This window comes from Streptomyces sp. 2A115, assembly GCF_052245575.1.
GTDB lineage: Bacteria > Actinomycetota > Actinomycetes > Streptomycetales > Streptomycetaceae > Streptomyces.
In genome coordinates this window covers 1-229,277 of the sequence record NZ_JBQQCG010000002.1, presented here as the reverse complement: position 1 = coordinate 229,277, position 229,277 = coordinate 1, and the positions used below count along the sequence as shown (strand labels likewise).

Below are 229,277 nucleotides of genomic sequence, written 5' to 3'. Positions count from 1 at the left end.
CCTCGGGCCGGCCCGCTCCCCGATAGGGGTACGTCATCATCGTGTTGGTCAGTACCGAGCGCAGGGTCGCGTGGACCCGGGGGGTGGTGTACGGGCCGGTCGCCATCCAGGCGGTCTGCATCGGCAGTCCGGCACCGAGGTGCGGGTAGGCGCCGACGTCGGCGTCGATCGTCAACTCGTAGGCGAGCAGCCGTCCTTCGGCGTCGGAGGCGAGCCGGACCCGCTGGTCCTGGCCCCGGCCCCGGGTCGCGACGAGCATCGACTCCAGACGGTCCTCGATCCAGCGGACGGGCCGGCCGAGTTTCACGGCGAGAAGGGCGACCACGACGAACTCCGGGAAGGCCGCGCTCTTCGACCCGAACGCGCCGCCGGTGTCCGGTACGACGACCCGTACGCGGTCGGTGGACCAGCCCAGCAGCGCGGCCAGTTCACGGCGCAGCCGGTGGGGCATCTGATGCCCGGACCACACGGTCAAGCCGCCTTCCTCGGGCACGGCGAGGATCGTCCGGCACTCCATCGGGCTCGGCATCAGCAGTTGCTGGCGGTACCGGCCCTCCACCACGGCGGCCGCTTCCTGCCACACGGAGTCGTCGATCGGCTGCCCGGCCTCGCCGCGCAGCGCGACGTTGTCGAGGTCGTCGAAGAGGCGGACGGAGTCGTCCGCCGCGTCAGTCGGCGTGACCACCGCGGGCAGCGGATCGACGGAGAAGGTGACCTCGGCGGCGCCGTCCTCCGCGCGGTAGCGGTCCTCTCCCAGGACGACCGCCAGCGCCTCACCCGGGTACCGCACCCGGTCCTTCACGAGCGCGGGCCACTCCCGGCCGGCCACGGCCTCCTCCGTGGAGAGCCCGGCCAGCAGGGTGTGCGGAACCGGGGGGAGCTCCGGCAGATCCTCCGCCGACCAGGCACCCACCACGCCAGGGACTTCACGCGCGGCGGCGCAATTCACTTCGCGCAGTACACCGTGAGCGACTTCGCTCCTCACGAATGCCGTGTCCAGACATCCCGGGACTTTCATATCGGCGACATAGCGCCCGCGGCCGGTGAGAAGCCGTTCGTCCTCACGCCTTTTCCATTGCTCCACAAACACACCTCGACGTTCATGTCATTGCGGGTGGCGCATACAACGGATTCGACGCTAACCGCGTAAAGAGCGAACGTGGGGCCCTGGCGGGGGGCTGTGCGCTGTGGGAACGGAAGTCGTGCGCTGGCGACACATACCGGACAGTGCGCTCATCTCCGATCGAGATGACTGACATTCCAAACCATCGCATCCGGTGAGGAAGGAAGAGAGTCGGTCCCGCGCTGATGTGCGTGACGAAAGAAGGTGCACATGTCCGCGACACCGCAGACCAAGAGCCCGTCCATCACCCAGGACGCGTCTCACGGCGTACCGGGCCGTCTGGTCGCGCTCCTGGCCGTGGCCTCCGGCATGACGGTCGCCAACCTCTATTACGCCCAGCCCCTGCTGTCCTCACTGAGCGACGTCTTCCACACCAGCGCGGCCACCGCCGGAACCCTGATCACCCTCACCCAGGTCGGCTATGTGATCGGCATGCTCTTCCTGGTCCCGCTCGGCGACCGGCTTGAGAAGCGCAACCTGATCACCGTCCTGCTGACGGTCACGACCCTCGCCCTCGTGGCGGCCGGGCTCGCGCCCAACTTCCCCGTCCTGCTGATCGCCTCGCTGGTCAGCGGCGCCACCTCGGTCGTCGCCCAGATCCTGGTGCCCTTCGCCGCGAGCCTCGCCCCCGACCACGCCCGGGGCCGCATCGTCGGCCGGGTGATGAGCGGACTGCTCACCGGGATCCTGCTCTCCCGCACGCTCAGCAGTCTGGTCTCCGACCTCGCCGGCTGGCGTGTCGTCTTCCTCGGCTCCGCCGCCCTGATGGCCGTTCTCGCGCTGCTGCTGCGCGCGGCCCTGCCGCGGCACGCTCCGACCACGGACATGCCCTACCACCACGTACTGCGCTCCACGGTCCGGCTGGTGCGCACCCACCCCGTGCTGGTGCGCCGCGGCCTCTACCAGGCTGCGATGTTCGGCGCGTTCAGTGCCTTCTGGACCACCGTCTCCTTCGTCCTGACCGGTCCTCGCTTCCACTACTCGCCGCTCGCCGTCGGTGTCTTCGCCCTCGTGGGCGCGGCCGGTGCGGCCATCGCCCCGTTCGCCGGGCGCTGGGCCGACCGGGGGCTCGTACGTCCCATGACCGGTGTCGCCTTCGTGGTCGCCGCCGTCGCCTTCGCGCTCGCGGGGTTCGGCGGACACAGCGTCGTACTCCTCGCCCTGGCCGCGATCCTGATCGACATGGCCGTACAGACCACGCTCATCCTCGGCCAGCACACGGTCTACCAGCTCGACCCCGACGCCCGCGCCCGTCTCAACAGCGCCTTCATCGCCACGTTCTTCCTCGGTGGCGCGGCAGGCTCCCAGTTGGGATCCGTCGTCTACCACTCAGGAGGCTGGACCGGCCTCACCGTCCTCGGTGCCGCCCTTCCCCTGGCCGCTCTCCTCTACTGGCTCTCCGAACGCCCGCAGCGCCCGGCGGCGAAGCCAGGCCCGACCGGCCTGTAACGGTGGGTAACCCGGATGGTCACGTAAGGTCATAATGAATATGGAGAGATCCGAGGGAGACGGGGTGGAGCTGGAGCCGGTGCGGTTCGCGGTCCTGGGTCCGGTCACGGTGCGGCGGGCGGGAGCGGATCTGACGCTCGGGAGTCCGCAGGAACGGGCCTTGCTGGCACTGCTGTTGGTGCGGGCGGGGCAGCCCGTCGCCCTGAGCGAGATCGTCGGAGTGCTCTGGGGCCCGCGTCCACCCCAGAGCGCCGCCAATGTGATCCGCCGGCATGTCGGGGCGCTGCGCCGCCTCGTGGAGCCCGGCCTCCCCACCCGGGCCGTCGGCCGCTGGCTGACACGGGACGCGGGCGGCTATCGGTGGGCGGCCGACGACGAGTCCCTGGACCTCCTGCGTTTCCGCCGGCTGTGTGACGAGGCCCGGCAGGCAGCCGCCGACGACTCCCCCGCGCGGGCCGTCGAACTCTTCACCGAGGCGCTGTCCTTGTGGCGGGGGCCGGTGGCCTCCGGGCTCCCCCCGGAGGTCCGCGAGCGCGCGAGGTTCGGTTCGGTCGACCGCGAACGTCTCACGGCCGTACGGGAGGCAGCGGACGCCGCGCTCCGTGCGGGTGTACCGGAGGCGGTGCTGCCCGCGCTCCGGGAAGCCGCCGTCGGCAACCCGCTCGACGAACCTCTGCTGGCCAGGCTGATCCGCACGCTGGCGGCAACCGGACGTCGGCCCGAGGCACTGAGCACGTACGAAGCCGCGTGCTCCCGGCTCGCCGACGAGTTGGGCCTCGACCCGGGGCCGGAGCTGCGCGAGGCCCGCCGTACCGCGCCGCAGGACACCCCGCCGGCCGTGGCGGCGCCCTCCGCCCCGTGGGCGACCCCCGCGCCGGTTCCCGCTCAACTGCCGCACGACCTGCGGACGTTCACCGGCCGTCGCGGCGACCTGGACGAGATACTGGGGTTGCTCACGAACGACGGCGGGCGGCCCGCCGACACGGTGGTCATCAGCGCCATCGGCGGCATGGCCGGCATCGGCAAGACCACACTGGCCGTGCACGTCGCCCACCGGGTCGCCGACCGCTTCCCCGACGGACAGCTCTACGTCAATCTCCGGGGCTTCGACCCGTCCGGAGCCATCATGAGCGCGGGCGAGGCCGTCCGTCTCTTCCTGGAGGCGCTGGGCGTGCCACCCGACCGCGTCCCGCACGGCGTGGACGCCCAAGCCGCGCTCTACCGCGGCCTGCTGGCCGGGAGACGGTTCCTCGTCCTGCTGGACAACGCGCGCGACACCGACCAGGTGCGACCGCTGCTGCCCGGTACCCCCGGCTGTCTGACCATCGTCACCAGCCGCAGTCAGCTGTCCGGGCTGGTCTCCGCGCACGAGGCTCATGCGCTGACCCTGCGCCCGCTCGACACCGAAGAGGCCCGGGCCTTCCTCGCCCGCCGACTGGGCACCGAGCGGCTCGCGGGCGAGTCCGAGGCGGTGGCCGAGATCACCGCCCTGTGCGCCGGCCTTCCGCTCGCACTGGCCTGCGTCGCGGCCCGCGCCGCCGCCCATCCTCGCTTCCCGTTGGCAGCCGTCGCCGCGGAGCTCCGCGAAGCGCACGGCAGCCTCGACGCCTTCAGCCGGACCGACGCCTCGGCGAACGTCGGTGCCGTCTTCTCCTGGTCCCTGGGCGCCGTCTCGACCGGGGCGGCCCGCCTCTTCCGGCTGCTCGCCCTGCACCCCGGCCCGGACTTCTCCGTAACCGCCGCGGCCGCCCTGGCCGGAATCCCGGTAGGGCAGGCACGCCGACTCCTGACCGAACTCGCCGGCGTGTGCCTGGTCGGCGAACACACCCCCGGCCGGTACGCCTTCCACGACCTGCTGCGCGCCCACGCCGCCGACCTCATGGACACGTGCCACCCCGAGGCGGAGCGTGCTGCGGCGATCGACCGGCTGTACGCGTCCTACCTGCACACCGCCCACGCCGCCGACCGGCTCCTCGCGCCGTACGCGGATGCCGTTTCGCCGGGACATCCTCCGGCGGGCGTCGCCGCGCAGCCGCTCGCCGACGACCGACAGGCGCTGGACTGGCTGTCCGCCGAATACCCGGTGCTGCTCGCCGTCGTCGGGGCGGCCGCGGACTCCGGTCGCGACCGGCTCGCCTGCCTGCTCGCCTGGTCCCTGGAGCCGTTCTTCGACCGGCGGGGCCACTGGCACGACTGGGCGGCCGCCCAGCGCACCGCTCTCGAGTCGGCGCTACGGCTGTCCGATCCCGCCTGGGAGGCCCGCGGCCTGCGCGCACTGGCCCGGGCCGAGGGACGACTGGGCCTGCACGACCGGTCCCGCGCACGCCTCCACCGGGCACTGGAGCTGTTCACCGTGCTCGGAGACGACATCGGGCGGGCGCACACCCATCGCAGTCTCGGCTGGGAATGCGACCAGCAGGGCGACCTCCCCGGCGCCCTGAGCCACAACCAGCAGGCCCTGGAACTGTTCCGGGACAGCGGTGACGGAGCGGCGCAGGCCAGCGTCCTCAACTCGGTCGGCTGGTACCACGCGCTGCTCGGCCAGTACCGGCAGGCCCTCGCCCACTGCTTCCAGGCCCTGACCCTCCTCCGAGGTCTCGGCGACCGCTACGGCCAGGCGTCGACCTGGGACAGCATCGCCTACGCCCATCACCACCTCGGCCGCCACTCGCACGCGCTCCTCGGCTACCGCAACGCGCTCGCCCTTTATCGGGAGTTGGGCGTGCCGTACATGGAAGCCTGCACTCTCGTCCACATCGGTGACACCCACCTCGCGTTGGGCGCCTCCGACGACGCGCACGCCGCCTGGCGGCACGCCCTCACCACCTTCACCGCACTGGGCCACCCCGACACCGACCAGGTCCGGGCCCGACTCCGTGAGCAGAAGGAGAGGTGCGGTCTCGCATGACACCTCGCAGGACAAGTGGACTGACAAGTGGACCCGGCCCGGACCGGTTTGAGCAGCCGTTCCCGCCTGACGGCGCCGGTGACCGGTGAGAGGCCGGGATGAGGAGCTGCCTCCTGGTGAGTGTGAGTGAGTGTCGGCTCTGGATGCGGTTGTTCCACTGTGCGCCCGAAGGTCTCCTCCGCCCTCGGCGTGTTCTGGGCCCTATTCCTGGGAGGAGAACGTGAGTTCTTGGGTCGAATGGGTGACCTTTACGTAGGCTGCTCGTTGACTGCAGTGAAGGGGATCTTCGGCCGGGTGGGGGTGAACGGATGGGCGGGTTGCGGGAGTTGGTGGCGTCGTTCGTGGTGCCCGGTCCCGCCGGGGTGGCCATTCGGGACCGGTTGCGGGTGAGCGAGTCGGATGCGGTGGTGCTGGCCGAGGTCGGCGTCTTTCTGGGGTCGCTGGCGGCCGGGGATCTCGCGGCACGGTCCCGGCAGGGGCAGGCGCACGATGCCGCCTCGTGGGCGGTGCGCAAGCGGGCGTTGACGGGTCGGTCGTCGGCACGCTGGGCGGGCAGTATCACCAAGGCCACGCATGACCAGTGGGCGCTGGCCCGGCGCGGTCAGGCCGCCCATCTGGTCTGGTTGCGGGGGCAGATCGCCGCGGTCGAGGCACGGCTGGCCCGCCCGCTGGGCGCCAAGGCGGACAAGCGGGCGGGGCTGGCGCGCGGGTATGCCTCGCGGGGTGAGTGGCATGCCAAGTCCCGCCGCCTGCACGCCCTGAAGGACCGGCTGGCGGTGGTGGAGGCGGACTGGGCTGCGGGCCGGGTGCACGTAGTGCGCGGCGGCAAGCGCCTCGCGAACACCCGCCACCACTTGGAAGAAGCGAGGCTGAGCGAACAGCAGTGGCGGGAGCGGTGGCAGGCGGAGCGGATGTTTCTGGCCGCCGACGGGGAGTCCGGCAAACCCTGCGGCAACGAAACCATCCGCATCACCGACACCGGACAGATCTCCCTCAAGCTCCCGGCCCCGCTGGCCCACCGAGCCAACGCGCCGCGCGGCCGGTACGTACTCGACGCGACCGTACGGTTCCAGCACCGCGGGCAGGAGTGGCGCGACCGGATCACCACCAACCGGGCGGTGGCCTACCGCATCCACCACGACGTCCTGCGGGGCCGCTGGTATGTGACCGCCTCCTGGCAGCGCGCAACCGCCCCTGTCCTCCCCCTTCAGGCAGCGCTGGCCCGGGGCGTGGTGGGGGTGGACATGAACGACGACCACCTCGCCGCCTGGCACCTCGACGGGCATGGCAACCCGGTCGGCGAGCCGCAACGCTTCTTCTACGACCTGTCCGGGAACGCGGAGCACCGGGACGCACAGATCCGGCACGCGCTGAGCCGGCTGCTGCACTACACCCAACGCTGTGGCGCCGCCGCGATCGCCATCGAGGACCTCGACTTCACCGACGGCACAAGCCGGGAGAAGCACGGCCGCAACAAACGCTTCCGGCGGCTGCTCTCCCGCTTCCCCACCGCGAAACTCCGCGTCCGGCTGGTGTCGATGGCCGCCGAACAGGACATCACCATCGTCGCGGTCGACCCGGCCTACACCTCCCGGTGGGGTGCCCAGCACTGGCAGAAACCGCTGACCACACCGACTCGCAAGATGTCCCGGCACGATGCGGCAAGCGTCGCGGTCGGGCGACGCGCCCTCGGGTATCCGATCCGGCGACGGACGGCACCGCCCCACCCTGACCAGAGCGATCGTGGTGGGCATCGGACCGTCCAGGCCCGACTGGAGACCCGACGGCGTGAGGAAACCCGCCCCCACCTGCCCGGACCGCGCACCGGATGCGCGCCGCCCGGTGGTGGAGCGAAAGCGGGCGACCAGGGTGCCCAACACCGTTCGGGGCACGCGGCTGAGCATGGGTTCTGGCAACAGGGCTCCCTCCCACTCAGTCTCAGGAACGGTTCGAAGAGTTGATGCGGTTCGAAGTGCTGGGTCCCCTTCGGGTGCGCCACGGAGAGACGGAGCTCGACCTCGGATTCCCCCAGCAGCGTGCCCTGTTGGGCCTGCTTCTGGTGCAGGCCGGCCGACCCGTCCCGGCGAGCGTCATCGTCGACACGCTGTGGTCCGACCGGCCGCCGGCCAGCGCGATGAACGTGGTGCGCCGTTACGCCGGTTCACTACGGCGGCTGCTCGAACCCGGCCTGCCGCCCCGGACGCCCGGACGCCGGCTGATCCGCCGCGCCGGTGGTTACCTGCTGGAGGCGGACGAGGACGAGGTCGATCTGCTGAGGTTCCGCGACCTCACCCAGCAGGGCAAACGGGCCGCGGCGACCGGACGACCCGAGGTGGCGCTACTCCACTTCGACGAGGCGCTGAGCGGCTGGCGGGGCCCGGTGGCCATGGGAATCCCCGCATCGGTCCGCGAGCACGCCGTGTTCGCCGCGGTGGAGCGCGAACTGGTGCGTACGACCGTGATGGCGGCCGACGCGGCGCTGCTGTGCGGCAGGGCGCAGCACGTCCTGCCACCACTGCGCCGGGCCGCCGAACTCGATCCGCTGAACGAGTCGTTGCACGCCAGGTTGGTGATGGCACTCGCCGCCTCCGGTGTGCAGGCCGAGGCGCTGGCAGCTTACGAGGCCGTACGACGGCTGCTGGCCGCGGAGTTGGGGGTCTCGCCCGGCGCCGAACTGTCCGCGGCCCACACCCGGGTGCTCCGCCAAGAGGTCCAGCCCACCGGTCCCGCTTCCGGCGGCGGGTGGCGGGCGACGCCACCCCGCGGACCGGCCCCCGTGGTCCGGCCCGCGCAACTGCCGCCCGACCTGAAGGTGTTCACCGGCAGGCGGGCCGAGCTCGGCACCCTGTTGAAGATCACGAATGCGGCGTCGGACTCCTCCGGGGCACCTGCGACGGTCCTGATCAGCGGGATGGCCGGCATCGGGAAGACAACCCTCGCGGTCCACTGGGCCCATGAGATCGCCGACCGGTTTCCCGATGGTCGGCTCCACGTCGAGCTGCGGGGATTCCACCCGTTCAGGACACGGCTGGACCCGGCGGAGGCACTGCGTGGGATGCTCGCCGCGCTCGGCGTGCCTGCCGGGCACCTGCCGATCGGCCTGGACGCCCTCGCGGGTCTGTATCGGAGCGTGTTGTCCGGCCGGCGGGTTCTCGTGCTGCTCGACGACGCCTTCGACAGCGATCAGGTCCGGCCGCTGCTCCCCGCCGCGCCCGGCTGCCTCACGCTGGTCACCAGTCGCAACAGCCTGCCCGGCCTGGTCGCTTCGGGAGGCCACCCGCTGCGCCTGGACCTGCCGTCCGCCACGGACGCACGCGCCGTGCTGGCCCTGCGTACCGGCCACGAGCGCCTGGCCGCCGATCCCGCGGCGGCCGACGAGATCATCGCGCGCTGCGGCCGGCTGCCGCTGGCGCTGGCCATCGTGGCCGCTCGTGCGATCAGCCGCCCGGACTTTCCGCTCGCTGCCATCGCCACCGAGCTGCGTCACTCCCGGAGAACGCTCGACGCCTTCGCCGCCGCGCCGGGCGCGGTCGACGCCCGCAGCGCGTTCGCCTGCTCCTACCGCTGTCTGCGGCCCGAAAGCGCCCGGTTGTTCCGTCTCCTGTCGCAGCCCTCCGGGCCGGATGTCACGGTGGGCGCCGCCGCGGCCCTTGCCGGCCTCCCCGCCCGCGGAGTGCGTCTGATGCTCGACGAACTCGCCGACGCCCACCTCGTCATCGAGCACGCTCCTGGTCGCTATGCCCTCCACGACCTGCTCCGCGTGTTCGCCGCCGAGCTCGTCCAAACGCACGACGATCCGGCGCAGCGACAGGCCGCGCGCGAGCGTCTGCGGGATCACGCCCTGCACGCCGACCACGCGTAGGCGGCACATTCAGCCACCTCTCTCAGTCCGTCTCTCTCAGCCCGTCGTCACTTTTTTTGCACTTGCTCCTTCCTAGGCTCCGTGAGCAGTGCATGCGGTGGTTCGGCGAGATCGGGGCGTGACAGATGATGTCCGACATCAGCACCATCGGGTCCGGGGGCGGCGAGAATGTGTGCCGGATGCCCATGGGCCTCGACATCGTCGTCACCGGCGAGACGCCCGCGCGGTTGCCCGCGGAGCGGTGGCCTCGGCCGGAGGCGCACCGGCTGGTAGCCCGGAGCGTCGGCGAGTACTTCTTCGTGGGCGTTCGGGGCGCCGCCCCCTCAACGGAGCCGGCCCAGGACGTCCGTCTCGGCCCCGGAGACATCTGCTTCTACGCCGCGGACCGTCCACCGCTGCTGGACTTTCCCGAGCAGGACGTCCGGCTGAAGGTCTTCCTCGTGCCGCGCGAGGCGCTGGGGCTGGAGGAGCACGAGGTGGGGCAGGTCATGACGGCTCCGGTCAGCCGCTCCTCGCGGCTGGGAGCGCTCCTGTCGCCGTTCCTGTCCGAACTCGCCGACACGGTCTCCTCGTCCCAGCCCTCGGTCGGCGAGATGCTCGCCTGGAACACGGTGAACCTCCTGGCCACCCTGGCCACGGAACAACTGGGCCAGGACGCCACGGGCACACCGAACGCGCGGTCACCTCTGCTGGCGCGGATCCTACGGTTCGTCGACCTGCACCTGACCGACCCGGCGCTGTCCCCCGAGGTGATCGCCAGGGCACATCACATCTCGGTGCGGTACCTGCACAAGCTCTTCCATGACGAGGGCACCACGGTCGGCCGGTGGATCCAGCGCCGCCGCCTCGAGGAGTGCCGTCGCGATCTGCTGCACCGCATCCGCGGCCGGCAGACCATCGCCGCGGTCGCGGGCCGCTGGGGCTTCCTGAGCGCCACTCACTTCAGCCGGGTGTTCCGGGCCGCGTACGGCATGTCGCCCAGCGAGTGGCGGGACACGGCCGGCCGCGGTACGGGGGCCCGTATTCCATGAACACGGCTTCCATGAGCAGGCGGACGGCCTTCTCGAATTCCGTCTCGTAACTCGAGACACCCATTTCCTGTGCGCTCCGAGATAAGTGGCCGTGCACTCATGGGCAATTCCGTCAGATTTGCGGTTTTAGCGTGGATACCCACAACCCGTAGTTCCACACCCGTAGTTCCACAGCCTGCAGTTCCGCAACCTGTAGTTCATCCCCGAAACAGGAGAGAATTTCATGTCCGACACGATCAAGCCCGTTCAGCCGGTCCTGGAACCGGCGGCAGCCGCCTTCGTCGAAGCGACCGCCAATCCGCCGTACCTTTTCGAGCTGCCGCCCGCTGAAGGCCGCAAGGCGGTCGACGAGGTGCAGTCCGGCGATATCGAGATGCCCGCCATCGACGAGGAGTGGATCACCGTACAGGGCGGTCCGACCGGCAGCGTCCGGGCCCGCATCGTCAAACCCGCCGGCACCGAGGGGACCCTGCCGGTGATCCTGTACATCCACGGCGCGGGCTGGGTCTTCGGCAACGCCCACACCCATGACCGCCTGGTGCGCGAACTCGCCGTGGGTGCCGAGGCCGCCGTCGTCTTCCCCGAGTACGACCTCTCCCCCGAGGCCCGCTACCCGGTCGCCATCGAGCAGAACTACACCGTCGCCAAGTGGGTCGTCGAACAGGGCGCGACCAAGAACCTGGACGCCACCCGGTTCGCGGCGGTCGGCGACTCGGTCGGCGGCAACATGACCGCCGCGCTGACCCTGATGGCCAAGGAGCGCGGCGACGTCCCCCTGGTCCAGCAGGTGCTGTTCTACCCGGTCACCGACGCGAACTTCGACACCGGCTCCTACCACCAGTTCGCGGAGGGCTACTACCTGCGGCGCGACGGCATGCAGTGGTTCTGGGACCAGTACACGACCGACGAGAAGCAGCGCGCCGAGATCACCGCCTCCCCGCTGCGCGCCACCACCGAGCAGCTCACCGGACTGCCCCCGGCCCTGGTCATCACCGGCGAGGCCGACGTCCTGCGCGACGAGGGCGAGGCCTACGCCAACAAGCTGCGCCAGGCCGGCGTCCCCGTCACCGCCATCCGCTACCAGGCCACCATCCACGACTTCGTGATGCTCAACACCCTGCGCGAGACCCACGCCGCCGAAGCCGCCATCACCCAGGCGATCACCACCCTGCTCACCGCGCTCCACCCCCACTGAACCACCGCGCTGAGCCACGCCGCATCGCTTGGCGATGCGGCGTGGCTCAGCGGAGGGCTCCCAGGGCCGTCTCGATCGTCCGGTGGAAGGTGGGATAGGTGTAGATCATGTGCTGGAGCCGGGCGACCGGTACCTCGGCGTGGACGGCCACGTTCAGCCCGTAGAGCACCTCGCCGCCCGCGGGTCCCGCCGACGTCGCACCGATCAGCACGCCCCGGTCGGCGTCCTCCACGAGCTTGACGAACCCCTCGCCGCCCGGTCCGTGGATCCAGCCGCGCGTGGAGGAGGCCAGGGACACCACACTGGTGCGTACCCACAACCCCTGTTCACGCGCCTGACGCTCCGTCAATCCCACAGACCTGGGCGAGCTCGACGCCGATGGCGCCCCCGCCGAGCACGACCATCGACTCCGGCAGTTCCTTGGCCGCCATGGCGTCCCGGTTGGTCCAGTACGGCGTTCCTTCGAGGCCCGGCACCGGGGGGATCCGGGGCCGCGTGCCGGTGGCCAGCACGACACCGCGCCGGGCTTCGAACGTGCGGTCCCCGACGGTCACTTGCCGTACGCCGGAGAGGCGGCCCCTCCCCCGCACGAGCCGGCCGCCCTTGGCGGCGAGCCGGTCGGCGGCCACCCGGTCGTTCCAGTCGTCGGTGGCCTCGTCGCGGATACGCCCGGCGACCCTGCCCCAGTCCGGAGACACGGCCGCCTCACCGGCGAGGGCGGGGATCCGGCCCGCCTCGGCGAGCAGGTTCCCGGCCCGGATCATCATCTTGCTGGGTATGCACCCCCAGTACGGACACTCGCCTCCGACGAGTTCCGCCTCGACCCCCACCACGTCCATTCCGGCCTCGGCCAGCGTGCTCGCGACGTACTCGCCGCCCGGCCCCAGCCCGACGACCACCACATCCGCCTGCTCGTTCGCGCTCATGTCTCTCCTCGCTCCCCGGCTCCCCCGGCGTGGGCTTTGTCCCGCCGAGGCTATGAGCGGCTGGACTGCCGCCCGTGCCCGCCAGCGCACGGGGGCTTGCCCGAGAGCGAACGCCTGACACGTACGACGGGGCACAGTGCGCTGGCGGGCATCACCGCATGCACTGCCGGGCAACCCGTCTCCCCTCCGGGCGCCTAGCGTCCTTCGGGTACGCACAACACGGCACCTCAGGAGGCGGAACGTGACCAGCAGCGCCCAGCACGTGAGCGGCAGCCAGCCTTGGCTTCACCAGAAGGGCGAGGTGATCCAGGAGTTCGGGACCGTCAAGCAGTTCCCGGTCGGCCTGTCCTATGAGGCCCGGATGTACTCCTGCCAGCGTCTGAACAAGGTCCTGGCGGACACGCAGATCCTCTACGGCCTCTACAAGAAGCACCACTGGCTGATGCGGGGTGCGACCTTCTACCAACTGCACCTGGTCCTGGACAAGCACGCGGGAGAACAGCTCGAACTCGTCGACACCATCGCCGAACGCGTCCAGTCGCTGGGCGGCGTCGCGCTCGGGGACCCCCGGCACGTCGCGGAGATCACATCGATCCCGCGGCCCCCGGACGGCGTGGAGGAGGTGCCGGCCATGCTGTCACGGCTGTTGGAGGCCCACGAGACCATCCTCGTCGAGGCCCATGACGCCGCCGCCCGCACCGTCGAACTGGGCGACGACGGCACCAACGACCTGCTGGTGTCCCAGGTGATCAGGACCGGCGAACTCCAAGCATGGTTCCTGGCCGAGCACCTGGTCGACACCCCGCTGGTCCGCGCCTGAGAGCTTGAGACGGCATCCTCATTACGCCCCTGGGCGCACATACGATGCAGCGGGGACCGAGGATCGTCGCCTCCGTACCGGACGGAGCGCTGCTGACTGGGAGCCGATGATGGATCTGCGGCAGATGGAGGTCGTCGTCTCGGTGGCCGACGCGGGCGGCTTCACGGCGGCGGCAAGACGGCTGCACGTGGTCCAGTCCGCCGTGTCCGGCACGGTCCGCGCCCTGGAACGCGAGCTGGGCGCCACACTGTTCGACCGCACCACGCACCGCGTCGCCCTGACCCCGGCCGGCGAGGCGTTCGTCCCCGCCGCCCGCGCGACGCTGCGGGCCGCCGAACAGGCCAGGGCGGCCGTCGATGCCGTCAAAGGGCAACTGCGCGGTCGGGTCACGGTCGGCACGATGCAAGGGGTCTGGGCCGGGCTCCACCACGCCCTTGCCGCGCTGCGGGCGGAGCATCCAGGTGTGGTGGTCCAGTTGCGGCAGGCGGCGGTCGCCGACATCCGCCAGGCACTGCGCGAAGGCACCGTCGACCTGGCCGTCGTGGCGCTCGACCGGCAGCAGCAACGAGGACTGACGACTCGGCTGCTGTCCCGCGAGGAGATGGTGCTGCTGGCCTCGTCCCGGCGGGTCATCGCCGGGACGACACCGCACGGCGACGTCGCACTCGCCGACGTCGCCCAGTTGCCCCTGGTGGACTTCACACCCGGCTGGGCCATCCGCTACGCGGTCGACCGGGCCTTCCGCGCCGCCGGCATCGAGCGCGGCACGACCTTCGAGGTGAACGACATCGTCGCGGCGGCCGAACTGGTCCGCAACGACCTGGGAGTCTGCATCATGCCCAGGTCGATCGCGGACCGCTTCCCCGATCTGTCCCAGTACCGGTTCGACCGGCATGCACCGAGCTGGAAGATCATGGTGGTACGACCTCCTGGCGAGGCACCACCGGCGGTCGCCGCGCTATTGCGACATATCACCTGACGGTAAGTCACAAACTGCATGGGTACAGCAGAGGGAATCGATCCAAGCCTCCCGCCCAGCGGCACAGGCTGCGTCGAATGCGGCGTCTCGCTCCTGCACACGACGAACGACAGGCGGCCACACCACGGCCACACCACATACCGCGCTCGGCGGCCGCGACCGCCCGACTGATTCAGAACACGACCGTGGCCGGCAGAAGCAGCCGTCAACCGACCAGCGGCCACAGTGTCGCGCTGGTCCGGTCGCGCTCCGCCCTGCAGCGCAAACCGCTCCGCCCTGCGGCGCAATCTCCCGCTGGTGCGCAGAGGGGCAAAAGCTCCCCTCGATGCCTGTACCGCACTTCAATGCCTGTTCCGCACTTCCGGCGGAGCGCTCGGCCGCCGACCCGCCCGGCGTCAGCGCATGGGGCGGGACGCGGCGACCGTGTGGGCCTGCAACGAGATGCCCACCCGGATGAGCCCCGACACCGCCGCCCGGAAGTCCTTGATGTGCGGGGTGCTGAAGTGCTCGTCGAGGGCCTGCTGGGAGGCCCACCGCTCGTACACACGGATCCGGCGTTCGTCGCTCGGGTCCACGGTCATGGCGTAGTCCAGACAGCCCGGTTCCTCTTCGAGGGTCCGGCGCCCCACTTCGACCAGATGCCCCAGCATCGTGTCGCGGTCGCCGGGCTCGTAGTCCATCCAGCCGGCGACGATGACTTCCTCCGAGGCGGTGGATTCCCTTGGCACGGTTGACACGGTGGTCCTTCCCACGGGTCATGCCAGCGGGCCCGCCGCCCCGGGCAAGGGGAGCGACGGACCCGTGGCGGTTCAGATGACGAGCGCCGCCGGGACGCTGTCCACGGTGACCGTGCCCTTCTCGCCGTCGACCGTGATCACCATGCCGTCCCGCAGCCGCCGCGTACCGCCCTCGACGGAGATGACGGCCGGAATGCCGAGCTCACGGCAGACCACGACGGCGTGGCTGTTGAGCGCGCCCACGTCCACGACGGCCGCTCCGGCGACGAGGAACAGCGGGGTCCAGGCGGCGTCCGTGATCGGCGCCACCAGCACCTCGCCCGGTTCCAGCGCCTCGCACGAGGCCGGGTCGGTGACCACCCGCACCCTGCCGCTGTAGGTGCCGTGGCTGCCGCCGACGCCGCTGAGCACGTCGCCCTCGACGGCCGCCTCGGTCCGCTCCTCGGTGCGCCGCGGCCAGGTGTCGATCTCGGTCTGCGCGTCCTGAGCGACGAAGAACGGCGGTTCCAGGTCGTGCAGGGCGGCGTACTCACCGAGCCGCTCGGTGATGACCGGGCCGAAGCGCTCCGGGTCGGCGACGTAGTCGTCGAGTTCGGTCTCCAGCAGCATCATGACGTCCGCGGGCTTGGCGAAGCGTCCCGCCTCGACCCCGCGGCGGCCGAGTTCGCGCACCGCCATGCGGATCTCGTTGATGACGGTCACGCAGTTCGCCTTGGTGCGCTCGCGGGCCGGGATCCACACGGTGGAGGCGTGCATGCCGGCGTCGAACATCGGCTGCGTGTCCTCGGGCAGCAGGGCCCGGATCTCCTGTGCCGTCTTCTCCCGCTGCTCGGTCAGCCGCTGGTGGCGGACGGCCGGGGAGTTGTCGTCGGAGCTGTGCCGGATCCGGTCGACCAGGGCCAGCGCCTGGACCGGCGCCGCTTCCCAGGACAGCGCGTGGATGTCCCACTCGTTGGGGCCTCGGTCGCCGGACTCGGCCAGGAACTCGTCGAAGGAGTCACGGAACGCCTTGACGTCTCCGGTCGCCCCTTCGAGGGCCTGCTCCACCGCGGCCGGTCCCCGGTCGAACAGAGCCGTCAGCTCCGCCGAGGCCGCCACCTGGCGGGACAGCGTCCACAGGCCGGTCGAGGGAGAGGCGGAGTCGACGCCTCCCAACCCGCCGATGAGGTCGAGCATCGCGCCGGGACGGTCGACGCTCGCGCACAGCGGTCCGAGGATCGCCGGTCCGACGGACGCGGGCAGCGAGGACTCGACATGCCGTTGGAAGGTCGCCTCCACGTCGGCCAGCAACGAGCGGGCGTACGCCACCAACTCGACGTCGGACAGGGGCGTCAGGTCGGGCCGCTCGCGCCTGATCCGGCGCAGCCGCACATGGTCGGCATCGCCTTCCGGGTAGCCGGCCTGGCCGAGCATCCCCTGCAGCGTCGCTGTGGCCTTGGCCGTGAGTTCCGCGTCCTGGTCGTCGGGGTGCGGAACGTACACCGGCGTGTCGGAGCGCTGGCCCACGAAGGCGGCGTCGATCTGGTCCGCGGTCTGCCCCATGCGGATGCCGAACAGCCGCAGGTGCGACAGGTTGAGGTAGAAGTAACCGCCGAAGATTCCGACGAACGGAGGGCGGGGGCCGCTGATCTCGTCCCCGCGGTAGATACCGAACTCGATGAAACCGCGACGCCAGCCCTGCAGGCCGCGCCCCCATACCAGGGTCCAGCCCAGTGGGCTGGCCGGCTCCGGCAGGGTTTCGCCCGCGTTGGCCCGGGTGTAGTGGGGCAGTCGCTCGCTGCGCTGCCAGTCGGTGATCCATTGCTTCATGGCGAGGGGGCTCCCGCCGTCCGTTCCGGCGCTCACCACTGCGACGTTCCGCCGTCGACGCTGATCAGCGTGCCCGTGATGCCCGCGCCGGCGTCGCTCGCGAGCAGCGAGGCGACGCCCGCGATCTGCTCCACGGTGGTGATCTTCTTGGTGGCGGCGTGCTCGGCGAACCGGCCCAGCCACTCCTCGTACGAGATGCCCTCGGCCTCGGCCGCGGCCGGTCCGGCGGCCCGCATCAGGTCGGTGTCGACGGCGCCGGGGCAGATCGCGTTACAGGTGATGCCCATGGTGCCGTACTCGAAGGCGGTCGCCTTGGTCAGACCGTGGATGGCGTGCTTGTTGGTGATGTAGTGGCTGATCGCGGGCTTGTTGGCCTGCTTGCCCTCGACCGAGGAGATGTTGATGACCCGGCCCCAGCCACCGTCCAGCATGGGCTTCAGCGCACGGCGGGTGCCGTAGAAGTAGGCGTTGAGGTTGAGGTCGAGCGCTTTGTGCCACGCCTCGTCGCTCAGCTGATGGACCGGCGCGAAGCCCTCGGTGCCTCCGACGTTGTTGACCATGACGTCCAGTCGGCCGAAGCGCTCGACCGTCCAGTCGACCAGTGCCTCGATGTCCGACTGGCGGCTCGAGTCGCAGGTGTGGAAGACGGCCTTGTCGCCTGCCTGGAGTTCTTCCAGGGCCTGCTTGCCCTTGATCTCGGAGCGGCCGCTGAGCACGACCGTGGCTCCGTCGGCCAGGAAAGCCTCGGCGATGGCGCGGCCGATACTGCGTGTGCTGCCCGTGATCACCGCGACACGTCCGTCGAGGCTGCCCGTAGCCACCATGTTGTTCTCCTGCGGTTTCTGAGGGTTCGTCATCTGGACGCTTCGTCCAGGAGGCGGTGGATGGTGCGGTGGAAGTGCTGCAGTCCGGGTTCGTTGCGTCCGAAGACGAAGTCGGTCCCGGCGAGGGCCTTCAGGCCCCGCTGCACTCCGTAGGTGGTCGCGTAGTCCTCGTCGCGGACCACCTCGTAGAACCACTCGCCGAACTGGTCGGCGGCGTGCCGCTCCTCCTCGGTGACGGCCGGCTCGCGCAGCAGGATGATCTGCTGGGTCACCGATTCGGTGGCCGTCCGGGGGATCACGATGGAGACGGCGATCTTGTTGCGCCACGTACCGGCGATGGCCAGGCCGGGGAAGAGCCAGTAGATGGCTCCGACGATGTCGCCGGGGTCACGCTTGTCCGCGGGCAGGTCCACCACGTCGGCGATGGGCCGCAGGGCCGCCGCGAGACGCTGGTGGGGGCCCCAGGTGTCGTGGGCCATCATGTTGGAGAAGTTCGTCTCGAAGACCGTCTTCGTGTGGAGCGAGGCGAAGTGGTACGTCTCCAGGTACCCGTCGAGGGTGACCTTCCAGTTCGGGCTGAGCAGCTCTCGGGTCGCGTAGTGGTGGCAGTCCGCGAAGCGGAGCCCCTCCAGCAGTGGCTGGAGATCTCCCAGCCAGGCGTCCAGGTCGTGCTCGGCGTTCGGGTCGAGCGATACGAAGACGATGCCGGCGCGCTCACCGACGGGGAGCTGGATCAGGCTGCGCTTCTCGCGTGGTACGTCGCCGAAGGTCTTCTCGGCGTGCACCCCGCGCAGTTCCCCCGCCAGGTCGTAGGACCAGGCGTGGTACGGGCAGGTGATCCGCTTCGCCACGCCGCACCCCGGCTCAACGAGCTCGGCGCCGCGGTGCCGGCAGGCATTGATCATCGCGTGTACGACGCCCTGGCGGTCCCGGGTGATCAGGATGGGGACGCCGAGCACGTCCAACGCCTTGTAAGTCCCGGGCTTGGGGAGCTCGGCCGACATGGCGAGCGGCATCGGAACGCTCCGGTGGACGGCGTCCATCTCCCGCAGCCAGCGGTCGGCGTCGAGGTAGTTGTCGACAGGCTCCGTCCACTGCTCCTCGGCCTCGTGTGTCGTGTTGTTGCGGTAGTGCTCGATGACACGCTCGGCGAGGTCGGCCGCTTCCTGCCGCATCGCCACGCCCGCGGCATCACTGGAGCGGTCCTGGCCGATCCATGAGTGGTATTCCGGGGCGGGGGGCGGCAAGGGGCTCTCGTCGCCTGCCGCTCGGGTCTCCGGTGAGATCTGGACCACGATGTCCTCAATCCTCCCAGCCGCGAGCTGGTGAAGGGTTCCTGTGCTACAGCTCCGTGCGACCGCCACAACAACAGGAGTTAGTGTTGCGTGTCAATAGAAAGTGCCGAAGTCGGCTGTGCGGCATTCCGCAGGTCATCTTCGCTTTCTGCTGCGAGGGTAACCCCGACTCGACTCGATCTTTCTAGGGATCGGCTCCAGCTGGGGAACGGGCGTGGGTGGCGAGTAGCCGGGAGGGAGTCCAGTGGCCGACGAGATGGCCGAGCCGGCCCAGGCGCCCCCGGAAGCGGTGATGACCCAACCCTTCGAGGTCGGCGTCGTGGTGCGTGACCTGGAGGCGCTGGAGCACTTCTATCGCGAGGTGCTCGGCTGCGTCCCGGTGCACCACTCACACATCCCGCACGCGATCGGCGGCCCGGCCGGCTTGGGCGGGCCGCTATTGGTCGTCTGGCTTCAGGTGCCGTCCGGGGGCCGAATCAAGCTGATACGGCTTCGGGCGGATGCGGATGCGGATGCGGGCGTGGCTGCGGATGTGGGCGCGGCTGCGAGACCGTCGGCCGTACCGCTGACCGCACGCTGCGGCTTGTCCTACGTCACGTTCCACTTCGACGACATCGCGCCGGTCGTCGAAGCACTGCCGGCCGCCGGCGCCCGGCCACTGTCGTCCCCGATCGTGGTGGTGGCGCGGGACCGGCGGATCAGCTTCTGGGCGGATCCGGAGGGCAATGTCCTCGAACTGGTGGACCGGCGCGGAGACAGCCGGGAGACCGGTTGAGCCCGGCCCATAGTAATTAGAGAACCTCTTCAGTAAGGTGCGCCCTGCTGGTTACTGTAGACCGGCACTAGAAAGTCCGATCGGTTGGAAACCTCGCAACGGGGCGAAGGGGCGGACGATGGTTCAAAAGGCACCGCGGAAGTCGGCCGCGAAGGCCACACACCAGGCATCCGCGCAGGTCATCAGGGACCTGCACGAGCGCATGGTGCGCATCCGGCTGTTCGAGACCGAGGCGGGAAAGCTCATGGAGGCCGGCAAGCTGCCGGGCTTCCTGCACCTGTACGTCGGCCAGGAAGCCGTGGCCGCGGGGGTGATGGCGGCGCTCCGCGACGACGACCAGATCACCTCCACCCACCGCGGACACGGGCACGCCGTGGCCAAGGGTGTCAGCTTCAAGCACATGTACTCCGAGCTGTACGGCCGGGTCACCGGAGCCTGCCTCGGTCGCGGCGGCAGCATGCACATCAACGACCTGAGCCTCGGCATGCTCGGCGCCAACGGCATCGTCGGCGCCGGCATCCCGATCGCCGTCGGCGCCGCCTTCGCCGCCCAGTACAAGGGCGAGGACAGCGTCGCCGTCACCTTCTTCGGCGACGGCGCCACGAACATCGGCAGCTTCCACGAGGCCGCCAACATGGCCGCCATCCTGCGCCTGCCGGTGCTGTTCATCTGCGAGAACAACGGCTACGCCGAGTTCACGCCCCAGTCGAAGCACATGCTGATCACCGATGTCGCCGACCGGGCGGCGTCCTACGGCATGCCCAGCGTGATCGTCGACGGCATGGACGCGGCCGCCGTCCACCAAGCCGCCGCCGAGGCCGTCGCACGTGCCCGGGCCGGCGAGGGCCCGATGATGATCGAGGCCAAGACCTACCGCTTCTACGACCACCAGGGCGTCAAGGGGCTGCGCCACCCCTACCGCTCGCAGGAGGAGGTCGACGAGTGGAAGGCCCGCGACGCGATCGACCTGCTGGAGGCCCGGGCCCTCGCCGACGGCACCGCCACCCGCGCGGAGCTGGACGACACCTGGCAGCGGACCCGCGACGAGATCGCCGAGGCCATCGCGTACGCCGAGGCCAGCCCGCTGCCCGACACTGCCGACCTGCTGCTCAACGTCTACTCGGGGTGACCACCATGACCACCATCACCGAAGCACCCACTGCCACCCCGGACGCCACGGACCGCAAACTGACCTACGTCAAGGCCTTCAACGAAGGACTGGCGCAGGCCATGCGCGAGGACGAGAACGTCTTCGTCGCCGGTGAGGACGTGGCCGGATACGGCGGCGTCTTCCGTATGTTCGACAACCTGCTCGACGAGTTCGGCCCGCGGCGCATGATCGACACACCGATCTCCGAGGCCGCGCTGGTGGGGCTCGGCGTGGGCGCCGCCGCCCGCGGTCTGCGCCCCGTCGTCGACCTGATGTTCATGGACTTCATCGGCGTCTGCCTCGACCAGATCGTCAACCAGGCCGCCAAGATGAAGTACATGTTCGGCGGCGGCCTCTCCGTGCCGCTCACCATCACCACCGCCTCCGGAGCGGGCCTGGGCGCCGCAGCCCAGCACAGCCAGAGTCTGGAGGCCTGGCTCGCCCATGTGCCCGGCCTCAAGGTCGTCATGCCGTCCGACGCGTACACCGCCAAGGGCCTGACGGTCTCGGCGATCCGGGACAACAACCCGGTCGTCGTCATGCTCAACAAGGTCCTGTTGGGCAGCAAGGGAGAGGTGCCCGAGCCGATCTACGGGATCCCACTCGGGCAGGCCCACACCGCGCGCCAGGGCTCCGACGTCACCGTCATCGCCCTGGGCCGCATGGTGGGCGAGGCCCTCGCGGCGGCCGAGGAACTCGCCGCCGAGGGCATCGAGATCGAGGTGATCGACCCCCGGACCGTCCAGCCCCTGGACACCGAGACCATGTTCTCCTCGGTCCGCCGCACCAACCGGGCCCTCGTGGTGCACGAGGCCGTCACCTTCGGCGGGCTCGGCGCGGAGATCGCCGCCCAGATCCAGGACGCGGCCTTCGACCACCTGGACGCGCCGATCCTGCGCATCGGCGCCCCCTTCTCCCCCGTACCGTTCTCCCCGGTGCTGGAGAAGGCGTACGTCCCCGACCGCGCCCGCATCGCGCAGGGCTGCCGCCGTCTCCTCGAAAGGTCGTGACGAAGTGGCCGTCGAGGTTCTCCTGCCGAAGCTTGGCCTGACCATGCAGGAAGGCACGATCGACGAGTGGCTCGTGCCCACCGGAGCCGCTGTCTCGGAGGGCGACGCACTGCTGCGGCTGGCCACCGACAAGGTCGACGTGGACGTCGAGGCGGAGGCCGGGGGGATGTTCCATCCCACGGTCCCGGCCGGTACGACACTCCCTGTCGGGGCGCTCATCGGCTGGCTGCTGGCCGAGGGCGAGCAGCCGTCGGACCTGGCCGGTTCGCCGATGCCCGCCGAATCCGGGGCCACGGGTACGGCTGCGCCGCCCACGACTGTGGACGCCTCCTCCGCCGCGCTCGCCCTCAATGGCAGCGCCGCGCCGAACGGCTCCGGGGGCCGGCTCCTGGCCTCCCCGAACGCCCGCCGGGTGGCGGCCGAGGCCGTCGTCGATCTCACCGTCGTACACGGCACCGGGCCCGGCGGCCGGATCGTCTCCGAGGACGTGGAGGAGTTCCTCGCCGCCGCTGCCGCCTCCCCGGCGGCACCGACGGCACCGGCGCCCTCCGTTCTGTCCGGCGACTCCGTCGTCCCCGTCTCGCCACTGGTTCGCCGACTGGCGAAGGAGCGGGGCATCGACCTCTCCCAGGTACGGGCCACCGGTGCGGGCGGCCGGATTCGCAGATCCGACCTCGACGCCGTCCCCGGCACGCCCGAACCGGCCGCCGCCCGCCCGGCGCCCCGCGCGGCCACCGCGCCTCAGGTGGGGGATGTCATCCCGCTCACCGGTATGCGCGGCACCATCGCCCGCCGGATGCACGCCAGCCTCCAGGAGATGGCACAGCTGACGCACGGCTACGAGGTGCGGATGGACGCCGTCGTGTCCTTGCGTGCCCGGCTCAAGGAGGAATGGGCCGACAGCGACCTGCCGGTGCCCAGCCTCAACGACTTCCTGCTGAAGGCCGCCGCACTGGCCCTGCACGAGCACCCGCTGCTCAACGCGACGGTGCGGGAGGACGGGGTCCACCTGCTCGGCGACATCCACCTCGGGTTCGCGGTGGCCGTTCCGGGCGGCTTGATGGTCCCTGTGATCGAGGACGCGGCGGCGCTGCCGCTGCCCGAGATCGCCCGCCGGTCGAAGGTCCTGGCCGAGGCCGCACGAGAGGGGCGGATCTCCCCGGCCCAGCTGGAAGGGGCCACCTTCACCGTCACCTCGCTGGGCGGATACGGGGTCGACTTCTTCACCCCCGTGGTCAACCCGGGCAATGTCGCCATCCTCGGCGTGGGCAGGCTCAGGGACGGCGTCGAGTGGGCGGACGACAAGCCGCTGCGGACACAGGTGCTCACCCTGAGCCTCACTTTCGACCACCGTGCCGTCGACGGGGCCCCCGCGGCCGAGTACCTGCGCACGGTCGGTGACCTGCTGCGCAAGCCGCTCCGGCTGCTGGTCTGATCCTGGGCGGAGGGATTCTGGGCCCCTCGGCCCTGGGCCGGGGGGCCCAGGGCCGAGGGGCTATTCGGCCGCCGGGTCGGCGATCCGCTCGGCGAGGCGGCCGATCTCGCGGACGAAGGAGCGGTGCCCGAGCGAGCGGTAGACGTCGTCTCCCCGGACCTGCGAGTTCGCCGCGGTCTCCAGCAACGCCAGCAGGCCCAGGGCGATCACCGCCGCCTCCGCCTCGGAGACCGGCCCACGGGCCTTGCGGATCAGTCGCACCAATTCCTCCAGCAGCTGCGTCCGGCTCTCCTGGCGCAGCGCCTCCGCCTCCTGGCTCATGCCGGCCGAGGACACGAAGAACACCGTGGCGGCGGACCGGTGTTCACCCAGCCAGGCCACCAGCGTGGTGACGGCCGATCCGATGTCCGAGCCGGGCGGGTGGGCCTCCGTGAGCGCCAGCAGCTGCTCGCGCAGCGCCGTGGCGAACACCCTCATGCCGGCCACCAGGACCTGGTCCTTGGAGGAGAAGTGGTAGTACACCGCTGCCGAGGTCATCTCCGCACGAGCGGCGATGTCGGCCACCGTCACCTCGTCCGGCGACTGGGTGGCGAACAGCTCCGTGGCTGCTTCGATCACCCACTGCTTGCGCGAGGGGCGGTGCGCGGCGCGGGTCCCGGATGTCGTCATGGTGTCAAGTATGCCGGGATCTTGATGCTCCGACGGCACACGCGCAGCAGGAATTACGGGGTCGGCCTGACGGAGTTACTGGATAGCATGGTCAGTGAACAGGGCCCACAGACGCGGGTCGCGGCAGCCGCCAGGGAGCATGATGGCCACTACGGAGAACGGCAAGCAGCCCGCCCACCGACCCTCACGACGGCAGCACATCATCACCGCCGCCGTGCGGGTGTTCGGCCGCAACGGATTCGCGGAGACCAGCATCCAGGACATCGCGGACGAGGCCCAAGTGGTGCCCACGGCCGTCTACTACCACTTCGACGGCAAGGACGAGCTGCTGGAACTCGCCATGCGGCGGGTCTTCGACCAGCTGAACGCGGTCGTGGAGGCGGCCCGGCCCGAGTCCGAGCCAGGTGATGCGGAGAGCCTGCTGCGGGTCATCGACGCGGTGTGGGACTGGGTGGAGCAGAACCCGGAAGAAGCCCGGCTGTACCAGGTGCAGATCGCCTCCGCCAACGGCAACGTCAAGGCGCTGCGGGACGAGTTCGAGCAACGGCACGTCCAGCGGGCGTACGACTATCTGCCCGAGGGTGCCACTCGCAGTCCCCGGGCGGCCAAGTCACGGCACGCGGCGCAGGCGCTCGCGGTCCGCACCCTGATCAGTACGACCATGCTGGTCACCGCGTTGCGCGCGGAAGGAGGGCCGCTGTCCCAGCTGCCCTCCCGGTCCGTACAGGAGGCGGTCAGGTCGCTGGCGCTGCGTATCGTCACCGCCGAGCAGAAGCCGGCCACCTCACAAGCCTGAGGCGCACTGTCCGGGACAGGCCCGGGGCGCACCCTCCAGGAGGGGGCGGTTCACCACTGCAGTGGTTTGCGGTCGGCGAACAGCCCGCCCGTCGTCTCGTCGCCCTCGGGAAGGGTGGCCAGCCAGACCGGGGTGTCCGCCCCCTCCTCCGGACCGCGCGGGGCGGACGGACCGCCCATGCCGCTGCGGGTCCAGCCGGGGTCGGCGGCGTTGACCAGGACGCCCGTGCCGGACAGTTCGGCCGCGAGCATGCGGGTCAGGGCGTTGAGCGCGGTCTTGGAGACGCGGTACGCCGGGTGGCGGCCGGAGTCCATCAGTGCCAGCGAACCGTACGCGCTGGTGACGTTGACGACCCGTCCGTATCCGGTCCTCACCATGCCCGGGACGACGGCCTCGGCCAGCCGCCAGGCGCCCACCAGATTGGTGTCCAGCGTGGTGCGCAAGGTGTCCTCGTCGAGGTCCAGGACTGTCCGCGACGCGTCGAGGCTGACCCCGGCGTTGTTGACGAGGACGTCGATCGTCCCGAAGCGCCCCACAGCCTCGCGTACCGCTTCGGTGACGCTCGCGGCGGAGGCCACGTCCAGGGCCAGCGGTACCGCCGCCGGGCCGATGCCGCGGCAGGCCTCCTCGGCTGCCTCCCGCTTTCTGGCCGCCACCAGGACCCGTAGCCCCCGGTCGGCCAGTTGACGGCAGATTTCCGTTCCGAGTCCGCGCGCACCGCCGGTGACCAGCGCGGTTCTGGTGTCGTGCTGCATGGCGTGCATGCCACCTTTCATACCGTCAGGACCGAGCAGGCGCTGATGCCGGGAGCCCCGTACACATGGGTGAATCCCACCCGGGGACCGCCCGGCACCTGCATGCCTGGTGCCCGGCCCTGCAACTGCCGTACGACCTCATGGAATTGGCGCAGCCCCGAGGCGCCGACGGGCTCGCCGCCGGCCAGGCAGCCGCCGTCGGTGTTGACCGGGATCCGGCCCGTCGGATCGGTGGCTCCGGAGGCCAGCAGCTCCTCCTGCTCGCCGTGGCCGCACAGTCCGGTCTCCGCGAGGTGGATCAGTTCGGAGCCGCTGTCGGTGTCCTGCAACTGGGCGACCTGTACGTCCGCCGGCCGCAGCCCCGCCGTGCGGAAGACCGCCTCCGCGGCATCGACGCTCGGGCTGCGGTGCGGTCCCGGCGGCAGCCAGGGCGAGAACACCTCGAACGAGCCGAAACGTCTGGTCCTGAAGGCCAACGAGGCCAGCTTGACCGGCCGTTCGCACAGGTCGAAGGCACGGTCGCCGAGGGCGAGGACCAGCGCCACCGCACCCTGCCCCGGCGAGCAGAACATGTACTGGGTGAGGGGTGGGCTGACCTCGGCGGAGTCGAGGATCTCCTCCTCCGTCAGCTCCTTGCGCCGCCAGGCCAGCGGGTGCTTGGAGCCGTTGCGGAAGGCCCGCGCGGCCACCTTCGCCAGCGCCCGCTCGGAGATCCCGTGCTCGTGCAGGTACCTCTGGGTCTTCAGGGCGAAGAACTGCGTCGTCAGCATCATCCCGGTCTCGGCGTACCACTCACCGAGTCCGTAGCGAGCCGCGGAGACGTGGAACGCGCCGCGTTCATGCTTGTCGAAGCCGACGGCGAGCCCCAGCGAGGCCTCGCCCGCGCGCAGTGCGTTGGCCACCGTGAGGACCGTCGAGGCGCCGGTCGCGCAGCCGTTCTGCACGTTGACGAACGGCACACCGGTCAGGCCCAGTCGGCCCACCAGCGTGTCGGGCTTGCCGGACACGTCGGAGCCGCCCACCGCGTAACCGATGTCGTCCCACGCGACACCCGCGTCGGCCAGCGCCTCGCGTACCGCCCGCTCGGCCATGTCCATTCCGGTGACGGTCTCGTCGCGGCCGAAGGGATGCATCCCGCATCCGACGACATAGACCTCGTCGCTTCGGCTCATCGCTCCCCCGCCCGGCTCGGTTCCACGCCCGGTTCCCAGTGCGCGCGGAACGCGAACGTCAGCACCTCGGTCCCGTCCTCGTCGTGGTACGCGGGCACCATGGTGAGCCGGACCGGAAGCCCGATCCGAATCTCGGTGCGGGGAACCTCCAGCCGCGCCTCGACCAGCACCTCGCCGAGATCCACATAGCCCACGTGGTACGGCTGGTAGCCCTCGGTCGGCGGTCGGTACGGCGGCTTGGGCGCGAACGCCTGCAGCGTCCACGACCACACCGTCCCGCTCACCGGGAGCACATGCGCGGACATGGCCCCGTCCGAGCACTTGGGGCACGAGTCCTGCCGGGGGAAGACCACGGTGCCGCACCCGGAGCAGCGCGCGCCCGTGAGGCGCGGTGGATTCACGCCCTCGAACAGGGCCTCGTCAATCAGTCTGGTGATCATGCCGTCCTGCCCTTTTCTGCACGGTAGTCGTGCGGTGGTGCTGTGCCCTCGGGCGAAGTCACCAGCCCAGCAGCCCGGCCAGCCGTTCCCGGTGGTGCGCGGCGCCGCCCAGCAGGACGGCGTCGGACTGGGCGCGGCGGAAGTAGAGGTGTGCGTCGTGCTCCCACGTGAAGCCCATGCCGCCGTGCAGTTGGACGCACTCGGCGGCGACGAACACGAACGCCTCGCCGCACCACGCCTGCGCCACCGCCGCGGCTTCGGCCGCCGCCCCGGGCGAGTCGGCCGCCCGGACCGCGCGTACCACCGCCGACCGTGCGGCCTCGACCTGGAGCAGCATGTCGGCACAGGTGTGCTTGACCGCCTGGAAGCCGCCGATGGCCCGGCCGAACTGGGTGCGCTCCCGTACATGGGCCACCGTCAGGTCCAACGCGGCCTGTGCGCCGCCGAGTTGCTCGGCGGCCAGGGCCACCAGGGCCACGTCCAGGGCGCGGGTGACGACGTCCGTCCCCTCGCCCCCTGCGGTCAGGGGCCGGGCGCGGGCACCGGAGAAGGAGACCACCGCCTGTCCGCGACTGAGGTCCAGGGTGGGTACCCGGCGGACCGTCACCCCCGGCTCGCGCGGGTCGATGAGGAAGAGGTCCAGGCCGTCGGCCCCGGCCGCGGCGACGACCAGACCTTCGGCGTCGGCACCGTCCAGCACGAACGGAGCGGTGCCGTCCAGCAGTGGGACGCCGCCCCGCCAGGTGACGGCCACCGGTACGGCGTCCGGCCGCCATGCCCCGTCGGGCGCCGCCACCGCCAGGGCGTGCACCTTGCCCTCGGCCAGCTCCGCCAGGGCCTCGTCGGCCGTGCCGCAACCGGCCAGTACCTGCCCGGCGAGCACGGTGGAGGACAGCAGCGGTACCGGCGTCAACGTCCGGCCCAGCTCCTCGCAGACCATGGCGATCTCGGCGAGGCCGCCGATGCCTCCGGCCGCCTCGGGCAGGCCGAGGGCCGCGAGGCCCACCTGCCGGCCGAGGGTGTCCCACAACTTGGCGTCGATGCCCGGGGATTGCTCGGAGAGTCGGCGCACCGCGGCGGTGCCGCCGACGTCCGCGCACACCGTCCGTACGGTCTCGCGCAGGTCGTCCAGTTCGGCATCCGACAAAGCCGTGCCGTCGGTCGCAGTGCTCGTCATCGTGCGCTCCCGCTGTCGTCATGCCGCTCCCGCACGGCGCTGTGCGCCGCCGCCATCCGGGCGACCGGCACGCGGTGCGCGGAACAGGACACGTAGTCGAGGCCCAGACCGTCGCAGAAGGCGATCGACTCCGGGTCGCCGCCGTGCTCGCCGCACACGCCCAGCTTGATGCCGGGGCGTACGCTCCGGGCCCGTTCCACCGCCAGGGCGATCAGGGCGCCAACCCCCCGCGGATCGAGCCGGGCGAACGGGCTGGCCGTCAGGAATCCGCGCTCCATGTAGGAGGCGAGCACCTGGCGCTCGACGTCGTCCCGGGAGAATCCGTAGGTGAGCTGGGTGAGGTCGTTGGTGCCGAACGAGAAGAACTCAGCGTGTTCGGCGAGTTCGCCGGCCAGCAGCGCGGCGCGCGGTGTCTCGATCATCGTGCCGAGCCGGTACGGGACCTCCACGCCGGTGCGTGCGGCGACCGCGTCGGCGGCACCCCGGACGTACGCGGCCGCGGCGGCCAGTTCCTCCGGCAGGCTGACGAGCGGGATCATCACCTCGAGCTCGGGCCTGACCCCGGTGGCGGCGACATCGGCCCAGGCGGTGAAGAGCGCCTCGGCCTGTGCCGGGTAGAGCCGCTCGTGCAGCAGCGCCAGCCGTACTCCGCGCAGCCCGAGCATCGGATTCGCCTCACGCAGTGCGGCGGCCCGCTGCTCCTCGGCGGCGTCGCCGGCCTCCCCGGCGGCGGGCAGGAACTCGTGCAGCGGGGCGTCCAGCAGGCGTACGGTCACCGGCCGGTTGCCGACCGCGGTGAGCAGAGCCGTGAAGTCCTCGTGCTGGGCCTGTTCCAGTGCCAGCAGCGCCTCGTCGCGGGCCGCGGGGTCGGCGGCCAGGATCACCCGGCGGATCAGCGGCAGCCGGTCGCCGAGGAACTGGTGCTCCGTACGGCACAGCCCGACGCCCTCCGCGCCCAGCGCGATGGCGGTGCTCACCTCGGCGGCGGTGTCGGCGTTGGCCCGTACACCCAGTCGGCGCATGCCGTCCGCCCACTCCAGCAGGGTGGACAGTTCGGGCGGGGGTCCGGCGACGCTGACGCTGAGCGTCCCCGCGTAGACGGCGCCGGTGCGGCCGTCCAGCGAGACGGGATCGCCTTCGCGCAGCACCCGCTCCCCGATGTGTACGGTGCCGGCGGCCCGGTCGGCGCGCAGGCCCTCGGCGCCGCACACCGCGGGTTTGCCCGCGCCGCGCGCCACGACCGCGGCATGTGAGGCGATGCCGCCGCTGCCGGTCAGTACGGCGGCCGCGGCCAGCATTCCGGGGACGTCGGCCGGCGAGGTCTCATGGGCCACGAGCACGACCTGTGTGCCGTCCGCGGCCAGTTCGAGGGCACGTTCACTGGACAGGACGATGACGCCGGTCGCGGCCCCCGGGGAGGCGGGCAGCCCCTTCACCAGGAGCTCCTCGCCGCCGGTCAGCCGGAGTTGGGGATGCAGCAGTTCCTGCACCTGCGCGGGGCTGATCCGGCGTACGGCCTCGTCGCGGTCGAGCGCGCCGTCCCCGGCCAGGTCGGCGGCGAGGCACACCGCCGCACGTAGCGGCGGGCGGCTCTGCGCCGAGGCGGCCAGCAGCGCGATCTCGCCGTCGCGCACCTCGAAGTCGACGGTGACCGGGGCGTGCAGATGACGTTCGAGGGTGAGCAGCGAGTGCTCGATCAGGGCGGTACTCCCGCCCAGCTTCTCCAGCGGCTCGCCCGTGCGCGGGGGCGGCGCGCTGCGGCGTACGCCCCGGAAGAAGGAGCCCTGCGGTGAGAAGCGGCCGGTGTCGGGGTGCCGGCTGACCGCCGTGCCGAAGCCGGAGTGGTCCCATGGCCCGATGCGCACGGCCTGGACATGCAGTGCGATGCCCAGCTCCGCGGGGAGCCGCTGGGCCTTGCGGGATCGCCTGGCCCGGGGGGAGGCCCACCGCGCCAGCACCGCCCGAGCGGCCAGCGCGAGCTGCTCGGCCGGGTCGTCCGGGTACGGCCGCTCGGCGTGCCGGGCGACCGTCGACAGCAGTGCGTCGACGCGGGCCCTCGGATCAGGGGCGTCGAGCGACGCGTCGTCGAGCTCCGGTGCGGGCACGTCAAGGGCGTACTCCGCGATCATCCGGGCGGTGGCCGCCCATACCTCGTACAGCACCTCGTCGCGGCCGATGACGGCACGCAGGCCATCGGCGTCGGCCGGGGTGATACCGATGCAGGCGAGTTCCGGCGGCAGCCCGGCGACCTCGGTCGACGCGCTCGCCGACAGACGCAGCAGCAGCGGCCTGGTCCGGTCGCCGATCCGCCGTCCCGACAGCTGCTCGACGAGGTCCAGGGCGGCGCGGGCGGTACCCGGCTCGCACAGCGACGCGGCCGAGCCCGCCGGCACCGTCAGTCCGGGCACCACTGGGAGCCCGAGGGCCACCAGCCGGTCCATGGCGATGCCGTGCGTGCCCAGTTCACCGGCGTCCAGCCCTCGGATCCGTCCCTGGCCGTAGGGCACCAGGGCGTGGCTGGGGGTGTGCGGCTGTGCGGGTATGCCGGAGTGGCGGTCGGTGATGCTCAACCCCGGCTCCTTTGGACCAGTTCCTCTTCGAGTGCCTCGTCCTGCGCCCGGCTGATCCCCAGCACCAGCAGCAGTTCCTGGTGCAGTCTCATCCATACGGTGTGGTACGAGTCGCACAGGGGCGAGGCCAGCCACTGCGCCGCGCCGTCGTCGAAGCGGTCAAGGGCCTCTTCCAGTGCCGTGAGATACCGGCCGCTGCCCGCCGGCAGCCCTTCCAGCCTGCGCAGCACGGGCTGGATGGCCTCGTGCACGTCCTCCAGCGACTCGCGCACCCCGGCGTCGTAGACACTGTCGGTGTGGTCGTTGACCGAACCGTCGGGCCGGCACTGCCAGGCCGTGCACACCTCGCGCAGCGTCCGGTTGACGGGCAGGAAGGCCTCGTACGCCGCGGTGATCTGCTGCTCCTGCGGGGAACCCGCCGGAATCCGGAGGATCTTCGACGCGGCCGCCCTGGCGGGCTCGGTCGGCAGCACCATCGGGCCCTTCACCATGGCCAGCCCGGCGTCGACCAAGGGGCGATGGTCGGACTCGGGCCTGCCGCGCCACATCCCACGCAGAACGAGGTCGACAACGGCTTCGGTGAGGGTCTCGTCGAGAGCGTCCGTAGGGCCCACGGCAGCAGATTGCATCGCCACACCTTTTCCCCGGTGCTGTCGCCCGGTTCGTCAGTTCTGTGTTGCCCGGAGGTTACGCTCAGGCGGAGGTGTTAGTGAAGAGGTAATCAAGAAACACTTTCCGGACTACTTGGCGTGGATGCGCCGTCACCCACCCCGGCACGCACCCGTGGGGCCAGGAACGACGCCATCCGCGCCTGCGCCTCACCGCTGCCCGCCAGGCCGGCGATCAGCCGCGCCTCCTCGGCGAGGTGACGGCTCAGCCCGGCCCCGGCGCCGTCACGCAGCAGGTGCTTCGCGGCGCACAGCGCCTCGCCCGCCCCGTCCGCCAGTTCGGCGGCGGTCCGGTACGCGGCCTCGTCCACTTCGTCGTCCTCGACGGCCCGGGAGACCAGCCCGAACCGTTCGGCGTCGCCGCCCGTGAGGACCCGGTTGGTGAGGACCAGATCCGTCGCCAGACGGGGGCCCACCAGGCGCGGCAGAAGCCAGGTGGCCCCGCAGTCCGGGGTGAGACCCATCGCCGTGTAGGCCAGGCGGAAGCGCGCCGACCGTGCGGCCAGGACAATGTCTCCGACCAGCGCGAGCCCGATCCCGCCGCCCGCCGCCGCGCCGCGCACGGCGGTCACCACGGGCACGGGCAGCCCGTACAGAGCCAGCACCGCCGCGTGCGCGGCGGTCGCCACGGCGTGCACATAGGCGCTCGTCTCCGCACCCCGGCCCGCGAAGGCGCGCAGATCACCGCCCACGCAGAAGTTGGCGCCGGCCGCCCGCAGCAGGACCGCGCCGCCCGGATCGGCGGCCACCTCGGCGGTCGCGTCCCGCAGCGCCTCGGCCGTCGGGAGATCCAGGGCGTTGCTCCGTCCGGGATCCTCCAGCCGCAGCTCGACGACTCCGTCGGGGTGGCGGACGACTCGGACCGGCTGGGTGCTCATAGGGATCTTCTTCCGTCGCCGAGGGCCGCTCGGTGTCGAGTGCTCCTCGGTTCAAGCGCCCTTCAGTGTGCAGCGCCACCCAGCAAGATACTGAAGACGCTGTACAGTTTCTAGGACGCGACGGGCGCCGATGCCCGGACGCCCGTCGGCGGGAGGAACCGTGCCCATCCAGTTCGAGGTAGATCCGCCTGTCGCCCAACTCGCGGCGGCCACCACGGAGTTCGTACGCGAGGTGGTGATCCCGGCCGAGCGCGAGTGCGGCGGGTCCGTGCACGACGCTCCCGGCGCCCTGCGTGAAACCCTGCAGAAAGCCGCACGTGAGGCAGGTGTCTTCGCCCCCCATGTGCCGACGCGGTGGGGCGGGCACGGGCTCGACCTGCGCGGGCAGGCGGTGGTGTTCGAAGCCGCCGGGTACTCCCTGCTGGGCCCGCTGGCGCTGAACTGCGCGGCCCCGGACGAGGGCAACATGCATCTCCTGGAGAAGGTGGCCACCGAGGAGCAGAAGGCGCGCTATCTGGGGCCGCTCGCCGCCGGTGAGTCCCGTTCCTGCTTCGCGATGACCGAACCAGCGCCTGGCGCCGGCGCCGACCCCCGCTCCCTGCGGACGACCGCGACCCGGGTCCCCGGCGGGTGGCGCATCGACGGGCGCAAGTGGTTCATCAGCGGGGCCCAGGGTGCCGCCTTCGCGATCGTCATGGCCCGTACCTCCGGCAGCCCCGGTGACCCGGGCGGCGCGACCATGTTCCTGGTCGACGCCGACACCCCGGGCATGCGCGTCGTCCGGGACATCGAGACCCTGGACGAGGGGCTCTTCGCCGGGCACAGCGAGCTCGCCTTCGAGGAGTGCGTGGTGGGCGAGGACCGGATACTCGGCGCCGTGGACCGCGGCTTCGAGAACGCCCAGGTCCGGCTCGGCCCCGCCCGTATGACCCACTGCATGCGCTGGCTGGGATCCGCCCGTCGCGCCCAGGACATCGCGCTGGAACGGGCGGGCAGCCGCATGGCGTTCGGCTCCGTGCTGGGCGACCTCGGTATGGTGCAGCAGATGCTGGCCGACTCCGAGATCGACATCGAGGCGAGCCGCGCCCTGATCCTGCGCACCGCCTGGGAGCTGGACACCGGCTCGGCCGCCGCCGCGCAGCTCACGTCGGTGTCCAAGACCTTCGTGGCGGAGGCGGTGAACCGGGTGGTCGACCGGTCGGTGCAGATCTGCGGAGCCCTCGGCATTTCGGCCGCCGACGCCCCACTCGCGCGCCTGTTCAGGGAAGTACGGCCGTTCCGGATCTACGACGGCCCGTCGGAAACACACCGGTTCGCCATCGCGCGCCGCGCGGTGAAGCCCTACCGGCTTCCTCGTCCGGAGACCGCTGCCGGCTGAGCGCTCCGCTGGAAGAACGGTGATGCTGTGTCGATATGCGGCTCCGCCGCGTGCGCGGGCCGGTGATGGCTCGCGCCCCGCGGCGGAGCCGCATATGTCACAGCCCCGCGCCCCTTACAGGGCGCGGTACCGCACCGAACTCAACCAAGGCCACTTGGGTTCCCCTCCGGTACGGAGCTCCGGTGCACCCTGCGGTCCGGGGGCCGTGCGTTCAGCAGCAGCGGCTCTGAGGGTGGGTCTCCCGGTGCAGCGTGCGCAGCACCTCGTACTCTCGCCGGGTCGGCACGGGGGCGTTCGGGTGGTGGCCGCGGTGGCGCTCGCAGTAGCGGTCGTAGTCCGCCTCTCCGGTCAGCTCGCGCAGGTACCAGCGCACGGCTCGCGCCCAGCGCCGGACGTTCACGGGCGGGCACCCACCAACGGCTCGGCGGCGTCCTCGGGCACGTCGATGCGGGACTCGACGTACGGCGCCTCGGTCGTCGGGAGCGGAACGGGCGACCGCAGGGCCCGTACGCACACCACCGCCGCGTTGCCGATGACCACCGCGACCAGTACCAGGAACAGGGCGATCAGGACGCCGTCGACCGTGGAGTTGGTGACCACGGTCTGCATCTCGTCGAGGGTCTTGGCGGGCGGCAGGACCTGGCCGGCGTCGATGCCGTCGGCGTACCGCGCGCGCTGGGCGAAGAAGCCCACGCGCGGGTCGTCGGAGAAGATCTTCTGCCAGCCAGCGGTGAAGGTGACGGCGACCACCCAGGCCAGCGGGACGCCGGTGATCCAGGCCCAGCGCACCCGCCCGGACTTGATGAGGACGGTCGTGCAGACGGTGAGGGCGATGGCGGCGAGCAGTTGGTTGGCGATGCCGAACAGCGGGAAGAGCTGGTTGATTCCGCCGAGCGGGTCAGTGGCGCCCGTGTAGAGGAAGTAGCCCCAGGCGGTCACGACGAGTGCGCTGCACAGCCAGATGCCGGGCTTCCAGTTGACCCGGCCGATGGGCTTCCAGACGTTGCCGAGCATGTCCTGGAGCATGAAGCGTCCGACCCGGGTGCCCGCGTCGACCGTCGTCAGGATGAACAGCGCCTCGAACATGATCGCGAAGTGGTACCAGAAGGCCTTCATCGCGGTGCCGCCGAAAACCCCGGAGAAGATCTCCGACATGCCGACCGCGAGGGTCGGCGCCCCGCCGGTGCGGGCGATGAGCGTCTGCTCCTCCACGGCCTTGGCGGCCTGCGCCAACTGGTCGGGGGTGATGGTGAAGCCGAGGCCCGCCACGGCCTGTGAGGCGGACTCGGCCGTCGTCCCGAGGAGTCCCGCGGGTGCGTTCATCGCGTAGTACAGGCCCGGTTCGAGGGTGGCCGCGGCGATCAGGGCCATGATCGCGACGAACGACTCCATGAGCATGGCGCCGTAGCCGATCATCCGGACCTGCGACTCCTTCTGGATCAGCTTCGGGGTGGTCCCCGAGGCGACCAGTGCGTGGAAGCCGGACAGCGCGCCGCAGGCGATGGTGATGAAGAGGAAGGGGAAGAGCGCTCCGGCGAAGACGGGGCCGGCGCCCGAGGAGGCGAAGTCACTCACGGCGTCCGTACGCAGCACGGGCGCGGCCACGACGACCCCGACCGCGAGCAGTGCGATGGTGCCGATCTTCATGAAGGTGGAGAGGTAGTCGCGCGGGGCGAGCAGCATCCACACCGGCAGGACCGAGGCGACGAAGCCGTATCCGACCAGGCAGAAGACCAGGGTCGTCGGGCTGAGCGTGAAGGTGTCCGCCAGCGAGGAGTCCTGGATCCAGCTGCCGCCGATGATCGCGAGCAGCAGCAGGGCGACACCGATCAGGCTGGTCTCGACGACCCTGCCGGGGCGGATGACGTGCATCCAGAAGCCCATGAAGAGGGCGATGGGGATGGTCATGGCGACGGAGAAGGTGCCCCACGGGGAGTGGGCGAGGGCGTTGACCACGACCAGCGCCAGCACACCGAGCAGAATGATCATGATGGCGAACACCGCGATCAGCGCCGCCGCACCGCCCACCTTGCCGATCTCGTCCCGGGCCATCTGCCCGAGCGACTTGCCGTTCCGCCGCATGGACAGGAAGAGCACCACCATGTCCTGCACCGCCCCGGCGAAGATCACTCCGGCGACGATCCACAGGGTGCCGGGGAGGTACCCCATCTGCGCCGCGAGTACCGGCCCCACCAGCGGCCCGGCGCCGGCGATCGCGGCGAAGTGGTGGCCAAGGAGGACCCGTCGGTCGGTCGGCTGGAAGTCGACGCCGTCCTCCAGGCGTTCGGCGGGTGTGGCCCGGCGGTCGTCCGGCTTCAGCACGCGCCGGACGACGTAGCGGGAGTAGAAGCGGTAGGCGATGGCGTACGAGCCGAGGGCGGCCACCACCAGCCAGACCGCGGAGATCTCCTCACCCCGGGCCAGCGCGAGGACGCCCCAGCCGACCGCGCCCGCCAGAGCGACGGCACTCCACAGCAGGATCGACCGTGGGCTCATCCGGGACCGGGTGGACTGCGGATCCTCCGGCGCCGGGAGACTGGATTCGGGCATGACTGTTCGAGGCATGACGGCTCCTCACCTTGACGGTGGTGGGTGATGGCTGGGGTGCGGCGGGCGCGCCCGGATCAGCGGGGGTGACGTACGAACCTGACCGACCCGATCAGGGGTCGCGGCCTTCCTTCCTGGTCAGCGCGTACGCGGCGAGCAGGCACAGCCCGCACCCCGGTACCCAGGCGAGCTGGTACCAGTAGAAGAACGGCGTTCCGGCGAGCCGCGGGCTCGCGCCGGCGTACCAGGGGACCCACAGCAGCCCTGCCGCGGGCGCGAGGAGCAGCACGGCGACCGTGACGCGCCGTAGCCGGTGGTGTCCGGTCCGTGCCATGACCTGTGCTCCTCTCCCGCTCGCTGTGGGTCTGTGCAAGAGTTGCCCACCCACCGGAAGTGGTTGACAGCGGATTTCCAGAAGATTTCCCGCCGGTTTTCTGTCCTCCGAACCACCCGCCCGCGCAACTCTCCGGCGAGGGCTTCAGGCACACCAAGGACGGTGACCCATGGCGGATGGCGCGATGACCGCGACATTCCTCGCTGTGATCGGCGGCGCATCGCTGCTCGCCGTGACCGCCCGCCGCCTGCACCCCAGCGACCGGCTGCCCTCTCTGGAGGGCTGGGCCCTGGCCGACCGGAGCCTCGGCCCCGTGTGGACGTGGCTACTGCTCGGCGGCACGATCTTCACCGCCTACACCTTCACCGCCGTACCGGGACTGGCGTACGGCAACGGCGCGGCCGCCTTCTTCGCGGTGCCGTACACGGTGATCGTCTGTCCGCTCGCCTTCGTGCTGCTGACGCGGCTGTGGACGGTGGCCCGCCACCACGGTTACATCACCGTCGCCGACTTCGTGCGCGGGCGGTACGGTTCGCCGCCACTGGCGCTGGTGGTCGCGCTCACCGGGATCCTCGCGACGATGCCGTATCTGGCCCTGCAACTGCTGGGCATCCGCGCGGTGCTGACCGCCGGGGGCCTCTATCCGCGGGGCGCGGCCGGGGATCTGGTCATGGTCGCGCTCTTCACGGGCCTCGCGGTGGCGACGTACCGGCACGGGCTGCGCGCGCCCGCCGTCATCTCCGCCCTCAAGGCGGTGGCCGTCTTCGTCTCGCTCACCGCCGTCTGCTGGCTGGTCCTGAACCGGCTCGGCGGACCCGGCGCGGTCTTCGACGGGGCGGCGCGGCGGCTCGGCGGAACGGACGTGGCCCACTCACCCCTGCTCCTGTCCCCCGGACAGCAGCCCGCCTACGCCACGCTCGCCCTGGGCTCGGCCCTGGCGCTGCTGATGTACCCGCACGTGCTGACCGCCGGTTTCGCCGCCGACGGCCCGCGCACCGTGCGCAAGGTCTCCGTCGCGCTGCCCGCCTGGACGGGGCTGCTCGCCCTCTTCGGTTTCCTCGGCATCGCGGCCCTGGCGGCGGGCGTGCGGGCGCCGGAGGGGGGTGCCGAGGCCGCCGTGCCGATGCTGGTGGACCGGCTGATGCCGGGGCCGCTGGCCGGGCTGGTGTTCGGCGCGATCACCGTGGGCGCGCTGGTTCCGGCCGCGGTGATGTCGATAGCGGCCGCCACCAGCTTCGTACGGAACGTATACGTCGAGTACGTCCATCCGACGGCCACGCCCAAGCGGCAGGTGCGGGTCGCCAAGGCGGTGTCGCTCACCGCGAAGGTGGGGGCGGTCGCCTTCGTGTTCGGGCTGCGCGACCAGGACGCCGTCAATCTCCAACTACTCGGCGGCGTGTGGATCCTGCAGATCTTCCCGGCCGTGGCCGTCGGGCTGTTCACCGGCCGACTGCATCCGCGGGCGCTGCTGGCCGGGTGGGCCACGGGCATGGCGGCCGGGACCTTCCTGGTGGTGCGGGAAGGGTTCTCGTCCATCGTGCCGTTCGGTCCCGCCGACCAGCCGCTGGAGATCTACGTCGGCCTGGCCGCCCTCCTGCTCAACCTGACCGTCGCCGTGGTCGGCACCGCGGTCCTCGAACGCCTCGGCGTTCCGCGCGGCGCCGACGCGACCGACCTGCCGGCCCGCCTGACCGTCAGGCGACGCCCCGAGACGGGAGCCAACAACCCGTGAGACGCAGACAGCACATGCGCATACCTGTGGTGCCGCCGACGGCTCCGGCCGTCGTCGAGCCGGCCGTCACCGAGCCGCTGATTCCGCAGCCCGCCGCCACGAGCGAGGCCCTCGCCCCCACGGTGAGCGATCCGGCCGAGCTCGAACGGGAGGCCGCTCTCGCCCGCCTCTTCGAGCTGCACTACGCCTCGATGCTGCGACTGGCCGTCCTGCTCGGCGCCGACGACCCCGAGAACGTGGTGGCCGAGGCCTACTACCAGCTCTACCGGAAGTGGCGGCGGCTGCGCGAGACCGAGGCGGCGGAGGCATACCTGCGCTCCACCGTGTGCAATCTGACCCGGATGCGCATACGCCACCTCCAGGTCGCCCGCAAACACGTCGAAAACCCGCCGGACGACGTCGTCGCCTCCGCCGAGAGCACCGCCCTTCTCCACGACGACCAGCGCGTACTGATCAACGCGCTCCAGCAATTGCCCACCCGGCAGCGCGAGGCACTCGTCCTGCGCCACTGGCTCGGCCTCAAGGAGAGCGAGATCGCCGCCGCGATGGGGATCTCCTGCGGGTCCGTCAAGACACACACCGCGCGCGGCATCGCCGCCCTGACCCAGGCGATGGAGGCACGGCGATGAACGACACCAGTCCCGACCGAGCTGACAAGGACCGGCCGGAACACGGCCCTGGGCAACAGGACCGCGCGGAAAGGGACCGTACGGAACGGGAGCTGCGCGCGGCCCTCGAGACGCTGGCCGGCGGAGTGCGAGCCGCCCCCGACGCCTACCGCACGGCCCGCGGCGACTGGCTGCGCCGCGAGAGGCGCCGCCGGCTCGTCCTCGCCGTCCTGATCGCCGTGGTCTTCACCCTCGCCACGCTGATCGGACTGTGGGTCCTCAACCAGGCCCCGTCCGACCCCGGCGTCATCTTCTCGGGCGCCCAGAGCGCAGAGCGGGGCTGGCTTCCGGCGCTCGATCGAGGAGTTGCTGCCGCTCTTCGAGCGTGAGGGCATCGCCCTCGACCTGGAGGCGCACCCGGACGACTTCTGTGAGGAGAACGAGGAGAACACACCCGCAGTCGACCTGGTACGGGCCATCAACAGGCCTGGGTCCCGGCATCCCGTGTCGAGCCGCCGACGGCTCCAGCCGCGACAGGGCGATCGAGAGGGCCGGCCGGATCTGCTCGGTGAGTTCCACGTCCCGGCGGATGTCGCCGGGCACCTCGTAGCGGTCGCCGTGGCGCCCGAGGGCCGACGCTGCCGCCGGCCCTCGGAGTGCCGCTATTCAGTGGTGTCGGCGGCGTCAGCCGTGACCAGACGCAGTTGTGCGTCCGCCCAGTCCGCGTGGTCGGAGTTGATGCCGTCGCCGCCGTCGGTGACGCGCAGCGTCAGGCGCCGCACCCCACTGACGTCGATGTCGAGTGCGCGAGCGGCGTCCGCGGGGGTCATCACCTCGGTCCGTGCGAGCAGTTGCCCGTCACCCACCACTTCGAAGACGACCGTGGCCGTGCCGCCGACCTCGTCGTCGACACCCACGTGAGCCCGGAAACGGTCGTACGCGCCACGGATGTCGACGGACACCTCGGCCGTGGCATGCATACCGAGGCCTTTGTCGTACGCGGTGCCGCGGATGCGCAGGGGACCGCCGTCGCCTCCGGCGCTTTCCCCGTTCGAAGTGTCGCGTTCGACCGGCCCCCAGCCGTTGCGCTCCTCCGCGAACGGCAGATCGCTCACGTAGTCCACTCCCGGCGGTGCGACGAACACCCGTACCGTTCGCTCCTGGCGCAGCGCGGGGACGCCGGCCCTCTCGCCCGGAGCCCAGTAGGAGGCGCTCACCACCACGTCGTGGTAGCCGTACGCCGCGTCGGACGGGACGTGCACGGTGGCGCGTGTGCCGATCGCGGCGCCGGTGGCGAGTTCATCGGCGTGAGCGGTGCCGCCTGTGACCGTCCACCCCTGCGGGGAGCTCACGCGCACGGTGGCGTCGCGCGCCGGACCGAAGTCCTCCACCTGCAAGGTGCCTTCGACATCGACCGTCGTTCCCGGGTCGGCCTCCGCTTTCTGTGGTGTGGCCGACAGGGCGGTCAACGGCATGCGGTCCACGGGCCGGTCGCACGTGGTGCGGCCCGGCAGGGCACGGCAGATTATGGCGGCGAAGCCGCCGCCCGCCGACGTGGGGACCGTCAGGACATCGCGGCGGTCGGCGACCCGGGAGTCGCGGACCAGGCCGTCCGGTCCGTCACGCAGGACCTCCAGCCGCCAGCGGCCGGCGCCGAGGAAGTCCAGCGGTACGCGCCGCGTGGCAGGCCCGTCGGCCGCGGTGACGTCGCCGACGAACCAGCGGTCGCCGTGACGCCGTGCGAGGGTCGCCCCGTCACCGGGGTGCCCGGACAGCAGCCGTGTCTCGTCCCAGACGGTCGGTACCTGCTCGAGGAACCGTTCGAGCTCCGGACGGGACCGGTATGCCTCCACCGAACCGGCGAAGTTCTGGAAGCCGGACTCGTAGACGACCGACAGGGCCAGTTCCGCGGCCTCCGAGGTGTTCCGGGTGCCGAACTGGAATCCCATGGGTGTGTAGTCCATGGATCCCACCACATTGCGGGTGTACGGCAGTGTGGTGATGTCGGCGAGAGACACGTTGCCCTGCTCGGCACCGTAGACCGCCTCCATCGACATGACGTGCGGCCAGGTGCGCTGGATGCCGTGCGGGATGGTCGATCCGTGGAAGTTGACCAGCAGTTCCCGTTCGGCGGTCGCCTCAAGGATGTCGTCGTACCAGCGGAAACGCTCCTGCGCATCCGAATCCATGAAGTCGATCTTCAACCCGGCCGCGCCCCACTCCTCGACCCTGCCCAGGGTCTCCTCGCGTTCGGCGGCCGTGTCCAGATCGGACCAGTGCATCCACACCAGGATCTTCACACCACGCCGCTGCGCGTACTCGATGAGCCGCGGCATCCAGTCCTCGGTCTTCCACCCGTCGTCCACCAGCGTGTACTCCCAGCCGTGGGCGGCGCTGTAGTCGACGAACCGCTGCTGGGTCTCCAGGCTGCGCTGCGCGGCGCCGAAGCCGGCCAGCCAGGACCAGGCGACCTTGCCCGGGCGGATCCACGAGGTGTCCGTCACCCGGGAGTCGGGCGCCAGGTCGTCGGTGAGGGTGGACTCCGTGACGGTGGCCAGGTCACCGATGACGGCGGTGCGCCACGGGGTGGCCAGCGGGCCCGCCGAGGTGATGCGTTCGTCGGCGAGTTCCACCCTGTAGCGGCCGCTTCCGGCGTCGTGTGCGAGACGGCTGCCGGCATAACGACCGTCCACGTCCGACTCCGTGAGCAGGACATAGGACTCGCCGACCCGGAAGAGCGAGGGGTACGCGTAGTCGCCTGCCGCGGCGTCCGCAGCGGTGGTCTCGGTGCGGGGCCGTTCGTAGTTGGGCGTGTACGGCATCAGCCACGCCGCGGCTTCATCCGGCACCTGGAAGGCGGAAGCCTCGCCGAGCACCGTCACCTCGTCGTCGCCGGGCAGGACATAGCGGTAGGCGAACCCGTCGTCCGAGACACGGACGACCAGGTCGAGCCGGGCACCGTCGTCCTTGGCGAAGGAGAACCGCGCCTCGGTCATATGGGCCACACGCCGGCGTTGCTTGCCGGTCGTCGTGGAGTACCGTTCGGTCACTTTCCGTACGGTGTGGCCACGAAGCCGCAGACCGGCGGTCAGGTCGGAGGCATCGGTGGTGATGCCGACCGGGGCGGGTTCCAGCACGGTGGTGCTGCCTCGGCGTACGCCCAGCGACAAGGTGCCTCGTGTGTCGTCGAGTTGCAGATGCGCGGTCAGGGCGTCGCCGGGCTCTCCTGCCCTGTGCGTCACGTTCCACGACGTGGCCGCCGCGCTCCCGGCGGCCGCCGCGACCGGAAGAGTGGGACTTCCCAGTCCCACAGTGGCGCTCACAGCTGCGGCGAGCAACGCCAGCAGTCTGCGTCTGAACCGGTGCGTTCCTGCGTGCACGTAGACCTCCACTCGAGTCCGGCAACGTTGTCAGTTCGCTTTCTCTCAGCCCGCCAGGCAGACCATTCCTTCTGATCTCCTTCCCGGCATCCCACTCCTCAGGGGATTGCTCCTCAGGGGATTGCTCCTCAGGTCACGAAGTGACGGTGAGGGACGTGAGTGCGGTGTGGCCTCCGGCCGGGGCGGTGACCCGGAGTGCCACATAGCGGGCCGTGCTGTCGGTGCGCAGGACTCCCCGCGCCGTCAGTCGTGCCGCGCCCGTGTACGTACGGCCGTCCCTGCTGAACTCCGCCTGCGCTGCCGGAATGCGGCCACCCCGCCACTGTGTGCGGATCTCCGTGATGTGCCGCTCGGCGCCCAGGTCGACGACCATGCGCCCGTCCGGGCCGGGGGTCCACGCGGTGCCTTCGTCTCCGTCCACCGCGGCTTTCGGGTCCGTCATGCCGGGCGGCAACGGTGCGGTCGGGAAAGTGGGACGGCCGAGTGCGAGATCGGCGAGCGGGTACGCCGTGGCGCGCGGCACGGTGACCGTCGTCGTACGACCCGTGCGGACCGTGGCGTCGAGGTTCTTGCCCTGAGCGGAGACGGTGACACGGCAGGAAGGTCCGCCGAGTCGCACCGTGCGGCCGTCGACCACCTCGGCGCGCAGACCGACGGGAATGGCTTTCCCGGAGAGGACCATGCGCGCAGGCAGCAATACGGCGGAAGCGGCGGACAGTTCGGCTCGAAAGTCCGTGCCCGATTCGGTGACGGTCTGGACACCCGCGTACAGGCGGATTCCCTCGGCGGGCGAGCGCGGGATCGTTACCGTGGTGGTCACGGGATCCGAGGAGAGGTTGAACAGGCTCAGGTAGTCGTCGGTGAGAGTGGCCTTCACCTGGGCGGACCGCACCAAGGGGCCCTTCCGGGCGGCTGCGGCGCGGAGCCGCTCGGGCGTCGCGTCCGGGAGTCCCTCGACCAAAACGCCCTCGGCCGGTCCGTCGGAGAGGACGACCGCGTTGCCGTACACCGAGATCGGGTTGGCGCCGCCGCGCACGACGAGACCGGCACGGCCGTCGATGTCCAGCCAGCCGCCGCGGCTGGTGAGGTCCGCCTGCGGCCAGGCGACCAGGTCGGTCCACTTCCGCCCGTCGACCGATCCCTGTATCCGGTACGCGCGGCCCGCCGCGGTCTCCCAGCGCAGGGTCACGCGGTCCACGTCCAGGGCCGCGCCCAGATCGACGGCGAGCCAACTGTCCGCGCGCGGACGGTCCGCACGGGACACCGCCCAACGGGTCGAGCCGTCGCCGTCGACCGCGAGTACGGGCTCCTTGCCCGGGTCGAAGGATGACGCGGAGGCCGTCGCCCCGGCGCCGCGCGCCAGGTCGGCGCCCGCGGCTGAGTCGCGTATCTCGAAGGCGTACAGCGAATAGCCGTAACTGGGGTCGGGGCGTACCCCGAGCATCCGCAGATGACGGAACCGGCCGCGAGGAAAGGTGAATTCGTCGACCCGTGGGCCGGTGGGAGTCGAGGGACCGGCCTGGGCCACGACCGTCGCGCTCCCCTCGGCCGCCCGGTACGTGCGGCTTCCGTCCAGCCCCGGCATCCCGGGCATGTTCAGGTTGCGCACCTCCAGGTGGCCTTCCCCGGCGGCCGTACCGGAGGTCGCGTACACGACGGTCCCGGTCGGGAGCGTGGTGAAGCCCGCGTACCCGGCGTCCAGCGTGAGCAGGCTCGCGCTGCCGTCGAACCCGTCCCGCAGCCGGGAGTACGCGACGACCGACCGTCCGGTGACCTTGGCCCCGGTTCTCGGCAGGAACATCGGCGTCGTACCGCTGAGCGCGAACAGCCAGTCGTCATGGGCCGGTTGCCAGGCGAACTTCACGAAACCGGCTTTGCTGACCACCCCGGCCCACGCGCCGGGCGACTGGTGGGAGACGAGGCCGGGGCCCGGGCCGTGGTCGATGACGCCGCTCGCCTGCTCGAAGAGCTCACGCTGCGACAGGGGTTGCACCGGTGCGCGCCCCGACCGGGCCCGCCACTCGTGGAGCAGATAGCTGATGGCCAGTTCGGCGCGCGCCTCGGGTTCGTACTTGGGTTCACCCGAGAACTTCGCGAGGCGGTACTGCGGCGGGTACGCCTGGTAGGCCTCCAGACGTTCGGCCAGGGCGAGTTCGCAGCGGGCCGCGGCGCGGTCTGAGGCCACCTGTGCGAGGAAGGCGAGCGGGATGACGTCGCGGCCGTAGAGATGTTCGCGGTCGGCGACCATCGGCATCAGCGGCTCGCCCGCGTCGCTCATCACGCCGAGCAGGGTGCGCCACAGCGGCCCGGCGTTGGGCTGTGCGGTGAGCACCTGTGGGAGGGCGCGGCCCGCGACGAGGAAGTGGGCGGCGTTGCGTCCGGAGGTTCGCCAGAGTTCTTCCTGGTAGTGCGGGCCGAACGAGCCGTGGTTCTCGACGATGAACGTGTCGTACAGGTTCTGCGCGGTGTTCTCGCTGACGGCGATCCCGTCCACGCGGGCCGGGTTGGCGAGGTCGGCGGCCGGCAGGCCCGCCTCGTTGCGGCTCCACCGGCCGAAGGCGCCGCGCCATGCCTCGTACCGCGCGTCGTCGCTCGCCCAGGCGAGGCCGGGGGCGAGGGCTTGGGCGTAGATTCCCATCTCCTCCAGCTTGGTGTCGCCCTGGAAACCGCCGTCGAGACCGTGCGGGGTCCAGTCGCCGGAGTCGGGATCGTCTCCCGTGCCCAACCCGGCGGTGTACTGGGCCTGTTCGCGGGCGATGGTGTCGACGTTGCGGCGCGTCACCTCGTCGAGGTCGTCCCACAGCAGCCGGGCCGCCAGGACGAAGTAGGACTGGAAGGTGGTGTCGAAGAACAGTTTCCGGCCCCACTGGGTTCCGCCGGTCAGTCGGTTCGACGCCGCGAAGTGCTTCAGGGTGGCGAGGGTACGGGCGCGCAGGGTGTCCTTGTCGACCCCGGCGTGCTCGGCGTCGTACGGGCCCCGGGTCAGCAGGACGGCGTTGCCGAGCACGACCGCGAAGCCGAAGTCCTTGGCGGTGTAGTGGCCTTGGGCCGCATCCCATTGCTGTTCGGACCAGCGGGTGTGGGTGAGGAGGGCACGGTAGTACGTGTCGGAGACAGGGGTCATTGCCGGATCGGGCGCGGCCGCCGCGCTCCCGGCGGCCGCCACGGCCATGGCCTGCTCTGATCCCAGGACGAGCGGGGAGGCGGTCAGGGCGCCGGAAACGCCGAGCAGCTGAATGAGGTGACGGCGGGTGAACTCCGTGGCTGGCTGCGGCATGTGGCGGCGACCTTTCCGTCGACAACGTTGTCAGAGGGTCGCGGTCATTCTTCGGGTGCGCCATGGGCGCGTCAAGGGTGCTGCCGCTGTTGGCCTTGAGGGGGCAATTGGGTCGTGCAGCCCTGTTGACCGACCCGTCGAGCGCCGCTTAGGTTTCACGGCGGTGAAAGCGCTTGCCGTTGCTGGTGTGTCCCTGATGGCGGCCGGCGGGTCGCACCCCGCGCCGAACCGAAGCGCACCGATCCCCATGACGAGATGGCCCAACTGCGAGAAGCGCCCGACTGCCCTCAACTCTGACAACGATGTCAACAGACGAAGGGTGATGCCCGATCATGTCCCCACTGAGCCGCCGTCTCTTCCTCGGCACGGCCTCGGCCGCCTTCCTGGCAGCAGGCACCGGATCCGCCGCCGCGCTGTCGGAAAGCATCCGGCGCAGAGCGAGAAACTGGACCTTCGAGAACGACTCCCTCAGGGCCACGGTCACCTACGAAGACGGCGGCATCAGCCTCACCGGGCTCCTCAACAAGCGTGCGGGCCGCGACTACTTGGCGGCTCCCTCACTGCTCTTCGCCCACGAACTCGACGGCGCCGACACCGTGCGCGCGGACGACGGAGGGTGGCGTCTGGGAGCGACGACCAGGGAACTCATCACCGTGCGCACGAAGGAGAGGTCCTGGCGGGTCGGGGAGCGCGTCCGCATCCCCCTGCGCAGAACCGGACCCCGACCGTTCCGCGTCACCCTGGTCTTCGAGATCTACGACGGCGACACGGGCCTGCGCTACTTCACCCTCGTGCGCAACGAGGACACGGCCCGCGAACTCACCCTCACCCGCTCCACCGTGATCGACCTGCGGCTGCCGGACGAGCCGCACACCCTCCACTACGTCCCGAACATGAAGTGGTTCAGCACACGGGGGTCGTTGAGCACCGACCCCGTCGGCAGGTCCTGGCCGAAGAAGGCCCTCACCGTGTACGACACCGGGGACGGCTGGAGCATGAGTCCCGAGCTCAACTGGAAGACCCAGCGTGGCAACGGCAACTACCCGACCGACTACATGCTGCCGCCGTTCGCGGGCATCAACGCCTGGCACGAGCAGGACACCGTCTCCGTGGACACCCACCCCGAGGCGCTGCGACTGACGCTGTTCCCGGGTGAGGAGTTCGAGTATCTGGCGGTGAACCTCACGGTCTTCAAGGGCGACGTCGTCGACGGCAAGATGGCCGACGAGCTGCACTTCCGCAAGCGCTTCAAGTACCACCACACGACCACGCTCTTCCACCAGAACGACTGGGACTACCGCGGCGGCCCGGGTCACGAACTGCCCGCCGGCTACTACTACGACACGGTCATCCCGCAGACGAAGCGGGCGGGCCTCGACATGGTCATGCTCGACGACTACTGGAACACCACGCGCGACACCATCGAACCGAGTGACTCGATGAAGAAGTCCATCACCAGCCTGGGCACGCTCTCGAAGACCCTCAAGGACAACGGACTCGGCTTCGGCCTCTGGTTCTCGCTGACGGGAGACGGCCACCTCAAGGGCCGCGACCTCGCCGACCCGGCCCAACTCGCCTACAAGACAGGCCAGATCGAGACGCTACTCAACGACTACGACGTCACTCAGCACATGATCGACCTCACCGAGTACTGGCAGAACGAGCGGACGACCGCCTATTCGCACCCGAGTGACAACGTCTACCGCAAGGCCGTCCTCACCCGGGCCATGCTCAACGACCTGGTGACGAAGAACCCTCAGTACCTGCCCAAGCTCACCAGCGAACTCGACATCGCCCCCACCCAGGGCGACCGCAACAACGGTTTGCTGCACATCGCGTACAACGGCTGGAACACATCCAACGGAGGCGTCACCGGAGAGGACCTGTCGCTGCGCACCGCGCTCACCGCGTTCGGACACCTGCCGATGGCCGCGACGTACATGAACGGCGGCAAGATGACCGGCCGTATGGAGGACTACTACTCCTACATGGCCGTCCGCGCGGTCAAGTTCCCCCAGGATCCCGGCGACGCGACCAAGTGGCCCGACGCGGCGGTGAAGTTGATGGGCATCTTCAACGCCTGGCGCAGGCGACCCGAGATCACCGCCCTGACGGACGGCCAGTTCCTGCCCGTCCATCTGGGCCAGGGCTGGGACACGACGGAGTGGGACAGTGCCAAGGGCCCGTACGTGTGGATGTGGGCGGACGCCTCGCGCCGCACCGCCCTTCTGATGGCGACCGCCGCCGGCACCGCGCAGACCGCCGTCGATGCCAAGGTGCGCTGGCTCAAGGACCGTACGACGTACGCCGTCACGGACATCACCATCGACGACGACGGCACCCAGGCGCACACCGCGAAGGGGCAGTTCACGGGCGAGCGCCTGCGCACCGATGGGCTGCCGGTCGACCTGTCCGAGAACACCTCGAAGGGCAAGGCGTTCTGGCTGGAGGCGACGTAGGCACGGGGCGCACACATCGAGGGTCCGACAGGCCGGCGTGGCCGGACAGGACCGGCCGCGAAGGCGCTCGACCCCGCCGGAATCGAGCGCCTTCCCCCGGCACAGTGCCCGCGTCAGGCGCGGGCCATCGCGATGGAACCGGCCAGGCGCTCCCCCGCCTCATAGATCATGTACGCCACGCCGCCGTCGGTACCGAACGTCGGGGAGGCTGATCGGCCGTTGTCGGGGGCCGCGTTCCGGGAGTTGTAGAAGACACCGAGGTGGGCGCGCTTGCTGAAGTCGTTGCCCACCTCCGTGATCATCAGGTCGCCGCCGCTCGCCTTGTCCTTGTTGTAGACGACGTACGTGCTGTTGTTGCGGTGGAGCAGGTGCGGTCCGCCGATGTTGACGGCGCCGACGTCGGAGTGACGGACCAGCGGCTGCTGGTCGTAGCTCCAGGTGCGCCCGTCGGCCGACCAACCCCAGTGGATGTCACGGTGGTTGGTGGTGTTGTTCAGCATGAACACCATGACGTAGTGGGCGCCGCGGGACGGCAGCTCGTGCGGGAAGACACGGGCGTACGACGTCTCGGTCGTGCCGCTCGGCAGCATCGACGTGGACAGGACGACCTTGTCGTAGGTGAAGTTGATGCCGTCCTTGGACCGGGCCAGTCGCGTCGTCGTGTTCTCTCCGTGGAAGTAGAGCCACATCTCCTTGGCACTCTCGTTCCACATCACGTGGGCGGACGCCACATGGCTGACGGAGTAGTGGGGCTGCCAGTCGTTCGAGACGATCGGGTTGTTCGGATACTCCGTGAAGGGGCCCTCCAGGGAGTCGCCGTAGGCCAGGCAGATGCCGCCGGGCGCGTCGTGCGGCCCGTAGTACAGGTAGTACTTCGCAACGGGACTGGCCAGACGTCCGGCCGTTCCGCGGATGCACGGGAAGATGATCTCGCCCGTCGGGTTGTACTTCAGCTGGGACGGGGTGAGCAGCGTGCGGACGTAGGTGTAGTCGGGGAATCCGCCGGGTGCGGCGGACGCGGCCGGGGCGGAGAGTCCGCCGAGGGTGAGGGCGGCGCCGGTGGCCGCGGTGGTGCGCAGGAACAGACGACGGTCGAAACGCTCATGCATGGTCGGCTCCGAGGAGAGAGGGAACGTCAGAGGTAGGTGGCCGCGGTGACGCACAGCCCGCCGAGGGCGACGGCCCACACGTACGGGAGCGTGCGCACCATGACCTGCTGCGGGGAGACTCCCGCGTACTGGGCGGCCCAGACGGTCTGCGTACTGGTCGGGTCGGCGACGCCGAAGACCTGGTTGTACGACGTGGCCATACCGAGGACGACCGCGGCGGGATAGATGCCCGTGGCGATCAGGACGCCCGCGATCCCGGCACCCAGTCCGAAGACGTTCAGCGGCCCGCGGTAGAGGCACAGCGGCGCGAGCAGCGTGAAGACGATGACGAACAGCACGGCGTTGTGCGGGCTGACCGCCTTCATCAGCGGTTCGAGTGCGTCGACGGCGCCGGGCAGCTTCACCGCGGCGAGCAGGATGCCGATGGCGATGAACAGGGCGATCGGCGGGGCGGCCACCTCGAATCCGCCGTACAGGGTGCGCAGGAGCCGCTTGTTCATGTCCCGGGGCCGGGTGGTGGTGGCCAGGGCGTACAGGACGCCGGCCAACAGGGAGGGGATGATGGCGAGTTCGAAGCCCAGGGCGAGGATCAGGGGTACGGCCGGGGTGAGCAGCGCGTACCAGGGGGCGTCGCCCAGCTTCTCCCGTCGGCTGGGTGAGCGGGGCTTTTCCTGCAGGGACTTGAGCGACCAGGTGTGTTCCACGCCGCGTCGGCGCGACTCGACGAACACGTAGAGGACGGCGGCCACCAGGGCGAACGGGAACAGCTTGACCATGAACCCGCGGACGGTCGGCACGGGCAGTTCCAGAGCCGTGGAGAAGAACTGCCACAAGGGCAGTTCGAAGGGGATGCCCACGGCGATGCCCATGAGGATGGTCCCTGCGGCGGTCACCTTGGGGATGCCCACGGCGATCATGGCAGGGATGCCGATGAGCCCCGCGAGCATCGCGGCGGGCGCGGAACCGGTGACGGTCCCGACGAGGGCGGAGACAGCCAGCACCCCGAGGGCCACGACGACCGGGCGGTCACCGCCGAACTCGACGATCTTGCGGACGAGCGTGGCGGCGACGCCCGTCTCCTCCAGGAGTTTGCCGAGCCACGAACCCAGCACGATGGCGATCATGGTGGCGGCCAGCGTGGGCGCGCCCTCCTGGAGAACTGTGTCGATGACGCTGTTCTTCCCGGTCAGCGGCGCGCCGGCGAGGAAGGCGATGACGACGGCGAGGAGGACGAGCGCGAAGGCCGTGGGCAGTCTGCGGGTGAGCATGGCTGCGACCCCCGCTGCCATGACGAGCAGGATGACGAGACCCATGGTTCATCTCTCCCTTCCGGGCGCGGTCACCGCGGCGGTGAGCGCGGCGGTGAGGAGCAGGGGGCTGCGGCCGAGTCCGCAGACCGTACGGGCACAGGCGTGGGCGGCGATCTCCTCGGCCCCCGCCACATGGCCGAGGACCCGGAATCGGCCGAGCCGCAGGGCGATGTGCCCGACGGCTTCCTTGAGAGCGGCCTTCATCTCCTTGCGGTGCAGCAGTTCGTGTGCGGCCTCATGGGCGAGGGCCGCGGCACGCACGGATCCCACGGGATACCAGGAGCGCCAGCCGAGTTCGTCGATCAGCGTCTCGGCCCGTTCGATGGTGTCGGTGTACAGCTCGACGGTGGCAGGACGCGAGGTGTAGCGGGCGAGCAGCAACTGTTCGAGTCCGTCGCCGCGTTCGACGATCCGGGCGCGGCACGGGCCGGGGTCGAGTGCGGCGCCGAACGCGTCGGCGGCCTGGGCCCATTGGCGCAGTCGGGCACCTTCACGTCCCTCGTGCGTGGGCGTCGCGGCGAGCAGGCGTACCGCGAGATCGAGGTCGTCCGCGGCCGGATCGGCGGCGGGCCCGAGGAGTCCCACCGCCCGTCCCGCGAGGGAGCCGGTCATGACCGCACCTCCAGTACGGCGACCACGGGTTCGTCGGCCGCGCGGTCACGCATCTCGCTGCGGGCCAGGGCGAGCAGGGGCTGCGGGTCGAGGACTCCGGAGAGGTCGGCGATGCGGGAGCCGAGGAGGAGGCGCAGCGCGGGGGCGCGGACGCCCCCGTCGCCGTACGACGTGGCCTCGCGCACCAGGTGGGCGAGGAGTTCGGGGGCGGCAGCCACGGTGGTGGCGGCCACGCGCGCGTCGGAGGCGTGCAGGCGCACCACGCCGTCGGCGTCGACGACGCGTACGGGTCGCCGGGTAGCCCTCATTCGGCGGCGCACCTCGGTGCCGTAGACCGTGTGGGCCGGGGTGCCGGCGAGGACGCGGACTCGGGCGGGGTCGGTCTTGAGGCTGGCGGCCGCTGCGGCGAGGCGTCCGGCGTCGTCGGTGCTGTGTGCGCGGTCCTGGGTCCGCAGTTCGGTGGCGCCGGTGGCGATGGCGCGCACGGTGCTGGTCTGCGGGTCGAAGGTCACCTCGACCTCGACCCCGTCGGCCGCGGCCCCCTGGGCGACGACGGCCTGTTCGGCCTCGGCGCGTACAGCGAGGATCTGCTCCTGGCCGGCACCGGGGATGATGCGCTCGATCTGCTCCCGCACCAGGGCGAGGGCCACGCCGATCGGGCTGATGACCTCGTTGTGCCGGGCGATCCTGCCCTCCATCCCGCTGAGCGCCGCCACGTGCGGAGTGACGGTGGCCGCTCCTCCCCCACCGCCGACGAGCACCGCGGTGTCGGGGTCGAGGCGGTAGTCGCGGACGAGCCCGTCCACCACCTTCCTCACCTGGGTCACGCCCGCGTCGAGGATCCGGCCCGCGGCCGTCGGCACGTCCACGCCCAGGGCAGCGGCGAGGGGGGCGATCGCGGCCCTGGCGACCTCCTGGTCGCAGCGCGCGAAGTCCCCTTCGGGGACGCGGCCGAGGGCGTTGGCGGCGCAGGTCATGGTGATGGCGTACCGGCCGCCCGCCGCGTCCAGGACGGCGTGGTCGCCCGGGTCGTCCGGCATCGGGGCCACCGTGGCGAGAGTCGCGTCGCGCAGGTCGTCGAGGCCGGCGAAACAGGCGTAGGGAAGTCCCGCGATGTGGGCGCTGCGCGGCCCGACGCCTGTGACACGGGCCTGCTCGACGCGCATACGGTCGACGCGGACCATCGAGCCGCCGCCGACCCCGACGGTGCGAACGTCCAGGGCGTTGAGGTACGAGGCCTTGCCGAGCATCGTGGCGTGCCGGACGGCGACCCTGCCACGGCGTACGACGCTGATGTCGGTGGAGGTGCCGCCGGTTTCGAGGAAGACGCCCTCGCTGATCCGCTCCTGCATCAGGGCGCCGGCGACTCCGGCCGCGGGGCCCGACAGCACGGTCAGGAGCGGGCGTCGCCGCATCTCGTCCAGCGCCATGACCCCGCCGTCGCAGCGCATGACCATGAGCGGCGCGGTGACGCCCGCCTTGGTGATGGACGCGTCGACGAGGTCGGCGGTAGTGAGCATGCGCGGCAGGATGGCCGCGTTCACGACGGCGGTGCGGGTCCGCTTGTGCAGCCCGTACAGCGAGGTGATCTCGTGCGCCGCCGTCATCGGAAGCCCGGCCGGCCCGGCCGCCTCCAGTACGGACTGCTCCCCTTCGGGCCGGTCGACGGCGAACGGCTCAGTGGCGACGAGGACTTGGACGCCCGCTCCCGTCAACTCCTCGACCGCGGTACGTACGGCGGTCGCGTCGTCCGGGTCGGCGACGTGGGCGTAGGCGAGCGGAAGCCGCTTGCCGGGGGCGAGTTCGAGCCGGCCCAGCGCGGCAAGGCGGCGGGTCAGGACGGCGGCAGGTCCTGAGCCGATGCCGATCAGGCCGACCGTGGCCACATCGCCCTCCAGCAGGGCGTTGGTGGCCTGGGTCGTGCCGTGCGCCAGGAACGCGATGTCGGCGGGAGCGCGGTCGACCTGTTCGAGCAGCCGGCCGAGCGCCTCGACGATGCCGTGGGCGACTCCGTCCTCGTGATGGTGGCTGGTGGGGACTTTGACCTGGCCCAGCAGGCCCAGTGTCGTGGCGTCCACGGCGACGGCGTCGGTGAAGGTTCCGCCCACGTCGATGCCGACGCGGATGCGGTGATGGGTCATGTCGGAGCACCTCCTTGTGCTGTGAAAGTCGTGCTCGGGCGGTCGCGGGCGGGCCAGGGGAAGCCGGGGCCTTCCAGCTCACGCGCGCGGTTCGGCGTCCGGGGCCGCCGTGTGTGCCGGGGTCAGTAGCCGCGTACGTCGGGCCAGTGGCGCTGCACTCCGTCGTGGTCGAGCCGTCGGGCAAATTCCTCGAACCGCTTGTCCTCGGCCTGGACCTGGTGCGGTTCGACGTCCTCGGCCAGGCAGTGGGCGGCGAGCGCACCGGCGGCCTCGCCGATGTTCCACTCCACCGGGTGGAGCCGGAAGCAGCCGTTGGTGATGTGCGTCGTGCCGATGTTCTTGCCTGCCGGCAGCAGGTTGCGGACCCGTCGCGGCACCAGTGCACCGAGCGGGATCTCGAAGGGCACCGAGCCGATGTCGATGTAGGTGTCACCGCCCGTCGAGGGGTGCAGGTCGATGCGGTAGCCGCCGACTCCGACGGAGTCCCGGTGCTTGGTGCCGCCGTAGGGTCCGACCAGGTCGATCGCCACGTCGTGCTCGGCGACGGTGGTGACGGCCTTGATACGGCGCGACTCGCGGACGTAGGGCGCCTTCGCCAGGCCGTCGGCGGTGCCGGTCACGTCGGGGCGCAGGCGGAGGCCCGGTAACCCGGTGCCGCCGTCCGGGCGGGGCGCCTCGGTCTGCAGCCAGTACAGGACCGACAGGGACAACTGCCGTGCCTCGGCGACCGCTTCGGCTCCGGTCTGCGCTCCGGCCCCGACGAGCGGCTTCAACCAGTAGTCGTTGAGCGGCCAGTTGACGAGGGTGATGTCGGAGTCGAAGGCTCCGGGGCGGTGCATCCTGTGGGCGAGGATGCGGCGGAAGCCCCACAGTTCCTTGTCGCCCGCGTCAGTGCTCTGGTCGGCACTCACCGCGAGTGGGTCGTGGTCCGGGTTGGGGACGAAGGTACGCGACACGGGTTCCAGGGTGCGCGGATCGGGAGCCTCGAAGCCCAGTAGCGGTCCGGGCCAGAAGTCCGGCCGGTACGCGCGCCAGAAGCCGTAGTCCGCCGGACGGTCGACCGTGTGGTCCTCGCCCTCGTGATGGGAGAGCGCGAAGCACACGGTGATGCCCTGCTGGTTGAGCGGCTGGGCCCGGTCCGGGGCGTGCGGCTCGTCGTACTCGGAGCGCGCCTCGGCACCACAGGCGTACTCGACACCCGCGAGGTCCAGGAGTTCACCAGTCTCCGTGGCGTCGAGGACGTACCGGGCCGCGATGGTGACGCGGGCGCCGTCGTGCCGGTGCTCCAGCGTCACGGACCGTACGACATCGTTGTCGGACTCCGCCGCGACGGGCCCGTGGTCGGTGAGGACGGTCAGCCGTCCGGCGGCCCGGTGGGGCGCGAGCATGGCCTCCAGCACGGCCAGTGCCACACGCGGCTCGTGACAGAGTTTGCTCACGCGTCCGGCGCCGGGGTTGAGGTCCGTGAGCGCCAGCGCCTGCGAGCGCATCGGGTACCACTGCCGGTAGAACTGCCGTATGCCCTCACGGAGTTGGCGGTAGGAGGCGGTGGTGCCGAACTGCTCGACCCATGGGTGTTCGTCCGGGGGTACGGCCTGCGAGGTGAGCTGTCCGCCGATCCAGTCGGTCTCCTCGGTGAGCACGACGCTGCGTCCGGCCCGGCAGGCGGCCAGCGCCGCGGCGACGCCGCCGAGTCCGCCGCCCACTATGAGGATGTCCGCTTCGGGTATCACGCTTCTCCTTGCTGGTTGTTCCGGTTCACGGAGGACTCAGTGGATTCAGTGGATTCGGTGAGGGGAGGTCAACGGCGCTCCGGCGGCCTCCCGGTGGTCGCACCTGGCCGGAACACACAAGTGACCAGGGGTTCCTCGGCCTGCTCGTCGACCACGAGTGCGGCCAACAACCGGACCGCGGCCGCGCCCAACTCGTGGCGGGGGATGTCGAAACCGGTGGGTTGCGGACCCTCGACGAGATCGGGCGGAGGGCTGCCAAGGAGAGCGAGGGAGAGGTCATCGGGGCAGGTCAGGCCGGCTTCGTCCACGGCTGTGCGCAGGGCGCGCCAGGCGGCCCCGGTGTCGGTCTCCTCCGCGACGAAGGCGGTGACGCCCTCGGCAAGCCATCGGCCCAGCACCTCGGGTGTGATGTCGCGCTGCGGATCGGCACAGCGGAAGACGGCCTGGGGCCCGCCGGCCAGTCCGACCGCCTCCAGCCCCTCCAGGAAGCCCCGTTGACGGTCCGTCGAGGCCGGCGCGTCATCCTCCTCACGGATCAGGACGACGCGGCGGTGCCCCAGTGACGCCAGGTGCCGGACCACTTCGCTGCTGGCGCTCACATAGTCGGCGCCCACCCAGGACAGTCCTTCCAGCTCTTCGCGACGCCCGAGGTGCACGACCGGGAACCCGTCGGCGACCATCCTCTTCAGCTCGGCGAGCGGGACGTGCCGGCCAAGGAACAGACAACCATCAGCGAGCCGTACCCGGTTCAACGCCTCGGGCCCGGCCGCCCCGGCGCCACCGGAACTCGACCCCGTGAACAGCACCAAGTCGTAGCCGCGCGCGGCGGCTTCTCGCTCCACGCCGACGAGGAAGGGATAGTACGAGTGCTGCACGTCCGTCGGGAAGGTGGCCGTGAAGCTGAAGACGCCGAGCAGGTTGTTGCGGGCCGCCGCCAGGCGCCGCGCCGCAGGATCCGGTGCGTAGCCAAGACTGCGGGCGGCGTCGAGCACCCTCTGACGTGTCTCGTCGGAGATCGCCGAGGCCTGCGCCTTGTCCGACAGCACGAGCGACACCGTGGCCTGGGACACCCCGGCCAGTTGGGCGACCTCCGCCTGCCGCGGTCGTGACGTGCGCCCCGCCACCGTGGGGGTCCGACCACGCCGCGACCGCTTCCTGGGCTGCTCCACCATGCTCCCCACCCGGCCGTTCACGGCCGATGTCCGGGCTGTTGATGCGTATCAGTAATGCGTATCAGTAATGCGCATTAGCACGTACTGTGAGCGCCTTGAGGGCGTCGGTCAAGGCTTCCTGCACGACTTGTTCGGACCTCGGCCAACGACGAGAAGCGGTGCGAGTCGATCCTTCCGGGACACAACGGCCGGTCACGCGGGCGGCGTTCAGCCTCGCCACCGGCCGACTCCGACGCGGACGGGTTGCGGTTGCCGAGCGGTTGAGCAGCGCCGCTCGGCACCCCGTCCGGCGAAAGCGCCGACGGCACGGCAAGGATCAGCTGACCGGCGATATCGCGGCGTGCGCGATCAGGTCCAGACCATTGACGTGTACACCGCTTCCGGTTAGCGTCTGCGCACACGCTTTCAAGGACCAGCCCCTGTGCCCCACCGCAGTGTTCGGCAAGCCTCGGGAGTCTTCCATGCGCGCCAAGCGATCTCTTTCAACCGCACTCCTGCTCACTCTGACAACGATGTCGGCCTTTCTGGTTCAGGCCGCTCCGACGGCTTCGGCGGCCGCCGCGGCGGCGGTTTGCAACAAGTACTGCGACGCGCGGGACCCGGCCCTCAGCAGCCAGGACCGCAAGCCCGTCACCGCGACACTCTTCGGGCGCACGTTCGTGCTGCACTTCGACGACGCCGACGCCATGGGCTGGGCGTCCATGGGCAACGGCAGCCCCGGGGACGAGGTGTGGATGGACCGCTCGTTCGACGGCGGGCGCACCTGGTCCTCGGGCAGCAGGATCGGCGCCACCACGATCCCGGCGGGCCAGAGCGGCTGGCGGACCATGATGTACAACGTCGACGACTGGGCGAACCACGGCGTCGGCGCCCTGCGCGCCTGCGGCAAGGCCGCCAACCGCACCGACATCGTCTGCACACCCTGGGCCCGCTCCACCTGGAACGCCGCCGACCGGCGCACCGCGGCGGCCACCGCGCAGATGCAGTTCTACGACTACAGCACCGGCCTGTTCGACACCACCGGCTGGTGGAACTCCGCCAACGCGCTGCACGCCGTCATCGACAACGCCCGGATCACCGGCATGAAGAGCTACACCTACGCCATCGGCCGCACCTACGACCTGCAGGTCAACGCCCATGCCGGGCAGTTCCGCAACGACTACATCGACGACACCGGATGGTGGGGCCTGACCTGGATCGCGGCCTACGACCTGACCGGCGACCCCCGCTACCTGGCCACAGCCCGGGCCGACGCGGACTACATGGCCTCCTACTGGGACAACACCTGCGGCGGCGGGGTGTGGTGGAGCACCGCGAAAACGGTGAAGAACGCCATCCCCAACTCCCTCTACATCGAGCTCAACGCCGCCCTCCACAACCGCATCCCGGGCGACACCACATACCTTCAGCGCGCGAAGGCGGACTGGACCTGGTTCCAGGGCACCGGCATGATCAACTCCGACCAGACGGTGGGCGACGGCATCAGCCTGAGCACCTGCAAGAACGGCAACAGCACGGTCTGGTCGTACAACCAGGGCCAACTGGTCGGCGGTCTGACCGAGCTGTACAAGGCCACGGGCGACTCCTCCGTACTCACCGCCGCCCGTCGGATCGCCGACGCCAACACCACCTCCAGCAGGCTCAACACCTCGGCCGGCATCCTCAAGGACCCCTGCGAGAGCGGTGACTGCGGCGCCGACGGACCCTCCTTCAAGGGCGCCGACGTACGCGGCCTGGCGAAGCTCAACGCGGTCCTGTCCGACCGCCCCTACACGGCATACCTCAACAAGCAGGCCGCACAGGCCTACGCCTCCGACCGCAACGCGCTCGACCAGTACGGCCTGCGCTGGTACGGCCCCCTGGACAAGACCGACGCCGCCCGCCAGCAGAGTGCCCTCGATCTGATGAACGCCGCCTCCTGACCCCCACCAGCCGCCGCGCCGCCAGAGGAGAAGCTCCATGGCCGTGTCCGTCCGCCGCAGACACCCACCCGCGCGCCGCGGCACGCGAACCCGGTGCCTGAAGCGGCGGGCATCCGCCGCAGCCCTCGCCGCCGGTGCGGTCCTCCTGACGCTCGTGCCGGCAGGACCGGTCTCGGCCCAGACACCCGTCCCTCAGTTACGGGTCATGCCCCTGGGCGACTCAATCACCTGGGGCGTGGGCAGCGCCACCACGTCGTCGTACCGGGCGCCCCTCGCGAGCCTGGTGGCCGGTCAGTCCGCGTACACCGGGCAGTTCGTCGGTTCGCAGAACTCCGGCACGCTGGCCGACCAGTCCAACGAGGGCCACAGCGGATACGTCATCTCCCAGATCCGCGACGGCATCGACGGCTGGATGTCCGCGGCCCGCCCCGACGTGGTGATCCTGCACATCGGCCTCAACGACCTCGACCGGGGCGTCGACGTCCCGAACGCTCCCGCACGGCTGGCCGACCTGGTCGACCGCATCAACGCCGACCGGCCGGGCACCAGCGTCATCATGCTGGGCCTCATCCCGACCACCCCGGACCTGGGCTCGCGGGTGGCGGCGTACAACGCGGCCGCCAAGCAACTGCAGGTCACCCAGCAGGCCGCCGGGAACAACTTCCTCTACGTCGACCCACCCGCCCTGACCTCCGCCCAGTTCGCCGACGACCTGCACCCGAACGACGCCGGCTACCAGCGCATGGCACAGGCCCTCGCCCCTGCCCTCACCGACGTGTTCGACGCCGGATGGACCGCCGGAAGGCGGCAGTTGGGCGCGGGCACCGAGTCCGGCACCACCGGCAAGGTCCGGTGGGCGGACTTCGACGGCGACGGCCGGGCCGACTACCTGGCCCTCGCCTCCACCGGCGCGGTGTCGGTGTGGCTCAACCGCGGTGGTGACGGCCGCGGCGGCTGGTCGCCGCTGGGCCAGGTCGCCTCGGGCCTGACGGCTGACACGCGCCGGATCCGCTTCGCCGACTTCGACGGCGACGGACGAGCCGACTACATCGTCCTCGGCGCCAACGGCGCGGTGACGGTCTACCTCAACCGCGGCGGCGACGGTCACGGCGGCTGGTCCGTCCTCGGTCAGGTCGCCACCGGCCAGACCACCGACCCCAGCCAGGTGAAGTTCGCCGACTTCGACGGCGACGGCCGGACCGACTACGTCCTAGTCGCCTCCACCGGCGCTGTGTCGGTATGGCTCAACCGCGGCGGCGACGGCCACGGCGGCTGGTCACCACTGGGCCGGATCACCACCGGCCTGACCACGGACGCCTCCAAAGTGCGCTTCGCGGACCTCGACGGGGACGACCGCGCCGACTACACGTGGCTGAGTTCCACCGGCGCGGTCTCGGCCTACCTCAACCGGGGCGGTGACGGCCGCGGCGGCTGGCTGGGGCGGGGACAGGTCGCCTCCGGGCTGACCGGTGACGCCACCCGTGTGTCCACGGCCGACTTCACCGGCGACGGCAACGCCGACTACGTCCTCGGGGACAACACGACCAACGCCGCCACCGTCTACGCCTGGCAGGGCGGGGACGGCCACGGCGCCTGGAACGGCCTCGGGCGCGTCGCCGGCGGCGTCGTCATCGGCTGACCGCTCGCTCACAGCCCCGCACCAAGGACCAAGGACCAATAAGGAGAACAATGTGTCCATCTCTGTGACGCGAAGGACGCTGGCCGCCGTGCTGGCAGCCCTGGCCATCAGCCTGGGTATCACCTGGCCGGGCACCGGCAGCCAGGCCCAGGCCGCCGTGCCCACCACCATCCCCCTGACGATCAGCAACAACTCGGGGCGCGGTGACCAGGTCTACGTCTACAACATCGGCACCCTGCTCACCACCGGCCAACAGGGCTGGGCCGACGCGAACGGCACGTTCCACCCCTGGCCCGCCGGCGGCAACCCTCCGACCAACGCGCCCGACGCGTCGATCGCCGGACCGGCCAACGGCCAGACCATGACGCTCCGGATGCCGAAGTTCTCCGGCCGCGTCTATTTCTCCTACGGCCAGAAGCTCGTCTTCAAGCTGACCACCGGCGGCCTCGTGCAGCCCGCCGTGCAGAACCCGTCGGACCCCAACAGGAACATCCTGTTCAACTGGACCGAGTACACCCTCAACGACTCCGGCCTGTGGATCAACAGCACCCAGGTCGACATGTTCTCCGCGCCGTACGCAGTCGGCGTGAAGGCCGCCAACGGCACTGTGAAGAACACCGGCCACCTTAAGCCGGGCGGGTACAACGGCTTCTTCAGTGCGCTGCGCGGTCAGCCGGGCGGCTGGGCGAACCTCATCCAGACCCGTTCCGACGGCACGGTCCTGCGGGCCTTGGCCCCGGGGCACGGCATCGCGGCGGGCGCGCTGCCGGCGAATGTGATGGACGACTACATCAACCGCGTGTGGCAGAAGTACAGCACTTCGACCCTGACGGTCACGCCCTTCGGCGATCAGCCGAACACCAAGTACTACGGGCGGGTCTCCGGCAACGTCATGAACTTCACCAACACCTCCGGCGCCGTCGTCACCACCTTCCAGAAGCCCGACGCAGACAGCATCTTTGGCTGCTACAAGCGTCTGGACGCACCGAACGACCTGGTACGCGGCCCGATCTCCCGCACCCTGTGCGCAGGGTTCAACCGCTCGACGCTACTGACGAACCCCAACCAGCCCGACACCAGCAGCTCCGGCTTCTACGCGGACGTCGTCACCAACCACTACGCCCGCAAGATCCACGCGCAGATGGCCGACGGCAAGGCGTACGCCTTCGCGTTCGACGACGTGGGCAACCACGAGTCGCTCGTGCACGACGGCGATCCGCAGCAGGCGTACATCACCCTCGACCCCTTCAACTGACCCCGGGATCCGGGCCTTCCAGGGCCGGCGAAGCGGCGGTTGCCGCCACCTGGTGTGTCAGGTGGCGGCACGGGTGCTCTCCTCCTCGGCGTGGCGGCGCATGTCCACCAGCAGCTCCTCGCCACGCCCGGTCGGCCCTTGCACCGGCTGTGCTGTACAGCGAGACGGCTCGAGAGCCGTCTGGGGCCGGCCCGCCTGTTGCTCGCGGACTTCGATCCGGCGGTGTGTGACATCTTCGCCCACCGTGCCGCCCGGTGACGCGAGTCGACGGTAATGAGGATTTTCGCAAGGTGTTCGGCCGATGAGCCCCATGCAAGGATGTCGCCCGTGACCGGATCGTCTTCCTCCCCTGTCGCCGACGGCACGCCTCGCAACCACGGCCTGGGTCCCCGTGCCGCTGCCGTGCTGGTGTTCGGGTCCTCGGCCGCAGTCCTGGTGGTCGAGATCGTCGCTTTGCGGCTCCTGGCTCCCTACCTCGGCCTCACCCTCGAGACCAGCACCATGGTGATCGGCATCGCCCTCACCGCGATCGCCGTCGGCTCCTGGCTGGGTGGGCGCATCGCCGACCAGGTCAATCCACGTCGGCTCATAGGCCCCTCGCTCGGGGTGTCGGGAGCGGTCGTGGCGCTCACCCCTGCCGTGCTGCGCACCACCGCGGAGTGGGCAGCACCGCTGCTCTTGTTGATCGCGGCGGGGACCATCCTCGTGCCGGGCGCGCTGCTCTCCGCGGTGACGCCGATCGTGACCAAGTTACGTCTTACCAGCCTCGCCGAGACCGGAACGGTTGTCGGCCGGCTGTCCGGCGTCGGTACCGTCGGCGCCATCGCCGGCACCGTCCTCACCGGCTTCGTCCTCGTGTCGCGGTTGCCGGTCAGCGGCATACTGATCGGCCTCGGAACGCTGCTGGTGGTCGGCGGGGCGCTGGCTGAGTGGCGTACGCGCGGGTGGACCGGCACCCCTGCCCTCACCCTCGTGGTCGTTGCCGGCGGCCTCGCCACCACGGTCGCGCCCGGTGCCTGCGACACGGAGACCAAGTACCACTGCGCACGGGTCGTCGCAGACCCCGACCGGAACGGCGGCCGCACACTCGTGCTGGACGGCTTGCGCCACTCCTACGTCGACACCGACGACCCGACCTTCCTGGAGTTCGAGTATGTGCGCGCCATCGCGTCGGTGGTGGATTCCGCCTTTCCCGAAGGTGAGCCACTTGCCGCCCACCACGTGGGCGGCGGCGGGCTCACCTTTCCCCGTTACCTCGCGGCCACGCGGCCCGGGACGCGCAGTCTTGTGTCCGAGATCGACGGCGGGGTCGTACGCATCAACCGCGAGCAACTCGGTCTGAAATCAGGACGCGGTATCGACGTACGCGTCGAGGACGGCAGGCTCGGCCTGCGACGACTGGACGCCGGCAGCCGTGACCTCGTCGTCGGCGACGCCTTCGGCGGCGTCAGCGTGCCGTGGCACCTCACTACGGTGGAAGCGATGACTGACGTACGGCGGGTGCTCGACGAGGACGGCCTGTACGTCGCCAACCTCATCGACCACGGGGGCATGGACTTCGCGCGTGCCGAAGCAGCCACCCTCAGCGAGACCTTTGAGCACGTCGCCCTCGTCGGCGAACCCGCTGATATCGGCCTCGACCCGACCGCCACCGCCGAGGGCGGCAATATGGTTGTGCTCGCCTCCGACCGGCCAGTCGACGTACGCGCGGCCCAGGAAGCGCTGGACACACGGCGAACCGGGTGGAAGATCGCCACCGGCGACGACCTCACCTCCTGGATCGGCGATGCCCAACTGCTCACCGACGACTACGCACCCGTCGACCAGCTCCTCACCCCCTACAGCCCACGAACCAGTCAGTGACAGGACAGACGTCCAGGGCCTGCTCGTGTGCAGCGCGCAGGCGCGGGCCCTCACCACGTCGAAGCACGTCGGCAGCCGACACCGGTGCGGTCAGGGGGTGGGAATGCCTGCCGGGCGGGCGGGGCGGCCGAAGCGGACCGGGACGCCGGGCGAGTACAGAACGCTCAGCGGCTCACTAGCCGGCCTCGGGAAGCCGGCCGCCGCCATCAGATCCTCGTCGCACTCAACCAGTTCGGCCCGGTGCAGGGGCCAGCTGGGGTGGGCGTTGGGCAGGTACATCGGCCGGCCGAAGAAGGCGCTGTGCATTCCCCAGCGAGCGGTCAGGAAATGCTCCAACTCGGTGGGCTTCTCGATCCGTTCGCCCACCCGGACAGTGATGCGGCTGTGGGCGCCGCGCGGGCCGGGCCAGCGCCGGGAGCTGGTGTAGGTGACGCTGTCGCCGTCAGTACGGATGGCCATGCGGGACCACAGGTAGGGCATCCGGAAGGCGGTCCGCGCCACCGCCACCGGCACGAGACGGGAGGCGTCGAGTGAGCGGAAGACCACACCGCGCCGCCCGTGCGCGTCCACCGAGTAGAGGCGGACATTGGTCTCGGGGAAGCTGCCCAGGTAAGGGACGCCCGGGAGACGGAACCAGCCGACCCTGTGCATCCGGAACGCGACCAGGCCTACGTAGGTGACGCCGTTCAGGGTGTCGGGGACGGCCCCGGGCGGCAGCAGGCTCGCCACGTCGGCCGGGTCCACGGCCCAGTGGAGAAAGGTGAGGTCGAGCCAGGACTGGGTGAGCAGCGGGCGAGTTATCGCCTCCGGCGCGTCAGCCGTTATGGGGTCCGGGGGCGGAGGCGGGGGTGTCGACGGCACCGCGTCATTGTCACAGAACGCCCAGGGAACACAGAACGCCCGGGGCCACAACAGCTTGCCCTGGGCCTGCGAGCGCTCCAGGCCCGCGGACCGGCCAACTGCGCTGCGGACGCGTCGAGTTCGCGGCGATCGAGTCCGTCCCACCCGACGCGCGCCGATGAAGGCGATCCCCCGACCGCTCCCCTCGTCACGGCCCGCGACCACGTCGGCCGGAAGCGGTGAAACCCGGCTCACCCTGCCCCCCATGTCCGGCAGGATCCACGTGTCGCTCGGAGAAGCTGACGTTCATGCGACGCTCGCCGAGGGCTGTCGGACAGCCTCGATACGGCGGCGCACCTGCGATCCGCCGCCCCCGTAGGGGACGGCCGTTCCACGTCGGCCAGTTCCTCGGGCAGGGCGTCGAGTCCGGCAGCACCCGCCAGTCACGGCGGTGCGCGTGTGTTCGCAGTGCCGGAAGCCGGTTCAACCCGCGCGGGCCTTCACAGCGCTGGGGTCGCTTTGGCCAGCAGCGCCTGGGGAGCATGCCGCAGCACGGTGTCGACTGCCGTGTCACCGAGGCGGCGGCGCAACCGCGGGACGAAGTCGCGGCCGAGTACGTCCATCCCCGGCCCGCCGCCGTAGGCGCTGAGCGAGGACTTGCGTCCGACGTCGGTCCCCAGGCAGACGTGGCCCAGCTTGCCCGCCTCGGCGATGCGCTCGATCAGGTCGAGGACGACCGAGTCCGGCCGGTACTTGATCCGCCCGATCGTGTCGTAGACGAGGTGGGCGCCACGGGCGATCAGGTCGAGGTGGACTTCCGGATCGGGATTGCGGTCCGTGTGGGCGAGGAGGACCCGTCCGGCGGGCAAGCCGTGCTTGTCCAGGAGGTCCAGTGCGGCGTGTGCGGCGGTCCCGACCTCGGTGTGGACCGCCACGGCCACGCCCGTCCGCCGAGCCGCCGCCGCTCCCGCGGCGAACCAACGTTCCTCGTGGTGGTCGATCCGGTGGTACGAGGCACCGAGCTTGATGATGCCGGCCTTGTGGGGACTGGGGACGGGGCGGGGGAAGTCCCAGTCGTGGCTGTCCATGCCGACCCGCAGATCGTCCAGGAGTACATCGAGAAGCGTCGCGTCGTCGGCGTGGCGGGCCCAGTGAGCGGCCGGATAGTGCGCGCTGCGGTGGTAGCCGGTCGCGGCGACGACATGGATGGCGCTCGCGCGGGAGACCTCGGCGAGCTGGCTGGGGCGGCGTCCGAGGCCGACCGGTGTCAGGTCGACGACGGTGCGAATGCCGCTTGCCGCCACCCGCAGGAGCTCGGCCGCCGCCTTGTCGGTGTCGAGAAACTCGTCACCCGGGTTGACCGGGGTACGCAGGAAGACGTGCTCATGGGCATCCACCTCACCGAGTTCGGCAGCGGCGACCGGGCCAAGGACCGTCTCGACGACAGGCAATGTTGTTCTCCTTTCGGATGCCCACCTCCGGCGCGGGCGGAGGGGAACCCGGCGCGGCGACCGATGATGGGAGCCAAGTACAGGCTGTCGAAGCCGACATGCCGGCGGTCGGTGCCCAAGTGCCGGCGGCCAGGGCCCAAATGACTAGGCCAGTTCGATGTGGAACACGAAACGGGAACCCGCGTAGCGGGATTCGGTGAGTTCCACGGGTGTGCCGTCCGCGGTGGTGATCAGTCGGCGCTCGACGAAGATGGGCGCGCCGACGGGCAGGTCCAGCAGGGCGGCGTCGTCGTCGGTGGCGATGGCCGCTATCTGCGTTCCGGTCGCGCGGGAGGGGGCGAAACCCTGCTCGGTGAGCGCCTGGTGCAGCGAGCCGTGGGCCAGGTCCTCGCGCAACAGCCAGGCACAGGACGGCGGCAGCACGACGTTCTCGATCGCCATCGGCTGGTCGTCGGCCAGCCGCAGCCGCCGTACATGAACGACGTTGGACTGAGGTGCGAGCCTGAGCGCGGTGGTCTCCTCCTGGGTGCCCACGCGCCGTTCGCTCGCCAGGACGGTCGATGACACGGTCATACCGCGCAGGGCCATCTCCTCCGTGAAGGAGCGCAGTTGGCCCATCTGGCGATGGACCTGCGGTTCCCCCACGAAGGTGCCGACACCGGAGATCCGGTAGATCGCACCCTCGGCGACCAGGCGCTGGGTCGCCTGCCGGACGGTCATCCGGCTGACTTGGAACAGGTCGCACAGTTCCGCGTCGGACTCGATCTGATCGCCGGGGTTCAGCCCCGCGATCCGGCCGCGGATGTGCCGTTCGACTGCTTCATGTCGCGGCATGGGCCGCCGAGCCACAGCGTTCCTCCCTTGTCTATACCGGTATGCCTTTCGCAGCATAGGCCGTCAATCATCATGCGTCCACACTTGGCACACCCTGGTGGGAACCGATGATCAGCCTGCACGAGTGCTTGACGTCGCGCCGGTTGCCGCCTTAGCGTCCGGCATGTCTTACCTGTCTAGACATAGCCGCACAGCACGCCGGACGCTGCTCTGCGGGAGAGCGCCCTGTCTCCGCCCTCGTACCGAGAGGTTTCCGCCCGTGTCATCGTGGATCCGTACCGCAGTCGGGATCGTCGAGCAGCTTGCCGAGTCCCAGGCCGGCGCCATCGAGGCCGCGGCCCAGATCGCCGCCAGGTCGATCGCCGACGACGGCGTCGTCTACACCTTCGGCACCGGTCATTCGCGCATGCCGGTGGAGGAGATCTTTCCCCGCTACGGCTCCTACCCCGGTTTCCAGCCGCTGGTGGAACTCTCGATGACGTTCCACACCCAGGTGGTGGGGGCCAACGGACAGCGGCAGGCGATGTTCATCGAGCGCGTCGAGGGACTCGCCGACCAGATCCTGGCCAACTTCCGGCTGCGCCCCTGCGACAGCATGTTCATCTTCAGCGTCAGCGGGCTCAACGCCGTCCCCATCGAGATGGCGATGGGCGCGAAGAAGGCGGGTCTGCCGGTCATCGCGGCCACGTCGCTGCAGGAGACGAACGCCGCCGAACCGCGGCATCCGAGCGGATCCCGGCTCGCCGACCACGCCGATGTCGTGATCGACCTGGGCTCGCCGGTCGGCGACGCCATCAGCCGCGTCGCCGGCCTGGACGTCCCGGTCGGCCCGGTGAGTACCTTCACCGCGATCGCCGTGGTCAACGAGATCAAGGTCCGGGTGGCCGAACTCCTGGCCGAGCGGGGCGCCATGCCGCCGGTCATCACCAGTTCCCGCCTGGTCGGCGCGGACCGCAGCAACGAGCTGTTCGAGGGCGCTTACCTCGAGTTCGCCCGACGCTCCGCCGCCGCTCTGCGCACCGCGGACGGTACACGGTGAAGCGCCTGCTGGTGGCCGGCGCCCAGGGCGGAATCGGCGCTGCGTGCGTCAATGCCGCGCGGGCCGCCGGTGCCCAGGTCTTCGAGGCCGACCGCGATACGTACGACATCACCGTGTCCGCGGGGGCCGACGCGGCGGTGGCGCGAGCAGCCGAGGCCCTGGACGGTCTCGACGGCATCGTGCACGCGGTGGGCATGTCCGGCCGGCGTCTCGGCGACGGGCCGATTGACGAGTGCAGCGACGAGGCGTGGCGCGAAGTGCACCGGGTCGATCTCGACTCTGTTTTCTACCTGTTGCGCGCCGGCATCCGGCAACTGTCCGGCTCGGGCGGGTCGATCGTCGTCGTCGGCTCGGCTCTGGCGAGCACGCTCGATAAGGACTTCCTCACCGCGGCCTACGCCACCGCGAAGGGCGCCCTCGTTCCCTTGGTGCGCTCGGCCGCGTTCACCGGAGCGCCCAAGGGTGTCCGCGTCAACATCGTCGCGGCCGGCCTGGTGGACACCCCGATGGCCGCGCGCGCCATGGCCAATCCGGCGATCCAGGACCGAATGCCGCGGCTTATGCCACTCGGCGCGCGGGCCTGCAGCCCCGAAGAGATCGCCGACACCGCCATGTGGCTGCTGTCGGACGCCTCCTCCCGCACGACCGGCGCGGTCGTCCCCGTAGACGGAGGGTGGCACCTGAGGTGAACGGCACACGCATCAGCCAGGCGGAGGCCGCGCGTTATCCGCTGCTGTGGGACGGCGATGTCGTGGTCGTCGGCGGCGGATCGGCGGGCTCCGCGGCAGCCGTCGCGGCCTCACGGCGGGGCGCTTCCACCCTGCTCGTGGAGGGCGCCGCTCACCTGGGCGGCACCGCGGCGAGCGTGCTGGACACCTTCTACGGCTTCTACGCGCCGGGCACGGGTGATCGCGTCGTCGGCGGCGTCGGCTGGGAGGTGTGCCAGGCGCTCACCGATCGCAAGTCGGCCTTCGAACGCCCCAACACATACGGTGCGGGCACCGGCATCACCTACGACCCCGAGACGCTCAAGCTGGTCTGGGACGAACTCACCGGTGCTGCCGGCGTGCGGGTCCTGTTCCACGCTCGTGCGTCACGGGTGGTGATGGAGGATCAGAGCGTTGTCGGGGTGGTCGTCGAGACGGTCGCCGGCCCCGGACACGTACGCGCCAGGGTCGTCGTCGATGCCAGCGGTGACGCCGACATCGCGTGGCGTGCGGGGGCGGCGCTGGAACGGCCCGCCGAGGACCGCGTCGTGCAACCGCTCACCCAGACGTTCCGGCTCGCCGGCGTCGACGCGGCGGCGACACCCACGGCGGAGCTGCACCGCCTGATGGCTCTGCACGCGGACTCAGGAGCGTACGAGCTGCCCCGCCGCGAAGGTTCCGTCCACCGGACCACCGAACCCGGCGTCGTCCACACCAACGTGACGCGCGTGAGCGGCGTCGACCCGACCGATCCGTGGCAGCTTTCGGCAGCCGAGCAGGAAGGGCGCCGCCAGGTCGTCGAGTACACACGGTTCCTCGTCGAGCAGGTGCCGGGGTACGAACAGGCGTTCCTCATCGCGTCCGCGCCCCGCATCGGCGTACGGGAGAGCCGCCGCCTGATCGGCGAGTACGTCCTGGGCAGGGAAGACGTCCTCAGCGCGCGTCAGTTCGAGGACGCCATCGCGCGCTGCGGCGCTCCGATCGAGGACCATGCCGCCGGACACAGGACGATCTGGCAGTACGTCGGTTCCGGTGACGAGACGCCCACCGGCCGCACTTACGGTGTTCCCTACCGATGCCTGCTGCCCCGCGGCGTCGACGGTCTACTGGTCGCGGGCCGGTGCCTGTCGGCCACCCATGACGCCCACGCCTCCGTCCGCTCCATCGGACAGTGCATGGCGATGGGGCAGGCCGCAGGGACCGCGGCGGCGCTGACGGTCTCCGCCGGATGCCGGCCCCGCGATGCGGACATCGCCGAACTGCGTGAGCAACTCGCAGCCGACGGCGCCCTGATCTCACCCGACTGACCCGCTTCGCTGCACAAAGGCTAGACAGGTCGTGTATTGGACGCCGGATCCACTCAAGAGCTGGTCGCGTCGACTCAATCAGCCAGAATTTCCGATTCTTTACGTCTCAACTGATTGACTGGACGATTTGCGCGGCCTAGCTTCCCGTTAAGTCTATACAGGTAGTACTGATCCTGATCAGGAGATCGCATGGTCGTGACCAGGGGCGGTCCTCGCCCCGAAGGGCCCGCCCTGGGGGTGGACATCGGGGGAACGAACATCAAGTGGGTGCATCGTGCCGGCGCGGCCGTCGTCGCGCGGGGCATGCTGCCCACCCCCGCCGCCGGCCCCGCGCAGGTCGCCGCCACCATCGCCGAGATCGCGGACGCGCGCACCGTCGAGGCCATCGGCGTAGCACTGCCCGGTCACTTGAGCCCGGACCTGCGCTCCACCACCACCATCCCGAACCTCGACGGCGACTGGCAGGGCTTTCCGCTGGCGGACACGCTCGAGCGCGCGACCGCGAAGCCCGTCCTGCTGATGAATGACGCACGCGCGTTCGCCTCCGCGGAGCTCGCTCTGGGCTCCGCGCGCGGTCACACCGACGTGCTGTTCATGACCATGGGCACGGGAATAGGCGGTGCGATCGCCCTGGACGGCACCGTCCTGCGCGGACCCGGCGACAGGATCGGCGAAATCGGTCACGTGACAGCCGAGCCCGGCGGTCACCCTTGCGGATGCGGGGCCCGCGGCTGTCTGGAAACGGTGGCGGGCGGCCGGGCACTCGCGGCCCTCTGGACCCGGGCCCTCGCCTCTCGCGGCAGCGGGAACCAGGACCGGTCGGCGACACCCGAAGACCTGGTCCGGGCCGCCCGGTCGGGCGACACCACGGCCCGGGAGATCCTCGATGCCGTCGCTTTGGCCGTGGGCACGGTACTGGGGAGTGTGATGGCCCAACTCGGCATCTCGACCGTTGTCGTCGGCGGTGGCGTCGCACCTGCCTTCGACGTGATGCGACCGACCGTCGAACTGGCACTGCGCGACCGTCGGCCACTGATCGGCCCGGTGACACTCCTGGCCGCCGGACTCGGCCCGTACGCCGGCGCGACCGGGGCGGCGCTGAGCGCCACCGCGCAGCCCCTCGCCGCCCCTTCGACGCTGCCTCAGTTATCCGTGATCTGACGGCCTTCCGCACCTGTCGGTGGGCGTCGCGCCCGGCGAACGGCCTTCGTCCCCGCACCCACCGGAGAGCGTAACGACTGGCGAATCGCCTTTCGTCCCACCCAGCGAGCGGTCACCTCCAACGACCCGGTTCCGCCCGCCGAAGGATTCCGTACCCGCGGCTCCCTCGCCCCGGCTTGCCAACCCACCCTCCAAAGCGCCATTCAACGCGCCTTCCGTGGCGCAGAATCCGGCGCCCTGTCCGCCGGCCGCCGTTTTCTCCCCGCGCGGCGGCCGGTCTCCATCACGCCCAGCCCAGGACGGTTTCCCGATGATCGACGCGTTCGTCGACGACGGCTCGGTACAGAACGAACCGCGCCCCTCTGAGCGGTCCCAGCACACCGAGCGACAACAGTGGTGGCGCAGCGCCGTCATCTACGAGGTGTACGTCCGCAGCTTCCTCGACAGCACCGGGGACGGCATCGGCGACCTCGCCGGTGTCCGCGCGGGTCTTCCCTACCTCAAGCGACTCGGTGTCGACGGCATCTGGCTCAACCCGTTCTACCCCTCGCCGCAGTACGACCACGGCTACGACGTCGCCGACTACTGCGATGTGGACCCGGTCTACGGAGACCTGGCGGAGTTCGGCGGCCTGGTGGACGACGCGCACCGCCTCGGGTTCAAGGTGCTCATCGACATCGTCCCCAACCACTGCTCCAGCAAGCACCCGTGGTTCCTCCAGGCCCTGGCCGAAGGCCCGGACAGCGGCCCCGCCAGATCCCGCTTCCACTTCGCCGAGGGCCGTGGTGCGGGCGGTGAACTGCCGCCCAACAACTGGCATTCCATGTTCGGCGGACCCGCCTGGACCCGGGTCACCGACCCCGATGGCACGCCGGGCCAGTGGTACCTGCACCTGTTCGGGCCGGAGCAGCCCGACCTGAACTGGCGCAACCCCGAGGTCGGCCGCTACTTCGAGCAGGTGCTTCGGTTCTGGCTGGACCGCGGCGTCGACGGCTTCCGTATCGACGTGGCCACCGGCCTCTTCAAGCATCCCGAACTGCCGGACTCCCCGGACCCCGCGGCCGACGCGCGGGCCCGCGACACGGTCAACCCCCTGGCGTGGAACCAGCCCGAGACGCACGGGGTCTGGCGCACCTGGCGCGCCATCTGCGAGGAGCACACCGCCCGGGACGGCATCGACCGGCTGCTCGTCGGAGAGGTGTCGGTACGCACCCCGGCCGAACAGGCCGCCTACGTTCGCCCGGACGAGCTCCACCAGGCGTTCTTCTTCCATATGCTGACGGCTCCTTGGGACGCCCCCACGTTCCGCCGGGTCATCCTGGACGCTCTGCGGGACATCGCCGACACCGGTTCGACCATCACCTGGGTGCTCAACAATCACGATCAGGTCCGCACCGTCACCCGGTACGCGGCCGCCGCCCGCGCTCGCGCCGCGGCGCTGCTGATGCTCTCCCTGCCCGGCGCCGCCTACATCTACCAGGGCGAGGAGCTCGGCCTGCCGGAGGTCGTCGACCTGCCGGACGAGGTGCTCACCGACCCGATCTTCCACCGCAGCGGCAGCCGCGTGGGAATACGCGACGGCTGCCGCGTGCCACTGCCGTGGTCGGGACACATGTCCCCGTTCGGTTTCACCTCGGGTGAGGGCGTCGTCAAGCCGTGGCTGCCACAGCCCGCCTGGTTCGCCGCGCACACCACTGAACGGCTCATGGCCGACCCCGGTTCCTTCTGGCACCTGTACCACGACGCCCTCCGGTTGCGCGCGAGCCTGCCCTCGCTCGGCAACGGAACGCTGCGCTGGCTGGAGTCGCCACCGCAGGTCCTGGCATTCGTCCGCGGCGACGGGCTGGTGTGCGCCGTCAACTTCGGCGACGCCCCTTGTCCCGCCCCGGTCCCGGGCACGCCGCTGCTGGCGAGCGGTCCCTGCCCACCCGGGACCCTGCCCGGCAGCACCGCCGCCTGGTGGGCGGCCGACGGCCTCACGGGCTGACCCGCTGTCCCCCTATTCCCCCGCTGGATGGGCGTGCCTCGCCACATGGTCCGTCCATCGCCACACGTTTCGTCCGTTCTTCACAAAGGAGTGACCCAATGAATGGCAGAGCGGCAGCACTGACGGCCGTCGCCGTCCTGGTGATGGGGGCCGCCGGGTGCGGCTCCTCGGACAAGGACGCCTCCAGCACCCCGGCGACCACCGAAGCCAAAGACGCCTCCTCGCTGAACCTGCCCAAGCTCGACGGGCAGGACCTACAGGTGGCCGGCGTCTGGACGGGCCCCGAGCAGAAGAACTTCCTCAAGGTCCTGGCCCGCTTCGACGAGCTGACGGGAGCGAACACCACCTTCGTGCCCACCGGCGACAATGTGTCGACCTTCGTCGGCAGCAAGATCCAGGGCGGCTCTCCGCCGGACGTGGCTCTGCTGCCACAGCCCGGCGTGCTCCAGCAGTTCGCCAAGTCCGGCTGGCTCAAGCCGCTCCAGCCGGACGTGACCAAGGAACTGGACAAGAACTACAGCCAGGCCTGGCGCGACCTCGGCACGTACAAGGACAACCAGTACGGCGTGTTCTTCAAGGTCACCAACAAGTCCCTGTTCTGGTACAACACCGCGGTCTGGGAGGAGGCCGGACTGACCGACACCCCCACTACCTGGGAGCAGTTGCTCAAGGACGGTCAGACCCTCTCCGACTCCGGCACTCCCCCGTTCTCCATAGGCGGAGCCGACGGCTGGCTCGTCACCGACTGGTTCGAGAACATCTACCTCAGCCAGGCCGGCCCGGACATGTACGACAAGTTGACGACGCATGAGATCAAGTGGACCGACCCATCGGTGACCAAGGCGCTCACCACACTGGGCGAACTCTTCGGCAGGCCGGATCTGTTGGCCGGAGGCACTCGGGGCACGCTGCAGACCGACTTCCCCACGTCGGTCGGCCAGGTCTTCTCCAACCCGCCCAAGGCCGCACTGGTCTACGAGGGCGAGTTCATCGCGACCAACATCACCCAGGAGACCACGGCCAAGGTCGGCACCGACGCCAAGGTCTTCCCCTTCCCGACCGTGGACGGCGGTAAGGCACCGGTGCTGAGCAGCGGCGACGTCGCGGTCGCGCTCAAGGACGGCGAAGGCGCGCGGGCGCTCATGCGCTTCCTGGCCTCCCCGGAGGCGGGAGAGATCGCCGTGCAGCAGGGCGGTTTCCTGTCACCGAACACGGCAGTCGGCTTCTCCAACTACCGCGACGACACTGTGCGGGGCATCGCGGAGAACCTGATCAAGGCCGGCGACAACATCCGGTTCGACATGTCCGATCAGGCACCGGCCGCGTTCGGCGGAACCAAGGGTCAGGGAGAGTGGAAGGACCTGCAGGACTTCCTCGCCAAGCCGTCCGACGTCGCCGGAGCGCAGAAGCAGCTCGAAGCGGACGCCGCGAAGGCGTTCGCCAAGGCGGGCTGAGGCAGTCGTCATGTCACAGACCCTTTCCCCTCCGTCCCCCGCCGCCCCCGCGGCGGCGGGGGCACCCGCCCGCCGCACGAGGACGCCCCGCAGCCGTGGATGGATCGCGGCGTTCTTCCTGCTGCCCACGCTGATCCTGCTCGGCGCACTCGTGGTGTATCCGATCGTGTGGTCGGTGATACGCAGCCTCTTCGGCCCCGACGGCTTCACCGACTTCGTCGGGCTGTCCAACTACACCGGCGTCTTCACCGACCACCAGACCCTCATCGCCATCAAGAACAACGCGATCTGGGTCGTGGTCGCACCCGTCGCGGCCACCGGCCTCGGCCTGATCTTCGCCGTGCTCACCGAGCGGATCCGCTGGGGCACCGCCTTCAAACTGGTCGTCTTCATGCCGATGGCCATCTCCATGCTGGCCGCCGGCATCATCTTCCGGCTGGTCTACGACGAGAGCCCCGACAAGGGCGTGGCCAACGCGGTGGTGACCGGCGTCCACGACACCTTCTTCAAGGCATCGGCATACCCCGGAGCCCACCCCAGAGTGGCAGGCCCCGGCAGCACCTTGACCGGCCCGGTCGGCGGCCCCTACACCGGCAAGTCCACCAACCCCGGTGACGGTCCGGCCGCACTGGCTCTGGTCGGAGTGCAGCCCAGAACCCTGACCGACGCGAAGCAGGCCGCCGCGCCGGGTTCGTGCCCCTCGGGCGCCTTGTGCGGCACGGTCTGGCTGGACTTCCAGCCAGGCGGCAGCACTCCCGGGAAGATCGACCGGGGTGAGAAGGCGCTGGCCGGCGTCCGGGTCGAGGCTGTGCGTGACGGGCGCGTGATCGCCACGGCGACCGCCGCCAAGGACGGCACCTTCACCCTGCCCGCGTCCCGGATCGGCGCCTCACCGGTGCAACTGCGCCTGCCCGAGACGAACTTCACCTCCCAGTACCGGGGTGTCAACTGGCTCGGTCCGACCCTGGTCACCTGGTCGATCATCGGCGCCTACGTCTGGATGTGGACCGGCTTCGCCATGGTCCTCATCGCGGCCGGACTGGCCGGCATCCCCCGGGAACTGCTGGAGGCGGCACGAGTCGACGGCGCGAGAGAGTGGCAGGTCTTCCGCCGCATCACGGTGCCGCTCCTGGCGCCGGTGCTGGGCGTGGTCCTGGTCACGCTGGTGATCAACGTACTGAAGATCTTCGACCTGGTGTACGTCATCGCGCCCGGCGGCAGCCAGCAGGACGCCAACGTACTGGCCCTGCAGCTCTACCTGTCCTCGTTCGGCGGCGGCAACGACCAGGGCACCGGCAGCGCGCTCGCCGTGCTCCTGCTCGCCCTGGTCGCGCCGGCCATGTTCCTCAACATCAAGCGGTTCCGAAAGGAGAAGTCACGGTGACAACCCTTCAGACCGCCGAGCCCGCCCGGACCGACACAGCCACCCCAACTGCCTCCGGTCGTGCGGGACCGGGCGCCGCGGTGCGCGTGGCACGTCGGCTCGCCGGCGGATCCACCCGGCTGGTCCTGCTGGTGATCGCCCTGTTCTGGCTGCTGCCCACCGTCGGCCTGCTGCTTTCCTCGCTGCGCGGGCCACTGGACATCCAGGCCTCCGGCTGGTGGACGGTCCTGACCAAGCCGGCGCAGCTGACCCTGCACAACTACACCAACCTGCTGGACGACTCGGCGATCACGCATTCGTTCCTGAACAGTCTGCTGATCACTGTCCCTGCCACGCTGCTGGTCGTGGTCATCGGCTCGCTCGCCGGGTACGTCTTCGCGTGGGTCGAATTCCCGGGCCGGGACTGGGTCTTCCTGCTCATCGTCGGCCTGCTCGTGGTGCCGCTGCAGGTCGCGCTGGTGCCCATCACCAGCCTGTTCGGGAAGCTCGGGATCTTCGGCAGCATCGTCAGTGTCGTCCTCTTCCACGTCGCTTTCGGCCTGCCGTTCGCGATCTTCCTGCTTCGGAACTTCTTCGCGGGGATCCCGCGCGAACTCCTGGAGGCTGCCCGTCTCGACGGGGCGGGCGAGTTGTGGCTCTTCATGCGGGTGGTGGTTCCGCTGGGCGGGCCCGCGATAGCCTCGCTCGGCATCTTCCAGTTCCTGTGGGTCTGGAACGACATGCTCGTCGCGCTCATCTTCGCCGACCCGGGCTCGGCCCCGCTCACCGTGGCCCTGCAACAGCAGACCCGGGTGTTCGGCACCAATATCGACGTCCTGTCCTCCGGCGCCTTCCTCTCCATGATCATCCCGCTGGCGGTCTTCTTCGCCTTCCAGCGGCAGTTCGTCAACGGCGTCATGGCAGGAGCGCTGAAGTAGCCGACCGCTCTCGCGTCCCCGGGCCCATCCCCGATGGGCCCGGACACGCCACGGCGGATTCGGAGCCCGTCGCACCCCGGAACCCGGCATGGTCAGCCCTCTGTCGAGAGATCGCGGTCCGGGTCGAGGTCGACGACGACGCCGAAGTGGTCGCTGAGCCAGACACCGTCTGTTGGCTTGTCGAACGCCGACGACGCCCCTTCGATGCGACACCGGGCATCGGGGTGGGCGTCCCATGAGCCGACGAGCACGTAGTCGATGCGGCGGCGATGGCCGGGCTGGCGGACTACCTGGTCCATGCCCTTCGCCGCGTTCGGGTTCTCGGTGGTCCAGGTGTGGCCGGGGCCATCGCCGGCGACCTCCCACGCGTCGTGGTAGCAGACGCTGCGCCCCGCCAGCGATCCGCGGCCTGTCAGGTAACGGATGCTCGTCGTGTCCGGCGCGGCGTTGAGGTCGCCGGCGATGATCGTGGGCAGCCGGGTGCGATGGCGGGCGTCAAGGTCGGTCACCGCGAGCACCTGCCGTTCACGGGCTGCCTCGGCGCTCAGCCGCCAGGCGGTCGTGGTGGCGATGAACAACAGCTCGCCCGCGCCGGGGATCGCGACCGAGGCGGCCAGCGTGGCCCACGGAACGTCCGGCGCGTCGGCGCCGCACATGTCCAGCGCGTCGACGACTCGGTGCGGCCACCGGGTGGCCACCGCGCAGCCCCCGTACCGCTCGCCTCCCGGCAGGGTCTCAGCGAGGACCTGATTCCGGTGCGTGCCGTGCAGCCCCGTCCCGTCCATGAGCTCGGACAGCTGGTCCCGCTCCGGGATGTGCACGACTTCCTGAAGCGAGACGAGATCCGGATCCAAGCGACGCAGCTCACGATTGATGAGCTCAGTTCGGCGGGGATCGCCTTCCGTGTTCCAGACGTTGAACGTCACGACCCTCACGTGCATGACACCTCCCGACATCCGGGCCTACCGTGGTCCGTCTGCCCCCTCAGGGCACGGGCACAACCTCCCGCGGCAGAATCGCGTCAGCGTTCCCGTCAGCCCAGCCGCCTCGACGCTCGCTGCAGCAGCGTCCGCAGCAGGGCCGTCTCCTCGGCGCCGAGGGCGGTCACGATGTGCTCCTGCTCGCGTTCGACCACCGCGGTCCAACGCGTCAGCGCCTCGCTGCCCCGCTCGGACGCGAACACCAGCACGCGTCGCCGGTCCGCGTCGTCCACCCGGCGCAGGACGAGGTTGAGGGACACCATACGGTCGACGACCTTGGTCAGGGTCGGTGCCGAGAGCAGGGCGAACTCGGCGACCTCGGTCATCGCATGGCCGGCGCCGTCGCCGAGGAACGACAGCACGCGCCACTCCTCGAGCGTCGCCCCCTCCGCCTTCAGCGACTCACCGAGCCTTTGGACGACGCTCCGCTCCACGAGCGTGAGGGCTCGCGCGAGGTCGAGATCGGCTACGGCCGCCGGGGTCGTCGTGGTCATCGCCCTGCCAAGAGTCGTCGTGGTCGTGGGGGGTGCACTGCGGCGATCGTGGTCGTGCGGGTTCGCACGGCAGACGGGTCGCGTGAAGTGGTTCCACGATACAGTCATTTCCTTATCGCCGTGAAATATTCTCGTAGCAACCAATCGCTACTGTGAGCACCTATGATCGAGAAGGCGTCTGTCCGGCTCGGCTCTCCGGCGGGCCGGACCCGGGACGCACTGGATGTCGCCCTTGTGATCCCGCTCCAGGGCCCGGCCGGGATCTTCGGCCCGTCCTGCGAGTGCTGTGCCCAGCTCGCGGCCGAGGAGGTCAACGCCGAGTCGGGCGTGCTGGGCAAGGAGCTGCGACTGGTACTCGTCGACGGCGGGGCGCCGCCCGAGCAGGTGGCGACCGAGATCGACGCGCTGATCTCCGGCGGCGTCGTCGACGCGGTGGCCGGCTGGCACATCTCCGCCGTCCGCGAGGTCGTCGCCCCGCGCATCGACGGCCGAGTGCCGTACGTCTACACCGCGCTGTACGAAGGCGGCGAGCGGTCCCCCGGCGTGTTCCTCACCGGCGAGACCCCGAACCGCCAACTGCGGCCCGCACTCCGCTGGTTCGCCGGCGAACTCGGCATCCGGCGCTGGACGATCGTCGGCGACGACTACGTCTGGCCCCGCGCCTCCGCCCGCGCCGCCCACCGCTATCTGCGCGAACTCGGCGGCGAGGTCTGCGACGAGATGTACGTGCCCCTCGGCACCAAGGACTTCGGCCCGGTGCTGGCCCGAGTCGCGGCCAGCGACTGCGAGGCCGTCCTCATGCTGCTGATCGGCGACGACGCCGTGCTCTTCAACCGCGCCTTCACCGCGGCCGGACTCGACCGCGACCGCATCCGGTTCAGTTCGCTGATCGAGGAGAACGTCCTGCTGGCGACGGGGCCGGAGAACACCCGGGGCCTGATGACCTCGGCCGGCTACTTCGAGGACCTGCCGACCGCGTACGGCCTGGACTTCGCCGCCGCGTACGGACGCCGGTTCGGGCCCCAGGCGCCGGTACTCAACAGCCTCGGCGAGTCCTGCTACGAGGGCGTGCGCATGCTCACCGAGCTGCTGCGCCGGGCGGGCGACGTGGACGTGGCCCGGATCCAGGCGACCGCCGAGGGCCTCGAGTACGAGACCCCGCGTGGCACCGTCCAGATACGGGACCGCCATCTGAGGCAGCGCGTGTTCCTCGCGGCGGCCGACGGGCTGCAGTGGGACGTGCTCCAGCAGTTGCCGTAGTAGCCGGCCTCGACGCCGACCTCGTTCTCGATGGCGGCAGTCCTTTTTACACGCACGTTACAAGCCCCCCTCTTGCCCAATTGCTTCGACTGGAAATAGTTTTTTCCCGAAGCTTTTGGAAGGTTGGTTGTCCATGGCTACCTATCAATACCGCTGCGCCGGCTGCGGCCCCTTCGACGTGATCCGTCCGATCGGCCGCGCCCTGCCCGAAGAACCCTGCGAAACGTGCGGCGACCAGGCCCGCCGGGTCTTCACCGCCCCGATGCTCACCCGAACCCCCGCTCCCCTGGTGCACGCCCTGCGCACCCAGGAGGCCAGCGCCCACGAACCGCGCGTCGTCACCCAGGTGCCCCCGGCCCGCCGCCGACCGGCTCCGGCCGCGGATCCCCGGCACGCCCAACTGCCCAGGCCCTGAGCCCTGTTACCGCCAGCAAGCCCTGAGCTGCGTTGCCCAAGCCCCACCACGAAAGGCAGCCCCATGCCCGAAGTCGTCTTCAGCGTCGACCAGGCCATGTCCATGCGCGACCAGAAGGTCCCCGGTCACAACCGCTGGCACCCCGACATCCCGCCCGCTGTCAGCGTGAAGCCGGGCTCGGAGTTCCGCGTCGAGTGCCGGGACTGGACCGACAACCAGATCGGCAACAACGACTCGGCCAACGACGTCCGCGACGTCGACCTCACCCACGCCCACATGCTCAGCGGCCCGATCGCCGTGGAAGGGGCCGAGCCCGGCGACCTGCTCGTCGTCGACATCCTCGACCTGGGTCCCATACCCCAGTCGGAAGGCGAGGGCTCCGGGCAGGGCTGGGGCTACACCGGTGTCTTCGCCAAGGACAACGGCGGCGGCTTCCTCACCGACCGCTTCCCCGACTCGTACAAGGCGGTCTGGGACTTCCACGGCCAGCAGGCCACCTCCCGCCACATCCCCGGCGTCCGCTACACCGGCATCACCCACCCCGGCCTCTTCGGCACCGCGCCCTCCGCCGAGTTGCTGGCCCGCTGGAACGCCCGCGAGCAGGCCCTCATCGACACCGACCCGCACCGGGTGCCGGCGCTCGCCCTGCCTCCGATCGCCGACAACGCACTGGCCGGGACGGCGACCGGCGAGGCCGCCTCCCGTATCGCCGCCGAAGGCGCCCGTACGGTCCCGGCCCGCGAGAACGGCGGCAACCACGACATCAAGAACTTCACCCGCGGCTCGCGCGTCTTCTACCCCGTTCTCGTCCCCGGCGCCCTGCTCTCCGGCGGCGACCTGCACTTCAGCCAGGGCGACGGCGAGATCACCTTCTGCGGCGCGATCGAGATGGGCGGCTTCATCGACCTGCACGTCGATCTGATCAAGGGCGGCATGGAGAAGTACGGGGTCACGACGAACCCGATCTTCATGCCGGGCAACGTCGAGCCCCGCTACAGCGAGTTCATCTCGTTCGTCGGCATCTCCGTCGACCACCAGACCGACACCAACCACTACCTCGACGCGACGATGGCGTACCGCAACGCCTGCCTCAACGCCGTCGAGTACCTCACGTCCTTCGGCTACAGCGGCGAGCAGGCCTACCTCCTGCTCGGCTCGGCACCGATCGAGGGCCGGCTCAGCGGCGTCGTGGACATCCCCAACGCGTGCAGCACCCTCTACCTCCCCACGGCGATCTTCGACTTCGACATCCGGCCGACGGCCGAAGGTCCGAGGAAAGCCGACCGCGGCCAGTGCGCCGTGACGTCCTGAAGCCCTGCGGGACCCGCGAGACCTGGGAGATCTTCCAAGCTTTGGAAGACCCGAGAGACCTGAAGTCCTGAAAGTTCTGAAAGGCAACGCCATGAGCGACCATCTCACCTTCCAGCTGGGCGACTTCACCACCCAGAGCGGCGCCACCCTGCGCGGCGCCCACCTGGCCTACACGACGTACGGCGAGCTCAACGCCGACAAGTCCAACGCGATCGTCTACCCCACCTGGTACTCCGGGCGGCACTGGGACAACGAGTGGCTCATCGGCTCCGGCATGGCCCTCGATCCGGAGCAGTACTTCATCATCGTCCCGAACATGCTCGGCAACGGCCTGTCCACCTCGCCGAGCAACACCCCGCCGCCGTACGACCGCGCCCGCTTCCCGGACATCACCGTGTACGACCAGATCGCAGCCCAACACAAGCTGGTCACCGAGGAGTTCGGCATCGAGCGGATCGCGCTCGTGACGGGCTGGTCGATGGGCGCCGGGCAGACCTACCAGTGGGCCGTCAGTCATCCGGAGATGGTCGAGCGGATCGCCCCCTTCTGCGGCTCGCCGCGCACGAGCCTCCACAACAAGGTCTTCCTGGAGGGCGTCAAGGCCGCGCTGACCGCTGACGCCGTCTTCAACGGCGGCTGGTACGACGAGAATTGGCCGACCACCGGGCTGCGCGCGGCCGCCCGGGTGTACGCGGGGTGGGGCTTCTCGCAGGCGTTCTACTGGGAGAAGGAGTACGAGAAGCTCGGGTACACCTCCCTGGAGGATTTCCTCATCGGCTTCTGGGAGGGCTTCTTCCTCGACGGCCGCGACCCCAACAACCTGCTCACCATGCTCCGGACCTGGCAGAACGGCGATGTCGGGCTCACCCCGGGCTTCGACGGCGACACGGAGGCGGCGCTGGGCTCCATCCGCGCGACGGCACTCGTCATGCCCGCCGAGAAGGACCTCTACTTCCCGCCGGAGGACGAGGCCTGGGCCGTCAGCCACATACCGGGCGCCGAACACCGCGTGATCCCCGGCATCTGGGGCCACTTCGCCGGCGGCGGCAGCAACCCCGAGGACACCGAGTTCATCGACACGGGTCTGAAGGAACTGCTGGCCAAGCCGGGCGGGTTGGCGTAGCCATGCGCACCGGACGCATCACACTGCCGCACGAGGTCAGCGCCTCGATCGTCGCGTTCGCCACGGTCTTCCTGCTCATGAGCCCGCTCAACATGCCGACCTGGGCCATCTTCGTCACCTGGGCCGGAACGTTCCTCCAGGGCGGCCCGAGCCTGGCCAACGCGATCGCCATGGTCACCGCCACCACCACGGGAGCGGGCTTCGGGGTGGTGGCCGTACTGCTCAACCGGGAGACCGGCACGATGTTCGGCACCGGAGCGTTCGCCCAGACCCTCGCCCTGGCTGTGGTGATCTTCTTCGTCAACGGAACGCTGCTGGCGACCGGCCGACTGCGACCGTTCGCCCTCATCCCCGGCATGTTCTTCGGCTTCGCGTCGGTCTTCGCCACGTACTTCGGCGGATTCGGCTACGACGCCGGTCATCTGGGCGCCGCCTTCGTCAGCGCGGCCGCGATGTGCGCCCTCGGCCCGCTCTGCGCCACCCTCGGGCTACAGCTGATGTTCGCCCCACCGGCCACCACGCCCGAACCGGCGAAGCAGCACGAGACCGAGGAGGTCACACGCTCGGCCAGCGAGGCACCCGCCTGACACAGTTGCTCGCGGGGGCGCAGCGTGGGGGGTGGGCCGGCGTCGGCCCACCCCCGGCCCGGGCCGGGGTCAGGGGCGAGCGGTGCCGGCTGCCCGGTCGAGGACCGCCTCCGCCTCGCTCACTCTCCGGCGGACGATCTCGCGGGCCGGCAGGATGTCGTGGACGAGTGCCGTCGACTGTTCCGGTACGCCGCGACATGTCACGGCTCACTCAGGCGTCCGGCGCGGCGCACAGCAGGTCGAGGGTGAGGGCGGCGGTCCAGGAGAAGTTGTGGGTGCCGCGGCCGTCGCCGGTGGTCGGGTCGACGTACTCGGAGAACTGTGAGCTTCCCGCCGTCGTGAGGAAGGCGGCGCGGAGGTGGTCGGCCTGCCTGACGCGGCCGTGCACGCGCAGACCGCGTTCGATGAGCCAGGCGGTGTTGAACCAGGCCGGGCCACGCCAGTACCGGGTGCGGTCGAAGGCGTGGCCCGTCAGGTCGTAACTGGGAATGAGCGCTGTGGACTCGGCGTGGAAGTGCGGCCCGTTCAGGGAGTGCGTGAGTCGCTCGACGATGTGGTCCGGTAGGCCCGGGACGAGGAGGGGAACGAGTCCCGCCACGCTGAGCTCCGGGATGAGCTGGTCGTCCGCCAGGTCACGTACGAGGAACAGTCCCGTGTCCTCGTCCCACAAGCGCGTCACGAGGGCTCGGGTGAGGTCGGCGGCGCGTGCCTCGTGGGGAGCGGGGTCGGCGCCCAGTTGGTCGGCGATCCGGGCGAGCGCCTGCTCGCTGACGGTCAGGAGGGCGTTGAAGCAGGGGTCTTCGACGGCGAAGTGGTGGCGGCCGGCGTCGTCGTAGCCGGCGGCGCGGTAGTCGGCGGCCAGTTGGACGTAGCGGCCGTAGTCGAGGTCTGTGGGCCGGTCCGCGGGGTGACCGTGGTTGAGGTCGGCCCGGTGGAAGGTTTCTGGGGCTGCGGGCGTGACGCGGGTCAGCGGCTTGTCCCAGCAGGGGCTGTTGTCCATGCCGGGTTCCCATGGGTGTACGACAGCCGCGAGGCCGGCGCCTGCCAGGTCGCGCCGGGTCAGCAGATAGTGGTGCCAGGCGGCGAGTTGGGGGTAGACGCGGGCCAGGAACTGACGGCGCCGGGATTCCGCCGGGTCGGCCAGGTGGACGAGCCAGGCCGCCAGGGCGTGGACGGGCGGTTGCACGATGCCCGACGTCTGGGCGACCGCCGGTGCTCCGGCGTGCTTGCCGGCGCTGGAGGACTGCCAGAAGTCGGGGCTGGGGAAGTAGGCGTCGAAAGGCAGAGCGGGATTGAAGACGATGTGGGGAATGCGGCCGTCTGCCCACTGGGCCGCCAGCAGCGATTCGAGCTCGCGCTGTGCGCGGCGTGCCGAGAGATGTCGCAGGCCGATGGCGATGAAGGCGGAGTCCCAGCTCCATTGGTGCGGATAGAGCGTGCGGGAGGGAACGGTGGAGGTGCCGGTCCAGTTGTCGATGAGGACCCGCGCCGCACCGCGGCGCAGTGTCAGGTGGGCTGAGGTGGCGGTGGGTGCGGGCACGGACAGGTCGAGAACCTCCCTCACGCGCCGGACCTCTCGAGGGGGCCGGGGATGCGGCGCACGGCGTCGACGGGCTCGACGGGCTCGACGGGCTCGACAGGTTCGCCCGTCGGCCGGCATTCCGCGACCAGGTAGCCGTCGTGGCCGGTGGTTTCAATGATCAGGTCGGCGACTTGTTCCAGGCGGTTGGCCATGTGGTCCTCGGAGCGGTTGAGCGGCTCGGTCAGGAGGGTGACGCCTTCGCTGCGGGCGTGCTCGCGCAGTTCGGCGTTGCGGGCGCCGAACAAGTGCGGCATGTCCCCGCGCACGGTCGGCATGACCTCGCCGTCCTTGAGCGCCCGTTTGAGTTCGGGCAGACCCGAGGCGGGGTGTAAGTCTTCCGTGGCTCGCAGTTCGGTGGCGTCGTAGCCGGCATTCTCGGCGAACTCCCACTTCGTCCGCAGGCTTTCGCCGGGTAGGGGTTGTCCTTGTGCGGCGGTCTTGAGCATCGCGGGCCTTTCAGAATTCCAGGACGGACTGGGAGGGCGTCGGCAGAGGCGTTCGCTGCTGAAGTGGCGCGACGGCCCGGCGGCGGGCCCCTTCCGGGGGGCAGGTCGCCGGTCTGCGAGCAGATGAGCTGGACCCTGTTGCGGTGGAATTCCTCGCCGAGGCGCAGGCCAGTACCGGTGCCGGTCGCTGGCGCAGGTGCCACGGATGTCGTTGGCGCGGTCGGCTCCCGAGCCCGCGGTGGCCGCGCGGCTGCCTCGGTCTACGTCGTCGGCTCGCGCGTCGGCCGATCACGCGCTCCATGGCGACGATGCCCTCGGTATCGAGGGTGCGCGTCGGACAGGAGTCCGCGCCGCGGTATGCCGTGAGCTCGGCGCCGACCGCGATCCCCGAAGAGTGGGTGCGCACGTCCAGGTGTCCGAGGGGGAGCCCGGCCCGGATGTGTCCTGCCACCTCCATGTGGCGTGCGGCTGTGCGTCGGACGGCGCGTTCCACGGAAGACTCCGGAGGAGTTGCGGACATCAGTTGCGTCGACAATATCGGCAACTTATGTCTTGTCAACCAGCAAAACTAGTGCTGTGATGCGTGGCCAACAGACGTAAGTCGGCGATGAGGACATGCGATGCGCACGAGGATGCGGCGGTCGAGGACGACCGCGGCCGTCGTCACAGCAGCCCTTGCGATCGGGCCGCTCACCAGCTGTTCCAGCAGCACCGGCCCCGGCAAACCGGACCGCGAGATCACCGTCTGGTCCCAGGAGGACCTGCCCGACCGGGTCGCGGCGACCCGGAAGATCATCGCCGCGTTCGAGAAGGAGACCGGGATCAAGGTCAACTTCGTGGGCGTCCACGAAACCCAGGTGCCGCAGCTGATCATGTCCGCCGCGGCCTCCGGGAACCTCCCGGACGTCATCGGCGCGGCGACCCTGAGCCAGACATGGCAGATGTACACCAACGATCTGCTCAACACCGAGATCCCGAGCGAAATCATCGGCGAACTCGGCCGCGACACCTTCAACACCAACGCCCTCGACCTGACCTCCGACGGCAGCACCAGCCTCGTCGTCCCGTCCGACGCATGGCTGCAGGTGCTGGTCTACCGCAAGGACCAGTTCGACGAGGCAGGCCTGAGTGCACCCGGCACCTACGCCGCCGCGCTCAAGGCGGCAAAGGAGCTCAACACGAAGGGCCATGACGGCATGTCCGCCGCCACCGACCCCGGTGACGTCTTCACCTCCCAGAGCTTCGAGAACCTCGCCCTGGCCAACGACTGCCAGCTCGTGGACAACCGCCACGACGTCGCCCTCGACTCCCCGCAGTGCGCCGCCGCCTTCAGCACGTACGACAAGCTCGCGCGCGCCTATGGCGCCCCTGGGACCCAGACCGTCGACTCCACCCGTGCCACCTACTTCTCGGGCCGCTCCTCCATGATCATCTGGTCCTCGTTCCTACTGGACGAGCTGGCGGGTCTGCGTAAGGACGCCCTGCCGAGCTGTCCGCAGTGCGAGCGGGATCCCCAGTACCTCTCCGACAACAGCGGAATCGTCACCGCGCTCAAGGGACCCGACGCCGCCGAGCCGGCCCAGTTCGGTGAGGTCACCTCGTGGCTGACCACCAGGACCGCCGAAACAGCGGCCTCCCGCGAGTTCATCGAGTACATGATGGGCACCGGTTACGAGCCCTGGTTCGGCATGGCTCCCGAAGGCAAGATCCCCGTCCGCGAGGGCACGGCCGCGCAGCCGGAGAAGTATCTCGACGCCTGGCGTCACAGCGACCTCGGCGTCGACACCCGCAAGCCCCTGGACCAGGTCTACCCCGGCGAGTTGCTGGACCAGCTCGCGGACGGCGTCACGAATATGCGCCGCTGGGGCATCGCCCAGGGCGAAGGGGCCCTCGTCGGCGCCACCAACGGCGAACTGCCCGTCCCGAAGGCCATCTCCGACATGACCAGCGGGCAGACCTCCCCCGCCGAGGCCGCCCGCGAAGCCGACGACGAAGTCACCGCTCTGAGGACATCCCTGCAATAGCCGCCTGCCGCACCGTCACTGAGATCTTCCAATCACTGAGGTCTTCCAATGACAACAGCCCCCTCGGGCGCGACGCAGCGCCCCCGCCCGCCGAGTCCGTCCGACCGCACGCCGGACACCCGCACCAGGCCCCGCCCGCCGATGACCGCGACCCGACGCGCCAACCGCGCGGGACTCGCTTTCGTCTCCCCCACCTTCATCGTCGTACTGGTGGTCGTGGTCCTGCCCATCCTGTGGACGGTGCTGCTCGCCTTCCAGGACGCCAAGCTCATCGACATCCAGGGCATGGGCCTGTTCGGCAACTGGTCACTCGACAACTTCAGCACGGTCTTCGGCTCCGCCGGCTTCTGGCCGAGCCTCACCACGACCCTCCTGTACACCGTGGGCGCCACCCTCGGATCCGTCCTGCTGGGTCTCATCGCCGCACTCGCCCTACGCCGGCCCTTCCGGGGCCGCGGGATCCTGCGGGCGGCGATGCTCCTGCCCTACGTCGCGCCGGTCGTGGCCATGGCGTTCGTCTGGGAAGTCGCCCTCAGCCCGCAGTACGGCATCGTCAACGACTGGGGCCGACGGCTGTTCGGCTGGGACGACCCCATCGCCTTCCTCTCCACCCGCGCGTACGAAGTGAGCCTGCTCGGCCTGCACTTCGACATCCCGCTCGCCCTGCTGACCGTGATCGCCTTCGAGTGCTGGCGCTACTTCCCGTTCGCCTTCCTCTTCGTCCTCGCCCGCCTCCAGGCCGTACCCGACGGTCTCGAGGAGGCCGCGAAGGTCGACGGCGCGACCCCGACTCAACGCTTCCGGTACATCCTGCTGCCCCAACTGATGCCCGTGATCGCCCTGTTGTGCGTCCTGCGCTTCATCATGACCTTCAACAAGTTCGACGACGTCTACCTGCTGACCGGAGGCGGCGCCGGCACAGACGTCGCCGCCGTACGGGTCTACGACTTCCTCACCGCCCGCTACGACGTGGGAGCCGCGGCCGCACAAGCCCTCGTACTGGCCGTCTCCCTCATGATCCTTCTGGGCTTCTACTTCAAGTTCTTCGGCAACAGGGTGCAGGAGGAATCGTGACGCGGGACGCGGCGCCGAAGGTGGCCATGACGCGGGCCCAGTTCGAGGAGCGGCTGTTCGGCGTGCTGCGCCGACTCGTCATCGCGTTCCTCGCGCTGATCACCTTGCTGCCCTTCTACTACATGCTGCTTCTGTCGGTGAAGCCCATCGACGCCCTGCTGCTCGACCCCGGCTCCCTGTGGGTGGCGGCGAAGGACTTCACCCTGTCCACCTACGAGAACGTGCTGCGGTCCACCGAGGACGGCGGACAGGGATTCCTCAAGCTCCTGCTCAACTCCGCCCTGGTCTCCCTCGGCACGGTCGCGCTGACGCTGCTGGCCGCCGTCCCCGGCGCGTACGCCATCGGCCGCCTGAAGTTCTTCGGCAGCCGCCAGGTCAGCGCGCTGTTCCTCGCCGTCTATCTCTTTCCGGCCACGCTGCTGGCCGTCCCGCTGTTCGTCCTGTTCGCCAGACTGGGGCTCTCCTCCAGCCTGGTGGGCCTCGCCATCGTCTACGTCGCCCAGACCGTGCCGGTGTCGATCTACATGCTGAGGAACTACCTCGCCACCATCCCCCACTCCGTCGAGGAAGCGGCCGCCCTTGACGGCTGCACCCGCCTGCAGACCGTCCGCAAGGTGATCCTGCCGCTCGCCGTGCCCTCACTCATGGCGACCGGCCTGTACGTCTTCATGATCGCCTGGAACGAGTTCCTCTTCGCGCTCCTCTTCCTCGCCGCCGATCCCGACAAGTGGACCGTCTCCCTCGGCCTCGCCCAGCTGGCGGGCGGCATCGAAGTCCCCAAGACCGTCCTGATGGCCGGATCCGTCGTACTGACCATCCCCGTGGTACTTCTGTTCTTCGCCGCCGAACGCCTGCTCGTCGAAGGCCTCACCAGCGGCGCCGACAAGAGCTGAACAGTGGGGTAGCACATCATGACGCCGAACCAGGCCAGCCCGGGTGCCCTGCTCCACCTGATCCGCAGCGGCCGCGCCAACACCCGTACGGACCTGCAGCGCGCCACCGGCCTGTCCCGTTCCACCGTGGGACAGCGCCTCGACCTGCTCAACCGCGCCGGCTGGCTCCGGCACGCCAGCGGCACCTCCACCGGCGGCCGGCCCTCCGACCAGATCGCCTTCGACGCCACGCACGCCGCAGTGATCGCCATCGACCTCGAGACCCGGCACGCCCGCGCCGCCGTCCTCGACCTCGCCGGCGCCATACTCGCCGAGCACATCGCCCCGCTGCACATCGGCGACGGCCCCGACCAGGTCCTCGACCAGCTCGCCGGCTGGTTTCCCGACCTGATCACCGCCGCCGGAATCAAGCCGGAACGCATCTGCGGGATCGGCCTGTCCGTCCCCGGCCCCGTCGAGTGGGAGACCGGCCGCGTGATCCAACCGCCGATCATGCCCGGCTGGGACCAGTACCCGATCCGCGAGCGCATGGAGGACGTCTACGCCCGCCACGTGGGACGCAGCCTGGAGGACGGACCCGTCCCCGTCTTCGTCGACAACGACGCCAACCTGATGGCGCTGGCCGAATTCCACGCCAGCCATCGCGACTGCTCCGCCTTCGTCCTGGTCAAGGTCGCCACCGGCATCGGCGCAGGTGTCGTCGTCGGTGGCGACGTCTACCGCGGCATCGACGGAGGGGCCGGCGACATCGGCCACATCCGCCTCCACGACAGACCCGACGCCCTGTGCATGTGCGGCTCCCAGGGCTGTCTGGCAGCCGTGGCCAGCGGCGGCGCCCTCGCCGATCAACTGTCGAAACTCGGCATCGACACCGCTTCCGGCTCCGACGTGAAACGCCTGCTCGCCGAGGGCCATCCCGATGCCATCCGACTGGCCAGGGAGGCCGGGCGGCGTGCCGGGGAAGTCCTCGTCACCGTCGTCACCCTCCTCAACCCCGGAGTACTCATGCTCGCCGGTGACCTGTCCGGCGTCCCCTTCATGACCGGCGTACGCGAGCTCCTCTACCAACGCGCCATGCCCCGCACCACGGCCAACCTGCAGATCGTCACCTCTCGCCTCGGCGACCACGCGGGCCTCATCGGAGCCGCGGCCATGGTCGTCGACTTCCTGTACTCCCCCGCCCGCGCCGACGCCCGCCTCGACCACGGCACGCACTGACCAGGGCCCTGGGGTTCACTCAGGTGTAGGCGTCCAGGACTTCGGTGATCCTGCCGAGCATGTCTTCGTTGTCGCCGAAATGCGCCAGCACACTGAGGAGTTCACGCAGGTGGAGGATGGGCAGCCGATCGCGCCAGCCGTCGCGTACTGACCGCCCCGCTTTGCCATATGCACGCCAGGACCGCGCGCGTCACCGCTGGAGCAGGTGGCCTGACCAGGACGGGCCGGGGTCGGTCAGGTCGTGGCCTTGGCCGGGCCACAGGGCCATTCCCGATCAGGGCGCGTCGAACAGGGCGCTGACCGATTCGCCGTTGTGGATGCGCCGGACCGCCTCGGCCAGGGCCGGCGCGATGGAGAGGATCCGTAGCTTGTCCGTGTGGTCGCCGGCCGGGACGGGCACGGTGTTCGTGCAGACGATCTCGAGCACGTCGGGCTGGTCCGACAGCCGCTTGAGCGCACCCGCCGCGAACAGCCCATGGGTGCAGGCGAGACGGATCGAGCGAGCTCCCAACTCACGCAGGCGGTCCAGGAGTTCCAGCACGGTGCTGCCCTTGGCGATCTCGTCGTCCAAGACGATCACGTCACGGCCGGCGATCTCTCCGATGACGGAACTGATGGTGACCCGGTCATCGGCGAACCGCTGTTTCGCGCCTGCGGCCACCTGCGCGCCCAGCAGGCGGGCGAAGGCCGCGGCCTCCTTGGCGTTGCCCAGGTCCGGGGAGACGACCGTGGTTCTGGACAGGTCATGGCCCCGGAAGTGTTCGGCCAGTTCACGCAGCGCGTGCAAGTGATCGACCGGGACGGAGAAGAATCCATGCACCTGAGGCGAATGCAGCGTCATCGCCAGCACCCGGCTGGCTCCGGAAGCCACCAGCAGGTCGGCCACCAGGCGCCCACCGATGGAGATCCGCGGCGCGTCCTTCTTGTCCGAACGGGCGTAGGCATAGTGCGGCATCACGACGGTGATGCGGCCCGCCGACGCGCCACGCGCCGCGTCGCACATCAGCAGCAGTTCCACGAGGTTTTCTTGTACGGGCGTGACCAGCGGCTGGATCAGGAAGACGTCACGCTCACGGCAGTTGGCCTGCAACTGGACTTCCAGGCAGTCGTTCGCGAAGCGGGCGACGCGTGCCGGGCTGAGCGGAACCCCCAGATGAGCGCAGACCTCGGCGGCCAACGAGGGATGAGCACTACCGCTGAACACGGCGATATCCCGCACGAACCGCTCCTCGCTGTGATCGACTCCTCCATGCCAGCCACATGCTAGTGGGCCCAGCGGCAGGAAACCGAAGCGGTGCAGCCGCTCCGCCGGCCGGCTCGGACGAGACGAGACACGAGTGCGACGCTGATCAGTGCTCCCCTGCTCTTCCCCTGCTCTTCCCCGCAGCAGGATGGGCCCTGGGCCTAGAACGAGATCTGGCGCCGGGTGTCGACCCCGGCGCCGTACGTCGGATCCCGCCCGGGGATGTGTACCTCGTGGCGGGTCGCGCGGGCATGGTAGAGGCGTAGTACGGCATCGCCGCTGAGTTCGTGCGGCTCAAACCGCGTGGCGCCCGGATCGACTCGCTCGAACGCCTCGGTGCAGCGCTGCGGCAGCTCGTCCTCGGCGACGACCGACGCGTCGGCGGAAACGTACACCGCTCGTCCCTCACCGATCGGTGCTGTCGAGTCGAAGACGACGATGGCGACATCCGGTCGGGCGGCGATGTTCATGGAGTGGCGGGCAGAGGGCGAGGACACCCAGTAGAAGTCGCGGTAGCCGACGTGGGTGAAATAAACGGGCGACAGCCGCGGCCGGTGGTCGGGCTCGGTGGTACCGAGCGTGAGATACCGGTTCGCGTCGATGACGTGCCGTGCCATCTCGCCGAGGTCGCTCGGCTGGTGCATCGTGCGACTCCCCCCGCTCGCCCGCCTGGATCGCTCATCCTCGCACGGTCCCCAACGCCTCACACCTCCGCCGGACCGCATCCAGAACCGCTGTCCGGAACGCACAGCCGACCGGTTCCCCGGCTGCAAAGCGTGGGTACCCCCAGATTTATGCCGCTCCATTCAGGGAAGTGGCTCGGCGGAGGGCGGGAGCGGCGACTGATAGCCACCGCTGGGCAGCATCCGTACCTCCCCCGCCGGGCTGATCTCGGCACGGAGGATGCCGGTGGGATCGCAGTACACCGGGTTTCCACCCGGCCCCAGGCTATCGGTCCGGGCGACGACCACCTCGTCCGTCATGGTGGCGCTGGTACCTCCTCGCCCATAGGCGAAGGTCAGCCGGTAGCGGTCGGGTGTTTGCATGACGACCTCCCACACATGGGACACGAATGCAGGCAAATAGACCCTTCCCCATAATGCGGCCATATCATCCCAACAGCAGCATTCGCTGACCGCGGCACGCGGCCACACCGCGTCGATCCCCGCACCGGTCGCCCCCGCCACGCGGCTCGGACCGCCACCGGTCACGACACAGGGCACCCTCGCCTCTTGGCGCCGGGCAGTGTAGACATGGCACATGGTCCGTCTATTGGGTCGATCCTGGGCTCAGTCGACCCGCCTCCACAACGCTCTGCACGCCCAGCGCGGGCGTGACAGCTCTCGTCGCGCGCGCGAACAGGGAGCACGGCAGACACCGCGCAGACCGCTCGATCAGCAAGGCCGGCACGAGGGCGGGCCCGAAAAGGGGCCCGCGAAACGGCTGTGGTCGGCGCTGAGCGGGCGCAGCGTCGCGGGCCAGGTGTTCGTGTTCCAAGTGGTGATCGTGCTGCTGCTGGTCGTCGCCGCGGTGGGGGCGCTGGTGCTGCAGGTACGTCACGACAGCACGCAGGAGGCACGCAACCGTTCTCTCGCCGTCGCCGAGACGTTCGCCAACGCTCCGGGCACCCGCGAGGCGCTGAGCAGCCCCGACCCCACGGCTGTGCTGCAACCGCGGGCCGAGGCCGCCCGCAAGCAGTCCGAGGTCGACTTCATCGTCGTGATGAACACCGACGGGATCCGCTACACCCACCCCAAGCCGGACCGGATCGGCAAGGAGTTCGTCGGCAACCTCGGACCCGCGCTGGCCGGCCGGCAGGTCACCGAGGAGATCACGGGAACCATCGGACCGCTGGTGCAGGCCGTGGTGCCCATCAAGGCCCCCGACGGCTCGGTCGTGGGCCTGGTGTCGGCCGGCATCACGACCGCGAACGTGGGCGGTGTCTCGGACCGGCAGCTGCCGCTCCTCCTGGCCGCGGCGGCCGCCGCGCTCACCCTGGCCACGGCCGGGACGGCGCTCGTGAGCAGGCGGCTGCTGCGCCAGACGCGCGGCCTGGGCCCGTACGAGATGACCCGGATGTACGAGCACCACGACGCGGTGCTGCACGCCGTCCGGGAGGGCGTGATCATCATCAGCGGCGACGGACGGCTGCTGCTCGTCAACGACGAGGCGCACCGGCTGCTCGATCTGCCCGAAGACGCCGAGGGGCGCCAGGTCCTCGGACTCGGCCTCGACCCGGACACCGCCGACCTGCTGGCCTCGGGGCGCGTCGCCACGGACGAGGTGCACCTGGTCGGAGACCGGCTGCTGGCGATCAACCAACGGCCCACGGATCTCCGGGGCGGCCCGCCCGGCAGCGTCGCGACGCTCCGCGACTCGACCGAGTTGCGTGCGCTGTCCGGCAGGGCGGAGGTGGCACGGGAACACCTCAAGCTGCTGTACGACGCCGGGGTGGGTATCGGTACGACTCTGGATGTGACCCGTACCGCCGAGGAACTGGCGGAGGTGGCCGTCCCGCGGCTCGCGGACTTCGTCACCGTGGATCTGGCCGACGCCGTGCTGCACGGCGAGGAGCCGGAAGCCGTCACCCAGCTGCGTCGCACGGCGTTCAGCGGGATCCGGAAGGACGCCCCGCTCTACCCGGTGGGTGAGCGGATCGGATTCGTCGCCTCCTCGCCGCAGGCGCGCAGCCTGAGCTCCGGCCAGGCCGTGATCGAGCCCGCCCTCGCGGAGGCTCCCGGGTGGCTCGCGCAGGATCCCGAGCGCACCGTGCAGGTCGTGGACTTCGGAATCCACTCGCTGATCACCGTTCCACTGCGAGCGGGGCACCTGATGATGGGCGTGGTCAATTTCTGGCGCTCCGAGAAGCCCGAGCCCTTCGACGAGGAGGAACTGGCCCTCGCCGAGGAACTGGTCGCCCGGGCCGCGGTGTCCATCGACAACGCGCGCCGGTACACGCGCGAGCACACCATGGCCGTGACGCTGCAGCGCAGTCTGCTGCCGCGCAACCTGCCCGAGCAGGGCGCCCTGGACATCGCCTACCGATACCTGCCCGCGCAGGCGGGCGTGGGCGGAGACTGGTTCGACGTACTGCCGCTGTCCGGTGCCCGTGTCGCGGTCGTCGTGGGCGACGTCGTCGGCCACGGGCTGCACGCCGCGGCCACGATGGGGCGGCTGCGTACCGCGGTCCACAACTTCTCCGCTCTGGACCTGCCGCCCGACGAGCTTCTCGGGCTCCTCGACGAGCTGGTCGGCCGCATCGACCAGGACGAGGCGGCGGAGGACAGCGGCGCCGCGATCACCGGCGCCACCTGCCTGTACGCCATCTACGACCCGGTCTCCCGGCAGTGCACCGTCGCCCGCGCCGGTCACCCGCCGCCGGCCGTGGTCCGCCCCGACGGCAGCGTCGAGTTCCCCGACGTGCCTGCCGGTCCGCCGCTCGGGCTGGGCGGCCTCCCGTTCGAGACGGCCGAGCTCAAGGTGGAGGAGGGCAGCAGGCTGGTGCTGTACACGGACGGGCTCGTCGAGGACCGGGAACGGGACATCGACGTCGGCCTGGAGCTGCTGCGCACCGCTCTGACCGGGGCCGATCGGTCACCGGAGGACACCTGTCGGACCGTTCTCGACGCCCTGCTTCCGGCCCGGCCGAGCGACGACATCGCCCTGATCGTCGCCGGTACGCGGGCGCTGGGTGCCGACAGCATCGCCGACTGGGAGGTGCCGTCCGACCCGGCCGCCGTCGGCGAGGTGCGCGCCTCGGTCACGCGGCAGCTGGCGGAGTGGGGACTGGACGAGATGGCGTTCGCCACGGAGTTGATTCTCAGCGAACTGGTCACCAACGCGATCCGTTACGGCAGCGGCCCCATCCTGGTCCGTGTGCTGCGCGACCGAAGTCTGATCTGCGAGGTCTTCGACAGCAGCAGTACCTCACCCCACCTGCGTTACGCGGCCACCACGGACGAGGGCGGACGCGGCCTGTTCCTCGTCGCGCAGCTCGCCGAACGCTGGGGCACCCGCTACACCCCGGCCGGCAAGGTCATCTGGGCCGAACAGCCGCTGCCCTGAGACGTCCTGAGGCGGCCTCAGGAACCGTGAGCCCGACCCCGACGCCTCAAGGTGCGACCGCTCAAGGTGCGTTCAGCCCTGGGAGGGAGGCTCCTCCCGCGTGTCCGGATCCCGCCCCGGCGGGTCGGGCCCCGGCGGGTCGGGATCCGCCGGGGCGGGATCCGCCGGGGCGGGATCCGCCGGGGCGGGAACCGACTTCCCGACCTCCGCCGCGCTCTCCGGTTCGTCCTCGCCGGGTACGAGGGGCAGGGCGTCTCCGCCTTTGAGGCGCTCCAGGTCGGCGGGGCGTACCTGGATGACGAGCACGGCGACCAGTGCGGCCACGATGGCGAATATGGCGGCGACGACGAACGCGCTCGATATGCCCGAGGTCAGCACCTGGTCGCTCCAGGGCTCCGGGAGCTGCCCGGTCCTGCGGAACTCCAGCCGCTGGGCCGGGGTCGCCTCCGCCAGGAACCGGGGGACCTGGTCGGTGGCCTCGTTGCGACTGGCCGTACCGAAGACGGTGACCAGCACGGACAGGCCGAGCGAACCGCCCACCTGCTGGGTGGCGTTGAGGATCCCGGAGGCCGCTCCCGCCTCATGCGGCGCGACACCCGACACCGCCATCAGCGTCAGCGACACGAAATTCAGACCCATGCCGAAGCTGAAGATCAGCAGGGGACCGAGAATGCTGCCCGCATACGTGCTGTCGACTTCGGTCAGGGTCAGCCAGCCGAGTCCGACGGCGGCCAGGATCGCGCCCACCGCCATGAAGGGTTTCGGGCCCCACCTGGGCAGCAGTTGCGAAGCGAATCCCGCGCCCATCGCGATGACCACGCTCACCGGAAGGAACGCGAGACCGGTCCTCAGCGGACTGAAGTCCAGGATGTTCTGCACGAAGAGCGTCAGGAAGAAGAACATCCCGAAGATCGCCGCGGCCAGGCTCAGCATGATCGCGTAGGCGCCCGCGCGGTTGCGGTCGCGGAACATCCAGAGCGGAGTGATGGGCTGTTTCGACCGGCGCTCGATGGTGATGAACACGACGAGCAGCACGACAGCCGCTCCGAAGGCCGCGAGAGTCACCCCGTCGCTCCAGCCGTCCTCCGCGGCACGGATGAATCCGTAGACGAGCGACACCATGCCCACAGTGGCTGTGAGCGCTCCGAAGACGTCGAAGTGGCCCGGCCGGCGCTCGGACTCCCGGATGTAGCGGGGCGTCGCGAGCGCGATGAGCAGGCCGATGGGCACGTTGACGTAGAAGACCCAGCGCCAGTCGAGCCACTCCACGAGGAGCCCGCCCGCGAGCAGCCCGATCGCGCCGCCGCCGGCCGAGACGGCGGCGAACACGCCGAACGCCCTGTTCCGCTCGGGCCCTTCGCGGAACGTCGTGGTGATCAGCGACAGGGCGGTCGGGGAGGCGATGGCGCCGCCGACGCCCTGCAGCGCGCGTGCCGCGAGCAACTGCCAGGCTTCCTGCGAGAGTCCGCCGAGCAGGGAGGCCAACACGAAGAGCAGGATGCCGAAGATGAAGACTCTGCGACGGCCGAGGATGTCCCCCAGCCGCCCGCCGAGCAGGAGCAGGCCACCGAAGGTCAGCGTGTAGGCGTTGACCACCCAGGACAGGTTCTCGGTCGAGAAGTCGAGCGAGGTCTGGATGTGCGGCAGGGCGATGTTCACGATGGTGATGTCGAGGACCACCATCAGCTGGCACGACGCGATGACGAGGAGTGCGATACCGCTGCCTCGGCCCCGCTCCGGGGATTCGGCAGTGCTCGAAGGTGTCCCTTGAGCGCGCGTCATGGGATTGCCCGGTGTGTCAGGTCGGCTGTGAACCTGGACGTCCAGTATATCGACCGTCATGTCGACCGTAGTCCTGAGTGTCCGGCCCCACCAATCGATCACCCGGCCAGGGCACTCCGCTGTTCGTAACCGACGAGCCGTACGCACACGGTGAGCCCCTCGATGGCCTGTTCGAGCTCCTTGAGGCTCGGATAGCTCGGCGCGATACGGATCGTGGCGTCGCGCGGGTCGTCCCCGTACGGGTGGGTGGCGCCGGCCGGGGTCAGCACGATGCCCGCCTCGGCGGCCCGGCGTACGACCTCCTTGGCGCAGCCGTCCGGCACTTCGAGGTTGACGAAGTAACCGCCCTTGGGGTCGGTCCAGCGAGCGAGGCCGGTGTCGCCGAGTTCTGCTTCAAGGATCCGGGCCACCGCCTCGAACTTCGGCCTGAGCAGGGCGCGCTGGCGCTCCATGTGGGCCCGCACCCCGTCCGCGTTCCGCAGGAACAGCACGTGCCGCAGCTGGTTGACCTTGTCCGGACCGATCGACCGCTTGGCGTTGTTACCCAGGAGCCACTTCATGTTCGCGGGCGAAGAGCCGAAGAAGGCGACGCCCGCGCCCGCCGCGGTGATCTTCGAAGTGGAGCCGAACACGAAGGTGCGGTCCGGGTTCCCGGCGTCCGCGGAGGCCGCGAGCAGATCGGCGATCTCGACGGGCTCGTCGGTGAGGTGGTGGGCGGCGTACGCGTTGTCCCAGAAGATCCGGAAGTCGGGAGCGGCGGTCCGCATCGAGGCGAGCCGCGCCACGGTCTCGTCGCTGTAGCAGACGCCGTCCGGGTTGCTGTACTTCGGGACGCACCAGATGCCCTTGACGGCCGCGTCCTCGGCGACGTGCCGTTCGACGACGTCCATGTCGGGCCCTTCGGCCGTCATCGGCACCGGAATCATCTCGATCCCGAACCGCTCGCAGAGGGCGAAGTGCCGGTCGTAGCCCGGCACCGGGCACAGAAACGCGATCCGCTCCTGGTCCACCCAGCGTGACTCGGCCCCCGGCAGCACGCTGAGCAGGGCGTGCACCAGGCAGTCGTGCATCAGCTCGAGGCTGGAGTTGCCACCCGCGAGGAGCTGCCCGGACGGCACCTGGAGCAGCTCGGCGAAGATCTCCCGGAGTTCCAACAGTCCTTGCAGGCCACCGTAGTTGCGTACGTCCGTGCCGTCGGCGGAGGTGTACCGCCCGCCCGGCAGGCTCAGCAGGTCCTCGGAGAGGTCGAGCTGCTCGGGCGCCGGCTTGCCCCGCGTGAGATCGAGCGTGAGCCCGCGCTCCACAAGGGTCTGGTACTCCTGCCGGGCCCGCTCACAGGGCTCGCTCAGGGCGTCGGCGCTCAGCTCGGTGGTCATGGTGTTTCCTCTCACGGCCGGTGGCGCGGCTCGGGCCGGCGCCGGGGCTTGGGACTGCCCGCAGAGGATATAGACCGACGTGCCCGCCCGGCCCGGCGAGGTCAGCCGTTGGGGAGGATCACGGCACGGCCGTTGATCTTGCCGGCGTGGAGCCGTTCGTAGGCGAGGGGAGCCTCGTCCAGCGTGAACGTCTCGGTGTGGACGGAGACGGCGCCGGACCGCGCCAGCGCCAGGACCTCGATGAGCTCGCCGCGACTGCCCCAGTACGGAGCGTTGACCGACACCTCGAAGGGCAGGTGACCGAAGCCGACGGGCAGTGCCCCGCCGCCGATGCCGACGATGGACACCTCGCCCTCCACGGCCGCGACGGCCCCGGCGGTCTTGACCGTGGGCTCCGCGCCGACGAAGTCGAACACCGCCTCCGCGCCGATGCCGCCGGTGAGCTCGCGGACCCTTGCCGCGGCCCGCGCGTCGGACAGGACGGTCTCGTGGGCGCCGACCTCGCGCGCGAGCAGCAGCTTCTCCTCGCTCACGTCGAGGGCGATCACCCGGGCCGAAGTCATCGCCCGCAGCAACTGGATGGCGACGTGCCCCAGCCCTCCCGCGCCGATGACCACGGCGGTCGACCCGGGCAGCAGCTTGGGCAGCGAGCGCTTGATCGCGTGGTACGGCGTCAGTCCGGCGTCGGTGAGCGGAACCGTGGCGACCGGGTCGAGTCCGTCGATCGGGACGAGGTGCCGGGGATCGTCCACGAGCTGGTACTCGGCCATCGAACCCGGTGCCCCGAGGCCGGGCGGATGGATGCCCAGTTCGGCGGCGCGCAGGCAGTAGTTCTCCTTGCCCTCGGCGCACTTGGCACAGGTGCCGCAGCCCCAGGGCCCGTACACCGCGACCGCGTCGCCCTCCTTCAGGCCTCTCACGCCCGCGCCGAGCGCGGCCACCGTGCCGACGCCCTCATGGCCGAGGGTGAGCGGCAGAGGGTACGGAAACCCCTCGGCGGGCCAGCTCATCACCGCGATGTCGGAATGGCACACACCTGCGGCGGTGACCTTCAACAGGACCTGACCGGGACCGGGTTCGGGATCAGGGACCGTCACCACCTCGGGAGCGGCGCCAACGGTGTGGTATTGCAGTGCCTTCATGTCGGGGCTCCTTGGTCTGTCGATGCGATGTGTCGGGGGATCAGAGGGCGGTGTAGGCGCCGTCCACCAAGTGGTAGCTGCCGTACACGAAGGAGGCGCGCTCGGAGAGAAGGAAGACGATCATCTCGGCGACCTCCTCGGCCCGGCCCAGGCGCCCCGCCGGGTGCAGCCCGGCCAGGGCTGCGTGCGCGGCCGGGTCCATCTCCCCGAGCAGGGGCGTCTCGATGAAGCCGGGACCCACCGCGTTGATACGGATGCCCTTGGGGGCGTACTCGGCGGCGGCTGCCTTGGTCAGGCCCACCACGCCGTGCTTCGCGGCGACGTAGGCGGACGAGCCCGCCGCGGCGACCGACCCCATGATGGAGGAGACGTTCACGATCGCGCCGCCCGCGCCCGCCGCCTCGATGGCCGGGAGCTCGTAGCGCATCGAGTGGAAGACACCGTCGAGGTTCGTGCGCATGACGCGGTTGTAGACGTCGATGTCGTACTCACCTGTGGGGGCGATCTCTCCGCTCACACCCGCGTTGTTCACGGCCAGGTGGAGGGCGCCGAACATGTCGACGCTGGACCGCACAGCCGCTTCGACGGACTCCGGGCGCGTCACGTCCACCTGGACCGCGGCCGCCTCGATGCCCGTCCCCTTCAGCGCGGCAACGGCCTTCTCCGCTCCCTCGGGGTTGTGGTCGGCGATGACGACGTTCGCGCCGCCGGCGCCGAGGCGACGGGCGGTGGCCAGACCGATGCCGGACGCGGCCCCGGTGACGAGTGCGGTCCTGCCGGAGAACTCGGTGGAGTAGTCGGTGTGGGGGGTGGCGGCCATGGTGCTCTTCACTCTCTGGTGGCGGTGTGTGAGGCCGCCGAGGCGGCCTCTCCGGTCAGGGCGTCGTAGGCCCGCTCCACCAGGTGGGCGAGGTCCGCGGTTCCCGAGTCGTCGTGTGTGTCGCGCGCCCAGATCCGCAGCGCGGCGGTGAGGGCTCCGGCCGCGGCGCCGACGACGACAGCCGGACGCAGGTCCTGGTCGTCCTCGATGCCGAGCCGGTCGGCGATGATGCGGGTCGACTCCTCCTGGGCGTCGACCCGTATGCGTTCGTACGCGGCGAACAAGGCGGGCTCGGCATCCACCAGGGCGAGCAGCCGGCGCATCCGTGGGCGCACGTGCCAGGCCGGGTTCTCCCGGTCGGCCAGCCAGTCGCGCACGGCCCTGCGGTAGGCGAGCAGCGGCGGTTCATCGGCCGGGCGGGCGCGGAGCAGGGCGTTGATGCGGGCTCCGTCGCCGCGGGTGAATTCCAGGGCCGCGTCCTCCTTGCCGACGAAGTACCGGCTGAAGGTGCGGCGCGTGACGTCCGCCCGCTCCGCGATCGACTCCACCGTGACGGCCGCCAGGCCGCGCTCCAGGATCAGGTCGAGCGCGGCGGCCGCGAGCGCGCCGCGCGTCTGCCTCGCCTTGCGCTGTCTGCGGTCCTCCGCTGCGGCGCTGGGCGGGGCGGGCGCGGGTTGTGTGGTCTTGGTGTCTTCGACCGCCTTCATGTCCTCGACACTACACCCAGGAATGTCCCAGTGAGACATGTGACCCGCCGGGACATCTGTCCCTCCGGGACAGCGCGGACGAGGTCGGCACCGGCCGTCAGGACGGTTCTGTGGCGCGTACCCGGGCCAGCACGTCGCGGATCATGTCGGCGCTGATCGTGAAGTGATCCCGGGCGATCTCCTCCGCCTGTTCGGGCTCACCCGCCGCGATGGCCTCGTACAGGGCCTTGTGGCCACCGCTGGCCCGGTGGAAGTGGGTCCGCTCGCCCTCGCCCCACGGTTCGACCGGGAAGCCGAGGCTGATGCGGGTCAGCAGGTCCCTGCTGAGCATGCTGATCTGCGGATTGTGGGTGGCCTCGCAGATGCTCCGGTGGAACGCGCTGTCGGCGGCCTGTTCCTCACGGGGTGTCCGGGCGGACAGGTGGGCGGTCAGGGCCTCGCGCATGGGATCGAGGTCCTCGGATCGCCGGCGGCGGGCGGCCGTGGCGGCCACCATGCCCTCCACGAGCCCTCGCAGGTCGAAGAGTTGCTCCAACTGCTCCCATCGGGGCAGCAGCGTGCGGCGGACCGCGGCCGCGGAGGACTCGCTCCAGCTGTCACGGACGAAGGCGCCCCCGTTGCGGCCGCGGCGGATCTCGATGACTCCCACGGCCTGGAGACGTCCGATGGCCTCGCGCACGGTGGGGCGGCTCACCCGCAGCAGCTGGGTGAGCTCGCGTTCGACCGGCAGCCGCTCCCCCGGCAGGAAATCCCCGACGGCGATCGCGGTGAGCAGCCGGTCGGAGACCTCGTCGACCGCCGAGGCCACCCGTACCGGGCGCAGTTCCGATGAGGGAGCGCCACCGAGGAGGACACGGTCGAGCACCCGGGAGAGCTCGTCCTCCGGGCCGATCGTCGGCTCGGTCGGCTGTCCTGGCTCAGGTGGCTGGGCTGCGAGCGTCAGCTCTCCTCCTCGGGTCGGTCACGGATACCGGACACGTAAACACGCAGTTACGTATGCCGATGCTCTCGTAAAAGGTCTTGTGCACTGACCTTTTACCCAATCAGTATGTCAGCCATCCGTCACACCCACCCCGTTTCAGACAGGGGCTGGCCGATTCCGGCCAGTCTGGAAGGCTCGAAGTGGCGATCCCCGAACCGAACCACACCGGGACCATCGACTTCAACGGATGGTCCACCTGGTACCGGATGACGGGCGAGCCGGGCAGGACACCTCTGGTGGTCCTGCACGGCGGACCCGGCGCCGGTCACGACTACACACTGCGCATCGCGAACATCGCCCAGCAGGGTCGCCCCGTGGTGCACTACGACCAGCTCGGCATCGGGCTGTCCACCCATCTGCCCGGCAACGGTGCCGACTTCTGGACCGTCCAGCTGTTCCTCGACGAACTCGACAATCTCCTCAAGGCGTTGGGGATCGCCGACGCCTACCACATCCTCGGCCAGTCCTGGGGCGGCATGCTCGCCGCCGAGCACGCCGTACGCCGCCCGGCTGGACTGCGCGGCCTGGTCATCGCCAACTCGCCCGCGTCCATGGAGCTTTGGCTGTCGGGCGCGGCCGAGCTGCGGTCCGCTCTCCCGCCCGAGGTCCAGCGGACCCTGCTCGCCCACGAGGCGGCCGGGACCACCGACCACCCGGAGTACCTGGCGGCCGAGCAGGTCTACAACGAGCGTCATGTCTGCCGAGTGGTCCCGACCCCGTCCGAGGTCCAGGCCACCTGGGACAACATCGCGGCCGACCCGACCGTCTACCACACGATGAACGGGCCGAACGAGTTCCATGTCGTCGGAACCCTCAAGGACTGGTCGGTCATCGACCGGCTGCACCTGATCGACGTGCCGACCCTGCTGGTGTCCGGCCGCCACGACGAGGCGACTCCCGCCACTCTCAAACCCTTCGCCGATCGCATCCCCGACGTGCGCTGGCACATGTTCGAGCACTCCAGCCACATGCCGCACGTCGAGGAGGAGGACCTCTACCTCCAGGTCGTCGGCGCGTTCCTCGACTCCACCGACTGATCCACCCGAGCCACCTGAGCAATCTGCTCCACCGACGGGAGTTCCTTGGATGTCCCGCTCCACCAGGTCTCGCACGACCGCGTCCCGCGCCTCCAGACGGACCGCCTTCGCCGCCGCCACGACCGCCCTCGCCCTGACCGCGGTCGCCTGCTCGTCCTCCGACGACGGCACGGCCTCCGACCCGACCGCGTCCTCCTCCGGATCGGGGTCGTCCGCCTTCCAGCCTGAGCACAAGGGCGGCACCCTGCGCCTGGTCGCCAAGTCGGCCGCGGGCAGCTTCGACCCGCAGGTGAACTACACCCTCCAGTACTGGCAGCTGTACCAGTCGATGTACGACGGTCTGCTGTCGTTCAAGAAGACCGGCGGCCAGCAGTCGTTCACCGTCGTACCGGATCTGGCCGCGGCCCTGCCCAAGGTGAGCAACGGCGGCAAGACGTACACCTTCACGCTGCGCAAGGGCATCAAGTTCTCCACCGGGAAGGCCGTGACCACCGACGACGTGGTGGCGTCCTTCCAGCGCATCTTCAAGGTCTCCTCCCCCACCGCGGGTACGTTCTACAACGGCATCGTCGGAGCGGACGCCTGCATCAAGAAGCCCGCCGACTGCACACTCGACAAGGGCGTCGTCGGTGACGCCTCGGCCGGAACGGTGACCATCAACCTCACCGCCCCGGACCCGGAACTCTCCTTCAAGCTGGCGGTCCCGCACGCCAGCGTGGTGCCGAAGGACTCGCCGGCCAAGGACGCCGGCACCAAGCCGCTGCCGACGACCGGCCCGTACATGGCGGCCTCGTACGACCCCAACCGGGCGCTGAAGCTGGTGCGCAACCCGCACTTCAAGGAGTGGTCACGGGACGGCCAGCCCCAGGGTTACCCCGACAAGATCGACTACACCTTCGGCCAGACCGTCGAGTCCGAGGTGACCGCCGTCCAGAACGGCCAGGCCGACTGGATGTACGACCCGCCGCCCGCCGACCGCCTGAACGAGATCGGCACCAAGTACGCCGACCAGGCGCACGTCAACCCGCTGACCGCGCTGTGGTACCTGACGCTCAACGTCAACCAGGCGCCGTTCGACAACAAGTTGGCGCGCCAAGCCATCAACTGGGCCGTGGACCGCGAGGCCGTGGTCCGGCTGTACGGCGGCAAGAACCTCGCCAGCTCCGCGTGCACCATCCTGCCGCCGGGCTTCCCCGCGCACGTCGACACCTGTGACTACACCAAGGGCGGCGGGAAGACCTGGTCGGCCCCGGATCTGGCCAAGGCCAAGGCGCTGGTCAAGGAGTCCGGCACGGCGGGGCAGGAAGTCGGCATCGTGGTGAGCGACGACGAGGTCAACAAGTCGATCGGCCAGTACCTGCAGAGCCTGCTCAACCAGCTCGGCTACAAGGCCACGCTCAAACCGCTGTCGGGGAACATCCAGTTCACCTACATCCAGAACACCAAGAACAAGGTGCAGCTCGCCCTGACGTCCTGGTACCAGGACTACCCGGCGGCCTCCAACTACCTCAACGTGCTGCTGTCCTGCGCCTCGTTCCACCCCGGCAGCGACTCCAGCATCAACATCTCCGGCTTCTGCGACAAGACCATCGACGCGAAGATGAAGACCGCGCTGAAGACCGGACAGACCGACCAGAAGAGCGCCGACCAGCAGTGGGGCACCATCGACCAGGACATCATGAAGGAGTCCCCGGTCGTCCCGGTGATCAACCCGAAGATCATCGACTTCACGTCGAAGCGGGTCGGCAACTACCAGTTCAGCAAGCAGTTCTACATGCTCGTCGGGCAGTTGTGGGTGAAGTGAACCGCTCCGTGCCCCCGCCGCCCACCGCCGAGGCCCGGCGCTCGCCGGGCCCCTGGCGGACCGCCGCCGCCGACCTGTCGCACAACAGGTCGGCGGTGGCCGCGGCCATCGTCCTGGTCGTCGTCATCGCGGTGTGCCTGTGCGCGCCGCTGTACGCCAACCACCTCGCCGACACCGACCCGTTCCAGTCCCATGTCTCCGGCACCACGGTCGTCGACGGCAAGACCGTCCCGGTCCTCACCCCGAGCAGCACGGGCCTCGGTCTCGGCGTCACGCCCATCGGCCCCACCTGGGACACGGCCCACTACTTCCTCGGCTCCGACAACCAGGGCCGCGACGTCATGGCACGCCTGCTGTACGGCGGCCGTACCAGCCTGTTCATCGGCGTCACCGCGGCCCTGCTGACCGTCGTCATCGGCACGGCCGTGGGAGTCCTCGCGGGTTACGCGGGCGGTGTCGTGGACGCCGTCATCTCACGGATCCTGGACGTGATCTGGGCGTTCCCGGTGTACCTGCTGGCCATCTGCCTGTCGGTCGTGCTGCTCACCAACGGGCTGCGCCTCGGGCCGGTCACCGTGGACGCGGGGAGTCTCTGGCTCCCCATCGTGATCATCGCGGCGATCTACGTCCCGTACATCGCCCGTCCGATGCGCGGCCACGTACTGGTCCTGCGCAACAAGGAGTTCATCCAGGCGGCCATCGGCTCCGGCGCACCCGCCCTGCGCGTCATGCGCCGGGAGGTGCTGCCGAACGTGCTGCCCACCGCGATCGTCTTCCTGCCGCTGATGACCGCGCTGGCCATGCTCACCGAGTCGGCGCTGTCCTTCCTGTCCGTCGGTGTCCAGCCGCCGGACGCCAGTTGGGGCACGATCATCGAGGACGGCCTGGGGCTGCTCTACACCCGGCCCACCGTGACGATCGCCCCGGGACTGCTGATCGCGCTGACCACGGTGGCACTCAACGTCCTGGGCGACGGAGTGCGCGACGCGCTCGACCCGGGTGCCCGGCTGCGCGGAGGGGTGTGACGGATGCTGTACTTCGCCCTCCGACGCTTCTTCTCGGCGCTGTTCGTCATGTTCGCGATCAGCGTGCTGGTGTTCCTGATCTTCTTCGCGACGCCCGGCGTGGATCCCGCCGCGCGCATCGCCGGGCGTAACGCCGACCCGGCCACGCTCGCCCAGGTGCGGCACTCCTTCGGCCTCGACCGGCCCATGCCCGTCCGGTATCTGCTGATGATGCGACACCTGCTGATCGACCGGGACCTGGAGTCGTTCGTCAACCGCGGCACCCGCGTCATCCCGCAGATCGTGCAGGCGATGCCCGTGACGCTGTCGCTCGTGGTGGGAGCGGCGATCATCTGGATGGCCGTCGGCATCCTCATGGGCACGGCCGCGGCGACCCTGCGCGGCACGGCCGTCGACCCGCTCATCATGCTGGTCGGAGTGGTCGGCGTGTCGCTGCCTGCCTACTGGCTCGGCGAAGTCGTCAACCTCATCACCCAGAACCGGCTGCACGACTCGCTGTTCTCCTGGGTACCACCGCCCGGGTACGTCGGACTGAGCCAGGACCCCGGCCAATGGGCGCTGCACATGCTCTTCCCGTGGCTGACCCTGTCGCTGCTGTACGCCGGGATCTACGCCCGGCTGCTGCGCGGCGAGGTCGTCACCGCGCTCAACGAGGACTACGTGCGCACCGCGCGGGCCAAGGGCCTCTCCGAGCGGCGCATCCTCATCCGGCACGCGCTGCGCTGCTCGCTGATCCCGATCGTCTCGCTGTTCGGCCTTGACTTCGGCGCGCTCGTGGGCGGCGCCGCGCTGCTCACCGAGGTGGTCTTCGGACTGCCCGGCGTCGGCAAACTCACCTATGACGCCCTGCAGAACCTGGACCTGCCCGTGATCATGGGAACCGTCCTCTACGCGGCGTTCTTCGTGGTCCTCGCCAACGCACTGGTGGACATCCTGTACGCGCGACTCGACCCGAGGGCCCGCCATGCCTGATCAGTCACCTGAGCCGTCCGAGCCGTCTCAGCCGCTGCTGGACGTACGGAACCTGCGGGTGTCCTTCCGTACCCGACGCGGCCAGGTCACGGCCGTCGACGGCCTCTCCCTGTCGGTGGCGCCCGGCGAAATCCTCGGTGTCGTCGGCGAGTCGGGCTCCGGCAAGAGCGTGTCGATGCTGGCCGTGCTGCGGCTGCTGACCAACCCGAACGTGACCGTCACCGGCGAGGTCCTCTTCCGCGGCCGCGACCTGCTCACCCTCCCCGACAAGCAGATGCGTGCGATACGGGGCCGGGAGATCGCCATGGTCTTCCAGGACCCGATGACCGCGCTCACCCCCGTCTACACCGTGGGCTGGCAGATCGCCGAGCAGATACGGGCCCACGAGCCGGTGTCCAAGAAGGCGGCACACGCCCGCGCGGTGGAGCTGCTGTCCGACGTCGGCATCCCGGACGCGGCCTCGCGGGTGAACGCCTACCCGCACGAGTTCTCCGGCGGCATGCGCCAGCGCGCGGTCATCGCGATGGCCCTCGCCTGCGGCCCCGCACTGCTGATCGCCGACGAACCGACCACAGCGCTCGACGTGATGATCCAGGCGCAGATCCTCGACCTGATGCGGGATCTCAACGCGCGCGGCTCGGCCGTCGTGCTCATCACGCACGACATGGGCGTGGTCTCCGAGATCGCCGACCGGGTCCTGGTCATGTACGGCGGCCGGGTGGCCGAAGAGGGCCCGCGCCAGGCGGTGTTCCACGGCCCACGCCACCCGTACACCTGGGGACTGCTCGACTCGGTGCCCCGCGTGGGCGGACCCCGGCTGCGGCGGCTGCCCACCATCGCGGGCATGCCCGTCTCGCCGGACGACCTTCCGGAAGGGTGCGCGTTCGCGCCGCGCTGTCCGGCGCGTCACGCCCGGTGCGACGAACGCCCGGAACTCTCCGCGGGCGCCGGTGACACCACGCACCGCGACGCCTGCTGGCTGCCACCGCACGACCGCGCGTCGCTGCGCCTTACGACACGGGCGGCGGCAGGCGGCGGTGGCGGACCCACGGTCGTCAGGGCGGAGAAGGCTCAACAAGCGGACAGGGAGGCGGCATCGTGACGACACAGAACCTCGTGGCGGCGGACAACCGGGCCCGGCCGAGCGGCGACGTGCTGCTGCGCGCCACGGACGTCGCCAAGCACTACCCCCTGCGCGCCGATTCGCTCACCACGCGCCGGAAAGTGCTGCGAGCCGTGGACGGAGTCTCGCTGGAGGTACGCGCCGGGGAGACGCTCGGCATCGTCGGCGAGTCGGGCTGCGGCAAGTCCACCCTCGGCCGCTGTCTGGTCAGACTCACCGACATCACCAGCGGCCGGGTCGAGTTCGACGGCCAGGACATCACCACGCTGTCCGCGCGCCGTCTGCGCCCCGTACGCCCGGGTATGCAGCTGGTCTTCCAGGACCCGCAGGCCTCCCTCAACCCCCGCCGCCGCGCCGGGGACATCGTGGCCGAGCCGCTGCTCATCCACCGGTACGGGGACGCCGCAGCGGTCCGGCGCCGCGTCGCCGAACTCTTCGACGTGGTGGGGCTGGCCTCGGCGCACCTGGACCGCTACCCGCACGAGTTCTCCGGCGGCCAGCGCCAGCGCATCGGCATCGCCCGGGCCCTGGCCACCGACCCGAAGCTGATCGTCGCCGACGAACCGGTGTCCGCGCTCGACGTGTCGATCCAGGCCCAGGTGCTGAACCTGTTCGCCGATCTCCAGGACGAGTTCGGGCTCACGTACGTCTTCATCGCCCACGACCTGGGCGTGGTCCGCCACGTCTCGGACCGGATCGCCGTCATGTACCTCGGCGAGATCGTCGAACTCGCCGAGACCGAGGCGCTGTACGCGGCCCCCGCGCACCCCTATACGGAAGCGCTGATGTCGGCGGTCCCGGAGATCGACGACGGAACCGCCACCACCAACGGGAGTGCGGGCACCCCGCGCCGGGAACGCATCATCCTCACCGGCGACGTGCCCAACCCCGCGTCCAAGCCGACCGGTTGCACGTTCCACACCCGCTGCCCGTACGCCCGCGAGCGCTGCGCGGTGGAACGTCCCCCGCTCACGCGGATGGCCTCGGGCCGCCAGGCCGCTTGTCACTACCCGTTGGTCGACGCCGTATCGGGCTGATCATTCGGGAGACGGCAACTCCCTGAAGCGCGCGGCCAGTTCGCTGCGGGAGTGGATGCCGAGCTTGGTGTAGATGTGCGTCAGGTGGTACTGCACGGTCTTGACGGAGATGTACAGCTCCAGCGCCGTCCGCTTGTTGGTCGCTCCAGCGGCGACGAGCTGGGCCACGGCCTGTTCCTGGGGCGTGAGTTGGGACAGGCCGGGGGCGAGACGGGTGGTGTGCAGGCCGCCCGCCTTGAGTTCGCGGTCGCACCGCTCCACGTACGTGCGGGCGCCGAGGGCGAGGTAGGCGTCGCGCGCGTTGTTGAGGACGGTGTCGGCCTCGCGGCGCTTGCCGGCGCGGCGCGGGGTCTGGCCGTAGGCGAAGTTCACGCGGGCGCGGTCGTAGGACAGCGGCAGCTGTTCGAGATGCGTGAGGGCCTGCTCGAAGTCCTTGCGGGCGATGTCGATGTCGCCGCGTGCGGCGGTGAGCCGTCCACGGGCCAGGCCGAGCCGGGCCATGGCGGAGCGGTGACGGCGGCGTGTGGCCAGCTCCTCGTACGGGGTGAAAGGTGTCGGCCTCGTCGAGGCGGCCGGTCATCACCAGGGCGTTCGCGTACACGTCCGGCCAGGGGAGGAAGCCCCCGGTAGCCGGCGAAGCGGGCCACCTTGGTCAGGTTGTGCGAGCCGTCGGTGTTGAACTGCTCGGGATAGCCGGCCTCCCGCGAGTCCTTGACCTTCAGCAGCTTGCCGCTGTTGCTGAACGTCCAGCCGTGGAACGGGCAGGTGAACGTGGTGCGGTTGTCGGTCTTCCGGCGGCGGAGCATCGCGCCGCGGTGGCTGCACGCGTTGATCAGGCAGTGCAGTTCGCCCTGCTTGTCGCGGGAGATGACGACGGGCTGGCGGCCGATGCAGGTCGTGAAGTAGTCCCCGCTCTCCGGGATCTGGCTCTCGTGCGCGAGAGAGGTCCAGTTCCCCTCGAAGATGTGCTTCATCTCCAGCTCGAACAGCTCCTCGTCGGTGAAGACGCTGCGGCGCACCCGGTACACACCGCTGTCCGGGTCCTCCACGAGAGCGTCTTCGAGGATGGTCCGCGCACGGCTGCGGGCTTCAGCCATGGTCCGTCCCTCCGGTTCGTGTCCTGAGTCGTGTCCGCCGCCGGTCCGTCCGGTCGGCAACGGCTTGCTGCGGCTGCTTTTCAGCACCATGGCATCGCGATGAAAGGTCGGGCCCCAGGCATTTCACCAGGGTTGACCCAGGGGGTACTGATATCCCCGTCGTCTCAATAGGCTGCAACCAAGTATTTGTGGTGTATGGGACTGGCTCCCTACGCTTGGGCGCATTCGAGGGCCCCGAAACGAGAAGGGGGTAGCCCGGTGGAACTCAGGCACCTTCGGTATTTCGTGGCCGTCGCCGAAACACGCCATTTCGGAAAGGCCGCCGAACGCCTGCACATGGCCCAGCCCCCGCTCTCCCAGGCGATCCGCCGCCTGGAGAAGGAACTGGGCGTGGAGCTGTTCACCCGCACGACCCGGCAGGTCGCCCTGACCGGCGCCGGCGAAGTGTTCCACACCGATGTGGAGCGCATCCTCAAGGCCGTCGACGAAGCGGTGACCAGGGTCGGGCGCTTCTCCTCGGGTGCGGAGGGGGTGCTGCGGATCGGCCTGACGGGATCCGCCTCGTACCGCCAGCTGCCCGTCCTGGCCCGGCTGGTGAACCACGAGATGCCGCACGTGATGCTGGAGGTGCACACAGAGATGCTCACGCCCGCCCAGGAAGCGGGGCTGATCGAGCGACGTCTCGACGTCGGCGTGCTGCGCCCGCCGGTACGGCAGGAGGGGATCGCCCACCGGCCCATCGCCGCCGAGCCGCTGGTCGTGGCCGTCCCGGAGCAGCACTGGCTCGCCGAGGCGGACTCCGTCCGCGTGGAGCAGCTGCGGCACGAGAACTTCATCATGTACGCCGCCACGCTCGGCTCCGTCGTCAACGACGCGGTGGTACGCAGCTGTCTCGCCTCCGACTTCTACCCGCACCGCGCGTACGAGGTCACCGAGACCTCGGCCGCCCTGGCACTGGTCGCCGCGGGACTCGGCGTCGCCGTGCTCCCGGACTCGATCCGCTCCGCGCCCCGCGAGGGAGTGCTCTGCAAGGAGATCGAGGACGCGCTGTCCGTACGGCTCGACCTGGCCTGGCGGGAGGACGACGACTCACCGCTGCTGCGGAATCTCCTGAAGGTACTGGAGCAGAACGACATGTTTCCCGACGGACTTTCCGACGGACTTTCCGAAGGGCTTTGAGGAGTGGCATGAAGATCGTCAAGGTGGAGGCGATTCCCTTCGCCATTCCGTACAGGAAGCCGCTGAAGTTCGCGAGCGGAGAGGTGCACACCGCCGAGCACGTACTGGTGCGGGTGCACACGGACGAGGGCCTGACCGGGTTCGCCGAGGCGCCGCCCCGGCCCTACACCTACGGCGAGACCCAGGAATCGATCATCGCGGTGATCGACAAGATCTTCGCGCCGCAGATCCTGGGACTGACGGCCCTGGAACGGGAGGCGGTCCACGAGAAGCTCGACCGGACCGTCGGCAACCCGACCGCCAAGGCCGCTGTCGACATGGCGTTGTGGGACATCCTCGGCCAGGCCGCGGGCATGCCGGTGTCCGGGCTGCTCGGCGGCTACACCGACCGCATGCGGGTGAGCCACATGGTGGGTTTCGCGCCCACCGAGCAGATGGTCGCCGAGGCGGAACGGATCCGGGACACGTACGGCATCACCACCTTCAAGGTGAAGGTCGGCAGGCAGCCCTATACGGACGACGTCCAAGCCTGCCGTGCGCTGCGCGAGGCCCTCGGTCCGGACGCAGAGCTCTACATCGACGGCAACCGCGGCTGGAGCGCGTCCGACTCGGCGCGCGCCCTGCGTGAGATGGCCGAGCTCGGCCTGACCTTCGCCGAGGAACTCTGTCCGGCCGACGACGTGTTGGGGCGGCGCTGGCTGGTCGCCCGGAGCCCCATCCCCTTCATCGCCGACGAGAGCGCCACCCGGGCGGCCGAGGTGACCCGCGAACTCCTCGGCGGATCCGCCACGGCCATCAGCATCAAGACCGCCCGCACCGGTTTCACCGCCTCCCAGCGTGTCCTGCACGAGTGCGAGGGACTCGGCGTCGAGGTGGTGATGGGCAATCAGATCGACGGCCAGATAGGCACGTTGTGCACGGTCACCTTCGGAGCCGCCCACCGCACCGCCTCCCTGCACGCCGGCGAACTCTCGAACTTCCTCGACATGACCGACGACCTCCTCACCGAGCCGCTCACCATAGAGGACGGCACCCTCCGCATCCGCGAAGGCGCCGGACTCGGCATCGACATCGACCCCGACAAGCTGGCCCGCTACCGCCAGGACCACTGACGGACGCCACCTGCCGGCAGACGACACGCAGAGCTCACCGACCGACAGAACTCACACAGAACGCGCCGACACAACTCACCGGCACAACTCAATGGCACAACTCAAGGATCGGGAACGGGACATGACCGACATCATCACCGAACAGGCCACTGCCGCAGCCTCCGGCGCCGCCGCCACCGAGCGGTTCCGCACCAGGCAGCACTCGGGCGCCACCGACGTGGACGCCAAGCGCGTGGACACCCTCGCCACCGAACTGATCACCGCCGTCCACGACATCGTCCGCCGCCACAAGGTCACCTACGCCGAGTACGACGTGCTCAAGGCATGGCTGATCCAGGTCGGCCAGGACGGCGAGTGGCCGCTCTTCCTGGACGTGTGGATCGAGCACGTCGTCGAGGAGGTCGCGAGCGAGAACCGCGAGGGCAGCAAGGGCACCATCGAGGGCCCGTACTACGTCCCCGACTCCCCGAACCTGTCCGCGGAGGCGACCTTGCCGATGCGGGACGGCGAGGAGGGCACACCACTGCTCTTCCAGGGCCAGGTGACGAGCGTGGACGGCACACCACTGTCCGGCGCCACGATCGAGATCTGGCACGCCGACAACGACGGCTACTACGCGCAGTTCGCCCCCGGCCTGCCCGAGTGGAACCTGCGCGGCACGGTCACCGTCGACGACCGGGGCCACTTCCGGATCCACACCATCGAGCCCGCGCCCTACCAGATCCCCACCGACGGCTCCTGCGGCCGGCTCATCGCCGCCGCCGGCTGGCACGCGTGGCGCCCCGCGCATCTCCACCTGAAGGTGTCGGCGCCAGGCCACCAACTCATCACCACACAGCTGTACTTCAAGGGTGGCAGCCACGTCGAGGACGACATCGCGTCCGCGGTGAAGCCCGAGCTCATCCTCGATCCCGGTCCGGCCGCGGACGGCAACGGCCACGAGGTCACGTACGACTTCGTCCTCGACAAGGCGTGACGCACGGTGCTGTTCGCGGTACGGATGGACGTCGACATTCCGCGCGGCCTCGACCCCGAGGTCCGCGCGGACCTGGTGGCCCGGGAAAAGGCGTACTGCCATGAGCTGCAGAAGTCGGGTACCTGGGTCCACATCTGGCGATGCGTCGGGCAGTACGCGAACCTCAGCGTCTTCGACGTCGAGGACAACGAGGAACTCCACCGTGTGCTGTGGAACCTGCCCCTCTTCCCGTTCATGAAGATCGACGTGACTGCTCTGGCCCAGCATCCCTCCGACCTGGCGGCCGGCGAGCTCCTGGCGTGATGGACAAGGTGGTTGCCACGGCCGGCGAGGCGGTGGCCGATGTGCCGGTGTCGCGGTTGACGATCGCCGAAGTCGAGGAACTCGTCGAGACGGGTGGAATCGACCCGAACGCGGTACATCTGCCCGGCATCTTCGTGCAGCGCGTCATCGCCCTCACCCCGCAGCAGGCCGTGGACAAGCAGATCGAGAAGCGGACGGTGCGCGAGTAATGGCCCGGAGCAGGCGCCGTACTGCGCTACTACGCCGGCCTGGCGCGCGAGGCCGCCTTCGATGAGACGAGGCCCGGGCTGTTCGGCGGCTCGACCCAGGTCCCTCGGCTCCCGGTCGGCGTCGTCGGCCCTCGGCGCGCTGCTTTGCCATAGCCGTGCTGAGCGACCAGGTCCCCACACATCGCCGGCCTCCGGCGGAGTGCCTTTCCGGTCGTCGAACAGCAGGTGGCCGGCCCCGATCAGCGTGGGCGCGAGGGTGTCGACGTCGGCCTCGGCCGCGACGCGGCCCAGTTCGCGTTCGGCGGTCACGTACGCGGCGATCATGGCCGAAGCTTCCGTCACCGCGACGCGAACCGGCACGCCTGACCCGACTTGACGGTCTTGTCCACTACTCGCCCAAAAGCAGCAGGGGCAGCACGCCCCACTCCGCACCCTCGAACTGGTCGCAAGCCGGCTGCCGCAAACCGGCTTGAGATATCAACTCACCTCGTTAGTATCTCAGTTGTCCGACCTCGAACCTCTTACCGAGGGAGTCTGGCAATGACCAACGCGCTCATCGTCGGCGATCTGCAGTCCGGAATCACCCGCGACTACCCGTTCACACGCAAGCTCCTTCCAGTGATCTCCGAGGTCCTCCCCACCGCACGGGCGGCCGGGGTACTCATCGTGTTCATCCGCACCGAGCTTCGCGTCAACGGCCTCGACGTCGCCCCGAGCAATGCCGTGATCAGCGCCTGCCACGCGGCCGGAGACATCTACCATCAGGGCTCACCCGGTACGGAAGTGGACCCGGCACTCAAGATCGCCGACGGCGATGTGATCGTGACCAAGCGGCGCGGAAGTGCTTTCACCGGGACCGAGCTGGACATGATTCTCCGCGGCCGAGGCGTGGACTCGCTGGCGGTGGCGGGTGTGGCCACGAGCGCGATGGTGGCCGCGACTGTCTATGACGCCTTTGACCGGGACTACCGACTGACGGTCATCGCCGATGCTTGCGCCGATCCGGAACCGGACGTACACGACTTCTTCGTCGATTCCGTTTTCCCCGGCCGAGGCGTCGATGTGACGACGGCGCGTAGTTGGGCGGCAGGGCTGCGCGATCCGCGCGAAGCGGCGGCATCCTCCGGAGGGCAGGAGCACGGCGAGACGGGTGAGCCGGCCAGTGAGGTATAGGCCCGATCTGCTCCGGGAACACCCGGAGACCAGCAGCATGATGCAGCGGGCATACCGAACCCTGAAGCGGCAAGTGATCGAGCTGGAACGCCCTCCCGGAGCCGGCTTCACCGAACTGGAGGTCGCGCGCTCGCTCGGCCTCAGCAAAACCCCCGTTCGCGAGGCGCTCGCCAGGCTCCATCGCGAGGGTTTGGTGACTCCCATGCCGCGAGCGGGATACATCGTCTCGCCGGTCACTCTCCATGACGCCGCCGATCTGTGCGACATGCGCGTCCTGCTGCAATCAGAGGCCGCCTTCCTCTGTGCTCGCCGGCGGCTCGCGCCTGAATCACTCGAGCGTCTTCAGGAACTGGCCCTCGACGAGGAGTACGACGAGCTGAGCGGGCCAGGCTTCGAAGAGCGAATCCGTGTCAACTATGAATTCGAGACCATCATTGCCAATGGGTCCGGAAATGCTCGCCTGGCACTGTCGGTCGTCAACATGCTCGACGAGATCGAGCGCATCGCGCGACTGGTGATGCGGCTCGCCCCGCCGTCGACCCATCCTGGCCGAAGTCAACAGCGACTGGCCATCGTCGATGCCATCGTCGCGGGCGACCCCGACGGGGCGCGGGAGGCGATGAGGACGCGCGGCGTCTCCGCCCGCGGGGAGATCCTCGACACCCTGTCATCCAGCCCGGCCGTCAGCAACGCACCCATCCTGCTGTAACCCGAGTCGGACCCGACGAACGCCGACGGGACGAACACGTCAAGATCTCCAACCTCGCGCTTCGGGGCGGCCTGCCCTCAGCGCCGCGGCGGCGCCGTCGTACCCCGTACCTCGAGGGCCGGCGCGGTGAGGACGACCTCGCCGGGGCGGGCCGGGTCGGCGATACGGTCGAGCAGGCACTGCGCGGCACGGCGGCCGACATCGTGCCCGGCGTTGTCCACGGTGGTGAGCCACAGGTGACGCAGGCGCGCGAGGTACGTGTTGTCGTAGCCGACGAGGGAGAGGTCGCGCGGCACCTGGAGGCCGAGTTCCTCGGCGGCCGACAGTGCGCCGACGCAGGCGATGTCGTTGAACGCGAAGACGGCGGTGGGCCGTTCCCGGGCGCTGAGCAGGCGGACGGTGGCCCGGTAGCCGCCCTCCTCGGTCAGGTCGCCCTGCTCCACGATCGCCGTCCCGGCCAGACCGTGCTCGCGCATGACCGACTCGAAGCTGCGGCGGCGCAGTTCGCCGACCATCCCCTGGCCCGCGATGTGGGCGATGCGCCGGTGGCCGAGGCCGATGAGGTGCTCGGTGGCAAGGCGGGCGCCCTGTTCGTCGTCGTTGGCGACGATGTCCACGCCGGGCAGCACGGGCTCGCGGGCACCCGCGACGACGGTGGGCACCTGCCCGGACGCCGTGCGCAGCGACTCGGGATCCGGCAGCGTACCGACGGCGATCAGGCCGTCGACCCGCAGGTCCGTGAAGGTGCGGGTGAGGTCCTCGCCCATGCGCCGGTTGAGGTGGCCGTCGGCGAGCAGCATGTGCAGTCCGTGGGCGTGCAGCAGGGAGTTCAGGCCGTCGAGCAGTTCCACGAACCAGGGGTTGCGCATGTCGTTCAACAGCACGCCCACGGTGCGGGTGCGCCGTTCGCTGAGGCTGCGTGCGGCCGCGTTGGGCCGGTAGCCGAGTTCCTCGACGGCGGCCAGCACGGCCTGCCGCTTCTCCGGGCGCACCTGGTCGGAGCCGCGCAGCACGAGGGAGACCAGCGACTTCGACACTCCGGCCCGTTCGGCGACGTCGCGGATCGTCGGGGGTCTCATGATCTGGACCGTTCCATAGGGCAGCGAGCTTGTCAAAGGGGTTCAGAGAGGGTTGACACGTGCCGGAACGGAGTTCAGTGTGGGCCGGGATGTTTATGGACCGGTCCAAGGAAGGGCAGTCATGGTGAGTACGCTCGGCGTCGCCGTCGTGGGATTCGGCTGGATGGGACGGGTGCACACCCAGGCGTACGTCCGCGTGCCGCACCATTTCCCGCAGTTGACCGTACGGCCCGAGCTGATCGCCGTCGCCGACGAGGTGCCCGGCCGGGCCGAGGAGGCCGCGGGGCAGTACGGCTTCGCCACCGCGGTCCGCGACTGGCGGGAGGTCGCCGCCGATCCCCGGATCCAGGCGGTGAGCGTCGCCGCTCCGAACTTCCTGCACCGCGAGATCGGCGTCGCCATGGCGGAGGCGGGCAAGCACATCTGGATCGAGAAGCCGGTCGGCCTCACCGCCGAGGACGCGCGGGCCGTCGCCGACGCCGTCGCCAAGGCGGGCGTCCAGGGCGCGGTCGGCTTCAACTACCGCAACGCGCCTGCCGTCTCGGCCGCCCGCGAGCTGATCGCCTCCGGCGAGATCGGCACCGTCACGCACGTCCGCATCCGCCTCTTCAGCGACTACGCCGCCCACCCCGAGGGTGCCCTGACCTGGCGGTACGAGCGTGAGCGCGGGGGCCCCGGAGTGCTGGGCGACCTCGCCTCGCACGGCGTCGACCTGGCCCGCCACCTGCTCGGCGAGATCGCGTCGCTGGCCGCCGACACCGCCGTCTTCGTCCCCGAGCGGGCCCGGCCCACCGCTGCCACCGCCGGCCACACCCGCTCCACGGGCGGCGCGCTGGGCCCCGTGGAGAACGAGGACTACGTCTCCTGCCTGCTGCGCTTCGCATCCGGCGCACGCGGCGTGCTGGAGGCCTGCCGCGTCTCGGTGGGCGAGCAGAACAACTACGGCTTCGAGATCCACGGCACCAAGGGCGCGGTCTTCTGGGACTTCCGCCGCATGGGCGAACTGGGCGTCAGCCGCGGCACGTCGTACCAGGACCAGCCCGTCAGCACGCTGTACGTCGGCCCGGGCCACGGCGAGTACGCCGCGTTCCAGCCGGGCTCGGCCAACGCCATGGGCTACGACGACCTCAAGGTCATCGAGGCGCACAACTTCCTGCGCTCCGTCGCCGAGGGCACTCCGCACGGTGCCACTCTGGACGACGCCGTCCACAGTGCGGCCGCGCTGGACGCCATAGCCCGCTCCGCCGAGAACGGGACGTGGGCGAGCCCGGCGGACCGGTGAGCGTGCACACCACAACCGACCACGCCCGAGAGATCGTCAGTAGGATGGCCCGCTCATGGACGCGAGCGCGGTAGCCCAGATGATCGCTGTTCCCCCGGGGCAGGTAAACCTGTCGGACCGGCGGACGAAGCGCGGTTGGTCGGTCGAGCTCGCTCCCTACCGGCTCGCGGCGTTCCCGGTCACCCAGGCGTTGTACGCACAGATCACCGGCCGGCGGCCGAGCTCCGCCGATGGGGACCAGTTGCCCGTGGAGGGCGTTTCCTGGTGGGACGCGGTCCGGTTCTGCAACGCGCTGTCCGAGCGGGACGGATTCACGCCCGCCTACCACCTCCGTGTCCACGACAACGACGACAACGGCGATTACGGCGACGACGACGGCATCGAGTGGGACGCGTCCGCCGACGGGTACCGGCTGCCGACCGAAGCCGAGTGGGAGTACGCCTGCCGTGCCGGTACGGCAGGACCTCGCTACGGACCGCTCGACGAGATCGCCTGGTTTCGCGGCAACTCGCAGGAGCGGATCCACGACGTCGGCGGCAAGCGGCCCAACCCGTGGGGTCTTCACGACATGCTCGGCAACGTCTGGGACTGGTGCTGGGACATCTATGACGCCGAGGTCTACGGCGCCTACCGGGTGCTGCGCGGCGGCGGCTGGTTCGACGAGCACTGGAGTTGCCGGGCCTCCGCTCGACGCCGGAGCCATCCGAGCTTCCAGGTCGACGACGTGGGGTTCCGCCTCGCACGTTCCACCCGATGACACCTCACACAACGTTCACATTTGTTGACTCTTCGCATTGTCGTGCACCAAGATCTCAAACGGATCGGTGATCGCGCCCCCTGCGAGGAGCGTGGATTCACCCGTGCCCGGAACGTGTTGACCGCGGCCCACCGAGCCGCGCCACCGCCGGCACCTGGTCCTCTCCGACACCCTCATTCCAAGGAGTCAGTTTTGCTGCGCCACAAAACCGCGCTGCGCTTCGTCGCGCCCGCCGCCGTCCTCACGCTCACCCTCAGCGCGTGCGGCGGCGGGGGCGACAACGCCGACGCGGACGCGAAGAAGTCCTCCAAGCCGAAGGCCAGGGCATCTCAGGCGAAGGCGGCCTCCGGAGGCGAGCTGGCCACCGGGGAGAGCGCCACCGGGAAGGTCGAGGAGGAGGACGGCACGGTCACCTACGAGATCACCGCGCAGAAGGTGGACCTCGGCACCGAGGCCGAAGCGGCGAAGCTGGTCCAGGACAAGGCGGAGGCCAAGGGGTTGGTGCTCGCGGTCGCCCACGTGAAGTACACGCACAAGGCCGGCCCGGCACTGACGAGCGACTCCGACGCGGGTGACGGTACGACCATCTGGGCCGACGGAACGAGGGGGGCGCTGCTCATCGGCGCCTCCGACGACGCGCCCGGCTGCGAAGACCCGTACGACGTCGAAAGCTGGAAGTCGGGCGAGACCCACACCTTCTGCGAGTCGTACCTGGTCCCCGCGAACGCGAAGTCCGTGGAGGTCCACTGGTCGGAGGAGGACGGAGAGCCGTACATCTGGAAGTTCCCCAGCAAGTAAGGCCTTTGACCGGTGAGGGGAGCGGAGCGGTCGTCTCCGGTCCCGCCTGACGCAACCGGTCCGGGTCCCCGAAGGGGCGACTCTTCGGGCGGCCCGCCGGCGGCGGGCAAGCAGGGCCTCAGGCCGAGGAGCCGCCCCTCGGCCCGTCGAGCACGGACCTCAACGCACCCAGAACCGCGGTCGCCGCACCGCACACGTGGCCAACGCCACCCAAAGCGCGCGATTGCACCCAGGGTCGAGGTGGGCAGTGATCACGGTGTCACTCACCGTGAAGGGACAACCGCCGTGACTACCGCAGCGCCTCTCCCCATACCCAAGGCGGCGGGATCCCTCCCGCTGCTCGGCCACGCGATACCGCTCATGCGCGACAACCTTGCCTTCATCGCCTCCCTCCGTGACTACGGACCCCTCGTCGAGATCAGGCTCCAGCCCCAGCAGCCGACGATCGTCGTCAACGAACCCGCGCTGATCCGCGCCATGCTGGTCGACCTCGCACCCACCCTCGACAAGGGCCGCTTCTTCGAGAAGATGGGCCAGTTGCTCGGTGACAGCGTGGTCACCGTCGCCGGTTCCGAGCACGTCCGCAAGCGCCGCCAGCTCCAGCCCGCCTTCCGCCACACCGAGATCGCCCGGTACGTCGACCTGATGCGCGAGCAGGTCACCACCACCACGAGCGGCTGGGCACCGGGCCAGATCCTCGACGTACGCGAGGTGATGGTCAAACTCTCCCTTGACATGCTCGCGGCGACAGTTTTCTCCGGGAGCATCGACGAGCAGGCCTTCCACCAGCTGCGCCGCGACCTGTCGGTGGTCATGAACGGCGTCGGCACCCGGATCATGCTCCCCGACTGGGCGGAACGGCTGCCGCTGCCCGCCAACCGGCGCTTCAACACGGCCCGGGACGCCGTCCGCGCCACCATCGGCGACGCGGTCGACGAGCTGCGCGGCAACGGCCGCGACACCGGCGACATGCTCTCCCTGCTCCTCCAGGCACAGGACGAGGAATCCGGGCAGCAGCTGACGCCGCACCAAATCTGCTCCGAGATCCTCACCCTCGCGGTGGCCGGCACCGAGACCACCGCGTCCGTACTGTCCTGGGTGCTGTACGAGCTCGCCCGCGCCCCGGACATCGACGAGCGCGTCCAGGCCGAACTCGACGACGTGCTCGGCGAGCGGCCCGTCACCTTCGAGGACCTGACTCACCTGCCCTATCTGGGCCGCGTCATCACCGAGGCCCTCCGACTGCACCACACCGGATGGCTCGTCACCCGCCGTACGCTCCAGCCGACCCGCATCGGGCAGTGGGAGATCCCGGTCGGCACCGAGCTGGCGTACTGCCAGCACGCCCTGCACCGCGACCCCGAACTCTTCCCCGATCCCCTGACGTTCGACCCCGACCGCTGGCTGGACGAGAGCCTACAACCGCTCTCCGACGGTGCGTTCCTGCCTTTCGGCGCCGGCAAGCACAAATGCATCGGGGACCGCTTCGCGCAATCCGAACTCACCACGGCGATCGCCACGTTGACCCGGTCCTGGCGGCTCGAACTGATCGCGGGCCAGACCGTCCGCCCGGTGGCCCGGGCCACCGTACGACCCAGCACCCTCAAGATGGCCGCCCGCCCCCGCGAACGGACACGCCAGGCGGTCACCGAAGCCTGACTCCGCTGACATTTCAAGCGGTCGTCGAACCCTGGCTCCGCCTACGCACCACCTGGTGCGGCACCCCGCATGACGATGCGCCCTGGAGTCGTCCAGGGCGCCTCGGGCCTCGGCGACCGCCCGCGGGAACTCGCCCACGTGCAATGAGCGGAGCCAACTGACACCCGTTCACCCTTTCGGGCGAGAGCCTCGGGCTGACAGACTTCGGAGGGTGCGCGACTTCGACATGATTGTCATCGGATCCGGACCGGGCGGCCAGAAGGCCGCCATCGCCGCGGCCAAGCTCGGCCGCCGGGTCGCCGTCGTCGACCGCCCCGACATGGTCGGAGGGGTCTCCATCCACACCGGGACCATCCCCTCCAAGACCCTACGCGAGGCGGTCCTCTATCTCACCGGTCTCACCCAGCGCGATCTGTACGGCCAGAGCTACCGCCTCAAGGAGGAAATCACCGTCGCCGACCTGACCGCGCGCACCCAGCACGTGGTCGGCCGCGAGGTCGACGTCATCCGCAACCAACTCTCCCGCAACCACGTGTCCCTCTTCGGCGGCACCGGCCGCTTCATCGACGACCACACCGTCGCCCTGCGGGAAGTGACCGGCCACGACCGGCTGTTGAGCGCCGAGAACATCGTCATCGCCACGGGCACCCGCCCGGCCAGGCCCGCGACCGTCGAGTTCGACGAGCAGACGATCCTGGACTCCGACAACGTTCTCAACCTGCAGCGGGTGCCGCGCTCCATGGTCATCGTCGGGGCCGGCGTGATCGGCATGGAGTACGCCTCCATGTTCGCCGCCCTCGGCAGCAAGATCACCGTGGTCGAACAGCGGGCCGGGATGCTCGACTTCTGCGACATCGAGGTGATCGAGTCGCTCAAGTACCACCTGCGGGACCTGGCCGTCACCTTCCGCTTCGGCGAGACCGTCGCCGCGGTCGAGCGTCATCCCCGGGGCACCCTCACCATCCTGGAGAGCGGCAAGAAGATCCCCGCCGACGCCGTCATGTATTCCGCGGGCCGACAGGGCCTCACCGACGACCTCGACCTGGACAAGGCCGGTCTGTCCGCCGACAAGCGCGGCCGGATCAAGGTCGACGAGCACTACCGCACCGAAGTGCCGCACATCTACGCCGTCGGCGACGTCATCGGCTTCCCGGCGCTCGCCGCGACATCGATGGAGCAGGGTCGCACGGCGGCATATCACGCGTGCGGCGAGCCGGTGAACCGGATGCACGACCTCCAACCGATCGGTATCTACACCATCCCGGAGATCAGCTTCATCGGGAAGACCGAGGACCAACTCACCGAGGACCGCGTGCCGTTCGAGGTCGGCATCTCCCGCTACCGCGAACTGGCCCGCGGCCAGATCATCGGCGACTCGCACGGCATGCTCAAGCTGCTGGTCTCCCCCGACGACCGCAAACTGCTCGGCGTGCACTGCTTCGGCACCGGGGCCACCGAGCTGATCCACATCGGGCAGTCCGTGATGGGGTGCGGCGGCACGGTCGACTACCTCGTCGACGCGGTGTTCAACTACCCGACGCTCGCGGAGTCCTACAAGGTCGCCGCCCTGGACGCGACCAACAAGATCCGGCAGATCGACCGGCTCAGGGACTGACCCCGAACCGGGGAGGAGGCAAGGGCCCCGGCGCGCGCCATCAGGGCGTCGCCGGGTCTCATCGACGCACCGCCGCCGAGCCGTGCGCAGGTGTCGCCGGTCAAGCGCATAAGCTCGACGGGTGGCCAAGTACTTCGACGTTCACCCCGACAACCCTCAGCAGCGCACCATCACCCAGGTCGCCGACTCGATCCGCGAGGGTGCGCTCGTCGTGTATCCCACGGACTCCTGTTTCGCGCTGGGATGCCAGCTGGGCAGCCGTGACGGTATCGACCGGATCCGTTCGATCCGGAATCTCGACGACCGCCATCACTTCACCCTCGTGTGCCAGAACTTCGCGCAGCTGGGGCAGTTCGTGCACATCGACAAGGATGTGTTCCGCGCCATCAAGGCGTCGACGCCCGGCAGTTACACCTTCATCCTCCCCGCGACCAAGGAGGTGCCGCGCAAGCTCCTCCATCCGAAGAAGAAGACCGTCGGAGTCCGCATCCCCGACCACACGGTCGCCCAGGCCCTGCTCGCCGAACTCGGCGAGCCGCTCCTCTCCAGCACCCTGCTCCTGCCGGACGAGGACGAACCGATGACCCAGGGCTGGGAGATCAAGGAGCGGCTCGACTACGCGGTCGACGCCGTGATCGACTCCGGAGACTGCGGCACCGAGCCGACCACGGTCATCGACTTCTCCAGCGGCGAGGCCGAGATCGTACGCAAGGGGGCGGGCGACACCGCACGGTTCGAGTGATCCGGACTCAGTGGGCGTGAGGCTTGTCGGCGACGCGACCGAAGTGGCCCTTCTCGATGACCCCGTGGACGCCGACCGTGCGGTCCACGACCTGGGACACCTCGAAGTCGGCGGCCGCGGACAGGTACGCGTACGCCACCGCGCGGTCCATGGCGAGGTCGTGCTCGATGAAGTCCAGCGCGTTGACGACAGCGCGTCGCATTTCATGGGTACGTACTCCTGTGGTCGCGTGGTGTGTTCGGGCCCGGAGGAGGTTCACGCCCTTGGGCCCGGGATCCCGGCGACGACGTCGATCTCGATCGCGGCGCCCACGGCGAGGCCGGAGACGCCGACGCACGTGCGGCTCGGCAGGGGGCCGTTGAACCAGGTCTCGTAGGCGGCGTTGACGAGGTCGAAGTCGTCGAAGGACGTCAGGTAGACGCGGACCATCAGCGCGTCGTCGAGTGTGAGGCCGAACTGCCTGAGTACGGCCCGCAGATTGCGGCGTACCTGCTCGGCCTGGGCGGCGACGTCGCCCTCCACCAGCAGGCCCGTCGCCGGATCCGTGGGCATCTGGCCGGTCACGAAGACCAACGAGCCGAAGCGGGTCGCGTGGGCGAAGGGGCCGACCTGGGGCGGGACTCCGGTCTCGGCTGGGAAGACGAAGGTCTCCTTCCGTGCCGCAAGGCCCGCCGGGTCGTCAGCTGTGGCCGTCATGCGCTGTCCCCTCCCTGGGCGGAAGGTCCGACCAAGTGCGACCACAGCCTATGAACGCCCCGCCGTCACATCGGGCACAGAACACAAACGTCATGGCGTCCTTACCCGGAGGTGACACCCCATGGCCGGCCTTCACGTCGGCTGAGCCGCGGGAGCGGGTGCCTCCCCGGGCGCGACGCCACTACCGGGTGAGAACGCCCGTCCCGCTGAACGGTCCTTCCAACGCCGCCCACTGCAGCAGCATGATGGTCTTCGCGTCGGCGATCTCGCCGGTGCGGATCATGCCGAGGGCCCGGCGGAAGGGCAGTTCGACGATCTCGATGTCCTCGCCCTCCTCGTCCAGTCCGCCGCCCTCGTGGGTACGGGTGGACGGCCCGTAGGAGGCGGCGAAGAAACTCACCCGCTCGGTGACCGATCCCGGGCTCATGTAGACGTCGAAGACACGCTGGACCTCGCCGACGGTGTGCCCGGTCTCCTCGATGACCTCGCGTCGTACGGCGACCTCCGGATGCTCGTCCTCCTCGTCCAGGAGTCCGCCCGGGGTCTCGACGAGCATGCCGTCCGGGTGTCCGTTCACGTACACGGGATAGCGGAACTGCCGGGTCAGCAGCACGGTTTCGCGGTCCGCGTCGTACAGCAGGATGGTGGCCCCGTTGCCGCGGTCGTGCGTCTCACGTTCCTGGGTGCTCCAGGTGCCGTCGGCGTGCTGGATGTCGAACGTCGTGGTGCGTTCCACATACCAGTGGCAGGAGAGCAGTTTCACGTCCCGCACCTTGACCCGGGGGTTGCCCGTCAGGTCGCGGCCGGTCTGATCCAGTCCGGTACGGCCCCGGCTGTCGGGGGTGTCGATGCCCGCGGTCATCGTGTACGGGCCGAGCAGGAGCAGCAGCTGGGGACTGGTGGGAAGTTGGAGACAAAGGTGGAGATGGAACCAGTGTTCATGCCTGCTTCTATCATCCCGGTCCGGCCCGTGTCAGGCCCGCTCTTGCCTCTCCGGCCTGCACCGGGTCCAAGGGACCTACGACCGGCGGCGAGGCTTACCGCGCTTGGTGCCCTTCGCGCTCTTCGCTCCCTTGGGGCCGCCGGAGCCGCTCCGGGATCCCTTGCCGGAGGTCTTGCCGGCGGCAGGCTTCCGCTGGGCGCCGCTCTTCTCGGGGCGCTTGCCCTTCGACTGATCTTGGGTCTGGGCCTGGTCCGGAGAGCGGCCTCGTGAGCTGTTGACGGTCCGTCCGCGCACGATCCCGATGAAGTCCTCCACCAGGTCGGTGGTCCTGTTCTCGGGCCACGACAGCGCGACGCGGGACTCGGGGGCGTCCGTGACCGGCCGGTACGTGAGGTCCTTGCGGTGGTGGAGGCGCGCGAGCGACTGAGGGACCACCAGCAGTCCCACTCCGGCGGCCACCAGTTCGATCGCGTCCGCCGTCGTGGCGGGGCGCTCGATCGCGGGCTGCCCCGGCGGGCGGTCCCAGCCGAGGGTGTCGTCGAGGGGATGCAGCACGATGTCGTCGGCCAGATCCTCGGCGGACACCTCGTCGACCGCCGCCACGACGTGGTCCTTGGGGACCACGACCACCGTCGTCTCGGCGTAGAGAGGGATCGCGCTGAGGTCCATACCGTCGACGGGCAGCCGTACGAATCCGGCGTCGGCGCCGCCGCCGCGCAGCACGTCAAGGGCTTCGGCGGGAGACACCGCGAGGAGGGTCAGCGGAACGTCGGGCAGCCGCTCGTTCCAGATCCGCACCCACTTGCTGGGCGTCACTCCCGGGACATACGCGAGCCGGAACGAAGGGGATACTTCCGAGCCTGTCACCTGGCCAGGTTACCGGGCGTGGTCGGAGGTGGTTCACATGCTCGATATCCTTGACACCATGACGTCGCACCAGACCACCCAGACAATGAAGCCCGCGACCGCGGCGAAGAAACTGGGTGTGTACCTCGAGGCCACCCCCGCCGAGTTCCAGGAAGGTGTCGTCTCACGCTCCGAGCTCAACGCCCTGCAGGCCGATCCGCCCGAGTGGCTGCAGGAACTGCGACGCAACGGTCCGCATCCTCGGCCGGTCGTCGCGGCGAAGCTGGGCGTCTCCATCGCGGGGCTCGCGCGTGGCGGAGTCACCGAGGCGCTCACCACGGAGCGGATCGAGGCGTTGAAGAAGGACTCTCCCGAGTGGCTGCAGAAGGAACGCGCCATTCAGGCCGAGGTCCGCAAGGAAGCGGTACGGATCAAGGAGAAGAACGCCGAGCGCGGCGAATAGTCGCCCGCGCTCCTGACCCGCCGCTGCAGCGCCTTCATAAGTCTCGGACAACCGGGTATTCCACGCGTTCCGCCAGGGACACCCGGTCGAAACACGGCTCCCCTACCTTGATGTGAACCGATCGGTTCAACGTCGAGGAGTCAAGGATGGACGTCAGCTCCGCAAGCTTCATTCCACGCCGGGTGTCCAGCGCCGAGGAAGCCCGTGAGGTGCTCGCCGCCGAGGGTGCGGTCATCGTGACGGGACTCGCCGACGAGCAGTCCGCCGTCGCGTACGGCCGGGAGGTCATGGGCGACAAGGCGGTCCGCATCGGTACGCAGTTCGAGGCCACCAAGGCGCACGGTGAACGCGAGGCGGCGAAGGTGGCCGCGCAGCCGGCCGACTCCCGTGGCCGCAAGCGCAGTTTCGCGCCGATCGAGGAGCGCATGGTCGCCCACAACGACGGCTTCGCGTTCGGTGACTACGCACCCGACCACCTCTTCCTGTGGTGCGAGCGGCCGGCGGACCGGGGCGGTGACTCCTTCCTCGTGGACACCTCCCGGCTCCTCGACCTGCTCGCCGCCGACCCGGAGTGGGCCGTCGTGGCGGAGTTCTGCCGCACCACCGACATCGACCACTCAGAGCCCAACTACCCGCAGGACACGTACGCGCCGATCGCCCGGACCGTACCCTCCGGCCGCTTCCAGGGCCGCTATCACCCGTATCTCGCATCGGTCGAGGGCCCGTTGGAGGACGAGCACATGGCCTTGGTGCGCAGGTGGGAGGAGGCCGTCGTCGCGGCGCGCGACACCGGACCGATGTTCCGGGTCAAGGCGGGCGAGATGATCTGCCTCGACAACTACCGTGTCCTGCACGGCCGGGACGGGCACAGCGATCCCGCGCGCCGCGTCTGTTCGATCTGGGGCTGGTCCACGGACGCGGTGGCGGTCCCGGACGGCCCGCTCGACATCGTGGTACCGAAGATGCCGAAGACACCGAAAATGCGTCTCAGCGCGTGACGTCGAACGCCTACACCCTCCAGGCCATGGCCCCACTGACACGGCCCCACTGACACGGCCCGACCGACACGGCCACTGACGGCCCGCCTCCACCCGGCCCGCCTCGCCGCCCGGCGTCAGTCGAGCGAGTCGAGCGAACGGCTGCTCGCGGCGGCCTCGGCCCTGGCGGCGAAGGAGACGGCCGCCGCCGCGTTCACGCGCAGCGTCGCCGCACGGTCTCCGGCGGTGAGCAGGTCCAACTGGAGTCCACGCCAGAGCGAGACCAGCTCGCGCGCCAGGTCGTCGGCCTCGGCCGCCGGTACGCCCTCGGCGCGCAAGGCGGTCACGACGCGGCCTCGCCAGGTCGTGGCGACGGCGTCGAGGAAGGCGTCGAAGCGCCCGCGCTGGTATCCGGCGAGGCCCAGAGCTTCGAAGAAGACGCGATGGAAGGGGAGGTTCTCGTCGGCGGAGAGCAGCTCCCAGGCCGCCTCCAGGCGGGTGCGCAGCGGCTGGTCGTGGTCGTCGAGCAGCGCGAAGACCTGTTCCAGGAGCGGAAAGCGGCCGCCCGCCTCCCCGAGCGCCGCCGCGATCAGCTCCTCCTTCGACCCGAAGTAGTACAGCAGCATGCGGTTGTTGCTGCCGACCGCCTTGCCGATGCCGCGCAGCGAGAGGCCGGCGATACCGTGCGCCAGGATGTGGTCGGCGCTCAGGCGCAGCAGCCGCGCGCGCTCGTTCTCCTCCGGGGGCTGGGGCATGGTCCGCACTGTATCCGGGCGCGACCGAATGACCGGCAACCGGCCGGATGCCCAGGTGGGGAACGCCCGGGCGGCTCGCCCCAGCTGCGCTGCCACGGTTTCTCGACGCCGGTGTCCGCTGCACTCTCGCCGCCGACGACTCGTTGCTCTTCGGATCCGGCCTGCTCGACGAGTACGCGTCGGCCCGCAAGGTGCTGGGGCTGTCCGATGCCTCCCTCGCCGAGGTGGCTCGCAGTTCCCTGGAGGCGTCGGGGGCCCCGGAGGAGACGGTACGAGCGGGGGTGGCAGGGGTGACGGCCTGGCAGGAGCTCTCCCTGAATGATCGCCTGGCACACTGAGGACCAGCGCTGGTGTTCGGCAGAACCGCCCCTGACCATGGAGGAATCCCGTGCCGCTGCCCTCGGAACCGTTGCGGAAGCTGGGCTTCTTGACCATCGGGTTGTTCGACGAAGCCGACCCCCGCCGGGGCCACGAGTCGACACTGGAGATCATCGAGCTCGGTGAACGGCTGGGCTTCGACAGCGCGTGGGTGCGCCACCGCCACCTCCAGTACGGCATCTCCTCCCCCGTAGCCGTCCTGGCCGCGGCCTCACAGCGCACCACCCGCATCGAGCTCGGCACCGCGGTCATGCCTCTGGGCTGGGAGAACCCGCTGCGTCTGGCCGAAGACCTGGCGACGGTCGACATCCTGTCCGGGGGCCGCCTCAATCCGGGCATCAGCGTCGGCCCGCCGATGCACTACGACCAGGTCAAGCAAGCGCTGTATCCCGACACCGCCGATGCCGAGGACTTCGGCTACGACCGTGTGGAGCGGCTGCTGGACTTCGTACGCGGTAAGCCCGCCACCGACTTCAGTGGTGTCGAGGGCTTCGAAGTGTTCTCCGACCAGGTGCAGCCGCACGCGCCCGGCCTGGGCAACCGTATGTGGTACGGCGGCGGAAGCCTGCGGTCGGCCCAGTGGGCCGGTGAGCACGCCATGAACTTGCTGACCAGCAGCGTCGTCAAGGCGGAGGAGTCCGAGGACTTCGCCGAGATCCAGCTCTCGCACGTACGCGCCTTCCGTGCCCACCATCCCGACGGCGACCGCGCCCGCGTCTCCCAGGGCCTCGTCGTCATCCCCACCGACAGTGCCTCGCCGGAGCAGCGCGCGAAGTACGAGGCGTACGCCGAGCCGCGGATGCCGCGGACCGCCGCGCCACAGGGTCCCGGGCGTCTGATGTTCGCGCCCGATCTCGTCGGCACCTCCGCGGAGATCACCGAACGGCTCCACTCCCACGCCGCTTTCCGGGAGATCGACGAGGTCGCCTTCGCTCTGCCCTTCACCTTCGAGCACGAGGACTACGTCCAGATCCTCACCGACATCGCCACCGTGCTCGGCCCGGCACTCGGGTGGCAGCCATCGACTCAACGCGGGTAACGGCCCGGCTGTCCCTGTGCCAGGTGGCCAAAACCCCTACGCGGCAGGTGAGTTGACTCGCCAGAGCACGGTGGACAGCGGGCCCTTCGACTACGTTGGCGTTCGATGACCGAACACCGATCCGCAGGAGGCACTCGCGTGACGGACCAGGAACCCCAGCTCGCCGCCGCTGCCGGGATACGTGCCCGGATCGACACGGACAAGCCGCACTCCGCGCGCTTCTGGAACTACTTCGTCGGCGGCCAGGACCACTACGAGGTGGACCGCGAGATCGGGGACCACATCAAGGAGATCTTCCCCGGCCTGGTCGACGTGGCGCGCACGAGCCGCCACTTCCTGGGACGCGCGGTCCGGCATCTGGCCGGCGAACAGGGCATCCGGCAGTTCCTCGACGTCGGCACCGGTCTGCCGACCGCCGACAACACCCACGAGGTGGCCCAGCGTGTGGCGCCGGACGCGCGGATCGTGTACGTCGACAACGACCCCTTGGTACTTACCCACGCCCGCGCCCTGCTCACCAGCACCCCCGAGGGCGCGACGGCGTACCTCGACGCCGACCTGTACGACCCCGAGGCCGTCCTCGGGGCCGCGGCGCACACGTTGGACCTCTCCCGGCCCGTCGCCCTGATGATCCTCAACACGCTCGGGCACGTTGCCGACCACGATCAGGCACGGGACCTGGTCGCGCGCCTCATGTCCCCTCTGCCGTCCGGCAGTTACCTGGTGATCAGCGACAGCACCGCCACCAGCGAGGGAATGATCGCCGCCTCCGAGGCCTACAACTCCAGCGGGGCCGTCCCGTACTACGTGCGCGGCGTCGACGAGATCGCCGGGTTCTTCGAGGGGCTGGACCTGGTCGAACCCGGCGTCGTACAGGTCACCCAGTGGCGTCCGGACTCCGCCGTGTCGGTGGTCGACGCCTACTGCGGAGTGGGCCGCAAGCCGTAGACCGGCGGCCCGGCCGAAAGCGGCGGGCCATCGGCTGCGTCGGCGGCGAAGCGGGCGATCGGCCGGGCGGGGCTCGCCTTCCGTCCGTGGGCGGAGGCGCCGACGGTGGATCTGACGGCCGCGTGACCCAGCCGGACCACGCCGTCCGCTCAGACCACGTCGAACATCTTCGGCATCTCGCCCTCGGTCGTGGAGACGTCGATCACGGAGAACGGCGCGCCCTGCGGGTCACTCAGCGCCGCGAACCGGCCGAACGGGCTGCTCATCGGGCCGAACCGCAGAACGGCGCCGCGTTCGGTGGCCTTCGCGACCGCCGCGTCACAGTCCTCGACCGTGAAGTAGACGTTGACGTAGGGCGGTACTTCGGGCGGGAACTCGTCCGTCATCTTCATCCGGCCCAGAACCGTCTCGTCGCCGAGGTTGAAGATCCTGAAGTCGACCCCGTCGTCCTCCATCTGCTGCGCGCGGTAGGGGAAGACGGCCTGGAAGAAGGCGTCCGACTTCTCCGGCTCCCGGGTGAAGACCTCCGCCCAGCAGTAGGCGCCCGGCACGGCCTTGGCCTCGAAGCCCTCGTGGACGCCCGCCTGCCACACACCGAAGACGACGCCACTCGGGTCGCGGGCCAGCAGCATGGTGCCGAAGTCGCCGACCTGCATCGGCTCCATCAGCACCTCGCCTCCGTTGTCGCGGATCTTCGCGGCGGTGGCGGCGGCGTCGGGCGACGCGAAGTACAGACACCAGGCCGACTGGTCCTCCGCTCCCGGCATCGGCGGCACGACAGCGGCCACGGCCTTGCCGTCCGCGTACGCCTCTGTGTAGTTCCCGAACTCGGTCGACGCCTCACCGAACGTCCACCCCAACACGTCGCCGTAGAAGCTCTTCGCCCCTTCGAGATCACTGAACATCGCGTCGGCCCAGCACGGCGTGCCCTCAGGTTGTACGGCCATGGCACGGACTCCCTCGCCTTTGAAGGTTGCTGTGGACTCTTCACGCTAGCCAGCCGTCGGCCCACGCGCGCGGCGAATGCGGGATGATCAGTGACGCACGTCACCTTCGAGCGGCGATGACCCACCGCTCCCGCCCCGGTCTGAGATGTGACAACACCGGAGCAGGAGACCTGAGGATGGGACGCCGACATGAGTGAGACCGTGAAAGGCCCCGCGAGTTACTTCCCCTCGATCGAGAAGAAGTACGGCCGTCCCATAGCCGAGTGGATGGGCCTCATCCGCTCCTCGCCCCTGGCCAAGCACATGGAGCTCGTCTCCTGGCTCAAGGCCGAGTACGGCCTCGGCCACGGCCACGCAAACGCCCTGGTCGCGCACACCCTCGCGGAGGACAGGGCCAGGTGATCCACCGGGCCGGACCGGTCCCGCCCGGGCAAGCGAGATACGCTGAAGGTCTCTGATGGTCAAAGGCAGACATTGTCGAGAGAGCCATGGCGATCACGCACAACACGGCCGGTCCCGGCATGGAAGGTGGCGGGCCGATCCCAGATTTCGGTTTCAATCCGCCCGAGGCACCCGTCTCCGGCTTCGAGATCGTGGAACTGGCCGCGCTGCGCCGCCGGGTGCGTGACGGCGGTCTGGAGCGGGTCCACCGGGTCGGCTTCCACACCATCATCCTGGTCACCGAGGGCAGCGGAGAGCACACCGTCGACTTCGTGACCCATCCCTGCCGCCCCGGCACGCTGTTGTGGGTGCGGCCGGGCCAGGTGCAGCGTTTCGGTCCCTCCGGTGAGTTCAACGGCACGCGTCTGCTCTTCAGCGCCGCGTTCCCGCCCCGCTTCACCGGCGCCGAACGCCTGCTCGCCCATTGGTACGGGCCGGTCTGCCGACAGCTGGGAACCAGCCGCGAGTACGCCACGCTGTCCGTGCTGCTCGCCCAGCTGACCGCCGAGTACACCCGCCCGGCCGACTCGGTCTCCAGCGAGATCCTGCGGTTCCTGCTGGCCGCCACGCTGCTGCAGATCAACCGGCTTCCGCGCCCGGGCGCGGAAGCCGGCCAGGGCGGCGGCGAGGTCTACGCCCGCTTCTGCGCCGAGCTGGAGCGCTCGTACGCCACCACGCGCCGCGCCGAGGACTACGCCCGCCGCCTGGGCTACACGGTCAGGACCCTGACGCGTGCCTGTCTGGCCGCCACCGGGCAGCCCGTCAAGCAGGTCATCGACGCCCGTGTCGCCCTGGAGGCCCAGCGCCTGCTCGCCCACACCGACGCCCCCGTCACCGTCGTCGCCCGCCGACTGGGTTTCAGCGAACCCACCAACTTCGGCAAGTTCTTCATCCGCCTGACGGGCACCACGCCCGGTGACTTCCGGCTCGTCCATCGCCACGGGGACGGCGGCGCACAGGCCCCCGCCCGTTGAGGACCCGGGCGCCGTCGCACCCCGCTCGGCGGCGGCCTGCCCAGACTGCCCGCCCTGCCCCTCCGGCTGCCGTCGAGCTCGGCGAGCACGGTCCTGAAGGGACCACCGGCGATCCATACTCTTCGACGATCGCCGGTGGCCTGCGGAAAGCGACTCATCGGATGGGAATCGGCGGGTACCCGAGTCGCATGACCGATGTGGTGGACTCCGACGAAATCCTGCGTCGCATCCAGCGCGCCCGGTCCTGGGCCAAGCACGAGGAAGAAGCCTGGAAGGCACGGAGCGATGAACTCCAGCCCGGCGACCCGAGCAGCTCACGCGACGCCGACCTGCGAGGGCACACCTATGAGGCAATCCGCAAACTGCTGGACGAACTCGTGACTCCCGGCGTGCACGAAGTAGAGATGGACGCCTGACGAGCCACGGCCGACCGCTCGGGACCGACTCCCTCGCCCCGGGTCGCGTCGGCCTGTGCCGGTGCTGCTTCATGTGCTGGTGCTGTTTCATGTGCTGGTGCTGCTTCGGCGCCGCGCGGAACGTACGTGCCTCCCCTGAGGCGACGCAGTGGCGTCACGCGAACCCTGACCTCCGGCTGCTTGGTGGTGGTGTTCATGGAACCACCTTGCGCCAACGGTGCCGGAGCAACCAGATCACTCCTGTGAGCAGGACCGCGGATCCTGGTATCGGCGCCACCAGTCAGCGGTGTTCGGGAAGCCGCAGAGTGAAGACCGAGCCGACGCCGAGTTGGCTGGTCACCGCGACGGTACCGCCGTGGGCGGTGATGAGCTGGCGCACGATGGGCAGACCCAGGCCGCTGCCGCCGGTGCGACGGCTGCGGGACTTCTCCGCGCGCCAGAACCGGTCGAAGACGCTGGGCAGATCCTCCGGGGCGATACCGCTGCCGGTGTCGGCGATCTCGAAGAGGACGTGGTCTTCGTGGCGTCGGGCGGAGAGGGTGATCGTGCCGTCGGCGGGGGTGTGGCGTATCGCGTTGGAGAGCAGGTTGCCGAGCGCCTGCCGCATGCGTACCGGATCCGCGTAGACCCACGGTGTGCCGTCCGTGCCGTTCGTGCCGTCCACGGCCGAGCGCAGCTGAACGCCCGCCGCCTCGGCCGCGAGGCGATGCGCAGCGAGGACCTGTTCGAGCAGTTCATCCGCGCGGACCGGTTCGCGGTGGAGCGTGAGCGTGCCCGCGTCCGCGGCCGCGAGGTCCTGGAGGTCGTCGATGACCCGCTGGAGCACGAGCGCCTCGTCGTGCAGGGACGCGAGCAGTTCGGGGTCCGGGTCGACGACGCCGTCGCGGGTCACCTCGAGCCAGCCGCGGATGTTGGTGAGCGGCGTGCGCAGTTCATGCGCGATGTCGGCGACCATCGCCTTGCGCTGCGCCTCCATGCGCTCCCGGCGCTCCGTCAGCTCGTTGAACGCCACGGCCAGGATGCCGGTCTCGTCCTGGGTGGTCACGGGAACGCGTACGTGCTGCTCCGGCGGCTGCTGAGCGGCGTGTGTCAGCGCGCGCAGGGGGCGTACGAGCCTGGTGGCGACGAGTGCGGTCACGGCCACGGTGAGGGCGAGGACGAGACCGGCGACACCCGTGACCTTGGCCTTGTTGGCCGTCGACATGTCGAAGCGCGGTACGGCGCGGTCTCCCTGGCCGAGGAACAGTTCGGCGGCCGGGGCGACGTACGGCGCCAGCTGCTGACGGCGGGCACGGTCGATGCACTCCCCCGCCTTCTCAGCCTGGTCCGCGCCGGTGCGCTGATCCGTCGGGGTCTCGAGGAACCGCGTACGCATCATCGGCCTGTCGGAGAAGTCGAACCCGACGGCGACGGGCGAGGTGAGTTCCACATGCTCGCGGCCCAGGCAGTCACTGACGAGGGTCGTCAGTTCGGCCAGGGCCTTGCTCTCCGTCGTGGTCGGGGTGTTGAGCCGTCCGTTGGCGCATGGGGTCGGCACTTGGCCGGCGTCGACAGTTCCCTCCGCGTCGGTGAGGGTGGAACGGCCGCTGGGCAGCTGCGTGATGCCGGTGTCGACTCCGTTGTTCGCGAAGCAGCTTTGCCGCTTCTCGGCCAGTTGCCGCACGCGGGTGCGCTCCGCGGGCGTCAACCGGTACGGTCCGACCGCGCGCGGATCGATGCCACTGAGCTGTGCCCCGGGCTCGGTGAAGGTGTCGGTGCGCAGCGGATCCACCGGGGCGGCGGCGCGAGGCGGCAGGGCCGTGCTCCGTGTGGCGGAGTCCGCGATGGGAGCGCGTTCCGGGGTCGTCAGCGCGATGCGCCTGCCGGTCTTCTCCGACAGGGCGCGGACCGTCTTCTCGACGCCCGACCAGTCACGATGGGTGGCCGCGTATCCGCTCAACTGCCGCAGGACGTCCATGTCCTCGGCCAGTACCTGCCCCTGTTCCTCCTGGATCGCGCGGGTCGTGGTCTCCACCGCCAGCCAGGCCGTCGCCGCCACGGAACACATGGCGACCAGCACCGACGTGATCAACAGGCGTACCAGGAGCCTCTTTCGCAACGGTATCGCGCGCTTCACCCCCGGTCCCCGCTGAGCTTGTACCCCACGCCGAAGACGGTCAGCAGACGGACCGGTCTGTGCGGATCCCCCTCGGTCTTCTTGCGGATGTTCATGACGTGCACGTCGACGGCCCGCTCGGTCGAGGCCCGGTCGACTCCCCGGGTGCACCGCAGCAACTGCTGACGGGAGAAGACCCGTTCGGGCTCGGTGACCATGGCCAGCAGGATGTCGTACTCGGCGGGAGTGCAGTCCACCAGCGACCCGTCGCACCACACTTCGTGGCGCACCGGATCGACGGCGATCCCGGCTGCGCGTACGACCGGGTCGTCGCGTTTCCCGGCAGCGGGACGTCCACTGCGGCGCAGGACGGTGCGGATGCGGGCCATCAGTTCGCGCGGGCTGTAGGGCTTGGTCATGTAGTCGTCCGCGCCGAGTTCGAGACCGAGCAGGACGTCCTCTTCCGTGTTGCGGGCGGTCAGCATGAGCACGGGAATGTCGTCGTCCCGGCGCAGCACCCGGCACACGCCGAAGCCGTCGATCACGGGCAGCATCAGGTCCAGGACGATGAGATCCGGCCTGCGACGCCGGGCCTCTTCGAGGGCGGCCCCGCCGTCGTGGACCACGCTGGCGGTGTGGCCCTCGCTCAGCAGTGAGCGGCGTATCAACTCAGCCTGTTTCTCATCGTCCTCGGCAACCATCACATGTGCGCACACGGGGCCGATGCTATGCGCCGGGACCGGGCTGCGGTCGGGTGTGAGGGGCTTCCCACGCCCTGACACCTTCCTCACAACCACCTGATACTTCCTCACAACCAGCTGGGACTGCCCTTTTCCGCGGGTTGCTCAGCGTCTGAGCGCGGCGGCGTCACCCATGACGACCACGGGATCGCGGTCGGGATCCAGAGCGCGCAGCAAGGCCTTCATGTCATCCTCGCTCAGGCTGACGCAGCCCTGCGTGGGGCCGTCGTGGTCCACGTGCAGCCAGATGCCTCCGCCCCGGCCCGCGCCGAGGGGGCGGGTCCAGTCCAGCGGTGTGGTGCCGGGCTCGCGGTTGTAGTTGATGGCGATCACGTAGTCGAACGAGCCGGCCAGCGGCTCGCCTTCGAAGCCCGTACCGCCAATGGTGAAGCCGCCGGAGCGGTCGTACGGAAGGCTGGTTCCCGGATCGGGGAGCAGGCCGCCGGCATCCGTGAGCGTGTAGACGCCGATGGGCGAGCGGAGATCGCCGGCCCGGTGGCGGTCGGTCCAGCCCTTGAGGGCGTTGTGCGCGGGCCAGGAGGCACCGGCCTGCCAGCCGGACGCGGTGCGCTCGTACAACACCGCTGTGGATATCGACGAGTTCCTCCCCCGGCCTGTGACCACCACGGCCTGACGGGTCTTCGGCGGAACCTTGGCCCAGGTCTCGGGTCCCAGGCCCGGCAGTTGCCGAGCCGCCGAGTCCAGGGAAACGCGGGGCGTGGTAGCGGGGGTGGGTGCGGGCGTGCCCGTGCTGCCTCTCATCGAGATCGCGCCGGGCTCGTGATCCGTCGTCGCTCCCGCTCCGCCTCCGCAACCGGCGAGGAGAAGCGAGGCGGCCAGGACGGCGACGGGGCGGCGCACGACCCCGCGTGTTGGTGTGATCATGCGTTGACCTTGACCGACACTTATGAGGAACTCGTCAGGCCCGCGCACTCGGTCTGTGCACGGATCCGGGAGCGGTCAAAGGGGTTCGCCGAGTTCGACGGCACGGAGCGCTGCGGCGAGCGCTCGTCGCCCACATCCAGTGCGGTGTCGGTCAGCTTGATGACGTGTTCGTCGCCGTGGGCACCGAGCCCTGCCCGACCAGGCCCTGCGCCCAAAGTCGCAATCGGACGTGCGCCGACCTTCCTCTCCCTCTTCGAAACATTCGAAGCACGACCATCTTGAGCCATCCACGATTGACCGCCGCACGGCCCGTTGACGGCGTGAAGTACCAGCCGTAAGTTCTCCGCAGCAATTCGGAAACATGCTCGAAACTTTCGGAAACGACAGAAGAGGACGACATGGTTACGCATACGTCCACAGAGCGCCCGGCCGCGCCTCCACCCCGGCGCTCCCGTGCCCGAAGAGCCCTGGTGTTCGGCATGGCGAGCCTGCTCGCCGCCGCCGGCGTCTCCGCACTCGCGGGGACGGCCGAAGCCGCGAGCACGCTGGGCGCCGCAGCGGCGGAGAAGGGCCGCTACTTCGGCACCGCGGTCGCGGCCAACCACCTGGGCGAATCCCCGTACGTCTCGACGCTCGACACCGAGTTCAACTCGGTGACCCCCGAGAACGAGATGAAGTGGGACGCCCTCGAGAGCACCCGCAACTCCTTCAACTTCGGCGCCGCCGACCAGATCGTCAACCATGCCCGGAGCAGGGGCATGGCGGTCCGCGGGCACACCCTCGTGTGGCACTCACAGCTGCCCGGCTGGGTCGGCGGGCTCGGTGCCGCCGATCTCAGGTCGGCGATGAACAACCACATCAATCAGGTCATGGGCCACTACAAGGGCAAGATCCACTCCTGGGACGTCGTCAACGAGGCGTTCCAGGACGGCAGTAGCGGCGCCCGGCGCAGCTCGCCCTTCCAGGACAAGCTCGGCAACGGCTTCATCGAGGAGGCGTTCCGCACCGCCCGCGCCGCCGACCCCGCGGCCAAGCTCTGCTACAACGACTACAACACCGACGGGGTCAACGCGAAGAGCACCGCCGTCTACAACATGGTGAAGGACTTCAAGGCGCGCGGCGTGCCGATCGACTGCGTGGGCTTCCAGTCCCACTTCAACAGCGCGTCCCCCGTGCCCGGCGACTTCCGGGCGAACCTGCAGCGCTTCGCCGATCTCGGCGTCGACGTGCAGATCACCGAGCTGGACATCGAGGGCTCCGGTACGTCGCAGGCCACCAGTTACACCAACGCGGTCAACGCCTGCCTGGCCGTCTCGCGCTGCACCGGCATCACCGTGTGGGGCGTCACCGACAAGTACTCGTGGCGCGCAAGCGGTACACCTCTGCTGTTCGACGGCAACTACAACAAGAAGCCCGCGTACAACGCCGTACTCACCGCGCTCGGCGGCTCCGGCTCGGGCGGCGGCGGTGGCAGCGCCGCCTGCACGGTGTCGTACAGCAGGACGGACGAGTGGAGCGACCGCTTCAACGGCAAGGTGACGGTGACGGCGGGCAGTTCCGCGATCAGTACGTGGACGACGACCGTCACGGTGACCTCCCCGCAGAAGATCTCCTCGACCTGGAACGGCTCGCCGACCTGGGACTCCAGCGGCAACGTGATGACCATGAAGCCGAACGGCAACGGAAGCCTGGCGGCCGGGGCTTCGACGAGCTTCGGGTTCACCGTCATGAAGAACGGCAACGCATCGGCTCCCACGGTCGGTTCCTGCACCGCCTCCTGAGGAGCTGAGGCGCGGCAAGGAGCCCATGGCGCGGCGACCCCGGTCGCCGCGCCACATCCGCAGTCGACATCTCCGCCTGGCATCGGAATGCCTCGCGAGATCCTCGGCGTTGATCGACTCATGACACAGGACACAGGCACTCAGGACACAAGCCAGGACGCACTGCTCAAACTGATCGAGGAGTACGACGGAGGAGTGCTGGTCACCCTCAAACGCGACGGGCGGCCACAGCTGTCGAATGTCAACCACGCCTACTACCCGGGCGACCGCATCCTGCGCGTCTCCCTCACCGACGGCCGCGCCAAGACCCGCAACCTGCGCCGCGACACCCGGGCTTCGTACCACGTGACCAGTGAGGATCGCCGGGCCTACACGGTCGCCGAGGGCACCGCCGACCTCTCACCGGTGGCCCGCGACCCGCACGACGAGACGGTGGAGGAGCTCATCCGCCTCTACCGTGACGTCCAGGGCGAACATCCCGACTGGGACGACTACCGCGCCGCCATGGTCCGTGACCGCCGCCTCGTCCTGCGCCTCCATGTCGAGCACGTCTACGGCATTCCGCTCGCCCGCTGATCCGGCCCCGCGGCAGTCGCCCACACGGATCGCTCCCTGAAAACAGCCCGCAATTGGTATGTACCTGACCATGATCAACCGCTAGGCTCTGCCCTGCCATGCGATGAGAGCGCTCTCATAGTTCAGCTGTTCCACCCCCACCATGCTGGAACAACGAAGGGCTACTGCCTTGAGACGCACTACAGCCATGCGCGCCGGCCTGGCCTCACTCCTCCTGCTCGGCGCCTGGGCAACCGCCGGCGCCGTGCCCGCCTCGGCCGCCGGCGCCCCCGAACCCACCCGTTCCTCCGACGCTCCGGCCTCCACCGGCCTCCTCGACGCGATGCGACGGGATCTCGGCCTGACAAAGACCCAGGCCGAAGCGCGGCTGGCCGCCGAGAAGGCGGCGACAGCCGTCGAGCCGAAGGCTCGTCGTGCGGCGGGAGCCGCGTACGGGGGCTCCTGGTTCGACGCCAAGAGCGGGAAGTTGACCGTCGCGGTCACGGCCGGCGCCCCCGACGCCACCGTCGACTCCGTACGAGAGACCGGCGCGAGCATCCGTACCGTCGAACACAGCGCGCGACAGCTCGACGCGGCCAAGGCGCGCATCGACAAGCTGTCCGCGCCCAAGGGCGTCAGCAGCTGGTACGTCGACCCCAAGGCCGGTTCCGTCGTCGTGACCGTCGTCGGCGCGCAGCGGGCTGACAACGATGTCCAGGAGTTCCTCGCCCGGGCCCGGACGGCAGGTCCTGTCACCGTCGAGAAGTCGGCCGAGGCACCGCGGACCTTCGCCGCCGGGACGGTCGGCGGCGACCCGTACTACACGGGCAACGTCCGCTGTTCCATAGGGTTCTCGGTACACGGCGGCTTCGTCACCGCCGGGCACTGCGGTCAGGCGGGTGCCGGCGTCAGCGGCTGGGACCGGTCCTACATAGGCAACTTCCAGGGCTCCTCCTTCCCGGACAACGACTACGCCTGGGTCAACGTCGGAAGCGGCTGGTGGACGGTGCCCGTCGTGCTCGGCTGGGGCACCGTCCCCGACCGGCTCGTCCGCGGGTCCGCCGAGGCACCCGTCGGGGCCTCCATCTGCCGTTCGGGGTCGACCACGCGCTGGCACTGCGGCACGGTGCTCGGCAAGAACGAGACCGTCAACTACAGCCAGGGCGCGGTGCATCAGATGACCAAGACCAGTGTCTGCGCGGAACCCGGTGACTCGGGCGGCTCCTACATCAGCGGCGACCAGGCGCAGGGTGTCACCTCCGGCGGCTCGGGCAACTGCTCCAGCGGCGGCCAGACCTGGTACCAGCCGATCAACGAGATCCTCAACCGGTACGGGCTCACTCTGCACACGGCCTGACCCCGCCACACCGCAGGTACACGGGCTCCGTCACCGCACGGGTGGCGGAGCCCCGTCCTGTCCAAGCGCGACACCAGCGGCCCAACGCCGGTGGCCCAAGTGCCGTGGGTTCACCGCCCGTTCACCGAGCCTGCCACTGCCGTCGGTTCGCCCCGCGCACCGATGATCTACGCTCGGCGGCGCTCCGCGGTCCCATCCCCTGGCGGGAGTCCGGGCCGCGCCGTCCGTCCTTGATGGAAGGTTCCGTGACATGGCCCTCAGATCCGCGATCTTAGTGCGGAGGTTCGGCAGACGAGCCGCCGCTCTCGCGCTGACCACCGCGCTCGCCGCCGCACTGCCCGGCCCGGTCTCCTCGGCCGCCGAGTCCGCCGCCGCACCGGCCCACCCCACCGCGTACGTCGACCCCCTGATCGGCACGGCGAACGGGGGCAACACCTACCCCGGTGCCACCCTCCCGTACGGCATGATCGCCTGGTCGCCGACCAGCACCAGGGGCGATCAGACCAGCACCGGTGCCGCCAACGGCTACGAGTACAACGCGACCCGGCTGCGCGGTCTGAGCCTGACCCACGTCAACGGCGCGGGCTGCAACCCGGGAGCCGCCGGCGACGTACCGATCATGCCGTTCGTCGGGGACGTCACCTCCTCGCCCTCGGCCGACACCAAGGACGCCGTCTACGCCGCGAACTTCTCGCACGCCGACGAACGGGCCGTGCCGGGCCGCTACTCCGTGGGCCTCGACTCCGGTGCCCGCGCCGACCTCGCCGTGTCGCGGCGCGCGGGCGTCGCCGACTTCTCGTTCCCCGCCGACAAGCCCGCCAACCTGCTCTTCCGCGTCTCGAACTCCCTGAACGGCAGCGAGGACGCCCGGATCGAGATCGACCGGGCGAACCGCAAGGTGACCGGGTCGGTGCTGACCGGGGCGTTCTGCGGGCGGCGTGCCAACGGCGGGACCAACAACCGCAAGAGCTACTACCGGCTCTACTTCAGCGCCTCCTTCGACCGCGCGTTCTCCTCGACGGGTACGTGGAAGGACGGCACCCTTTCCCCCGGCACCCTCACCGGCTCGGGCGGCGAGGGATACGCCACGGGCGCGGACCGGGCGGGTCGCGGCTCCGGCGGCTGGGTCGGCTTCGACACCAGTGCTGACAACGATGTCCGCATGCGGCTCGGGATCTCGTACGTGAGCCTGGCGGGCGCCGAGGCCAACCTCCGTCAGGAGATAGCGCCGCGGGCGAGCGTCGACGACGTCGCCGCGGCCGCCACGCGCACCTGGGACCGCGAACTGCGTTCCGTACGCGTCGACGGCGGCGGCACGGACCGACGCACCGCTTTCTACACCGCGCTCTACCACTCGCTCCTGCAGCCCAACCTGGTCAGCGACACCGACGGCCGCTATCCGGGCATGGACGGCAAGGCGCATCGCGTGGAGCGCGGGCAGCAGGCGCAGTACAGCAACTTCTCCGGCTGGGACCAGTACCGGGCGCAGGTGCAGTTGCTGGCGCTCCTCAAGCCGCGTATCGCCGGGGACTTCGCCCAGTCGCTGTACAACTTCGCGCGGCAGAACGGCGGCGTGTGGGACCGCTGGGTGCACATCAGCGGCGCGACCCACGTCATGACCGGTGATCCTTCGGCGGCGACGCTGGCCACGTTCTACGCGATGGGCGTACGCGACTTCGACTATCGCGGCGCCTTCGACTCGCTGGCCCGCCAAGCCACCGTGCCGCACCCCGACGGGCTCTCCGACGCCGGCTGCCCGGGCCAGTGCACAGGTCAACGGCCCAATCTGGCCCAGTACTCGACCTCCCACTACGCCGCGCAGGATGTCTGCCACTGCTGGGGCGGCGCCGCCGAGACGCTGGAGGACTCGGTCGCCGACTCGGCGCTCGGCCGCTGGGCGGAGCTGTTGGGGCTCGACGAGCAGGCCGCCGCGTTCGCCGAGCGGGGCGGCTGGTGGCGCAATGTCTTCAACCCGGAGGCCTCCGACGGGGCGGGAACTTCCGGCTACATCCAGGCCCGCAACCTCGACGGCTCCTGGGTGACGCCGTTCAGCCCCGGCAGCGACCGGGGCTTCGCCCAGGGAACCAGCGCCACGTACACGTGGATGGTGCCGCAGGACGTCCAGGGCCTCGCCGAGGCGATGGGCGGACGTGAGGTGGCCGCGCGGCGGCTCGACGGTTTCTTCCACAAGCCCGACGGGTCCTGGTCCGTGAAGGGCGGCGACCCGCTGCGCTACGACCCGACCAACGAGCCCGGCATCCACGCCCCTTGGCTGTACAACGCGCTCGGTCAGCCCTGGAAGACCCAGGCGACCGTGCGGCAGATCCTCGACACCGTCTACGGCACCGGACCGGCGGGGCTGCCCGGCAACGACGACCTCGGGACCATGTCCGCCTGGTACGTCTTCTCCGCCCTCGGCCTCTATCCGCAGACCCCGGGCAGCGCCTCGATGCTTCTGAGCGCGCCGCTCTTCCCGCACGCCGTCGTCGACCGGCCCGGCCGCGACATCGTCATCGACGCACCCGCCGCCGACGCCGGCCGCCCGTACGTCAGCGGTGTCCGGCTCAACGGGCGTCCGTACGACCGTTCTTGGACCGACGCCCGCTTCCTTCGGAGCGGCGGCAACCTCACGTTCCGGCTCGGCGAGCAGCCGGACACCGACTGGGCGACCTCGCCCGAGACCCTGCCGCACTGACACGACGTCACTGTTGCCCCGGATCCGATCTCTGAGATCCGGGGCATCGTCCTCAGAGCCTGCGCCACTTGGCCATGGCGAACGAGAAGAACCCGAAGAGGACCAGGCCGACCGCGACGCACACCAGCAGCCACGGTCCCATCGGTGTCTCGGTGAACGAACGCAGCGTGTCGTCCATCCCCTTGGCCTTGTCGGGCTCGTAATCGACCGCCGCCCGGAGGGCGAAGACTCCGGCGGCCGCGAACACCAGACCGCGGGCCGCCCCGCCCGCGACACCCGCCACGTCGACCAACCGACGCGTCCTCCATGGCATTCGCGCCGGCCTCAGGTGCTTGTGGTAGCTGCGGAGCACGGCCCGGACGGCCATCCACAGACCCGCGCACACGACCGTGCCGCCGGCCACGCCCATGAACCACTGCCCACCGGGCATGTCCAGGACCTTCGCCGTCACGTCCCGTGACCGTCCGTCGCTCGTTCCGCCCCCGCCCCCGCTCCCGCTCCCGCGAGCGCCGGCGGCGAAGGAGAGAGCGGAGTAGGCGACGAATCCGTAGAACACGGCTCGTGCGGCCGACGACAGCCGCTTCTTCCAGGTACGGCCGTCCGGGCCAGCCGCGCCGAAGAGCGCTTCGGACAGCCGCCAGAGCGCCATGCCGACAAGGCCGACGCCCAGGGCCCAGAGCAGGACGGCCCCGAAGGGCTTCTCGGCGACCTCCGCGAGCGCTCCGCTCTGGTCCGCCTGCCGTGTGCCGTCCCCGAGGGCGAACTGCAGCGCGAGCATGCCGACCAGCAGGTAGATGACACCGCGCGCGGTGAAGCCCGCCCGGGCGGCGCCCTCAGTCAGTGAGCCCGCTGCCCGGCGGGTCCTGAGCCCTTTGCCTCGCATCAACGTGCTCGTATCCATCGTCGCCTCCCCCGACCAGGTGCCCCGACTCCGCCGCACCACACTCAGGGCGGGCTCGACCAGGCAGTACCTCCCGGTCTCGCAGAGCGAAGCAGGGCGACCGAACGTATGATGGACAGCCGCTGGAGCGGCCCGGAGTGAGGCCGCTCCGGAACGCGACCGCTCGGGGTGGGCAACGTATGGCACAAGGCACCGACGCGGCACGAACCGTCATCCTGACCGTGGACGACGACCCCGGAGTGTCGCGAGCCGTGGCCCGCGACCTGCGGCGCCGTTACGGCGAGTCGTACCGGATCGTGCGCGCGGAGTCCGGGGAGAGCGCTCTTGACGCGCTGCGCGAGCTGAAACTGCGCGGTGACCTCGTGGCGGTGATCCTGGCGGACTACCGCATGCCCCAGATGAACGGGATCGAGTTCCTGGAGCAGGCCCTGGACGTGTATCCGGGGGCGCGGCGGGTGCTGCTGACCGCGTACGCGGACACGAACGCGGCCATCGACGCGATCAACGTCGTCGATCTCGATCACTACCTCCTCAAGCCCTGGGACCCGCCCGAGGAGAAGCTCTATCCCGTCCTGGACGACCTCCTGGACGCCTGGCGGGCCACCGATCACCGGGCGGTGCCGATCACCAAGGTCGTCGGACACCGCTGGTCGGCGCGGTCGTCGGACGTACGGGAGTTCCTGGCCCGCAACCAGGTGCCGTACCGCTGGTACTCGTCGGACGAGCCCGAGGGCCGGCGGCTGCTGGCCTGCGCGGGGGCGGACGGGCAGCGGCTGCCGCTCGTGATCACCGCGGACGGGACAGCGCTCGTCGAGCCGGAGGACGCGGATCTGGCCGCCCAGGTGGGCCTGGCCACGACGCCGACGGCGGACTTCTACGACCTCGTCGTCATCGGCGGCGGACCCGCCGGGCTCGGCGCGGCGGTGTACGGCGCTTCGGAGGGGCTGCGGACGGTGCTCGTGGAGCGCTCCGCCACCGGCGGACAGGCGGGCCAGAGCTCGCGGATCGAGAACTACCTCGGCTTCCCGGACGGTGTCTCCGGGGCACAGCTCACCGACCGGGCCCGGCGTCAGGCGTCGAAGTTCGGCGCCGAGATCCTGACCGCGCGCGAGGTGACCGGTCTCGAGGTCAACGGCGCGGCGCGGACCGTACGGTTCTCGGACGGCTCCGCGATCGCCGCGCACTGCGTGATCCTGGCGACCGGCGTGTCGTACCGGCAGCTGCAGGCGCCCGGCGCGGAGGAGCTGACGGGCCGCGGCGTGTTCTACGGGTCGGCGCTGACCGAGGCGGCCGGGTGCCAGGGGCAGGACGTGTACATCGTCGGCGGCGCTAACTCCGCCGGGCAGGCCGCGATGTACCTGGCCAGGGGCGCCAAATCGGTCACCCTTCTGGTGCGCGGCTCGTCCCTGTCCGCGTCCATGTCGCACTACCTGATCGAGCAGATCACGGCCTCGCCCAACATCTCGGTGCGTACGGGCACGGTCGTCGACGCGGCGCACGGCTCCGACCACCTGGAGCAGCTCACCCTGCGCGACCTGGCGAGCGGGCACACCGAACTCGTCGACGCGCAGTGGGTGTTCGTGTTCATCGGCGCCGCCCCGCTGACCGACTGGCTGGACGGAACGGTGCTGCGGGACCAGCGCGGGTTCATCATCGCCGGGCCCGACCTGACCGCCGACGGGCGTCCGCCGGCGGACTGGCAGCTGGACCGGCCGCCGTACCACCTGGAGACCAACGTGCCCGGCGTGTTCGTGGCGGGCGACGCCCGTGCCGAGTCCGCCAAGCGCGTCGCCTCCGCCGTCGGAGAGGGAGCCATGGCCGTGATGCTCGTACACCGGTATCTGGAGCAGTCGTGAGCGGGCAGCCGATGCCGTGCGACGCGGTGGAGCTCAGCACGCTGTTCCTGTTCGAGAAGCTGGAGCCCGAACAGCTCGCACGGCTGTGCCGCGAGGGGCGCGTCGAGCAGTTCGAGCCCGGCTACGTCTACCAGGAGGGTGAGCCGGCCACCTGCTTCTTCGTACTCCTGGAAGGCACGCTCGTGATGTCGCGCCGCGTCGGCGGCGACGACGTGGAGACCACCCGCAGCTCCCAGCGCGGGGTGTACGCGGGGGCTATGCAGGCCTATCTGACCGCACCGGAGGATGAGGTGCGGTACAAGGGCTCGCTGCGGGTCACCGAGTCCTCGCGGTTCTTCATCCTGCCCGCCGAGACGTTCGCCGCGGTGATGCAGGAGTGGTTCCCGATGGCCGTGCATCTGCTGGAAGGGATGTTCTTCGGCGGCCAGAACGCCCAGCGGACCATCGGGCAGCGTGAGCGGCTGCTGGCGCTCGGTTCGCTGTCCGCCGGGCTGACGCACGAGCTCAACAACCCGGCCGCGGCGGCGGTACGAGCCACTTCCGCGCTGCGGGAGCGGGTGGCCGGTATGCGGCACAAGCTCGGGGCGATCGCGGCGGGCCCGTACGCCCGCGACACCCTGGAGACGCTCGTCGAGATCCAGGAACGCACCGCCGACCAGGTCGCCAAGGCCACGTCCCTGAGCCCTCTCGAGGCGTCCGACCGGGAGGACGCGCTCACCGACTGGCTCGACGACCACGACATCGCGGGCGGCTGGGAGCTCGCGCCGACCTTCGTCCAGGCCGGGTTGGACACCGACTGGCTGGACCAGGTCGCGGCCGCCGTCGACGAGCAGACGCTCGAAGGGGCCGTTCGGTGGCTGAACTACACGGTCGAAACCGAGCTCCTCATGAACGAGATCGAGGACTCCACGACCCGCGTCTCGAACCTGGTGAACGCGGCGAAGCAGTACTCGCAGCTCGACCGCGCGCCCTACCAGGTCGCCGACGTGCACGAACTGCTCGACAGCACGCTGATGATGCTCGCCGGGAAGATCGGCTCCGGCGTCAAGGTCGTCAAGGAGTACGACCGTACGCTGCCCAAGATCCCCGCCTACCCGAGCGAGCTCAACCAGGTGTGGACGAACCTCATCGACAACGCCGTCTCCGCGATGGGCGGCGAGGGTGTCCTGACCGTGCGCACCGCGTTCGACCGTGAGCAACTGCTCGTCGAGTTCCGCGACACGGGGCCGGGAGTGCCCGACGACATACGCGGCCGGATCTTCGACCCGTTCTTCACCACGAAGCCGGTGGGCGAAGGCACGGGCCTCGGCCTGGACATCTCCTGGCGCATCGTCGTGAACAAGCACCACGGGCATCTGGAGGTGCACTCCGTGCCCGGTGACACCCGTTTCCAGGTCTTTCTCCCGCTCACCGCCGCTGATCCCGACACCCCTCAGGAGACGTCATGACCACCCTGGACGGAATCGACCCCACCGTCCCGCCCAGTGGCACCGGATGCGTCGAATGCGAGGCCGCCGGTGGCTGGTGGTTCCATCTGCGGCGGTGCGCCCAGTGCGGCCACATCGGCTGCTGCGACAGCTCCCCCGCCAAGCACGCCACCGCCCATCACAAGGCCACGGGCCACCCCTTCATGCGCAGCTTCGAGCCGGGCGAGGAGTGGTTCTGGCATTTCGAGACCTCCGAGATGTACGAGGCCGGCCCCGAGCTCGCCCCTCCGCTCAGCCACCCGACCGACCAGCCCGTACCCGGCCCGGCGGGACGGGTACCGGCGAACTGGGCCGAGACGATGCGCTGAGGCGGCACGGCCTCGGCCGGCTGTCAGCGGGTTAATGCCGGGAGCTGTGTCGGTGGCGCATGCCAGGATGGATTCGTGCCGACCACCGCATTCATCACGCCGTTCATCGGCCGCGAGGACGAACTCGCCCGCCTGACCCGGATCCTGGACCGGGCCCGGGCCGGTGAGCCGCGCGCTGTGCTGGTCGCGGGGGACGCCGGAGTAGGCAAGACGCGAGTGCTGGCCGAGGCCGCGGGGTACGCCGCGGAGACCGGGATGACCGTCGTCACGGGTCACTGTGTCGACCTCGGGGACGTCGGCCTGCCCTATCTGCCGTTCACCGAGATCCTCGGCGTGCTCGCCGGCGACGAGCGGTTCGCCGCCGCTGTGGCCGCGCATCCCGCGGTCGACCGGCTGCTCGGCGACGGCGGCGGCAGCCGCGGCGGCGATGCCGGGGACGCGGGCGGGCGACTGCCGCTGTTCGAGGGCATGGCCGGTCTGCTGGCCGACCTCGCCGATACCGCTCCGCTGCTGCTCGTCCTGGAGGACCTGCACTGGGCGGACCAGTCCTCCCGCGACCTGCTGCGCTTCCTGCTCAGCCGCGGGATCCTCCAGCTCCCCCACTCCCGGCTCCACTCTGACGGGTCAACGCGCATCGCCGGCGGCGCCCCCACTCAGCGCCTGGCGGTCTTCGCGTCGTACCGCGCCGACGACCTGCACCGCCGCCACCCCCTGCGCCCTCTGCTCGCCGAGCTGGTGCGGCTGCCCACCGTGGACCGCCTCGAACTGCGGCCGATGCCCGATGGAGAGGTGGCCCGCCTCGTCCGCACCCTGCGGGCCGGTCCCCTGCCCGATGCCACCGTCCGCCGCATCGTCGAACGCGCCGAGGGCAACGCGTTCTACGCGGAGGAGCTGCTCGCCGCCACCGCCGAGGCCATGCCCGGTTCGGCGTCGGCCGTGCCCAGCGGGCTGGCCGACGTGCTTCTCATCCGCTTCGAGCAACTGTCCACCACCGCCCAGCAGGTGCTGCGTACCGCGGCCGTCGCCGGGCGCCGGGTCGAGCACGACCTCCTGCGCGACGCTGTCGAACTGCCGGAGGAGGAGCTGGAGTCGGCGCTGCGCGAGGCCGTCGGACGGCAACTCCTCGTCCCCGGAGAGGACGACACCTACTCCTTCCGGCACGCCCTGATCCGCGAGGCCGTCTACGCGGACCTGTTGCCTGGTGAACGGGTGCGGCTGCACAGGGCGTTCGCCAGAGTGCTGGCCCGCCGGGGCCATCCGGCCGAGAGTGCGGCGGAGCGCGCCCACCACTCGCGGGAGAGCCACGATCTGCCCGACGCGCTGGCGGCGTCGCTGGAGGCCGCCGACCACGCCGCGCGGGTCCGCGCGCCCGCCGAAGAGCTGCGCCACCTCGAAGCCGCCCTCGACCTGTGGTCGGCGGTGCCCTCCACCGCGCGGCCCGAAGGCTTCGACACGGTCACCCTGACGCTGCGTGCCTCGGCGGCCGCCGCACACGCCGGTGAGACGCACCGGGCGGTCTCGCTCACGCGGTCCGCGCTCGCCAGGGTCGGCTCGGACGAGGACTCCGAGCTGGCCGCCCGCGTCCGCTACACCCTCGCGGGCAACCTCATGCGTATCGACAGCCTGTCCGCCGCGTTCGCGTACAGCAGCGAGGCGCTCGCGATGATCCCCGCCGAGCCTCCGTCGCGTACGTGGGTGTGGGCCGCGGCCACGCACGTCATGGCGGCGATGTACGTGGGTGACGACGAGGCCGCCCTGCGCGTCGCCCGCCAGGCCCTGCGGGGCGCCGAGGAACTCGAAGTGCCCGACGCCCAGGCCGATTTGCTGATCTCCCTCGTCAGTCTGGAAGGGGACAACCGGCGTACTCCGCGAGGGCGGGCCCGGCTGCGGGAGGCACGCGAGCTGGCCCGGCGCGCGGGCAACGTCCCCATCGAGATACGCGCGCTCTTCAACCTCGCCATCGGCTCGTACGAGTCCGGTGCCGTGGACGAGTGCCTCACCTGGCTCTCCGACGGCCTGGAGCGCGCGGGCCACGCCGGGCTCCTCTCCTCTCCGTACCCGCTGGAGATGCGCTATCTGCGCTCCCTTGTGCTCTACACCCTGGGCCACTGGGACGAGTGCGTCCGGGCCGCGGAGGCCGACGCCGAGCGGCTGCCCACCGCGGGCGGGTACGCGATGGCGCCCGCGCTTTCCGTGGCCCTGGCGCGTGGTGACCAGGGTGCCGCCGAGCGGGCCCGGGCCCTGCTCGACGGGCCGTTCGACTGGATGGCCACGCTCGTCGCGGGCATCATCCTGACCGAGGCCGCGGTATTGCGACGCGACGTCGAGGCGGCCGTCGAGCAGTTCCGTACGACGGTCGCGGCTCTCGTCGACGACTCCGGCGACACACCCGATGTGACGGTACGGCTCGCCACGCTGGCCTTGGCCGCCGTCGCGGACGCCGTCGTGGAGTGTCGTCTGACCGGCGACGAAGAGGGGGTCCGCCGCTGGACGGACACCGGCACCGAGCTGGTGGAGCTGGCCCGGGTCACGGCCACCAAGGGCGATGACGGATCGCAACAGGGCCCTGAAGGGCTGGCGTGGCTGGCGCGCGCCGAGGCGGAGTGGGCACGGGCCGGGCAGGGGCCGGGGGTCGAGGCCTGGGAGAAGGCCGTCACGGCGTTCGGCTACGGGAACGTCTATGAGCAGGCCCGCTGCCAACTGCGGCTCGCGGAAGCCCTGTTGGCGGCGGACCGGCGCAAGGAGGCCGCCGAGCAGGCGCGTGTCACGCGTGATACGGCCGTTCGGCTGGGCGCCGTACCGCTGCGCGAGGACGTGGAGCGGCTGATCCGCAAGGGCCGCCTCGCGGAGACCTCACCCGCGGCGGACGGTGTCCCCGTACTGACGGCTCGTGAGAACGACGTCCTGCTGCTCCTCTCCCGCGGCCGTACCAATCGCCAGATCGGCGAGGAGTTGTTCATCAGCGGCAAGACGGCGAGCGTGCACGTCTCCAACATCCTCGCCAAGCTGGGCGCCGCCAGCCGTACGCAGGCCGTGGCGATCGCGTACCGGGAGGGATTGATCGAGACGGAGCCGTCCGGGGCCGGGGCCGGGTAAAGCGTCGGCCGTTACAGGGAGACGGTCTGTGACGACCTTGAGCGCCTCGAGGAGCTGCGGAGCTAGGGTCTGCTGGGAACCCGCTGGTCACAGGCACTCCCTCTGCCGCACTTCTCCCTTGGCTGACAGCACGTCCGCACGCTCGCGGTGGCCGCCTCGGGTTCGCCCGAGGCGGCCATCTCCGGTTGGCCCGGCCCCAACCAGCAACGCGAAGCCGGGTAGCGTCTGTTCACGTCAAACGGAAGCTCGTAGGCAGCCGACTCGTGACCTTCGTGGCGGAGAGTGGGGCGGAGCAACGACCGAGGGGAGACAGCCAGATGACGAAGCCGGCGACAGGCGACTTCGATGCCACCTCCGGTGGAGGTGGCGACAGAGTCGGCCGGTACCGGCTGCTCAGAACCCTCGGCACCGGCGGTATGGGCCGGGTCTGTCTGGCCCGCTCGGAGGGCGGGCGCACGGTCGCGGTCAAGCTCATCAAGCCGGAGCTGGCCGCCGAACCCGAGTTCCGCGAGCGCTTCCGGCTGGAGGTGGCGGCGGCGCGCAGGGTGAGCGACCGCTGGACAGCGCCGGTCCTCGACGCGGACACCGAGGCCGAAACACCGTGGGTGGCCACCGGCTACATAGCGGGGCCCTCACTCGAACACATCGTCTCGCCCCGCGGCCACGGCCCGCTGCCCGCCCTGTCCGTACGCACCCTCGCCTATGGACTCGCCTGCGCCCTGCTGGACATTCACGGCGCGGGACTGGTCCACCGGGACCTCAAACCCTCCAACGTCCTGATCACCATCGACGGCCCTCGGGTCATCGACTTCGGCATCGCTCGGGCGCTGGACGCGGTGCCCGGGTCGACCCTGACCAGCTCGGGCATGCTGGTCGGCTCGCCCCGCTTCATGTCGCCCGAGCAGCTCAAAGACGAGCCGGTGGGCCCGGCCGCCGATGTCTTCTGCATGGGTGCGGTGCTGGCGTACGCGGCGACCGGGCAGACGCCGTTCGGCGGTGGCGGTTCCGGCGGCGTTCACGCCGTGATGTTCCGCATCGCGCAGGAGGAGCCGGATCTGACGGGCATCGAGGAGCCGATGCGGGGACTGATCGCCGACTGCCTCGCCAAGGATCCGGCGGCCAGGCCCGCTCCGGAGGAGGTGGCCGCACGGGTGCAGCCGGTGGCGACCGGCGCCTCGTCACCGCCGTGGCTGCCTGCCCAGATCATCGCCGAACTGGGGCGCAGCGCCGTCGAGTTGCTCGACACCGATACGCCGCCGCCCGCGAGCGCACCGGCAGCGCAGGCACCGGCCGCCTTCGCACCGTCGCCCGCACCGACGACCGCGCCCGCAGCGTCGCCCGACGCTTTCCCGGTGACCTGGGAGGAAACCGCCGCATCGGTGAAGTCGGAAGGGTCGGAGTGGGGGACCCAGGTCCTGCCGAAGCCGTACCTCAGGCCCGCGGATCCGACTCCGTCGCCCCGTCCTCGTCGCACGGGCATGGGCCGACGGGCCGCGATGTCGCTGGCGGCCGCCGCCGTGCTGGCAGGAGCCGCGTTCGCCGCGTCGGCCGCCGGTCTGCCGCTGCCCTACGGGGACTCGGACTCCGGCTCCGGTGACAACGGCGGCCCGACATCCGATGTGCCCAAGGAGTTCGTGGGCATCTGGGCGGGCGACGTCGAGCGGGACGGGAAGCCCACCGGTCAGTACCGCCGGTTCGCCGTCTCGCCGGGGCAGTTGGGCGAGATCGTCGCCACCAGCATCAGCCTCGGCAAGAACTATGAGTGCAAGAGCGAGGCCGAACTCGCCGCCAAGCCGTCCGGCGGTGCCGGTACGTCACTACGGCTGGACACCAAGGTCGTCAGTAGCATCCCCGCGGACACCTGCTCGGCCCTCGGCGAGCACGTCCTCTCCCGGACCGACGGTGACTCCCTCCACTGGGAAGCGGCGGGGCGCACCGCCGAACTGCACAGGATCGCGGGACCGGAGAAGCTCCCCGAAGAGCTGCTCGGCACCTGGCGGCGGCCCCTGGCCGACGGTGGCACGCAGCGGATGACCATCGAGCAGAAGGCGGTGGGCAGCCCGGCCGCCGCATTGGTCTCGGACGGCAGCAGCGACCACTGTGAGGCCGACATGAACCTGGTCTCCACCGGGGACACGGACAGCCCGATACGGTTCGCCCCGCCCGCGGTCGACCGGGCGAAGTCCTCCGGCCCCTGCCAGTTCGGCGGCTCCTCCACGGTGCACACCGAGGGCGACACGCTCGTACGTGAGCTGTCGAACGGCCAACGGCTCACGTATACGCGAGTGTGAGGAGCCGCCGTTCGCGGAGGATCCGCCGTTTGCCGAATGGGTGATCGGTTACTCGGACGGACTGGCGCACATCCGCACAGGGGAAGGTGTCTGGTCATGACATCTGGCACGCATCTCGCTCTGACGGTCACCCTCAGTGGCGGCACGGTCGCCGACGCGCGGGTGGTCGTCCATACCCTCGAAGCCGCGTTCGGAACGGCGGACGATATGCCGGGCAACGGGGACGACATGGTCCACACGGCCACCTTCGACAACGACGTGCCGACCAACGGCACAACCGTCACACAACCCGCCCCACCACTCTCGGCGCCCGTGACCGTAACTCTGCAGGGCACCCCCGAGGCGGTGCGCCGGGCCGGCCGGACGCTGGCCGAAGCGTTCACCGTTCACGACGAGGGAACGGCGTCCGGCGACCAGGAGCAGGAGCGGCAGCTGCGTCTGGAGCCGTAGGCCCCGGCGTCACCTGCCCGCCCAGGCGTCAGCAGCTCACGCGCAGCGTCCGCATCTGCTCGTCGAGGGGACCCAGTCCGACGTCCCGGCGGCGCTCGTCGAGGGTCTGGGGCTGGCGGACCGGGTACGGGCGGAACGTCGCCGGGTCGACACGGGTTCCGTAGAACTGCGGCTGGCCCTGCTCGACGGCGCAGTGATCGGCGATGTACGCGTGATGCGGTGCGGGGCAGCGTCCGTCTGCCGTGGCCTGGGCGATCAGGTCGCGGCACGCGAGCTGGAAGTCGAGGTCCGGGGCGTGCAGCAGGATCATCAGGGCCGCCGTGGAGGCAGGTGCGCCGACCAGGTCGGCGGTCGGCCACCCGTGGCGTCGGACAATCATCTTGAGAGCCTCCGCGTTGTCCCTTCGACACTCGGCGATGCGTCGTCGCGAGGTCTGCGTGGGGCTCGTGTGCGCTTCCCTCATCAGCCGCTGGTCCTCGTCCACCCTGCGGGCCAGTTCGCGGGCGAGGGCGGCCGCGAGGGCCGGGACCACCATCGGCTGTGCCTCTCGCACCTCCTCCTCGTCATGCGCGAGTCCCACGCGTTCGTCCCAGGCCCCGTCATGCTCGAGCCCCGTACGCCCCTCTGATCCCGCGTCGCCCGCGAGCCCCGTACGCCTTTCCCCAGCCGCAGCGTTCATCAGATCCCCCGAAGCTCCAACGTGAACCACACCCGCTTCCCCGCCTCACCGGGGCCGGGCGGTGCTGTGCCCCAGTCGTCGGCGAGCGCGGCCACGATGGCGAGTCCGCGTCCTGACTCCCCGGCCAGATCCGCCGTGCGGAACCGGGGGAGCCCGGGCGAGCGGTCGGCGACCGTCACGCGTACCTCGTGAGCGGTGTACTCGACCGTGACGGTGATCGTGTCGCCGGGGTCGGGGCTGCCGTGTCTGACGGCGTTGGCGAACAGTTCGTCCGTGGCCAGGACGGCGTTGTCGAGCTGTTCGGCCGACAGCCGCAGGTACGAGAGCTGTTCGGCGACCATGCGCCGTACGCCCGAGGCACGCGACGGCTCGGCGGGGACCACGGTTCGAAGGACACGGGGCTCCTTCACGGCGACCGGAACGACCGGCACCCCCGCGGTTGCCGGGACTGCCGGGGCTGTCTCACCGGGCCATGTCTGAGCGGTGGGCGCGTCACGGTCCGCGCCATGCGCCAGTGAGGGCGACGGCCGCCGAGGCGCCCTGGATGCCGTCATCGTGCCTCCTTCGTGTGCAGCACGGATTGGGGGACGGTCTCGGTGGCTGCTCGTGCAGCCAACCGGCCGGAGCGGTGGATCCACCAGGGGGTGCGAGGGTTGTCCGGTTGCAGGCGCGTAGTGGTGTGGTGCGGGCGCGCAGTGGAGTGGCATGTATGTTCGATCGCGTGAGCGATGTGAGCGAAGGCCGAGCACCGGCAGGCGGGCACGGCGACCGCGTCCGGCCCGGCGTGAGCGGCAAGCGCGTGCTGGTCACCGGGGGCACGCGCGGACTCGGCGAGCAGATCGTGCGGCTTCTGGCGGACGAGGGGGCCCGCGTGGCGACCTGTGCGCGTACCGCATCGGACCTGGAAGCTCTCGAGGTGTCGCTGGCCGCCGCGGAGTCCGGCCGGTTGTTCACGGAGGCCCTCGACGTCACCGAACCGGAGCGGCTGGAGAGTTTCGTCGCGGCCTCTGCGACACGTTTTGGCGGTCTGGACGGGGTGGTGGCCTGCGCGGGCGGTTCCCGTGGACGCGGCCTCGAACAGGCGGACGCCGACGACTGGGCCGCGACCTGGCAACTGAACGTCGGGCACACGGCGAGGCTGGTGCGGGCCGCGGTCCCGTTTCTGCGCACGGCCGGTGGCGGGTCTGTCGTGGTCATCTCGTCGATCTCCGGCTGGAAGCCCGGCCCGAACGCGCAGTACGGGACGGCGAAGTCCGCTCAGATCCACCTGGCCGCCTCGCTGGCCCGCGAACTCGGTCCTGACGGGATCCGGGTGAACGCCGTCTCGCCGGGGTCGATGCTCATCCCGGGCAGGCGCTGGGACCGTATGCGCAGGGAGGATCCCGAGGCCTTCGCCGCGTTCGCGGCGGCGGAGTTGCCGGGTGGCGAGCCGGTCGCGCCGCAGGAGGTCGCGCGCGTGGTGGTGTTCCTGCTGTCCGACTGGTCGAGCGGGATCTCCGGTGCCAATCTGCCCGTCGACCGCGCCCAGAACGCCCCCTCTCCCGACGGCTACTGAACCGTCGGGCCGGCCGGTCACGTCTGTCCAGGTCGTCATGCCGCCGCCCCCAGCACCGGGCGGGATCTGCGCTCGAAGTCCTGGACCAGCGGCTCGTGGCGGCGGGGCTCCAGCCTCCGGCGGAAGTCGCGCAGGGCTTGTATGGAACGCTCGCTGTGCACCGTGCTGAGGGTGTCGAGCGCCTCGGTGGCCGTGCCGATGGCCTCGTCCAGCCGGTTCTGCTGGAGGTGCGCGGTCGCCAGTACCGAACGGCTGATGGCCTGGCGCCGGCGCCGGTCGGCGTTGGCGCCGACGGACTCCCCGGCCGTGCGCTCCGCCTGTGCGGCGAGGCCGAGGTCGCGGAAGCACAGGGCCGACTCCGCCTGCAGGTAGTGGTGGTCGAGGAAGCGGACCCAGGCGGACTCCTGAGCGGCTCCCCGGCTCGCGTCCAGTTGCTGTTCCGCCAGGCGCAGGGCCTCGGACGTCTCGCCCGAGCGGCCCTGCGCCGCGTGACCGCGCGCCGACATGGCGTACAGGCGCATCAGGCCGAGCGGGCTGCCCGAGTCCTTCGCGGTGGCGATGCCGACCCTGGCCAGCGCCACTCCCTCGTCCGGGCGGCCGAGGTTGGTGGCCAGGTGGGACAGACCGGCCAGAATCTGGCCGCCCAGGACGCGGTCACGACCCTCGGCGCACAGTCTCAGCGCCTGGGTCATGTAGCGCTGCGCCAGCCCGTACTCCCCCGCGTCGTACGAGCTCCAGCCGGCCATCGCGGCGAGGCGGGCCGCGGCCGCGTACAGCAGGCGCCGCTGGTGGGTGGGCGTGCCGCGGCGCTGCAGCATGGGCACGACCTCGGTGGACAGGTAGTGCACGATGCTGGTGCGCACCCCGCCGCCGCCGTAGTGGTTGTCCATCTGGTCGAACATGCTGATCATGGCGTGGACCTGCTCGACGGGCCCGCCGTCGCCCACCGGTACCAGCCGGGCGGCGGCTTGCGGTTCGACGTTCTCCACCAGCCAGAGCAGCCATTCGCGCTGTGGGTTCGTCAGGGCGCCCGCGACGAACGGGACCGCACCCAGGAGGCTGCGGCGGGAGATGTCGGTGGAGCCCAGTTCGGCCAGAGTGTGCAAGGTGTCCGCCAGGTCTTCCCGGTACACGAGGGCCCTGGCCGCGACCGGGCGTTGCTGGTCGGGCAGGAAGCCGAGATCCGTGGGTGAGACGGCGCGGCCGAGTCGCTCGGACAGGACGGCGGCGATCAACTCCGGTGTGTTTCCCCGTGGTTGCTGGCCGTTCAGCCAGCGGGTGACCGACGCCTTGTCGTAGTTGGAGTCCGCGCCCTGACGGCGGCCCAGTTCGTTGACCCGCAGGGCGAGTGAGGCGTAGGAACAGCCGGCGTCTCTGAGAGCGGCCGCCAGCGCCTTGTTGGCCCCGGCGGGCCCCCTGCCCGGGCTCCTCGATTGTCCGTCACTCACGGTGGCCATCCAGGTCTCGCATCACGGTACTGCGGCAGCGCCCCCCTGCCTGTCGGGGCGTCAGTTCCAGGGCGGTGGAGCGCGGTCGGACGCCGTCGCCGCCCACTGTGCGGCAGGTCACACGATCACTATGATGGCCGACAGGCTCAACCCGCAACAAGCGTTCTGATAATTTCAGAACGATCCGTATCGCCCTGTCTCTGTCAGCGACCGCATGGCACACTGCACGCTGTGAACGCCGTTCAGGGAGGTAGGACGTGAGCGACAACCGCTCGGGCGGCAGCGCACCGACCGTCCTGCGGATGGTCCTCGGAAAGCGGCTCAGGCACCTTCGGGAACAGGCCGGAGTCTCGTTCGAGGACGCGGCACGGGCCATCGAGGTCACCCCTCTGACGATCCGTCGGATCGAGAAGGCCGAGGTGGGGCTCCGTATCCCGTACGTGAGGGAGTTGCTGCACACCTACGGGGTTCCGGGCGCGGAGATCGACGACTTCCTCACCATGGCCCGGGAGGCCAACCAGCCCGGCTGGTGGTACTCGTACCGCGATGTGCTGCCGGAGTGGTTCAGCGCGTACGTGAGCCTGGAGAGCGAAGCCAGCGTCATCCGTCTCTACGAACCCCACTACGTTCCGGGTCTGTTGCAGACGTACGACTACGCCGCCGCGCTGATGCACGTCGGGTTTCCCAACGCGACCGAGGAGGACATCGCCCGCCGCGTCGCCCTGCGCGTGAAGCGCCAGGACCTGCTTGCCAAGCCGGACTCACCGGCCGTCTGGGCCATCCTGGACGAGACGGTGCTGCGCCGGCCGGTGGGCGGGGCCGAGGTGATGCGGGCCCAGATCGACCGGCTGAACGAGGCCCTGGACATGCCGAAGGTCCGCATCCAGATACTCCCGTTCGGAGTGGGAGCCCACCCCGGCGCGTTCGGCCCCTTCCACTACTTCCGTTTCGGTTTCTCCGAACTTCCCGACGTCGTCTACACCGAGAGCCTCGTCGGTTCGGTCTATGTCGACCAGCCCACCGACGTCGTGACGTACCTCGAAGTAATGGACCGGATGTCCGTGCAGGCGGAACCGGTCGCTCGAACCAGGACCATCCTGGGTGAACTGCGTAAGGAGTTGTGAGCCATGAGTTCCATGGACCCCATCTACAGCGGCATGCCCGCCATCGATCTGGGAACCGAGGGCTGGCAGAAGCCCTGGAGCGGCACCAACGGCGGGAGCTGTGTCGAGGCCAAACGGCTGCCCGACGGCAGCGTCGCGATGCGCCAGTCGACGGACCCGGACGGACCCGCGCTGATCTACACCCGGGACGAGATGATCTCGTTCCTGGAGGGCGCGAAGTCCGGCCAGGCCGACTTCCTCGTCGCCTGACAGCCCGCAGACGGTCGTGCGTCCGAGCCCGCTCGGACGCCACCGCTCGCCCGCACAGGGCAGCACCACCACGCCCGCACAACCGTCCACCACTACGCCCGCACAACCGGACAACCCGCACGCGCACTCCCGCCGTGCGGGTCGCCCGGTCACACTGAGGAAGTCGGTCGTTCTGGAGGGAGTGGTATGCGCACGCTCCATGAGGCCGTCACCCGGTGCCGGACGCTGGTCGTCGAGGGCCCCGACGGCATCGGCAGGAACGGGCTGCTCGCCGAGCTGGCCCGCAACGGATTCCTGATCAGACGTTCGCGGGGCCATCTGCACCACGTGGACCCGATCCGTCCGTACCGTGAACTCCTCGCCGCACCCGGCCGGTTGGCCATCGACGGCGGCATCATCCAGGAGCTCGTCCACGGGCCGCTGCTTCACGGACACTCCCGGGTGACGTGGATCGAGGCGCTCGACTTCGCCGAGTCCGTGGCCGAACGGGACGGCGCCCTGATCCATCTGACGGACTCCCAGCGCGAGCCGGACGCCGAGAGCGCCGAGGTGGCCGACGCCTACCAGCGGGCGTTCCGCACCCTCGCCCAGCACGTCCCCGTCGTCACTCTCGATGTCGGCGGCCCCGGCCACCCCATCCGTGCACCCGCCGCCCCACCTTCTCAACTGGGGCGATCCAGACGGAAGTTGACGGTAGGTTAGTTGCTGACCGCGTGACGCACGGCAGGAGACATCCCATGGCAGACGGCCAGAGCACCCCCGACCAAGAGGCTTTGTCCAAGATCGACACCACGGTGCCGCACTCGGCCCGCATCTGGAACTACTGGATGGGCGGGAAGGACAACTACGAGGTCGACCGGGTCGCGGGCGACGCCTATCGTGAGATCGCCCCGAACATCGAGACGATGGCCCGCGCCTCCCGCGGCTATCTGATCCGCACCGTGACGTTCGTCGCCGGCGAACTGGGCATCCGCCAGTTCCTGGACATCGGCACCGGCCTGCCCACCTACGACAACACGCACCAGGTCGCCCAGCGCATCGCCCCCGAGTCCCGGATCGTCTACGTCGACAACGACCCCTTGGTCCTGCGTCACGCCCAGGCCCTGCTCACCAGCACCCCCGAGGGTGTCACCGACTACATCGACGCGGACCTGCACGAGCCCGAGAAGATCATCGAGGCCGCGAGCGAGATCCTGGACTTCAGCAAGCCCGTCGCACTGATGCTGATGGGCATCCTGGGCCACATCCAGGACTACGAAGAGGCCAAGTCGATCGTCCGCCGACTCCAGGCCGCCCTGCCGTCGGGCAGCTACTTCGTGCACTACGACAGCACCGACACCGACGCCGAGCTCAAGCGGGCCCAGGAGGGGTACGACGACACCGGCGCCGTACCGTACGTGCTGCGCAGCCCGCGGCAGGTCGCCGCCTACTACGAGGGCCTGGAACTGCTCGAGCCCGGCATCGTCTCCTGCCCGCTGTGGCGCCCCGAGCCGGGCGCCACCCCGGAGCCGACGGATGTCTACGGGGGCATCGCCCGCAAGCCGTAAACCCCTGGTGAACCCGCTGGATCCTTGATCAGGACCGCGCGGCCGGCTGGATGTTCTGGTTGAGCCTGAACAGGTTCCCCGGGTCGCGGTCGGCCTTGATCCGGGCCAGGCGCGCGTAGTTGTCGCGGTAGCTCGCCCGTACGCGCTCCTGGCCCTCGTCCATCATCATGTTCACGTAGGCGCCGCCGGCCGAGTACGGGTGCAGGGCGTCGAAGTAGTCGACGGTCCACCGCCTGACGAGGTCGGCGTTGGCCGCGTCGGAGTCCACGCCCGCGTAGACGGACGCCCAGCGGGCGTCGCGGTAGCTCCACGCGGTGTCGGTCGGGGCGTGGTCGTGGACCGCGCCGTCGATCGGGTACAGGTGCATCGTCGACTTCCAGGTCGGCAGTTCGGCGCCGAACTTGGCGTGCGCGTCGACCGCGTCGCCGGGGATCTCGTTGACGAAGTCCGCGCGCCAGTACCACTGGTCGCCGGGCGGGTAGAGCCCGTCGAACGCGGACTGGATGGCGGGGTGCGGCATCGGCGCGGGGCCGTGCAGCAGCGGCTCGGGCAGGGCGTCGAGGAGCGGTGCCATCTCCCTGGCCGCCGCGTCCGTGTCGTCCCCGATGCGGCACCACACGACGCCGCAGACCTTGCGCAGGTGGAGTTCCTCGGGGAACGGCGGGGCCGGCGGAACGGAGCCGTACATGAAGAAGCCGTTCAGCTCGCGGGGCGCGTGCCGGATGAAGTCGCGGTAGGCGGCGAGGACTTCGGTGCCGAGTTCGACGGGCCAGAAGGTGGGTCCCGCGACGACCGTGCTCACCTCGTGCAGCCGGAACCGGAACGAGGTGACGACTCCGAAGTTGCCGCCTCCGCCGCGGATCGCCCAGTACAGGTCGGTGTTCTCGTCGGCGCCGGCGCGCACGTGCTCGCCGTCGGCCAGGACGAGTTCGGCCTCCAGCAGGTTGTCGATGGTCAGCCCGCACTTGCGGGTGAGATGACCGAGGCCGCCGCCCAGGGTGAGGCCGCCGACGCCGGTCGTGGAGATGATGCCGCTCGGGGTCGCCAGACCGTGCGCGTTGGTCGCGCGGTCCACCTCGCCCCAGACGCAGCCTCCGCCGACGCGGACCGTCCTGCCCCGCGGGTCGACCTCGACGTCCTTGAGCGGGGACAGGTCGACGACCACGCCGTCGTCGCAGCTCCCGAGGCCGGCCCCGTGGTGTCCGCCGCCGCGTACCGCGAGCGGCAGACCGTGGTCACGGGCGAATCCGACGGCGTGCGTCACGTCCTCGGCGCTGGTGCAGCGCGCCACCAGGGCGGGCCGCCGGTCGATCATCGCGTTGTAGACGGCGCGGGCCTCGTCGTAACCGGAGTCGTCGGGCCCGATCAACTGGCCCTTGAATCCGGTGAGTTCCTGACGGGCTGCCTGTGCCGGTGTGATGGACATGCGTATCCCCCGATCCGGGCCCGGTTTCGGGCCCCTTCGATGCGCAAGTTCTAGTCCGGTATCCCGGGCTCAGATATCCGTGCCCGCCACTCAGCTCGGGGTCGGCGGCTACCTACCTCTGGGCTGCCTACGTCTCACTCCCGGGCAGCATGCCCAGCTCCGTGGCGCGGGCGGTGGCCTGGCGCCGGGTGCGGGCACCGAGCTTGTCGAGTACGGCGGAGACGTGGTTGTCGACCGTGCGGACCGACACCACGAGCCGCTCGGCGATCTCGGGGTTGGTCAGGCCCTGGGCCAGCAGCCGCACGACCTGGAGCTGGCGCTCGGTGAGGCCGGCGGGGTTCTCCCGCGTCGCGGCGAGCGGGCCGCGCGGGATGTGGCGCACACCGAGCCGGCGCAGCTCACCGCGGACGAGGCGGGCGACGGGTTCCGCGCCGAGGGCGTCCAGACCGGCGAGGGCGGCGAGCTTGTCGTCCGGGTCCGGGCTCTCGGCGAGGGCGGCGGCATGCTCGTACGGGCAGCCGACGGCCAGCCAGACCTTCGCCGCCTCGCGCCATCGGCCGGCGGTCTGGAGCGCGTACGGATGCTCCGAACCATCCGCCGGTACGGGGTGTCCGGCCTTGGTGAGCCAGTAGCCGAGTTCGGCCCGGTGCGGCACGGCGCACAGTCGGCGTGCCTGCTCGAAGACCTCGCCCGCGGCCTCGACGACCGCCGAGTGATCGCCTCGAAGCCAGGCGGCCTCGGCGAGGGCCGCCGCGACCGGGCCCGTGCGCTGCAGTTCCCGCGTGCGTACGGCGATCTCCCAGGCCCGGGCGAGCAGTTCGTCGCCGCCGCTCCGGCCGCGACGGACGCGTACCCGGGCGAGGACGGTCAGCGCGGGGCAGCGGGCGGGCACGAACTCGTGGGAGCCGATCTCGGCGTGCTTCTCCGCGTCGTCCCAGGCGCCGGCGGCGAAGCGGCGCAGCGCCATGCAGACGTGGAGGTAGCTCAGGAAGCCGAGGTGTTCCGCGCGGTCCGCGAGCTCCATGCCGGGGGCGAGGAAGCGGTCGGCCTCGGCGTACTCGAGGCGTTCGAGGAGCGTCCAGATGAGGTTGGCGTACGACCGGCAGGCGTGCTCGACCTCTCCGGCCGCCAGCGCGACCTTCAGGCTCTCCTCCAACTGGGCCCGGCCCAGCGGATCGCCGGCTCGCCAGCGGGCGGAGCCGACGTTGTTGAGGGCGTGCGCGAGGATCGCCGAGTCGCCCGTCCGGCGGGCGAGGTCGATGGCGCGTTCACCGAAGTCGATGGCCTGCGCTGTGCGGTCGGAGAGCATGTGGAGCTGGGAGGTGTTGCTGAGGGCGAGCGCGAGCAGCCGGTCGTCACCCGCCGTCTCCAGTACGGCGATGGCCTCCCGCGCGGCACGCTGGGCCTCGTCGGCGTCGCCCGCCCACCAGTGGATTCTCGACAGCCAGCGCAGGTCCGCGCCGAGCGCCCGGGTGTCGCCGAGGAAGCGCCGCAGCCTGACCGCGTCCCGCTCGGCCTCGACGGCGGCCGCGGAGTCCGCGATGGTGTAGCTCTCGACGGCGTACCGCTCCAGCAGGTCGGCCAGTTCGGGTGCGTCGAAGCGGTCGCGCTGCCGCAGGACGAGCCGCAGGTGGGCCGCGGCTTCGCGGTGCGCGCCCGCGCCGGCGGCGTCACGGGCGGCGTCGGGGCCGTACCGTGCGATCGCCTCCTGGTCTCCCGCCTCCGCCGCGTGGTGGACGACGCGGGACGGGTCGGAGCCGGGGGTCGCGACGAGCGCGGCGAGGACACGGCGGTTGAGTTCGATGCGCCGAGCGGCGGGCAGCGAGTCGGCGACGGCCCGGCGGATCAACTCGTGGCGGAAACCGGCCCGTTCGGGTGTCACGGTCAGCAGTCCGCGCTGTTCGGCCGCCGCCAGTTCGGCCACACCGTCCGTGAGCAGCGCGTCGACGAGGGGGCGTTCGACGGCGGAGGGCACCATGGCGAGCTGCTCCAGTGCGTCCCGGGTGCGGTCGTCCAGGCCGCGCAGACGGGCCAGTACGGCGTCGACCACCGTCGGCGGTACGCCTCCGGTGCCGCCGGCCGCCACCACCTCGGCGACGAAGAACGGATTGCCCGACGTCACCGCGTACACCTCAGCGGGGTCCATGCGGCTCAGCGTGCTCAGTGTGCGTACGGCGCCCGGGGAGAGCCGGGACAGCGGGAGGCGGTGCACGCGTTCGGCCCGGGACACCTGGCCGAGGAGGTGGTGCAGGGGGTGGCGGCGGTCCAGTTCGTCGTCCCGGTAGGTCAGGACCAGTACCGCCGGGAGCCGTTCCACACGGTGCACCAGGAACCGCAGCGCGTCGAGCGAGGCCTCGTCGGCCCAGTGCACGTCCTCGACGACGAGGACCGCGGGGTGCGGGGCCGCGGTCAGCTCCGCGCGCAGGGCGTCGTACACCCGAGGCCGGTCGCCGCCCTCCGTGAGCGTCCGCGCCAGGTCCGTATCGACGCTGCCGACGCGGTCGCGGAACGGTCCCAGTGGCCGTCGCGTCGCGAGATCGTCGCACTCCCCCACCAGGACGCGCGCCCCGGCGGGCAGCGCTCCCGGCATGGCCTTCACCAGGCTCGACTTGCCGATGCCCGCCTCGCCGAAGACAAGCGCCACCGAACCGGCTCCATCGGCCGCGTCCCGCGCGGCGGCGGCCAGTCTGCCGAGCTCGTGGTCGCGTTCGAGGATCCCCCCATCCACGGTGCGATTCTGGCACGCGCCGGGCTGTACGGGCCTGGCGCGGACGATTTCCCGGTCAACCCTTTTCGAGGGCCGTGGCGGAGAGCGGTGAAACAGCTCTCGCGCATCAACTTCGGCTCGCGCGCTGCTGTCGGATGATGTCGGAAACCGTTGTCCAGCCGATGAGTTCGGCACCGCGTTCCCGGTTGGCCAGGGCCTTTCGGCCGGCACTCGACGGTCCGTACGCCGTCGTCCGGGTCGCTGCGCGTCTCACGTACGGTGAACAGGTCCCGGGCGGCCTCGGTCAGCTCGGCGCGGGTCGGCAGGAAGCACTCGGGAAGACCTTGCGCGATGCGTGGATGCCCTCGCGTACGTTTCTGACGCTCTCGTAGAGGTCGGTGTGGTCGTTGTGCCAGATAGCGGCGGTCATCGCGAGGATTCGCTGCATGATGCCGGCGATGACACCGCCGGGGGTGCGCCCTCGGTGCTGTTCGAGGTCGAGTTGGCCCTTGAAGGTCTCCTTGACCGACTCGATGACCCGCCGCAACGGCTTGAACAGCTGGTGCCGGCAGCGTGAGGGCGCCGACAGGGACCTCCGGGCTGCTCCGGCCCGCTCTTGCGGGGCCGGAGCAGCCCGGAGGTCCTGCTCGGCGAACGCGGCCCGCTCGGCGTCGTCCAGCTCGGTCGCTGGGACGAAGTCCGCCCCCTTACCCGGACCCGGCAACATCAGAGCATCACCATGGCACGACTCCGTTGTCGTCGAACAGCTCACCGGTGGGGCCGTCGTCGGGCAGAGCCGCCAACCGGATGGCGATCGCCGCACCCTGCTCAGGGGTCTGAGTACCGCTGAACCCGTTGAGGTCGGTGGCCACGTAGCCGGGGCAGGCGTTGTTGATCAGAATGTGGGTGCCGCTCAGCTCCTTGGCGTACTGGATGGTGACGGCGTTGAGGTAGGTCTTCGTCGGCGCGTAGCCGCCGCTGATCCCTCCGAGATCGACACCGGGCGTGGTCTGCAGGGCCAGAGAGCCGACATGGCTGGACTGATTGACGATCCGTGGGTGCGCCGAGCGGCGCAGCAGCGGCAGCATCGCGTTGGTTACCCGGATGACGCCGATGACGTTGGTCTCCACCAGCCGCCGCACGGTCTCCAGGTCGATGGTCGTAGGCTCCTCCGGCCAGCCGCCTGCGACGCCGGCGTTGTTGACCAGCACGTCAAGGCGTCCCGCTCGCTCCTCGATCAGCTGCGCCGCGGCACTCACGCTCTCGTCGTCGGTCACGTCCAGGGGCACGCCGAACGCGTCGGCACCTGCCGCGCGCAGTTTCGCCACGGCGTCCGTCCTACGTTGCTCGTCCCGGGCGCCGACACCGACGCTCCAGCCCATTGCGCCCAGCCCGGCCGCGATCTCGTACCCGATTCCCTTGTTCGCGCCGGTGACCAGCGCGATTGTCTTCTCACTCATGACAGCGAGCATGGCCGCGTGTCGACCAGGCACCAACACCATCTCGGTAATGCAGCGATACCTGAGCGACATCGATCGACGTCCGCCGCAGTTACGGTGAGCGCATGGAGATACGCGAGCTGCGGTACTTCGTCGCCGTCGCCGAGGAACTGCATTTCGGCAGGGCCGCCCAGCGTCTGGAGATAGCCCAGCCGCCCCTGTCCCGCGCCGTCGCCCGGCTCGAACGGCAGCTCGGGGTCACGCTGTTGGAGCGCACCAGCCGCAAGGTCACGCTCACCGAGGCCGGGGCCGTGCTGCTGTCCGAGGGGCGCGCGATCCTCAGCGCGGTGGCCGCAGCTGAGCGGCGTACCCAGCAGGCTGCGCAACGGCGCCCCCGCCTGGTCCTCGCCGTCAAATCCGGCACCGCCGGCGAGTTGCTGGCCAAACTCCTCGATGCCTACCGTGCGGAGCCCGGCGCAGCCATCGTCGATCTGTTGCTCTGCGAGGCGCATCAGCAAGAGAAACTGCTGCAGAACGGGCAAGCCGATGTGGCTCTGCTGCACTTGCCCTTCGATTCGGCGGCCGGACTCGACACCGAAATTCTGTATGCCGAGGGACAGGTGGCGATCCTGCCCACTTCTCACCCGCTGGCAGGCCGCTCACAGATCCGGGTGTCCGAGGTCACCGCATTGCCGGCCCTCCCGATGGCGCGCTGGCCCGGTCCTGATGGCAACTACCCGGAGGGACCAGGGGCAGAGGTACGGAACCTGGCACAGCTCTTCCAGCTGATCGCGCTCGGCCGTGCCACTGTGATCATCCCCGAGTCCGCCAGCACCGAACTGCGCCGGGATCTCGCCGCCGTGCCGGTCCTGGATGCTCCGCCCGTGACAACGGTGCTCGCTTGGCCCCCGCAGAGCCGACTTCGCGCGGTCGCCGACCTGGTCCGCGTGGCAACCCGTCTTTGACTGGCTGTTCTGCGTTCGCTCGCATGGGATGAGGCTCACTGCTCGGATCGTCGGTCGGCAGGGAGACGGTCTCGGCGGGCACCTTGGCATAGTGCGGAGAAGGTGAGTCCCACCGCAGGGTCGACGCCGTGCTCCTCGACCAGTCGGCGCAGGAGACTGCCCCAACCGCAGCCGACGTCCAGCACCCGTCCCGCGCCGACGGCGTGCGCGGCCTCGGCGAAGTGGTCGAGCTTGTGGAGCTGGGCCGTTTCCAGGGTGTCGCCCTCCTGCCACATGCCGTACGAGTAGACGAGCGCGGGCCCCGGGAACAGTCGGTAGAAGTCACCCAGGAAGTCGTAGTGCTGGACGATCGCCTCCGGTGAGGCGCCTTCGTAGGTCGCGGGACTCTTCGATCCGGATCCGCACACGACCGTCACCACCACCTCGATTCGGGAGTGGGACTTCGAGTACCCCCTTGGCGGCGCCGGGAACTCACCGTTCCAGTACGGTCACACCCTGCAGCACTTCCCGTGGACCATGAGGACGGGACCGTCCTCGGTACCGCGAGCGGCTCCCAGAAAACCGGGGATTGTGCAAAACGTTTTGGATATCTAGCTTGTGCCGCATGAGCGACAGAACGCCTCCGTCGACCGGCCGCCTCCTGGTGAGGGGCCCTGACGTGCTGCGGGTCCCGCCGGAGGGCGAGTGCGAGGTGCTGCGGGCGCGGGACATCGTGGTGGCGGACGGCCTCATCGAGGAGATCCGGCCGACCGACGCCGCCGACCCGGGCCACGCGGCGGACGTGATCGACGGGCGTGGGCTACTGGCCGTTCCGGGCCTGGTCAACGCGCACACGCACAGCCCCATGGTGCTGATGCGCGGTGCTGCCGAGGACGTGACGGTCGAGGAGTGGTTCAACGACCGCGTCTGGCCGATGGAGTCCAACCTCACCGCCGCCGACGTGCGGCTCGGGGCCCGGCTGGCCTGCGCGGAGATGATCCGTTCCGGGGTGACCACCTTCGCCGACCACTACTTCTTCCCCGAGCAGATCGCCGAGGCGGTCGCCGAGACCGGCCTGCGGGCCGACATCGCGCCCACGTATTTCAGCAGCCGGGGTGCGGAAGCCCTGGAAGCCACCGTGGGGTTCGCGGAGGCGTGGCACGGCGGAGCCGGGGGCCGGGTGACCGTCTCGCTCGGGCCGCACGCCCCCTACACGGTCGACGACGGCGATCTGCGGACCCTGGCCGCGCACGCGCGGCGGCTCGACCTGCGCGTGCACATTCATGCCGCCGAGCACCTGGAGCAGACGCAATCCAGTGTGGCGCGGCGTGGCATCACACCGGTCCGAGTGCTGCACGAGACGGGGATCCTGGACGCCGGCGCCCTGATCGCGCACGGCTGCGGAATCGTCGAGCAGGACCTGCCGCTGCTGGCCGAGTACGCGGACACGACGGCCGTGGCCTGCTGCCCCAAGGTGTATCTCAAGCACGCCCTGTCCCCGCTCACCCCGGTCCGCGACCTGCTCGACGCCGGAGTCGCGGTCGCCGTCGGCACGGACGGTGCCGCCGGCCACAACACGCTCGACGTGTGGGAGGCGCTGCGGCTGGTCGCCCTCACCCAGAAGCAGGCAGTACGGGACGCCACCTGGATGACCGTCTCCGACACCCTGCGGCTGGCTGTGCGAGGAGGAGCCAGAGCCCTCGGCCTGCAGAAGGAGATCGGCGCGCTGGAGCCCGGCATGCGCGCCGACATCGTCCTCACCGATCTGTCGGGACTGCACTGCCGTCCGCTGCACGATCCGCGCGCCGCACTGGTCTACAGCGCCCGCGCCAGTGACGTACGGACGGTCGTCGTCGACGGCCGCGTCCTGATGCGCGACGGCCGCCTGCTGACCGTGGACGTGCCCGCGCTGCTGGACGAGGCCGACGCCCGCGTGGCCCGGATCCTCGACACCTCCCACGGAAGAGCGGTGCAGCACTATGACCCGTGAGCCCTACGGGACGCCTGGGCATTCCACGGTACGCAGACCAGCATCCATAAAGGACGTGGCCGCGGCGGCCGGGGTCAGCGCCACCACCGTCTCCCACGTACTGAGCGGCAACCGGCCGGTCAACGAGCACACAGCCGCCCGGGTGCGCAGCGTCGTCAACCGCCTCGGCTACGTCCCGGCCTCCCTGGCCCGCAGCCTCCAGGCCGGGTCCACCTCGGTGATCGGCCTGCTGATCCCCGACATCAGCAACACCTTCTTCGCGGAGCTGGCCAAGGGCGCCGAGGACGCCGCCCACGACCTCGGATACGGGCTGATCCTGTGCAACACCGAGTTCGACCCCGAGCGCGAGGACCGCTATCTCGGCATGATCCGCAGCCGGTTCATCGACGGCATGGTGTACGCCTCGGGGTCCCCGCCGTCCCGGCGGAGGCTGGAGGCGCTCATGGGCAAGTTCCCCATCGCGCTCGCCGACGAGGAGGTCGAGGGCCTCGAAGGCGCCCTCATCGCCACCGCCGACCACGAGGCGGGCGGACGGCTGGTCGGCGAGCACCTGCGGTCGCTCGGCCACCGCCGGACCCTGATGCTGACCGGTCCGCGTGGTCTGAAGAGCAGCCTCTCCCGGGCGAACGGCTTCGTACGGGCCTTCCGGGGCGAGGTCGTCGAGCGCGTCGGTGACTTCAAGGAGGACTCCGGATACCGCCTCGTCGCCGAACTCCTCCAGGACGGCGGTCTCCCCGAGGACTGCACGGCCGTGTTCGCCGCCAACGACCTGATGGCCTTCGGTGCCCTCCTGGCACTGAGGGAGGCAGATCTGTCGGTCCCGGACGACGTCTCGGTGGTGGGCTTCGACGACATCCGGGCGGCCTTGCTGGCTCATCCGCCCCTCACCACCGTCCACCAGCCGGCCTACGACGTGGGCCGGACCGCGACCGCGCAACTCCTCCAGTACGTCACCCGGGGCGAGGTCCCGCCCGCGTCCCGGCACACCCTTCCCGTCGAGCTGAAGGTACGCGGCAGCACCGCGCCCGCCGCCCGCTGACCTTTCCCTGCCCCCAACTGCCCCGCGTTGCGCGAAGTTGCCGTGCCGCGCGGCAATTCCCCCTGCCTGAAAGGCGGTTCGCCATGCCCAGAGTGCTCGTTGTGGGCGAGTCCTGGTTCACGTACACGGTCCACCAGAAGGGCTTCGACGCCTTCCACAGCTCCGAGTACACCGAGGGCGGAGGCGTCTTCCTCGACGCGCTCCGCTCGCGCGGCCATGAGGTGACCTACGTGCCCTCGCACGAGATACCCAGCCGGCTTCCGGCCTCCCCGGACGGCTTCGACGCGTACGACGTCGTGGTCATCAGCGATGTCGGCGCCAACAGCTTTCAGCTCCCGCCCGAGACCTTCAACCGGTCCGTTCCCTCGCCCGACCGCTCGGAGCTGGTACGCGCCTTCGTGGAGCGGGGCGGCGGGGTGCTGATGATCGGCGGCTATCTGACGTTCAGCGGCATCGACGCCCGCGCACGGTGGGGGCGGTCTCCGCTCGCCGCCGCCCTGCCGGTGGTGATGGCGGACCGCGACGACCGGGTGGAGCTGCCCGCCGGAGCCGTGCCCGAGGTGGTGGGCGAACACCCTGTCGTACGGGGACTGGAGCGGAGGTGGCCCGTGCTGCTCGGTCTCAACGAGGTCGCCGCGCGGCCGGAGGCGTCACTGCTGGCCAAGTGTGCCGGGCATCCCCTGCTCGTCGTCGGCGGCCACGGCACGGGCAGATCCGCGGCGTTCACCTCCGACGTCGCACCGCACTGGGCGCCGCCGCCGTTCCTGGCCTGGGAGGGGTACGCCGAGTTGTGGGACCGGCTGGTGCGCTGGCTCGCGGGATCGGAGCTGTGATGCCCGACCGGGCGGGCACGTCCGTCACCGGCACACCTCACATCGCGGCCGCCCCGGGCGACTTCGCGCCGCTCGTGCTGATGCCGGGGGATCCGCGCCGGGCCCGGCGGATCGCCGAGACGTTCCTGGAGGACGCACGGCAGGTCACCGACGTTCGCGGGATCCTCGGCTACACCGGCAGCCACCGGGGCGTGCCGATGTCGGTCCTCGCCTCCGGCATGGGCGTCCCCTCGGTGTCGATCTACGCGACCGAGCTGTTCCGCCACTACGGCGTGCGCAGGATCGTCCGGGTCGGGACGGCCGGCGCACTCCCGGAGTCGGTCGCGGTTCGGGATGTGGTGATCGCCTCCGCCGCGCACACCGACTCCAGCCTCAGCCGCATCCTGGTCGACGGCGTGACTCTCTCCCTCGCCCCCTCGTACCGGCTGCTGCGGGCGGCGGCGGATGCCGCCGAGCGAGAGAAGCCGTCGAGCGGCGGAGCGGTGCACATCGGGCCGGTGTTCACCAGCGACCACTTCTACCTGGACCGTCCTGCCCTCTACGAGGCGCTGGAGCGCCGAGGCACGCTGGCGGTCGAGATGGAGGCGGCGGGACTGTACGCCGTGGCCTGCGCGGAGGGCGGCGAGGCACTCACCGTGCTGACCGTCTCCGACCACCTCCGGGCGGGTGAGGCCCTCACCGCCGAGGACCGCGAGACCTGTTTCGAACGGGCGCTGCGCATCGCCGCCACGGCACTGCTCACCGATGTCTGAAATTCCCACGGTAGAAATCAAATAGAAACCGGCGAAGGTAGCCAAAACGTTTTGCACTTTCTACTGTCAACCCATCCACTGACCCGGGCGAACACAGTGATCAGGAGATCGATGATGCGATACGGAAGAAGCGCCGCCCTCGCGGTGACAGGGATGCTCGCACTGACCGCGTGCGGAGGATCGGGCGGGGAGAAGTCCGGCGACGCCTCCTCCGACAAGCTGCGCATCAAATTGGTGATCAATGGCGGGCTGGGCGACAAGTCGTTCTTCGACTCCGCCTACGAGGGCCTGAAGAAGGTCGAGAAGGACCTCGACTACGACCTGAAGGTGGTCGAGCTGGGCTCCGACCGCACCAAGTGGGAGCCCGGCTTCGAGGACGCCGCCTCGGCCGACGACTACGACATCCTCGCCGCCGGCACCTTCGAGGTCACCGAGTACATCGGCGAACTCGCCCCGCAATTCCCGGACAAGAAGTTCTGGCTCTTCGACGCACCGGTCGACTACAGCGGCAAGAACGGCACCTGTTCCAACAAGTGCGAGAACGTCTACTCGGTCACCTTCAAGCAGAACGAGGGCGGTTATCTCGCCGGATTCCTGGCCGAGAAGCTGGTGGCCGCGAAAGCCCTCAAGGGCACCGGATCGCAGAAGAAGGTCGGCGTAATCGGCGGGGTGAAGATCCCGATCATCGAGGACTTCGTCGTCGGTTTCAAGGCGGGTTTCAAGGCCGCCGGCGGAAAGAACTCCGACGTCCTCGTGCAGTACGTGGGCGGCGACAAGCCGTTCGGCGATCCGGCCAAGGGCAAGGAGATCAGCACGGCGATGTACGGCCAGGGCGCCGCGCTGGTGTGGCCGGTCGCCGGACTGTCCGGGCTCGGCACCTTCGAGTCGGCCGTCGCCGCCAAGCGGTACACCTTCGGTGTCGACTCCGACCAGTACCAGACGCTCACGGACCAGGCGCAGAAGGACACCGTCGTCACATCCATCCTCAAGAACGTCGGCACCGCCCTGTACAAGGCCGCGCGGGCGGACCAGAAGGACTCCCTGAAGTACGGCGCCGTCGACACCGTCGGTCTCGCCGACGACGCCGTCGGCTATGTGAACGACGACCACTTCATGGAGCTGGTGCCCGAGACGATCCGTACCGAGGTCCAGGAAGCCGCCGACAAGGTCAGGTCCGGCTCCGTCACGGTCCCCAGCGCCTTCTAGCCGAACGGCCTCGATGATGAACGAACCAACCCCGCCCGACTGGGGCAAGGACGGACCGGCCGTCGCCGCCCGCGCGGTCACCAAGACCTACGCCAACGGGGTACGGGCGGTGCGCGGCGTGGACCTGGAGGTCCCGCCCGGTGAGATCCGGGCGGTCGTCGGCGAGAACGGCGCGGGCAAGTCCACGCTGATGAAGTTGTTCTACGGCCTGGAGCAGCCCACCGCCGGTGAGGTCCTGATCGGCGGGCGGCCCCGCGTACTGCGCGGCCCGGCCTCGGCGATCGCTCTGGGTGTGGGCATGGTGCACCAGAACCTCATGCTGGTGCCGTCGTTCACCGTCGCGCAGAACGTCGTCCTCGGCGTCGAACCGGGCCGTCGCGGTCTGGTCGACGCGAAGGCCGCCCTGGAGACGACCGCCCGCCTCGCGGAGGAGTCCGGACTCGCCGTCGACCCCAAGGCCCGTATCGACGAGGTGTCCGTCGGGATGCGGCAGCGCACCGAGATCCTCAAGGCGCTCCACCGGCAGGCACGCGTGCTGATCCTCGACGAGCCCACCGCCGTGCTCACCCCGCAGGAGACCGAGGACCTGTTCGCCGCCGTGCGCCGGCTGCGCGACGGCGGGATGACGGTGCTGTTCATCTCGCACAAGCTGCGCGAGGTACGGGAGATCAGCGACCAGGTCAGCGTGATGCGCGCCGGCTCCCTCGTGGGCACGGTCGCCACCGCGGACGCCACCGAGCGGTCGCTCGCCTCCATGATGGTCGGCCGCGACCTTTCCCTGGACGTGGACCGATCTCCCGCACGCCCCGCGGAAGTCACCCTGCGGGTACGGAGTCTCGGGTACGAGGCCCCGGTCGGCCAGTCCCTGCACGGCCTGGACTTCGACGTGGCCGCCGGGGAGATCGTCGGCGTGGCCGGCATCGAGGGCAACGGCCAGAGCGAACTCGCCGAGATCCTGGCCGGGTTGCGCCGAGTGACCTCGGGCACCGTCCACGTCGGCGGCACCGAAACGGCCGGTCTCGATGTGGCGGGTCACCGCCGGGCCGGCGTCGGCTACGTACCGGAGGACCGGCTGCACAACGGCGCCGCCCTCGACGCGTCGATCGCCGACAACCTCGTCGTCGACCGCCACGACCGGCCGCCCCTCGCCCGCCGTGGGGTACTGCGTCCCGGTGCCGTACGCGCCCATGCCGACCGGCTGATCGACGAGTACGCCATCCTCACGCCCGACCCGTCGGTCCCGGTACGGGCGCTGTCCGGCGGCAACATGCAGAAGGTGATCGTCGCCCGCGAACTCTCGGCGGGGCCTCGGTTGTTGATCGCCTCTCAGGTCACCCGCGGGGTGGACATCGGCGCGATGCGGTTCATGTACGAGCGGCTGGTCGCCGCGCGTGACGCGGGCGCCGCCGTCCTGCTGATCTCCGCCGACCTCACCGAACTCCTGGCCCTCTCCGACCGGTTGCTCGTCCTCAAGGACGGCCGGCTGGTCGCCCGGTTCGACGACACCGCCGGCCTCACCGAGAAGCGGGTCGGCCTCTACATGCTCGGCGTCGAGCAGCACGACCACGACCGCCTCACAGCCGGACTGAACGACGTACAGGACCGGGAAGACCAGGGGGAAGCCCCATGACCACCACCCCCATGACCCTGATCGAGACCGAGGACCGACGCCAGTACCGGGCGACCCGGCGCCGCGACCTCGCCGTCGACCTCAGCATGGCCCTGGCCACGATCCTGGCCGCCCTCGCCATCGGCTTCCTGGTCATGCTGGTCACCGGCAACGACCCGGTGCGGGCGTACGAGGTGATGCTCACGGGCCCGTTGGAACGCTCCTTCCGCGTCGGCCGCTGGCTGGAGGACGCCACCACGCTCACTCTGCTCGGACTGTCGGTCGCGATCCCCTTCCGCGCCCGGCAGATCAGCCTCGGCGCCGACAGCCAGGTCTACGCGGGGGCGCTGGCGGCCGCCACCGTCGCGATCTTCCTGCCGCTCCCGGCGGTCGCCGCCGTGATCGTTCCGATGGTCGCGGCCGCCGCCGCGGGTGCCGGAATGGGCCTGGTGCCCGGCGCGATGAAGGCACGTCTCGGCGCGAACGAGATCGTGGCCACGCTGATGCTCAACGCCATCGTCATCCGCGTCTACGACTACCTGGTCAACGGTCCGCTGAAGGAGCCCGGCAGCAGCGCCGTGCACTCGAAACGGATTCAGGAGGACTCCGCGCTCACCCCGCTGAGCGACTGGTTCGGCACCCCGATGGGCCGGGCCAACGTCGGTCTCGGGCTGATGCTGCTCACCGCCGTCGCGCTGTGGCTGCTCATCACCCGTACCTCGCTCGGCTATCGCATCCGGATGACCGGCGCCAACCCCGACTTCGCGGCGTACGGCGGTATTCGAGTGCCCCGGGTCATCGAGTGGAGCTTCGTCATCGGCGGCGCCGTCGCCGGCCTGGCCGGAGCCCATCTCGTCCAGGGCGTGTACGGGCGGCTCGAACCCGGCCTCGCCGGAAGCCTCGCCTTCGAAGGGATCGTGGTGGCCCTGCTGGCCAGGAACAACCCGCTGGTCGTGGTGGTCGCCGGACTCTTCTACTCCTACCTGCGCGCCGGGGGCGACATCATGGAACAGCAGACGGACGTGGGCACCGAGATCGTGGTGGTCATCCAGGCGGTCATCGTGCTGCTGGTCACCGCCCAGGCGCTGCCGGACCTGCTCAAGCGCCGGATCGCGCGCAGGCAGGTGGGCGTCCGATGAGTTCCGTACTCGACGTCGTCCTCAGCAGCGCCTTCCTGGCGGCCGTGCTGCGGGTCGCCACGCCGTATCTGCTCGCCGCGTTCGGCGGACTGGTCGCCGAACGCGCCGGCATCAGCAACATCGCCCTCGAAGGCCAGATGCTGAGCGCTGCCTGCACCGGGGCGCTGGTCGCCGGGTACAGCGATTCCGTCGCCCTGGGCGCGGTGAGCGGTGTCGCGGTGGCGACGCTGCTGGGCGTGCTGCTCGCCGCGCTGCGGCTGGAGCTGGGCGCTGACGCGATCATCGCGGGCATCGGTCTCAACCTGCTCGCCTCCGGCGGCACCGCCTACGCCGTCTACACCCTCCTCGACGACAAGGGCGGTACCTCCGGCCTGACGAGCGGCACCCTGCCGACGGTCACCCTGCCGGGCATCGAGAGCATCCCGGTGGTGGGCGATGTGGTGAGCGGTCAGAACATGGTCACCTGGCTGGCCTTCCTGGCGGCGCCGTTCGTCGCCTGGCTGTTCTTCCGCACCCGCTTCGGCTTCCACCTGCGGGCGGTCGGCGAGATGCCGGACGCCGCCGCGTCGGTCGGAATTCCGGTCCGCCGTGTCCAGTACACCGGTCTCGCTCTCAGCGGGGCGCTCGCGGGCCTCGCCGGGGTCTTCCTCAGCATGGGGTACGTGTCCTTCTTCGTACGGGACATGACGGCAGGGCGCGGCTTCATCGCCCTCGCGGCCGTCTTCCTCGGCGGTCTGCGCCCGTGGGGCGTCTTCCTCGCCGCGCTCGGGTTCGGGGCGGCGGAGGCACTGGCCGTACAGCTCGGCACGCTGGACGTGCCTCCGCAGTTGGTGTCGACGATCCCGTACGCGATGACGCTGGTGGCGCTCGCGCTGTACGCGTGGCGGCGCAAGCGGCGGGTCGGTTCCGGGGAGATCGCCGCCACTCCCTGACGTCTGCCGCAGCCCTGCGACGCCTCTCCCTCGATCCCGAGGGAGGGGGCCCCGCCCACCCATGCCCATCCACACCCCCCGTCGAAGTCCTGCTCGCCGGGGCGTGCCCTCCCGCGCCCTCGACACATCCGCTCCCCCCTGACTCCTCCCTGGAAGGACCCCCATGCGACACAGACAACGAACTCGCCGCAGACGTGCGCTGCTCGGCGCCCTCACCGCCACCGGACTCCTCGGCAGCCTGTTCCTCGCGAACGGGTTCGCGGCGGAGACCGGAGCGGACGCCTCGGCGAGACCACAGGACGTGCGGCTCCTCGACACTCTCAACGTGCCCGCCGGCACGACGGAGTTCGGTATGCCGTTCGGCGGGCTGTCCGGGATCGACTACGACCGGAAGTCCGGGGAGTACGTCGCTCTCAGCGACGACCGTTCGGAGAACGGCAAGGCCCGCTTCTACACGCTCCGACTACCGCTGGACGGGGCCGCCTTCGCCGATGACAAGCCCGCACTCGACGACCTGACCGTGCTGGACGACACCAGCGGCGAGCCCTTCGCCGCCAAGGCGGTCGACCCCGAGGCGATCCGCTGGACGCCGGGCGACGAGAGCCTGCTGTGGACCAGCGAGGGCGCCTCCGCCTCCGGACAGCCCGCCTTCGTCCGTGAGGCGACCACCTCGGGGGGCCACGTACGCGAACTGGCGCTGCCCGACGCGTACGCACCGGTCAGGTCCGCCTCGGGCACGCTCACCGCGGGCGTCCGCAACAACCAGGCTCTCGAAGGGCTCACGCTCTCCCCGGACGGCGACAAGGTCGTCACCGTCACGGAGAACGCCCTCGTCCAGGACGGCCCCGCGGCCGGGCTCACGGCAAAGAGCCCGTCCAGGCTATTGGTGACGGACCGTCAGACAGGGAAGCCGGAGGCCGAGCACGTCTACGAGGTCGACCCGATCTCCGACGCACCGACCGCGCCGCTGCCGGCCCCGGTCGGTACGTACGCGGCGGACCGGGGCGTCTCCGAGATCCTCGCGATCAACGAGACCGACTACCTCACCGTCGAGCGGTCCTTCGCCTCCGGCGTCGGCTTCGCCATCCGGCTGTACTGGACCAGCACCCTCGGCGCCACGGACGTCAGCGGCAAGGAAGCCCTGTCCGGCTCCGAGAAGCCGATGCCGAAGAAGCTGCTGTACGACTTCACGGCCTCCGGCACCGATGCCGACAACGTCGAGGGCATCACCTGGGGGCCGAAGCTGCCCGACGGCTCCCGTTCGCTCGTGCTGGTCGCCGACGACAACTTCGGCTTCAACGGCAGTGTCACCAAGTTCCATCTGCTGTCGGTCCGTTCGGGAGTGCTGGCGAACCGCACCCCGGACGTCGACGGTGACGGTGTCGTGGGCGCCAAGGACCTGGCGGCCGTCCCCACCGCCGGCGCGGCCGGGGACCTCGACGGCGACGGCCGTACGGACGCCGCCGACGTCCGCCTCTGGATCTCGTACACCCGAGCCTTCCCCACGGCGCAGAAGCCGTCGTCCAGCGTCGACGTCCAGCTGCTGTCCTTCAACGACTTCCACGGCAACCTGGAGCCTCCCACCGGACGCGACGCCAACCTCGGCTCCAAGCTCGACCCGAAGTCCACGCCGGTCGGCGGCGCGGAACACCTCGCGGCCCGGCTGGGGCAGCTCCGGCAGGGCACGGAGGCCTCACTGACCGTCGCCGCCGGCGATGTCATCGGCGCCAGCCCCTTCCTTTCCGGGCTCTTCCACGACGAACCGACCGTCGAGTCCATGGAGAAGCTGGACCTGGACGTCACCAGCGTCGGCAACCACGAGTTCGACGAGGGCACCGAGGAGCTGCTGCGCATGCAGAACGGCGGCTGTCACCCCGAGGACGGCTGCTTCATCGAGGGCGAGCCGTACGACGGGGCGAAATTCCCCTGGCTGGCCGCGAACGTCATCGACCGCGACTCCGGCAAGCCCCTCCTGGCACCCACTTGGACCAAGAAGGTCGACGGGGTGAAGGTCGGCTTCATCGGCATGACTCTGGAGGGCACCCCCGAGGTCACCGGCCAGTCAGGCATCAAGTCCGTGCGCTTCCTGGACGAGGTCCAGACCGCCAACGCCTCCGCACGCAAGCTGCGCGGCCAAGGCGTCGAGGCGATCGTCGTGCTGCTTCACGAGGGCGGTGTGCAGGCCGGATCGTACGGTCAGTGCGACGGCATCTCCGGGCCGATCGTCGACATCGCGAAGAACCTGGACCCGTCGATCGACACCGTGGTGACCGGGCACACCCACCAGCCGTACATCTGCTCGCTTCCCGATCCGGCCGGCAAGCCGCGCCTGGTCACCTCGGCCTCGTCGTTCGGCCGGGTGGTCACCGAGACCCGGCTGACGGTGGACCGCCGTAGCGGGGATGTCGTACGGGAGCAGGTCGCCGCGATGAACCACCTGGTCACCCGCACCGGAGCCAAGGACGCCCAGCAGACCGCGGTCATCGACAAGTGGAAGGCCCTGTCGGCACCACTGGCCAACCGGATCGTCGGAAGCGTCACCGCCGACATCACCCGGTCCGAGACCCGGGACGCCGAGTCCGACCTGGCGAACCTGGTCGCCGACGCCCAGCTCGCCGCGACCTCGGCACCGGAGCGCGGCGGAGCCCAGATCGCCCTGATGAACCCCGGCGGGGTACGGGCGGACCTGGTGTACGCGTCGTCCTCGGGCGGGGAGGCACCCGGCGAGATCACCTACGCCGAGGCCTTCGCCGTACAGCCCTTCGCCGGGTCCCTGGTCTCCGTGGACCTGACGGGGGCGCGGATCGAGAAGATCCTGGAGGAGCAGTTCAACGACTCCGGGACCCGGGCGCCCACCCTCATGCTGGGCGTCTCCAAGGGCCTGACGTACTCCTTCTCGCGTGGCGCCCCGGTCGGCGACCGCATCGACCCGGCGTCGATCAGGCTGAACGGTGAGCCGCTGAAGCCGGACACCACCTACCGGGTGACCGCGAACACCTTCCTCGCGGCGGGCGGCGACGGCTTCACCACCTTCGCCCAGGGCACGGACACCGTCGGCGGCGGAGACGACATCGCGGCCCTGACCGACTTCCTCACCGCCAACGCTCCGGTCGCCCCGCCCGGCACCGACCGCGTGACCGAACTGCCCTGACGACAGCGGTCAGGAGTCAGCGGTGGTACACGCCCACCAGCGTGCCGCTGGCGAGCTCGCGTTTCTCCACGGCCTCGTGGATCTGGTCGGCGGTGGGTGTGTCCGGGAGGACGCACGGCTCCGTGAGGGCGTAGAGACGGAAGAAATAGCGGTGGTCCTCGTCCCCCGGCGGGGGATGAGGACCACCCCAGCCGCGGTCGCCGAAACCGTTGACCAGCTCGGTGCCGCCCGGCGGAACCTGGCCCGTCTCCGCGCCCTCACTGCGGGGGTCGATACCGACCACCACCCAGTGGACGAACGTACCCGAGGGGGCGTCGGGGTCTTCGCACAGCAGCAGCAGTTCGGCGGCACCGTCCGGGACGCCGGACCAGGTCAGCGGTGGTGACTCGTTCTCTCCCTCGAACGCGTACCAGCGCGGCACCGGAGCGTGGTCGTTGAACGCGCTGCTTCTCAGCTCGATACCAGCCATGCGGCCCGGGTACCCACGGCACGGGCCAGGCATACGTCTGTGTCCGTCGTCGCCTGGGTCGACTGGGCGGTCACATGGTCCGTGGCGTCACGGCGAGGTTTCCCGACCGCTCGTCGTGGAACTGGGGCGGAGCAGTACACCAAGCCCGAGACCCCGGAAACCCCGCAGAGGTGAGCCTTCCATGACCCGCGTCGACCTTCCCGTGCCCAGGCTCGCGGGCACCGCCGGCGCCCGGCCCGAGCCGGACCTGGCGGCGCTCGCCCAGGACCTGCGGGCGCGGGTGGCAGGGGAGGTGCGGTTCGACGCCGGTACGCGGGCCACGTACGCCACGGACGCCTCCAACTACCGGCAGGTCCCGCTCGGCGTGGTGCTGCCGCGCACCGTGGACGACGCGGTGACCGCGATCTCCGTGTGCCGGGAGCACGGCGCTCCGGTGCTGTCGCGCGGCGGGGGGACCAGCCTGGCCGGGCAGTGCTGCAACTCCGGGGTCGTGATCGACTGGAGCAAGTACTGCGACCGTGTCGTCTCCGTCGACCCCGAACGCCGTCGCTGCGTCGTCGAGACCGGTGTCGTCCTGGACGAGCTGAACCGGCAACTGGCGCCGCACAACCTCCAGTTCGGGCCGAAGCCGGCCACCCACGCCAACTGCACCATCGGCGGGATGATCGGCAACAACTCGTGCGGGTCGACGGCCCAGGCGTACGGCAAGGTCGCCGACAACGTCCGCCGCTTGGAGGTGCTCACCTACGACGGGCTGCGGATGTGGGTGGGGAAGACCGACGCGGCAGAACTCGCCGCCCGGTGCGCGGCTCCGGGCCGCGAGGGGGAGATCCACCGAGGGCTGGTGGCTCTGCGCGACCGGTACGGCGACGAGATCCGCGCCCGCTACCCGGACATCCCGCGCCGGGTGTCCGGCTACAACCTCGACGCGCTGCTGCCCGAGCGGGGCTTCGACCTCGCGCAGTTGCTCACCGGCTCCGAATCGACCCTGGTCACCGTGGTGCGGGCGGAACTGGACCTCGTCCCGGTACCCCCATGCATCTCGCTGGTCGTCCTCGGCTTCCCCGACGTCGGAGCCGCCGCCGACCATGTACCGGCCGTCGTCCGGCACGGTCCGCACGCCTTGGAGGGCATCGACGAACAGCTCGTCAACTTCGAGGGCAGCAAGCACATGAACCCCGAGGGGCTGAAGATGCTCCCGGACGGAAACGCCTGGCTGATGGTGCAGTTCGCCGCCGACACCCGTGAGGAGGCCGACGCCAAGGCACGCGACCTGATCGAGGCCATCCCGGACGAGGTGGACTCCACCTGGTACGACGATCCCGAGCACGAGCGGCAACTGTGGACGGTGCGCGAGGCGGGGCTCGGCGCCACCGCCCACGTCCCCGGTATGCCGGACACCTGGGAGGGCTGGGAGGACTCGGCGGTACGGCCCGACCAGCTCGGTGACTACCTGCGCGAACTCAAGCGGCTCTTCGAGGAGTTCGGCTACGACGAGCCCTCGGTCTACGGGCACTTCGGGCACGGCTGTGTGCACACGCGCATCCCCTTCGACCTCGCCTCCGCCGACGGTGTGGCCACCATGCGCGGCTTCGTGGAGCGGGCCGCCGATCTCGTCGTACGCCATGGCGGATCGCTGTCCGGCGAGCACGGGGACGGGCAGTCGCGGGGGGAACTGCTGGAGAAGATGGTCGGCCCGGAGTTGGTGGAGGCGTTCGGGAAGCTCAAGGCGCTCTTCGACCCGGACAACCGCATGAACCCGGGCAAGGTCGTCCACCCCTACCGGCTGGACGAGAACCTTCGGCTCGGCGCCGACTACCGCCCGTGGGAACCGCCGACCGCCTTTTCCTACCCGGACGACGAAGGCCGCTTCGCCAAGGCCGCCGAGCGGTGCGTGGGTGTCGGCAAGTGCCGCTCACTGGAGGGCGGTGTGATGTGCCCCAGCTACCGCGCGACCCGGGAGGAGGAGCACTCCACACGGGGCCGCGCCCGGCTGCTGTTCGAGATGGTCCGCAACGACTCCCCCGTGGACGACGGCTGGCGCTCCACCGAGGTACGCGACGCCCTCGACCTCTGCCTGGCCTGCAAGGGCTGCAAGACCGACTGCCCCGTCAATGTCGACATGGCCACCTACAAGGCCGAGTTCCTGCACCACCACTACGCGGGACGCCCGCGGCCGCTCCCCCACTACTCCATGGGCTGGCTGCCGATGCTCGCCCTCCCCGCGTCCCGGCTACCCGGCCTCGTCAACGCCGTCACGCACGCGCCGCTGGTCGCGTCGGCCGTCAAACGGCTCGGCGGAGTCGCGGCCGGGCGCGAACTGCCGCTGTTCGCCCCGCGGCGGCTCACCGACTGGTGGCGCGAGCGTGGCGGGACGCGCGGCGGCGGCCACCGCGGTGAGGTGGTGCTGTGGCCGGACACCTTCACCAACAACTTCCACCCGGAGATCGGCAAGGCCGCGGTGGAGGTGCTGGAGGCGGCGGGATTCCATGTACGGCTCCCCGACCGGCCGGTGTGCTGCGGCCTGACCTGGATCTCCACCGGACAACTCGGCGTCGCCCGCCGCGTGCTGCGCCGCACCGCCCGCGTCCTGAGCGAAGACGTACGGCGCGGCATCCCGGTCGTCGGCCTCGAACCCAGCTGCACCGCCGTCTTCCGCTCCGACGCCCCCGAACTCCTGCCCGACGACCCCGACATCGCCCGGCTCCACGACCGCACGCACACCCTCGCCGAACTCCTCACCACACGCGCCCCCGACTGGCAGCCGCCCGCCCTCTCGGCCCACGCCGTCGTCCAGCGCCACTGTCACCAGTACGCGATCATGGGCTTCGACCCCGACCGTGCCCTCATGCGGCGCGCCGGCATCGACGCCGACGTCCTGGACGCCGGCTGCTGTGGCCTGGCCGGCAACTTCGGCTTCGAGCGCGGCCAAGACAAGGTGTCCCGGGACTGCGCCGAACTCGGCCTGCTCCCCGCGGTGCGCGACGCCGACGACGACACCCTCGTCCTCGCCGACGGCTTCAGCTGCCGCACCCAGATCGAACAGTGCGACACGGGCCGTGCGCCGCTGCATCTCGCCGAGGCGCTGGCCACGGCGCTGCACGCACCACAAGCCCAGCCACAAGAACCCCAGGCACAACAGGTTCATGCCCACCGAACCCCCGCCCCGTCACGTGCCGCCACCACGGCAGTCACCACCGCGGCCACGGCCGCCGCCGGGCTGAGCACAGTCGCCGCGGCCCGCGCGGTGCGCCGCGCCGCCGTCGGAGCCGTGCGCCGCGCCACCGCCGGAAAGGAGGCTTAGCGCCGGCTCAGCGCGGCTTGGCGCACCGTCGCGTCAGGACGCGGTGCGGGACTCGAGGTCGGTGCGGGTGTCGTTGCCGTACACGCCCGTCTCGTCGCCCCGGATGCCGTACCAGAGCTGGAAACGCGCCACCGCGGCGGTCAGCGTGGCGTCGTACACGCCGCTGGTCGTGCCGCCCTCGTACACGTTGGGGATGCGCAGCAGGCGTTCCTGGAGCTCGCTCACCTCCGCGCCGTTGTCGCCCTCTCGGAGGGTGCCGACGCCGTCCGGGTCGGCGGCCCGCGCCGGAGGGGCGGACGAGGCGGCAGGGGGCGGGGCCTGCGATTCGGCGGCGTTCCTGTCCCAGGTGAGCAGGAGGGCGGCGCTGAATCCCACCAGGGCGGCCGCCACCGCGGCGACGGCGATCACCGTACGGCGGAACAAGGACGTGCGCCCGTACGCCGAAACGCGTCCGACCGGGCGGTCGCGCCTGTCGCTCCGGTCGGCCCTGTCGCGCTCGTCGTCCACGACGGGCGGCAGTTGCTGGGTCTCGTCCTCCGTCGCCCAAGGCAACGCTGTTCCTTCGGCCGCCGGTATCGCGACGACTTCGTAGCCCTCGTCCGGGTCGCGTTCCCTCTCCCGCACCTGCCGCACCAGCTCCGACAGGGCTCCTGGCCGACGGGGGCTCAGGACGTGCGTCGGTTCCAGCGCCGACCGGCGCGGCGGCGGCTCGGGGTCGGACGGTGTCGACATCTGCTCTCCCTCCGGGGGGTACTGAGAAGTGATACGGGTACCCCCGCCCGGAAGTTCAGCCTCGGGGACACCGAGTTGATCGTCAGTGGCACGCCCTGAACCGAGGCGCCGACTTACCGGGTGAGCCCCGGCCGAGAGTGTCGGCGGGGCCCACCCCGTACGCGCCCAGGGCGCTCGTCCGGTACGCGTCAGCGGTTCATCGATTACGCGTCGGCGATTGGATCGATTACGCGTCAGCGGCTCAGCGGTTCATCAGGGCGAAGACACCCCACCCCAGATACTCCCGCTGATATCGGACGTGTCGCGCGGGCGCCGTGGTGAGTTCCGCACGCATCTCGTCCGCCAGCTCGTCATCGGGGTGGTCATCCAGCCAGCGCCGCACGGTGAGCCACTGCGGGGCCACGTAACGGTCCCAGCTGTCCTGGTCGGCCAGGACCATCTCGACGACGTCACAGCCGAGTTGGCCGAACAGCTCGATCAGCTCGGGGAGCGGGTGGTAGTCGTCCTTGGTGGTGGCTTGACTTGCTCCTCGGGCTGAAGCCCCAGGATTCTGGCCTTCTCGTCCGTTGCTGTGCCGCTACGCGGCACAGCGTTGGGACGGGGATCCGTGGCTTCCTGCTTCGTCGCGCTGTGCCAGGACTTGTCCTGGTCTGACCTGCGCTCCACAGGCTGTCACCGCCAGTCCGGCGGCCGTTTTGACATTCTTCGCGGCGTTGTGGTCCCGGTCGTGGACCGCACCGCAGGCGGTACAGGTCCAGGTCCGGATGTGCAGGGGTTTGGGACCGTCCTTGGCCCCGCAGGACGAGCAGACCTGGCTGGTCGGTGTGAACCGGCCGATCTTCACCAGGGACCGGCCGTACCGGGCGGCTTTGTACTCCAGCATGTGGACGAATGCCGACCATCCGGCGTCGTGCACGCTCTTGGCCAGTCTGGTGCGTGCGAGTCCTTGGACCGCCAGGTCCTCCACACCGATCGCTTGGTTGTCGCGGATCAGCTGCGTGGAGAGCTGGTGGTGGAACTCCCGGCGGGCGTCGGCCACCTGGGCGTGGGCACGGGCGACCTTGAGGCGGGCCTTCTCGCGATTCTTGCTGCCCTTCTGTTTGCGGGACAGCTCGCGCTGTGCCTTCTTGAGTTTCTTCTCCGCGCGGCGCAGGAAGCGCGGGGAGTCGATCACGCGGCCGTCGGAGAGGACCGCGAAGTGGGTGAGCCCCAGGTCGATGCCGACACTCTGGTCGGTGTCGGGCATGCGGGTGGCGTCGGCGGCCGGGTCGGTGTCGATGACGAAGGAGGCGAAGTACCGTCCGGCCGCGTCCTTGATCACGGTGACCGAGGAGGGCCGTGCGGGCAGGGTGCGTGACCACTTCACCTTGACCACGCCGACCCTGGGAAGGTTCAGCTTTCCGGAATCGGTCACCGACCAGCGGGCATTGGCGGTGAAGCGGATCGACTGCCGGTTGTCCCTGCGGGACTTGAACCGGGGTGCACCGGTCTTTGCGCCCTTGCGCTCGCCTTTGAGGGAGGCGAAGAAGTTCTTGTAGGCGGCCTCGGCGTCGCGCAGGGACTGCTGGAGCACGACGGCGGAGACCTCGCCCAGCCAGGCCCGTGCGTCGGTCTGTTTCGCCTCGGTGATCAGCTTCCTGGACAGCTCACCGGCCGTCGGGAACGCCTGGCCCGCTGTGCGGGCGTCCTCTCTGGCGCGCACCGCGTCGTTGAACACGACGCGGGCACACCCGAACGCCTTGGCCAGTGCAGTGCGTTGGCCGGGGTCCGGGTACAGGCGGAAGCTGTACCTGAGGTGCATGGCGGTCACACTACATAATTGGGTTATGGGTGAGATGTAGAAGATCAGAACTGGCAGACACTGTGTTTTCGTGATGCATGTCCACTTGGTCTTCGTTACCAAGTTCCGGCACAAGGTGTTCACCTATGCTCATCTGACGCGCATGGAGGAGATCATGCAGGTCGGTGTGTGCGGACTTCGAGTGCGAGCTGGTGGAGTTCAACGGCGAGACCAACCACGTCCACCTCCTGGTGAACTTCCCGCCCAAGGCTGCTGTCACCAAGCTCGTCAACTCCCTCAAGGGCGTCTCCTCACGTCGGCTGCGGCAGGAGTTTCCCGACCTGGTACGCCACTGCTGGAGGGCCAACAAGCTCTGGTCCGGCTCCTACTTTGCCGGAACCGTCGGCGGCGCCCCGCTCTCCGTGGTCAAGCAGTACATCGAACAGCAGAACCGGCCCGTGTGAGCACCGCCCGGCGGCGCCGGGACCAGCCATCGTGGTGCTCCGCGTCACGGGTGGTGGACACACACCATCCGGCTCCGCCGGACGAGAATCCGCGACGCTCCGCGTCGCAACCATCAGATTCGCTTCACCACCGGGCTGAAGCCCGATGCACTGCGAATGAATCCCGGCAGCCGCTGCCCGCCGCGCCTCAGCGGAAGTCCACATCCAGTGGAGCGGCCGTGACGGTCGTACGGGGCACCCGGGCGACCAGAGCGAGCAGTTCCTCCCGCTCGGTGCCACTCGGCAGGACGAAGCCGCCCAGCCACTCCTCGGGCTGGGCGGCTTCCGTGGAGAGCGTGAGGGTGTAGCGGCAGCGGCCGGGCCGCTGAGGGACGTAGTGGGCGAACGTCATGAGCGGAAGGCAGCCGGGTCCGGTGGTCGGGTCGAAGGACTCGCCCGGGGCGAGTCGGCGCAGATCGCCGGTCCTGAGCGGTCCGACGAGGGGGTCCTCCGCCGGACCGGGGCGTGCGACGACGCTGTTGTCGTCGACGCGGACGACGGCGGGCCGGTAATGCGGGAGGCGCAGTCCGTTCTCGGAGCCGTCGAGCACGCCCGCGATCCAGAGGGGGCGGTCGCCCGTGTTGCGGATCTCCGCCCGGACGGCGGCCGGGCGGCCGAGGGGCCGAGGGCCGCCAGGCCCGTGCAGGACGAGGTCGAGCATGCGACAGACAGCTCCTCCCTGGTGCCGTTCCGGCGCCGTCCTGATTTCCCGGCCCGCTTCCCAGCCTGATGCCTGGCCCGCTTCCCAGCCTGATGCCCGGCCCGCTTCCCAGCCTGATGCCCGGGCCGTTCCCGGGCCTGGGAACGAGGCTGCCACACCGGCCCGGCGTGGGCACGGCCCGGCGTGGGGCACGGGGAGGGCACTCACGGGCGGAGGGGTCGCCCGTGAGTGCCCTCCTTGAGACGCGGTCAGCTGCCGAATTCGGCGGTGAGCCGCGCCTTGGTGGTGTCGACCTGGTCGCGTACGGCGTCCACGACGTACGGCTTGAACGCGGGCGTGTCGAAGTGCCGCATCAGCCGGTCGAGCGTGGAGTTGGCCTCTTCCAGGTCGCCCTGGCGGGCGTAGGCACGGGCCAGGCGGCGCGTGGCCAGGTTGAGCGTCAGGTTGTCGACGCCCTTGCCCTGTTCGGAGACCTTGACGACCTGGGTGAGCTGCTCGATCCCGGACTTGGGGTCCGGGGGCCGTACGGTCAGCTCGGTCTTGTCCGGGCTCAGACTCTTGAACTCGTGCTCGAAGTTGAGCCCCTTGGCAAGGCGCGCGTACACGGCGAAGGGGTGTGTGCCGTGCCGTTCGATGATCTCCTGGAGCGCGTCGTTGCCGGACCGAAGCGACGGCGAGTCGGAGCCGCGCAGGGCGAGTATCTTGCCCTGCTCCTCGCCCATCATCAGCTCGGCGAGCTGTACGTCCGCCTGGCTGACGGGGTGCCTGACGTTGAGCCGCAGCACCGGCGAGACGATCCGCGAACCGTCCGACGCCAGGTAGGCCGCGCGCAGTTGATAGGTGCCCGGCTGCTCGAAGTAGTGCCCGTCGCGGCCGTAGCCGATGTAGGCACTGCTGTAGATCGCCGGCCTGCCGGTGTCCAGGCGGATCGTCTGGTCCTGATCGACGCAGCGGCGCAGCAGCGGCCGGTAGAGGACGGTGCGGCCGGAAGGCTGCCGGATGGCGATGTTGACGAGTTCGTCGTCCGGGTGGAGGTGGTTGTGCGTGGACCGGCCGCGCAGGTCGGTGGTCTCCAACTTCAGTTCCACGACGACTGGTTCGCCGAACGCGAAGCCGTTCTTGTCCGAGCGCAGAGCGAGCCGGAGTCCGGAGTCGTCGGTGAGCGGCTCGTCGAAGAGCTCGGGTTCGATGTCGGCGGCGCCGGCCGCGAAGGCGTTGGCTCCCATGATGACGTTGCGGTAGAAGCCGTGCCGCAGATGGATCTGCTCGTTGTCGGTGAACTGGAAGGGGAAGGCGCCCCAGTAGGCGGCCGTCCCGCCGTTCCCGTTCAACGGCTGGTAGTTCTGCGCGTAGTTCATCCAGGACAGGTCGGCGAAGCCGTTGTTGCCGCCGAGCGGGACCGGGGGCTGCCCCAGGTTCTTCTGCCAGGAGTGCAACAGGTTGAAGGAGTGGCCGAGTTCATGGACGTAGGTGCGCAGCATGGCGCGCTGTGACTCGGGGTCGTTGCCCTGGACCATGTCGTAGAAGACCGCGCAGCCCTGCCGCTGGAAGGCGTCGGCGGCGTCGAACATGATGCCGCGTACGCCCTCCACGCCTTCATAGCGACTGGCCACCAGCAGCCACAGCTTCCACTGCGGGGTGTTGCGCCACAGGCTGAAGTTGGTCTCCATCGCGGCGTGCAGTTCGGTGTTGGTCCAGCCGTTCCGGCTGTTCGCGATGACGTTCGCGGTGCCGGACACCAGCAGTTCGATACCGGCCTCGGCGTAGGCCCGGGGCACGGTGAGGACACGGGCCGGACTGTTGGCCGGCTGCGGGAGCGAACCGGTGTCGTACGAGAGGAAGGGCACGGCTCCGGTCACGGAGTCCTGCTCCCACTCGACGGTGCGAAAGTACTGCGAGACGTACGGACAGACGTAGGTGGCGCCCAGTTGGCCCGGCGGGCGGAGGAACTCCACGGTCGCGGCGCCCGGCCGCTGGTTCGCCCTGCTCCGCGGGATGGTGACCTGCACGAGCACGTACGCGGTCTGCCAGGTGTAGTCGGCGGCTCCCTTGATGACGACCTTGGTCGCGGTCCGGGAGACGGTGGGCGAGTGCACGATGAAAGAGCCGAAGTACGCCTTCGTGGCGCCGCCGGTGCTGAGGAAGTCACCGCTGACCTTCCGCAGGACCTTCGGGCCGCCGGGCACGCTGTCGACGTCCACGCGCAGGTCCAGTTCGTAGCCGTCGCTACTGCCGCGGTAGCGGCCGCGGGTGGGGCGGAAGGCGGGGATCGCGATGCCGCCGGGCCGCGGGCTCACGGAGACGTCTCCGCTCAGCTCCCCTGCTGGGGGCTGCTGTTCGTCCCCGTTCACTTCGATGGTGCGCTGACCCGTGATCGCGCCCTGGCCGGTCTCCCACTCCTCGGGGAGGGAGGCATCGGCCAAGGGCGCCGCCGAGAAGTCGGCTGTCCCCGTTGTCGGGTCTCCACTGGCTGTCGACATGGCGACAAGTCCTCCGTTCGCCTCAATGCGCCGTTCAGCGGGTGGCGTCCCTTCGACGCCACCCCGGGTCCCGGCCGGCCGGGAGGACTGGTGCGAGCACGTTGGCACCGCGCCCCCGCCGCGTCAACGATCCTTTCCGTTGTCCCGCAGAAATACGACGGAACCCGTTTCAGCAATTCGCTGGGGATTCAGGCGTTCACACGAGGGCCGGCCCGCGATGACCTTCACAGTCCGTGGGCGGCACGGCCGGGAGTACGGAAACAGCGTGGCCGACGTGATCGCGGCGTCGGAGCCGTCCTGACGGAGCCGGCCCGCTGGTCGCGGCATACGAGTCCCGGGCGCAGCCGTACAGACGTCCGATCCGTTCAAGACCGTGGCGGCTCTCTCTGAATAGCGTGATGAGCGTGATGTCCGCACGCCCCCCAGAACGCGCGGACGGAGTCGGGTGGGTCGCGCTGCCCAGGTGGAGAGGGAGTGATCATGAAGGTTGGAATCGGTCTGCCGATCGCCGTTCCCGGACGTCCTCCCCGGGAGGTCAGGCAGTGGGCCCAGGACAGCGAGCGGCTCGGCTTCCATTCGCTGGGGTCGATCGACCGCCTGGTCTACGACATCCTCGACCCGCTGGTGTCCCTGGGGGTCGCGGCCGCCGTGACCGAGCGTGTCCAGCTGTTCACGAGCGTCCTGAACGTCGGCTGGCGTGGCAATCCTGTCCTGTTCGCCAAGCAACTCGCCACGGTCGACCTGATCTCCGGCGGCCGGCTGACCGCGGGTCTCGGCATCGGCGGCTGGCCCGACGACTTCGTGGCGAGCGGTGCGCCGGCGAAAGGCCACGGCAAGCTCTTCGACGACACCCTCACCGAGCTGCGCCGGGTATGGAACGGCGAGGTCAAGGGCGCCTCCGGGCCCACACCACTGCCTGGCGCGGGCCGGCCCCGGCTGCTCATCGGCGGCATCGTCAAGGCGGGTTACGCCCGGGCGGCCCGCTTCGGCCAAGGCTGGGTGGCGCCCGTGCTGGGCCGGGAGCTCCTGGCGAACGGGGTGAAGGCCGTCGGCGAGGAGTGGGCGAGGGCCAACCGCCCCGGCCGACCGCAGATCCTCACCGCGCGCTACTTCTGCTGCGGCCCGGACGCGGAGGACGTCACCTCGGAGTACGTGGCGCACTACTACGGCTCCGAGGAATCGCCGTACTACGGGCCTGTCCGCGCCGACTGCCTCGACTCGGACGAGCGCCTCCACGACGAGCTGAGCGCCTTGTCCCGCGCGGGAGTCGACGACCTGGTGCTGTACCCGGCGAACAGTTCCCTGGCCCAGGTGCACCTGCTGGCCGAGGCGCTGGAGCGGGTGGGTGCCCGGCGCGATCCGACCTTCGAGTTCAACGCCGACCTGGGGCCCCCGGCCTGAACGACGGAAGAGGCGGAAGAGACGGAAGAAGGGAACTCCAGTGCCCGACTACGCGATGAACGAGTACGACGCTGCCGTGCCGCCGGGACCCGTCGGGCGCCTGGCCGAGAGGCTCACCGGGCCTGTCTTCCTCCCCGGAGAGCCCGGCTACGCCGAGGAGGCGGAGGCCTTCGACCGGTCCGTGCGGCACCGGCCCGCGCTGATCGTCGGCGCCGCGCACTCCGCCGACGTGGTGATGGCCGTGCGCTTCGCTCGCGAGAGCGGTCTGGGCGTCGCCGTCCAGGCCACCGGCCACGGGGTGGCGCTCCCGGCCGACGACACCGCGCTGCTCGTCTCGACGCGGCGGATGAACGGACACAGCGTCGACCCCGAGCGGCGTACAGTGCGGCTGGAAGCGGGCACCCTGTGGCGGGATGTGATCCCGACGGCCGCCCGCCACGGCCTCGCCCCGCTGAACGGTTCCGCGCCCTTCGTCGGCGCCGTCTCGTACACCCTCGGCGGTGGCATCGGCGTCATGGCCCGCCGCCACGGCTTTGCCGCCGACCATGTCCGGCGTATCGAGGTCGTCACCGCCGACGGCGAACCGCGCACCGCCACCGAGGAGGAGAACTCCGACCTCTTCTGGGCGCTGCGCGGCGGCAAGGGCAATTTCGGGGTCGTGACGGCGCTGGAGGCGGACCTGTTCGAGGTCCCCCGGCTCTACGGCGGCGGCCTCTTCTTCCCCGCCGAGTCCATCCGCGAGGTGCTGCACTTCTACCGCACCTGGGTCACCGAGGTGCCCGACGAACTCAGCTCGTCGTTCTTCATGATGCCGTGGCCCGACGCACCCGGCGTACCCGATGAACTGCGCGGCCGCTTCGCCCTGCATCTGCGGCTGTGCCACGTCGGACCACCGGAGGACGGTGCCCGGCTCATCAAGCCTCTGCGGCAGGTCGCCGAACCGCTGCTCGACACGGTCACCGACATCCCGTACACCGAGGTCGGCACCATCCACAACGACCCGCCGACACCGGGCTCGTACCACATCAACAACTTCCAGCTCACCCATCTCGACCACGACGCGGTGGAGGCCATCCTCAATCTGGCGGGGCCCGGAGCGGACGGTGCGGTGGGCATCGAGATCCGCCATCTCGGCGGCGCGCTCGCCCGCTCGCCACGTGTGCCGAGCGCGGTCGCGCGCCCCACCGCCCGGTTCCAGCTGTACTCGGCGGGCGTCCTCGGCGTCGGCGACGACGACGCCGTCCACGCCGCTCACGACCTGGTGGTCGACACCCTCAGGCCATGGAACAGCGGCATGCGGACCCTCAACTTCATGGCCGGCGTCGCCCACACCGACCCCGAGGACGTGCGTCAGGCGTTCTCGCAGAACGCGTATGCGCGGCTCGTCGCACTCAAGTCCGCCTACGACCCGGGGAACATGTTCCGCTTCAACCACAACATCCCGCCGGGGAATATTTCTCTCGAATCCCGTAGGCAGACGTCGAATTCAATTCCCGCGGATATGCCTCGCATTTGATGCGTGTATGCGGTTGATTCGAATAAAATGCAAGGGCGGGCAGACGGAGACGACATGACGACGATGAACGCCTGGGAAGTGGCCGAGCCAGGACCGATCGAGCAGGGGCCCTTGCGGCTCGTCGAGAAACCGGTCCCCGCGCCGGGGCCCGACGAACTCCTCGTCCAGGTGACCGCCTGCGGCGTCTGCCGCACCGACCTGCACGTCAGCGAGGGGGATCTGCCCGCGCACCGGCCACGAGTGACACCGGGGCACGAGGTCGTGGGACGGGTGGCGGGGATGGGAGCCGCGGCGACTGGATACGCCGTCGGGGACCGCGTCGGGGTGGCCTGGTTGAGCCGTACCGACGGCACGTGCGCGTACTGCGTGCGCGGGACCGAGAACCTCTGCCCGAACTCGCGCCACACAGGCTGGGACACCGACGGCGGCTACGCGGAGTACACCACCGTGCCGGCCGCCTTCGCCTACCGGCTGCCCGGCGACCTCGACGACGTCGCGCTGGCCCCTCTCCTGTGCGCGGGCATCATCGGCTACCGCGCCCTGCGCCGCGCCTCCCTGCCCCCAGGCGGGCGCCTCGGCCTGTACGGCTTCGGCGGCAGCGCCCACCTCTGCGCCCAGGTGGCTCTGGCCCAGGGCGCGACCGTCCACGTACTGACCCGCGGCCCGGCCGCCCAGAGCCTCGCCCTCGCTCTCGGCGCCACCTCCGTGGCCGGGGCGTACGACGCGCCCCCGGAACCGCTGGACAGCGCCATCCTCTTCGCCCCCGTCGGCGACCTGGTACCCGTCGCGCTGCGCGCACTCGACCGTGGTGGCATCCTCTCGATCGCCGGCATCCACCTCAGCGACGTCCCGCCGCTCGACTACGAGCGCGAGCTCTTCTACGAGAAGGAGGTACGCAGCGTCACCTCCAACACCCGAGAGGACGGCCGGGAGTTCCTGACCCTCGCGGCCCGCCACGGCGTACACGCCACGACCCACACATACCCGATGTCCCAGGCCCCGCAGGCCCTCCGGGACCTCAAGGCGAGCCGCTTCGACGGGGCGGCCGTGCTGGTCGACGACCGGGAACCGGGTTGGTCCCGGTCGAGCCCGAGCCCGGCCAGGGCCCGGAACATCGACAGTCCCCATTAGGGCCGGGGGTTGGCGCGGTGGCTGATGCTCCGTTTCCAGTCCTGGCCCTACTGGAGTTCGTCACGGGACAACGCGGTAGCCCGTTGGTGGGGGAGCTGCCGCCATTCGCGGGGCGTGGCACCGTAGGTCTGACGGAAGCGGCGGGAGAAGAAGGCGGGGTTGGTGAAGCCCCAGGAGCGGGCGACGGCCTCGATCGTGCGGTGGGCGTGTTCGGGCGCGATCAGGTCGCGGCGGGCGCCTTCCAGACGTCGACGGATGATCCATTTCTCCAGGCTGAGGCCGCCTTCCTCACACAGCCGGTAGAGGGTCCGTACGGAGATGTTGTGTGCCCAGGCGATGCGCTGGGGGGTGAGACCGGGGTCGGTCAGATGCGCGCGGATGTAGGCGAGGACGCGGGTGAGGATGGTGTCTTCCCCGACTGTCCGGCGGGTGTGGTCGTCAGCGGCCACCGACACGATGAGGGCACGGGTGAGTTCCAGTGTGGCGGAGGCGAGTGCTTCGGCGCCGGCTTCGGCGCTCAGCCGGCCGGCGTCACGGTGCAGGCTGCGGATGTGGTGCAGCAGTAAGGGGCCGATCTTGCTCTGGTGCAGGAGGGGAATCGCGGCGCGGATCAGGTGCTCGGGTAAGCCGAGACGGTCGGCGTCGACCATGAACGCCACGGACACTCCTGCCCCCGACCATCCGTACTCGTAGCCCGCGGTCTTGTGCGCGAGGGCCAGGGCGTCGGGCCCTACGTGCTGCTGGTGGCCGTTCCAGGTGAAGGCGCCCGTTCCCCGGCTCTGGGTGATGATCGAGACGGAGTTCATCGAGTCGAACCGTGCGTGCTGCCGCGTGCGCCAGATGCGCATGCCCGTGCCGTGCGTGGCGAACAGGGTCAAAGGGCCGAAATGCCAGACCTCGAGTCTCTTCCAGATACCGGCCTCGGGATGTTCCTGCTCGATGGAGCAGCTACCGCTCTCTCCGGCAGCCACCGCGTGAAACGCCTCGATCCGGTCGGCGGCCGGAATGTCCTTCGTGTCCAAGACCAGCACAGTGCCCCCCAGGGCCGGCGCAGCGGTACCCCTCCGCCGCGAAACCAGTCCCCGGATTCTCCACCGAACCTTCACCGATCGGTAGAGGGTCCTCCGACGGCCGGACCGGAACGGCCACCTCCGCCCGCTGCGGCCCTCGATGCGCTGCGTGGCGGGCAGGGAACAGTTTCCGGCGCGCACGGTAAAAGCCCTCCCTCGATGCGCTGCCACCATCGCCGTCATCCGAGTCGCACATCGCCCGATGACGGGAGCGCTCCCATGAGGAACACCATCACCACGAGGACCTGGGGCGCTTCGACATCCCCACCTTCATCGCCCACGGCGACGACGACCAGATCGTCCCGATCGTCGCGGCCGGCCCGGAGTCGGCCAAGCTCGTCAAAGACGCGACGCTGAAGGTCTATCCGGGTGCTCCGCACGGTCTCGTGGGCGCGTACAAGACGAGTTCGACGCCGACCTGCTGGCGTTCCTCGCCTCCTGAATCCCATCGGCCCGCGTCCTCACGAGTCTCGGGGCACCCGTCCCCACCGCAGCGCCCGCCGGCACATCCGCACCGTCCAGCCCTCCTGACCGAAAGGGTTCGTCATGCGTGTTCCCGTTCCGCGCCGTCTACTGGCGGCACTGGCCGCCGGCGTTCTCATCGTCGTCGGCGCGGTCTCCGCCCAGGCGACCCCCCACAGACCCGGGCAGGCCGAGAAGGAGCCGAAGCCGACCGTCGTGCTCGTGCACGGCGCGTTCGCCGACGCCTCCGGCTTCAACGACACCATCGCGCTGCTGCAGAAGGCCGGCTTCCCGGTCATCGCGCCGGCCAACCCGCTGCGGGACACGGCGGGCGACGCCGCCTACATCTCCAGCGTGGTGGACACCATCCCCGGCCCGGTCATCCTGGCGGCCCACTCCTACGGTGGCATCGTCATCACCAACGCCGCCCGTGGCCATGCCAACGTCAAGGCCCTTGTGTACATGGGGGCGTTCGCGCCCGACGAGGGCGAGAGCGCACTGCAACTGGCCGGCCAGTTCCCGGGCAGTGAACTGGGCGCCGCCCTGATCCCCCGCAGCTACCCGGTGCCCGGCGGCGAACCGGGCACCGACGGCTACATCGACGCCGCGAAGTTTCGGGCCGTGTTCGCCGCCGATCTGCCCGCCTCCCGGACTCGTCTGATGGCAGCCACCCAGCGCCCCGGCAGCGTCCAGGGCCTCGGCGGCCCCAGCGGTGCGCCCGCGTGGAAGACCGTCCCGTCCTGGTACCTGATCCCGACCGAGGACAAGGTCATCCCGCCCGCCGCCCAGCGGTTCATGGCCAAGCGCGCAGGCAGCAAGGTGACCGAGATCCGGTCCTCGCACGTGGTCATGATCTCCCACCCGGAAGCCGCCACCAAGATCATCAAGTCGGCCTACGCCGCCACCCGTTGAAGGAGCGAACGCTCATGAAACCGGACACCATCGTCCTCATCCACGGCTTCTGGGTGACACCCCGCAGCTGGGAGCACTGGATCACCCACTACCAGTCCCAAGGATTTCGGGTACTGGCCCCGGCCTACCCCGGCTTCGAGGTGGAGGTGGAGGCGCTCAACGCCGACCCCACCCCAATCGAGGAACTCACCGTCCCCGCGGTCATCGCATCGCTGGAGAAGCTGATCGACGGCCTCGACACCCGGCCGATCATCATGGGCCACTCCGCCGGCGGTGTGTTCACCCAGATCCTGCTCGACCATGGATACGGCAGCGCCGGAGTAGCCATCAACTCCGCACCCACCGAGGGCGTGGCGACGGTCCCGCTGTCGCAGCTGAAGGCGACCTTCCCGGTGCTGAAGAACCCCGCCAACCGGCACAAGGCCGTCGGATTCACCTACGACCAGTGGCGCTACGCCTTCACCAACACCTTCCCCGAGGACCAGGCCCGCGCCTTGTACGAGCGCTACCACATCCCGGCCTCCGGCCATGTGTTCTGGGGCAGCGCGCTGGCCAACATCCACCCCGGCCACGCCGACTCGTACGTGAACTACCGCAACGACGACCGCGCGCCGCTGCTGTTCATCGCGGGCGAGAACGACCACCTGATGCCACCGAAGATCCAGCGCTCCAACGCCAAGCACTACAAGTCGCACACCGTCACCGAGATCGTCGAATATCCCGGACGATCCCACCTGATGCCCGCCCAGCAGGGCTGGGAAGAGATCGCCGACCACGCCCTGGCCTGGGCCCTCGACCACACCTGACAGACACCTGCTCACCACCTCGGTGCCCGGAATGCCGGGCACCGAGGGACAGGAAGAGCCCATGACGGAAGTCCGGTTCACGCACATCGGCGGCCCCACCGTCCTCATCGAGTTCGCCGGCTGGCGGCTGCTGACCGACCCGACCTTCGATCCTCCCGGCCGCACCTACGCCTTCGGCTGGGGGACGTCCTCCCGCAAACTCACCGGCCCCGCCCTGCCGCCCCAGAGCATCGGACCGATCGACGCGGTACTGCTCACCCACGACCACCACGGCGACAACCTCGACGACGCCGGCCGTGCCCTGCTCGCCGGGGTCACCACTGTGGTGACCACGCGTACGGGGGCGCGGCGGCTGGGCGGCACGACGGTTCGAGGCCTGAAGGCCGGACAGACCACCCGGTTGGAGGCGCCGGACCGGCCGCCCATCGACATCACAGCCACCCCCTGCCGGCACGGCCCGCCGCTCAGCCGCCCCATCACCGGCGAGGTCGTCGGATTCGCCCTCACCTGGCCCGGACAACATCACGGACCGCTGTGGATCACCGGCGACACGGTCCTGTACCGCGCTCTCCGCAAGACCGCCGCCGCCCTGCGCCCGGGCACGGTCCTGCTCCACCTGGGCGGCGTCCAGTTCCCCATCACCGGTCCCGCTCGCTACACCATGACGGCCGCCGACGCCCTCGACCTGTGCGAAACCATCCGCCCCAGGACGGTGTGCCCCGTCCACTACGAAGGCTGGCAGCACTTCCACGAAGGGCGCGAAACCCTCGTCGCGGAACTGGAGACCGTCCCCTCCGAGCGCAGCAAGGCATTCACCTGGCTGCCTCGCGGCACCGCACACCCGACCATCGTCTAAGCCGCCCTTCCCCGGCATGGAACATGGCCGCGGTCCCGGCTTCCTGCGGGTCTGGTGCATCTGGCCACGACGGGGGCCGACCGGGGCCGGCGAAGGTCAGTAAGGTCCGTCCGCGGTCGCGTCAGGCCCGCGGACGCCCGAGCCGCAGGCGACAGCTCGCAGCGGTGCCGACGCCCTGGCCTACGACGCCACTGACACCCGGATCCCGACCGTCCCGTCCTTCCCGCGCCGCAGTCGGCTGCCGAACAGGCTGAGCCGGCCGACGACACCGTATTTGCGGGCGATCAGCTTCCGGTACCGCTCCGTTACGTCCTGGTCGCAGATCTCGGCAGTGGCCGGGACCTGCTCACCGGTCGGATTGCCGCGCGCGTCGCACGGTCCCACCAGCACGTCGGCGCGGTTGCGGATCCGCTTCACCTTCCAGGAGTCCGCGACGGTCCAGACTCCCAGCGTGTCGCCGTCGCGGACCACCCACACCGGGGTCGCGACCTGCGTGCCGTTCTTCCGATAGCTCGTGATCAGCAGGTACTTGGCGGCACCGAGCCGCTCGAGCGCAGTCTTGTCCACGCCGGGAGTCTAGGCGGCACGGGATCAGGCCAGGACCTTGGTCCGGACGAGCGATATCTGACGCTTCATCAGCGTTGTGCCGGGTCTTCGGCCCCGAGATGTGAAAGGGAGTCGGATGCAGAACCGATTCGTACGACAATCATTCCGCTCGGAGGAATCCGCATGCCTCTCTCGTCCCTCCCCCGCTCCGCCCGTGCCCGCACGGGCGCCGCCGCCCTCACGGCGCTCACCATCGCAGGAACCGCCCTACTCGGGGCACCGGCCGCCTTCGCCGCCCCTGGCGACAACGGCGACGTCAAGATCCACGACGCGGTGAAGACACCATCCTCCACCAACCCGCGCAACGATCCGAAGGTCTGCGAGTTCTACCTCGCCGCCTTCAACTTCGACAGGGCGCAAACCATCAGCTGGGACATCAAGCCGCAGCCCGCGACATCGGGAAGCGCCACGCTCAACGGCACGCTCCTCCTCCCGACCGGCGCGGGCCGCACGCCCGCCGAGACCGACGTGCCCAACACGCTGAAGCTGCCCGACGGCCAGTACAAGCTCACCTGGAAGATCGTGGGTGGCCTGGGCGCGGGCAAGCACAAGGTGTTCAAGGTCGACTGCAAGACGCCCCCGGCCAGCCCCAACGGTGCGGTTCCCGCGGGCGGCGGCGGTCTCGCCGAGCCGAGCGTGTCGGCGGTCGGCGCCGCGGCCGCGGTGGGCCTGGTCGGTGTCTCGGGCTTCGCCTACTTCCGGATGCTGCGCCGCCGGCCCGATGGCGCCGCGTAGTCACACGCCCAGGCACTGGTACCGGACGCGCGCCTACCGCCTGACGAGGACGGCCGTGATCGCCCTCTCGCTGGTGGTGGGCGGCATCTGGTGGATCGAGGACGACGGCCGCCCCGCAGGTCCGGTGGCCGCCCCCGTCGCGGAGCCCGGGGACGCGAAGGCGTCCCCGGGTCCCCCCGGCGTCTCGCCCCCCTCGGTCTCGCCGACACCGGTGCCCCGGCGCAGCCACGCCCGCCCCCGGCCTCCCGTCCGCCGCCCCAGTCCGGCACCCCGGCCGCTCCCTCGGTCCAGCGCAACGGTCCTGAGCATCCCGTATCTCAGTCTGGAAGCCCCGGTCATCGGACTGCGCCTGGACCGGGAGCGCCGGCTCACCACCCCGCCGGTGAACAACCCCAAACTGGTCGGCTGGTACGAGGGCGGCCCCTCGCCCGGAGAGCCGGGCACCGCCGTGGTGGTCGGCCACCTGGACACCGCCACCGGGCCCGCGGTCTTCGCCGGTCTGGACCAACTCGGGCCCGGCCGCCGCGTCGAGGCCCGCCGCGCCGACGGACGCATTGCCGTCTACACCGTGGACGCCGTCCGCACGTACGAGAAGGCGCGATTCCCCAGTCAGGAGGTGTACGGCCCCAGAAACCGCCCGGAGCTGAGGCTGATCACCTGCGGCGGAACGTACGACCGGAAGACCGGCTACCAGAGCAACGTCGTCGTCTTCGCACATCTGACGCAGACGCGCGGGCCCGCTCGCCACGCCTAGGGGTGCTTCGAAAGTCCCGCACGGCACCCACGGCGCCCGGGGCAGGGAACCGGAACCCCGGGTGCCGGGTCCTCGACCCGGGTACGCGGAAGATCACCTTTCGCCGTACGCCCCGTGGTCCGAGCGGGCCGTGCCGGACTCCGGCGATGACCTCAGCGACGATCAACGCGGAGGCGTCGGGGACTCGGCGGCTCGGGGACCTCACGGTCAACCGTCTCCGATTCGGGGAGTCGGTCGTGACAGTCGACGTCGCGCGCCCCGCTGTGCACGGGACGTCTGCCTGAGGCTGCTCACTGGTCGCGTCGCCGCACCGAGGTCACGGCCACGGCCGCCGCGACGACGGCCCAGACCGCGTAGACGATCCAGGCTCCGGTGACCGTCGACGGGTAGGCGACCGGCTGGTGGCCGACGGCGACCAGCCGGTCCCACGCACCGGCCGGCAGGGCGTGATCGACGACGGCCGCCCAGTGGCGGTCCGCGCTGAAGACGAGGGGCAGCAGCAGGAGGATCCCCACGCTGGCGACCATGGTGGCGGCGCTGTGCCGGATGACGGCACCCAGGGCCATTCCGACGAGCGCGGACACCGGCGCGAGGAGCGCGGACGCCGCGACGACGCGCAGTGCGCCGGGGTGGTCGATCGACACGCCGGCGTGCCGTGCGGACAGGACGGCCTGCGTGAGGCCGAACGAGGCCGCCGAGACGACCGCGCCGAACACGGTCGTGACGGCCGTGACCACGCCCGCCTTGGCGGCCATGACCGAGCGGCGGGCCGGGACGGCCGCGAACGTCGTGCGGATCAGACCGGTCCTGTACTCGCCGACGATCGCGGTGGCGCCGATCGCGCTGAGGGCGAGCATGAGGATCATGGCGGCGTTCGCGGTGAAGGCGATCGACAAGGGGATCCCGTCCCGGATGAAGCCGGCCCGGGAACGTGTGTCCGCCGCCGACCAGTATCGGTACTCGTCCCAGGCGGTGCCCACGTTGAACCCGATGACGGCCAGCGCGCTGAACACGAAGGCCCAGAGCGTCGAGCGCAGCGACCACAGCTTGACCCACTCGGCGGCGACGAGGTCGCGGAACCGGGCACGGGGCTCGGTGACTTGGGCGCGGACGGCCGTGGTCACGGGGGTGGCCGGGGTGGTCGGCGGAGTGGTCATCGGGGTTCTCCCGCGAGGTATTCGACACTGTCGGCGGTGAGTTCCATGAAGGCCTCCTCCAGGGAGGCTGCGCTGGTGGTCAGCTCGTGCAGCGGAACCCGGTGATGGAAGGCGAGTTCACCGATCCGGGCCGCGCTCAGGCCGGTCACGGTCAGCACGTCGGCGTCCTGGCCCACCGCCGCTCCCTCCTCGGTCAGCAAGGACGCCAGCGTGGCGGCATCGGGCGTCCGCACGGAGACACTCAGGCGGGTGCCGCGGGCCGCGAACTCCGTGAGGCTCTCGGCGGCGATCAGTCGGCCCCGGCCGATGACGACGAGCTGGTCCGCGGTGTTCTCCATCTCGGACATCAGATGGCTGGAGACGAACACCGTGCGGCCCTCGGCGGCCAGCCGCCGGAACAGTCCGCGGACCCACTTCACGCCCTCCGGGTCCAGCCCGTTGAGCGGCTCGTCGAAGACCAGCACCGGCGGATCTCCGAGCAGCGCGGCGGCGATACCGAGACGCTGTTTCATACCGAGCGAGAACCCGCTGATACGGCGTCGGCGCGCGGCCGCGAGCCCGACCTCCTCCAGCACCTCGTCGACCCGGCGGCGCGGGATGCGGTTGGAGCGGGCCAGTACCGACAGGTGCGCCGCCGCACTGCGGCCGCCGTGCACGTCGTGGGCGTCCAGAAGTGCGCCGACGTGCCGCAGGCCGCGCGGGCGGTCCCGGAACCGGTGGCCGTCGATGGTGACGGTTCCGCCGGTGGGGTCGTTCAGGCCGAGGACCATCCGGAGCGTGGTGCTCTTGCCGGCGCCGTTCGGGCCTAGGAAGCCGGTGACGTGTCCGGGGCGCACGGTGAAGCTCAGGTCGTTGACGGCTGTGGTGCCGCCGTATCGCTTCGTCAATTCGTTGACTTCGATCACGTGGCCAACGGTGCCGTGGGGCACGGCCGTTCGGCATCGGGCCGGCGGCGACAATCGCGCGGGGCGGGTGTCGACCGTGGGTGTACACCCACGGTCCGATGACCGGCCGGGATCATGTCGTTACGATCGGCGCATGCCCGCCACACCGCGACATCCCCTGCTCAAGCGCATACCGCCAGGCGTCTGGACGGCACTGGCCTGGTGTGCGGGTCTGGCGATCACCATGCTCATGCGTTTCCGGTTGCCCGGCCAGGAGGAGGCCGACGCCTACCGCACCGCTCTCCTCAGCAGCGCCAAGTGGGAGGGCTGGGCACTCCTCACGCTGGGCACCGCCTTGACGCTGGCCGGCAGTGCCCTGTTGCACCGTCGGTCGTTGTGGCCCCTGGCCCTGATGCTCGCCGGTTCGATCAGCGGGACGAGCGCGCTGAGCGTGGGGGCGATTCCCCTGCTGCAGTTCCTGGCGGTCGATCTCACGCTGTACTTCATCGCGGCGACCCGTCCCCGCCGGACCGGGGTCGTCGCCGTCTCCATGGCGCTCTTCACGCTCGCCGGCTTCCTGGCCGTCCGAGTGCTGAGCGGGTGGGGGATCGGAACCACGACCGAGCTGATCGTGGCCCTGACCGCCGTCATCGCCTGGCTCGTCGGCCATTCCACCCACCAGGCCCGGGAGTACGCCGCGAAGTCGCACGCCCAGGCCGCCACGCAGGCCGTCACCGCCGAACGGCTGCGTATCGCCCGGGAGTTGCACGACATGGTGGCCCACACCATCGGTATCGTCGCGCTCCAGGCCGGTGCGGCGCGGCGGGTCATCGACACCCAGCCGGCGCTGGCCCGCGAGGCGCTCGGCGAGGTGGAGAACGCGAGCCGGGAAACGCTGTCCGGCCTGCGCCGGATGCTGGGCGCCCTCCGCCTGGCCGAACCGGGGCACGCTACCGAGGCACCACCGCTCGATCCCGCCCTCGGCCTGGCCGACATCGACCGGCTGGCCGAGCGGACGACCGCCGCCGGCATCCGGGTCGACGTTCACTGGCGGGGCGAACGGCGGCCGCTGCCCCCGGAGATCGGCATGTCCGCGTACCGCATCGTGCAGGAGGCCGTCACCAATGTCGTACGCCATGCCGGCACCCGTTCCTGCCAGGTGACCGTCGACTGCCGGGACGAGGAACTGGCCATCGAGGTCCTCGACAGCGGGCCAGGCCCCGGTCGCTCCGCCGACACCGGCTACGGACTGCTCGGCATGCGTGAACGGGTCGGCCTGCTGCACGGGGAGTTCTCTGCCGCGCCGCGTCCCGAGGGCGGTTTCCGAGTGGCGGCGCGGTTGCCCGTACCGGCGGGTGTGCGATGACCGACCGTGTCGTACGAGTCGTACTCGCCGACGACCAGCCGCTCGTCCGCACCGCCCTGCGCATGGTGATGACCGACGTCCCCGACCTCGATGTCGTCGGGGAGGCGGGAACGGGGGCCGAGGCGGTCGAACTGGCCGAGTCGGAGCGCCCCGACGTCGTGGTGATGGACATCCGTATGCCGGGCATGGACGGTATCGAGGCCACCCGGCTGATCACGGAAGGCGGCACTGGCGCCCATGTCATCGTCCTGACCACCTTCGACGATGACGACTACCTCTACGGCGCGCTGCGCGCGGGCGCGGCGGGGTTCCTCGTGAAGGACATGGCCCTGGACGACATCCTCGCCGCGATACGGGTCGTAGCCACCGGCGACGGTCTGCTCGCGCCGAGTGTGACACGCCGTCTGATCAGGGAGTTCGCGGACCGTCCCGTATCCGACGCGCCCGACACGCGCACGGTCGAGGGGATCACCGACCGGGAACGCGAAGTCCTGACCCTCGTCGGGAACGGACTGTCCAACACCGAGATCGCCGAGCGGCTCTCCATCAGCGTCGCCACCGCGAAGACGTACGTGACCCGGTTGCTCGCCAAGCTGGGCGCCCGGGACCGGGTGCGGCTCGTCATCATCGCGTACGAGGCGGGGCTGGTGGCGTCGGCCCGTTGAGCGACTCGTCGAGGGACTGGTCAGTCGAGGAACTGGTCAAGGGAGGCCAGCCAATCGGTGAGGAGCCGGTTGACCTCGTCGGGGCGTTCCTGCTGCACCCAGTGGCCGCAGCCCTCGACGAGGTGCGAGGAGACCAGGCCGGGCAGCGTGGTGGGGAAGGCCTTGATCGCGTCCGCCAGCCAGGCGATGGAGGCGTCGAGTTCACCGGCGACGAAGAGCGACGGCTGGGTGATCGGCGCTCCGTCCCACTCGGCGAGGTCCTCCCAGTCGCGATCGACGTTGCGGTAGCGGTTGAGGGCTCCCGAGAACCCCGTGCGCTCGAACTCGCCCACAGCGAAGTCGAGTTCTGCCTCCGTGAGCCAGGACGGCCTGTCCTGTACGAACCGGTCGGAGAGCTTGCCGCCCCTCGGGACGAAGAAGACGCCGCTCTCTCCCGACGGCGGCATCGTGTCTGCCGACAGCGTCGCGTAGAACCCCGCCAGCCATCCCCGTACGTCCTGCTCGATCTCCGCCTCCGCCCTACCGGGCTCCTGGAAGTAGCGGACGTAGAACTCCTCGTCCCCGCCGATCATGGCGAAGGCGTCGGTCGGCCGGATCCCGCCCCGCGGCGAGTACGGCACGCCGAGCAGCCCGACGGCGGAGAAGACGTCGGGCCTGAGCAGTGCCGAGTCGGCGGCGATGGTCGAGCCCCAGTCGTGGCCGACGATCGCGGCGGTCTCCGCACCGAGGGCGCGTACGACAGCCACGTTGTCCTCGACATGCGCCCGCATCCGGTACGCCTCCACCTCGCTGGGCGTCGAAGAGCGCCCGTACCCGCGTACGTCGACGGCGACAGCGCGGTAGCCCGCCGCGGCGAGCGCGGGGAGCTGGTGACGCCAGGAGTACCAGAGCTCGGGAAAGCCGTGGATCAGTAGGACCAGAGGGCCGGTGCCCCGCTCCACGAGGTGGATACGGCCACCAGGGACGTCCACGAGTCGGTGCTGGGCGTCCGCTGGTGTGAACGGACTGGCGGGCTGAGCCATATGTCCTCCTCCGTGCTCTTTTTTCTCCTCTGTTTCCCCGGACCTGAGTCCGCTGATCCCGATCGTGGCTACACGTCCACGAAGGTGCGACCGATGTTGCCGTTTCGGCAATATCTCGCGAGGGGGCACGCCTGTGGGTGGGCATGCCGCGCAGGTCACGGACGGCCCTCCCGCCGGACAGAAGACCGCCCCGGGTGCTCGGCGCCCGGGGCGGTCTTCTGTGTCCAGGGAGAGCGATGGAGACCCCACGACGGACCTACGCGGCCATGGGCGGCTCATGGTCGTCCGCCCGAGGCGGCACCTCGGGCTTCTTGAAGCGGTGCCACGCGTCGCGTGCTTTCCCGGCGGAGTCGATCACGTCCGGGACCGGTCCAGCAGAGGCGCGCCTGCGCGAACGATCGACCGCACCTCGGAAATGTGGGTCCGGGAAGAGTCGGTCGTCGCCGGACTGATGCAGACCCCCGAATACGCGCGCCATGTCATCCAGCGGTACGCGGAACTCCTCGGCGGAGCCAGCGACATTGAGGCCGCCGCGCGTTCCCGGGTACAGCGGCAGGAGTGGCTGTACCCACCCGGCGGCAAGCTGCACGTCCTGATGTGGGAAGCCGCGTTGCGGTCGCTGATCTGCCCGCCCTTGTGATTGGACGACGCCGACAACATCGCTTTGTACTCGAAGGTCTGGAAGACCCTCCGCGAGTCGGCGGTGTACGGAGCCGACGCCCACAACGTCATCAACTCGGCACGGCGTGCGCTGAACCCGCGTTGAGCGCCCTCTGGCCTCAGCGCTTGACGGCGTCTCTCCGGAAGGGCCTCCGCCGGCGCTCCAGCTTGAACGGCACCTGGAAATCGGCCTCGGCGAGGATCGCCTCGGTCAGCCGCTTCTCGATCAGGTCGGCGTTCTCGCTCAGCGTCTTGATCTGCTCCAACTTCTCGTCCACCTTCGAGCTGATTCAGCGTCAGCGCGAGCGTAGAGCCGTAATAGCGGCGAGATTTCCTGACGCGTCGCGCCGGTGGGGCGGATCAGTGGGTGAAGGCGACAGATTCAGCGAGTTCCTTCTGGGTTTCGAGCGCGGTGAGACGTTCGGTGAGTGCCGCGTGGATTGCGCTGTAGGTGTCGGAGCCGAGAGCCAGGCGCAGGGGCGGGCTCGGGTGGCGGGTGGTGTCGTAGATGGCGGCGGCGAGCTTGGCCGGGTCGCCGGTGAAGACGCTCTCGTCCGCTGTTTCCAGGTAGTGCCGGGTCTGACCGACGGCATTGTCGCGGTAGACGGCCGTTTCGGTGGTGTATTGCAGGGCCGAAGCGAAGCCTGTGCGGGTGGCGCCGGGCTCGACCAGAGTGAGGTGGATGTCGAAATCGGAGACCTCGCGGCTGACGCTCTCGGTGAAGCCCTCCAGCCCCCACTTGCCCGCGTGATAGGAGCTGTGAGTGGGGATACCGACCTGGCCGCCCACGCTGGAAACCTGGATGATCCGGCCACCGCCCTGCTCACGCATCGGCTGCAGGAAGGCACGGGTGATCACCATCGGCGCGAGCAGGAGGACCTCGATCTGGTCGCGAATCTGCTCGACGGTCATTTCCTCGGCGGCGCCCACAACCGCGTATCCGGCATTGTTGACCACAATGTCCACCGGCCCGGACCGGAGAGTCCTGCCGACCACCTTGTCCACATCGGCCGGCCGCGTGAGGTCGAGGATCTCGACAGTCAGCCGGTCGCCGTACGTCTCGCGCAGGTCTTCAAGAGCTGTCTGGCGGCGGGCCGTCGCCGTAACGCGGTCGCCGTTCCGGAGGGCGTGCTCGGTGAGATGGCGGCCCAGACCACCGGAGGCTCCGGTGACGAACCAGTGACGTGAGGCCTTGTCGGAGGGAGCGGGCATGGGGGTCTCCTGAAGTAGAGTGATACCGGAACCTATTCCGTTTAAAGTTAAGCGGAACAGATTCCGGAAAGCAACTGGAGACCGACACCGAAGGAACACGCATGCCCGCCACGCCCCGCCGCACCAGGAGTGACGCGCTGCAGAACCGGGAGCGCCTGCTGGAGGTCGCCGCGCAGGCCTTCGCCGAGCAGGGGCTGGACACCGCGCCTGCCGCCATCGCCAAGCAGGCGGGCGTCGGTGTCGGCACGCTCTATCGGCACTTCCCGACTCGGGAAGTCCTCATCGACGCCGCCTACCGGCGTCAACTCACCCAGGTGTGCGAGAAGGTGAACGGCCTTCTCACCCAGCACCCGGCCGCCGAGGCCACCCGGATGTGGATGGAACACTTCATCCACTACGCCACGGCAAAGAGCGGAATGTCCGAAGCCCTCAATGCGGTCATCGCCTCCGGCATCGATCCATACTCCGACAGCCGCGCACTCCTTACCGACGCCGTCGCCACCCTCCTCACGGCCGGCGCCCGAGACGGAAGCCTGCGAACGGACGTCGCCCCGGACGATGTCCTACTCCTCATGGGTGGCATCGCCTATTCCGTGCAGCACGGCACCACAGAGCAAGCCCGTCCGCTCGTCGACCTCTTCATGGACGCGCTGACCAAGCACTCGACCGCGAGCTGAACCCGAGCCCCCCCGGACCGGCACGCCAACGGGAGCGCAGCCACGGTCAATTCATCGAGTGGCTCTGTCGGCACTCACGAGGTTCTGGACACATGTCGCGCACCGAGTTCCGAGCGCGTTCCGTTAGGAGTTCCAAGAGATGGCTCGACTGCGGCGTGTGGGACGAGATCTTGGCCGCCCTGCCCGAGGACGGGCCCGGCTACCGCGTGCTGCCTGAACTCAACCTGGTGCCACCGTTCCCGGTGGAGGGCCGAGTTGACCCGCGCGTCCTGGCTGACGCCGATATCCAGGAGAAGCGGTGACCCCGGAAACAGGTGTGCCCCCTCCGGTGGTCAGCGGTAAGGGCGCTCGACTGTCCAGCGAAACGATTCGGATTACAGGCGAGTTCTCGCCTACTCCGAACACCCGGACGGTTCGGTGAACCGGACCGTGCGACGCCACGTACTGAAGGAGGGCGTTCACCTTGCGGGAGCGTTCGCAAGAGTGACGCTGTGTCAGGACAGTCGCACGGGAGCCGTGGATGAGGCATGCACGACGGAACGTTCAGCGGATCGCACGGTTCGCCGCCATCGGTGGGCTCGTGTGCGGGGGGCTGATGGTCACGAACGCCGTGGCGAGCGAGACGTCGGACGGGTCGAACGCTCCGAGCGCCGAGGCCCGGGCCGCCGACACGGGCAAGAAGCTGGTCTCCGAGCTGGGCACCTCACGTACGGCGGGCAGCTGGATCGACGCGGAAGGGCGGCCGGTCGTCGCGGTGACCGACGAGAAGGCGGCGGCCGACGTGCGCAGCGCGGGCGCCGTCGCCAAGGTTGTGAGCCATCCCATGAACGACCTCCGCTCCGCCACCGAGACCCTGAAGGACGCGCCCCGGGTGGCCGGTACCTCCTGGTCCATGGACTACGCGTCCAACCAGGTGGTGGTACGCGCCGACAACACCGTCTCCGCCGCCGAGTGGTCCCGGATGACCAAGCTCGCCGAGAGCATCGGCAAGTCCGTGCGCATGGAGCGGATGGAGGGCACGTTCACCCCGCGGCTGAACGGCGCCGCCCCGCTCTTCGGCGGCACCGGCCGCTGTTCGGCGGGCTTCAACGTGACCAACGGCCAGGCCAACTTCATTCTCACGGCCGGCCATTGCGGCCCCACGGGCACGACGTGGTTCTCGGACCAGCAGGGCAACCAGCCGGTCGGGGCGACCGTCTCCGGGTCGTTTCCCGGCGGTGACTTCTCGCTCGTCCAGTACAACCCCGGCACCGCGCTGAACGACGCCGATGTGGTGGCCGTCGGCAACGGCCAGGGCGTACGTATCACGGGGGCGGCCGATCCGGCCGTCGGGCAGAAGGTCTTCCGCAGCGGCAGCACGACCGGGCTCCAGTCCGGGGAGGTGACCGGACTGGACGCGACGGTGAACTACCCGCAGGGCACGGTCACCGGGCTCATCGAGACCACGGTGTGCGCCGAACCGGGCGACAGCGGCGGCCCGATGTTCGCCAACGGCCTGGCCCTGGGCGTCACCTCGGGCGGCAGCGGGGACTGCGACGACGGCGGTACGACGTTCTTCCAGCCGGTCACCAAGGCGCTGGAATCGCTGGGGGTACAGCTGGCCGCCGATCCCGGATCGGGCGGCCAGGCGGCGCCTTCCCCGGGGAACACCGGAGGCGCCGCCGACAACAACGGCGCCGCCGTACCGCCGGGCACGTCCTCGACGGCCCCCGGTGGTGCCGCCCTTCCGGGGGGCCTGGGACCGGTGGATTCCGTTCCCGAGGGGCAGACCGGCAGCGTGACCTCCGCGTTGGAGCAGATCGCGGACTTCCGGAGCGTCGGCCCCGGGCTGTTCGTCATCGCTGGAAGCCTGGTCGCGCTCGTGGCACTCCGGATCCGCTCGGAGCGAGGTCGCAGGCGGTACCGGGCGGAGTACTCACAGAGCTGGGGCTGACGTCCCAGCTCGCCCGTGAGGCGCGATCAGCCGGTTGGGAAGCGTGAGCGGTTTACTGGGGACATGACGCACTCCAGCCCCGGCCCAGCCGCCGCCGAAGACAGCGCCCCCGTCATCGTCAGTACCGCCGGCTCCTTCGCCCGGAGTGTGCTGGACGAGCGGCACCCCGCCCTCATCGAGCGCGTGCGGCGGGCCACTCCGTATCCGCCCGGACAGCAGCGCTCACTGGACGACCTCCTTGAGGAGATCACCAAGGGGGTCATCGAGCGCCTGGACGACGGCGAACCCGGCGCCGAGCGCTGGCAGGACGAGCCCTACTACGGTCAAGGCTGGGCGGACGTGCCCTTCCTGTGGGCGGAGAGCTTCTTCTACCGCAAACTCCTCGCCGCCCTGCGCCACTTCACGCCTGGCCCCTGGCAGGGCGTCGACCCCTTCGCGCCGTTCAAGAACGCCGAACTCGCGAGCCCCAAGGTCGACGAGGAACTGTCCGCACTCGACCGCCTCCCCGGACTCCCCACGGAAGAACGGGCCCAGACGCTCCTGCTCTCCTCCCTCTGGGGCAACCGGGCCGATCTCGGCTTCCAACTCTCCGCGGGCGCCGAGGGATTGGGCGACCGTGTGCCAGGCCTCGTCGTCGACGACTCGATGAGGCTCTGGGAGACCTTGGAGCCGCTGAAGACCCTGGAGGCCGCGGCGCCCGGCAAGGTCTGTCTCGTCGCCGACAACGCCGGACCCGAACTGCTCCCCGACCTCGTCCTCGCGGATCACCTGCTCGCCACGCGCCGGGCGGCTTCCGTCGTCCTGCACCTCAAGCCGTATCCGTACTACGTCTCCGACGCCACCACCACCGACGTCCTCGCCTGCCTCGACCGCATGACCGCGGCGTCCGGGCACGCGGCGGAGATCGGCGAGCGGCTGCGTCAGGCCGTCAGCGGCGGCCGGCTGATCCTGCGCACCCACGAGTTCTCCTGCGCACCGCACCCCTATGAGCGGATGCCGGCCGACCTCCGGGAGGACTTCGCGTCCGCCACGCTGACCGTCATGAAGGGCGACCTCAACTACCGCCGCCTGGTGGGCGACCGCCACTGGCCCGCCACCACGCCCTTCGCCGAGGCCACCGCGTACTTCCCGGGCCCGGTGGCGGCGCTGCGGACGCTCAAGTCGGACGTCGTGACGGGACTGGCGCCGCGGACCGTGGAGCGGTTGGACGCGAGCGGGGAGGTGTGGCGTACGAGCGGGACGCATGCCCTGATCCAGGTGAAGGTCTGACTGAGGGTGATCCAGGTGAGGGTCTGACCGAGGACAGGGACTGACGGGGTGAACAGGCCCCGGCCGAAAGGGCAGCTCCGACTGGGCGGGCAGCTCGCTGACCCGGGGGCAGGGTCTTCCCGTTCCGGTTGTGAGGACCGGGCCGTTTGTCCGCTCCTGGGTCCGGGGCGTCGATAGCGTGCGCTGGTCACCGATCATGTGAAGGTGCACGACGTGCACAGGGGGGAAATTGCGCATGGGGAGCAAGCACGCGCCCAGAGGTCTGTCACGACTGGCCGTCGCGTTACTCGCAGGGTTCGTTCTCGTTCTGACGGGTCCGGGCGCCGCACACGCCTCGACCACCGTGGAGGTCCCGGCGGCAGCCGAGGGCGGTATCTCGGCGACCGTGAAGTTCTACGGGGCCAAGGTGCCCCAGCCCTACAATCCCGATCCGGCCGCTCACTTCGGCGACCGCAAGTGCCAGCTCGTCTACCACGACTACGACCCGACGCCGGGCTGCGGGGGCTTCAAGCTCAGCGTCATCCTGCACAACGTCCGCGACCAGCCCGGCTACCTGGCCGGGCTCGGCACCACCGACAGCAACTTCCGGGCGTACGCCGACACCGCGCGCACCTTCGGTTGTCTACGGCCCGACGGCAGCTTCGACCACGGCACGAGTTTCGTCGTCCGCACCCAGCAGCAGGCCCTCAGTGCGACGTACTACTACACGCAGAGCAGCTACATCCTGTACGCGCACCAGCAGTACGCCGGGGATCACGGACCGCACTTCTACGTCAACTTCCCTGCGGTAGAGGTGAATTGCCCGACCGGAATGACCGCCACCCAGTACGGGCTCAAGGTCAGCAACGTCAGCGTCAGCATCGACGACGAGAACGTCTTCGGTAAGTCGACGTGGAGCACGCCGGGGCCGTTCTACGGATGACCCGCCGTGCCCGAGGCGCCCGAGGCGCCCGGACCCGCGGGGTCCGGGCGCCTTCCCCTCCCGCGGGCGCCGCTGTCCTTCTGGCGGACGGGGCCCTCGCCCCGTTAATCCACGGGGTCCTCGGAACGTTGTCACAGGCACCGCATAACATCACCCGTTATGAGCAGCCGGCCGCAGTACAGGCACCGCGTCGCGTGGGCACGCGGCTCGGCGCTGTGTCCTGCCCTGGTCGTCCTGGTGGCGACGCTGGTGACGTATCTGGGGTACGTGCCGTCGAGCGAGCGGCCGGAGCGAGTGGCCGGTCCCGCGGCGTCCGTCTCCGTCGCCCATGAGCGGTTGGGCTCCCCCGCCGGGCACGACCAGTGCTGTGGCCTGCCCACCCGCGAGGCCCGAGCGGTACTGCCCGTGGGGGCTCAGCCGCTGCCCGCCGTCACGCCTCGCCTACCGGTCGTGACGCGCCCGGCCGCCACTCCGCGCTCCCCCGCTCTCCCGCCCGCCCGTGGCGCCCCCGATCTCCACGTCCTCCAGGTGCAGCGGATCTAGACCGACGTCGGCATCTCCACGTCAGTCCACCTCCGCACACCCACCGCCGCCCGACGATCCGGCGCGGCGGGGACAAGGAACGCATCCCCATGAGCAAAACCAGCAAGAAGTCGGCCGCCGCCGCGCGCAAGGCGCGCGTAGAGGAGATGCGGCGTGCCGAAAAGGCCCGCGATCGCAGAATCCGCATCATCACCATCACGATCAGCACGGTCATCGTCGCCGGGCTGGTCGGTTTCGGCGCGTACGCCCTGGACAACGCCAACGACAAGGAGGAGCAGCAGCAGGCGGCCGCGAAGAAGCCCGTCAAGGGCGAGAAGTCCTGGGAAGCGAAGAAACTGACCCAGAACCACGTCGCGAAGGCCGTGTCGTACCCGATGAACCCGCCGGTCGGCGGCGACCACAACCAGGCGTGGATGACCTGCGACGGCACTGTCTACACGAAGGCGATACCGAACGAGAACGCGGTGCACTCCCTGGAGCACGGCGCGGTCTGGGTGACGTACAACGACAAGGCGGCGGACGCCGATGTGAAGACGCTCGCCGACAAGGTCGCCAAGACCCCGTACACCCTGATGAGCCCGGTCGAGGACCAGGCGGGGGCCATCATGCTGTCGGCCTGGGGCAAGCAGCTGACCGTGGAGAAGGCGTCCGATCCGCGGGTCCAGCAGTTCCTCACGAAGTATGTGCAGGGCGCGCAGACGCCGGAGCCGGGCGCTGCCTGCACCAACGGGGTCGACGGCTCCTGACGCGGTGGCGCCGGGCTCTTCCGGGAGCCCGGCGCCCCGGACCTCGATCTCTGGCAGGCTCACCCCAGGCGCATCGTTCGTTCCGATGCCGAGCAGGAGGCGTGAGATGGAGACGCTCGACTCACAGGATCCCCTCGCGGTCGCGGTGACCGAGGCGATCCGCGGCGGTGACCTGCCGGCGCTCCGGCAGTGCCTCGCCGAACACCCCGGCCTGGCCGACGCACGGATCGTGCGGCGGGGCCCCGGTGCCGGCACGCGCAGCCTGCTGCACATCGCCGCCGACTGGCCCGGCCACTTCCCCCACGGTCCCGCCGTCGTCGCCACCCTCGTGGCGGCGGGCGCCGACCCCAACGCCCGCTTCGGGGGCTCCCATTCCGAGACCCCGCTGCACTGGGCGGCCAGCAGCAACGACGTTCCCGTACTCGACGCCCTCGTCGAGGCGGGCGCCGACATCGAGGCGCCCGGTGCCGTGATCGGCGGCGGCACACCGCTCGCCGACGCCCGGGGCTTCGGCCAGTGGCGGGCGGCGCACCGGCTGGTCGAGCTGGGCGCACGTACGACGCTGCAGGACGCCGCGACGCTCGGCCTGCTGGACCGGGTGGAGTCCTTCGTCGAGGGCGGCGAACCGCCGGACCATGACGCGGTCACCCGCGCCTTCTGGGGTGCCTGCCACGGTGGCCAACTGGCCGCCGCCGACTACCTGCTGGCGCACGGCGCCGATCTCGACTGGGTCGGGTACGACAACAAGACCCCGCTCGACATCGCCAGGACCGCCGACGCGGACGGGGTGGTCCGGTGGCTGCGGGAGCACGGCGCGAAGGGGCGTGCCGAACTGCCGTGACCCGTAACGGATTTCCGCCGTCCGGGACGTTCGGCGTCGGTCGCAGCGGCACGTGGATCTCAACAACCATGGTGGGCATAAGGCCCATGCTGCCCGCAGCGGCCGCGTCCGTCTCATTCAGGATGCCTGACATGAGCGGCAGCGTGGTGCCCTGGGCGAGGGGAACGGCCGGCGGACACGTTCGACGCCCTGTACGGCGAGCGGCGCGTCGAACCGTCTTTCTGGTTAGACCCGCGGCGCACGCTGCGCAGCAGGTCACGGCGCCATTACTCGCCGTCTGACAAACTTCCGTACGGAATTCTGCAGTTGAGCCAGAAGCGCGGCTGACTTTTGGTCAGCATGCTCAGGCCGTATGAGACATGCGAGCACCCGCACCGCGAAACGACTCGGACTCCTCTCCGGCGCCGCCGCTCTCGCATTGGGCGTGAGCCTCCTCCCCCAGGAGGCGCAGGCCGGCCCCGGAGACTTCCAACGGGGCCCCGCACCCACCGAACAGTCCATCACCGCCGAGCGCGGCCCCTTCGCCACGGCCCAGACCACGGTCGACGGGCCGACCTTCAACAGAGGCACCGCCTACTACCCCACCGACACCAGCCAGGGCACCTTCGGGGCGGTCGTCGTCAGCCCCGGCTTCATCACACCGGAGGCGCTGATCAGCTGGTACGGCCCCCGCCTCGCCTCCCAGGGCTTCGTCGTGCTGACCCTGGACACCAACTCCGGCCTCGATCAGCCCGACGACCGGGCCACCCAGATGCTCAACGCGCTCGACCACCTGGTCCAGTCCAGCTCCGTGAGAAACCGCATAGACCCCAACCGCCTTGCCGTGATGGGCCATTCGATGGGCGGCGGCGGTTCCCTCAGGGCATCCGAGCTGCGTCCCTCACTCAAGGCCGCCGTGCCGCTCATGCCGTGGAACAACGACAAGACCTGGCAGACCGACCAAGTACCCACACTGATCATGGGCGCCGAGAACGACGCCATCGCGTCGCCGGCCTCCCACGCGGAGGTCTTCTACGGCAGCCTCACCGCCGCCCCGGAGAAGGCGTACCTGGAACTCAGGGGCGCGGATCACAACGTGGCGCTCGGCTCCAACGTGACGATCGCGAAGTACAGCATCGCCTGGCTGAAGCGGTTCGTCGACGAGGACGTGCGGTACGAGCAGTTCCTGTGCCCGGCACCCGCCCCGAACACCCAGATCAGCGAGTACCGGCACACCTGCCCCACGGGCTAGCCCTTGCCCCTTCCTTGCCCGCGCGGCCGCTCCCGGTCCGGGGCGTGGCCGCGCGGGCCAGGCCACCCTGCCTCCTGCACCCCGGTCTCGGCTCCCCCGCGGACGGTTCCCGGCAAACCGTCACCCGCCACCCGTCACCCTGTGTGAGAAGTCCGTAACTCCCCTTTATTCCGGATGACTTGGTTGGGTAATCCACCGTGGCTGAAGTGGTCCTCACAAGCAGCGTCCAGGTGACAACGCCTCGGCGCCTCGCATGGAGGACTTCATGCCTGAGCTGTATTTCCATGTGCGCTGGCCCGACGGCGAGGTCCAGCACTGCTACTCCCCCTCCACCGTAATCGAGGACCACTTCACCGTCGGCGGCGCGTACCCGCTCGACGACTTCGTGAAGCGCAGCCGGACGGCGCTGGGCATCGCGAGCGACCGGGTCAGGGAGAAGTACGGCTTCGCCTGCACCGGAGCGTCCGACCAGCTCGCCCGGATCGAGGAGACCGCCGAGGCGTACGCCTCGCTCCCCGAGCCCACCGTCACCGTCCAGGCCCTGCTCTACGCCGATGGGACCGCGCGGTGAGTCCGCGGTGTCCGGCCGGAACCCTCCCCCAGAGCCTCAAAGGCGGGGCAGGTACCCCCGTCCCGGTGGCGGTCGTCGGCGGCGGCCAGGCAGGCCTGTCCGTGAGCTACTGCCTGCGCGAGCGCGGCATTGAACATGTCGTGATCGAGGCGAACCAGGTCGGCCACGAGTGGCGCGCCCGTCGCTGGGACTCCTTCTGCCTGGTGACCCCCAACTGGCAGTGCAAACTGCCTGGTTACCCCTACCGGGGGGACGATCCGGACGGCTTCATGGTCCGCGACGAGATCATCGAGTACCTCCGGGACTATGTGGCCTTCTTTCAACCGCCACTGGTGGAGGGCGTATCCGTCACCGGTCTGCGGCGCTCCCCGAACGGCGTCTTCGAACTGTCCACGTCCGACGGGGACTTCACCGCCGACCAGGTCGTCGTCGCCACGGGCCCGTACCACACCCCCTCGATCCCGCGGCTGGCTGAGCGGTTGCCCGCCGGTGTCGAGCAGATCCACTCCTCCCGCTACCGCAACCCCGGCGGCCTCCCCGAAGGCGGCGTCCTGGTGGTCGGCACCGGCCAGTCCGGCTGTCAGATAGCAGAGGACCTGCACCTCTCCGGACGCCAGGTCCATCTGGCCGTCGGCGGCGCACCGCGCGTGTCCCGCTTCTACCGGGGCCGGGACTGCGTGGCCTGGCTGGACGAGATGGGTCACTACGCCAAGGACATCGGCGAGTTCGACGACGCCGGCGCGGTCCGGATGCGGGTCAACCACTACGTGACCGGGCGTGACGGAGGCCGCGACATCGACCTGCGGGCCTTCGCCCGGGACGGCATGCGGCTGTACGGGCGGCTCACCGGGATCGACGGTACGCGGCTGGAGTTCGCCGACGACCTCAAGGTGAACCTCGACAGGGCGGACGCGGTGGCCGAGGGCATCAAGGACGCCATCGACGCCCACATCGCCGCGCAGGGGATCGAGGCCCCGGACGAGGCACGGTACGTACCGGTGTGGGAGCCGTCCGAGCAGCCCGGCGAACTCGACCTGGCCGCCGCCGGAATCACCTCGGTCGTCTGGTCCACCGGCTTCGCCCGCGATCACCGCTGGATCGAGGTGCCCGTCTTCGACGGCCGGGGGTACCCGATGCACTGGCGGGGCGCCACCAGCACGCCGGGCCTGTACTTCCTGGGCCTGCCCTGGCAGTTCAGCTGGGGATCGGGCCGCTTCGAGGCGGTCGGCCGGGACGCGGCGTTCCTCGCGGACCACATCGACGCCTCGCGCCGCCTCGCCGACGTCTGCGGCACCCTCACCGGGTCCCCCAGCGAACTCGCCTCCGCGCTCCCCATCGGCTGAAGGAGATCAGGGACATCATGGTCTTCGACGCCCACCGCCACATCGGCGTCCTGCCCGCCCACCCCTTCTACGGCGGCCCGCCCGTCCACCCCGACACCACCGCCCGCGCCACGGTCAAGGACCTGCTCGCCGACCTCGACGCCGAGGGCACCGAACGCGCCCTGGTCATCCCCAACTACGGCGTCCCGGACCCGGAGATCGCCTTCTCCTTCAACGAGTTGGCGATCGAGGCGGCCCAGACGGACGACCGGATCCGGGCGGGGCTGTGGGTCTCGCCGCGCCCCGAGGACGAACATCTCACGGCCCACGCCCTGGCGCTGGCCCGCGAGGACGGCGTACGAGCCCTGAAGCTCAGCTTCCTGCTGGGCGGGCGCGCCACCGACCCCGCCTGCCGCCCGATGCTGGACCGGATCTTCCACGAGGCCGAACGCCTCGACCTGGTCGTCCACGTCCACACCTCCCCCGGCGCCGCCTCCGACATCGACGAGGTCGGCCATCTGGTCGACTGGTACGCCGACCAAGTGCCCGTCCATCTCGTGCACTTCGGCGGCGGGATGAGCGGTCACATCAAGCTCGTCGGCTCGCGGTTCTTCGACTGGATCGAGTCCGGCAAGCGCGTCTACACCGACCTCTCCTGGGCCATCGGCTTCGCGCCGCGCTGGTTGGCACAGGAGATCGAGCGCCGCGGCATCGGCCACGACCGGGTGCTCTTCGCCAGCGACCAGCCATGGGGCGACTACGCGGGTGAGTACGCCCGCATGACCGCCGCGGCCGGCGGCGGCGAACTCCGCGAACGCGCCTTCCGGGACACGTTCGCCGCCCTCTACGACTGACCCCTCATCCGCTCCCTGCGCCCTGCCCCCCTCCTCACTTCCGGTACGTACAAAGGAGACAGCCATGTCCGAGACCGTCACCGAGCTCAGCGACGTCGAGCAGAAGTCCCTCGACGAGATCCCGCACCCGTCCCTCCCCGAGGGCACCAGCATCTACGGCTCCACCAAGGTGTTCCCCGACTACCAGGCCGAGAACGGCGAGACTTACTTCACCCTCGTGCACGGCATCGCCCACGAGTCCTCGGTCTCCTTCGTCGCCGTCCTCCAGGCCACCCGCGCCCTGCGCAAGGGCTTCGAGACGGCCATCTACTTCTACGGACCCGGCTCCCTCAACTGCCTTGCCACCCGCGGCTTCCCGACCGTCGGCAACTCCGCCTTCCCCGGCGAGCACAACATCAACAACCAGCTCAAGACCTTCCTCGCCGAGGGCGGCAAGGTCTACTGCTGCCGCTTCGGCCTCTCCCTGCACGGCGCCCGCGAGGAGGACCTCATCGAGGGCGTGATCCCCACCCACCCGCTGGACGTCCAGGACGCGCTGATCCACTACGCGCGCAAGGGCGCCATCATCAACTCCACCTACCAGCTGTAAGGGCGACGACGTGAGCGTTGGCACCGATACGACCAGTACGGCGGTGGATGTGCGGATCATGACCCGCGCCGAACTCGCCCTGCACGGGGTGGCGTCGGCCGCTCCCGTACGGCGGCCGGACGGCGCGGGGCCCAGCGACGACGGCCATTTCGTTGAAGGCGGTCTCGTCGACGGTGCCAACGCCGCGCTGCCCACCAACCCCGACAGCCCCTACTCTCTGCGCGACGGCAAGGTGTGGCTCGGCGACGAGGACACCGGCCTGACCCTGACCGCCGTACGACGTCCCAAGTTCTACGACCTGACCACGTCCGACGGCATCCGCTACGAGCAGATCGCCCGCCTCCACGGCGCCGACGTCCTCGCCACGACCGTTGTCCAGACCTGTATCCGCTACGCCGAGTCCGACCGCTGCCGTTTCTGCACCATCGAGGAGTCCCTCCGTTCGAGCGCCACGGTCGCCGCCAAGACACCTGACCAGCTCGCCGAAGTCGCCGAGGCGGCCGTGCGGTTGGACGGGGTGAAGCAGATGGTCATGACCACGGGCACGACCACCGGACCGGACCGGGGCGCCCGCAACCTCGTACGGTCCCTGCGCGCGGTCCTCGATGCGGTGCCCGGGCTGCCCGTTCAGGTGCAGTGCGAACCGCCCGGTGACCTGGCCTGGATCCGCGCGCTCCACGACGCCGGAGCCACCGCGATCGGGATCCACGTCGAGGCCCTCGACGACGAGGTGCGCGGGCGGTGGATGCCCGGCAAGTCGACAGTGCCGATGTCTGAGTACGAGGCCGCGTGGGACGAGGCGGTGCGGGTCTTCGGGCCGAACCGTGTCTCCACGTACCTCCTGGTCGGACTCGGCGAGGATTCGGACGAACTCATCGCTGGTGCAGGGAAGTTGATCGACCGGGGCGTCTACCCCTTCGTCGTCCCCTTCCGGCCCATGAAGGGCACGCTCGCCGCCCGCGATGGCATCCGCGCGCCCTCCGCGGAGCTGCTGCGGTACGTCACCGAGGGCGTCGCCGCGAAGCTCCGTGCGGCCGGTATGAGCGGCGCCGACCAGAAGGCGGGCTGCGCCGCGTGTGGAGCGTGCAGCGTGTTGCGTACGGCGGGCGGGTGAGCCGCGTGCAGGTGGAGAGCCAGAGCCTGGACGGCGGCCGTGCGGTCGCTGTGCCGGACCGGCCGGACGACATCCTCGCGCTGCTGGGCGATCGCAGCACGCTGGCCCGGCTGCCGGGCTTCCGTATCGAACAGGCCTCCACAGCTGCGGAGTCGGCCGCCTACCGGCAGCTGCGACGGGACGCCTTCGTTCACGAGCAGGGCCTCTTCGAAGGCCATGACCTCGACGATCGTGACGACGATCCGCGGACCGTGGTCCTGGTGGCCAGGGACCGGGCCGGCACGGTCGTGGGCGGAGTGCGGCTCGGTCCCGTGGGCGACGGTGCGGACATCGGCTGGTGGGCGGGGGGCCGACTGGTCGTCGCGCCCGGTGCCCGCGGCCTGCGCGGAATCGGCCCGGCGTTGGTCCGGGCCGCCTGTGCCCGGGCCGAGGCCGAGGGCGTGCTGCGCTTCGACGCGACCGTGCAGGTCCAGGGCGAGGTGCTGTTCAAGCGGCTGGGCTGGGGCAGGGTGCGGCCGGTCACGGTCGCCGGGGCCCCGCACGTCCTCATGCGGTGGCCCATCGGCCGCATCGCCGGGCAGGCGGCGGTTACCAAGGCCGCGCTCGGCCCGCTGCTGGCCCAACTCTCTCCTGGCGGCTCCGGCTTCGTCGGCGACGACGGCGCCCCGGTCCCCGGCACCGATGTGATCGCCGCGTGTGACGCGATCGTGCCGTCGATGGTCGAGCGGGATCCGGAGTGGGCGGGCTGGTGCTCGGTCCTGGTGAACGTCAACGACCTTGCCGCGATGGGTGCTTCACCCGTCGGACTGCTCGACGCGCTCGGTGCCCGGGACGCCGCGCACGCCGCCCGCGTCCTCGCGGGCCTGAAGCGCGCCGCCGAGGCCTACGCCGTGCCCGTCCTGGGCGGCCACACCCAGTTCGGCGTGCCCGCCGCGCTGTCGGTCACCGCACTCGGCCGTACGAACCGTCCCGTCCCTGGCGGCGGCGGGCGGCCGGGCCATGCGGTGCGGCTCACCGCGGACCTGGGCGGCGGCTGGCGTGCCGGGTACGGCGGCCGTCAGTGGGATTCGACAACTCATCGGCGTACGGACGAACTGCGCGCGATGCTCGGCGCGGTGGCCGCCGCCCGGCCCGCGGCCGCCAAGGACGTGTCGATGGCCGGTGCCGCCGGGACCCTGGGCATGCTCGCCGAGGCGAGCGGCTGCCGGGCGGTGCTCGACGTGGCCGCCGTACCGCGTCCCGGGGAGGCGTCCATGGGCGACTGGCTGACCTGTTTCCCCGGTTTCGCGATGCTCACGGCCGACGAGCCGGGCAGCGCGCCCCTCCCGGCGGGGCCCGCCGAGGGTGCCGTGTGCGGAGAGCTGACGTCGGGTCAGGGGGTCGGGCTGCGCTGGCCCGACGGAGAGATCACCGAGGCGGTCGCCGGTTCGGTGACCGGAATGGGGACCGCATGAGCACGCCCGGACCATCCGGATCGCTCGGAACACTCGGAACACTCGGAACACTTGGCACGCCCGGAACGAGGTCAGCATGAGCGCCCTGCGTATGGCGGCCGTCTCCGCCGAGTTCGGCCGCGACCTCGAAGAGGACTTCGCCACCGCCGAGCGGCTGATCAAGGAGGCCCGCGCGGCGGGCGTACGGCTCCTCGCCCTGCCGGAGGCCTGTCTGGGCGGTTACCTGCTGAGCCTGGACAACGACACAGAGCTGGACGCGGGCCCGCCCGCTCTCGCCCTCGACGGCCCCGAGATCCGCCGACTCGCCGCCCTCGCGGGTGAGATGACCGTCGTCGCGGGCTACTGCGAAGCCGCCGGCGACGCCCGCTACAACAGTGTGGTCTGCGTCAACGGCGACGGTGTACTCGGCAACCACCGCAAGGTCCACCAGCCGCTGAGCGAGGACGCCAGCTACGCGTCCGGGGACCGCTTCCACGCGTTCGAGACTCCGGTCGGGCGGATCGGCATGATGATCTGCTACGACAAGGCCTTCCCGGAGTCCGCCCGCGCGCTGGCGCTGGACGGCGCCGAGATCGGCGTGGTCGTCTCCGCCTGGCCGGGCTCCAGGACCAACGCCGCCGCCGATCTCGTCAACGACCGCTGGAAGCGCCGGTTCGACCTCTTCGACCGGGCCCGCGCGCTGGAGAACCAGATCGTGTGGATCTCCTCGAACCAGGCGGGTACCTTCGGTTCGCTACGTTTCGTAGGCAGCGCCAAGGTCGTCGACCCGGGCGGCGAGATCCTCGCCGACACCGGAGTCGGGGCCGGTCTGGCGATCGCCGAACTCGACGTCGCGCAGGCCCTGGAGACGGCCCGCCGCTCCATGGGCCATCTCCGCGACCGGCGCCCGGAAACCTATACCCCCGCAGGAGCAGTCACCGCATGAGCACCATCCGGATCGCGGCCGCTGCCGCCCACTTCGGCCGCGACCTGGAGTTCGACCTCGCCCGCATCGCCAAGCTGATCGATGACGCCCGGACTTCGGGCGCCGGGCTGCTGGTCCTGCCGGACGCCGCGCTCGGCGGCTACCTCGCCGATCTGCGCCACCCGGACCCGGAGGCGCTGCCGCCCGCGCTGAAGGCGGACGACCCGCTGCTCCTCCAAGTGGCCCGTCTCGCCGCCGAGATGGTGGTGTGCGTCGGCTACTGCGAGGACGGCGGCGACGAGCGGTACAACTCCGCCGTGTGCGTGAGCGGCGACGGGATCCTCGGCCGCCACCGCAAGGTGCACCTGCCGGCCGGGGAGGTCGCCGCGTACGCGCCCGGCGACCGCTTCGACGCCTTCGACACTCCGGTCGGCCGGATCGGCATGCTCATCGACTACGACAAGACGTTCCCGGAGTCCGCCCGCTCCCTGGCCCTGGACGGCGCCGAGATCCTCGCCTGCCTCTCCGCCTGGCCCACCAGCATCACCAACCGCGCCCCACGCATGGCCCAGGACCGCCAGGCCAAACTCTTCGACCTGTACGACCAGTCGCGCGCCGCCGAGAACCAGGTGGTCCTGGCCTCCTCGAACCAGACCGGTGCCATGGGCGGCATGCGCTTCCTCGGCCAGGCCAAGGTCGTCGGGCCCGGCGGCGACATCCTCGCCCGCACCTGGTCCAAGGCAGGACTGGCGGTCGCGGAGGTGGACGTCGCGACGGAGATGGACCGCGCCCGCCGTATCCTCCGCCACCTCGACGAGCGCCGCCCGGCCGCATATCGGGAGGTCACGTCGTGACGCGACACCGGCAGACCACCTCATGACGAACCGATGGCACCACCGGGAGACCGTCTCATGAGGATCGCCCTGCTCAGCTACTCCACCAAGCCACGCGGCGGCGTCGTCCACACTCTCGCACTGGCCGAGGCACTGGCCGCGCTCGGGCAGGACGTCACGGTGTGGACGCTGGGGCGGGGCGGCGACTCCGGGTTCTTCCGGCCGGTGGACCCGGCGGTCCGGCTGCGGATCGTCCCGTTCCCCGACGACCCGGGCGGCGAGACGGTCGGCGAGCGCATCCTCCGCTCCATCACCACGCTGCGCGCGGCCTTCGACCCGACTCCGTACGACATCGTGCACGCGCAGGACTGCATCAGTGCCAACGCGGTCGGCCGCTGTGTCCGCACGGTCCATCACCTCGACCACTTCACCACGCCCGAGCTGGCCGCCTGCCATGAGCGGGCGATCACCGATCCGTACGCACACGTCTGCGTCTCACGGTCGGTCGCGGACGAACTCACCGCCGGCTGGGGGCTGAAGGCCGAGGTCATCCCGAACGGGGTCGCCTACGAGCGGTTCGCGACGACCGACCCGGCGGCGCGTGCCTCCTGGCGGTCCCGCCTCGGCCCGTACGTCCTGACGGTCGGCGGCATCGAGCCGCGGAAGGGTTCACTCGACCTGCTGGAGGCGTACGCCCTGCTGCGGACGGCGCATCCGGAGCTGAGCCTGGTGATCGCGGGCGGCGAGACCCTCTTCGACTACCGCGACTACCGCGCCCGCTGGGAGACCCGGGCCGCCGAACTCGGCGTCGAGCCAGTCGTGTTGGGACAGGTCGGCGACCACGAACTCCCCTCCCTCGTCGCCGCCGCGAACGCCTTCGCGTTCCCCTCCACGAAGGAGGGCTTCGGGCTGGCCGCCATGGAGGCCCTCGCCGCGGGCGTCCCCCTCGTGGTCCGTGAACTGCCCGTGCTGCGCGAGGTCTTCGGCTCCGCGGCCCGCTTCGCCGCCACGTCGGACGACCTGGCCTACGCACTCGGCGCCGCCGTCTCGCACGACGACCCGGTACGTCGCGCGGCGGGCCGGGAGCTGGCCGCCCGCCACACCTGGTCCGAGGCCGCGGGGCGCCATCTGGCGTTCTACCGCTCGCTGCGCTGAGCCCGACCGGCCCACGCCACCGGGGACGGGTCGAGTCGTTCTCCCCTTCTTCGGGGGTTCAGAAACAGGCTCCTATTAGCGGGCATTCGCGTGCACTCCCGCGCAGCGGCTCTGACATCTTCACAATCCCATGTTGCGCAGAATATTGACCACCGATGCCAAATTGCCTAACTTCACTGTGCCTGCCCCCGTCACAGGGAGTCCGTTCATGCAAGCGCCACCCCAACCCCCCAGCAACCAGACCCAGTTGCGCCGCGTCGCCCTCTCCGGAATGCTCGGCACGGCCGTGGAGTTCTACGACTTCCTCGTCTACGGCACCCTCGCCGCCCTGGTCTTCGGCGAGCTGTTCTTCCCCCGGGCGGACCCGGCCGTCGGCACCATCGCCGCCTTCGGCACCTTCGCCGCCGGTTACGTGGCGCGGCCGCTCGGCGGCATGGTCTTCGGGCACTTCGGCGACCGGCTCGGCCGCAAGAAGATGATGCTCACGACCATGGTGATGATGGGCCTCGGCAGCTTCCTCATCGGCCTGCTGCCCACCTACGACGCCATCGGCGTCTGGGCTCCGGTACTGCTTGTCACCCTGCGCGTGGTGCAGGGCATCGCCATCGGCGGCGAGTGGGGCGGCGCGACCCTGATGGTCGTCGAGCACGCGGGCGAGAAGCGCCGCGGCCTGTGGTCCAGCGCGACCCAACTCGGCGCCCCGCTCGGCTCGGTGCTCTCCGCCGGAGTCGTCACGCTCGTCTCGACCCTCCCCGACGACCAGTTCCGCTCCTGGGGCTGGCGCATACCGTTCCTGCTCAGCCTGGCCCTCCTCGCCCTCGGCATGTTCGTCCGTCTGAAGATCGCCGAGAGCCCGCTGTTCGCCGCCGTGAAGGAGGACCGGCGCGAGGCGCGGATGCCGCTGGCCGAGGTGCTGCGCCGGCCGAAGCCGCTGTTCCTCGCCTGCTCCGTGGGCATCGGCGCGTTCGCCGCGCAGTCCCTGCTGACCAGCTTCATGATCACGTATGCGGTCGACAACGGCTACACCCGCTCTCAGGTCCTCACCGCCGTGACCGTCGCCTCCTGCGTCGCCCTCGTGGTACTGCCGCTCGCCGCCGGACTCACCGACCGCGTCGGCCGCCGCCCGGTCGTCCTCACCGGCGCCCTGCTCTCCGCCGCGCTCGCCTTCCCCGTCCTGGCGCTCGTCGACTCCGGCAGCCCCGGCCTGCTCATCCTCGCGCTCGCCCTCGGCCACGGAGTGGCCCAGTCGACGATGTACGGGCCGCTGGGCGCGCTGCTCACCGAGATGTTCGGCACCCGCGTCCGCTACACCGGCGCCTCGCTCGGCTACCAGATGGCCACCCTGATCGGCGCCGGCTTCTCACCGCTGATCGCCGGAAGTCTGGTGGCCGCGAACAACGGCGGCGGCACACCGCTCGCCGTGCTGCTGTGCGCGGGCGGCGCCGTGACCGCGCTGGCCGTCTGGCGGATCCGGGAGACGAACCGCGACGAACTCACCGAGCGCCCCGAAACCCAGCCCGCACCCGCCACCTCTGAAGGGATCCCTTCATGAACCGACGTCTCCTGATCTCGGTCGCCGTCCTGCTGATGGCGACCACCGCCCCGGCCCGCGCCGCCACCACCACCGCCGAGGACGTCCACGTCGAGGGCACCCTCGCCTCCGGCGCGACGTACGTCATGGACGTCCCCGCCGGCTGGAACGGCACCGTTCTCCTGTTCAGCCACGGCTTCCGGCCGCCGGGCGGGCCGAACCCGGCCCAGAACGTCACCGACGCCGCCACCCGAGCCCTCCTCCTCAAGGACGGCTACGCCCTCATCGGTTCCTCGTACGCCATCAACGGATGGGCGGTGGAGCACGCGGTGCCGGACCAGCTGGCGACGCTGGACGCGTTCACCGACCGGTTCGGGACGGCCGAGCGGACCGTCGCGTGGGGCCAGTCGTACGGCGGGCTGGTCACGACCGCGATCGCCGAGCGTCATGCCGGCCGTATCGACGGCTCGCTGTCCATGTGCGGGCTGGTCCACGGTGGCGTCGCCAACTGGAACAACACCCTCGACCCGATCTTCGCCCTGAAGACCCTCCTGGCGCCCGACGCCTCGGTGCCCCTGGCGGACTTCCAGGACCAGGCCGCCGCCACGGCCGCCGCCGCCACACTGAGCGGCGTCGTCACCGAGGCGCAGAACTCCACGGAGGGCCGCGCCCGCATCGCCCTCGCGGCGGCCCTGCACAACATCCCCGGCTGGAACGACCCCTCGCAGACCCGCCCGGCCCCCGACGACTGGACCGCCCAGCAGGCCAACCAGTACCCGGCGGTCAGGGGTCTCCTGGCGACGGCTGCCTTCAGCTGGCGGCAGTACACCGAGGTGCTTGCGGGCGGCAACTCGTCCTGGAACACCGGGGTCGACTACACCAAGCTGCTGCGCGCGTCCTCGGGATACGAGGAGGTCAAGGGCCTCTACAAGGCGGCCGGGCTCTCCCTCAAGGACGATCTCAAGGCGCTCAACAGCGCCCCGCGCGTCAAGGCCGACAAGGAGGCGGTCGACTGGATGAGCCGCACCAGCGCCTTCACCGGAAAACTGACCAAGCCTCAGCTCACCATCCACACCACGGGAGACGCCCTCGTCCCGGTGCAGACGGAGAGCGCCTACCTGCGGGCCGCCACCGCGGGCGGCTCACGGCCTCTGCTGCGCCAGGCGTACGTCGACAACGCCGGCCACTGCACCTTCAGCCCCGCCGAACAGGTCGCCGCGTTGGACACGCTGGAGAACCGGCTGGACAAGGGCCGGTGGGGCGACACGGGAGCAAACACCCTCAACTCGCGGGCGGCGCAAGCCGATCCGACCACTCCGGCTCGCTACGCCACGTACCGTCCCACCCCCTACCTGCGCCCCTACGACCTGGCCCATCCGGGCGACGCGTACCGGCCCTGACCGGTCCCGCCCGGCGTGGGAGCGTCCCGGCCGTCGGCCGGTCCCGCATCCTCTCCTCGACGCACGCGACCGGCACCCGGCCGGAAGCGACCGTGGAGGAGGAATCGGTGCCGACACGCCCCACGCCTCGCAGCACGTTCCCAGCCTCTCGCAGGACGCCCTTGCTGCTGACCGCGGCGGCCGTACTGGCCGCCGCGGGCTGGACCGCCGTGGGGCAACCGGCGGGAACGGCAGACACATCCCGGGCGCCCGAGCCGTCCCCTCCGGCGACGCTCTGCGCCCCCGCCGGCACCCTCAAGGGCGAGGGCGGGCAGCGGGCCTCCGTCAGCCTCTGCGCGAGCACCGGCGGCGCGGGCACGTCCTTGTCGGCTCCGGCCGTCTGCGAGCGGGCCGGAGCGCGTGTCCGCCACACCTGTCTGACCTCGGGCACCTGGACCCTGCGACGCGAGGGCCGGACCGTCGCCACGGGCACGCTCCCCGGCGGCAGGGAGAACCCGGGCCCGGGCACGTACGACGTCAGCGGCACCGTACGCGTCCGCTCGACGCCCGCGGGCGTCGATCTGCGCGGACAGGTCCACGCAACCCTGCCCCTCACCGACCCGAAGCCCGCCCCCACCCACCGCATCGAGCTCGACCGGCGCACACTGCGACCGAACACCACGACCACACTCACGTACACCGTCTCGCGCGACAGCGACGAGGGCGACGGCAGCGCACGCTTCGGACTGATCGGCGAGGAGGCGTCGGGTGTGGAGCTCACCACGTCCGACGCGCGCTGCGTCAACCCGCTCACCGGCCGGTATCCGTCGACGGCCCGGAGCATGTACGCCCTGGACTGCGCCCTCACCGACCTTCAGCCGGGCCGGCCCTCCAAGGTCGTCGTCCGCGCCACGCTCGAGGACACCTGCACGACCGTCGTGTCCAAGCTGGGCTACTGGATGCCCCGCGGCCAGAGCCTCTACACCGGCGGCCTGCTCGCCGGCGCCACGGTGGAATGTCAGCCCCGGTAGTCGGGGGCACGCGGGCCGGCAGCCGGAGCAGCGCTCGAAGAGGAGGACGGGCCGGTCCCGCGCGGGGACCGGCCCGTGGCGGCGGCGAGGTAGGCCCGCGATCGTTGTACGACGTCGGTGTCAGGTCTGCGGCCGGTCCTTGTTCGGGTCCGTGCCGAACTGGTCCCTGAGCCTGTCCTGGCCGGTGTCGACCTGGCCCCTGTACTTGCCCTGGGTCTTGTCGTCCACGAAGTCGCCGGCCTTGTCGACGCCCTTGTTCGCCTGGTCCTCGTGGCCCTTCAGCATGCCCTTGATCTTGTCCAAAACGGACATGAGTCATCCTTCCGGTCAGTTCACCCCCACGCCTCCAGGGTCACCGCAGGGGTCGGGTTTCGCATCCGGGCGGGGTATCGGCCGGATGCGCGGGGCAGGTACGTGCCGGTCGGCGTCCCGCCCCAGCCAGGGGCCTACGCCTCCGTACGGCACTCCGGGTGGCCCCATCCGTCGGCGTTCTTGGCGATGGTCTCGCCCGCGACGTACGAGCGACCGCAGCGGCAGCGGCCGGGGAACTTGGCCTTGAGCGTGCGCGAGGACGAGGACGACGAGGACGAGGTGCGCTTCCGTGCGGGCGCGGCCTTCTGTACCGCCTTGGCCGCGGGAGACTTCGGCGGCTGCGGCGATCCCTGTCCGCTTCCCGCCGGCTGCTGGACGAACGCGGCCTGACTCGCGGCCCGGTCCGCGAAGTCGTTGAGGGGGTCCCCGTCGACCTGGTGCGCGGGCACGTACCGGAACTCCACGGAGCGGCCGTCGAGGAGTGCGTCGATCCGTACGACGAGCTCCTGGTTGGCCACCGGCTTGCCCGCCGATGTCTTCCAGCCCTTGCGCTTCCAGCCCGGGAGCCAGGTCGTGACGGCCTTCATCGCGTACTGGGAGTCCATCCGGATCTCCAGGGGGACATCCGGGTCCACGGCCGTCAACAGCCGCTCCAGCGCGGTCAGTTCGGCGACGTTGTTGGTCGCCGTCCCGAGCGGTCCCGCCTCCCACCGGGTGGGGGTTCCCGTCCCGTCGGCGATGACCCAGGCCCAGCCGGCGGGCCCGGGGTTTCCTTTCGACGCCCCGTCACACGCGGCGATAACGCGTTCAGCCATGCGCCCGATCATGCCAGGTCGCGGCGTCGACAGGCCTACCGGCCCGTCTGCCGCGGCTTCCCTTCGCGGGCGGGGACGGGCGGGCCTTGATCAGCTGCGGGTCGTTCGTGGCCGGGCGCGCGGTTCCCCGCATCTCTGAGGGGCGCGCCGCGACCCGGGGCACGTCCGCGCGGCGCTGGGTTATGTTGAACCGCGTTGGGACACGAAGGAGGCGCACCGGTGGCATCGTCGCCGCAGCAGGCACGCGCGCAGGCGTCCGCGATCAGCTCGGGGAAGCCCGTCCCGGAGGCGGAGGCCGCTCCCACGACACGGCTGCGAGCCCTGTTCGACGGTCCTCGGCTCTCCCCGGGACAGCGCCGCATCGCCCAGTACCTGATCGAGCACATCACCGAGGCGGCCTTCCTGTCGATCACCGATCTCGCGGAGCGCGTCGGCGTGAGCCAGCCCTCGGTGACCCGCTTCTCGACGGCGGTGGGCTTCAGCGGCTACCCCGCACTGCGGGAACGCCTCCAGTCGATCGCGCTCAGCAAACTCGCCAGCACGCCCGACGCCGCCGAAGAGGCCCGTCCCAACGAACTCCAGGCGGCCGTCGACGCCGAGATCGACAACCTGGAGAACCTGCGTCGCGACTTCGCCGACCCGGAGCGGGTCATCGAGACCGGCCGCGCGCTGTCCCGGTCGACCCCGCTGACGGTCCTCGGCCTGCGCATCTCCGGTTCGCTGGCCGAGTACTTCGCCTACGCCGCCCGCCGTATCCACCCCGACGTCCGACTGGTGACCCGGGGCGGCAGCGTCGCGTAC

At 70.2% G+C, this 229,277-nt stretch carries 200 protein-coding genes and 9 pseudogenes (1 of these 209 running past the window's edge); 129 read left to right on the top strand and 80 right to left on the bottom strand.

Features of this window, described 5'->3' with window-relative positions; genetic code table 11:
- Window positions 1–1,084 carry the beginning of a xanthine dehydrogenase family protein molybdopterin-binding subunit gene (locus ACTWQR_RS02580; RefSeq protein WP_443225201.1) on the bottom strand. The gene continues 1,193 nt to the left of window position 1, outside the view, so the window shows 1,084 of its 2,277 coding nt (coding positions 1–1,084); its start codon is at window positions 1,082–1,084; the stop codon falls past the left edge of the window.
- A 249-nt stretch (window positions 1,085–1,333) separates the two neighbouring features.
- Between ACTWQR_RS02580 and ACTWQR_RS02575 the strand changes: the two genes are divergently transcribed.
- The 6 genes from ACTWQR_RS02575 (at window position 1,334) to ACTWQR_RS02550 (ending at window position 11,568) form a co-directional block, all read left to right on the top strand.
- Window positions 1,334–2,572 (top strand): MFS transporter, encoded by a 1,239-nt coding sequence (locus ACTWQR_RS02575; RefSeq protein WP_443225200.1) that lies wholly within the window; start codon window positions 1,334–1,336, stop codon window positions 2,570–2,572.
- A 40-nt stretch (window positions 2,573–2,612) separates the two neighbouring features.
- Window positions 2,613–5,480, top strand: a complete 2,868-nt coding sequence (locus ACTWQR_RS02570; RefSeq protein ID WP_443225199.1) for an AfsR/SARP family transcriptional regulator — start codon at window positions 2,613–2,615, stop codon at window positions 5,478–5,480.
- A gap of 308 nt (window positions 5,481–5,788) precedes the next feature.
- A complete protein-coding gene (locus ACTWQR_RS02565; RefSeq protein ID WP_443225198.1) occupies window positions 5,789–7,441 on the top strand; it encodes an IS200/IS605 family accessory protein TnpB-related protein in 1,653 nt (550 codons plus the stop codon).
- A complete protein-coding gene (locus tag ACTWQR_RS02560; protein WP_443225197.1) occupies window positions 7,441–9,342 on the top strand; it encodes a BTAD domain-containing putative transcriptional regulator in 1,902 nt (633 codons plus the stop codon). The genes ACTWQR_RS02565 and ACTWQR_RS02560 overlap by 1 nt, the downstream gene beginning before the upstream one ends.
- Window positions 9,343–9,470: 128 nt before the next feature.
- On the top strand, window positions 9,471–10,373 hold the full coding sequence (locus ACTWQR_RS02555) for a helix-turn-helix domain-containing protein (RefSeq protein WP_443225297.1): 903 nt from the start codon (window positions 9,471–9,473) through the stop codon (window positions 10,371–10,373).
- A gap of 223 nt (window positions 10,374–10,596) precedes the next feature.
- Window positions 10,597–11,568, top strand: coding sequence for an alpha/beta hydrolase (locus ACTWQR_RS02550; RefSeq protein WP_443225196.1), 972 nt, complete (start codon window positions 10,597–10,599; stop codon window positions 11,566–11,568).
- A 46-nt stretch (window positions 11,569–11,614) separates the two neighbouring features.
- On the opposite strand, the gene ACTWQR_RS02545 is transcribed toward ACTWQR_RS02550, so the two are convergent.
- Window positions 11,615–11,917 (bottom strand): hypothetical protein, encoded by a 303-nt coding sequence (locus ACTWQR_RS02545; protein WP_443225195.1) that lies wholly within the window; start codon window positions 11,915–11,917, stop codon window positions 11,615–11,617.
- Window positions 11,895–12,494, bottom strand: coding sequence for an FAD-dependent oxidoreductase (locus ACTWQR_RS02540; RefSeq protein WP_443225194.1), 600 nt, complete (start codon window positions 12,492–12,494; stop codon window positions 11,895–11,897). Before ACTWQR_RS02540 ends, ACTWQR_RS02545 begins: the two co-directional genes overlap by 23 nt.
- Window positions 12,495–12,735: 241 nt before the next feature.
- Between ACTWQR_RS02540 and ACTWQR_RS02535 the strand changes: the two genes are divergently transcribed.
- Both ACTWQR_RS02535 and ACTWQR_RS02530 read left to right on the top strand, forming a co-directional pair.
- Window positions 12,736–13,314 carry a Dps family protein gene (locus ACTWQR_RS02535; protein WP_443225193.1) on the top strand — a complete coding sequence of 193 codons (579 nt, stop codon included), beginning with the start codon at window positions 12,736–12,738 and terminating at the stop codon, window positions 13,312–13,314.
- Between the two features lie 109 nt (window positions 13,315–13,423).
- The gene (locus ACTWQR_RS02530) at window positions 13,424–14,293 is read left to right on the top strand and encodes a LysR family transcriptional regulator (RefSeq protein ID WP_443225296.1); all 870 of its coding nucleotides are present in this window, start codon (window positions 13,424–13,426) and stop codon (window positions 14,291–14,293) included.
- A 395-nt stretch (window positions 14,294–14,688) separates the two neighbouring features.
- Here the strand turns inward: ACTWQR_RS02530 and ACTWQR_RS02525 are convergent, their stop codons facing one another.
- From ACTWQR_RS02525 to ACTWQR_RS02510, 4 genes are all read right to left on the bottom strand, one after another.
- Complete coding sequence (locus ACTWQR_RS02525; protein WP_443225192.1) at window positions 14,689–15,021, bottom strand: putative quinol monooxygenase; 333 nt, start codon at window positions 15,019–15,021, stop codon at window positions 14,689–14,691.
- A gap of 81 nt (window positions 15,022–15,102) precedes the next feature.
- Window positions 15,103–16,839: a PEP-utilizing enzyme gene (locus tag ACTWQR_RS02520; protein WP_443225191.1), complete on the bottom strand. Its 1,737-nt coding sequence runs from the start codon at window positions 16,837–16,839 to the stop codon at window positions 15,103–15,105.
- Window positions 16,840–16,871: 32 nt separating this feature from the next.
- The gene (locus ACTWQR_RS02515; RefSeq protein ID WP_443225190.1) at window positions 16,872–17,696 is read right to left on the bottom strand and encodes an SDR family NAD(P)-dependent oxidoreductase; all 825 of its coding nucleotides are present in this window, start codon (window positions 17,694–17,696) and stop codon (window positions 16,872–16,874) included.
- Entirely contained in the window at window positions 17,693–18,958 is a 1,266-nt protein-coding gene (locus tag ACTWQR_RS02510; RefSeq protein ID WP_443225189.1) for an aromatic ring-hydroxylating oxygenase subunit alpha, read from the bottom strand. The genes ACTWQR_RS02515 and ACTWQR_RS02510 overlap by 4 nt, the downstream gene beginning before the upstream one ends.
- Window positions 18,959–19,202: 244 nt before the next feature.
- On the opposite strand from ACTWQR_RS02510, the gene ACTWQR_RS02505 reads away from it, so the two are divergent.
- From ACTWQR_RS02505 to ACTWQR_RS02490, 4 genes are all read left to right on the top strand, one after another.
- On the top strand, window positions 19,203–19,733 hold the full coding sequence (locus ACTWQR_RS02505) for a VOC family protein (protein WP_443225188.1): 531 nt from the start codon (window positions 19,203–19,205) through the stop codon (window positions 19,731–19,733).
- A 118-nt stretch (window positions 19,734–19,851) separates the two neighbouring features.
- Window positions 19,852–20,862 (top strand): thiamine pyrophosphate-dependent dehydrogenase E1 component subunit alpha, encoded by a 1,011-nt coding sequence (locus ACTWQR_RS02500; protein ID WP_443225187.1) that lies wholly within the window; start codon window positions 19,852–19,854, stop codon window positions 20,860–20,862.
- A gap of 5 nt (window positions 20,863–20,867) precedes the next feature.
- Entirely contained in the window at window positions 20,868–21,893 is a 1,026-nt protein-coding gene (locus ACTWQR_RS02495; RefSeq protein WP_443225186.1) for an alpha-ketoacid dehydrogenase subunit beta, read from the top strand.
- Between the two features lie 4 nt (window positions 21,894–21,897).
- Window positions 21,898–23,328: a 2-oxo acid dehydrogenase subunit E2 gene (locus tag ACTWQR_RS02490; RefSeq protein WP_443225185.1), complete on the top strand. Its 1,431-nt coding sequence runs from the start codon at window positions 21,898–21,900 to the stop codon at window positions 23,326–23,328.
- Between the two features lie 60 nt (window positions 23,329–23,388).
- On the opposite strand, the gene ACTWQR_RS02485 is transcribed toward ACTWQR_RS02490, so the two are convergent.
- Window positions 23,389–23,997: a TetR/AcrR family transcriptional regulator gene (locus ACTWQR_RS02485; protein WP_443225184.1), complete on the bottom strand. Its 609-nt coding sequence runs from the start codon at window positions 23,995–23,997 to the stop codon at window positions 23,389–23,391.
- Between the two features lie 139 nt (window positions 23,998–24,136).
- On the opposite strand from ACTWQR_RS02485, the gene ACTWQR_RS02480 reads away from it, so the two are divergent.
- Window positions 24,137–24,793: a TetR/AcrR family transcriptional regulator gene (locus ACTWQR_RS02480; protein ID WP_443225183.1), complete on the top strand. Its 657-nt coding sequence runs from the start codon at window positions 24,137–24,139 to the stop codon at window positions 24,791–24,793.
- 50 nt (window positions 24,794–24,843) lie between these two features.
- Here the strand turns inward: ACTWQR_RS02480 and ACTWQR_RS02475 are convergent, their stop codons facing one another.
- The 7 genes from ACTWQR_RS02475 to ACTWQR_RS02445 all read right to left on the bottom strand — a co-directional run bounded on the left by ACTWQR_RS02475 (window position 24,844) and on the right by ACTWQR_RS02445 (window position 32,453).
- The gene (locus tag ACTWQR_RS02475) at window positions 24,844–25,557 is read right to left on the bottom strand and encodes an SDR family NAD(P)-dependent oxidoreductase (protein ID WP_443225182.1); all 714 of its coding nucleotides are present in this window, start codon (window positions 25,555–25,557) and stop codon (window positions 24,844–24,846) included.
- Window positions 25,558–25,565: 8 nt separating this feature from the next.
- Window positions 25,566–26,720: a thiolase family protein gene (locus tag ACTWQR_RS02470; RefSeq protein WP_443225181.1), complete on the bottom strand. Its 1,155-nt coding sequence runs from the start codon at window positions 26,718–26,720 to the stop codon at window positions 25,566–25,568.
- Window positions 26,717–27,160: a Zn-ribbon domain-containing OB-fold protein gene (locus tag ACTWQR_RS02465; protein WP_443225180.1), complete on the bottom strand. Its 444-nt coding sequence runs from the start codon at window positions 27,158–27,160 to the stop codon at window positions 26,717–26,719. Before ACTWQR_RS02465 ends, ACTWQR_RS02470 begins: the two co-directional genes overlap by 4 nt.
- Before the next feature lie 58 nt (window positions 27,161–27,218).
- The gene (locus ACTWQR_RS02460; protein WP_443225179.1) at window positions 27,219–28,337 is read right to left on the bottom strand and encodes an acyl-CoA dehydrogenase family protein; all 1,119 of its coding nucleotides are present in this window, start codon (window positions 28,335–28,337) and stop codon (window positions 27,219–27,221) included.
- Complete coding sequence (locus ACTWQR_RS02455) at window positions 28,334–30,907, bottom strand: putative PEP-binding protein (RefSeq protein WP_443225178.1); 2,574 nt, start codon at window positions 30,905–30,907, stop codon at window positions 28,334–28,336. The genes ACTWQR_RS02460 and ACTWQR_RS02455 overlap by 4 nt, the downstream gene beginning before the upstream one ends.
- Window positions 30,904–31,536, bottom strand: coding sequence for a hypothetical protein (locus ACTWQR_RS02450; RefSeq protein ID WP_443225177.1), 633 nt, complete (start codon window positions 31,534–31,536; stop codon window positions 30,904–30,906). Before ACTWQR_RS02450 ends, ACTWQR_RS02455 begins: the two co-directional genes overlap by 4 nt.
- A 92-nt stretch (window positions 31,537–31,628) precedes the next feature.
- Window positions 31,629–32,453: an enoyl-CoA hydratase/isomerase family protein gene (locus tag ACTWQR_RS02445; protein WP_443225176.1), complete on the bottom strand. Its 825-nt coding sequence runs from the start codon at window positions 32,451–32,453 to the stop codon at window positions 31,629–31,631.
- A 160-nt stretch (window positions 32,454–32,613) separates the two neighbouring features.
- On the opposite strand from ACTWQR_RS02445, the gene ACTWQR_RS02440 reads away from it, so the two are divergent.
- Entirely contained in the window at window positions 32,614–33,831 is a 1,218-nt protein-coding gene (locus tag ACTWQR_RS02440) for an acyl-CoA dehydrogenase family protein (protein WP_443225175.1), read from the top strand.
- Window positions 33,832–34,042: 211 nt separating this feature from the next.
- On the opposite strand, the gene ACTWQR_RS02435 is transcribed toward ACTWQR_RS02440, so the two are convergent.
- From ACTWQR_RS02435 to ACTWQR_RS02425, 3 genes are all read right to left on the bottom strand, one after another.
- Entirely contained in the window at window positions 34,043–34,231 is a 189-nt protein-coding gene (locus ACTWQR_RS02435; protein ID WP_443225174.1) for a YbdD/YjiX family protein, read from the bottom strand.
- Complete coding sequence (locus ACTWQR_RS02430; RefSeq protein ID WP_443225295.1) at window positions 34,228–36,381, bottom strand: carbon starvation CstA family protein; 2,154 nt, start codon at window positions 36,379–36,381, stop codon at window positions 34,228–34,230. The genes ACTWQR_RS02435 and ACTWQR_RS02430 overlap by 4 nt, the downstream gene beginning before the upstream one ends.
- A gap of 109 nt (window positions 36,382–36,490) precedes the next feature.
- Entirely contained in the window at window positions 36,491–36,712 is a 222-nt protein-coding gene (locus tag ACTWQR_RS02425; RefSeq protein ID WP_443225173.1) for a DUF3311 domain-containing protein, read from the bottom strand.
- Between the two features lie 169 nt (window positions 36,713–36,881).
- On the opposite strand from ACTWQR_RS02425, the gene ACTWQR_RS02420 reads away from it, so the two are divergent.
- The 4 genes and pseudogenes from ACTWQR_RS02420 to ACTWQR_RS02405 form a co-directional block, all read left to right on the top strand.
- Window positions 36,882–38,444, top strand: coding sequence for a sodium:solute symporter family protein (locus tag ACTWQR_RS02420; protein WP_443225172.1), 1,563 nt, complete (start codon window positions 36,882–36,884; stop codon window positions 38,442–38,444).
- Window positions 38,441–39,073 carry a SigE family RNA polymerase sigma factor gene (locus ACTWQR_RS02415; RefSeq protein ID WP_443225171.1) on the top strand — a complete coding sequence of 211 codons (633 nt, stop codon included), beginning with the start codon at window positions 38,441–38,443 and terminating at the stop codon, window positions 39,071–39,073. The genes ACTWQR_RS02420 and ACTWQR_RS02415 overlap by 4 nt, the downstream gene beginning before the upstream one ends.
- On the top strand, window positions 39,070–39,441 hold the full coding sequence (locus ACTWQR_RS02410; protein WP_443225170.1) for a hypothetical protein: 372 nt from the start codon (window positions 39,070–39,072) through the stop codon (window positions 39,439–39,441). Before ACTWQR_RS02415 ends, ACTWQR_RS02410 begins: the two co-directional genes overlap by 4 nt.
- Window positions 39,380–39,541, top strand: a pseudogene (locus tag ACTWQR_RS02405) (sugar phosphate isomerase/epimerase); the annotation flags it as partial. The gene ACTWQR_RS02410 and the pseudogene ACTWQR_RS02405, both read left to right, overlap by 62 nt.
- A 173-nt stretch (window positions 39,542–39,714) precedes the next feature.
- On the opposite strand, the gene ACTWQR_RS02400 reads toward ACTWQR_RS02405, so the two are convergent.
- Together ACTWQR_RS02400 and ACTWQR_RS02395 are read right to left on the bottom strand one after the other, a co-directional pair.
- The gene (locus ACTWQR_RS02400) at window positions 39,715–42,432 is read right to left on the bottom strand and encodes a glycoside hydrolase family 97 catalytic domain-containing protein (protein WP_443225169.1); all 2,718 of its coding nucleotides are present in this window, start codon (window positions 42,430–42,432) and stop codon (window positions 39,715–39,717) included.
- A 133-nt stretch (window positions 42,433–42,565) separates the two neighbouring features.
- Window positions 42,566–45,709, bottom strand: a complete 3,144-nt coding sequence (locus ACTWQR_RS02395) for a discoidin domain-containing protein (protein WP_443225168.1) — start codon at window positions 45,707–45,709, stop codon at window positions 42,566–42,568.
- Between the two features lie 332 nt (window positions 45,710–46,041).
- Between ACTWQR_RS02395 and ACTWQR_RS02390 the strand changes: the two genes are divergently transcribed.
- Window positions 46,042–48,168 carry a hypothetical protein gene (locus tag ACTWQR_RS02390; RefSeq protein ID WP_443225167.1) on the top strand — a complete coding sequence of 709 codons (2,127 nt, stop codon included), beginning with the start codon at window positions 46,042–46,044 and terminating at the stop codon, window positions 48,166–48,168.
- Window positions 48,169–48,281: 113 nt separating this feature from the next.
- On the opposite strand, the gene ACTWQR_RS02385 is transcribed toward ACTWQR_RS02390, so the two are convergent.
- The 6 genes from ACTWQR_RS02385 to ACTWQR_RS02360 form a co-directional block, all read right to left on the bottom strand.
- Window positions 48,282–49,277, bottom strand: a complete 996-nt coding sequence (locus ACTWQR_RS02385; RefSeq protein ID WP_443225166.1) for a hypothetical protein — start codon at window positions 49,275–49,277, stop codon at window positions 48,282–48,284.
- Between the two features lie 26 nt (window positions 49,278–49,303).
- On the bottom strand, window positions 49,304–50,590 hold the full coding sequence (locus ACTWQR_RS02380; RefSeq protein WP_328442132.1) for a TRAP transporter large permease subunit: 1,287 nt from the start codon (window positions 50,588–50,590) through the stop codon (window positions 49,304–49,306).
- A gap of 3 nt (window positions 50,591–50,593) precedes the next feature.
- A complete protein-coding gene (locus ACTWQR_RS02375; RefSeq protein WP_443225165.1) occupies window positions 50,594–51,199 on the bottom strand; it encodes a hypothetical protein in 606 nt (201 codons plus the stop codon).
- A complete protein-coding gene (locus ACTWQR_RS02370; protein ID WP_443225164.1) occupies window positions 51,196–53,340 on the bottom strand; it encodes a hydantoinase/oxoprolinase family protein in 2,145 nt (714 codons plus the stop codon). The genes ACTWQR_RS02375 and ACTWQR_RS02370 overlap by 4 nt, the downstream gene beginning before the upstream one ends.
- 122 nt (window positions 53,341–53,462) lie before the next feature.
- Complete coding sequence (locus ACTWQR_RS02365; RefSeq protein ID WP_443225163.1) at window positions 53,463–55,073, bottom strand: FAD-dependent oxidoreductase; 1,611 nt, start codon at window positions 55,071–55,073, stop codon at window positions 53,463–53,465.
- Window positions 55,074–55,141: 68 nt separating this feature from the next.
- Window positions 55,142–56,245 (bottom strand): LacI family DNA-binding transcriptional regulator, encoded by a 1,104-nt coding sequence (locus ACTWQR_RS02360; protein ID WP_443225162.1) that lies wholly within the window; start codon window positions 56,243–56,245, stop codon window positions 55,142–55,144.
- A gap of 512 nt (window positions 56,246–56,757) precedes the next feature.
- Between ACTWQR_RS02360 and ACTWQR_RS02355 the strand changes: the two genes are divergently transcribed.
- The 4 genes from ACTWQR_RS02355 to ACTWQR_RS02340 all read left to right on the top strand — a co-directional run bounded on the left by ACTWQR_RS02355 (window position 56,758) and on the right by ACTWQR_RS02340 (window position 62,924).
- The gene (locus ACTWQR_RS02355; RefSeq protein WP_443225161.1) at window positions 56,758–58,167 is read left to right on the top strand and encodes a glycoside hydrolase family 76 protein; all 1,410 of its coding nucleotides are present in this window, start codon (window positions 56,758–56,760) and stop codon (window positions 58,165–58,167) included.
- Between the two features lie 37 nt (window positions 58,168–58,204).
- Window positions 58,205–59,806, top strand: a complete 1,602-nt coding sequence (locus tag ACTWQR_RS02350) for an FG-GAP-like repeat-containing protein (protein WP_443225160.1) — start codon at window positions 58,205–58,207, stop codon at window positions 59,804–59,806.
- Window positions 59,807–59,864: 58 nt separating this feature from the next.
- Window positions 59,865–61,061, top strand: coding sequence for a glycoside hydrolase family 64 protein (locus tag ACTWQR_RS02345; protein ID WP_443225294.1), 1,197 nt, complete (start codon window positions 59,865–59,867; stop codon window positions 61,059–61,061).
- A gap of 318 nt (window positions 61,062–61,379) precedes the next feature.
- On the top strand, window positions 61,380–62,924 hold the full coding sequence (locus ACTWQR_RS02340) for a fused MFS/spermidine synthase (protein WP_443225159.1): 1,545 nt from the start codon (window positions 61,380–61,382) through the stop codon (window positions 62,922–62,924).
- A 90-nt stretch (window positions 62,925–63,014) separates the two neighbouring features.
- Here the strand turns inward: ACTWQR_RS02340 and ACTWQR_RS02335 are convergent, their stop codons facing one another.
- From ACTWQR_RS02335 to ACTWQR_RS02325, 3 genes are all read right to left on the bottom strand, one after another.
- Complete coding sequence (locus ACTWQR_RS02335) at window positions 63,015–63,785, bottom strand: YqjF family protein (RefSeq protein WP_443225158.1); 771 nt, start codon at window positions 63,783–63,785, stop codon at window positions 63,015–63,017.
- Between the two features lie 479 nt (window positions 63,786–64,264).
- On the bottom strand, window positions 64,265–65,215 hold the full coding sequence (locus ACTWQR_RS02330; RefSeq protein WP_443225157.1) for a phosphotriesterase family protein: 951 nt from the start codon (window positions 65,213–65,215) through the stop codon (window positions 64,265–64,267).
- 144 nt (window positions 65,216–65,359) lie between these two features.
- On the bottom strand, window positions 65,360–66,049 hold the full coding sequence (locus ACTWQR_RS02325) for a GntR family transcriptional regulator (RefSeq protein ID WP_443225156.1): 690 nt from the start codon (window positions 66,047–66,049) through the stop codon (window positions 65,360–65,362).
- Between the two features lie 259 nt (window positions 66,050–66,308).
- Between ACTWQR_RS02325 and ACTWQR_RS02320 the strand changes: the two genes are divergently transcribed.
- The 8 genes from ACTWQR_RS02320 (at window position 66,309) to ACTWQR_RS02285 (ending at window position 76,005) form a co-directional block, all read left to right on the top strand.
- A complete protein-coding gene (locus tag ACTWQR_RS02320) occupies window positions 66,309–67,088 on the top strand; it encodes a sugar isomerase domain-containing protein (protein WP_443225155.1) in 780 nt (259 codons plus the stop codon).
- Window positions 67,085–67,777 carry an SDR family oxidoreductase gene (locus ACTWQR_RS02315; protein ID WP_443225154.1) on the top strand — a complete coding sequence of 231 codons (693 nt, stop codon included), beginning with the start codon at window positions 67,085–67,087 and terminating at the stop codon, window positions 67,775–67,777. The genes ACTWQR_RS02320 and ACTWQR_RS02315 overlap by 4 nt, the downstream gene beginning before the upstream one ends.
- Window positions 67,774–69,102: an FAD-dependent oxidoreductase gene (locus ACTWQR_RS02310; RefSeq protein ID WP_443225153.1), complete on the top strand. Its 1,329-nt coding sequence runs from the start codon at window positions 67,774–67,776 to the stop codon at window positions 69,100–69,102. Before ACTWQR_RS02315 ends, ACTWQR_RS02310 begins: the two co-directional genes overlap by 4 nt.
- Before the next feature lie 189 nt (window positions 69,103–69,291).
- A complete protein-coding gene (locus tag ACTWQR_RS02305; RefSeq protein ID WP_443225152.1) occupies window positions 69,292–70,263 on the top strand; it encodes an ROK family protein in 972 nt (323 codons plus the stop codon).
- 310 nt (window positions 70,264–70,573) lie between these two features.
- Window positions 70,574–72,250 (top strand): glycoside hydrolase family 13 protein, encoded by a 1,677-nt coding sequence (locus ACTWQR_RS02300; protein ID WP_443225151.1) that lies wholly within the window; start codon window positions 70,574–70,576, stop codon window positions 72,248–72,250.
- 98 nt (window positions 72,251–72,348) lie between these two features.
- Window positions 72,349–73,704 (top strand): ABC transporter substrate-binding protein, encoded by a 1,356-nt coding sequence (locus ACTWQR_RS02295; RefSeq protein WP_443225150.1) that lies wholly within the window; start codon window positions 72,349–72,351, stop codon window positions 73,702–73,704.
- Between the two features lie 10 nt (window positions 73,705–73,714).
- On the top strand, window positions 73,715–75,088 hold the full coding sequence (locus ACTWQR_RS02290) for a carbohydrate ABC transporter permease (protein WP_443225149.1): 1,374 nt from the start codon (window positions 73,715–73,717) through the stop codon (window positions 75,086–75,088).
- A complete protein-coding gene (locus tag ACTWQR_RS02285) occupies window positions 75,085–76,005 on the top strand; it encodes a carbohydrate ABC transporter permease (RefSeq protein ID WP_443225148.1) in 921 nt (306 codons plus the stop codon). The genes ACTWQR_RS02290 and ACTWQR_RS02285 overlap by 4 nt, the downstream gene beginning before the upstream one ends.
- Window positions 76,006–76,097: 92 nt before the next feature.
- Here the strand turns inward: ACTWQR_RS02285 and ACTWQR_RS02280 are convergent, their stop codons facing one another.
- Window positions 76,098–76,946 (bottom strand): endonuclease/exonuclease/phosphatase family protein, encoded by an 849-nt coding sequence (locus tag ACTWQR_RS02280; RefSeq protein ID WP_443225147.1) that lies wholly within the window; start codon window positions 76,944–76,946, stop codon window positions 76,098–76,100.
- 92 nt (window positions 76,947–77,038) lie between these two features.
- Complete coding sequence (locus ACTWQR_RS02275; RefSeq protein ID WP_443225146.1) at window positions 77,039–77,479, bottom strand: MarR family winged helix-turn-helix transcriptional regulator; 441 nt, start codon at window positions 77,477–77,479, stop codon at window positions 77,039–77,041.
- A 162-nt stretch (window positions 77,480–77,641) separates the two neighbouring features.
- Between ACTWQR_RS02275 and ACTWQR_RS02270 the strand changes: the two genes are divergently transcribed.
- The 5 genes from ACTWQR_RS02270 to ACTWQR_RS02250 all read left to right on the top strand — a co-directional run bounded on the left by ACTWQR_RS02270 (window position 77,642) and on the right by ACTWQR_RS02250 (window position 82,175).
- Window positions 77,642–78,739 carry a substrate-binding domain-containing protein gene (locus ACTWQR_RS02270; RefSeq protein WP_443225145.1) on the top strand — a complete coding sequence of 366 codons (1,098 nt, stop codon included), beginning with the start codon at window positions 77,642–77,644 and terminating at the stop codon, window positions 78,737–78,739.
- A gap of 133 nt (window positions 78,740–78,872) precedes the next feature.
- On the top strand, window positions 78,873–79,154 hold the full coding sequence (locus ACTWQR_RS02265) for a zinc ribbon domain-containing protein (protein WP_443225144.1): 282 nt from the start codon (window positions 78,873–78,875) through the stop codon (window positions 79,152–79,154).
- 63 nt (window positions 79,155–79,217) lie between these two features.
- The gene (gene fmdA / locus ACTWQR_RS02260) at window positions 79,218–80,465 is read left to right on the top strand and encodes a formamidase (RefSeq protein ID WP_443225143.1); all 1,248 of its coding nucleotides are present in this window, start codon (window positions 79,218–79,220) and stop codon (window positions 80,463–80,465) included.
- 91 nt (window positions 80,466–80,556) lie between these two features.
- Complete coding sequence (locus ACTWQR_RS02255; RefSeq protein ID WP_443225142.1) at window positions 80,557–81,588, top strand: alpha/beta fold hydrolase; 1,032 nt, start codon at window positions 80,557–80,559, stop codon at window positions 81,586–81,588.
- Window positions 81,589–81,590: 2 nt separating this feature from the next.
- Window positions 81,591–82,175 (top strand): DUF1097 domain-containing protein, encoded by a 585-nt coding sequence (locus ACTWQR_RS02250; protein WP_443225141.1) that lies wholly within the window; start codon window positions 81,591–81,593, stop codon window positions 82,173–82,175.
- A gap of 211 nt (window positions 82,176–82,386) precedes the next feature.
- Here the strand turns inward: ACTWQR_RS02250 and ACTWQR_RS02245 are convergent, their stop codons facing one another.
- Window positions 82,387–83,739 (bottom strand): MGH1-like glycoside hydrolase domain-containing protein, encoded by a 1,353-nt coding sequence (locus ACTWQR_RS02245; protein ID WP_443225140.1) that lies wholly within the window; start codon window positions 83,737–83,739, stop codon window positions 82,387–82,389.
- Entirely contained in the window at window positions 83,736–84,203 is a 468-nt protein-coding gene (locus tag ACTWQR_RS02240) for a hypothetical protein (RefSeq protein WP_443225139.1), read from the bottom strand. Before ACTWQR_RS02240 ends, ACTWQR_RS02245 begins: the two co-directional genes overlap by 4 nt.
- A gap of 620 nt (window positions 84,204–84,823) precedes the next feature.
- Here ACTWQR_RS02240 and ACTWQR_RS02235 point away from each other — a divergent pair.
- From ACTWQR_RS02235 to ACTWQR_RS02220, 4 genes are read left to right on the top strand one after another with little or no spacing between them, the layout of a single operon-like run.
- Window positions 84,824–86,227, top strand: coding sequence for an ABC transporter substrate-binding protein (locus ACTWQR_RS02235; RefSeq protein ID WP_443225138.1), 1,404 nt, complete (start codon window positions 84,824–84,826; stop codon window positions 86,225–86,227).
- Window positions 86,228–86,275: 48 nt separating this feature from the next.
- On the top strand, window positions 86,276–87,301 hold the full coding sequence (locus tag ACTWQR_RS02230; protein ID WP_443225137.1) for a carbohydrate ABC transporter permease: 1,026 nt from the start codon (window positions 86,276–86,278) through the stop codon (window positions 87,299–87,301).
- 26 nt (window positions 87,302–87,327) lie between these two features.
- Complete coding sequence (locus ACTWQR_RS02225; protein WP_443225293.1) at window positions 87,328–88,194, top strand: carbohydrate ABC transporter permease; 867 nt, start codon at window positions 87,328–87,330, stop codon at window positions 88,192–88,194.
- 18 nt (window positions 88,195–88,212) lie between these two features.
- On the top strand, window positions 88,213–89,412 hold the full coding sequence (locus ACTWQR_RS02220; protein WP_443225136.1) for an ROK family protein: 1,200 nt from the start codon (window positions 88,213–88,215) through the stop codon (window positions 89,410–89,412).
- A gap of 274 nt (window positions 89,413–89,686) precedes the next feature.
- Here the strand turns inward: ACTWQR_RS02220 and ACTWQR_RS02215 are convergent, their stop codons facing one another.
- The 3 genes from ACTWQR_RS02215 to ACTWQR_RS02205 all read right to left on the bottom strand — a co-directional run bounded on the left by ACTWQR_RS02215 (window position 89,687) and on the right by ACTWQR_RS02205 (window position 91,701).
- Window positions 89,687–90,631 (bottom strand): ribose-phosphate diphosphokinase, encoded by a 945-nt coding sequence (locus ACTWQR_RS02215; RefSeq protein WP_443225135.1) that lies wholly within the window; start codon window positions 90,629–90,631, stop codon window positions 89,687–89,689.
- A gap of 185 nt (window positions 90,632–90,816) precedes the next feature.
- Window positions 90,817–91,299 (bottom strand): pyridoxamine 5'-phosphate oxidase family protein, encoded by a 483-nt coding sequence (locus ACTWQR_RS02210; protein ID WP_443225134.1) that lies wholly within the window; start codon window positions 91,297–91,299, stop codon window positions 90,817–90,819.
- Between the two features lie 162 nt (window positions 91,300–91,461).
- The gene (locus ACTWQR_RS02205) at window positions 91,462–91,701 is read right to left on the bottom strand and encodes a DUF6296 family protein (protein ID WP_443225133.1); all 240 of its coding nucleotides are present in this window, start codon (window positions 91,699–91,701) and stop codon (window positions 91,462–91,464) included.
- 214 nt (window positions 91,702–91,915) lie between these two features.
- On the opposite strand from ACTWQR_RS02205, the gene ACTWQR_RS02200 reads away from it, so the two are divergent.
- The gene (locus ACTWQR_RS02200; protein WP_443225132.1) at window positions 91,916–94,720 is read left to right on the top strand and encodes a SpoIIE family protein phosphatase; all 2,805 of its coding nucleotides are present in this window, start codon (window positions 91,916–91,918) and stop codon (window positions 94,718–94,720) included.
- 72 nt (window positions 94,721–94,792) lie between these two features.
- On the opposite strand, the gene ACTWQR_RS02195 is transcribed toward ACTWQR_RS02200, so the two are convergent.
- From ACTWQR_RS02195 to ACTWQR_RS02170, 6 genes are all read right to left on the bottom strand, one after another.
- On the bottom strand, window positions 94,793–96,502 hold the full coding sequence (locus ACTWQR_RS02195; RefSeq protein WP_443225292.1) for an MFS transporter: 1,710 nt from the start codon (window positions 96,500–96,502) through the stop codon (window positions 94,793–94,795).
- A 98-nt stretch (window positions 96,503–96,600) separates the two neighbouring features.
- Window positions 96,601–97,878, bottom strand: a complete 1,278-nt coding sequence (locus ACTWQR_RS02190) for an aminotransferase class I/II-fold pyridoxal phosphate-dependent enzyme (protein ID WP_443225131.1) — start codon at window positions 97,876–97,878, stop codon at window positions 96,601–96,603.
- A 101-nt stretch (window positions 97,879–97,979) separates the two neighbouring features.
- Window positions 97,980–99,020 (bottom strand): NAD(P)-dependent alcohol dehydrogenase, encoded by a 1,041-nt coding sequence (locus ACTWQR_RS02185; protein ID WP_443225130.1) that lies wholly within the window; start codon window positions 99,018–99,020, stop codon window positions 97,980–97,982.
- A 40-nt stretch (window positions 99,021–99,060) separates the two neighbouring features.
- The gene (locus tag ACTWQR_RS02180) at window positions 99,061–99,840 is read right to left on the bottom strand and encodes an SDR family NAD(P)-dependent oxidoreductase (RefSeq protein WP_443225129.1); all 780 of its coding nucleotides are present in this window, start codon (window positions 99,838–99,840) and stop codon (window positions 99,061–99,063) included.
- Window positions 99,841–99,848: 8 nt separating this feature from the next.
- Window positions 99,849–100,547, bottom strand: a complete 699-nt coding sequence (locus ACTWQR_RS02175; RefSeq protein ID WP_443225128.1) for a TetR family transcriptional regulator — start codon at window positions 100,545–100,547, stop codon at window positions 99,849–99,851.
- Window positions 100,548–100,644: 97 nt separating this feature from the next.
- The gene (locus ACTWQR_RS02170) at window positions 100,645–101,412 is read right to left on the bottom strand and encodes a FadR/GntR family transcriptional regulator (RefSeq protein ID WP_443225127.1); all 768 of its coding nucleotides are present in this window, start codon (window positions 101,410–101,412) and stop codon (window positions 100,645–100,647) included.
- Between the two features lie 257 nt (window positions 101,413–101,669).
- Here ACTWQR_RS02170 and ACTWQR_RS02165 point away from each other — a divergent pair, with 257 nt between their 5' ends.
- The 6 genes from ACTWQR_RS02165 to ACTWQR_RS02140 are packed head-to-tail and all read left to right on the top strand — an operon-like array spanning window position 101,670 to window position 108,527.
- The gene (locus ACTWQR_RS02165; RefSeq protein ID WP_443225126.1) at window positions 101,670–102,566 is read left to right on the top strand and encodes a proline iminopeptidase-family hydrolase; all 897 of its coding nucleotides are present in this window, start codon (window positions 101,670–101,672) and stop codon (window positions 102,564–102,566) included.
- Window positions 102,567–102,615: 49 nt separating this feature from the next.
- Window positions 102,616–104,370, top strand: a complete 1,755-nt coding sequence (locus ACTWQR_RS02160; protein WP_443225125.1) for an ABC transporter substrate-binding protein — start codon at window positions 102,616–102,618, stop codon at window positions 104,368–104,370.
- An 8-nt stretch (window positions 104,371–104,378) separates the two neighbouring features.
- Window positions 104,379–105,395 (top strand): ABC transporter permease, encoded by a 1,017-nt coding sequence (locus ACTWQR_RS02155; protein ID WP_443225124.1) that lies wholly within the window; start codon window positions 104,379–104,381, stop codon window positions 105,393–105,395.
- Window positions 105,396–105,398: 3 nt separating this feature from the next.
- A complete protein-coding gene (locus ACTWQR_RS02150; RefSeq protein WP_443225123.1) occupies window positions 105,399–106,367 on the top strand; it encodes an ABC transporter permease in 969 nt (322 codons plus the stop codon).
- Window positions 106,360–107,469 (top strand): ABC transporter ATP-binding protein, encoded by a 1,110-nt coding sequence (locus tag ACTWQR_RS02145; RefSeq protein ID WP_443225122.1) that lies wholly within the window; start codon window positions 106,360–106,362, stop codon window positions 107,467–107,469. Before ACTWQR_RS02150 ends, ACTWQR_RS02145 begins: the two co-directional genes overlap by 8 nt.
- On the top strand, window positions 107,466–108,527 hold the full coding sequence (locus ACTWQR_RS02140; RefSeq protein WP_443225121.1) for an ABC transporter ATP-binding protein: 1,062 nt from the start codon (window positions 107,466–107,468) through the stop codon (window positions 108,525–108,527). The genes ACTWQR_RS02145 and ACTWQR_RS02140 overlap by 4 nt, the downstream gene beginning before the upstream one ends.
- On the opposite strand, the gene ACTWQR_RS02135 is transcribed toward ACTWQR_RS02140, so the two are convergent.
- Both ACTWQR_RS02135 and ACTWQR_RS02130 read right to left on the bottom strand, forming a co-directional pair.
- Window positions 108,528–108,899 (bottom strand): response regulator transcription factor, encoded by a 372-nt coding sequence (locus ACTWQR_RS02135; protein WP_443225120.1) that lies wholly within the window; start codon window positions 108,897–108,899, stop codon window positions 108,528–108,530.
- Window positions 108,896–109,624, bottom strand: coding sequence for a Rieske 2Fe-2S domain-containing protein (locus tag ACTWQR_RS02130; RefSeq protein ID WP_443225119.1), 729 nt, complete (start codon window positions 109,622–109,624; stop codon window positions 108,896–108,898). The genes ACTWQR_RS02135 and ACTWQR_RS02130 overlap by 4 nt, the downstream gene beginning before the upstream one ends.
- 258 nt (window positions 109,625–109,882) lie before the next feature.
- Here ACTWQR_RS02130 and ACTWQR_RS02125 point away from each other — a divergent pair, with 258 nt between their 5' ends.
- The 5 genes and pseudogenes from ACTWQR_RS02125 to ACTWQR_RS02105 form a co-directional block, all read left to right on the top strand.
- Window positions 109,883–110,803 carry a LysR substrate-binding domain-containing protein gene (locus ACTWQR_RS02125; protein ID WP_443225118.1) on the top strand — a complete coding sequence of 307 codons (921 nt, stop codon included), beginning with the start codon at window positions 109,883–109,885 and terminating at the stop codon, window positions 110,801–110,803.
- 8 nt (window positions 110,804–110,811) lie between these two features.
- Window positions 110,812–111,915, top strand: coding sequence for a mandelate racemase/muconate lactonizing enzyme family protein (locus ACTWQR_RS02120; protein ID WP_443225117.1), 1,104 nt, complete (start codon window positions 110,812–110,814; stop codon window positions 111,913–111,915).
- A gap of 121 nt (window positions 111,916–112,036) precedes the next feature.
- A complete protein-coding gene (gene catA / locus ACTWQR_RS02115; protein WP_443225116.1) occupies window positions 112,037–112,891 on the top strand; it encodes a catechol 1,2-dioxygenase in 855 nt (284 codons plus the stop codon).
- Window positions 112,892–112,897: 6 nt separating this feature from the next.
- Window positions 112,898–113,194 carry a muconolactone Delta-isomerase gene (catC, locus tag ACTWQR_RS02110; protein ID WP_443225115.1) on the top strand — a complete coding sequence of 99 codons (297 nt, stop codon included), beginning with the start codon at window positions 112,898–112,900 and terminating at the stop codon, window positions 113,192–113,194.
- Window positions 113,176–113,403: pseudogene (locus tag ACTWQR_RS02105) on the top strand (CoA-transferase); the annotation flags it as partial. The gene catC and the pseudogene ACTWQR_RS02105, both read left to right, overlap by 19 nt.
- Before the next feature lie 177 nt (window positions 113,404–113,580).
- On the opposite strand, the pseudogene ACTWQR_RS02100 reads toward ACTWQR_RS02105, so the two are convergent.
- Window positions 113,581–113,769: pseudogene (locus ACTWQR_RS02100) on the bottom strand (TetR/AcrR family transcriptional regulator); the annotation flags it as partial.
- 174 nt (window positions 113,770–113,943) lie between these two features.
- Between ACTWQR_RS02100 and ACTWQR_RS02095 the strand changes: the two are divergent.
- Complete coding sequence (locus tag ACTWQR_RS02095) at window positions 113,944–114,576, top strand: cysteine hydrolase family protein (RefSeq protein WP_443225114.1); 633 nt, start codon at window positions 113,944–113,946, stop codon at window positions 114,574–114,576.
- A gap of 37 nt (window positions 114,577–114,613) precedes the next feature.
- A complete protein-coding gene (locus tag ACTWQR_RS02090) occupies window positions 114,614–115,285 on the top strand; it encodes a GntR family transcriptional regulator (protein ID WP_443225113.1) in 672 nt (223 codons plus the stop codon).
- 77 nt (window positions 115,286–115,362) lie between these two features.
- Here the strand turns inward: ACTWQR_RS02090 and ACTWQR_RS02085 are convergent, their stop codons facing one another.
- Entirely contained in the window at window positions 115,363–116,364 is a 1,002-nt protein-coding gene (locus ACTWQR_RS02085) for a LacI family DNA-binding transcriptional regulator (RefSeq protein ID WP_443225112.1), read from the bottom strand.
- Window positions 116,365–116,485: 121 nt separating this feature from the next.
- On the opposite strand from ACTWQR_RS02085, the gene ACTWQR_RS02080 reads away from it, so the two are divergent.
- The 6 genes from ACTWQR_RS02080 (at window position 116,486) to ACTWQR_RS02055 (ending at window position 123,217) form a co-directional block, all read left to right on the top strand.
- Window positions 116,486–117,646 (top strand): Gfo/Idh/MocA family protein, encoded by a 1,161-nt coding sequence (locus ACTWQR_RS02080; RefSeq protein ID WP_443225111.1) that lies wholly within the window; start codon window positions 116,486–116,488, stop codon window positions 117,644–117,646.
- 55 nt (window positions 117,647–117,701) lie between these two features.
- Window positions 117,702–118,403 carry a formylglycine-generating enzyme family protein gene (locus tag ACTWQR_RS02075; RefSeq protein WP_443225110.1) on the top strand — a complete coding sequence of 234 codons (702 nt, stop codon included), beginning with the start codon at window positions 117,702–117,704 and terminating at the stop codon, window positions 118,401–118,403.
- 192 nt (window positions 118,404–118,595) lie between these two features.
- Window positions 118,596–119,201 (top strand): hypothetical protein, encoded by a 606-nt coding sequence (locus ACTWQR_RS02070; protein ID WP_443225109.1) that lies wholly within the window; start codon window positions 118,596–118,598, stop codon window positions 119,199–119,201.
- Window positions 119,202–119,486: 285 nt separating this feature from the next.
- Complete coding sequence (locus tag ACTWQR_RS02065) at window positions 119,487–120,860, top strand: cytochrome P450 (RefSeq protein WP_443225108.1); 1,374 nt, start codon at window positions 119,487–119,489, stop codon at window positions 120,858–120,860.
- A gap of 211 nt (window positions 120,861–121,071) precedes the next feature.
- Window positions 121,072–122,475: a Si-specific NAD(P)(+) transhydrogenase gene (sthA, locus tag ACTWQR_RS02060; protein ID WP_443225107.1), complete on the top strand. Its 1,404-nt coding sequence runs from the start codon at window positions 121,072–121,074 to the stop codon at window positions 122,473–122,475.
- A gap of 121 nt (window positions 122,476–122,596) precedes the next feature.
- On the top strand, window positions 122,597–123,217 hold the full coding sequence (locus ACTWQR_RS02055) for an L-threonylcarbamoyladenylate synthase (protein WP_443225106.1): 621 nt from the start codon (window positions 122,597–122,599) through the stop codon (window positions 123,215–123,217).
- 7 nt (window positions 123,218–123,224) lie between these two features.
- On the opposite strand, the gene ACTWQR_RS02050 is transcribed toward ACTWQR_RS02055, so the two are convergent.
- The 4 genes from ACTWQR_RS02050 to ACTWQR_RS02035 form a co-directional block, all read right to left on the bottom strand.
- A complete protein-coding gene (locus ACTWQR_RS02050) occupies window positions 123,225–123,419 on the bottom strand; it encodes a hypothetical protein (RefSeq protein WP_443225105.1) in 195 nt (64 codons plus the stop codon).
- A 53-nt stretch (window positions 123,420–123,472) separates the two neighbouring features.
- Window positions 123,473–123,913, bottom strand: coding sequence for a RidA family protein (locus ACTWQR_RS02045; RefSeq protein ID WP_443225104.1), 441 nt, complete (start codon window positions 123,911–123,913; stop codon window positions 123,473–123,475).
- A gap of 181 nt (window positions 123,914–124,094) precedes the next feature.
- Window positions 124,095–124,775, bottom strand: coding sequence for an NUDIX domain-containing protein (locus tag ACTWQR_RS02040; protein ID WP_443225103.1), 681 nt, complete (start codon window positions 124,773–124,775; stop codon window positions 124,095–124,097).
- Between the two features lie 156 nt (window positions 124,776–124,931).
- Complete coding sequence (locus ACTWQR_RS02035) at window positions 124,932–125,723, bottom strand: LysR substrate-binding domain-containing protein (RefSeq protein ID WP_443225102.1); 792 nt, start codon at window positions 125,721–125,723, stop codon at window positions 124,932–124,934.
- Window positions 125,724–125,781: 58 nt separating this feature from the next.
- On the opposite strand from ACTWQR_RS02035, the gene ACTWQR_RS02030 reads away from it, so the two are divergent.
- Together ACTWQR_RS02030 and ACTWQR_RS02025 are read left to right on the top strand one after the other, a co-directional pair.
- Complete coding sequence (locus tag ACTWQR_RS02030; protein WP_443225101.1) at window positions 125,782–126,165, top strand: DUF5997 family protein; 384 nt, start codon at window positions 125,782–125,784, stop codon at window positions 126,163–126,165.
- A 146-nt stretch (window positions 126,166–126,311) separates the two neighbouring features.
- Complete coding sequence (locus tag ACTWQR_RS02025; protein ID WP_443225100.1) at window positions 126,312–127,163, top strand: TauD/TfdA family dioxygenase; 852 nt, start codon at window positions 126,312–126,314, stop codon at window positions 127,161–127,163.
- Between the two features lie 116 nt (window positions 127,164–127,279).
- Here ACTWQR_RS02025 and ACTWQR_RS02020 read toward each other — a convergent pair whose 3' ends face one another.
- Window positions 127,280–127,897 carry a TetR/AcrR family transcriptional regulator gene (locus tag ACTWQR_RS02020; RefSeq protein WP_443225099.1) on the bottom strand — a complete coding sequence of 206 codons (618 nt, stop codon included), beginning with the start codon at window positions 127,895–127,897 and terminating at the stop codon, window positions 127,280–127,282.
- A gap of 47 nt (window positions 127,898–127,944) precedes the next feature.
- Here ACTWQR_RS02020 and ACTWQR_RS02015 point away from each other — a divergent pair, with 47 nt between their 5' ends.
- From ACTWQR_RS02015 to ACTWQR_RS02005, 3 genes are all read left to right on the top strand, one after another.
- Window positions 127,945–128,235 carry a hypothetical protein gene (locus tag ACTWQR_RS02015; protein WP_443225098.1) on the top strand — a complete coding sequence of 97 codons (291 nt, stop codon included), beginning with the start codon at window positions 127,945–127,947 and terminating at the stop codon, window positions 128,233–128,235.
- A gap of 50 nt (window positions 128,236–128,285) precedes the next feature.
- Window positions 128,286–129,314: an LLM class flavin-dependent oxidoreductase gene (locus ACTWQR_RS02010; protein WP_443225097.1), complete on the top strand. Its 1,029-nt coding sequence runs from the start codon at window positions 128,286–128,288 to the stop codon at window positions 129,312–129,314.
- Window positions 129,315–129,452: 138 nt separating this feature from the next.
- Complete coding sequence (locus ACTWQR_RS02005; protein WP_443225096.1) at window positions 129,453–130,262, top strand: SAM-dependent methyltransferase; 810 nt, start codon at window positions 129,453–129,455, stop codon at window positions 130,260–130,262.
- Between the two features lie 149 nt (window positions 130,263–130,411).
- Here ACTWQR_RS02005 and ACTWQR_RS02000 read toward each other — a convergent pair whose 3' ends face one another.
- Entirely contained in the window at window positions 130,412–131,209 is a 798-nt protein-coding gene (locus tag ACTWQR_RS02000; protein WP_443225095.1) for a VOC family protein, read from the bottom strand.
- Between the two features lie 189 nt (window positions 131,210–131,398).
- Between ACTWQR_RS02000 and ACTWQR_RS01995 the strand changes: the two genes are divergently transcribed.
- The 3 genes from ACTWQR_RS01995 (at window position 131,399) to ACTWQR_RS01985 (ending at window position 133,040) form a co-directional block, all read left to right on the top strand.
- Window positions 131,399–131,611: a DUF4287 domain-containing protein gene (locus tag ACTWQR_RS01995; protein WP_443225094.1), complete on the top strand. Its 213-nt coding sequence runs from the start codon at window positions 131,399–131,401 to the stop codon at window positions 131,609–131,611.
- 86 nt (window positions 131,612–131,697) lie between these two features.
- Window positions 131,698–132,624, top strand: coding sequence for an AraC family transcriptional regulator (locus tag ACTWQR_RS01990; RefSeq protein WP_443225093.1), 927 nt, complete (start codon window positions 131,698–131,700; stop codon window positions 132,622–132,624).
- Window positions 132,625–132,812: 188 nt separating this feature from the next.
- Window positions 132,813–133,040 carry a hypothetical protein gene (locus ACTWQR_RS01985; protein WP_443225092.1) on the top strand — a complete coding sequence of 76 codons (228 nt, stop codon included), beginning with the start codon at window positions 132,813–132,815 and terminating at the stop codon, window positions 133,038–133,040.
- A 280-nt stretch (window positions 133,041–133,320) separates the two neighbouring features.
- Here ACTWQR_RS01985 and ACTWQR_RS01980 read toward each other — a convergent pair whose 3' ends face one another.
- From ACTWQR_RS01980 to ACTWQR_RS01965, 4 genes and pseudogenes are all read right to left on the bottom strand, one after another.
- Window positions 133,321–135,156 carry a sensor histidine kinase gene (locus tag ACTWQR_RS01980; RefSeq protein ID WP_443225091.1) on the bottom strand — a complete coding sequence of 612 codons (1,836 nt, stop codon included), beginning with the start codon at window positions 135,154–135,156 and terminating at the stop codon, window positions 133,321–133,323.
- On the bottom strand, window positions 135,153–135,851 hold the full coding sequence (locus ACTWQR_RS01975; RefSeq protein WP_443225090.1) for a response regulator transcription factor: 699 nt from the start codon (window positions 135,849–135,851) through the stop codon (window positions 135,153–135,155). Before ACTWQR_RS01975 ends, ACTWQR_RS01980 begins: the two co-directional genes overlap by 4 nt.
- A gap of 129 nt (window positions 135,852–135,980) precedes the next feature.
- Window positions 135,981–136,760, bottom strand: a complete 780-nt coding sequence (locus tag ACTWQR_RS01970; protein ID WP_443225089.1) for a L,D-transpeptidase family protein — start codon at window positions 136,758–136,760, stop codon at window positions 135,981–135,983.
- 75 nt (window positions 136,761–136,835) lie between these two features.
- Window positions 136,836–136,942 (bottom strand): annotated as a pseudogene (locus ACTWQR_RS01965) (questin oxidase family protein); the annotation flags it as partial.
- A gap of 297 nt (window positions 136,943–137,239) precedes the next feature.
- Here ACTWQR_RS01965 and ACTWQR_RS01960 point away from each other — a divergent pair.
- The 4 genes from ACTWQR_RS01960 to ACTWQR_RS01945 all read left to right on the top strand — a co-directional run bounded on the left by ACTWQR_RS01960 (window position 137,240) and on the right by ACTWQR_RS01945 (window position 143,148).
- Window positions 137,240–138,541: an endo-1,4-beta-xylanase gene (locus ACTWQR_RS01960; RefSeq protein ID WP_443225088.1), complete on the top strand. Its 1,302-nt coding sequence runs from the start codon at window positions 137,240–137,242 to the stop codon at window positions 138,539–138,541.
- A 120-nt stretch (window positions 138,542–138,661) separates the two neighbouring features.
- Window positions 138,662–139,117 carry a PPOX class F420-dependent oxidoreductase gene (locus ACTWQR_RS01955; RefSeq protein WP_443225087.1) on the top strand — a complete coding sequence of 152 codons (456 nt, stop codon included), beginning with the start codon at window positions 138,662–138,664 and terminating at the stop codon, window positions 139,115–139,117.
- Window positions 139,118–139,304: 187 nt separating this feature from the next.
- A complete protein-coding gene (locus ACTWQR_RS01950) occupies window positions 139,305–140,453 on the top strand; it encodes a S1 family peptidase (RefSeq protein ID WP_443225291.1) in 1,149 nt (382 codons plus the stop codon).
- Window positions 140,454–140,703: 250 nt separating this feature from the next.
- A complete protein-coding gene (locus ACTWQR_RS01945) occupies window positions 140,704–143,148 on the top strand; it encodes a GH92 family glycosyl hydrolase (protein WP_443225086.1) in 2,445 nt (814 codons plus the stop codon).
- 52 nt (window positions 143,149–143,200) lie between these two features.
- On the opposite strand, the gene ACTWQR_RS01940 is transcribed toward ACTWQR_RS01945, so the two are convergent.
- Entirely contained in the window at window positions 143,201–144,049 is an 849-nt protein-coding gene (locus ACTWQR_RS01940) for a DUF1206 domain-containing protein (protein WP_443225085.1), read from the bottom strand.
- 179 nt (window positions 144,050–144,228) lie between these two features.
- Between ACTWQR_RS01940 and ACTWQR_RS01935 the strand changes: the two genes are divergently transcribed.
- From ACTWQR_RS01935 to ACTWQR_RS01910, 6 genes are all read left to right on the top strand, one after another.
- Window positions 144,229–145,905: an FAD-dependent oxidoreductase gene (locus ACTWQR_RS01935; RefSeq protein ID WP_443225084.1), complete on the top strand. Its 1,677-nt coding sequence runs from the start codon at window positions 144,229–144,231 to the stop codon at window positions 145,903–145,905.
- Window positions 145,902–147,353: an ATP-binding protein gene (locus ACTWQR_RS01930; RefSeq protein WP_443225083.1), complete on the top strand. Its 1,452-nt coding sequence runs from the start codon at window positions 145,902–145,904 to the stop codon at window positions 147,351–147,353. The genes ACTWQR_RS01935 and ACTWQR_RS01930 overlap by 4 nt, the downstream gene beginning before the upstream one ends.
- Window positions 147,350–147,700, top strand: coding sequence for a UBP-type zinc finger domain-containing protein (locus ACTWQR_RS01925; protein ID WP_443225082.1), 351 nt, complete (start codon window positions 147,350–147,352; stop codon window positions 147,698–147,700). Before ACTWQR_RS01930 ends, ACTWQR_RS01925 begins: the two co-directional genes overlap by 4 nt.
- A 75-nt stretch (window positions 147,701–147,775) precedes the next feature.
- Entirely contained in the window at window positions 147,776–150,796 is a 3,021-nt protein-coding gene (locus ACTWQR_RS01920) for a helix-turn-helix transcriptional regulator (RefSeq protein ID WP_443225081.1), read from the top strand.
- Between the two features lie 317 nt (window positions 150,797–151,113).
- Window positions 151,114–153,087, top strand: coding sequence for a serine/threonine-protein kinase (locus ACTWQR_RS01915; protein WP_443225080.1), 1,974 nt, complete (start codon window positions 151,114–151,116; stop codon window positions 153,085–153,087).
- A 96-nt stretch (window positions 153,088–153,183) separates the two neighbouring features.
- Complete coding sequence (locus ACTWQR_RS01910; RefSeq protein ID WP_443225079.1) at window positions 153,184–153,537, top strand: hypothetical protein; 354 nt, start codon at window positions 153,184–153,186, stop codon at window positions 153,535–153,537.
- 28 nt (window positions 153,538–153,565) lie between these two features.
- On the opposite strand, the gene ACTWQR_RS01905 is transcribed toward ACTWQR_RS01910, so the two are convergent.
- Window positions 153,566–154,216 carry a DUF6624 domain-containing protein gene (locus ACTWQR_RS01905; RefSeq protein WP_443225078.1) on the bottom strand — a complete coding sequence of 217 codons (651 nt, stop codon included), beginning with the start codon at window positions 154,214–154,216 and terminating at the stop codon, window positions 153,566–153,568.
- Entirely contained in the window at window positions 154,216–154,770 is a 555-nt protein-coding gene (locus tag ACTWQR_RS01900; protein WP_443225077.1) for an ATP-binding protein, read from the bottom strand. Before ACTWQR_RS01900 ends, ACTWQR_RS01905 begins: the two co-directional genes overlap by 1 nt.
- Window positions 154,771–154,937: 167 nt before the next feature.
- Here ACTWQR_RS01900 and ACTWQR_RS01895 point away from each other — a divergent pair, with 167 nt between their 5' ends.
- Window positions 154,938–155,771 carry an SDR family NAD(P)-dependent oxidoreductase gene (locus ACTWQR_RS01895; protein WP_443225076.1) on the top strand — a complete coding sequence of 278 codons (834 nt, stop codon included), beginning with the start codon at window positions 154,938–154,940 and terminating at the stop codon, window positions 155,769–155,771.
- A gap of 35 nt (window positions 155,772–155,806) precedes the next feature.
- Here the strand turns inward: ACTWQR_RS01895 and ACTWQR_RS01890 are convergent, their stop codons facing one another.
- Window positions 155,807–157,228 (bottom strand): hypothetical protein, encoded by a 1,422-nt coding sequence (locus tag ACTWQR_RS01890; RefSeq protein WP_443225075.1) that lies wholly within the window; start codon window positions 157,226–157,228, stop codon window positions 155,807–155,809.
- Window positions 157,229–157,521: 293 nt separating this feature from the next.
- On the opposite strand from ACTWQR_RS01890, the gene ACTWQR_RS01885 reads away from it, so the two are divergent.
- From ACTWQR_RS01885 to ACTWQR_RS01870, 4 genes are all read left to right on the top strand, one after another.
- A complete protein-coding gene (locus tag ACTWQR_RS01885) occupies window positions 157,522–158,343 on the top strand; it encodes a helix-turn-helix domain-containing protein (RefSeq protein ID WP_443225290.1) in 822 nt (273 codons plus the stop codon).
- A gap of 3 nt (window positions 158,344–158,346) precedes the next feature.
- Window positions 158,347–158,592: a DUF397 domain-containing protein gene (locus tag ACTWQR_RS01880; protein WP_443225074.1), complete on the top strand. Its 246-nt coding sequence runs from the start codon at window positions 158,347–158,349 to the stop codon at window positions 158,590–158,592.
- Between the two features lie 186 nt (window positions 158,593–158,778).
- A complete protein-coding gene (locus ACTWQR_RS01875) occupies window positions 158,779–159,294 on the top strand; it encodes a hypothetical protein (RefSeq protein WP_443225073.1) in 516 nt (171 codons plus the stop codon).
- Between the two features lie 35 nt (window positions 159,295–159,329).
- Window positions 159,330–160,139, top strand: a complete 810-nt coding sequence (locus ACTWQR_RS01870; RefSeq protein ID WP_443225072.1) for an SAM-dependent methyltransferase — start codon at window positions 159,330–159,332, stop codon at window positions 160,137–160,139.
- Window positions 160,140–160,167: 28 nt separating this feature from the next.
- On the opposite strand, the gene ACTWQR_RS01865 is transcribed toward ACTWQR_RS01870, so the two are convergent.
- From ACTWQR_RS01865 to ACTWQR_RS01850, 4 genes and pseudogenes are all read right to left on the bottom strand, one after another.
- Window positions 160,168–161,565, bottom strand: a complete 1,398-nt coding sequence (locus tag ACTWQR_RS01865; RefSeq protein WP_443225071.1) for an FAD-binding oxidoreductase — start codon at window positions 161,563–161,565, stop codon at window positions 160,168–160,170.
- A 127-nt stretch (window positions 161,566–161,692) separates the two neighbouring features.
- Complete coding sequence (locus ACTWQR_RS01860; RefSeq protein WP_443225070.1) at window positions 161,693–164,293, bottom strand: ATP-binding protein; 2,601 nt, start codon at window positions 164,291–164,293, stop codon at window positions 161,693–161,695.
- Window positions 164,294–164,576: 283 nt separating this feature from the next.
- Window positions 164,577–164,837, bottom strand: a pseudogene (locus ACTWQR_RS01855) (hypothetical protein); the annotation flags it as partial.
- Window positions 164,838–165,006: 169 nt separating this feature from the next.
- A complete protein-coding gene (locus ACTWQR_RS01850; RefSeq protein ID WP_443225069.1) occupies window positions 165,007–165,744 on the bottom strand; it encodes an SDR family NAD(P)-dependent oxidoreductase in 738 nt (245 codons plus the stop codon).
- Between the two features lie 92 nt (window positions 165,745–165,836).
- On the opposite strand from ACTWQR_RS01850, the gene ACTWQR_RS01845 reads away from it, so the two are divergent.
- Entirely contained in the window at window positions 165,837–166,676 is an 840-nt protein-coding gene (locus tag ACTWQR_RS01845) for a LysR family transcriptional regulator (protein ID WP_443225068.1), read from the top strand.
- A gap of 35 nt (window positions 166,677–166,711) precedes the next feature.
- Here ACTWQR_RS01845 and ACTWQR_RS01840 read toward each other — a convergent pair whose 3' ends face one another.
- Entirely contained in the window at window positions 166,712–167,083 is a 372-nt protein-coding gene (locus ACTWQR_RS01840; protein ID WP_443225067.1) for an SAM-dependent methyltransferase, read from the bottom strand.
- A gap of 197 nt (window positions 167,084–167,280) precedes the next feature.
- Between ACTWQR_RS01840 and ACTWQR_RS01835 the strand changes: the two genes are divergently transcribed.
- The 9 genes from ACTWQR_RS01835 to ACTWQR_RS01795 all read left to right on the top strand — a co-directional run bounded on the left by ACTWQR_RS01835 (window position 167,281) and on the right by ACTWQR_RS01795 (window position 179,306).
- Window positions 167,281–168,645: an amidohydrolase gene (locus ACTWQR_RS01835; protein ID WP_443225066.1), complete on the top strand. Its 1,365-nt coding sequence runs from the start codon at window positions 167,281–167,283 to the stop codon at window positions 168,643–168,645.
- Entirely contained in the window at window positions 168,635–169,684 is a 1,050-nt protein-coding gene (locus ACTWQR_RS01830; RefSeq protein WP_443225065.1) for a LacI family DNA-binding transcriptional regulator, read from the top strand. The genes ACTWQR_RS01835 and ACTWQR_RS01830 overlap by 11 nt, the downstream gene beginning before the upstream one ends.
- Before the next feature lie 83 nt (window positions 169,685–169,767).
- Entirely contained in the window at window positions 169,768–170,517 is a 750-nt protein-coding gene (locus ACTWQR_RS01825; RefSeq protein ID WP_443225064.1) for a glutamine amidotransferase, read from the top strand.
- Window positions 170,517–171,269 (top strand): purine-nucleoside phosphorylase, encoded by a 753-nt coding sequence (deoD, locus tag ACTWQR_RS01820; RefSeq protein WP_443225063.1) that lies wholly within the window; start codon window positions 170,517–170,519, stop codon window positions 171,267–171,269. The genes ACTWQR_RS01825 and deoD overlap by 1 nt, the downstream gene beginning before the upstream one ends.
- 114 nt (window positions 171,270–171,383) lie before the next feature.
- The gene (locus ACTWQR_RS01815) at window positions 171,384–172,475 is read left to right on the top strand and encodes a BMP family lipoprotein (RefSeq protein WP_443225062.1); all 1,092 of its coding nucleotides are present in this window, start codon (window positions 171,384–171,386) and stop codon (window positions 172,473–172,475) included.
- 16 nt (window positions 172,476–172,491) lie between these two features.
- Window positions 172,492–174,105, top strand: coding sequence for an ABC transporter ATP-binding protein (locus ACTWQR_RS01810; RefSeq protein WP_443225061.1), 1,614 nt, complete (start codon window positions 172,492–172,494; stop codon window positions 174,103–174,105).
- Entirely contained in the window at window positions 174,102–175,223 is a 1,122-nt protein-coding gene (locus ACTWQR_RS01805) for an ABC transporter permease (protein WP_443225060.1), read from the top strand. Before ACTWQR_RS01810 ends, ACTWQR_RS01805 begins: the two co-directional genes overlap by 4 nt.
- Window positions 175,220–176,155, top strand: coding sequence for an ABC transporter permease (locus tag ACTWQR_RS01800; RefSeq protein ID WP_443225059.1), 936 nt, complete (start codon window positions 175,220–175,222; stop codon window positions 176,153–176,155). Before ACTWQR_RS01805 ends, ACTWQR_RS01800 begins: the two co-directional genes overlap by 4 nt.
- A 163-nt stretch (window positions 176,156–176,318) precedes the next feature.
- Window positions 176,319–179,306, top strand: a complete 2,988-nt coding sequence (locus ACTWQR_RS01795; protein ID WP_443225058.1) for an esterase-like activity of phytase family protein — start codon at window positions 176,319–176,321, stop codon at window positions 179,304–179,306.
- A 16-nt stretch (window positions 179,307–179,322) separates the two neighbouring features.
- On the opposite strand, the gene ACTWQR_RS01790 is transcribed toward ACTWQR_RS01795, so the two are convergent.
- Window positions 179,323–179,775 carry a YbhB/YbcL family Raf kinase inhibitor-like protein gene (locus ACTWQR_RS01790; RefSeq protein WP_443225057.1) on the bottom strand — a complete coding sequence of 151 codons (453 nt, stop codon included), beginning with the start codon at window positions 179,773–179,775 and terminating at the stop codon, window positions 179,323–179,325.
- 181 nt (window positions 179,776–179,956) lie between these two features.
- On the opposite strand from ACTWQR_RS01790, the gene ACTWQR_RS01785 reads away from it, so the two are divergent.
- On the top strand, window positions 179,957–183,079 hold the full coding sequence (locus ACTWQR_RS01785) for an FAD-binding and (Fe-S)-binding domain-containing protein (RefSeq protein WP_443225056.1): 3,123 nt from the start codon (window positions 179,957–179,959) through the stop codon (window positions 183,077–183,079).
- A gap of 33 nt (window positions 183,080–183,112) precedes the next feature.
- Here the strand turns inward: ACTWQR_RS01785 and ACTWQR_RS01780 are convergent, their stop codons facing one another.
- From ACTWQR_RS01780 to ACTWQR_RS01770, 3 genes and pseudogenes are all read right to left on the bottom strand, one after another.
- Complete coding sequence (locus ACTWQR_RS01780) at window positions 183,113–183,811, bottom strand: peptidoglycan-binding domain-containing protein (RefSeq protein WP_443225055.1); 699 nt, start codon at window positions 183,809–183,811, stop codon at window positions 183,113–183,115.
- A gap of 241 nt (window positions 183,812–184,052) precedes the next feature.
- Window positions 184,053–184,313, bottom strand: a pseudogene (locus tag ACTWQR_RS01775) (SAM-dependent methyltransferase); the annotation flags it as partial.
- A gap of 75 nt (window positions 184,314–184,388) precedes the next feature.
- The gene (locus ACTWQR_RS01770; protein WP_443225054.1) at window positions 184,389–185,612 is read right to left on the bottom strand and encodes an RNA-guided endonuclease InsQ/TnpB family protein; all 1,224 of its coding nucleotides are present in this window, start codon (window positions 185,610–185,612) and stop codon (window positions 184,389–184,391) included.
- 73 nt (window positions 185,613–185,685) lie between these two features.
- On the opposite strand from ACTWQR_RS01770, the pseudogene tnpA reads away from it, so the two are divergent.
- Window positions 185,686–186,055: pseudogene (gene tnpA, locus ACTWQR_RS01765) on the top strand (IS200/IS605 family transposase).
- 187 nt (window positions 186,056–186,242) lie between these two features.
- Here tnpA and ACTWQR_RS01760 read toward each other — a convergent pair.
- Together ACTWQR_RS01760 and ACTWQR_RS01755 are read right to left on the bottom strand one after the other, a co-directional pair.
- Window positions 186,243–186,755, bottom strand: coding sequence for a hypothetical protein (locus tag ACTWQR_RS01760; protein ID WP_443225053.1), 513 nt, complete (start codon window positions 186,753–186,755; stop codon window positions 186,243–186,245).
- A gap of 248 nt (window positions 186,756–187,003) precedes the next feature.
- Window positions 187,004–189,235: a hypothetical protein gene (locus ACTWQR_RS01755; RefSeq protein ID WP_443225052.1), complete on the bottom strand. Its 2,232-nt coding sequence runs from the start codon at window positions 189,233–189,235 to the stop codon at window positions 187,004–187,006.
- Window positions 189,236–189,715: 480 nt separating this feature from the next.
- Between ACTWQR_RS01755 and ACTWQR_RS01750 the strand changes: the two genes are divergently transcribed.
- From ACTWQR_RS01750 to ACTWQR_RS01740, 3 genes are all read left to right on the top strand, one after another.
- Entirely contained in the window at window positions 189,716–190,636 is a 921-nt protein-coding gene (locus ACTWQR_RS01750; RefSeq protein WP_443225051.1) for an LLM class flavin-dependent oxidoreductase, read from the top strand.
- A 40-nt stretch (window positions 190,637–190,676) separates the two neighbouring features.
- Window positions 190,677–192,152, top strand: a complete 1,476-nt coding sequence (locus ACTWQR_RS01745; protein ID WP_443225050.1) for an FAD-binding protein — start codon at window positions 190,677–190,679, stop codon at window positions 192,150–192,152.
- Window positions 192,153–192,215: 63 nt separating this feature from the next.
- Window positions 192,216–193,283, top strand: coding sequence for a zinc-binding alcohol dehydrogenase family protein (locus ACTWQR_RS01740; protein ID WP_443225289.1), 1,068 nt, complete (start codon window positions 192,216–192,218; stop codon window positions 193,281–193,283).
- 47 nt (window positions 193,284–193,330) lie between these two features.
- Here ACTWQR_RS01740 and ACTWQR_RS01735 read toward each other — a convergent pair whose 3' ends face one another.
- Window positions 193,331–194,314 (bottom strand): helix-turn-helix domain-containing protein, encoded by a 984-nt coding sequence (locus ACTWQR_RS01735; RefSeq protein WP_443225049.1) that lies wholly within the window; start codon window positions 194,312–194,314, stop codon window positions 193,331–193,333.
- A gap of 278 nt (window positions 194,315–194,592) precedes the next feature.
- Here ACTWQR_RS01735 and ACTWQR_RS01730 point away from each other — a divergent pair.
- The 4 genes and pseudogenes from ACTWQR_RS01730 to ACTWQR_RS01715 form a co-directional block, all read left to right on the top strand.
- A pseudogene (locus tag ACTWQR_RS01730) lies at window positions 194,593–194,795 on the top strand (alpha/beta fold hydrolase); the annotation flags it as partial.
- Between the two features lie 104 nt (window positions 194,796–194,899).
- On the top strand, window positions 194,900–195,727 hold the full coding sequence (locus ACTWQR_RS01725) for an alpha/beta fold hydrolase (protein WP_443225048.1): 828 nt from the start codon (window positions 194,900–194,902) through the stop codon (window positions 195,725–195,727).
- Between the two features lie 14 nt (window positions 195,728–195,741).
- A complete protein-coding gene (locus ACTWQR_RS01720) occupies window positions 195,742–196,533 on the top strand; it encodes an alpha/beta hydrolase (RefSeq protein WP_443225047.1) in 792 nt (263 codons plus the stop codon).
- A 61-nt stretch (window positions 196,534–196,594) separates the two neighbouring features.
- Window positions 196,595–197,389: an MBL fold metallo-hydrolase gene (locus ACTWQR_RS01715; RefSeq protein ID WP_443225046.1), complete on the top strand. Its 795-nt coding sequence runs from the start codon at window positions 196,595–196,597 to the stop codon at window positions 197,387–197,389.
- Between the two features lie 180 nt (window positions 197,390–197,569).
- On the opposite strand, the gene ACTWQR_RS01710 is transcribed toward ACTWQR_RS01715, so the two are convergent.
- Complete coding sequence (locus ACTWQR_RS01710; protein ID WP_443225045.1) at window positions 197,570–197,956, bottom strand: PPOX class F420-dependent oxidoreductase; 387 nt, start codon at window positions 197,954–197,956, stop codon at window positions 197,570–197,572.
- A 162-nt stretch (window positions 197,957–198,118) separates the two neighbouring features.
- Here ACTWQR_RS01710 and ACTWQR_RS01705 point away from each other — a divergent pair, with 162 nt between their 5' ends.
- Together ACTWQR_RS01705 and ACTWQR_RS01700 are read left to right on the top strand one after the other, a co-directional pair.
- On the top strand, window positions 198,119–198,730 hold the full coding sequence (locus ACTWQR_RS01705) for a hypothetical protein (RefSeq protein WP_443225044.1): 612 nt from the start codon (window positions 198,119–198,121) through the stop codon (window positions 198,728–198,730).
- Window positions 198,731–198,785: 55 nt separating this feature from the next.
- Window positions 198,786–199,484: a class F sortase gene (locus ACTWQR_RS01700; protein WP_443225043.1), complete on the top strand. Its 699-nt coding sequence runs from the start codon at window positions 198,786–198,788 to the stop codon at window positions 199,482–199,484.
- Window positions 199,485–199,774: 290 nt separating this feature from the next.
- Here ACTWQR_RS01700 and ACTWQR_RS01695 read toward each other — a convergent pair whose 3' ends face one another.
- Both ACTWQR_RS01695 and ACTWQR_RS01690 read right to left on the bottom strand, forming a co-directional pair.
- On the bottom strand, window positions 199,775–200,641 hold the full coding sequence (locus ACTWQR_RS01695; protein ID WP_443225042.1) for an ABC transporter permease: 867 nt from the start codon (window positions 200,639–200,641) through the stop codon (window positions 199,775–199,777).
- On the bottom strand, window positions 200,638–201,546 hold the full coding sequence (locus tag ACTWQR_RS01690; RefSeq protein WP_443225041.1) for an ABC transporter ATP-binding protein: 909 nt from the start codon (window positions 201,544–201,546) through the stop codon (window positions 200,638–200,640). The genes ACTWQR_RS01695 and ACTWQR_RS01690 overlap by 4 nt, the downstream gene beginning before the upstream one ends.
- A 133-nt stretch (window positions 201,547–201,679) precedes the next feature.
- Here ACTWQR_RS01690 and ACTWQR_RS01685 point away from each other — a divergent pair, with 133 nt between their 5' ends.
- Both ACTWQR_RS01685 and ACTWQR_RS01680 read left to right on the top strand, forming a co-directional pair.
- A complete protein-coding gene (locus tag ACTWQR_RS01685; protein ID WP_443225040.1) occupies window positions 201,680–202,891 on the top strand; it encodes a sensor histidine kinase in 1,212 nt (403 codons plus the stop codon).
- Window positions 202,888–203,556, top strand: a complete 669-nt coding sequence (locus tag ACTWQR_RS01680; protein WP_443225039.1) for a response regulator — start codon at window positions 202,888–202,890, stop codon at window positions 203,554–203,556. The genes ACTWQR_RS01685 and ACTWQR_RS01680 overlap by 4 nt, the downstream gene beginning before the upstream one ends.
- Before the next feature lie 20 nt (window positions 203,557–203,576).
- Here ACTWQR_RS01680 and ACTWQR_RS01675 read toward each other — a convergent pair whose 3' ends face one another.
- A complete protein-coding gene (locus ACTWQR_RS01675) occupies window positions 203,577–204,578 on the bottom strand; it encodes an alpha/beta fold hydrolase (RefSeq protein ID WP_443225038.1) in 1,002 nt (333 codons plus the stop codon).
- A gap of 397 nt (window positions 204,579–204,975) precedes the next feature.
- Between ACTWQR_RS01675 and ACTWQR_RS01670 the strand changes: the two are divergent.
- Window positions 204,976–205,344 (top strand): annotated as a pseudogene (locus ACTWQR_RS01670) (Scr1 family TA system antitoxin-like transcriptional regulator); the annotation flags it as partial.
- Between the two features lie 13 nt (window positions 205,345–205,357).
- On the opposite strand, the gene ACTWQR_RS01665 reads toward ACTWQR_RS01670, so the two are convergent.
- Window positions 205,358–205,516: a hypothetical protein gene (locus ACTWQR_RS01665; protein ID WP_443225037.1), complete on the bottom strand. Its 159-nt coding sequence runs from the start codon at window positions 205,514–205,516 to the stop codon at window positions 205,358–205,360.
- Window positions 205,517–205,598: 82 nt separating this feature from the next.
- Entirely contained in the window at window positions 205,599–206,450 is an 852-nt protein-coding gene (locus ACTWQR_RS01660) for an SDR family oxidoreductase (protein WP_443225036.1), read from the bottom strand.
- 101 nt (window positions 206,451–206,551) lie between these two features.
- Between ACTWQR_RS01660 and ACTWQR_RS01655 the strand changes: the two genes are divergently transcribed.
- The 21 genes from ACTWQR_RS01655 (at window position 206,552) to ACTWQR_RS01555 (ending at window position 227,349) form a co-directional block, all read left to right on the top strand.
- The gene (locus tag ACTWQR_RS01655) at window positions 206,552–207,127 is read left to right on the top strand and encodes a TetR/AcrR family transcriptional regulator (protein WP_443225035.1); all 576 of its coding nucleotides are present in this window, start codon (window positions 206,552–206,554) and stop codon (window positions 207,125–207,127) included.
- Between the two features lie 155 nt (window positions 207,128–207,282).
- The gene (locus ACTWQR_RS01650; RefSeq protein WP_443225034.1) at window positions 207,283–207,429 is read left to right on the top strand and encodes a hypothetical protein; all 147 of its coding nucleotides are present in this window, start codon (window positions 207,283–207,285) and stop codon (window positions 207,427–207,429) included.
- Window positions 207,430–207,647: 218 nt separating this feature from the next.
- Window positions 207,648–209,060 (top strand): S1 family peptidase, encoded by a 1,413-nt coding sequence (locus ACTWQR_RS01645; RefSeq protein ID WP_443225033.1) that lies wholly within the window; start codon window positions 207,648–207,650, stop codon window positions 209,058–209,060.
- Between the two features lie 63 nt (window positions 209,061–209,123).
- Window positions 209,124–210,329: a damage-control phosphatase ARMT1 family protein gene (locus ACTWQR_RS01640; RefSeq protein ID WP_443225032.1), complete on the top strand. Its 1,206-nt coding sequence runs from the start codon at window positions 209,124–209,126 to the stop codon at window positions 210,327–210,329.
- Window positions 210,330–210,564: 235 nt separating this feature from the next.
- Complete coding sequence (locus ACTWQR_RS01635; protein WP_443225031.1) at window positions 210,565–211,251, top strand: hypothetical protein; 687 nt, start codon at window positions 210,565–210,567, stop codon at window positions 211,249–211,251.
- A 159-nt stretch (window positions 211,252–211,410) separates the two neighbouring features.
- Window positions 211,411–211,794 (top strand): hypothetical protein, encoded by a 384-nt coding sequence (locus tag ACTWQR_RS01630; protein ID WP_443225030.1) that lies wholly within the window; start codon window positions 211,411–211,413, stop codon window positions 211,792–211,794.
- 89 nt (window positions 211,795–211,883) lie between these two features.
- Window positions 211,884–212,540, top strand: a complete 657-nt coding sequence (locus ACTWQR_RS01625; RefSeq protein ID WP_443225029.1) for a DUF3105 domain-containing protein — start codon at window positions 211,884–211,886, stop codon at window positions 212,538–212,540.
- 106 nt (window positions 212,541–212,646) lie between these two features.
- Complete coding sequence (locus tag ACTWQR_RS01620) at window positions 212,647–213,381, top strand: ankyrin repeat domain-containing protein (RefSeq protein ID WP_443225028.1); 735 nt, start codon at window positions 212,647–212,649, stop codon at window positions 213,379–213,381.
- Window positions 213,382–213,733: 352 nt separating this feature from the next.
- A complete protein-coding gene (locus ACTWQR_RS01615; protein WP_443225027.1) occupies window positions 213,734–214,612 on the top strand; it encodes a poly(ethylene terephthalate) hydrolase family protein in 879 nt (292 codons plus the stop codon).
- Window positions 214,613–214,877: 265 nt separating this feature from the next.
- A complete protein-coding gene (locus tag ACTWQR_RS01610) occupies window positions 214,878–215,183 on the top strand; it encodes an MSMEG_0570 family nitrogen starvation response protein (RefSeq protein ID WP_443225026.1) in 306 nt (101 codons plus the stop codon).
- Between the two features lie 65 nt (window positions 215,184–215,248).
- Window positions 215,249–216,526, top strand: a complete 1,278-nt coding sequence (locus ACTWQR_RS01605; RefSeq protein ID WP_443225025.1) for an MSMEG_0569 family flavin-dependent oxidoreductase — start codon at window positions 215,249–215,251, stop codon at window positions 216,524–216,526.
- Between the two features lie 17 nt (window positions 216,527–216,543).
- Entirely contained in the window at window positions 216,544–217,359 is an 816-nt protein-coding gene (locus ACTWQR_RS01600; RefSeq protein ID WP_443225024.1) for an amidohydrolase family protein, read from the top strand.
- A 64-nt stretch (window positions 217,360–217,423) separates the two neighbouring features.
- Window positions 217,424–217,948 (top strand): MSMEG_0572/Sll0783 family nitrogen starvation response protein, encoded by a 525-nt coding sequence (locus ACTWQR_RS01595; protein ID WP_443225023.1) that lies wholly within the window; start codon window positions 217,424–217,426, stop codon window positions 217,946–217,948.
- A gap of 10 nt (window positions 217,949–217,958) precedes the next feature.
- Window positions 217,959–219,062, top strand: a complete 1,104-nt coding sequence (locus ACTWQR_RS01590; RefSeq protein WP_443225022.1) for an MSMEG_0568 family radical SAM protein — start codon at window positions 217,959–217,961, stop codon at window positions 219,060–219,062.
- The gene (locus tag ACTWQR_RS01585) at window positions 219,059–220,516 is read left to right on the top strand and encodes an MSMEG_0567/sll0787 family protein (protein WP_443225021.1); all 1,458 of its coding nucleotides are present in this window, start codon (window positions 219,059–219,061) and stop codon (window positions 220,514–220,516) included. The genes ACTWQR_RS01590 and ACTWQR_RS01585 overlap by 4 nt, the downstream gene beginning before the upstream one ends.
- Window positions 220,517–220,592: 76 nt before the next feature.
- Entirely contained in the window at window positions 220,593–221,441 is an 849-nt protein-coding gene (locus tag ACTWQR_RS01580) for a carbon-nitrogen hydrolase family protein (protein WP_443225020.1), read from the top strand.
- On the top strand, window positions 221,438–222,274 hold the full coding sequence (locus ACTWQR_RS01575) for a carbon-nitrogen hydrolase family protein (RefSeq protein ID WP_443225019.1): 837 nt from the start codon (window positions 221,438–221,440) through the stop codon (window positions 222,272–222,274). Before ACTWQR_RS01580 ends, ACTWQR_RS01575 begins: the two co-directional genes overlap by 4 nt.
- A 57-nt stretch (window positions 222,275–222,331) precedes the next feature.
- A complete protein-coding gene (locus ACTWQR_RS01570) occupies window positions 222,332–223,408 on the top strand; it encodes an MSMEG_0565 family glycosyltransferase (protein WP_443225018.1) in 1,077 nt (358 codons plus the stop codon).
- Between the two features lie 208 nt (window positions 223,409–223,616).
- Window positions 223,617–224,960, top strand: a complete 1,344-nt coding sequence (locus ACTWQR_RS01565) for an MFS transporter (RefSeq protein ID WP_443225017.1) — start codon at window positions 223,617–223,619, stop codon at window positions 224,958–224,960.
- Entirely contained in the window at window positions 224,957–226,339 is a 1,383-nt protein-coding gene (locus ACTWQR_RS01560) for an alpha/beta hydrolase family protein (protein WP_443225016.1), read from the top strand. The genes ACTWQR_RS01565 and ACTWQR_RS01560 overlap by 4 nt, the downstream gene beginning before the upstream one ends.
- Window positions 226,340–226,500: 161 nt before the next feature.
- Window positions 226,501–227,349 carry a hypothetical protein gene (locus ACTWQR_RS01555; protein ID WP_443225015.1) on the top strand — a complete coding sequence of 283 codons (849 nt, stop codon included), beginning with the start codon at window positions 226,501–226,503 and terminating at the stop codon, window positions 227,347–227,349.
- 120 nt (window positions 227,350–227,469) lie between these two features.
- Here ACTWQR_RS01555 and ACTWQR_RS01550 read toward each other — a convergent pair whose 3' ends face one another.
- Window positions 227,470–227,661 carry an antitoxin gene (locus tag ACTWQR_RS01550; protein WP_443225014.1) on the bottom strand — a complete coding sequence of 64 codons (192 nt, stop codon included), beginning with the start codon at window positions 227,659–227,661 and terminating at the stop codon, window positions 227,470–227,472.
- A 134-nt stretch (window positions 227,662–227,795) separates the two neighbouring features.
- Window positions 227,796–228,488, bottom strand: coding sequence for a ribonuclease H family protein (locus tag ACTWQR_RS01545; protein ID WP_443225013.1), 693 nt, complete (start codon window positions 228,486–228,488; stop codon window positions 227,796–227,798).
- Between the two features lie 183 nt (window positions 228,489–228,671).
- Between ACTWQR_RS01545 and ACTWQR_RS01540 the strand changes: the two genes are divergently transcribed.
- A partial coding sequence (locus ACTWQR_RS01540) for a MurR/RpiR family transcriptional regulator (RefSeq protein ID WP_443225012.1) occupies window positions 228,672–229,277 on the top strand: 606 nt, incomplete at its 3' end.

Bases quoted from the DNA above. Each gene is read 5' to 3' on its own strand.
- ACTWQR_RS01835 (WP_443225066.1), top strand. From the start codon at position 167,281: ATGAGCGACAGAACGCCTCCGTCGACCGGCCGCCTCCTGGTGAGGGGC.
- ACTWQR_RS02270 (WP_443225145.1), top strand. From the start codon at position 77,642: ATGATCGAGAAGGCGTCTGTCCGGCTCGGCTCTCCGGCGGGCCGGACC.
- ACTWQR_RS01725 (WP_443225048.1), top strand. From the start codon at position 194,900: ATGCGTGTTCCCGTTCCGCGCCGTCTACTGGCGGCACTGGCCGCCGGC.
- ACTWQR_RS02205 (WP_443225133.1), bottom strand. From the start codon at position 91,701: ATGCAAACACCCGACCGCTACCGGCTGACCTTCGCCTATGGGCGAGGA.
- ACTWQR_RS02230 (WP_443225137.1), top strand. From the start codon at position 86,276: ATGACAACAGCCCCCTCGGGCGCGACGCAGCGCCCCCGCCCGCCGAGT.
- ACTWQR_RS02255 (WP_443225142.1), top strand. From the start codon at position 80,557: ATGAGCGACCATCTCACCTTCCAGCTGGGCGACTTCACCACCCAGAGC.
- ACTWQR_RS02280 (WP_443225147.1), bottom strand. From the start codon at position 76,946: ATGCACGTGAGGGTCGTGACGTTCAACGTCTGGAACACGGAAGGCGAT.
- ACTWQR_RS02485 (WP_443225184.1), bottom strand. From the start codon at position 23,997: ATGACGACATCCGGGACCCGCGCCGCGCACCGCCCCTCGCGCAAGCAG.
- ACTWQR_RS01810 (WP_443225061.1), top strand. From the start codon at position 172,492: ATGAACGAACCAACCCCGCCCGACTGGGGCAAGGACGGACCGGCCGTC.
- ACTWQR_RS02050 (WP_443225105.1), bottom strand. From the start codon at position 123,419: ATGCGACGCGCTGTCGTCAACGCGCTGGACTTCATCGAGCACGACCTC.
- ACTWQR_RS01785 (WP_443225056.1), top strand. From the start codon at position 179,957: ATGACCCGCGTCGACCTTCCCGTGCCCAGGCTCGCGGGCACCGCCGGC.
- ACTWQR_RS02515 (WP_443225190.1), bottom strand. From the start codon at position 17,696: ATGACGAACCCTCAGAAACCGCAGGAGAACAACATGGTGGCTACGGGC.
- ACTWQR_RS02370 (WP_443225164.1), bottom strand. From the start codon at position 53,340: ATGACCCATCACCGCATCCGCGTCGGCATCGACGTGGGCGGAACCTTC.
- ACTWQR_RS02220 (WP_443225136.1), top strand. From the start codon at position 88,213: ATGACGCCGAACCAGGCCAGCCCGGGTGCCCTGCTCCACCTGATCCGC.
- ACTWQR_RS01615 (WP_443225027.1), top strand. From the start codon at position 213,734: ATGAGACATGCGAGCACCCGCACCGCGAAACGACTCGGACTCCTCTCC.
- ACTWQR_RS01800 (WP_443225059.1), top strand. From the start codon at position 175,220: ATGAGTTCCGTACTCGACGTCGTCCTCAGCAGCGCCTTCCTGGCGGCC.
- ACTWQR_RS01565 (WP_443225017.1), top strand. From the start codon at position 223,617: ATGCAAGCGCCACCCCAACCCCCCAGCAACCAGACCCAGTTGCGCCGC.
- ACTWQR_RS01580 (WP_443225020.1), top strand. From the start codon at position 220,593: ATGAGCGCCCTGCGTATGGCGGCCGTCTCCGCCGAGTTCGGCCGCGAC.
- ACTWQR_RS01910 (WP_443225079.1), top strand. From the start codon at position 153,184: ATGACATCTGGCACGCATCTCGCTCTGACGGTCACCCTCAGTGGCGGC.
- ACTWQR_RS02145 (WP_443225122.1), top strand. From the start codon at position 106,360: ATGCCTGATCAGTCACCTGAGCCGTCCGAGCCGTCTCAGCCGCTGCTG.
- ACTWQR_RS01655 (WP_443225035.1), top strand. From the start codon at position 206,552: ATGCCCGCCACGCCCCGCCGCACCAGGAGTGACGCGCTGCAGAACCGG.
- ACTWQR_RS01645 (WP_443225033.1), top strand. From the start codon at position 207,648: ATGAGGCATGCACGACGGAACGTTCAGCGGATCGCACGGTTCGCCGCC.
- ACTWQR_RS01570 (WP_443225018.1), top strand. From the start codon at position 222,332: ATGAGGATCGCCCTGCTCAGCTACTCCACCAAGCCACGCGGCGGCGTC.
- ACTWQR_RS01950 (WP_443225291.1), top strand. From the start codon at position 139,305: ATGCGCGCCGGCCTGGCCTCACTCCTCCTGCTCGGCGCCTGGGCAACC.
- ACTWQR_RS02450 (WP_443225177.1), bottom strand. From the start codon at position 31,536: ATGCAATCTGCTGCCGTGGGCCCTACGGACGCTCTCGACGAGACCCTC.
- ACTWQR_RS02530 (WP_443225296.1), top strand. From the start codon at position 13,424: ATGGATCTGCGGCAGATGGAGGTCGTCGTCTCGGTGGCCGACGCGGGC.
- ACTWQR_RS02500 (WP_443225187.1), top strand. From the start codon at position 19,852: ATGGTTCAAAAGGCACCGCGGAAGTCGGCCGCGAAGGCCACACACCAG.
- ACTWQR_RS02080 (WP_443225111.1), top strand. From the start codon at position 116,486: ATGGTGAGTACGCTCGGCGTCGCCGTCGTGGGATTCGGCTGGATGGGA.
- ACTWQR_RS01635 (WP_443225031.1), top strand. From the start codon at position 210,565: ATGGGGAGCAAGCACGCGCCCAGAGGTCTGTCACGACTGGCCGTCGCG.
- ACTWQR_RS02550 (WP_443225196.1), top strand. From the start codon at position 10,597: ATGTCCGACACGATCAAGCCCGTTCAGCCGGTCCTGGAACCGGCGGCA.
- ACTWQR_RS01795 (WP_443225058.1), top strand. From the start codon at position 176,319: ATGCGACACAGACAACGAACTCGCCGCAGACGTGCGCTGCTCGGCGCC.
- ACTWQR_RS02480 (WP_443225183.1), top strand. From the start codon at position 24,137: ATGATGGCCACTACGGAGAACGGCAAGCAGCCCGCCCACCGACCCTCA.
- ACTWQR_RS02395 (WP_443225168.1), bottom strand. From the start codon at position 45,709: ATGCCGCAGCCAGCCACGGAGTTCACCCGCCGTCACCTCATTCAGCTG.
- ACTWQR_RS01905 (WP_443225078.1), bottom strand. From the start codon at position 154,216: ATGAACGCTGCGGCTGGGGAAAGGCGTACGGGGCTCGCGGGCGACGCG.
- ACTWQR_RS01780 (WP_443225055.1), bottom strand. From the start codon at position 183,811: ATGTCGACACCGTCCGACCCCGAGCCGCCGCCGCGCCGGTCGGCGCTG.
- ACTWQR_RS02160 (WP_443225125.1), top strand. From the start codon at position 102,616: ATGTCCCGCTCCACCAGGTCTCGCACGACCGCGTCCCGCGCCTCCAGA.
- ACTWQR_RS02075 (WP_443225110.1), top strand. From the start codon at position 117,702: ATGGACGCGAGCGCGGTAGCCCAGATGATCGCTGTTCCCCCGGGGCAG.
- ACTWQR_RS01880 (WP_443225074.1), top strand. From the start codon at position 158,347: ATGAGTTCCATGGACCCCATCTACAGCGGCATGCCCGCCATCGATCTG.
- ACTWQR_RS01595 (WP_443225023.1), top strand. From the start codon at position 217,424: ATGTCCGAGACCGTCACCGAGCTCAGCGACGTCGAGCAGAAGTCCCTC.
- ACTWQR_RS02380 (WP_328442132.1), bottom strand. From the start codon at position 50,590: ATGGGTCTCGTCATCCTGCTCGTCATGGCAGCGGGGGTCGCAGCCATG.
- ACTWQR_RS02325 (WP_443225156.1), bottom strand. From the start codon at position 66,049: ATGCCGCGACATGAAGCAGTCGAACGGCACATCCGCGGCCGGATCGCG.
- ACTWQR_RS02555 (WP_443225297.1), top strand. From the start codon at position 9,471: ATGTCCGACATCAGCACCATCGGGTCCGGGGGCGGCGAGAATGTGTGC.
- ACTWQR_RS02225 (WP_443225293.1), top strand. From the start codon at position 87,328: ATGACGCGGGCCCAGTTCGAGGAGCGGCTGTTCGGCGTGCTGCGCCGA.
- ACTWQR_RS01760 (WP_443225053.1), bottom strand. From the start codon at position 186,755: ATGCTCGACCTCGTCCTGCACGGGCCTGGCGGCCCTCGGCCCCTCGGC.
- ACTWQR_RS02470 (WP_443225181.1), bottom strand. From the start codon at position 26,720: ATGAGCCGAAGCGACGAGGTCTATGTCGTCGGATGCGGGATGCATCCC.
- ACTWQR_RS02570 (WP_443225199.1), top strand. From the start codon at position 2,613: ATGGAGAGATCCGAGGGAGACGGGGTGGAGCTGGAGCCGGTGCGGTTC.
- ACTWQR_RS01740 (WP_443225289.1), top strand. From the start codon at position 192,216: ATGAACGCCTGGGAAGTGGCCGAGCCAGGACCGATCGAGCAGGGGCCC.
- ACTWQR_RS02540 (WP_443225194.1), bottom strand. From the start codon at position 12,494: ATGAGCGCGAACGAGCAGGCGGATGTGGTGGTCGTCGGGCTGGGGCCG.
- ACTWQR_RS01575 (WP_443225019.1), top strand. From the start codon at position 221,438: ATGAGCACCATCCGGATCGCGGCCGCTGCCGCCCACTTCGGCCGCGAC.
- ACTWQR_RS01705 (WP_443225044.1), top strand. From the start codon at position 198,119: ATGCCTCTCTCGTCCCTCCCCCGCTCCGCCCGTGCCCGCACGGGCGCC.
- ACTWQR_RS01600 (WP_443225024.1), top strand. From the start codon at position 216,544: ATGGTCTTCGACGCCCACCGCCACATCGGCGTCCTGCCCGCCCACCCC.
- ACTWQR_RS02300 (WP_443225151.1), top strand. From the start codon at position 70,574: ATGATCGACGCGTTCGTCGACGACGGCTCGGTACAGAACGAACCGCGC.
- ACTWQR_RS01750 (WP_443225051.1), top strand. From the start codon at position 189,716: ATGAAGGTTGGAATCGGTCTGCCGATCGCCGTTCCCGGACGTCCTCCC.
- ACTWQR_RS02520 (WP_443225191.1), bottom strand. From the start codon at position 16,839: ATGAAGCAATGGATCACCGACTGGCAGCGCAGCGAGCGACTGCCCCAC.
- ACTWQR_RS02150 (WP_443225123.1), top strand. From the start codon at position 105,399: ATGCTGTACTTCGCCCTCCGACGCTTCTTCTCGGCGCTGTTCGTCATG.
- ACTWQR_RS02420 (WP_443225172.1), top strand. From the start codon at position 36,882: ATGGCGGATGGCGCGATGACCGCGACATTCCTCGCTGTGATCGGCGGC.
- ACTWQR_RS01885 (WP_443225290.1), top strand. From the start codon at position 157,522: ATGGTCCTCGGAAAGCGGCTCAGGCACCTTCGGGAACAGGCCGGAGTC.
- ACTWQR_RS01865 (WP_443225071.1), bottom strand. From the start codon at position 161,565: ATGTCCATCACACCGGCACAGGCAGCCCGTCAGGAACTCACCGGATTC.
- ACTWQR_RS02355 (WP_443225161.1), top strand. From the start codon at position 56,758: ATGTCGGCCTTTCTGGTTCAGGCCGCTCCGACGGCTTCGGCGGCCGCC.
- ACTWQR_RS01660 (WP_443225036.1), bottom strand. From the start codon at position 206,450: ATGCCCGCTCCCTCCGACAAGGCCTCACGTCACTGGTTCGTCACCGGA.
- ACTWQR_RS01620 (WP_443225028.1), top strand. From the start codon at position 212,647: ATGGAGACGCTCGACTCACAGGATCCCCTCGCGGTCGCGGTGACCGAG.
- ACTWQR_RS01630 (WP_443225030.1), top strand. From the start codon at position 211,411: ATGAGCAGCCGGCCGCAGTACAGGCACCGCGTCGCGTGGGCACGCGGC.
- ACTWQR_RS02560 (WP_443225197.1), top strand. From the start codon at position 7,441: ATGCGGTTCGAAGTGCTGGGTCCCCTTCGGGTGCGCCACGGAGAGACG.
- ACTWQR_RS02425 (WP_443225173.1), bottom strand. From the start codon at position 36,712: ATGGCACGGACCGGACACCACCGGCTACGGCGCGTCACGGTCGCCGTG.
- ACTWQR_RS01545 (WP_443225013.1), bottom strand. From the start codon at position 228,488: ATGATCGGGCGCATGGCTGAACGCGTTATCGCCGCGTGTGACGGGGCG.
- ACTWQR_RS01805 (WP_443225060.1), top strand. From the start codon at position 174,102: ATGACCACCACCCCCATGACCCTGATCGAGACCGAGGACCGACGCCAG.
- ACTWQR_RS02025 (WP_443225100.1), top strand. From the start codon at position 126,312: ATGGACGTCAGCTCCGCAAGCTTCATTCCACGCCGGGTGTCCAGCGCC.
- ACTWQR_RS01825 (WP_443225064.1), top strand. From the start codon at position 169,768: ATGCCCAGAGTGCTCGTTGTGGGCGAGTCCTGGTTCACGTACACGGTC.
- ACTWQR_RS01790 (WP_443225057.1), bottom strand. From the start codon at position 179,775: ATGGCTGGTATCGAGCTGAGAAGCAGCGCGTTCAACGACCACGCTCCG.
- ACTWQR_RS01830 (WP_443225065.1), top strand. From the start codon at position 168,635: ATGACCCGTGAGCCCTACGGGACGCCTGGGCATTCCACGGTACGCAGA.
- ACTWQR_RS02375 (WP_443225165.1), bottom strand. From the start codon at position 51,199: ATGACCGGCTCCCTCGCGGGACGGGCGGTGGGACTCCTCGGGCCCGCC.
- ACTWQR_RS02290 (WP_443225149.1), top strand. From the start codon at position 73,715: ATGTCACAGACCCTTTCCCCTCCGTCCCCCGCCGCCCCCGCGGCGGCG.
- ACTWQR_RS01675 (WP_443225038.1), bottom strand. From the start codon at position 204,578: ATGGCTCAGCCCGCCAGTCCGTTCACACCAGCGGACGCCCAGCACCGA.
- ACTWQR_RS02410 (WP_443225170.1), top strand. From the start codon at position 39,070: ATGAACGACACCAGTCCCGACCGAGCTGACAAGGACCGGCCGGAACAC.
- ACTWQR_RS01560 (WP_443225016.1), top strand. From the start codon at position 224,957: ATGAACCGACGTCTCCTGATCTCGGTCGCCGTCCTGCTGATGGCGACC.
- ACTWQR_RS02465 (WP_443225180.1), bottom strand. From the start codon at position 27,160: ATGATCACCAGACTGATTGACGAGGCCCTGTTCGAGGGCGTGAATCCA.
- ACTWQR_RS01970 (WP_443225089.1), bottom strand. From the start codon at position 136,760: ATGATCACACCAACACGCGGGGTCGTGCGCCGCCCCGTCGCCGTCCTG.
- ACTWQR_RS02385 (WP_443225166.1), bottom strand. From the start codon at position 49,277: ATGCATGAGCGTTTCGACCGTCGTCTGTTCCTGCGCACCACCGCGGCC.
- ACTWQR_RS02045 (WP_443225104.1), bottom strand. From the start codon at position 123,913: ATGACGGCCACAGCTGACGACCCGGCGGGCCTTGCGGCACGGAAGGAG.
- ACTWQR_RS02185 (WP_443225130.1), bottom strand. From the start codon at position 99,020: ATGAAGGCACTGCAATACCACACCGTTGGCGCCGCTCCCGAGGTGGTG.
- ACTWQR_RS02340 (WP_443225159.1), top strand. From the start codon at position 61,380: ATGTCGCCCGTGACCGGATCGTCTTCCTCCCCTGTCGCCGACGGCACG.
- ACTWQR_RS02030 (WP_443225101.1), top strand. From the start codon at position 125,782: ATGACGTCGCACCAGACCACCCAGACAATGAAGCCCGCGACCGCGGCG.
- ACTWQR_RS02495 (WP_443225186.1), top strand. From the start codon at position 20,868: ATGACCACCATCACCGAAGCACCCACTGCCACCCCGGACGCCACGGAC.
- ACTWQR_RS01685 (WP_443225040.1), top strand. From the start codon at position 201,680: ATGCCCGCCACACCGCGACATCCCCTGCTCAAGCGCATACCGCCAGGC.
- fmdA (WP_443225143.1), top strand. From the start codon at position 79,218: ATGCCCGAAGTCGTCTTCAGCGTCGACCAGGCCATGTCCATGCGCGAC.
- ACTWQR_RS01985 (WP_443225092.1), top strand. From the start codon at position 132,813: ATGACCGATGTGGTGGACTCCGACGAAATCCTGCGTCGCATCCAGCGC.
- ACTWQR_RS02475 (WP_443225182.1), bottom strand. From the start codon at position 25,557: ATGCACGCCATGCAGCACGACACCAGAACCGCGCTGGTCACCGGCGGT.
- ACTWQR_RS01990 (WP_443225093.1), top strand. From the start codon at position 131,698: ATGGCGATCACGCACAACACGGCCGGTCCCGGCATGGAAGGTGGCGGG.
- ACTWQR_RS01680 (WP_443225039.1), top strand. From the start codon at position 202,888: ATGACCGACCGTGTCGTACGAGTCGTACTCGCCGACGACCAGCCGCTC.
- ACTWQR_RS01850 (WP_443225069.1), bottom strand. From the start codon at position 165,744: ATGCTCGCTGTCATGAGTGAGAAGACAATCGCGCTGGTCACCGGCGCG.
- ACTWQR_RS01625 (WP_443225029.1), top strand. From the start codon at position 211,884: ATGAGCAAAACCAGCAAGAAGTCGGCCGCCGCCGCGCGCAAGGCGCGC.
- ACTWQR_RS02095 (WP_443225114.1), top strand. From the start codon at position 113,944: ATGACCAACGCGCTCATCGTCGGCGATCTGCAGTCCGGAATCACCCGC.
- ACTWQR_RS01995 (WP_443225094.1), top strand. From the start codon at position 131,399: ATGAGTGAGACCGTGAAAGGCCCCGCGAGTTACTTCCCCTCGATCGAG.
- ACTWQR_RS01915 (WP_443225080.1), top strand. From the start codon at position 151,114: ATGACGAAGCCGGCGACAGGCGACTTCGATGCCACCTCCGGTGGAGGT.
- ACTWQR_RS01890 (WP_443225075.1), bottom strand. From the start codon at position 157,228: ATGGCCACCGTGAGTGACGGACAATCGAGGAGCCCGGGCAGGGGGCCC.
- ACTWQR_RS02210 (WP_443225134.1), bottom strand. From the start codon at position 91,299: ATGCACCAGCCGAGCGACCTCGGCGAGATGGCACGGCACGTCATCGAC.
- ACTWQR_RS01870 (WP_443225072.1), top strand. From the start codon at position 159,330: ATGGCAGACGGCCAGAGCACCCCCGACCAAGAGGCTTTGTCCAAGATC.
- ACTWQR_RS01900 (WP_443225077.1), bottom strand. From the start codon at position 154,770: ATGACGGCATCCAGGGCGCCTCGGCGGCCGTCGCCCTCACTGGCGCAT.
- ACTWQR_RS02575 (WP_443225200.1), top strand. From the start codon at position 1,334: ATGTCCGCGACACCGCAGACCAAGAGCCCGTCCATCACCCAGGACGCG.
- ACTWQR_RS01755 (WP_443225052.1), bottom strand. From the start codon at position 189,235: ATGTCGACAGCCAGTGGAGACCCGACAACGGGGACAGCCGACTTCTCG.
- ACTWQR_RS02430 (WP_443225295.1), bottom strand. From the start codon at position 36,381: ATGCCCGAATCCAGTCTCCCGGCGCCGGAGGATCCGCAGTCCACCCGG.
- ACTWQR_RS02190 (WP_443225131.1), bottom strand. From the start codon at position 97,878: ATGACCACCGAGCTGAGCGCCGACGCCCTGAGCGAGCCCTGTGAGCGG.
- ACTWQR_RS02195 (WP_443225292.1), bottom strand. From the start codon at position 96,502: ATGACGCGCGCTCAAGGGACACCTTCGAGCACTGCCGAATCCCCGGAG.
- ACTWQR_RS01875 (WP_443225073.1), top strand. From the start codon at position 158,779: ATGCGCACGCTCCATGAGGCCGTCACCCGGTGCCGGACGCTGGTCGTC.
- ACTWQR_RS02250 (WP_443225141.1), top strand. From the start codon at position 81,591: ATGCGCACCGGACGCATCACACTGCCGCACGAGGTCAGCGCCTCGATC.
- ACTWQR_RS02240 (WP_443225139.1), bottom strand. From the start codon at position 84,203: ATGCTCAAGACCGCCGCACAAGGACAACCCCTACCCGGCGAAAGCCTG.
- ACTWQR_RS01770 (WP_443225054.1), bottom strand. From the start codon at position 185,612: ATGCACCTCAGGTACAGCTTCCGCCTGTACCCGGACCCCGGCCAACGC.
- ACTWQR_RS01955 (WP_443225087.1), top strand. From the start codon at position 138,662: ATGACACAGGACACAGGCACTCAGGACACAAGCCAGGACGCACTGCTC.
- catA (WP_443225116.1), top strand. From the start codon at position 112,037: ATGACCGACATCATCACCGAACAGGCCACTGCCGCAGCCTCCGGCGCC.
- ACTWQR_RS02265 (WP_443225144.1), top strand. From the start codon at position 78,873: ATGGCTACCTATCAATACCGCTGCGCCGGCTGCGGCCCCTTCGACGTG.
- ACTWQR_RS01925 (WP_443225082.1), top strand. From the start codon at position 147,350: ATGACCACCCTGGACGGAATCGACCCCACCGTCCCGCCCAGTGGCACC.
- ACTWQR_RS02040 (WP_443225103.1), bottom strand. From the start codon at position 124,775: ATGACCGCGGGCATCGACACCCCCGACAGCCGGGGCCGTACCGGACTG.
- ACTWQR_RS02015 (WP_443225098.1), top strand. From the start codon at position 127,945: ATGCCCAGGTGGGGAACGCCCGGGCGGCTCGCCCCAGCTGCGCTGCCA.
- ACTWQR_RS02175 (WP_443225128.1), bottom strand. From the start codon at position 100,547: ATGAAGGCGGTCGAAGACACCAAGACCACACAACCCGCGCCCGCCCCG.
- ACTWQR_RS02295 (WP_443225150.1), top strand. From the start codon at position 72,349: ATGAATGGCAGAGCGGCAGCACTGACGGCCGTCGCCGTCCTGGTGATG.
- ACTWQR_RS02235 (WP_443225138.1), top strand. From the start codon at position 84,824: ATGCGCACGAGGATGCGGCGGTCGAGGACGACCGCGGCCGTCGTCACA.
- ACTWQR_RS02200 (WP_443225132.1), top strand. From the start codon at position 91,916: ATGGTCCGTCTATTGGGTCGATCCTGGGCTCAGTCGACCCGCCTCCAC.
- ACTWQR_RS01940 (WP_443225085.1), bottom strand. From the start codon at position 144,049: ATGGATACGAGCACGTTGATGCGAGGCAAAGGGCTCAGGACCCGCCGG.
- ACTWQR_RS02360 (WP_443225162.1), bottom strand. From the start codon at position 56,245: ATGGTGGAGCAGCCCAGGAAGCGGTCGCGGCGTGGTCGGACCCCCACG.
- ACTWQR_RS02120 (WP_443225117.1), top strand. From the start codon at position 110,812: ATGAAGATCGTCAAGGTGGAGGCGATTCCCTTCGCCATTCCGTACAGG.
- ACTWQR_RS01695 (WP_443225042.1), bottom strand. From the start codon at position 200,641: ATGACCACTCCGCCGACCACCCCGGCCACCCCCGTGACCACGGCCGTC.
- ACTWQR_RS02275 (WP_443225146.1), bottom strand. From the start codon at position 77,479: ATGACCACGACGACCCCGGCGGCCGTAGCCGATCTCGACCTCGCGCGA.
- ACTWQR_RS02085 (WP_443225112.1), bottom strand. From the start codon at position 116,364: ATGAGACCCCCGACGATCCGCGACGTCGCCGAACGGGCCGGAGTGTCG.
- ACTWQR_RS01960 (WP_443225088.1), top strand. From the start codon at position 137,240: ATGGCGAGCCTGCTCGCCGCCGCCGGCGTCTCCGCACTCGCGGGGACG.
- ACTWQR_RS02350 (WP_443225160.1), top strand. From the start codon at position 58,205: ATGGCCGTGTCCGTCCGCCGCAGACACCCACCCGCGCGCCGCGGCACG.
- ACTWQR_RS02390 (WP_443225167.1), top strand. From the start codon at position 46,042: ATGTCCCCACTGAGCCGCCGTCTCTTCCTCGGCACGGCCTCGGCCGCC.
- ACTWQR_RS01640 (WP_443225032.1), top strand. From the start codon at position 209,124: ATGACGCACTCCAGCCCCGGCCCAGCCGCCGCCGAAGACAGCGCCCCC.
- deoD (WP_443225063.1), top strand. From the start codon at position 170,517: ATGCCCGACCGGGCGGGCACGTCCGTCACCGGCACACCTCACATCGCG.
- ACTWQR_RS02130 (WP_443225119.1), bottom strand. From the start codon at position 109,624: ATGGCTGAAGCCCGCAGCCGTGCGCGGACCATCCTCGAAGACGCTCTC.
- ACTWQR_RS02020 (WP_443225099.1), bottom strand. From the start codon at position 127,897: ATGCCCCAGCCCCCGGAGGAGAACGAGCGCGCGCGGCTGCTGCGCCTG.
- ACTWQR_RS02305 (WP_443225152.1), top strand. From the start codon at position 69,292: ATGGTCGTGACCAGGGGCGGTCCTCGCCCCGAAGGGCCCGCCCTGGGG.
- ACTWQR_RS01610 (WP_443225026.1), top strand. From the start codon at position 214,878: ATGCCTGAGCTGTATTTCCATGTGCGCTGGCCCGACGGCGAGGTCCAG.
- ACTWQR_RS02000 (WP_443225095.1), bottom strand. From the start codon at position 131,209: ATGGCCGTACAACCTGAGGGCACGCCGTGCTGGGCCGACGCGATGTTC.
- ACTWQR_RS01715 (WP_443225046.1), top strand. From the start codon at position 196,595: ATGACGGAAGTCCGGTTCACGCACATCGGCGGCCCCACCGTCCTCATC.
- ACTWQR_RS02090 (WP_443225113.1), top strand. From the start codon at position 114,614: ATGATGCAGCGGGCATACCGAACCCTGAAGCGGCAAGTGATCGAGCTG.
- ACTWQR_RS02460 (WP_443225179.1), bottom strand. From the start codon at position 28,337: ATGACGAGCACTGCGACCGACGGCACGGCTTTGTCGGATGCCGAACTG.
- ACTWQR_RS01815 (WP_443225062.1), top strand. From the start codon at position 171,384: ATGCGATACGGAAGAAGCGCCGCCCTCGCGGTGACAGGGATGCTCGCA.
- ACTWQR_RS01720 (WP_443225047.1), top strand. From the start codon at position 195,742: ATGAAACCGGACACCATCGTCCTCATCCACGGCTTCTGGGTGACACCC.
- ACTWQR_RS02180 (WP_443225129.1), bottom strand. From the start codon at position 99,840: ATGGCCGCCACCCCCCACACCGACTACTCCACCGAGTTCTCCGGCAGG.
- ACTWQR_RS01945 (WP_443225086.1), top strand. From the start codon at position 140,704: ATGGCCCTCAGATCCGCGATCTTAGTGCGGAGGTTCGGCAGACGAGCC.
- ACTWQR_RS02565 (WP_443225198.1), top strand. From the start codon at position 5,789: ATGGGCGGGTTGCGGGAGTTGGTGGCGTCGTTCGTGGTGCCCGGTCCC.
- ACTWQR_RS01935 (WP_443225084.1), top strand. From the start codon at position 144,229: ATGGCACAAGGCACCGACGCGGCACGAACCGTCATCCTGACCGTGGAC.
- ACTWQR_RS01845 (WP_443225068.1), top strand. From the start codon at position 165,837: ATGGAGATACGCGAGCTGCGGTACTTCGTCGCCGTCGCCGAGGAACTG.
- ACTWQR_RS02445 (WP_443225176.1), bottom strand. From the start codon at position 32,453: ATGAGCACCCAGCCGGTCCGAGTCGTCCGCCACCCCGACGGAGTCGTC.
- ACTWQR_RS01550 (WP_443225014.1), bottom strand. From the start codon at position 227,661: ATGTCCGTTTTGGACAAGATCAAGGGCATGCTGAAGGGCCACGAGGAC.